Source organism: Thermotoga sp. 38H-to, assembly GCF_011057665.1.
Classification (GTDB): domain Bacteria; phylum Thermotogota; class Thermotogae; order Thermotogales; family Thermotogaceae; genus Thermotoga.
Window position 1 is genome coordinate 172,350 of the sequence record NZ_LNFZ01000001.1, and the last position, 226,339, is coordinate 398,688.

The 226,339-nt window shown below is 45.8% G+C and carries 249 protein-coding genes, 7 tRNA genes, 2 CRISPR repeat arrays and 1 riboswitch (2 of these 259 only partly in view); of the genes, 119 read left to right on the top strand and 137 right to left on the bottom strand.

The window, feature by feature from the left end; genetic code table 11:
• Positions 1 to 1,501 carry the 3' portion of an ABC transporter ATP-binding protein gene (locus tag AS158_RS00830; protein WP_165304343.1) on the top strand. The gene continues 233 nt to the left of window position 1, outside the view, so 1,501 of the gene's 1,734 nt are visible here — the last part of the coding sequence; its start codon lies beyond the left edge, outside the window; its stop codon occupies positions 1,499 to 1,501.
• A 6-nt stretch (positions 1,502 to 1,507) separates the two neighbouring features.
• Positions 1,508 to 3,337 carry an ATP-binding protein gene (locus tag AS158_RS00835; RefSeq protein WP_165304344.1) on the top strand — a complete coding sequence of 610 codons (1,830 nt, stop codon included), beginning with the start codon at positions 1,508 to 1,510 and terminating at the stop codon, positions 3,335 to 3,337.
• Here AS158_RS00835 and AS158_RS00840 read toward each other — a convergent pair.
• Genes AS158_RS00840 through AS158_RS00870 form a run of 7 tightly spaced genes read right to left on the bottom strand, consistent with a single transcriptional unit; the run spans position 3,330 to position 8,905 of the window.
• On the bottom strand, positions 3,330 to 4,289 hold the full coding sequence (locus tag AS158_RS00840) for a HAMP domain-containing sensor histidine kinase (RefSeq protein ID WP_165304345.1): 960 nt from the start codon (positions 4,287 to 4,289) through the stop codon (positions 3,330 to 3,332). The two genes, AS158_RS00835 and AS158_RS00840, sit on opposite strands and share 8 nt — an antisense overlap.
• Positions 4,270 to 4,950 carry a response regulator transcription factor gene (locus tag AS158_RS00845; protein ID WP_038053193.1) on the bottom strand — a complete coding sequence of 227 codons (681 nt, stop codon included), beginning with the start codon at positions 4,948 to 4,950 and terminating at the stop codon, positions 4,270 to 4,272. Before AS158_RS00845 ends, AS158_RS00840 begins: the two co-directional genes overlap by 20 nt.
• Entirely contained in the window at positions 4,925 to 5,623 is a 699-nt protein-coding gene (phoU, locus tag AS158_RS00850; RefSeq protein ID WP_038053176.1) for a phosphate signaling complex protein PhoU, read from the bottom strand. The genes AS158_RS00845 and phoU overlap by 26 nt, the downstream gene beginning before the upstream one ends.
• A 14-nt stretch (positions 5,624 to 5,637) precedes the next feature.
• Complete coding sequence (pstB, locus tag AS158_RS00855) at positions 5,638 to 6,393, bottom strand: phosphate ABC transporter ATP-binding protein PstB (RefSeq protein ID WP_038053172.1); 756 nt, start codon at positions 6,391 to 6,393, stop codon at positions 5,638 to 5,640.
• A complete protein-coding gene (pstA, locus tag AS158_RS00860) occupies positions 6,377 to 7,207 on the bottom strand; it encodes a phosphate ABC transporter permease PstA (protein ID WP_165304346.1) in 831 nt (276 codons plus the stop codon). Before pstA ends, pstB begins: the two co-directional genes overlap by 17 nt.
• Complete coding sequence (locus AS158_RS00865) at positions 7,204 to 8,028, bottom strand: PstC family ABC transporter permease (RefSeq protein WP_165304528.1); 825 nt, start codon at positions 8,026 to 8,028, stop codon at positions 7,204 to 7,206. Before AS158_RS00865 ends, pstA begins: the two co-directional genes overlap by 4 nt.
• A 52-nt stretch (positions 8,029 to 8,080) precedes the next feature.
• Positions 8,081 to 8,905, bottom strand: coding sequence for a phosphate ABC transporter substrate-binding protein PstS (locus AS158_RS00870; protein WP_038053167.1), 825 nt, complete (start codon positions 8,903 to 8,905; stop codon positions 8,081 to 8,083).
• Positions 8,906 to 9,020: 115 nt separating this feature from the next.
• Here AS158_RS00870 and AS158_RS09290 point away from each other — a divergent pair, with 115 nt between their 5' ends.
• The 7 genes from AS158_RS09290 (at position 9,021) to aar (ending at position 14,424) form a co-directional block, all read left to right on the top strand.
• A complete protein-coding gene (locus AS158_RS09290; RefSeq protein WP_241241223.1) occupies positions 9,021 to 9,485 on the top strand; it encodes an AAA family ATPase in 465 nt (154 codons plus the stop codon).
• On the top strand, positions 9,442 to 10,062 hold the full coding sequence (locus AS158_RS09295) for a hypothetical protein (protein WP_241241224.1): 621 nt from the start codon (positions 9,442 to 9,444) through the stop codon (positions 10,060 to 10,062). Before AS158_RS09290 ends, AS158_RS09295 begins: the two co-directional genes overlap by 44 nt.
• A gap of 216 nt (positions 10,063 to 10,278) precedes the next feature.
• Complete coding sequence (locus tag AS158_RS00880; RefSeq protein ID WP_165304347.1) at positions 10,279 to 10,527, top strand: TM1266 family iron-only hydrogenase system putative regulator; 249 nt, start codon at positions 10,279 to 10,281, stop codon at positions 10,525 to 10,527.
• 5 nt (positions 10,528 to 10,532) lie between these two features.
• The gene (gene hydG / locus AS158_RS00885; RefSeq protein WP_165304348.1) at positions 10,533 to 11,948 is read left to right on the top strand and encodes a [FeFe] hydrogenase H-cluster radical SAM maturase HydG; all 1,416 of its coding nucleotides are present in this window, start codon (positions 10,533 to 10,535) and stop codon (positions 11,946 to 11,948) included.
• Positions 11,935 to 12,180 carry a hypothetical protein gene (locus tag AS158_RS00890; RefSeq protein WP_012311185.1) on the top strand — a complete coding sequence of 82 codons (246 nt, stop codon included), beginning with the start codon at positions 11,935 to 11,937 and terminating at the stop codon, positions 12,178 to 12,180. The genes hydG and AS158_RS00890 overlap by 14 nt, the downstream gene beginning before the upstream one ends.
• 7 nt (positions 12,181 to 12,187) lie before the next feature.
• Complete coding sequence (gene hydE, locus AS158_RS00895) at positions 12,188 to 13,234, top strand: [FeFe] hydrogenase H-cluster radical SAM maturase HydE (protein WP_165304349.1); 1,047 nt, start codon at positions 12,188 to 12,190, stop codon at positions 13,232 to 13,234.
• A 50-nt stretch (positions 13,235 to 13,284) separates the two neighbouring features.
• Positions 13,285 to 14,424 (top strand): bifunctional L-alanine/L-glutamate racemase, encoded by a 1,140-nt coding sequence (gene aar / locus AS158_RS00900; RefSeq protein WP_165304350.1) that lies wholly within the window; start codon positions 13,285 to 13,287, stop codon positions 14,422 to 14,424.
• Positions 14,425 to 14,462: 38 nt separating this feature from the next.
• On the opposite strand, the gene AS158_RS00905 is transcribed toward aar, so the two are convergent.
• On the bottom strand, positions 14,463 to 14,933 hold the full coding sequence (locus AS158_RS00905) for a type II secretion system protein (RefSeq protein ID WP_165304351.1): 471 nt from the start codon (positions 14,931 to 14,933) through the stop codon (positions 14,463 to 14,465).
• Positions 14,934 to 15,148: 215 nt separating this feature from the next.
• On the opposite strand from AS158_RS00905, the gene gatA reads away from it, so the two are divergent.
• The 5 genes from gatA to ugpC all read left to right on the top strand — a co-directional run bounded on the left by gatA (position 15,149) and on the right by ugpC (position 20,243).
• Entirely contained in the window at positions 15,149 to 16,567 is a 1,419-nt protein-coding gene (gene gatA / locus AS158_RS00910; RefSeq protein ID WP_165304352.1) for an Asp-tRNA(Asn)/Glu-tRNA(Gln) amidotransferase subunit GatA, read from the top strand.
• Positions 16,564 to 18,012 carry an Asp-tRNA(Asn)/Glu-tRNA(Gln) amidotransferase subunit GatB gene (gene gatB / locus AS158_RS00915; protein ID WP_165304353.1) on the top strand — a complete coding sequence of 483 codons (1,449 nt, stop codon included), beginning with the start codon at positions 16,564 to 16,566 and terminating at the stop codon, positions 18,010 to 18,012. Before gatA ends, gatB begins: the two co-directional genes overlap by 4 nt.
• Before the next feature lie 4 nt (positions 18,013 to 18,016).
• Positions 18,017 to 18,754 carry a hypothetical protein gene (locus AS158_RS00920; RefSeq protein ID WP_165304354.1) on the top strand — a complete coding sequence of 246 codons (738 nt, stop codon included), beginning with the start codon at positions 18,017 to 18,019 and terminating at the stop codon, positions 18,752 to 18,754.
• A 119-nt stretch (positions 18,755 to 18,873) separates the two neighbouring features.
• Positions 18,874 to 19,137: a type II toxin-antitoxin system Phd/YefM family antitoxin gene (locus AS158_RS00925; protein WP_165304355.1), complete on the top strand. Its 264-nt coding sequence runs from the start codon at positions 18,874 to 18,876 to the stop codon at positions 19,135 to 19,137.
• A 2-nt stretch (positions 19,138 to 19,139) separates the two neighbouring features.
• The gene (gene ugpC / locus AS158_RS00930) at positions 19,140 to 20,243 is read left to right on the top strand and encodes a sn-glycerol-3-phosphate ABC transporter ATP-binding protein UgpC (RefSeq protein ID WP_165304356.1); all 1,104 of its coding nucleotides are present in this window, start codon (positions 19,140 to 19,142) and stop codon (positions 20,241 to 20,243) included.
• A 14-nt stretch (positions 20,244 to 20,257) separates the two neighbouring features.
• Here the strand turns inward: ugpC and AS158_RS00935 are convergent, their stop codons facing one another.
• The 3 genes from AS158_RS00935 to AS158_RS00945 are packed head-to-tail and all read right to left on the bottom strand — an operon-like array spanning position 20,258 to position 24,903.
• Entirely contained in the window at positions 20,258 to 22,252 is a 1,995-nt protein-coding gene (locus tag AS158_RS00935; RefSeq protein ID WP_165304357.1) for a cell division protein FtsA, read from the bottom strand.
• The gene (mutS2, locus tag AS158_RS00940; protein ID WP_165304358.1) at positions 22,249 to 24,522 is read right to left on the bottom strand and encodes an endonuclease MutS2; all 2,274 of its coding nucleotides are present in this window, start codon (positions 24,520 to 24,522) and stop codon (positions 22,249 to 22,251) included. The genes AS158_RS00935 and mutS2 overlap by 4 nt, the downstream gene beginning before the upstream one ends.
• A 3-nt stretch (positions 24,523 to 24,525) precedes the next feature.
• Positions 24,526 to 24,903, bottom strand: coding sequence for a hypothetical protein (locus AS158_RS00945; RefSeq protein ID WP_165304359.1), 378 nt, complete (start codon positions 24,901 to 24,903; stop codon positions 24,526 to 24,528).
• Positions 24,904 to 24,949: 46 nt separating this feature from the next.
• Here AS158_RS00945 and AS158_RS00950 point away from each other — a divergent pair, with 46 nt between their 5' ends.
• Together AS158_RS00950 and bglT are read left to right on the top strand one after the other, a co-directional pair.
• Positions 24,950 to 25,909, top strand: a complete 960-nt coding sequence (locus AS158_RS00950; protein WP_165304360.1) for an N-acetylglucosamine kinase — start codon at positions 24,950 to 24,952, stop codon at positions 25,907 to 25,909.
• Positions 25,906 to 27,153, top strand: a complete 1,248-nt coding sequence (gene bglT, locus AS158_RS00955) for a 6-phospho-beta-glucosidase BglT (protein ID WP_165304361.1) — start codon at positions 25,906 to 25,908, stop codon at positions 27,151 to 27,153. Before AS158_RS00950 ends, bglT begins: the two co-directional genes overlap by 4 nt.
• Before the next feature lie 152 nt (positions 27,154 to 27,305).
• On the opposite strand, the gene metE is transcribed toward bglT, so the two are convergent.
• Complete coding sequence (metE, locus tag AS158_RS00960) at positions 27,306 to 29,510, bottom strand: 5-methyltetrahydropteroyltriglutamate--homocysteine S-methyltransferase (RefSeq protein WP_165304362.1); 2,205 nt, start codon at positions 29,508 to 29,510, stop codon at positions 27,306 to 27,308.
• Between the two features lie 175 nt (positions 29,511 to 29,685).
• On the opposite strand from metE, the gene AS158_RS00965 reads away from it, so the two are divergent.
• Positions 29,686 to 30,033 (top strand): cupin domain-containing protein, encoded by a 348-nt coding sequence (locus AS158_RS00965; RefSeq protein ID WP_008195329.1) that lies wholly within the window; start codon positions 29,686 to 29,688, stop codon positions 30,031 to 30,033.
• Here the strand turns inward: AS158_RS00965 and AS158_RS00970 are convergent, their stop codons facing one another.
• Positions 30,034 to 30,657 carry a class I SAM-dependent methyltransferase gene (locus AS158_RS00970; protein ID WP_008195328.1) on the bottom strand — a complete coding sequence of 208 codons (624 nt, stop codon included), beginning with the start codon at positions 30,655 to 30,657 and terminating at the stop codon, positions 30,034 to 30,036. It abuts the gene before it with no gap.
• A 42-nt stretch (positions 30,658 to 30,699) separates the two neighbouring features.
• Here AS158_RS00970 and AS158_RS00975 point away from each other — a divergent pair, with 42 nt between their 5' ends.
• Both AS158_RS00975 and AS158_RS00980 read left to right on the top strand, forming a co-directional pair.
• Positions 30,700 to 32,793 carry an RND family transporter gene (locus AS158_RS00975; RefSeq protein WP_241241226.1) on the top strand — a complete coding sequence of 698 codons (2,094 nt, stop codon included), beginning with the start codon at positions 30,700 to 30,702 and terminating at the stop codon, positions 32,791 to 32,793.
• On the top strand, positions 32,790 to 33,521 hold the full coding sequence (locus AS158_RS00980) for an MBL fold metallo-hydrolase (protein WP_008195326.1): 732 nt from the start codon (positions 32,790 to 32,792) through the stop codon (positions 33,519 to 33,521). Before AS158_RS00975 ends, AS158_RS00980 begins: the two co-directional genes overlap by 4 nt.
• A gap of 7 nt (positions 33,522 to 33,528) precedes the next feature.
• On the opposite strand, the gene AS158_RS00985 is transcribed toward AS158_RS00980, so the two are convergent.
• Complete coding sequence (locus tag AS158_RS00985; protein WP_008195324.1) at positions 33,529 to 33,684, bottom strand: hypothetical protein; 156 nt, start codon at positions 33,682 to 33,684, stop codon at positions 33,529 to 33,531.
• Positions 33,681 to 34,349 (bottom strand): viroplasmin family protein, encoded by a 669-nt coding sequence (locus tag AS158_RS00990; protein WP_038053131.1) that lies wholly within the window; start codon positions 34,347 to 34,349, stop codon positions 33,681 to 33,683. The genes AS158_RS00985 and AS158_RS00990 overlap by 4 nt, the downstream gene beginning before the upstream one ends.
• A 112-nt stretch (positions 34,350 to 34,461) precedes the next feature.
• Here AS158_RS00990 and AS158_RS00995 point away from each other — a divergent pair, with 112 nt between their 5' ends.
• Positions 34,462 to 35,319, top strand: a complete 858-nt coding sequence (locus AS158_RS00995) for an aldo/keto reductase (protein WP_008195317.1) — start codon at positions 34,462 to 34,464, stop codon at positions 35,317 to 35,319.
• Here the strand turns inward: AS158_RS00995 and AS158_RS01000 are convergent.
• Positions 35,310 to 35,549 (bottom strand): hypothetical protein, encoded by a 240-nt coding sequence (locus AS158_RS01000; protein WP_038051040.1) that lies wholly within the window; start codon positions 35,547 to 35,549, stop codon positions 35,310 to 35,312. The genes AS158_RS00995 and AS158_RS01000 overlap by 10 nt on opposite strands.
• Before the next feature lie 614 nt (positions 35,550 to 36,163).
• Here AS158_RS01000 and AS158_RS01005 point away from each other — a divergent pair.
• The 6 genes from AS158_RS01005 to AS158_RS01030 all read left to right on the top strand — a co-directional run bounded on the left by AS158_RS01005 (position 36,164) and on the right by AS158_RS01030 (position 41,682).
• On the top strand, positions 36,164 to 36,940 hold the full coding sequence (locus AS158_RS01005; protein WP_008195315.1) for an ABC transporter ATP-binding protein: 777 nt from the start codon (positions 36,164 to 36,166) through the stop codon (positions 36,938 to 36,940).
• Complete coding sequence (locus AS158_RS01010; RefSeq protein WP_008195309.1) at positions 36,891 to 37,652, top strand: ABC transporter permease; 762 nt, start codon at positions 36,891 to 36,893, stop codon at positions 37,650 to 37,652. The genes AS158_RS01005 and AS158_RS01010 overlap by 50 nt, the downstream gene beginning before the upstream one ends.
• Positions 37,646 to 38,452 (top strand): ABC transporter permease, encoded by an 807-nt coding sequence (locus AS158_RS01015; RefSeq protein WP_004079915.1) that lies wholly within the window; start codon positions 37,646 to 37,648, stop codon positions 38,450 to 38,452. Before AS158_RS01010 ends, AS158_RS01015 begins: the two co-directional genes overlap by 7 nt.
• Before the next feature lie 217 nt (positions 38,453 to 38,669).
• Positions 38,670 to 39,104, top strand: coding sequence for an ABC transporter permease (locus AS158_RS01020; protein ID WP_004079914.1), 435 nt, complete (start codon positions 38,670 to 38,672; stop codon positions 39,102 to 39,104).
• 3 nt (positions 39,105 to 39,107) lie between these two features.
• The gene (locus AS158_RS01025; RefSeq protein ID WP_231556574.1) at positions 39,108 to 39,659 is read left to right on the top strand and encodes a heme exporter protein CcmB; all 552 of its coding nucleotides are present in this window, start codon (positions 39,108 to 39,110) and stop codon (positions 39,657 to 39,659) included.
• A gap of 280 nt (positions 39,660 to 39,939) precedes the next feature.
• A complete protein-coding gene (locus tag AS158_RS01030; protein WP_004079909.1) occupies positions 39,940 to 41,682 on the top strand; it encodes an ABC transporter ATP-binding protein in 1,743 nt (580 codons plus the stop codon).
• Positions 41,683 to 41,752: 70 nt separating this feature from the next.
• On the opposite strand, the gene AS158_RS09360 is transcribed toward AS158_RS01030, so the two are convergent.
• The 5 genes from AS158_RS09360 to AS158_RS01055 all read right to left on the bottom strand — a co-directional run bounded on the left by AS158_RS09360 (position 41,753) and on the right by AS158_RS01055 (position 44,276).
• On the bottom strand, positions 41,753 to 41,902 hold the full coding sequence (locus AS158_RS09360) for a type II toxin-antitoxin system HicA family toxin (protein ID WP_081434644.1): 150 nt from the start codon (positions 41,900 to 41,902) through the stop codon (positions 41,753 to 41,755).
• Positions 41,892 to 42,104 carry a hypothetical protein gene (locus tag AS158_RS01040; RefSeq protein WP_004079908.1) on the bottom strand — a complete coding sequence of 71 codons (213 nt, stop codon included), beginning with the start codon at positions 42,102 to 42,104 and terminating at the stop codon, positions 41,892 to 41,894. Before AS158_RS01040 ends, AS158_RS09360 begins: the two co-directional genes overlap by 11 nt.
• A 22-nt stretch (positions 42,105 to 42,126) precedes the next feature.
• A complete protein-coding gene (locus AS158_RS01045; protein ID WP_008195297.1) occupies positions 42,127 to 42,357 on the bottom strand; it encodes a type II toxin-antitoxin system HicA family toxin in 231 nt (76 codons plus the stop codon).
• The gene (locus tag AS158_RS01050) at positions 42,354 to 42,572 is read right to left on the bottom strand and encodes a type II toxin-antitoxin system HicB family antitoxin (protein ID WP_004083352.1); all 219 of its coding nucleotides are present in this window, start codon (positions 42,570 to 42,572) and stop codon (positions 42,354 to 42,356) included. Before AS158_RS01050 ends, AS158_RS01045 begins: the two co-directional genes overlap by 4 nt.
• 96 nt (positions 42,573 to 42,668) lie before the next feature.
• Positions 42,669 to 44,276, bottom strand: coding sequence for a helix-turn-helix domain-containing protein (locus AS158_RS01055; RefSeq protein ID WP_165304363.1), 1,608 nt, complete (start codon positions 44,274 to 44,276; stop codon positions 42,669 to 42,671).
• Between the two features lie 195 nt (positions 44,277 to 44,471).
• On the opposite strand from AS158_RS01055, the gene AS158_RS01060 reads away from it, so the two are divergent.
• From AS158_RS01060 to AS158_RS01080, 5 genes are all read left to right on the top strand, one after another.
• Positions 44,472 to 44,636, top strand: a complete 165-nt coding sequence (locus tag AS158_RS01060; RefSeq protein ID WP_004083364.1) for a hypothetical protein — start codon at positions 44,472 to 44,474, stop codon at positions 44,634 to 44,636.
• A gap of 76 nt (positions 44,637 to 44,712) precedes the next feature.
• Complete coding sequence (locus AS158_RS01065; protein WP_010865309.1) at positions 44,713 to 44,808, top strand: Cys-rich RiPP peptide; 96 nt, start codon at positions 44,713 to 44,715, stop codon at positions 44,806 to 44,808.
• A 101-nt stretch (positions 44,809 to 44,909) separates the two neighbouring features.
• Positions 44,910 to 46,301, top strand: coding sequence for a radical SAM protein (locus AS158_RS01070; protein ID WP_004083362.1), 1,392 nt, complete (start codon positions 44,910 to 44,912; stop codon positions 46,299 to 46,301).
• Between the two features lie 5 nt (positions 46,302 to 46,306).
• Entirely contained in the window at positions 46,307 to 48,025 is a 1,719-nt protein-coding gene (locus AS158_RS01075; protein ID WP_011943915.1) for an ABC transporter ATP-binding protein, read from the top strand.
• Positions 48,026 to 48,044: 19 nt separating this feature from the next.
• Positions 48,045 to 49,739, top strand: a complete 1,695-nt coding sequence (locus AS158_RS01080) for an ABC transporter ATP-binding protein (RefSeq protein WP_004083354.1) — start codon at positions 48,045 to 48,047, stop codon at positions 49,737 to 49,739.
• 83 nt (positions 49,740 to 49,822) lie between these two features.
• Here AS158_RS01080 and AS158_RS01085 read toward each other — a convergent pair whose 3' ends face one another.
• The 3 genes from AS158_RS01085 to AS158_RS01095 are packed head-to-tail and all read right to left on the bottom strand — an operon-like array spanning position 49,823 to position 51,837.
• On the bottom strand, positions 49,823 to 49,972 hold the full coding sequence (locus AS158_RS01085) for a type II toxin-antitoxin system HicA family toxin (protein ID WP_227738448.1): 150 nt from the start codon (positions 49,970 to 49,972) through the stop codon (positions 49,823 to 49,825).
• A gap of 29 nt (positions 49,973 to 50,001) precedes the next feature.
• Positions 50,002 to 50,220: a type II toxin-antitoxin system HicB family antitoxin gene (locus tag AS158_RS01090; RefSeq protein ID WP_004083352.1), complete on the bottom strand. Its 219-nt coding sequence runs from the start codon at positions 50,218 to 50,220 to the stop codon at positions 50,002 to 50,004.
• Between the two features lie 12 nt (positions 50,221 to 50,232).
• On the bottom strand, positions 50,233 to 51,837 hold the full coding sequence (locus tag AS158_RS01095; protein ID WP_165304364.1) for a hypothetical protein: 1,605 nt from the start codon (positions 51,835 to 51,837) through the stop codon (positions 50,233 to 50,235).
• Positions 51,838 to 52,577: 740 nt separating this feature from the next.
• Between AS158_RS01095 and AS158_RS01105 the strand changes: the two genes are divergently transcribed.
• From AS158_RS01105 to AS158_RS01115, 3 genes are read left to right on the top strand one after another with little or no spacing between them, the layout of a single operon-like run.
• A complete protein-coding gene (locus AS158_RS01105; RefSeq protein WP_004081533.1) occupies positions 52,578 to 54,362 on the top strand; it encodes a radical SAM protein in 1,785 nt (594 codons plus the stop codon).
• A complete protein-coding gene (locus AS158_RS01110) occupies positions 54,355 to 56,283 on the top strand; it encodes a hypothetical protein (RefSeq protein WP_004081534.1) in 1,929 nt (642 codons plus the stop codon). The genes AS158_RS01105 and AS158_RS01110 overlap by 8 nt, the downstream gene beginning before the upstream one ends.
• A 15-nt stretch (positions 56,284 to 56,298) precedes the next feature.
• Positions 56,299 to 57,471 carry an MFS transporter gene (locus AS158_RS01115; protein WP_004081535.1) on the top strand — a complete coding sequence of 391 codons (1,173 nt, stop codon included), beginning with the start codon at positions 56,299 to 56,301 and terminating at the stop codon, positions 57,469 to 57,471.
• A 252-nt stretch (positions 57,472 to 57,723) separates the two neighbouring features.
• Here AS158_RS01115 and AS158_RS01120 read toward each other — a convergent pair whose 3' ends face one another.
• Complete coding sequence (locus tag AS158_RS01120) at positions 57,724 to 58,500, bottom strand: hypothetical protein (protein WP_004081536.1); 777 nt, start codon at positions 58,498 to 58,500, stop codon at positions 57,724 to 57,726.
• A 361-nt stretch (positions 58,501 to 58,861) separates the two neighbouring features.
• Positions 58,862 to 59,164 carry a hypothetical protein gene (locus AS158_RS01125; RefSeq protein ID WP_011943902.1) on the bottom strand — a complete coding sequence of 101 codons (303 nt, stop codon included), beginning with the start codon at positions 59,162 to 59,164 and terminating at the stop codon, positions 58,862 to 58,864.
• 122 nt (positions 59,165 to 59,286) lie between these two features.
• Here AS158_RS01125 and AS158_RS01130 point away from each other — a divergent pair, with 122 nt between their 5' ends.
• The 3 genes from AS158_RS01130 to AS158_RS01140 are packed head-to-tail and all read left to right on the top strand — an operon-like array spanning position 59,287 to position 61,388.
• A complete protein-coding gene (locus AS158_RS01130; RefSeq protein WP_012311161.1) occupies positions 59,287 to 60,252 on the top strand; it encodes an aromatic ring-hydroxylating dioxygenase subunit alpha in 966 nt (321 codons plus the stop codon).
• Position 60,253: 1 nt separating this feature from the next.
• On the top strand, positions 60,254 to 60,946 hold the full coding sequence (locus tag AS158_RS01135) for a hypothetical protein (protein ID WP_004081539.1): 693 nt from the start codon (positions 60,254 to 60,256) through the stop codon (positions 60,944 to 60,946).
• 4 nt (positions 60,947 to 60,950) lie between these two features.
• Positions 60,951 to 61,388 (top strand): pyrimidine dimer DNA glycosylase/endonuclease V, encoded by a 438-nt coding sequence (locus tag AS158_RS01140; protein WP_012896509.1) that lies wholly within the window; start codon positions 60,951 to 60,953, stop codon positions 61,386 to 61,388.
• 154 nt (positions 61,389 to 61,542) lie between these two features.
• On the opposite strand, the gene AS158_RS01145 is transcribed toward AS158_RS01140, so the two are convergent.
• Positions 61,543 to 61,619: transfer RNA gene (locus tag AS158_RS01145), tRNA-Met, on the bottom strand.
• A gap of 104 nt (positions 61,620 to 61,723) precedes the next feature.
• Here AS158_RS01145 and AS158_RS01150 point away from each other — a divergent pair.
• The 5 genes from AS158_RS01150 (at position 61,724) to guaB (ending at position 67,045) form a co-directional block, all read left to right on the top strand.
• A tRNA-Gly gene (locus AS158_RS01150) sits at positions 61,724 to 61,799 on the top strand.
• Positions 61,800 to 61,902: 103 nt separating this feature from the next.
• Positions 61,903 to 62,175, top strand: coding sequence for a 30S ribosomal protein S15 (gene rpsO / locus AS158_RS01155; protein WP_004081540.1), 273 nt, complete (start codon positions 61,903 to 61,905; stop codon positions 62,173 to 62,175).
• A 73-nt stretch (positions 62,176 to 62,248) separates the two neighbouring features.
• Entirely contained in the window at positions 62,249 to 64,375 is a 2,127-nt protein-coding gene (gene pnp, locus AS158_RS01160) for a polyribonucleotide nucleotidyltransferase (RefSeq protein ID WP_165304365.1), read from the top strand.
• On the top strand, positions 64,347 to 65,585 hold the full coding sequence (locus AS158_RS01165) for a pitrilysin family protein (RefSeq protein ID WP_038034408.1): 1,239 nt from the start codon (positions 64,347 to 64,349) through the stop codon (positions 65,583 to 65,585). The genes pnp and AS158_RS01165 overlap by 29 nt, the downstream gene beginning before the upstream one ends.
• A gap of 11 nt (positions 65,586 to 65,596) precedes the next feature.
• Complete coding sequence (gene guaB / locus AS158_RS01170; protein ID WP_004081543.1) at positions 65,597 to 67,045, top strand: IMP dehydrogenase; 1,449 nt, start codon at positions 65,597 to 65,599, stop codon at positions 67,043 to 67,045.
• Here guaB and AS158_RS01175 read toward each other — a convergent pair.
• From AS158_RS01175 to AS158_RS01220, 10 genes are read right to left on the bottom strand one after another with little or no spacing between them, the layout of a single operon-like run.
• On the bottom strand, positions 67,042 to 68,091 hold the full coding sequence (locus AS158_RS01175) for a tetratricopeptide repeat protein (RefSeq protein ID WP_165304366.1): 1,050 nt from the start codon (positions 68,089 to 68,091) through the stop codon (positions 67,042 to 67,044). The genes guaB and AS158_RS01175 overlap by 4 nt on opposite strands.
• A gap of 5 nt (positions 68,092 to 68,096) precedes the next feature.
• A complete protein-coding gene (locus AS158_RS01180; protein WP_165304367.1) occupies positions 68,097 to 69,113 on the bottom strand; it encodes an AI-2E family transporter in 1,017 nt (338 codons plus the stop codon).
• A gap of 1 nt (position 69,114) precedes the next feature.
• Positions 69,115 to 69,888 carry an alpha/beta hydrolase gene (locus AS158_RS01185; RefSeq protein ID WP_165304368.1) on the bottom strand — a complete coding sequence of 258 codons (774 nt, stop codon included), beginning with the start codon at positions 69,886 to 69,888 and terminating at the stop codon, positions 69,115 to 69,117.
• 2 nt (positions 69,889 to 69,890) lie between these two features.
• On the bottom strand, positions 69,891 to 71,300 hold the full coding sequence (gene gltX / locus AS158_RS01190; RefSeq protein WP_165304369.1) for a glutamate--tRNA ligase: 1,410 nt from the start codon (positions 71,298 to 71,300) through the stop codon (positions 69,891 to 69,893).
• Complete coding sequence (locus tag AS158_RS01195; protein ID WP_165304370.1) at positions 71,294 to 71,992, bottom strand: PHP domain-containing protein; 699 nt, start codon at positions 71,990 to 71,992, stop codon at positions 71,294 to 71,296. The genes gltX and AS158_RS01195 overlap by 7 nt, the downstream gene beginning before the upstream one ends.
• Positions 71,989 to 72,318: a DRTGG domain-containing protein gene (locus AS158_RS01200; RefSeq protein ID WP_008195226.1), complete on the bottom strand. Its 330-nt coding sequence runs from the start codon at positions 72,316 to 72,318 to the stop codon at positions 71,989 to 71,991. The genes AS158_RS01195 and AS158_RS01200 overlap by 4 nt, the downstream gene beginning before the upstream one ends.
• Positions 72,281 to 73,246, bottom strand: coding sequence for a CBS domain-containing protein (locus tag AS158_RS01205; RefSeq protein ID WP_165304371.1), 966 nt, complete (start codon positions 73,244 to 73,246; stop codon positions 72,281 to 72,283). Before AS158_RS01205 ends, AS158_RS01200 begins: the two co-directional genes overlap by 38 nt.
• Positions 73,243 to 73,593 (bottom strand): DRTGG domain-containing protein, encoded by a 351-nt coding sequence (locus tag AS158_RS01210; protein ID WP_008195222.1) that lies wholly within the window; start codon positions 73,591 to 73,593, stop codon positions 73,243 to 73,245. The genes AS158_RS01205 and AS158_RS01210 overlap by 4 nt, the downstream gene beginning before the upstream one ends.
• Before the next feature lie 11 nt (positions 73,594 to 73,604).
• Positions 73,605 to 73,970, bottom strand: a complete 366-nt coding sequence (locus AS158_RS01215; protein WP_231556572.1) for a SoxR reducing system RseC family protein — start codon at positions 73,968 to 73,970, stop codon at positions 73,605 to 73,607.
• Between the two features lie 31 nt (positions 73,971 to 74,001).
• Complete coding sequence (locus AS158_RS01220) at positions 74,002 to 75,426, bottom strand: RtcB family protein (RefSeq protein WP_008195218.1); 1,425 nt, start codon at positions 75,424 to 75,426, stop codon at positions 74,002 to 74,004.
• 50 nt (positions 75,427 to 75,476) lie between these two features.
• Here AS158_RS01220 and AS158_RS01225 point away from each other — a divergent pair, with 50 nt between their 5' ends.
• Genes AS158_RS01225 through fliE form a run of 9 tightly spaced genes read left to right on the top strand, consistent with a single transcriptional unit; the run spans position 75,477 to position 84,559 of the window.
• Complete coding sequence (locus tag AS158_RS01225; RefSeq protein ID WP_008195215.1) at positions 75,477 to 75,971, top strand: Mut7-C RNAse domain-containing protein; 495 nt, start codon at positions 75,477 to 75,479, stop codon at positions 75,969 to 75,971.
• A complete protein-coding gene (locus AS158_RS01230) occupies positions 75,913 to 78,180 on the top strand; it encodes an ATP-binding protein (RefSeq protein WP_165304372.1) in 2,268 nt (755 codons plus the stop codon). Before AS158_RS01225 ends, AS158_RS01230 begins: the two co-directional genes overlap by 59 nt.
• Positions 78,181 to 78,184: 4 nt before the next feature.
• Positions 78,185 to 78,535, top strand: coding sequence for a response regulator (locus AS158_RS01235; RefSeq protein ID WP_029682976.1), 351 nt, complete (start codon positions 78,185 to 78,187; stop codon positions 78,533 to 78,535).
• Between the two features lie 21 nt (positions 78,536 to 78,556).
• Positions 78,557 to 81,316: an isoleucine--tRNA ligase gene (gene ileS / locus AS158_RS01240; RefSeq protein ID WP_165304373.1), complete on the top strand. Its 2,760-nt coding sequence runs from the start codon at positions 78,557 to 78,559 to the stop codon at positions 81,314 to 81,316.
• Positions 81,317 to 81,320: 4 nt separating this feature from the next.
• Positions 81,321 to 82,403 (top strand): type IV pilus twitching motility protein PilT, encoded by a 1,083-nt coding sequence (locus AS158_RS01245; RefSeq protein ID WP_008195208.1) that lies wholly within the window; start codon positions 81,321 to 81,323, stop codon positions 82,401 to 82,403.
• A 17-nt stretch (positions 82,404 to 82,420) separates the two neighbouring features.
• Positions 82,421 to 83,449 carry a peptide chain release factor 1 gene (gene prfA, locus AS158_RS01250; RefSeq protein ID WP_241241228.1) on the top strand — a complete coding sequence of 343 codons (1,029 nt, stop codon included), beginning with the start codon at positions 82,421 to 82,423 and terminating at the stop codon, positions 83,447 to 83,449.
• 16 nt (positions 83,450 to 83,465) lie between these two features.
• On the top strand, positions 83,466 to 83,849 hold the full coding sequence (gene flgB, locus AS158_RS01255; protein WP_012311150.1) for a flagellar basal body rod protein FlgB: 384 nt from the start codon (positions 83,466 to 83,468) through the stop codon (positions 83,847 to 83,849).
• Positions 83,846 to 84,268 (top strand): flagellar basal body rod protein FlgC, encoded by a 423-nt coding sequence (flgC, locus tag AS158_RS01260; RefSeq protein WP_011943887.1) that lies wholly within the window; start codon positions 83,846 to 83,848, stop codon positions 84,266 to 84,268. The genes flgB and flgC overlap by 4 nt, the downstream gene beginning before the upstream one ends.
• A gap of 6 nt (positions 84,269 to 84,274) precedes the next feature.
• Positions 84,275 to 84,559, top strand: coding sequence for a flagellar hook-basal body complex protein FliE (gene fliE / locus AS158_RS01265; protein WP_011943886.1), 285 nt, complete (start codon positions 84,275 to 84,277; stop codon positions 84,557 to 84,559).
• Here fliE and AS158_RS01270 read toward each other — a convergent pair.
• A complete protein-coding gene (locus AS158_RS01270; RefSeq protein WP_012311149.1) occupies positions 84,540 to 84,914 on the bottom strand; it encodes a cyclophilin-like fold protein in 375 nt (124 codons plus the stop codon). The two genes, fliE and AS158_RS01270, sit on opposite strands and share 20 nt — an antisense overlap.
• 49 nt (positions 84,915 to 84,963) lie before the next feature.
• Positions 84,964 to 85,053, bottom strand: a tRNA-Leu gene (locus AS158_RS01275).
• A 122-nt stretch (positions 85,054 to 85,175) separates the two neighbouring features.
• Here AS158_RS01275 and sufC point away from each other — a divergent pair.
• From sufC to sufU, 5 genes are read left to right on the top strand one after another with little or no spacing between them, the layout of a single operon-like run.
• Positions 85,176 to 85,916 carry a Fe-S cluster assembly ATPase SufC gene (gene sufC, locus AS158_RS01280; protein ID WP_038053084.1) on the top strand — a complete coding sequence of 247 codons (741 nt, stop codon included), beginning with the start codon at positions 85,176 to 85,178 and terminating at the stop codon, positions 85,914 to 85,916.
• Positions 85,913 to 87,307: a Fe-S cluster assembly protein SufB gene (gene sufB / locus AS158_RS01285; RefSeq protein WP_038053080.1), complete on the top strand. Its 1,395-nt coding sequence runs from the start codon at positions 85,913 to 85,915 to the stop codon at positions 87,305 to 87,307. The genes sufC and sufB overlap by 4 nt, the downstream gene beginning before the upstream one ends.
• Positions 87,308 to 87,317: 10 nt before the next feature.
• Positions 87,318 to 88,424, top strand: a complete 1,107-nt coding sequence (locus AS158_RS01290; protein WP_165304374.1) for a SufD family Fe-S cluster assembly protein — start codon at positions 87,318 to 87,320, stop codon at positions 88,422 to 88,424.
• The gene (locus AS158_RS01295; RefSeq protein WP_038053074.1) at positions 88,402 to 89,643 is read left to right on the top strand and encodes a cysteine desulfurase; all 1,242 of its coding nucleotides are present in this window, start codon (positions 88,402 to 88,404) and stop codon (positions 89,641 to 89,643) included. Before AS158_RS01290 ends, AS158_RS01295 begins: the two co-directional genes overlap by 23 nt.
• Positions 89,640 to 90,056: a Fe-S cluster assembly sulfur transfer protein SufU gene (sufU, locus tag AS158_RS01300; protein ID WP_165304375.1), complete on the top strand. Its 417-nt coding sequence runs from the start codon at positions 89,640 to 89,642 to the stop codon at positions 90,054 to 90,056. Before AS158_RS01295 ends, sufU begins: the two co-directional genes overlap by 4 nt.
• Here the strand turns inward: sufU and AS158_RS01305 are convergent.
• Entirely contained in the window at positions 90,034 to 91,020 is a 987-nt protein-coding gene (locus AS158_RS01305; RefSeq protein WP_165304376.1) for a hypothetical protein, read from the bottom strand. The two genes, sufU and AS158_RS01305, sit on opposite strands and share 23 nt — an antisense overlap.
• A 47-nt stretch (positions 91,021 to 91,067) precedes the next feature.
• On the opposite strand from AS158_RS01305, the gene AS158_RS01310 reads away from it, so the two are divergent.
• The 17 genes from AS158_RS01310 to AS158_RS01390 all read left to right on the top strand — a co-directional run bounded on the left by AS158_RS01310 (position 91,068) and on the right by AS158_RS01390 (position 103,147).
• Positions 91,068 to 91,673 carry a histidine phosphatase family protein gene (locus tag AS158_RS01310; protein ID WP_165304377.1) on the top strand — a complete coding sequence of 202 codons (606 nt, stop codon included), beginning with the start codon at positions 91,068 to 91,070 and terminating at the stop codon, positions 91,671 to 91,673.
• A 37-nt stretch (positions 91,674 to 91,710) separates the two neighbouring features.
• Positions 91,711 to 91,787 (top strand) — tRNA-Cys (locus tag AS158_RS01315).
• A gap of 52 nt (positions 91,788 to 91,839) precedes the next feature.
• Entirely contained in the window at positions 91,840 to 92,850 is a 1,011-nt protein-coding gene (locus AS158_RS01320; RefSeq protein WP_165304378.1) for an extracellular solute-binding protein, read from the top strand.
• Between the two features lie 14 nt (positions 92,851 to 92,864).
• The gene (locus AS158_RS01325) at positions 92,865 to 93,971 is read left to right on the top strand and encodes an ABC transporter ATP-binding protein (protein WP_038053061.1); all 1,107 of its coding nucleotides are present in this window, start codon (positions 92,865 to 92,867) and stop codon (positions 93,969 to 93,971) included.
• Positions 93,968 to 94,756 (top strand): ABC transporter permease, encoded by a 789-nt coding sequence (locus tag AS158_RS01330; RefSeq protein ID WP_038053059.1) that lies wholly within the window; start codon positions 93,968 to 93,970, stop codon positions 94,754 to 94,756. The genes AS158_RS01325 and AS158_RS01330 overlap by 4 nt, the downstream gene beginning before the upstream one ends.
• Entirely contained in the window at positions 94,753 to 95,523 is a 771-nt protein-coding gene (locus AS158_RS01335) for an ABC transporter permease (RefSeq protein ID WP_038053057.1), read from the top strand. Before AS158_RS01330 ends, AS158_RS01335 begins: the two co-directional genes overlap by 4 nt.
• A gap of 27 nt (positions 95,524 to 95,550) precedes the next feature.
• Complete coding sequence (gene serS / locus AS158_RS01340) at positions 95,551 to 96,828, top strand: serine--tRNA ligase (protein ID WP_165304379.1); 1,278 nt, start codon at positions 95,551 to 95,553, stop codon at positions 96,826 to 96,828.
• The gene (locus tag AS158_RS01345; protein WP_038053053.1) at positions 96,828 to 97,496 is read left to right on the top strand and encodes a 16S rRNA (uracil(1498)-N(3))-methyltransferase; all 669 of its coding nucleotides are present in this window, start codon (positions 96,828 to 96,830) and stop codon (positions 97,494 to 97,496) included. The genes serS and AS158_RS01345 overlap by 1 nt, the downstream gene beginning before the upstream one ends.
• 16 nt (positions 97,497 to 97,512) lie before the next feature.
• On the top strand, positions 97,513 to 97,902 hold the full coding sequence (locus AS158_RS01350) for a hypothetical protein (protein WP_038053050.1): 390 nt from the start codon (positions 97,513 to 97,515) through the stop codon (positions 97,900 to 97,902).
• A complete protein-coding gene (locus tag AS158_RS01355; protein ID WP_038053047.1) occupies positions 97,903 to 98,502 on the top strand; it encodes an NUDIX domain-containing protein in 600 nt (199 codons plus the stop codon).
• The gene (ispE, locus tag AS158_RS01360; RefSeq protein ID WP_038053044.1) at positions 98,448 to 99,263 is read left to right on the top strand and encodes a 4-(cytidine 5'-diphospho)-2-C-methyl-D-erythritol kinase; all 816 of its coding nucleotides are present in this window, start codon (positions 98,448 to 98,450) and stop codon (positions 99,261 to 99,263) included. The genes AS158_RS01355 and ispE overlap by 55 nt, the downstream gene beginning before the upstream one ends.
• A gap of 1 nt (position 99,264) precedes the next feature.
• Positions 99,265 to 99,777 (top strand): adenine phosphoribosyltransferase, encoded by a 513-nt coding sequence (apt, locus tag AS158_RS01365; protein ID WP_012896494.1) that lies wholly within the window; start codon positions 99,265 to 99,267, stop codon positions 99,775 to 99,777.
• Between the two features lie 11 nt (positions 99,778 to 99,788).
• On the top strand, positions 99,789 to 101,135 hold the full coding sequence (locus AS158_RS01370; protein ID WP_165304380.1) for a glucose-6-phosphate isomerase: 1,347 nt from the start codon (positions 99,789 to 99,791) through the stop codon (positions 101,133 to 101,135).
• Positions 101,132 to 101,362 (top strand): hypothetical protein, encoded by a 231-nt coding sequence (locus AS158_RS01375; protein WP_038053041.1) that lies wholly within the window; start codon positions 101,132 to 101,134, stop codon positions 101,360 to 101,362. The genes AS158_RS01370 and AS158_RS01375 overlap by 4 nt, the downstream gene beginning before the upstream one ends.
• Positions 101,356 to 101,928, top strand: a complete 573-nt coding sequence (coaE, locus tag AS158_RS01380) for a dephospho-CoA kinase (protein ID WP_038053038.1) — start codon at positions 101,356 to 101,358, stop codon at positions 101,926 to 101,928. The genes AS158_RS01375 and coaE overlap by 7 nt, the downstream gene beginning before the upstream one ends.
• Positions 101,880 to 102,407 (top strand): 16S rRNA (guanine(966)-N(2))-methyltransferase RsmD, encoded by a 528-nt coding sequence (gene rsmD, locus AS158_RS01385; protein ID WP_038053035.1) that lies wholly within the window; start codon positions 101,880 to 101,882, stop codon positions 102,405 to 102,407. Before coaE ends, rsmD begins: the two co-directional genes overlap by 49 nt.
• Positions 102,404 to 103,147 (top strand): class I SAM-dependent methyltransferase, encoded by a 744-nt coding sequence (locus AS158_RS01390; protein WP_038053032.1) that lies wholly within the window; start codon positions 102,404 to 102,406, stop codon positions 103,145 to 103,147. The genes rsmD and AS158_RS01390 overlap by 4 nt, the downstream gene beginning before the upstream one ends.
• Positions 103,148 to 103,158: 11 nt before the next feature.
• Here AS158_RS01390 and AS158_RS01395 read toward each other — a convergent pair.
• A tRNA-Val gene (locus AS158_RS01395) sits at positions 103,159 to 103,233 on the bottom strand.
• A gap of 145 nt (positions 103,234 to 103,378) precedes the next feature.
• Between AS158_RS01395 and AS158_RS01400 the strand changes: the two genes are divergently transcribed.
• Positions 103,379 to 103,465: transfer RNA gene (locus AS158_RS01400), tRNA-Leu, on the top strand.
• A gap of 4 nt (positions 103,466 to 103,469) precedes the next feature.
• Here AS158_RS01400 and AS158_RS01405 read toward each other — a convergent pair.
• Positions 103,470 to 104,477 (bottom strand): lysylphosphatidylglycerol synthase transmembrane domain-containing protein, encoded by a 1,008-nt coding sequence (locus tag AS158_RS01405; protein WP_038053029.1) that lies wholly within the window; start codon positions 104,475 to 104,477, stop codon positions 103,470 to 103,472.
• 76 nt (positions 104,478 to 104,553) lie between these two features.
• Here AS158_RS01405 and AS158_RS01410 point away from each other — a divergent pair, with 76 nt between their 5' ends.
• From AS158_RS01410 to hslO, 4 genes are read left to right on the top strand one after another with little or no spacing between them, the layout of a single operon-like run.
• A complete protein-coding gene (locus tag AS158_RS01410; RefSeq protein WP_038053026.1) occupies positions 104,554 to 106,929 on the top strand; it encodes an ATP-dependent Clp protease ATP-binding subunit in 2,376 nt (791 codons plus the stop codon).
• Between the two features lie 6 nt (positions 106,930 to 106,935).
• A complete protein-coding gene (locus AS158_RS01415; protein WP_038053022.1) occupies positions 106,936 to 107,232 on the top strand; it encodes a DUF1844 domain-containing protein in 297 nt (98 codons plus the stop codon).
• Complete coding sequence (ispD, locus tag AS158_RS01420) at positions 107,229 to 107,897, top strand: 2-C-methyl-D-erythritol 4-phosphate cytidylyltransferase (protein ID WP_038053019.1); 669 nt, start codon at positions 107,229 to 107,231, stop codon at positions 107,895 to 107,897. The genes AS158_RS01415 and ispD overlap by 4 nt, the downstream gene beginning before the upstream one ends.
• Positions 107,894 to 108,766, top strand: coding sequence for an Hsp33 family molecular chaperone HslO (hslO, locus tag AS158_RS01425; protein WP_038053016.1), 873 nt, complete (start codon positions 107,894 to 107,896; stop codon positions 108,764 to 108,766). Before ispD ends, hslO begins: the two co-directional genes overlap by 4 nt.
• On the opposite strand, the gene AS158_RS01430 is transcribed toward hslO, so the two are convergent.
• The 5 genes from AS158_RS01430 to frr are packed head-to-tail and all read right to left on the bottom strand — an operon-like array spanning position 108,722 to position 114,429.
• Entirely contained in the window at positions 108,722 to 109,774 is a 1,053-nt protein-coding gene (locus AS158_RS01430; protein ID WP_038053013.1) for a hypothetical protein, read from the bottom strand. The two genes, hslO and AS158_RS01430, sit on opposite strands and share 45 nt — an antisense overlap.
• Before the next feature lie 6 nt (positions 109,775 to 109,780).
• Positions 109,781 to 112,372, bottom strand: coding sequence for an alanine--tRNA ligase (gene alaS, locus AS158_RS01435; RefSeq protein ID WP_165304381.1), 2,592 nt, complete (start codon positions 112,370 to 112,372; stop codon positions 109,781 to 109,783).
• Positions 112,369 to 113,181 carry a phosphatidate cytidylyltransferase gene (gene cdsA / locus AS158_RS01440; RefSeq protein ID WP_165304382.1) on the bottom strand — a complete coding sequence of 271 codons (813 nt, stop codon included), beginning with the start codon at positions 113,179 to 113,181 and terminating at the stop codon, positions 112,369 to 112,371. Before cdsA ends, alaS begins: the two co-directional genes overlap by 4 nt.
• Positions 113,174 to 113,875 (bottom strand): isoprenyl transferase, encoded by a 702-nt coding sequence (locus AS158_RS01445; protein WP_008195143.1) that lies wholly within the window; start codon positions 113,873 to 113,875, stop codon positions 113,174 to 113,176. Before AS158_RS01445 ends, cdsA begins: the two co-directional genes overlap by 8 nt.
• Entirely contained in the window at positions 113,872 to 114,429 is a 558-nt protein-coding gene (gene frr / locus AS158_RS01450; RefSeq protein WP_008195141.1) for a ribosome recycling factor, read from the bottom strand. The genes AS158_RS01445 and frr overlap by 4 nt, the downstream gene beginning before the upstream one ends.
• 204 nt (positions 114,430 to 114,633) lie before the next feature.
• Between frr and AS158_RS01455 the strand changes: the two genes are divergently transcribed.
• Positions 114,634 to 115,788, top strand: a complete 1,155-nt coding sequence (locus AS158_RS01455) for a serine-pyruvate aminotransferase (protein ID WP_008195138.1) — start codon at positions 114,634 to 114,636, stop codon at positions 115,786 to 115,788.
• A gap of 5 nt (positions 115,789 to 115,793) precedes the next feature.
• Positions 115,794 to 116,714 carry a hydroxypyruvate reductase gene (locus tag AS158_RS01460; RefSeq protein WP_008195136.1) on the top strand — a complete coding sequence of 307 codons (921 nt, stop codon included), beginning with the start codon at positions 115,794 to 115,796 and terminating at the stop codon, positions 116,712 to 116,714.
• Here the strand turns inward: AS158_RS01460 and AS158_RS01465 are convergent.
• Positions 116,695 to 116,847 carry a hypothetical protein gene (locus tag AS158_RS01465; protein WP_004081631.1) on the bottom strand — a complete coding sequence of 51 codons (153 nt, stop codon included), beginning with the start codon at positions 116,845 to 116,847 and terminating at the stop codon, positions 116,695 to 116,697. The genes AS158_RS01460 and AS158_RS01465 overlap by 20 nt on opposite strands.
• 135 nt (positions 116,848 to 116,982) lie before the next feature.
• Between AS158_RS01465 and AS158_RS01470 the strand changes: the two genes are divergently transcribed.
• Together AS158_RS01470 and AS158_RS01475 are read left to right on the top strand one after the other, a co-directional pair.
• Positions 116,983 to 117,966, top strand: coding sequence for an ATP-binding cassette domain-containing protein (locus AS158_RS01470; RefSeq protein WP_004081632.1), 984 nt, complete (start codon positions 116,983 to 116,985; stop codon positions 117,964 to 117,966).
• 4 nt (positions 117,967 to 117,970) lie between these two features.
• Positions 117,971 to 118,741: an ABC transporter permease gene (locus tag AS158_RS01475; protein ID WP_008195131.1), complete on the top strand. Its 771-nt coding sequence runs from the start codon at positions 117,971 to 117,973 to the stop codon at positions 118,739 to 118,741.
• A gap of 111 nt (positions 118,742 to 118,852) precedes the next feature.
• A CRISPR array of direct repeats spans positions 118,853 to 119,751; the repeat unit is 30 nt; unit sequence GTTTCCATACCTCTAAGGAATTATTGAAAC.
• A gap of 570 nt (positions 119,752 to 120,321) precedes the next feature.
• On the opposite strand, the gene bfrA is transcribed toward AS158_RS01475, so the two are convergent.
• The 8 genes from bfrA to AS158_RS01515 form a co-directional block, all read right to left on the bottom strand.
• Positions 120,322 to 121,620 carry a beta-fructosidase gene (gene bfrA, locus AS158_RS01480; RefSeq protein WP_004081649.1) on the bottom strand — a complete coding sequence of 433 codons (1,299 nt, stop codon included), beginning with the start codon at positions 121,618 to 121,620 and terminating at the stop codon, positions 120,322 to 120,324.
• A 1-nt stretch (position 121,621) separates the two neighbouring features.
• Positions 121,622 to 122,392 carry a bifunctional fructose-1,6-bisphosphatase/inositol-1-monophosphatase gene (gene suhB / locus AS158_RS01485; RefSeq protein WP_004081652.1) on the bottom strand — a complete coding sequence of 257 codons (771 nt, stop codon included), beginning with the start codon at positions 122,390 to 122,392 and terminating at the stop codon, positions 121,622 to 121,624.
• A gap of 49 nt (positions 122,393 to 122,441) precedes the next feature.
• Positions 122,442 to 122,516, bottom strand: a tRNA-Val gene (locus AS158_RS01490).
• A gap of 32 nt (positions 122,517 to 122,548) precedes the next feature.
• Positions 122,549 to 123,505: a SufD family Fe-S cluster assembly protein gene (locus tag AS158_RS01495; RefSeq protein ID WP_165304383.1), complete on the bottom strand. Its 957-nt coding sequence runs from the start codon at positions 123,503 to 123,505 to the stop codon at positions 122,549 to 122,551.
• A complete protein-coding gene (locus tag AS158_RS01500) occupies positions 123,502 to 124,233 on the bottom strand; it encodes an ABC transporter ATP-binding protein (RefSeq protein WP_004081657.1) in 732 nt (243 codons plus the stop codon). The genes AS158_RS01495 and AS158_RS01500 overlap by 4 nt, the downstream gene beginning before the upstream one ends.
• A gap of 32 nt (positions 124,234 to 124,265) precedes the next feature.
• Entirely contained in the window at positions 124,266 to 124,883 is a 618-nt protein-coding gene (locus AS158_RS01505; RefSeq protein WP_004081659.1) for a CDP-alcohol phosphatidyltransferase family protein, read from the bottom strand.
• Positions 124,877 to 125,602 carry a sugar phosphate nucleotidyltransferase gene (locus AS158_RS01510; RefSeq protein ID WP_004081661.1) on the bottom strand — a complete coding sequence of 242 codons (726 nt, stop codon included), beginning with the start codon at positions 125,600 to 125,602 and terminating at the stop codon, positions 124,877 to 124,879. Before AS158_RS01510 ends, AS158_RS01505 begins: the two co-directional genes overlap by 7 nt.
• A 40-nt stretch (positions 125,603 to 125,642) precedes the next feature.
• On the bottom strand, positions 125,643 to 126,791 hold the full coding sequence (locus tag AS158_RS01515) for an inositol-3-phosphate synthase (RefSeq protein WP_012896474.1): 1,149 nt from the start codon (positions 126,789 to 126,791) through the stop codon (positions 125,643 to 125,645).
• A 267-nt stretch (positions 126,792 to 127,058) separates the two neighbouring features.
• Here AS158_RS01515 and AS158_RS01520 point away from each other — a divergent pair, with 267 nt between their 5' ends.
• From AS158_RS01520 to AS158_RS01585, 14 genes are all read left to right on the top strand, one after another.
• A complete protein-coding gene (locus AS158_RS01520; protein ID WP_012896473.1) occupies positions 127,059 to 127,286 on the top strand; it encodes an NAD(P)H-dependent oxidoreductase subunit E in 228 nt (75 codons plus the stop codon).
• Positions 127,279 to 128,844 (top strand): [Fe-Fe] hydrogenase large subunit C-terminal domain-containing protein, encoded by a 1,566-nt coding sequence (locus AS158_RS01525; RefSeq protein WP_011943844.1) that lies wholly within the window; start codon positions 127,279 to 127,281, stop codon positions 128,842 to 128,844. Before AS158_RS01520 ends, AS158_RS01525 begins: the two co-directional genes overlap by 8 nt.
• On the top strand, positions 128,831 to 129,970 hold the full coding sequence (locus tag AS158_RS01530; RefSeq protein ID WP_011943843.1) for a SpoIIE family protein phosphatase: 1,140 nt from the start codon (positions 128,831 to 128,833) through the stop codon (positions 129,968 to 129,970). The genes AS158_RS01525 and AS158_RS01530 overlap by 14 nt, the downstream gene beginning before the upstream one ends.
• Before the next feature lie 12 nt (positions 129,971 to 129,982).
• The gene (nuoE, locus tag AS158_RS01535) at positions 129,983 to 130,468 is read left to right on the top strand and encodes an NADH-quinone oxidoreductase subunit NuoE (protein WP_011943842.1); all 486 of its coding nucleotides are present in this window, start codon (positions 129,983 to 129,985) and stop codon (positions 130,466 to 130,468) included.
• Positions 130,461 to 132,341 carry an NADH-ubiquinone oxidoreductase-F iron-sulfur binding region domain-containing protein gene (locus AS158_RS01540; RefSeq protein ID WP_011943841.1) on the top strand — a complete coding sequence of 627 codons (1,881 nt, stop codon included), beginning with the start codon at positions 130,461 to 130,463 and terminating at the stop codon, positions 132,339 to 132,341. The genes nuoE and AS158_RS01540 overlap by 8 nt, the downstream gene beginning before the upstream one ends.
• Before the next feature lie 13 nt (positions 132,342 to 132,354).
• Positions 132,355 to 134,292, top strand: a complete 1,938-nt coding sequence (locus tag AS158_RS01545) for a [Fe-Fe] hydrogenase large subunit C-terminal domain-containing protein (protein WP_165304384.1) — start codon at positions 132,355 to 132,357, stop codon at positions 134,290 to 134,292.
• Positions 134,285 to 134,899 carry a redox-sensing transcriptional repressor Rex gene (locus AS158_RS01550; protein ID WP_004081679.1) on the top strand — a complete coding sequence of 205 codons (615 nt, stop codon included), beginning with the start codon at positions 134,285 to 134,287 and terminating at the stop codon, positions 134,897 to 134,899. The genes AS158_RS01545 and AS158_RS01550 overlap by 8 nt, the downstream gene beginning before the upstream one ends.
• 108 nt (positions 134,900 to 135,007) lie before the next feature.
• Complete coding sequence (locus AS158_RS01555; RefSeq protein WP_008195112.1) at positions 135,008 to 136,708, top strand: methyl-accepting chemotaxis protein; 1,701 nt, start codon at positions 135,008 to 135,010, stop codon at positions 136,706 to 136,708.
• Positions 136,709 to 136,787: 79 nt separating this feature from the next.
• The gene (gene glpK / locus AS158_RS01560; protein ID WP_008195110.1) at positions 136,788 to 138,278 is read left to right on the top strand and encodes a glycerol kinase GlpK; all 1,491 of its coding nucleotides are present in this window, start codon (positions 136,788 to 136,790) and stop codon (positions 138,276 to 138,278) included.
• A complete protein-coding gene (locus tag AS158_RS01565; protein ID WP_008195108.1) occupies positions 138,263 to 138,820 on the top strand; it encodes a glycerol-3-phosphate responsive antiterminator in 558 nt (185 codons plus the stop codon). The genes glpK and AS158_RS01565 overlap by 16 nt, the downstream gene beginning before the upstream one ends.
• A gap of 80 nt (positions 138,821 to 138,900) precedes the next feature.
• Complete coding sequence (locus tag AS158_RS01570) at positions 138,901 to 140,340, top strand: NAD(P)/FAD-dependent oxidoreductase (protein WP_008195106.1); 1,440 nt, start codon at positions 138,901 to 138,903, stop codon at positions 140,338 to 140,340.
• Positions 140,337 to 141,548 (top strand): FAD-dependent oxidoreductase, encoded by a 1,212-nt coding sequence (locus AS158_RS01575; RefSeq protein WP_008195104.1) that lies wholly within the window; start codon positions 140,337 to 140,339, stop codon positions 141,546 to 141,548. The genes AS158_RS01570 and AS158_RS01575 overlap by 4 nt, the downstream gene beginning before the upstream one ends.
• A 1-nt stretch (position 141,549) precedes the next feature.
• Positions 141,550 to 141,966: a DUF1667 domain-containing protein gene (locus AS158_RS01580; protein WP_004081696.1), complete on the top strand. Its 417-nt coding sequence runs from the start codon at positions 141,550 to 141,552 to the stop codon at positions 141,964 to 141,966.
• Positions 141,917 to 142,312, top strand: coding sequence for a CoA-binding protein (locus AS158_RS01585; RefSeq protein ID WP_004081702.1), 396 nt, complete (start codon positions 141,917 to 141,919; stop codon positions 142,310 to 142,312). Before AS158_RS01580 ends, AS158_RS01585 begins: the two co-directional genes overlap by 50 nt.
• On the opposite strand, the gene AS158_RS01590 is transcribed toward AS158_RS01585, so the two are convergent.
• The 4 genes from AS158_RS01590 to AS158_RS01605 are packed head-to-tail and all read right to left on the bottom strand — an operon-like array spanning position 142,269 to position 145,909.
• The gene (locus AS158_RS01590; protein WP_004081703.1) at positions 142,269 to 142,799 is read right to left on the bottom strand and encodes a glycerol-3-phosphate responsive antiterminator; all 531 of its coding nucleotides are present in this window, start codon (positions 142,797 to 142,799) and stop codon (positions 142,269 to 142,271) included. The genes AS158_RS01585 and AS158_RS01590 overlap by 44 nt on opposite strands.
• Complete coding sequence (rsmA, locus tag AS158_RS01595) at positions 142,784 to 143,566, bottom strand: 16S rRNA (adenine(1518)-N(6)/adenine(1519)-N(6))-dimethyltransferase RsmA (RefSeq protein WP_004081704.1); 783 nt, start codon at positions 143,564 to 143,566, stop codon at positions 142,784 to 142,786. The genes AS158_RS01590 and rsmA overlap by 16 nt, the downstream gene beginning before the upstream one ends.
• Positions 143,563 to 145,149, bottom strand: coding sequence for a 1,4-alpha-glucan branching protein domain-containing protein (locus AS158_RS01600; protein ID WP_008195099.1), 1,587 nt, complete (start codon positions 145,147 to 145,149; stop codon positions 143,563 to 143,565). The genes rsmA and AS158_RS01600 overlap by 4 nt, the downstream gene beginning before the upstream one ends.
• Positions 145,150 to 145,153: 4 nt before the next feature.
• A complete protein-coding gene (locus tag AS158_RS01605) occupies positions 145,154 to 145,909 on the bottom strand; it encodes a DUF4912 domain-containing protein (protein ID WP_008195097.1) in 756 nt (251 codons plus the stop codon).
• Positions 145,910 to 146,108: 199 nt separating this feature from the next.
• Here AS158_RS01605 and AS158_RS01610 point away from each other — a divergent pair, with 199 nt between their 5' ends.
• From AS158_RS01610 to mfd, 11 genes are read left to right on the top strand one after another with little or no spacing between them, the layout of a single operon-like run.
• Complete coding sequence (locus AS158_RS01610) at positions 146,109 to 146,813, top strand: translation initiation factor eIF-2B (RefSeq protein WP_165304385.1); 705 nt, start codon at positions 146,109 to 146,111, stop codon at positions 146,811 to 146,813.
• Positions 146,807 to 148,546, top strand: a complete 1,740-nt coding sequence (aspS, locus tag AS158_RS01615; protein WP_165304386.1) for an aspartate--tRNA ligase — start codon at positions 146,807 to 146,809, stop codon at positions 148,544 to 148,546. The genes AS158_RS01610 and aspS overlap by 7 nt, the downstream gene beginning before the upstream one ends.
• Before the next feature lies 1 nt (position 148,547).
• The gene (locus AS158_RS01620) at positions 148,548 to 148,880 is read left to right on the top strand and encodes an STAS domain-containing protein (RefSeq protein WP_004081714.1); all 333 of its coding nucleotides are present in this window, start codon (positions 148,548 to 148,550) and stop codon (positions 148,878 to 148,880) included.
• 1 nt (position 148,881) lies between these two features.
• Positions 148,882 to 149,544: a (d)CMP kinase gene (gene cmk / locus AS158_RS01625; protein WP_165304387.1), complete on the top strand. Its 663-nt coding sequence runs from the start codon at positions 148,882 to 148,884 to the stop codon at positions 149,542 to 149,544.
• Complete coding sequence (gene ispH / locus AS158_RS01630; protein WP_004081718.1) at positions 149,541 to 150,368, top strand: 4-hydroxy-3-methylbut-2-enyl diphosphate reductase; 828 nt, start codon at positions 149,541 to 149,543, stop codon at positions 150,366 to 150,368. The genes cmk and ispH overlap by 4 nt, the downstream gene beginning before the upstream one ends.
• Entirely contained in the window at positions 150,355 to 151,986 is a 1,632-nt protein-coding gene (locus AS158_RS01635) for a 30S ribosomal protein S1 (RefSeq protein ID WP_165304388.1), read from the top strand. The genes ispH and AS158_RS01635 overlap by 14 nt, the downstream gene beginning before the upstream one ends.
• Before the next feature lie 3 nt (positions 151,987 to 151,989).
• Positions 151,990 to 153,309, top strand: a complete 1,320-nt coding sequence (der, locus tag AS158_RS01640; protein ID WP_004081721.1) for a ribosome biogenesis GTPase Der — start codon at positions 151,990 to 151,992, stop codon at positions 153,307 to 153,309.
• Between the two features lie 4 nt (positions 153,310 to 153,313).
• Positions 153,314 to 153,904, top strand: coding sequence for a glycerol-3-phosphate 1-O-acyltransferase PlsY (plsY, locus tag AS158_RS01645; protein WP_165304389.1), 591 nt, complete (start codon positions 153,314 to 153,316; stop codon positions 153,902 to 153,904).
• A gap of 4 nt (positions 153,905 to 153,908) precedes the next feature.
• Entirely contained in the window at positions 153,909 to 155,498 is a 1,590-nt protein-coding gene (locus tag AS158_RS01650; RefSeq protein WP_004081724.1) for a hypothetical protein, read from the top strand.
• Positions 155,485 to 155,907, top strand: a complete 423-nt coding sequence (locus AS158_RS01655) for a tetratricopeptide repeat protein (protein WP_004081726.1) — start codon at positions 155,485 to 155,487, stop codon at positions 155,905 to 155,907. The genes AS158_RS01650 and AS158_RS01655 overlap by 14 nt, the downstream gene beginning before the upstream one ends.
• A complete protein-coding gene (mfd, locus tag AS158_RS01660; RefSeq protein ID WP_038052946.1) occupies positions 155,900 to 158,581 on the top strand; it encodes a transcription-repair coupling factor in 2,682 nt (893 codons plus the stop codon). Before AS158_RS01655 ends, mfd begins: the two co-directional genes overlap by 8 nt.
• Positions 158,582 to 158,596: 15 nt before the next feature.
• Here the strand turns inward: mfd and rpoD are convergent, their stop codons facing one another.
• The 16 genes from rpoD to cobO all read right to left on the bottom strand — a co-directional run bounded on the left by rpoD (position 158,597) and on the right by cobO (position 168,850).
• Entirely contained in the window at positions 158,597 to 159,820 is a 1,224-nt protein-coding gene (gene rpoD / locus AS158_RS01665) for an RNA polymerase sigma factor RpoD (protein ID WP_011943816.1), read from the bottom strand.
• A gap of 5 nt (positions 159,821 to 159,825) precedes the next feature.
• The gene (gene dnaG, locus AS158_RS01670) at positions 159,826 to 161,523 is read right to left on the bottom strand and encodes a DNA primase (protein ID WP_011943815.1); all 1,698 of its coding nucleotides are present in this window, start codon (positions 161,521 to 161,523) and stop codon (positions 159,826 to 159,828) included.
• 450 nt (positions 161,524 to 161,973) lie between these two features.
• Positions 161,974 to 162,378 carry a 30S ribosomal protein S9 gene (rpsI, locus tag AS158_RS01680; protein WP_165304390.1) on the bottom strand — a complete coding sequence of 135 codons (405 nt, stop codon included), beginning with the start codon at positions 162,376 to 162,378 and terminating at the stop codon, positions 161,974 to 161,976.
• A 20-nt stretch (positions 162,379 to 162,398) separates the two neighbouring features.
• Entirely contained in the window at positions 162,399 to 162,848 is a 450-nt protein-coding gene (gene rplM, locus AS158_RS01685) for a 50S ribosomal protein L13 (RefSeq protein WP_038034528.1), read from the bottom strand.
• Positions 162,841 to 163,392, bottom strand: coding sequence for an ECF transporter S component (locus tag AS158_RS01690; RefSeq protein ID WP_012896450.1), 552 nt, complete (start codon positions 163,390 to 163,392; stop codon positions 162,841 to 162,843). Before AS158_RS01690 ends, rplM begins: the two co-directional genes overlap by 8 nt.
• Before the next feature lie 4 nt (positions 163,393 to 163,396).
• Positions 163,397 to 163,648: a 50S ribosomal protein L27 gene (gene rpmA / locus AS158_RS01695; RefSeq protein ID WP_004081742.1), complete on the bottom strand. Its 252-nt coding sequence runs from the start codon at positions 163,646 to 163,648 to the stop codon at positions 163,397 to 163,399.
• On the bottom strand, positions 163,638 to 163,922 hold the full coding sequence (locus tag AS158_RS01700) for a ribosomal-processing cysteine protease Prp (protein WP_008195077.1): 285 nt from the start codon (positions 163,920 to 163,922) through the stop codon (positions 163,638 to 163,640). Before AS158_RS01700 ends, rpmA begins: the two co-directional genes overlap by 11 nt.
• Positions 163,919 to 164,233: a 50S ribosomal protein L21 gene (gene rplU / locus AS158_RS01705; RefSeq protein WP_008195075.1), complete on the bottom strand. Its 315-nt coding sequence runs from the start codon at positions 164,231 to 164,233 to the stop codon at positions 163,919 to 163,921. Before rplU ends, AS158_RS01700 begins: the two co-directional genes overlap by 4 nt.
• 128 nt (positions 164,234 to 164,361) lie before the next feature.
• The gene (locus AS158_RS01710; RefSeq protein ID WP_008195073.1) at positions 164,362 to 164,706 is read right to left on the bottom strand and encodes a cupin domain-containing protein; all 345 of its coding nucleotides are present in this window, start codon (positions 164,704 to 164,706) and stop codon (positions 164,362 to 164,364) included.
• Positions 164,684 to 165,349, bottom strand: coding sequence for an RNA-binding cell elongation regulator Jag/EloR (jag, locus tag AS158_RS01715; RefSeq protein WP_008195072.1), 666 nt, complete (start codon positions 165,347 to 165,349; stop codon positions 164,684 to 164,686). The genes AS158_RS01710 and jag overlap by 23 nt, the downstream gene beginning before the upstream one ends.
• An 11-nt stretch (positions 165,350 to 165,360) precedes the next feature.
• Complete coding sequence (gene yidC, locus AS158_RS01720; RefSeq protein ID WP_081501989.1) at positions 165,361 to 166,698, bottom strand: membrane protein insertase YidC; 1,338 nt, start codon at positions 166,696 to 166,698, stop codon at positions 165,361 to 165,363.
• Positions 166,689 to 166,934: a membrane protein insertion efficiency factor YidD gene (gene yidD / locus AS158_RS01725; protein WP_004081754.1), complete on the bottom strand. Its 246-nt coding sequence runs from the start codon at positions 166,932 to 166,934 to the stop codon at positions 166,689 to 166,691. The genes yidC and yidD overlap by 10 nt, the downstream gene beginning before the upstream one ends.
• Positions 166,931 to 167,284 (bottom strand): ribonuclease P protein component, encoded by a 354-nt coding sequence (gene rnpA, locus AS158_RS01730; protein ID WP_008195067.1) that lies wholly within the window; start codon positions 167,282 to 167,284, stop codon positions 166,931 to 166,933. The genes yidD and rnpA overlap by 4 nt, the downstream gene beginning before the upstream one ends.
• On the bottom strand, positions 167,281 to 167,415 hold the full coding sequence (gene rpmH, locus AS158_RS01735; RefSeq protein WP_004081758.1) for a 50S ribosomal protein L34: 135 nt from the start codon (positions 167,413 to 167,415) through the stop codon (positions 167,281 to 167,283). The genes rnpA and rpmH overlap by 4 nt, the downstream gene beginning before the upstream one ends.
• Positions 167,416 to 167,468: 53 nt before the next feature.
• Complete coding sequence (gene psuG, locus AS158_RS01740; protein ID WP_008195064.1) at positions 167,469 to 168,326, bottom strand: pseudouridine-5'-phosphate glycosidase; 858 nt, start codon at positions 168,324 to 168,326, stop codon at positions 167,469 to 167,471.
• Between the two features lie 11 nt (positions 168,327 to 168,337).
• The gene (gene cobO / locus AS158_RS01745; protein ID WP_008195060.1) at positions 168,338 to 168,850 is read right to left on the bottom strand and encodes a cob(I)yrinic acid a,c-diamide adenosyltransferase; all 513 of its coding nucleotides are present in this window, start codon (positions 168,848 to 168,850) and stop codon (positions 168,338 to 168,340) included.
• 49 nt (positions 168,851 to 168,899) lie between these two features.
• On the opposite strand from cobO, the gene yihA reads away from it, so the two are divergent.
• The 3 genes from yihA to AS158_RS01760 all read left to right on the top strand — a co-directional run bounded on the left by yihA (position 168,900) and on the right by AS158_RS01760 (position 171,550).
• Positions 168,900 to 169,487 (top strand): ribosome biogenesis GTP-binding protein YihA/YsxC, encoded by a 588-nt coding sequence (yihA, locus tag AS158_RS01750; RefSeq protein ID WP_008195058.1) that lies wholly within the window; start codon positions 168,900 to 168,902, stop codon positions 169,485 to 169,487.
• A gap of 273 nt (positions 169,488 to 169,760) precedes the next feature.
• On the top strand, positions 169,761 to 171,047 hold the full coding sequence (locus AS158_RS01755) for an HD-GYP domain-containing protein (protein ID WP_008195056.1): 1,287 nt from the start codon (positions 169,761 to 169,763) through the stop codon (positions 171,045 to 171,047).
• A complete protein-coding gene (locus AS158_RS01760; RefSeq protein ID WP_008195054.1) occupies positions 171,044 to 171,550 on the top strand; it encodes a DUF5317 domain-containing protein in 507 nt (168 codons plus the stop codon). Before AS158_RS01755 ends, AS158_RS01760 begins: the two co-directional genes overlap by 4 nt.
• On the opposite strand, the gene AS158_RS01765 is transcribed toward AS158_RS01760, so the two are convergent.
• From AS158_RS01765 to AS158_RS01955, 39 genes are all read right to left on the bottom strand, one after another.
• Positions 171,486 to 172,352 carry a DegV family protein gene (locus AS158_RS01765; RefSeq protein WP_165304391.1) on the bottom strand — a complete coding sequence of 289 codons (867 nt, stop codon included), beginning with the start codon at positions 172,350 to 172,352 and terminating at the stop codon, positions 171,486 to 171,488. The genes AS158_RS01760 and AS158_RS01765 overlap by 65 nt on opposite strands.
• A gap of 4 nt (positions 172,353 to 172,356) precedes the next feature.
• Complete coding sequence (locus tag AS158_RS01770) at positions 172,357 to 173,301, bottom strand: ROK family protein (protein WP_038052892.1); 945 nt, start codon at positions 173,299 to 173,301, stop codon at positions 172,357 to 172,359.
• A gap of 16 nt (positions 173,302 to 173,317) precedes the next feature.
• On the bottom strand, positions 173,318 to 174,601 hold the full coding sequence (gene rho / locus AS158_RS01775) for a transcription termination factor Rho (RefSeq protein WP_165304392.1): 1,284 nt from the start codon (positions 174,599 to 174,601) through the stop codon (positions 173,318 to 173,320).
• Positions 174,602 to 174,655: 54 nt separating this feature from the next.
• Positions 174,656 to 175,051: a 50S ribosomal protein L17 gene (gene rplQ / locus AS158_RS01780; RefSeq protein ID WP_165304393.1), complete on the bottom strand. Its 396-nt coding sequence runs from the start codon at positions 175,049 to 175,051 to the stop codon at positions 174,656 to 174,658.
• A gap of 3 nt (positions 175,052 to 175,054) precedes the next feature.
• The gene (locus tag AS158_RS01785) at positions 175,055 to 176,065 is read right to left on the bottom strand and encodes a DNA-directed RNA polymerase subunit alpha (protein ID WP_038052883.1); all 1,011 of its coding nucleotides are present in this window, start codon (positions 176,063 to 176,065) and stop codon (positions 175,055 to 175,057) included.
• 5 nt (positions 176,066 to 176,070) lie between these two features.
• Positions 176,071 to 176,700: a 30S ribosomal protein S4 gene (gene rpsD / locus AS158_RS01790; protein ID WP_038052880.1), complete on the bottom strand. Its 630-nt coding sequence runs from the start codon at positions 176,698 to 176,700 to the stop codon at positions 176,071 to 176,073.
• Between the two features lie 12 nt (positions 176,701 to 176,712).
• Positions 176,713 to 177,105, bottom strand: coding sequence for a 30S ribosomal protein S11 (gene rpsK / locus AS158_RS01795; protein WP_008195042.1), 393 nt, complete (start codon positions 177,103 to 177,105; stop codon positions 176,713 to 176,715).
• 18 nt (positions 177,106 to 177,123) lie between these two features.
• Positions 177,124 to 177,501, bottom strand: a complete 378-nt coding sequence (rpsM, locus tag AS158_RS01800) for a 30S ribosomal protein S13 (protein ID WP_004081785.1) — start codon at positions 177,499 to 177,501, stop codon at positions 177,124 to 177,126.
• A 15-nt stretch (positions 177,502 to 177,516) separates the two neighbouring features.
• Positions 177,517 to 177,633, bottom strand: coding sequence for a 50S ribosomal protein L36 (rpmJ, locus tag AS158_RS01805; protein WP_004081787.1), 117 nt, complete (start codon positions 177,631 to 177,633; stop codon positions 177,517 to 177,519).
• Between the two features lie 17 nt (positions 177,634 to 177,650).
• Positions 177,651 to 177,875 carry a translation initiation factor IF-1 gene (gene infA / locus AS158_RS01810; protein WP_004081789.1) on the bottom strand — a complete coding sequence of 75 codons (225 nt, stop codon included), beginning with the start codon at positions 177,873 to 177,875 and terminating at the stop codon, positions 177,651 to 177,653.
• A gap of 1 nt (position 177,876) precedes the next feature.
• On the bottom strand, positions 177,877 to 178,629 hold the full coding sequence (map, locus tag AS158_RS01815) for a type I methionyl aminopeptidase (protein ID WP_165304394.1): 753 nt from the start codon (positions 178,627 to 178,629) through the stop codon (positions 177,877 to 177,879).
• The gene (locus AS158_RS01820) at positions 178,626 to 179,288 is read right to left on the bottom strand and encodes an adenylate kinase (protein WP_165304395.1); all 663 of its coding nucleotides are present in this window, start codon (positions 179,286 to 179,288) and stop codon (positions 178,626 to 178,628) included. The genes map and AS158_RS01820 overlap by 4 nt, the downstream gene beginning before the upstream one ends.
• Entirely contained in the window at positions 179,285 to 180,580 is a 1,296-nt protein-coding gene (gene secY, locus AS158_RS01825; protein WP_165304396.1) for a preprotein translocase subunit SecY, read from the bottom strand. Before secY ends, AS158_RS01820 begins: the two co-directional genes overlap by 4 nt.
• Entirely contained in the window at positions 180,581 to 181,024 is a 444-nt protein-coding gene (gene rplO, locus AS158_RS01830) for a 50S ribosomal protein L15 (RefSeq protein ID WP_012896438.1), read from the bottom strand.
• Positions 181,021 to 181,224, bottom strand: coding sequence for a 50S ribosomal protein L30 (gene rpmD, locus AS158_RS01835; protein ID WP_008195028.1), 204 nt, complete (start codon positions 181,222 to 181,224; stop codon positions 181,021 to 181,023). Before rpmD ends, rplO begins: the two co-directional genes overlap by 4 nt.
• Positions 181,217 to 181,753 (bottom strand): 30S ribosomal protein S5, encoded by a 537-nt coding sequence (gene rpsE, locus AS158_RS01840; protein ID WP_038052871.1) that lies wholly within the window; start codon positions 181,751 to 181,753, stop codon positions 181,217 to 181,219. Before rpsE ends, rpmD begins: the two co-directional genes overlap by 8 nt.
• A 14-nt stretch (positions 181,754 to 181,767) precedes the next feature.
• Positions 181,768 to 182,136, bottom strand: coding sequence for a 50S ribosomal protein L18 (gene rplR, locus AS158_RS01845; protein WP_038052869.1), 369 nt, complete (start codon positions 182,134 to 182,136; stop codon positions 181,768 to 181,770).
• A 14-nt stretch (positions 182,137 to 182,150) separates the two neighbouring features.
• Positions 182,151 to 182,705, bottom strand: coding sequence for a 50S ribosomal protein L6 (gene rplF / locus AS158_RS01850; RefSeq protein ID WP_038052865.1), 555 nt, complete (start codon positions 182,703 to 182,705; stop codon positions 182,151 to 182,153).
• Between the two features lie 13 nt (positions 182,706 to 182,718).
• Positions 182,719 to 183,123, bottom strand: a complete 405-nt coding sequence (rpsH, locus tag AS158_RS01855; RefSeq protein ID WP_008195021.1) for a 30S ribosomal protein S8 — start codon at positions 183,121 to 183,123, stop codon at positions 182,719 to 182,721.
• A gap of 15 nt (positions 183,124 to 183,138) precedes the next feature.
• Positions 183,139 to 183,324: a type Z 30S ribosomal protein S14 gene (locus AS158_RS01860; RefSeq protein ID WP_008195018.1), complete on the bottom strand. Its 186-nt coding sequence runs from the start codon at positions 183,322 to 183,324 to the stop codon at positions 183,139 to 183,141.
• Positions 183,325 to 183,338: 14 nt separating this feature from the next.
• Positions 183,339 to 183,893 (bottom strand): 50S ribosomal protein L5, encoded by a 555-nt coding sequence (gene rplE / locus AS158_RS01865; protein ID WP_008195012.1) that lies wholly within the window; start codon positions 183,891 to 183,893, stop codon positions 183,339 to 183,341.
• Between the two features lie 13 nt (positions 183,894 to 183,906).
• Positions 183,907 to 184,224 carry a 50S ribosomal protein L24 gene (gene rplX / locus AS158_RS01870; RefSeq protein WP_008195011.1) on the bottom strand — a complete coding sequence of 106 codons (318 nt, stop codon included), beginning with the start codon at positions 184,222 to 184,224 and terminating at the stop codon, positions 183,907 to 183,909.
• A 12-nt stretch (positions 184,225 to 184,236) separates the two neighbouring features.
• On the bottom strand, positions 184,237 to 184,605 hold the full coding sequence (gene rplN / locus AS158_RS01875; RefSeq protein ID WP_008195008.1) for a 50S ribosomal protein L14: 369 nt from the start codon (positions 184,603 to 184,605) through the stop codon (positions 184,237 to 184,239).
• Positions 184,602 to 184,925, bottom strand: coding sequence for a 30S ribosomal protein S17 (gene rpsQ / locus AS158_RS01880; RefSeq protein WP_008195006.1), 324 nt, complete (start codon positions 184,923 to 184,925; stop codon positions 184,602 to 184,604). Before rpsQ ends, rplN begins: the two co-directional genes overlap by 4 nt.
• A 4-nt stretch (positions 184,926 to 184,929) precedes the next feature.
• Complete coding sequence (gene rpmC, locus AS158_RS01885) at positions 184,930 to 185,130, bottom strand: 50S ribosomal protein L29 (RefSeq protein WP_004081820.1); 201 nt, start codon at positions 185,128 to 185,130, stop codon at positions 184,930 to 184,932.
• A complete protein-coding gene (gene rplP, locus AS158_RS01890) occupies positions 185,127 to 185,555 on the bottom strand; it encodes a 50S ribosomal protein L16 (protein ID WP_011943789.1) in 429 nt (142 codons plus the stop codon). The genes rpmC and rplP overlap by 4 nt, the downstream gene beginning before the upstream one ends.
• Positions 185,556 to 185,569: 14 nt before the next feature.
• The gene (gene rpsC / locus AS158_RS01895; protein WP_011943788.1) at positions 185,570 to 186,199 is read right to left on the bottom strand and encodes a 30S ribosomal protein S3; all 630 of its coding nucleotides are present in this window, start codon (positions 186,197 to 186,199) and stop codon (positions 185,570 to 185,572) included.
• 9 nt (positions 186,200 to 186,208) lie between these two features.
• A complete protein-coding gene (gene rplV / locus AS158_RS01900; RefSeq protein WP_038052863.1) occupies positions 186,209 to 186,688 on the bottom strand; it encodes a 50S ribosomal protein L22 in 480 nt (159 codons plus the stop codon).
• An 11-nt stretch (positions 186,689 to 186,699) separates the two neighbouring features.
• Entirely contained in the window at positions 186,700 to 186,987 is a 288-nt protein-coding gene (gene rpsS / locus AS158_RS01905) for a 30S ribosomal protein S19 (protein WP_008194997.1), read from the bottom strand.
• A gap of 13 nt (positions 186,988 to 187,000) precedes the next feature.
• Positions 187,001 to 187,831, bottom strand: a complete 831-nt coding sequence (gene rplB, locus AS158_RS01910; RefSeq protein ID WP_008194995.1) for a 50S ribosomal protein L2 — start codon at positions 187,829 to 187,831, stop codon at positions 187,001 to 187,003.
• 13 nt (positions 187,832 to 187,844) lie between these two features.
• Positions 187,845 to 188,147, bottom strand: coding sequence for a 50S ribosomal protein L23 (gene rplW, locus AS158_RS01915; protein ID WP_011943786.1), 303 nt, complete (start codon positions 188,145 to 188,147; stop codon positions 187,845 to 187,847).
• Positions 188,119 to 188,826 (bottom strand): 50S ribosomal protein L4, encoded by a 708-nt coding sequence (gene rplD, locus AS158_RS01920; RefSeq protein ID WP_011943785.1) that lies wholly within the window; start codon positions 188,824 to 188,826, stop codon positions 188,119 to 188,121. Before rplD ends, rplW begins: the two co-directional genes overlap by 29 nt.
• Before the next feature lie 20 nt (positions 188,827 to 188,846).
• A complete protein-coding gene (gene rplC / locus AS158_RS01925) occupies positions 188,847 to 189,470 on the bottom strand; it encodes a 50S ribosomal protein L3 (RefSeq protein ID WP_004081835.1) in 624 nt (207 codons plus the stop codon).
• Positions 189,471 to 189,488: 18 nt separating this feature from the next.
• The gene (gene rpsJ / locus AS158_RS01930) at positions 189,489 to 189,797 is read right to left on the bottom strand and encodes a 30S ribosomal protein S10 (RefSeq protein ID WP_004081837.1); all 309 of its coding nucleotides are present in this window, start codon (positions 189,795 to 189,797) and stop codon (positions 189,489 to 189,491) included.
• 50 nt (positions 189,798 to 189,847) lie between these two features.
• On the bottom strand, positions 189,848 to 191,050 hold the full coding sequence (tuf, locus tag AS158_RS01935) for an elongation factor Tu (protein WP_011943784.1): 1,203 nt from the start codon (positions 191,048 to 191,050) through the stop codon (positions 189,848 to 189,850).
• 11 nt (positions 191,051 to 191,061) lie between these two features.
• On the bottom strand, positions 191,062 to 193,149 hold the full coding sequence (gene fusA, locus AS158_RS01940) for an elongation factor G (protein WP_011943783.1): 2,088 nt from the start codon (positions 193,147 to 193,149) through the stop codon (positions 191,062 to 191,064).
• Positions 193,150 to 193,154: 5 nt separating this feature from the next.
• Positions 193,155 to 193,622, bottom strand: coding sequence for a 30S ribosomal protein S7 (gene rpsG, locus AS158_RS01945; protein ID WP_011943782.1), 468 nt, complete (start codon positions 193,620 to 193,622; stop codon positions 193,155 to 193,157).
• An 11-nt stretch (positions 193,623 to 193,633) separates the two neighbouring features.
• Positions 193,634 to 194,017, bottom strand: a complete 384-nt coding sequence (rpsL, locus tag AS158_RS01950; RefSeq protein WP_004081846.1) for a 30S ribosomal protein S12 — start codon at positions 194,015 to 194,017, stop codon at positions 193,634 to 193,636.
• A gap of 121 nt (positions 194,018 to 194,138) precedes the next feature.
• Positions 194,139 to 194,558 carry a DUF1893 domain-containing protein gene (locus AS158_RS01955; RefSeq protein ID WP_011943781.1) on the bottom strand — a complete coding sequence of 140 codons (420 nt, stop codon included), beginning with the start codon at positions 194,556 to 194,558 and terminating at the stop codon, positions 194,139 to 194,141.
• 46 nt (positions 194,559 to 194,604) lie between these two features.
• On the opposite strand from AS158_RS01955, the gene AS158_RS01960 reads away from it, so the two are divergent.
• The 6 genes from AS158_RS01960 to AS158_RS01985 are packed head-to-tail and all read left to right on the top strand — an operon-like array spanning position 194,605 to position 200,557.
• On the top strand, positions 194,605 to 195,579 hold the full coding sequence (locus tag AS158_RS01960; protein ID WP_038034553.1) for a PhoH family protein: 975 nt from the start codon (positions 194,605 to 194,607) through the stop codon (positions 195,577 to 195,579).
• Positions 195,576 to 196,952, top strand: a complete 1,377-nt coding sequence (locus AS158_RS01965; RefSeq protein WP_038052861.1) for an HDIG domain-containing metalloprotein — start codon at positions 195,576 to 195,578, stop codon at positions 196,950 to 196,952. The genes AS158_RS01960 and AS158_RS01965 overlap by 4 nt, the downstream gene beginning before the upstream one ends.
• On the top strand, positions 196,933 to 197,385 hold the full coding sequence (gene ybeY, locus AS158_RS01970; RefSeq protein ID WP_012311098.1) for an rRNA maturation RNase YbeY: 453 nt from the start codon (positions 196,933 to 196,935) through the stop codon (positions 197,383 to 197,385). Before AS158_RS01965 ends, ybeY begins: the two co-directional genes overlap by 20 nt.
• A complete protein-coding gene (locus tag AS158_RS01975) occupies positions 197,340 to 198,560 on the top strand; it encodes a DUF1015 domain-containing protein (protein ID WP_012311099.1) in 1,221 nt (406 codons plus the stop codon). Before ybeY ends, AS158_RS01975 begins: the two co-directional genes overlap by 46 nt.
• Before the next feature lie 12 nt (positions 198,561 to 198,572).
• Positions 198,573 to 199,265, top strand: coding sequence for a zinc metallopeptidase (locus AS158_RS01980; RefSeq protein ID WP_011943776.1), 693 nt, complete (start codon positions 198,573 to 198,575; stop codon positions 199,263 to 199,265).
• The gene (locus AS158_RS01985; protein WP_038052856.1) at positions 199,262 to 200,557 is read left to right on the top strand and encodes a 16S rRNA (cytosine(967)-C(5))-methyltransferase; all 1,296 of its coding nucleotides are present in this window, start codon (positions 199,262 to 199,264) and stop codon (positions 200,555 to 200,557) included. The genes AS158_RS01980 and AS158_RS01985 overlap by 4 nt, the downstream gene beginning before the upstream one ends.
• Here AS158_RS01985 and AS158_RS01990 read toward each other — a convergent pair.
• The 22 genes from AS158_RS01990 to tsaE form a co-directional block, all read right to left on the bottom strand.
• Positions 200,527 to 201,804 carry a nucleotidyltransferase gene (locus AS158_RS01990; protein ID WP_083756018.1) on the bottom strand — a complete coding sequence of 426 codons (1,278 nt, stop codon included), beginning with the start codon at positions 201,802 to 201,804 and terminating at the stop codon, positions 200,527 to 200,529. The genes AS158_RS01985 and AS158_RS01990 overlap by 31 nt on opposite strands.
• Complete coding sequence (locus AS158_RS01995; protein WP_048810880.1) at positions 201,801 to 202,193, bottom strand: hypothetical protein; 393 nt, start codon at positions 202,191 to 202,193, stop codon at positions 201,801 to 201,803. The genes AS158_RS01990 and AS158_RS01995 overlap by 4 nt, the downstream gene beginning before the upstream one ends.
• Positions 202,190 to 202,600, bottom strand: coding sequence for a Fur family transcriptional regulator (locus AS158_RS02000; protein WP_038052842.1), 411 nt, complete (start codon positions 202,598 to 202,600; stop codon positions 202,190 to 202,192). Before AS158_RS02000 ends, AS158_RS01995 begins: the two co-directional genes overlap by 4 nt.
• A 14-nt stretch (positions 202,601 to 202,614) precedes the next feature.
• Complete coding sequence (locus AS158_RS02005; RefSeq protein ID WP_011943771.1) at positions 202,615 to 203,688, bottom strand: M20 family metallopeptidase; 1,074 nt, start codon at positions 203,686 to 203,688, stop codon at positions 202,615 to 202,617.
• Positions 203,689 to 204,849, bottom strand: coding sequence for a diaminopimelate decarboxylase (lysA, locus tag AS158_RS02010; RefSeq protein WP_011943770.1), 1,161 nt, complete (start codon positions 204,847 to 204,849; stop codon positions 203,689 to 203,691).
• Between the two features lie 9 nt (positions 204,850 to 204,858).
• On the bottom strand, positions 204,859 to 206,064 hold the full coding sequence (locus tag AS158_RS02015; RefSeq protein ID WP_165304397.1) for an aspartate kinase: 1,206 nt from the start codon (positions 206,062 to 206,064) through the stop codon (positions 204,859 to 204,861).
• A 15-nt stretch (positions 206,065 to 206,079) separates the two neighbouring features.
• Entirely contained in the window at positions 206,080 to 206,781 is a 702-nt protein-coding gene (gene dapD / locus AS158_RS02020; protein ID WP_206516516.1) for a 2,3,4,5-tetrahydropyridine-2,6-dicarboxylate N-acetyltransferase, read from the bottom strand.
• Between the two features lies 1 nt (position 206,782).
• Complete coding sequence (gene dapB / locus AS158_RS02025; protein WP_165304399.1) at positions 206,783 to 207,433, bottom strand: 4-hydroxy-tetrahydrodipicolinate reductase; 651 nt, start codon at positions 207,431 to 207,433, stop codon at positions 206,783 to 206,785.
• Positions 207,430 to 208,314: a 4-hydroxy-tetrahydrodipicolinate synthase gene (dapA, locus tag AS158_RS02030; protein WP_165304400.1), complete on the bottom strand. Its 885-nt coding sequence runs from the start codon at positions 208,312 to 208,314 to the stop codon at positions 207,430 to 207,432. Before dapA ends, dapB begins: the two co-directional genes overlap by 4 nt.
• Positions 208,299 to 209,009, bottom strand: a complete 711-nt coding sequence (gene dapF, locus AS158_RS02035) for a diaminopimelate epimerase (protein ID WP_038052836.1) — start codon at positions 209,007 to 209,009, stop codon at positions 208,299 to 208,301. Before dapF ends, dapA begins: the two co-directional genes overlap by 16 nt.
• 4 nt (positions 209,010 to 209,013) lie before the next feature.
• The gene (locus AS158_RS02040; RefSeq protein WP_165304401.1) at positions 209,014 to 209,991 is read right to left on the bottom strand and encodes an aspartate-semialdehyde dehydrogenase; all 978 of its coding nucleotides are present in this window, start codon (positions 209,989 to 209,991) and stop codon (positions 209,014 to 209,016) included.
• An 87-nt stretch (positions 209,992 to 210,078) separates the two neighbouring features.
• Positions 210,079 to 210,257: riboswitch (Lysine riboswitch) on the bottom strand.
• Between the two features lie 659 nt (positions 210,258 to 210,916).
• Positions 210,917 to 212,144: a CRISPR direct-repeat array (repeat unit 30 nt; unit sequence GTTTCAATACTTCCTTAGAGGTATGGAAAC).
• 89 nt (positions 212,145 to 212,233) lie between these two features.
• Positions 212,234 to 213,817 (bottom strand): bifunctional aspartate carbamoyltransferase catalytic subunit/aspartate carbamoyltransferase regulatory subunit, encoded by a 1,584-nt coding sequence (locus AS158_RS02045; protein ID WP_038052797.1) that lies wholly within the window; start codon positions 213,815 to 213,817, stop codon positions 212,234 to 212,236.
• Between the two features lie 35 nt (positions 213,818 to 213,852).
• Positions 213,853 to 214,362, bottom strand: coding sequence for a dihydrofolate reductase (gene folA, locus AS158_RS02050; RefSeq protein WP_038052795.1), 510 nt, complete (start codon positions 214,360 to 214,362; stop codon positions 213,853 to 213,855).
• Positions 214,350 to 215,756, bottom strand: coding sequence for an NADPH-dependent glutamate synthase (gene gltA, locus AS158_RS02055; protein ID WP_038052793.1), 1,407 nt, complete (start codon positions 215,754 to 215,756; stop codon positions 214,350 to 214,352). Before gltA ends, folA begins: the two co-directional genes overlap by 13 nt.
• On the bottom strand, positions 215,753 to 216,586 hold the full coding sequence (locus AS158_RS02060; protein ID WP_038052791.1) for a sulfide/dihydroorotate dehydrogenase-like FAD/NAD-binding protein: 834 nt from the start codon (positions 216,584 to 216,586) through the stop codon (positions 215,753 to 215,755). The genes gltA and AS158_RS02060 overlap by 4 nt, the downstream gene beginning before the upstream one ends.
• Entirely contained in the window at positions 216,570 to 217,214 is a 645-nt protein-coding gene (locus AS158_RS02065; RefSeq protein ID WP_346774446.1) for an ABC transporter ATP-binding protein, read from the bottom strand. Before AS158_RS02065 ends, AS158_RS02060 begins: the two co-directional genes overlap by 17 nt.
• The gene (locus AS158_RS02070; protein ID WP_038052787.1) at positions 217,208 to 217,828 is read right to left on the bottom strand and encodes a hypothetical protein; all 621 of its coding nucleotides are present in this window, start codon (positions 217,826 to 217,828) and stop codon (positions 217,208 to 217,210) included. The genes AS158_RS02065 and AS158_RS02070 overlap by 7 nt, the downstream gene beginning before the upstream one ends.
• Positions 217,821 to 220,379, bottom strand: a complete 2,559-nt coding sequence (locus AS158_RS02075; RefSeq protein ID WP_038052785.1) for an SMC family ATPase — start codon at positions 220,377 to 220,379, stop codon at positions 217,821 to 217,823. Before AS158_RS02075 ends, AS158_RS02070 begins: the two co-directional genes overlap by 8 nt.
• A complete protein-coding gene (locus AS158_RS02080) occupies positions 220,369 to 221,526 on the bottom strand; it encodes an exonuclease SbcCD subunit D (RefSeq protein WP_156105042.1) in 1,158 nt (385 codons plus the stop codon). Before AS158_RS02080 ends, AS158_RS02075 begins: the two co-directional genes overlap by 11 nt.
• Positions 221,519 to 221,905, bottom strand: coding sequence for a hypothetical protein (locus tag AS158_RS02085; RefSeq protein WP_038052781.1), 387 nt, complete (start codon positions 221,903 to 221,905; stop codon positions 221,519 to 221,521). The genes AS158_RS02080 and AS158_RS02085 overlap by 8 nt, the downstream gene beginning before the upstream one ends.
• Entirely contained in the window at positions 221,902 to 224,265 is a 2,364-nt protein-coding gene (gene lon, locus AS158_RS02090) for an endopeptidase La (RefSeq protein WP_038052776.1), read from the bottom strand. Before lon ends, AS158_RS02085 begins: the two co-directional genes overlap by 4 nt.
• Positions 224,219 to 224,704, bottom strand: a complete 486-nt coding sequence (tsaE, locus tag AS158_RS02095; RefSeq protein ID WP_038052811.1) for a tRNA (adenosine(37)-N6)-threonylcarbamoyltransferase complex ATPase subunit type 1 TsaE — start codon at positions 224,702 to 224,704, stop codon at positions 224,219 to 224,221. The genes lon and tsaE overlap by 47 nt, the downstream gene beginning before the upstream one ends.
• Positions 224,705 to 224,766: 62 nt before the next feature.
• On the opposite strand from tsaE, the gene AS158_RS02100 reads away from it, so the two are divergent.
• The 3 genes in view from AS158_RS02100 to glmU are tightly spaced (at most 11 nt apart) and all read left to right on the top strand, a layout consistent with a single transcriptional unit that may run on beyond the window.
• Positions 224,767 to 225,552, top strand: a complete 786-nt coding sequence (locus AS158_RS02100; RefSeq protein WP_038052773.1) for a DUF72 domain-containing protein — start codon at positions 224,767 to 224,769, stop codon at positions 225,550 to 225,552.
• Positions 225,549 to 225,851, top strand: a complete 303-nt coding sequence (locus AS158_RS02105; protein ID WP_038052770.1) for a hypothetical protein — start codon at positions 225,549 to 225,551, stop codon at positions 225,849 to 225,851. The genes AS158_RS02100 and AS158_RS02105 overlap by 4 nt, the downstream gene beginning before the upstream one ends.
• 11 nt (positions 225,852 to 225,862) lie before the next feature.
• Positions 225,863 to 226,339: the 5' portion of a bifunctional UDP-N-acetylglucosamine diphosphorylase/glucosamine-1-phosphate N-acetyltransferase GlmU gene (gene glmU / locus AS158_RS02110; RefSeq protein ID WP_038052764.1), read on the top strand. The gene runs 861 nt beyond the window's last position; 477 of the gene's 1,338 nt are visible here — the first part of the coding sequence; it begins with the start codon at positions 225,863 to 225,865; its stop codon lies off the right edge, out of view.

The window sequence follows — 226,339 nt, forward strand, 5'->3', positions numbered from 1 at the left end:
GTTCTTCCTTGGTGGTACTGCAAGGAAGTTTTTCCTCGAGGCATCGAACAAGATGTTCTCAAAGCTGCTCAGTCTCACTCCTGGATTCTTCGATCGAATGAAAAGCGGTGAACTCATGGCAAGGTTCACCAACGACCTTAGCCTTCTGAGAAGAGTGCTCGGCCAGGGTGCAATACTCTTCTTTGATTCTTTCATCATGATCGTGCTGGTCTTTTTCTTCATGATAGGTAACGTGGGATGGAAGCTCTCCTGGATCAGCTTTGCGCCGCTTTTGCTTCTCGTCCCTGTTTCGATGAGCTTTGGACGACTCATACACAGAAAGGTATCGGAAGTTCAGAAATCTTTCTCGGAACTTTCCGGGTTCACCGAAGAAACGATTTCGAGTGTGCGCATTGTGAAGAGCTTCTCGGTAGAAGACGTTTCGTTCAAGATATTTGAAAACAGGGCACTTAAAAACTTTGAAGACACACTCAGTGCAATCAAAGTCTCCAGCATCTTCAGGCCCCTCATCAACCTTATCGCTTCGACCGCTTTTTTCCTCACCCTTCTTTACGGTGGAAGAGCCGTTATAAACGGGAAGATCTCTCTCGGCGATTTCATAGCCTTCAATTCCTATTTGGGAATGCTCGTCTGGCCGATGATGGCTTACGGTTTCATGGTGGATCTGTTCCAGAGGGGAAGAGCGGCTATGAGACGTCTGGACACGATCTTCACCGCCCAGCCCGAGGTTAAAGAACCCGAGAAACCAATCAGGATAGATCACTTTGAAAGTTTTGAAGTGAGAAACCTGACTTACAGATACCCCGGAACAGAACGGGAAGTTCTGAAGAACATCACCATAAAAATAAACAGGGGAGAAATGATAGGCATCGCCGGCAGCGTTGGGAGCGGGAAATCCACGATAGCAAAGCTCCTCATGAAGCTCTATCCGGTGGAAATGGGAAAGATATTCATAAATGGTGTGGACATTAACAATGTTTCTTCGGAGAACATCAGATCCATCGTCACTCTGGTTCCACAGGAAACGTTTCTGTTTTCAGACACGGTGAGAAACAACATAACAGTCGGTCTGGAAAACGTCGATAAGAAGAGGCTCGAAGAAGTGACAAAGCTCGCGGCCGTTTACGACGATATCATGAGCTTTCCAGAGAAATTTGACACGATTGTTGGTGAAAAAGGTGTGACACTTTCGGGCGGTCAGAAACAGAGAATCACCATAACTCGCGCTCTCATAAGAGATTTCGAGGTTTACATATTCGATGACTGTCTTTCAGCTGTTGACCCTGAAACTGAGGAAAGGATCATAGATTCGATCAGGAAAGGAATGAAAGGAAAAACAATCGTCGTTATCACGCATCGACTGAAGGTGCTGAAAAACGCCGACAGGATATACGTCCTGCACGAGGGAAGAGTGATAGAAGAGGGCACTCACGAGGAATTGATGATCAAAGGTGGTATGTACAGTAGAATGTACAGAAAACAGCTCATCGAGGAGGGATAGAGCGAAATGAAAGGAAGAAAGATAGGAGTTGTCACCGGCATATTCCAGTCCAGTCCGTACGAATTTTTCGTTCGAATGACCACCGAAAAGGCAGGAGAAGCGTACAAGGTATTCGCCCAGATAGAAGATGTTGTGAAGGTTGAGTACCTCACGGGGTATGGCACCGTCGTCACGTACGGAATGATCGTTGATATACAGAACAAATGGGATGGAGATCTGAGAAACGGCTACGAAGAAGAAGTTGCGCTCGAGAAGTTGAAACCTGCCTATCCGATATACATCGCGAAGGTGAAGGTGACAAGATCGTTTCTGAAAGAAGGAGACGAACTTCTCGAAGACGCTCCGGAGATTCCTCCAAACATAGGCTCCCCCGTCTTTCTCATCGGAGATGAGGAGATAGACATCGCTCTTGGATTCGATGAGTTGAAGAGAAAGAACGTTGCTCTGCCAGTTGGCTTGCTGAAGAACGGAAGGCCGGCTTATCTCGATTTGAGATACATTCTGGGAGACAACGGAGCCCACATAAACGTCTCCGGACAGTCAGGTGTTGCGGCGAAAACGTCTTACACCACGTTCCTCGTCAAGTCGATGATAGAAACGTCCAGTAAAAACGATGGAGAGCTGATGAGAGAGTTGAGAGAGGCGAGATACATCATCTTCAACGTGAAGGGAGAAAGTTTGCTGTTTCTCGATCGTTTTTCGAAGGAGTGGTATTCAGAAAGAGAGAAATGGGATGAAATGTACAGGGTTCTCGGCATTGAACCGAAACCTTTTGAAAATGTCGCATTCTACGCTCCCAGCAGGGAGAAGGGAGCTTACATACCGGATGTCAACAAGAGGTTGGGCGGTGTGAACATTTACGGCTGGGACGTGTTCGACATCGTCGAAATGAACCTTCTGGAACTCATGTTCGATCCAGACGAAATGACGAGAAACCAAAACTTTCAGCTCGCGGTCTGGTCCCTTCAGGAGCACCTTTCCCAGAAAATGGAAGAGATGTACCAGGAATTTCTGAAAAAGGGATACATCGTTGACAGAAAAAAACTGCCGTCAGAGGCACTGCGCGAAGTAGTGATGAAAAAAGGTGAGGTCGTGGATCTTCCGCTCGATCTCGATAGTTTGATAAAAGATCTTGGAGAAGGCGGAAGGACAAGAGAGTATCTTCTGGGGGAACACGTTCAGAAGCAGACAATCGGGATGCTGATCAGGAGATTGAAAGCCGCTCAAAAGATGGATTTCGACAGGCTCTGGGTGAAACCACCTCTGAAAGTGGAACCGCGGCAAACCAATTATCGAATCGACTGGAACGTGCCGGGAAGGGTCACAGTCATCGACATTTCAAAGCTGAGAGAACGTGCACAGTCGTTTGTTGTAGGTGCAATTCTTTCCGAGGTAATGAGAGAAAAAGAAAGGAACAGTGGTTTCACTCAGCCCGTTTTCATCTTTCTGGACGAACTGAACAAGTACGCACCAAGACACGGCGGAGGAGCCCTCGCGAATATCTTCAGAGATGTGGCGGAAAGAGGAAGATCTTTCAGAGTAATCCTTATTGGAGCCGAACAGACCGCTTCCGAAGTGGACTACAGGGTGATCACGCAGGCTGCCACGGTGGTTGTGGGCAGACAGAAAGGAGCCGAACTCATAAAGCCCGAGTACTCGCACCTCACAGAGCACTACAAGAGAAAAGCAGCACTCTTGAGACAGGGAGAAGTGATCATAGATCAGCCGTTCTTGAACCTTCCTCTCACGGTGAAATTCCCGCTTCCAGCCTGGTGTACGAGAGAGGTCGGATGGTACCCGGAGGAAAAAACAGGGGAAGAAGAGAAGTTCATCTGAAGTGAACTATGAATTCCGATCCAACGAGCCACTGGGAGTTCACTTCCAGTCTGTAACCCATCGTATCGCACAGGTGCTTCACTATGGAAAGTCCCAGGCCAGAACCAGGTGCCATTTTGAGTGCTTCTGAACCTCTGTAGAAGCGTTCGAATATCCTGCTCTTTTCCTCTTCTTTGATACCGATTCCCTGATCTTTCACACTAAGTCTTTCACCAGTGATAGAAATCTCCACCATAGACTCGGGATAAGAGTACTTCACGGCGTTTGAAACAAGATTCCTCAAAATTGTGTAGAACACGAACCTGTCCGCTTCGATTGTTTCAACATCCACGGAAACGTTCACCTCGATCTTCTTTGAGTCGATCTTTTCTCGAAGCTCTTCCAATACTCTGTGAACGATTTCTTCGACAGGAATGTACTCCATCTTGAGTTCGTAAAGACCCAGCTGTATCATGGTGATCACCTTGAGCTGTCTGATGATCGTTTCCATCCTGTCCAAGGAGCGCTCAACTTTCTTGAGTATTTCGAGTTTTTCTGGATCGTCTTCTAAATCCTTCAGAAGAAAAACGTTCGCCTTCGACGCGGAAAGAGGTGTGAACAGCTCGTGTGAGATGGCCGTTACAAAATCGAGTTTAGCCTCGCTGAGGGTTCTCTCCTCGGTGAGATCGCTCACGAAGAGAAGATTCTTCTTCGGTAGAAAGTGGAAAGAAACGAATCTTTTCGAGTGGGGTTCAAAAAAATAGGCGTTCGTTTCGAGGGAGAAATTCTTTTTTTCTTGAACCTCTTTGATGAATCTGTCCATCTCTCTGCACGTGAAGATCGACATCAGATTCTTTCCTCTTTTGAAGCCGAGTCTCTCAGCAGGTTTGTTCGCACCTTCCACTTCCAGCCCTTTCAGTATCACAACTGCCTCTCTGATATGATCGAGATCTTCAAGTTCTATCACCCTCATCACCTCGTGTTGAAAACTTGTACCCCAATCCCCTCACCGTTTTTATCCATCCCTTTCCTATCTTCGACCGAATGGCGCTGATGTGGACGTCCACCACCCTGTCAGAGACGTAATCGTCTCCCCACACCCTGTTCAGGATCTCCTCTCTTGAAAAGACCTTGTTCGGAGTTGCGGCGAGGAGTTTTAAAAGCTCGAACTCTTTAGCTGTCATTTCAACGTTTTTCCCATCGTATCTGACTATGTAATCCTCTGGAAAGATCTCGAGTTTTCCAAATCTCAGTGCCTTTTGTTCTTTACCCATCCTTCTCAGAACTGCTCTCACACGTGCGAGAACTTCCCTTGGATTGAACGGTTTTGTCATGTAGTCGTCCGCACCGAGCTCTATTCCAAAGATACGGTCCATGTCCCTGTCCCTTGCCGAGATGATGATGATAGCCATTTCTGGGTGAGAAACTTTCATCTCAGGAATTTCGTCCATCGCCATACCGTCGGGAAACATGAGATCGAGGAGGAGCACGTTGTACGTTTCCTCAGAGAGCTTTTTCTTGAGATCGAAAAGGGATTTCGCTTCGTCGCACTCGTATCCTTCGGTTTCCAGGTATCTCTTCAACACGCTCCTTATATCTTCGTCGTCTTCAGCTATCAGCACCTTCACTCCCACTCTCAACACCCCTCAGGAATTCCTTCATGTTTTTCCCCGTTTCTATGTATATGACTTCCTCACAGAGGTTGTTGGCGTGGTCTCCCATTCTTTCAAGATCTCTTGCGATGAGTATGTAAACCAGCGCCAGCTCGGCCGAGATGTTTCCTTCCTTTATCCTTTCCACCACGATTTTTCTGATCTTCTTTTCCATCTCGTCTATCACGTCGTCGAATTTCCAGAGCCTGAAGGCCAGATCCACATCCTCTTCAACGAAGGCTTTGAAAGCATCCTGAACCACCTTCAGGGTGCTTCCGAACATATCCTTGAGTTCCTTAAGCATCTCGAATTTGACCTTCTCCTTGGAGAGAAAGAGACACTTCTCAGCCATGTTGCAGGAGAGATCTCCTATCCTCTCCAGATCGTTTGAAAATTTCAAGATGGTGATGATGTACCTGAGCTGTTTCAGGATGGGATTGTACCTCGCTATGATCTGGTATGCCTTTTCTTCTATCTCCCTGTTAAGTTCGTCTATCATATCGTCCGACTCGAGGACCTTCCTGGCGAGTATCTCGTTCATCGTCTCGAGGCTCTCTATCGCGTCGTTCAAAGATTCAGAGACCAGAAAGAGCATCTTCGAGACATCGGACTTGAGAAGTGTGAGTTCCCTTTCGAAATGAACGTGATCGACCATACTTTCCGCCTCCATCATCCGATTTTTCCTGTCAGGTACTCCTCGGTGAGTCTGTTCTTCGGCCTTTCCACGATCTCTCTTGTCGGTCCGTATTCGATGAGCTCTCCTCTGTACATGAACGCTATGTAATCCGCTATTCTTATCGCCTGACCGATGTTGTGTGTGACGATCACGATGGTGTAATTCTCGGAGAGTTCTTCCAGAAGTTTTTCTATCCTCTGAGTCGCTATGGGATCGAGTGCTGATGTTGGCTCATCGAGAAGAATCACCTCGGGTTCAACGGCGAGGGCCCTCGCTATACAGAGCCTCTGCTGCTGACCGCCCGAGAGTCTCGTACCAGACTTGTTCAGTTCTGACTTCACCTCATCCCATAGGGCTGCCTTCTTCAATGATTCTTCGACTATCCGGTCGAGAATGTGCTTGCTCTTCACTCCATGTAGCCTGGGGCCGAACGCGACGTTGTCGTAGATCGACATGGGAAAAGGTGTCGGTTTCTGGAAAACCATACCGACTCTCTTTCTGTACTCCGTCACGTCGAGCTGGGGATCGTAGATATCTTGTCCCTTAAAGTATATCTTCCCTTCGACCCTGAACCCAGGTAGATGATCGTTCATTCTGTTGATACTCCTCAGGAGAGTTGTTTTACCGCATCCGGAGGGACCTATTATGGCGGTTATCTGGTTTTTGAAGATCTTCATCGTCACGTTCTTTACGGCTATCTTCTCACCGTAGTAAGCGCTGAAGTTTTCGATCTCAATGATGGGCTCCATTCTTTCTCCTCCTCAAAAAGAAAGCTGTTCCGTATATCAAGGCGACTACTATCATCAGAAAAGCGGCCGTTCCCTTTGCCATCCACTGGGCCGATTCACCGTAGGCCGCCGTGATGTAGTATATGTGCGTTGGCAAGGTCATAACAGGAGAGAAAAGACTCTTCGGAAGCTGTGTTGAATAGAACACGGCTCCCGTGAGCAGAACAGGAGCAGTCTCTCCTAGGGCTCTTCCACCACCGACGAGAACCGCCGTTATGATCCCTTTCCTCGCAGCGGGAAGAAGAACTTTGAAGATCACCTCTTCTTTCGTCGCGCCGAGTGCCAGCGCTGCTTCTCTTATCTCAACAGGTATGGCCTTCAGGGTTTCCCTCGTGGAAGAAGCGATAACGGGAAGTGTCATGAGAGAAAGAGTCAACGCAGCAGCGAGCATGGAAGTTCCGAACTGAAGGGCCACGCAGAAAAAGGCGAGTCCGAAGAGTCCATAGACGACCGAAGGAATACCGCTCAGAGCGGTCAGAGAGATATCTATCCACTTCGTGATCACATTGTTTCCGTACTCAGAGAGAAACGCCCCAGTGAAGATCCCAAGAGGAATCGATACGAGAAACGTGAGCACCATGAGGCAAAGACTGCCGAAGACGGCGGGAAAAATTCCTCCCTCCGTCATACCGTTCTTCGGGTAATCCAGGAAGAAAGAAGGTGAAAAGTACTTCACTCCTCCCGCGAGAACCAGTACGAACATGACCACAACAACTGTGAAGGCAACGTAACTCACAGCTCTGAAAACGTACGAAGCGATCAAGTCTTTTTTCATTTTGTCTGCCTCCCCGATATGTACCTGGAGAGTCCTGCGAGAACAAGGGAGATCACAAGAAGTATAACTCCAGCCGCGAAGAGCACATGATAGTGCATGCTTCCAACGGCCACCTCACCTATCTCGCTCGCAATCGCAGCTGTCAGAGGTTTCACCGGATCGAAGAAAGAACGCGGTATTATGGCAGCTCCTCCACCAGCCATGAGTACGATCATCGTTTCACCGACAACCCTGTTCACGGTTAGAACGAAGGCGTTCAGTATACCGGGAAGCGCTGCTCTGGTGGTGACCTTGAAAACCGTGGTGAATCGAGTCGCTCCGAGTGCCAGGGCACTCTCTTCGAGGGCCACATCGACAGAGTCGAGTGCTTCAAGGGAAAGAGAAACGGTGTAAGGAAGGGCTGTGAGAATGAGACCGATGGATGCGAGCAGAAAGTTTTCGGTGGACCATACATCGAAATTGAGCAGAATGGGAGCGATGTACAGAAGAACGAAGAGTCCTATGATCACAGAAGGTGTCCCGGCGAGGAATTCCACTGTGGTTCTTATGAAGTTTTTCTCGAAGTCTTTAGCGTAAGTGTGGAGGAAAAAGGCTATCAGGTAACCGAGGGGAAGCAACACGGCAGAAGAAAAAGCCGTGAGGAGCAAAGTTCCGGCTATCATAGCAAGCATACCGTACTCCGGTGGATCCGCTGTTGGGTACCAGTAAACACTCGTGAAAAGCTCGCCCCCGACTTTCACGAGGGCGGGCCACGCCTCCTTTACGAGAAAGAACACGAGAAGAAAAAGTGCGAAAATACCGACAACAGAGAAGATGAATATTACAGATTTTCTGAAGAAATTCGCTACCTCTCTGTTCAGAATGAATCCCTCCTCACTGACCGTAAGCAGCAATGTAACCGGCTTTTTCTACCAATTCCTGTCCTTTCTTCGAGAATGCGAACATGATGTACTCAAAGACAAGGCTTCCCATTTCAGGAAAGCCGTTTGTCGCATCAACGAACATAAAAAGAGGTCTTGCTATCGGGTACTTTCCCGTCAGGATGTTTTCCTTCGTCGGGTAAATGCCATTTACCTTCAGAACCTTCACGTCGTCAGTAACGTATCCCACACCGACGTAGGCGATGGCGTATGGATTTTTGGAAACGCTCTCTATCTCGAGCTGGGTGCTTTCAACCATTCTCACGTAAGGAACCATTCTCGCTCCACTGAGGACTTTGTTTTCAAACGTTTCGTAGGTTCCAGATGCGGTGTTTCTCGAGTAAACAACAATTCTCGCTTTGGGAAGATTCGGATTAACCTGTGACCAGTACTGGATCTCTCCTGTGTAGATCTTCTTCAACGTTTCGATGGAGATGTCATCAATGCCGAGGTTTTTGTTCACGATGATCGCTATTCCGTCGAAACCGATGAGGAAAGGAATGAAGTATTTTCCTTCTTTGTTCATTCGTTCGATCTCTTCAGGTTTGAGCCATCTGCTGGAGTTGGCGATGTCGGTCGTTCCGTTGAAGAGCGCTGCGATTCCCGTGGAAGATCCCGCACCTTCAAGAGTCACCTGAAGATCCGGGTGAAGCTTTTTGAACTCTTCAATCCAGAGCTGGGTGATGGGAAAGACCGTGTTGGAACCCTTGATGACGAGCGTTTCTGCTACAAGAAAAACCGAAGCTAACGAAAGAAGAAGCACTACGAACCTTTTCATAGAACACACCTCCACATCAGGATTCTACCACTTTTTAGTTTCCAGATTTTCTTTGTGTGATTTCACACGGTTTGTTAAGAAATGTTAAGCTGGCTCTTCGTTCTGAAAGAACAGAATGATCAGTTTTCTTCCAAAAAAGATGCGTCTCTTTTTTCAGGATCTGGAAAAGAAATTCACGAACAAGGCGATTCTTCTCTACAGACCACGGGGTGTGGGTAAAACCACTTTCCTTCTGTCGATGGCAAGAAAACACGGTTTTCTTTACGTTTCAGGAGATGAAATTCTCCTTTTGGACGTTCCACTGCACGATCTTCTTCATGAGATAATGAAAAATTATCCGGGCATCATCATCGACGAGGTTCACTTTCTGAAAAACTGGAGTACTATCCTTAAGGTTCTTTACGACAGCTTTCCAGACAGGGTTATATGGACGAGCGACAGCAGTTCGGTTCTCCTGAGAAAGAGACTATCAGATCTTTCGAGAAGATTTGTTTTAATCAGAATGCCGTTGATGTCCTTTAGAGAATTCATCCACTTTGAAACTAAAAAAAACTCTGAGGAAGTTGAGTTCTCCCTTTGAGGCCTCTATCGATTACGCTGCTGAGGCTTTAAAAGAAGCGAACCTGCTGAGTCTCTTCTTCAGAAAATATCGAGGGACTGGAACAAGACCGTTCTATGTGGAAGGTAATTTTAGAGAGAAATTAATGAACGTTCTGCAAAAGACTGTCTACTACGATGTACCACACTTTCTCGGTACAGTGACAGAAAATCACCTTGGAGTTATGAAGGCAATTGTCGGCCACCTCTTACATTCGAAGATACCAACGATAAACGTTGAATCCATGTGCAGAGAATGGGGTGTTGGAAAACAAAAGTTTTACCAGTTACTACAGACAATGGAAGAAATAGAGCTTGTTAACATCATGCGAAAAGAAAGAGTAGAAAAACCCTTTTCAAAAGGGGCAAAGATTTTCTTATCTGATCCCGCCATGCACTACGCTTTCGAGGGAGAAATCGGAAACTTCAGGGAGGCTTTTGTTGTCTTCGCATTGAAAGAGGTCGGGAAAATATACGCTGCTAAAAACGAAGAAGAGAGACTACGTTTTCGAGGAAATGAAGATAGAAGGTGGAAAGGGCAAGAAAAAGAAATCGAGTGATTTCGTGATAAGGGACGATGTAGATCTTCCTGTAGAAAACGTGATCCCAATGTGGATGCTAGGGATGTTGTGGTGACTTCTGAAAGGTGGTATAATATAAACAGAAAGTGATAAAAATCACAAAGCTCCTGAGGTGGAGGGAAAAATCCTGACACCGGGGGAGGGGAAGGATAGAAATATACCCCTCTCCCGGTACATGGAGAGGGGGTTTTTGTTTTGGAAAAGAGATTCTACATCCTCACCATCGTGGTGGAAGACCGGGAAAGGGCATACCGACAGGTGAACGAACTCCTCCACGACTTCTCTGAAGAAATTCTGCTCAGAGTCGGCTATCCCGTTAAAGAAGAGAACATGGCGATCATATTTCTCGTTTTGAAAACCAACAACGACACGATAGGTGCCCTCTCCGGAAAGCTCGGTCAGATTTCCGGTGTTCGCGTGAAAACAGTTCCTTTGAAGAGGTGATGCGTATGTACGTGTTCGTGAAAGAGCGTGTAGAAAGCAGATCTTTCATTCCGGAGGAAAAGATATTTGAACTTCTGGAAAAGACGAAAAATCCAGATCCTAAAAGGGTGAGAGAGATCATACAGAAATCGCTGAACAAGAACAGGCTCGATCCGGAAGAGACGGCCACCCTTTTGAACGTGGAAGATCCAGACCTTCTGGAGGAAATCTTCGAAGCTGCTCGCACTCTGAAGGAGAGAATCTACGGAAACAGAATCGTTCTCTTCGCACCGCTCTACATAGGAAACGATTGTATCAACGACTGTGTTTACTGTGGTTTCAGAGTTTCCAACAGGGTGGTGGAAAGAAAAACGCTCACGGAAGAACAACTGAAAGAAGAAGTCAGGGCACTCGTCTCCCAGGGACACAAAAGGCTCATCGTTGTCTACGGGGAGCACCCCAAGTACTCACCGGAGTTCATTGCAAGAACGATCGACATCGTTTACAACACAAAATACGGAAACGGCGAGATCAGACGTGTGAATGTCAACGCTGCTCCTCAAACGATTGAAGGCTACAAGATCATAAAGTCTGTGGGAATCGGGACCTTCCAGATCTTTCAGGAAACGTATCACAGAGAAACCTATCTGAAGCTTCATCCGAGAGGACCTAAATCGAACTACAATTGGAGACTTTACGGCCTTGACAGAGCGATGATGGCAGGAATCGACGACGTTGGAATAGGCGCCCTCTTTGGCCTTTACGACTGGAAATTCGAGGTGATGGGACTTCTCTACCACACGATCCACCTCGAGGAGAGGTTCGGAGTGGGACCACACACCATTTCTTTCCCGAGGATAAAACCTGCTATAAACACCCCCTACTCACAGAAACCAGAGCACGCTGTGAGTGATGAGGATTTCAAAAAACTCGTTGCCATAATAAGGCTTTCCGTTCCGTACACAGGAATGATCCTCACGGCAAGAGAACCTGCAAAACTCAGGGACGAAGTGATAAAGCTCGGTGTCTCGCAGATAGATGCCGGCTCCAGAATAGGGATCGGAGCGTACTCACACAGAGAAGACGACGAAGACAGAAAGAGACAGTTCACCCTCGAAGATCCAAGGCCACTCGATCAGGTGATGAGAAGTCTTCTGAAAGAAGGTTTTGTCCCATCCTTCTGCACCGCATGTTACAGGGCAGGAAGAACGGGAGAACACTTCATGGAGTTTGCAATTCCCGGTTTTGTGAAGAACTTCTGCACACCGAACGCCCTCTTCACGCTCCAGGAGTACCTCTGTGACTACGCAACAGAAGAAACAAGAAGAATAGGAGAAGAGGTCATAGAAAAAGAACTCCAGAAGATGAATCCAAAGATAAGAGAGAGAGTGAAAGAGGGCCTTGAAAGAATAAAGCGCGGTGAGAGGGATGTCAGATTTTAAAAAGATCCTCGAGGAGATTGCAGAGAAATACGACTGCAAGATCTGGATATCCGAGCGAATCGGAAGAAGATGGTCCTTCTACAAAGACCTGAAAGCGGGGAGGGAAAAGTTTCTCCCCGCCCAGATCCTCCTTGAAAACGGAAGATTCGGTGTCTTCGCAGAAGACTTTCCCGAGGACAGAAAGGACGAAGTGATTCCCCTTCTAAAGAAGATTCTGGAAGAACTGGAGTGATGAAACCATGACAGGACAGGAAATTCTGGAAAGACTCGAAAAAAGAGAGTTCACAAGAGAAGTTTTGAAGGAGGCACTCTCCAGAAACGACAAGGAGTTCAACGATGCGCTCTTCAAACTCGCCGACGAGGTGAGAAAGAAATACGTCGGAGACGAGGTTCACATCAGGGCCATCATAGAGTTCTCGAACGTGTGCAGGAAGAACTGTCTTTATTGCGGTCTCAGACGCGGCAACAAGAATTTGAAAAGGTACCGCATGACTCCAGAGGAGATCATCGAGCGGGCAAGACTCGCCGTCCAGTTCGGAGCAAAAACGATCGTTCTTCAATCTGGGGAAGACCCCTATTACGTGCCGGATGTGATCTCGGATATTGTGAAAGAGATAAAAAAGATAGGAGTTGCAGTCACTCTGAGTCTTGGAGAGTGGCCAAAAGAGTACTACAAAAGGTGGAAAGAGGCAGGAGCGGACAGGTACCTCCTGAGGCACGAGACGGCGAATCCCGTTCTTCACAGAAAACTGAGACCGGACACATCGCTCGAAAACAGACTGAATTGTCTTCTCACGCTGAAAGAACTCGGATACGAGACAGGAGCGGGCTCCATGGTGGGTCTTCCTGGACAGACGATAGACGATCTGGTCGATGATCTTCTGTTTTTGAAGAAATACGATTTCGACATGGTGGGAATAGGACCATTCATACCTCATCCAGATACACCACTTGCGAACGAAAAGAAGGGAGACTTCATCCTCACATTGAAGATGGTGGCACTCACAAGAATCCTTCTTCCAGACTCAAACATTCCAGCAACTACCGCCATGGGAACGATCGTTCCAGGAGGAAGAGAAATCACTCTCAGATGTGGTGCAAACGTCATCATGCCCAACTGGACCCCATCACCATACCGGCAACTCTACCAGCTTTACCCCGGAAAGATCTGTGTCTTCGAAAAAGACACCGCCTGCATCCCCTGTGTTATGAAAATGATAGAACACCTTGGAAGAAAACCTGGAAGAGACTGGGGTAATAGAAAAAGGGTCTTTGAAACAGTCTGAACATAAGGTAAAATATGATGTGGTACACAATCTCACTAGGAGGCTTTCTCATGAACATAGATGACATCCTGTTCTCATATGGGGAAGAAGATGTTCCTTTCAAAGCACTGACTTTTCCCATCTTCGAGACCACGAATTTTTATTTTGAAAGTTTCGACGAGATGTCGAGGGCTCTAAGAAACGGAGACTACGAGTATGTATACAACAGGGGAAGCAATCCAACGACGAGGCTGGTTGAGAAAAAACTTGCCACTCTGGAAAAGTGTGAGGATGCTCGCCTTGTCTCATCCGGAATGAGTGCTATCTCCCTTTCCATCCTTCATTTTCTGAACTCGGAAGACCACGTGGTGTGCGTAGACGAGGCGTACTCTTGGACAAAGAGGTTCTTCAGGTATCTTTCCAGAAAATTCGGCATTCAGGTCAGCTTCGTTCCCCCAGACGCAGACAGGATTCTCAAAGCGATCACGAAAAAAACAAAACTTATCTACCTCGAAAGCCCCACAAGCATGAGAATGAGGGTCATCGACATCAGAAAAGTTACGAAGGCAGCAAAAGAACTTGGAATAAAAACCATAATAGACAACACATGGGCTTCTCCTATCTTTCAGAACCCAAAGACACTCGGAGTGGACATTGTGGTTCACTCTGCAACGAAGTACATCTCAGGCCATGGAGATGTGATGGCAGGAGTGATCATCGGAGACAGAGAAGACATGATTGGCATTTTCCAGGAGGAATTCAAAAACATCGGGCCCGTTCTTTCTCCAATAGAGTCATGGCTCATTTTGAGAGGACTCAGAACACTGGAGATCCGCATGAAAAAGCACTATGAAAACGCCCTCGTAGTATCTGACTTCCTCATGGATCACCCAAAAGTCCTCGAGGTGAACTACCCGATGAATCCAAAGTCGCCTCAGTACGAACTTGCCTCGTCACAGATGAGCGGTGGATCTGGTCTGATGAGTTTTCGACTGAAAACGAAGAGTGTAGAGAAGGTGAAGGAGTTCGTTGAGAGTTTGAAGGTCTTCAGAATAGCGGTGAGCTGGGGAAGTCATGAGAACCTTGTTGTTCCAAGAGTGGCCTACGGAAACTGTCCGAAAGAGGACGTGAACCTGATAAGAATCCACGTGGGCCTTGGAGATCCAGAAAAACTTGTGGAAGACCTGGATCAGGCGCTCAAAAAAATTTAAAGCCCCCAGACGGGGGCTTTTTGTTTTTGGAGATGAGATTACCACCAGAAAGCATCGATGATTTTCGTGATATTAACGTTTTGATTATCTTGAGATACTCCATTTCCGTATGTTTCTCTTAGACTTCCTACTACGAGTTCTGCTATGCTTTGGTCTTTTGTATCATACTTAATTGTGATTTCAATTTGAGTGTCGTTATTGGTGGCACTAGTAGTAAGCGTTTTCAGATTAGGATCATCTAAAAGATCATCATCAACAAAACCTTTTCCTTGTAGCTTGTTTCTCCAGTAATTAATATCTTTTCCATTAACATCACTTGACGCTGGTAGTGTTGCCATAAGATATTGTTCCAGTCCTTGCTCCAAACTCCTCAACTGCACCGCTATTCTCGTCGCCCTTGCCTTCCTCATCGCACCCGTTGCCGTTGGAACCAACACTGCCATCAGAGCTGCGATGATAGCCATGACGATCAGAAGCTCAATCAATGTGAAACCCGCTCTTTTCTTCATAAAATCCACCTCCTTAGTTAAAATTTGTTAAATATAGATTTTCATATTTTGTATTATACACCTTGGTAATATAGAATGTCAATATCATAAAGGTGAAATATTACTTACTAAAGATAGAAGAAAACAGTTAAATTCAAAGAAGAACAAATTTGAGACCTTTCTTGTCACGGATTATAACATACTTTTGCTATAATCCACGAGAGGAGGTGATCAATTTGGATTTCAGAAGACTCACAATAGAAGAGTGCCTGAAACTCCCCGACGAAGAAAGGGAGAAACTCCTACAACTTTCCCTGGGAACCATCAAAAGACTCGATCCATACGTGAAGGCGTTCATCTCTGTAAAAGAGAATGTTTCCGTTGAGAAGAAGGGAAAATTCTGGGGAATTCCCATCGCCATCAAGGACAACATCCTGACCCTTGGAATGAGGACGACTTGCGCTTCTAAAATCCTCGAGAACTACGAATCCGTCTTCGATGCCACCGTTGTGAAAAAACTGAAAGAAGCGGGTTTTGTCATCGTTGGAAAAGCGAACCTCGACGAGTTCGCGATGGGATCCAGCACCGAAAGATCCGCGTTTTTCCCCACGAGAAACCCCTGGGATCTCGAGCGGGTTCCCGGTGGAAGCAGTGGAGGTTCTGCCGCTGCAGTCGCTTCAGGAATGGTCGTTGCAGCTCTTGGAAGCGACACAGGGGGTTCTGTGAGACAACCTGCGTCGCTCTGTGGCGTGGTCGGGTACAAGCCCACCTACGGACTCGTCTCCAGATACGGCCTTGTAGCATTTGCAAGCTCTCTTGATCAGATCGGTCCCATCACGAAGACGGTGAGAGACGCTGCCATTCTCATGGAAATCATCTCCGGAAAAGACAAAAACGACACCACTACGATGGACAGAAAAGTGAATTTCCTCTCGGAGATCGAAAACGGCGTCGCAGGTATGAGGTTCGCCGTTCCGAAGGAGATCTACGAGCACAAGATGGAAGACGGTGTGGCAGAGAGGTTTGAAGAGTCCCTCAAACTTCTTGAAAAGCTTGGTGCGAAGGTAGAAAAGGCCAGCATCCCGCACATGAAATATTCCGTTGCCATCTATTACGTTATCGCTCCCGCAGAAGCAAGCTCCAACCTTGCCAGATTCGACGGTGTCAAGTACGGTCTCAGGGTAAAGGAGAAAGGTTTAAAAGAGATGTACATGAAGACCAGAAACGTCGGGTTCGGTGAAGAAGTCAGAAGAAGGATCATGATAGGAACCTTCACGCTTAGTGCCGCCTATTACGAGGCCTACTTCAACAAAGCAATGAAAGTGAGAAGAAAGATCTCCGATGAGCTGAATGAGGTTCTTTCTCAGTATGATGCCATTCTCACTCCCACCTCTCCTGTTACTGCGTTCAAAATCGGAGAGATAAAAGACCCGCTCACTTACTACCTGATGGACATATTCACCATACCGGCGAATCTTGCCGGACTTCCGGCAATCAGTGTGCCGTTTGGGTTCTCAAACAACCTTCCCGTGGGAGTTCAGGTAATCGGAAAAAGGTTCGCAGATGGTAAGGTTTTCAGAATAGCGAGGGCCATAGAGAAGAACTCCCCCTACAACGAAAACGGCATGTTCCCGCTCCCGGAGGTGGAAGCATGAGATACAGACCCGTCATAGGTCTTGAGATACACGTTCAGCTTTCAACGAAGACCAAAGCGTTCTGCTCCTGTCCGGCGGATGTTTTTGAACTTCCTCCGAACACGGCGATCTGTCCCGTCTGTACAGGTCAGCCAGGAGCACTTCCCGTTCCCAGTGAAGAGATGATCAGGTTCGCTGTAAAGACCGCTCTCGCGTTGAACTGCAAGGTTCACAAGTACTCCAGATTCGACAGAAAGAACTACTTCTACCCGGACCTTCCCAAGGGATATCAGATCAGCCAGTACTTCTACCCGATCGCAACGGAGGGTTTCCTAGAGATAGACGGAGACGAAGGGAAAAAGAAAGTCAGAATCAGAAGGCTCCACCTCGAGGAAGACGCCGGGAAGCTCGTTCACGAAGGGGATTCCATCACCCGCGCGAGCTACTCTTTGGTCGACATGAACAGATGCGGTGTTCCTCTCATCGAGATCGTCACAGAACCCGATATTTCCTCCCCGAGAGAGGCTCGTGTTTTCATGGAGAAGCTGAGATCCATCGTGAGGTACCTCGGTGTGAGCACGGGAGACATGGAGAAGGGAGCGCTCAGGTGCGACGCGAATATCTCCGTTGTTGACACAGAAACGGGAAGACAGAGCAACAGGGTGGAAGTGAAGAACATGAACTCCTTCAGGTTCGTCGAGAGGGCTTTAGAGTACGAGTTCGAGCGAATCGTGAAAGCGATGGAGAGAGGAGAAGACGTGGAAAGAGAGACTAGAGGTTGGGACATGGCAACGAAGACCACTGTCTCTATGAGGGGAAAGGAAGAAGAGAGCGATTACAGGTACTTTCCGGAGCCAGACATACCACCCGTTGTTCTCTCTGACGAGTATCTTGAAGAGGTGAAAAACGAACTCCCAGAGCTTCCAGACGAGAAGGCAGAGCGCTTCATGAGAGAGTACGATCTTCCGGAGTACGACGCGAAAGTGCTCACCTCGAGTAAAGAACTCGCCGAGTTCTTCGAAGAGTGTGTGAAGGTGGTGAACAGACCGAAAGATCTCAGTAACTGGATCATGACGGAAGTTCTGAGAGAACTCAACGAAAGAAACATCGAAATCACCGAGTCAAAACTGACCCCACAGCACTTCGCTGATCTTTTCAAACTGATGGATGAAGGAAAGATTTCCATAAAGATCGCAAAGGAGATATTCCCGGAGGTCTTCGAAACAGGAAAGATGCCTTCTCAGATCGTAGAGGAAAAGGGTTTGGTTCAGATCAACGACGAAAAACTCATCGAAGAGCTGGTGAAAAAGGCGATGGAACAGAATCCAAAGGCGGTTGAGGACTACAAAGCGGGCAAGAAGAAAGCGATTGGCTTCTTTGTTGGCTTTGTTATGAGAGAGACAAAAGGAAAGGCAAATCCGGAACTCACCAACAGGATCGTTCAGAAACTCCTGGAAGGGAAGTGATATTTTGAAAAAGTACCTTCTGCTTCTTTTCCTTCTGATCGTGGGAGAAGTTGTGTTTTCTGCCTCCTTCATTTGGACTTCCAGTGGATACTATGTCAGATTCGGAGATACGCTCTTTTTCGAGGCTTTCGAGGACGGATGGGGTGTTGGGATGTCCGTCACCAAGAGTGAGGCAAACTTTCAGAAGCTCGGCTTTTTGAAAATAAAAACCTCGGAGGTACTACTGAAAGCTGGCATTTCCTTCGGAAACACCTGGAACGTCTCTTTCTTCATCGACCAGAGAGACCTCGTTCCATTTCCCGGTAGCCTCCACTACGAATTCTTCATAGGAAGGTTTGGTGGATACGCACTTCTTGAACAGAACTACAACATGAAAATCGGTGGTTACAGGCTCTCTCTTGACAACTTCTCGTACATGTCCGAAAACACCGTCATGTTTAGTAGTGGCCACATTTCCATGGGAAGCACCTCCCTTGCCTACAGAGTTCTGAACAACACCTTTCTTTTTGGTGTATCGGATCCAGACAACGTGGTCTTTCTGGGTGTAGGTGGTCTCAACTGGAAACTGTCCGGTGGAGCGGGTTTCAACTTCAAGCCTACCAACGGAGTCGACCTGAAACTCCTCGTTGCAGCCTCTAGAGATGAGGTTGCTTTCGGTTTCATGGGGCGTGTCAGAAAGGGAAACACCGATCTAACCTTCGTTTTCAACACGGGCAGGTTCTACTTCAACGTGAAATTTTAAAATTTTAAGCATATTTCTTCATAAACGGGGATAATCTTGGATATCCCCGTTTTTTCATCTAAAACGGCGCTTGTAATTTTTTGTAAGCTTGACTATAATTTTGGTCAGGGAGTGAGAAGATGAATCTAAGCGGTGTATCTTTCTACAGTCTGGCAGAAGCGAAGGCAAAGTTCTCACAGGTCGTTGAAGAAACAAAGGGAAAAGATGTGGTCGTGACAAAGAACGGAATTCCGGCTGTTGTGGTGATCGATTACGAGAAGTACAGGAAATTGATGGAGTTTCTTGAAGAGATACTGGACACCTACCTTTTGGACGTTGGCAATGTGGAGAAGTACCTTGAACTCAAGAAATACTTCGAATTCAACGATTCTCAGGAGGTGTGAGGATGGCTCAGGTTGTGCTTGAAAACGTTACCAAGATCTACGACAACAAGGTCGTCGCCGTGAAGAACGCGAACCTGGTCGTCGAGGACAAGGAGTTTGTGGTTCTTCTTGGACCATCCGGTTGTGGGAAGACGACCACGCTCAGAATGATCGCCGGGCTTGAAGAAATCACCGAGGGAAAAATCTACATCGATGGCAAGGTCGTGAACGACGTAGAACCGAAAGACAGAGACATCGCCATGGTGTTTCAGAACTATGCTTTGTATCCGCACATGACCGTCTACGAGAACATGGCTTTCGGTTTGAAACTGAGAAAATACCCCAAAGACGAAATCGACAGAAGGGTCAGAGAAGCCGCAAAAATACTCGGAATTGAGAACCTGCTCGATAGAAAACCAAGACAGCTCTCCGGTGGTCAGAGGCAAAGGGTTGCCGTTGGAAGGGCGATTGTGAGAAACCCGAAAGTCTTTCTCTTCGACGAACCTCTCTCCAACCTTGATGCAAAGTTGAGAGTTCAGATGAGAAGCGAGCTTAAAAAACTCCATCACAGGCTCCAGGCAACGATTATCTATGTGACACACGACCAAGTGGAAGCAATGACAATGGCAGACAAGATTGTTGTTATGAAGGATGGAGAGATTCAGCAGATAGGAACCCCACACGAAATATACAACTCTCCAGCAAACGTTTTCGTTGCCGGCTTCATCGGAAGCCCTCCAATGAACTTCGTTAACGCGAAAGTCGTGAGAGGAGAAGGAGGTCTTTGGATACAGGCATCCGGCTTCAAAGTAAAAGTACCGAAGGAATTCGAAGATAAACTCGCAAACTACATCGACAAGGAGATCATCTTCGGTATCAGGCCTGAAGACATCTACGACAAACTATTCGCACTGGCACCAACTTCAGAGAACACGATCACGGGTGTTGTGGATGTGGTCGAACCTCTCGGAAGTGAAACGATTCTCCATGTGAAAGTTGGAGACGACATGATTGTGGCATCCGTTAACCCAAGAACACAGGCAAAAGAAGAACAAAGAATCGATCTGGTACTCGACATGACGAGAATGCACGCCTTCGATAAAGAAACGGAGAAGGCTATTATCTGAGGGGGCTGGCCCCCTCACTTTTTTATTTTGAAATCGATCACGTCCCCATCCTCGAGCAGTTCAGTGAACATGGTTCTCCTTCCGTTTTTGAGAAGTTCGTAGTCCTTGAGTCCGTCCAGTTTCAGATCCTTGAGAAGGTCTATCACCATGGGTTTGAAGTCTTTCAGCTCCACTTTTTCTTCGTCTATTCTGTGGAGGATTTTCAAAGGAATTTTCTTCAATTCACCGTTGAATGAGACAGTGATGTGGGGAACTTCGAGCGCTTCTTCAAGAGTTTTCTTTCCCTTTTCAACGAGGTCGATCTCTTTTCCGAGCGAAATTTCTTCATTGTCTTTCAGAGGAACTCCCCCTTTGAGGAGATCAAAATTCACGAGGGTGACCCTTTTTTCTTCACCGTTCACGATGACCTTTGTCTTTCCGTAAGAGATCTTCGACTTTATCTCGGAGATCTTTATCTTTTCCGGAAAGCTTATCACATCTCCTTCTTCTACGACCGTATCGTGTGGTACTGGGGTTCCGTTCTTCATGATCTCCGGGAAGATCTCCTCCACTCTTCCATCAGGGAGTTTCACTTTCACAGGTTTCACAAGATCTTTTATTCTCAGTGGAATTTTCTCCTCCTCGGTTTGAATATCTATCCTGTCACCGTGCTTCACTCTGGAGGAGAGATTCGCTTCCTCGCCGTTCACGAAAATCTTCACAGAGGTCTTTCTCTTTGGCCTCAAGAGAGTCTTTCCGTTCAACTCAAAGGAAATCATCTCTCCACCCACGAGCGAGGAGAACCTGTATCCCGCCTGTATGAGCACCTGCATGACCGAGTACCTGCCCACTCCTCCCATGAGCTTCACAGGAACTCTGTTCACGAAAACTTGAGAAAACACAGATCCCCTGTTTCTCATGGCGCTGTAAGCGATTCCCACAGGAGTGATGTACTCGCTTCCTTTGACCTTTCCGGTGAGATCCTCAACAAGACCGGTGCTTTCTACACTCTTCAGAGATACTCTGTCGAGAGGAAGATCCATCTTCCTGGCAAGACTTTCCACAAAACCAGGTACCTTCGCACCGCCGCCGACCACCATCACGACAGACGGGGCTCCACCGTTCAGCTCTGTCGCGACTGTTGAAATCTCCGTTGTGATCTGATCCATAACCGGCTTTATCGCTTCGGAGACCTCCTGAGCGTTCAATTCGATTTCTCTGTCCAGTATGTTCTTCACCTTCACTCTTCCTTCTGAAAAAACGGCTCTCTTCACGTGCTCCGCTGTCTGGAAGTCGAGCAGAAATTTCTTCCCTATAGCTTCCGTTATCTCGTCACCCGCCATGGGGATCATTCCATAGGCCACCACCGTTCCTTCCTTCGAGATGGCTATATCGCTCGTTCCCGCACCTACATCGACGAGAGCTATGTTCAGATACCTGAGATCCTCTGGGACGGCCAGATCCATTGCCGCTATCGGCTCCAGCGTCACATGAACCGGTGTGAGCCCTACAGTCTCCAGAACCCTCATCAGGGAATCTACAACGTGAACGGGAAGGAAAGCGGAGACCACCTTAACGTAAGCCTTTCCGCCTCTGTGCCCCTCAAGCTTTTTCATCCACATTCCGTCGAGCCTGTACTCGACGACGGAGTATCCCACACAGAAGAAGTCCTCTTCCACGTTTTCCTGCGCCTTTGTCACCGCTTCTATTTCAAGCTTCATCACGTCTTCGCGGGTGATGTGTCCAGCCTTGGAAAGATCCAGCTCCGCCTCTCCTGTTTGAGTTTTCAGAAACCTTCCCGCAAGGGCCACAGCCACCTCTTTCAGTTCGATTTCGTTTCTCGACTCGAGTCTTTCTTTCACCTCCTTCACCGTTTCCGCCACTCCGAGCACGTCGTGAACCTGACCGTCGAACATTGTGCGTGTTTTGTGCTCTATCAGTTCAGAATCCACGATTCTGATTGTGCCTTTCTCCTCAACGACGATCAAACCCGCTATCTTTCTGGTGCCCACATCGAGAGCGAAGATCACACTTTCACCTCCACAACCGTGACACCCGTTCCCCCCTCAGAAGGTGTTCCGAATCTGAAAGAAACCACTCTTTTGTCCTTTCTCAGCATCTCCCACACTCCGGATGCGAGCTTTCCGGTGCCTTTTCCATGTATTATGTATCCCTTGCTGATGCCGCTCATCACCAGGTCATCGATGAACTTCTTCACAACCGGTTCCGCCTCTTCAACAGTCATTCCCCTTATGTCTATCTCCGTTCTGAAGGTTGAAAGCCTGTAGGAGAACGCTGAAGATTCTTCCTTCTCTTCTTTTTTTGCTTTTCTCAGTTTCGACACGGGCACCTTCAATCTGAGGAAACCGAAATCAACAAGGGCGGTGTCACTTTTCACCTCAACGACCTTTCCCACAGAGGTTCCGCCTTCCATTCTCACGTGATCTCCAGGTTTTATTTCTTCTTCAGGCGCTTCTTCGATTCTCTTTCGCTCCAGATCTTTCTTCTCCTTCTCTATCGTCTTCACCGCTTCTCTCATCTCATCAACGCTGCCAGTTTTTGCCACGTGTATCGCCTGATCGAGTTCTTTTTTGACCTTTCTGATGTAATCGTTGAGCTCCTTCAATTCCCTGTCGAACTCTTCTATCTTCATTCTTCTCAGTTTTTTATAGTCTTCTTCATACTTCTCCCTCAGTTTCAAGTACTCTTCGCGTTCTTTCTGGAGTTTTCTCTTCTCCTCTTCGAGAAGCGAGATCTTCTCGTGGAGAGACCTTATGAGCCCCTCGAGTTCCATCTCCTCCTGAGAGAGTCTCAACCTGGCGTTTTCGATTATACGTTTGTCGAGTCCTAATTTTTCTGCTATCTGGAAAGCGTGAGAACCTCCGGGAACCCCCACCAGGACCCTGTAAGTTGGTGAAAGGGTTTCCGGATCGAACTCCATGGAAGCGTTCAAAAGCAGGGGATGGTTCATGGCGAAGACCTTCACAGGTGTGAGGTGTGTGGTCGCAAAGATCGTCGCCCCTTTTTCCAGAAGATTCTCTATTATCGCGATAGCGAGGGCGGCTCCTTCTACCGGGTCCGTCCCTGAACCCAGCTCATCGAGGATGACCAGTGAATCACTGTCGGCGTTCTTCACGATCTCCACAATCTTCTTCATGTGTGACGAGAAAGTGCTGAGGCTCTGTTCTATGCTCTGCTCCTCGCCGATGTCCGCCATGATCTTTGGAAAGACCTTCAGCTCTGTGCCCTCATCGCAGGGGAGAGGGAAGCCACTCATCATGAGTGCGGTGAAAAGACCAACGGTTTTCACAGTCACAGTCTTTCCGCCCATGTTTGGACCCGTTATGATGAAACCTCTTTTGTTCGGTGGAAGTTCAAGATTTATTGGAACCACTCTTTCTTTTGGTATCAACGGGTGTCTTGCGTTGACAAGCCTTATCCGCGAGGAAGGTTTCACAACGGTTCCGTTGAACTCTCTTGCAAACTTCACCCTCGCGTAGAGAGAGTCGAAACGCGCTATGAGTTCCACGTTCCTCTCAAGGTCACTGAGCCTGGAAAGGAGCATGTTCGTCAGCTGTCTCAGGATCCTACTGATCTCCAGCCTTTCCTCCTCTTCTAAAAGACGCACCTTGTTGTTCAGTTCGACGAACTCGTCGGGTTCCAGAAAAACGGTGGCACCGGAAGAGGAAAGATGGTGAACGATCCCCCTCACCGCGTTCTTCATGGAAGCCTTCACAGGGAAGAGATATCTTCCATCCCTGTAAACGTACATCTGTTCTTGAAGGATCTGGGAGTGCATCCTGACGAAATCATCGGCCTTTCTCTTTATCTCACTGGAAAGACGCTTCTTTTCCGTTCTGATCTCTCTTAATCTGGGACTCGCACGGTCCGAGATCTCTCCATCCTGTTCTATGCACCTATTCACCTCTTCTACGAATTCCCTGAAGGAGCTGAGCCTGGAGAAGGTCTCTTTGAGCCTGATGTATTCACGTTTTTCAAAGTCTTTTTTCAGAATGTCACAGCCTTCGAGAAACACAGAAACACGGAGAAGATCCCACGGTTCCAGAGAGGATCCGGACTTCACCTTCTCCACTTCCTGAGAGATGTCGTCCAATCCTTTTATGGGGGGCTCTCCCCACCTGACAAAGTAGTTCAGAAGCTCCTCCACGAGTTCGAGCTCGTCCCACGGGTTCACCGTCGGTCTGAGAGTGTCCAGATGTTTTCTTCCCAGGTCAGAGAGTGCATATTTCTTTATTATCTCCACGACTTTTGGAAAATCGAGTGATTCGAGATAATCCACTCTTCACCACCCCAGTCTTATGAACAGAGGAAATCTGATGCTCGAGTCCTTCAATGTTATCGAATAACCGAAGCCCCATTTCATTCCTTCATACTTTTTCCAGAATAAGTTAACGACAGCAAGATAAGGCTTCGAAGAAAAGCCCACCCTTGTCTCAAAGGTGAACATGAAATCCCCCAGATCCAGATTCCTCACAGCACCGATGAAAAAACAGAGGGAGGAAAAATCCCAGAGTTCCACACCCGTTGTATACTCTCCAGTGTCCATGCCCACAGACGACACGGTTTCTCCTCGTGAAAAATCGTAGGAGAAACTCACAAAGACGTCTCCCTTCATCTGAACGGAGACAATCACGAGCAGAACGAGAATGATTTTTCTCATGTTTTCCACCCCGAAACGATTATACTATGATGGGGAGGTGAAGAGATTGCTCTTTCTCGGAGTAGATGTGGGGGGAACGAAAACACTGGCCGTTCTCAGCGACGATCAGGGAAACGTCCTGGCCGTTCACAGAGGAAGAGGAGCAAACTATCAGGTCGTTGGAAAAGAAAGTGCTGTCAGGAATCTCAAAGATGTGATCGAAGGCATCCTGAACAGGGCTGGAAAGACCAGAGAAGAGATCGATTTTGCCTTCTTTGGATACGCGGGAGCGGACTTCGACTACGAGATGAAGATCGTGAGAGAGATTCTGGAAAATCTCGGTCTTGAAAAATTCGACTTCGACAACGACGGAAGGATAGCCCTGAGATCTGGGGTTTTCAACGACATCGGCATCATGGTGAGCTGTGGAACAGGTAGCATCTCCTACGCTTCGGACGGCAGAAGAGTGAACAGAATAGGAGGCCTTTCTTTTTCGCTAGGTGAGAGACTCGGCTCGCACTACACCGCTTCTCTTGTAACCTCCGCTGTGATGAGGGCAAAGGACGGCAGAGACGACTGGACGACACTCGTTGAAGAGGTGGAAAAAGAGATCGGCCCGGTGGAGAACCTTTTGAGATACGACTACGAAGGAGGATACACAGCGGAGTTGGTCAAAAAGGTGAATCAGGCACTGTTCAGGTGTGCCGAAAAAGGTGATGCGGTTTCTCTCAGAATTTTCGATGAGATCGTGGTTGAAGTGAAAAAAATCATCGACGCGCATAGAAAGGCACTGAACTTCACACCTCCCATCAAACTGATCCTGGAGGGAAGCTTCTTCAAGAACGCTCCTTCACTTCTGATAAACATGATAGAGAGCGCAATTGGTAGAGAGTACGAAATCGTCATACCGGAGCACGACCCTGTGATCGGTGCCGTGTTGTTTGCAATGGAACGGGTGGGACTGAGAGTAACAGAGGACCTTTACAACAGACTGGTGAGGAACTACCTCAGGGAGGTGAAGAAATGAGAATTGCGGTGATAGGTGGGGGAAGCAGCTACACCCCGGAGCTGGTGAAGGGACTCCTCGACATCTCCGAGGATGTTCGTATTGATGAGGTGATCTTCTACGACGTCGATGAAGAAAAGCAGAAAGTCGTCGTTGATTTTGTGAAGAGACTCGTCAAAGACAGGTTCAAGGTGCTCATCAGCGACACCTTCGAAGGTGCTGTCGTGGACGCGAAGTACGTGATCTTTCAATTCAGACCGGGCGGACTCAAGGGCAGGGAAAACGACGAAGGCATTCCTCTGAAGCATGGTCTCATAGGTCAGGAGACAACAGGGGTTGGGGGATTTTCAGCGGCTTTGAGGGCGTTTCCCGTAATTGAAGAGTACGTTGATACCGTGAGAAAAACATCGAACGCGACCATCATAAACTTCACCAATCCATCCGGCCACATTACGGAGTTCGTGAGAAACTACCTCGAATACGAAAAATTCATAGGTCTCTGCAACGTTCCCATAAACTTCATCCGGGAGATCGCAGAGATGTTCTCAGCAAGGCTCGAAGACGTGTTCCTGAAGTACTACGGCCTCAACCATCTGAGCTTCATAGAGAAGGTCTTCGTAAAAGGTGAAGACGTGACGGAAAAGGTTTTCGAGAACCTGAAGCTGAAGCTCTCCAACATACCAGACGAAGATTTCCCGGCGTGGTTTTACGACTCGGTGAGGATCATCGTGAATCCTTACCTGAGATATTATTTGATGGAGAAAAAGATGTTCAAAAAGATCTCCTCGCACGAGCTCAGAGCAAGGGAAGTGATGAAGATAGAGAAAGAACTCTTCGAGAAGTACAGAACCGCTACCGAGATACCGGAAGAACTCACAAAGCGCGGCGGCAGTATGTATTCCACTGCGGCGGCTCACCTGATAAGAGACCTCGAAACCGATGAAGGGAAGATACACATAGTGAACACGAGGAACAACGGCTCGATCGAAAACCTCCCGGATGATTACGTTCTCGAGATTCCGTGTTATGTGAGATCCGGTAGGGTCCACACGCTCTCGCAGGGGAAAGGAGATCACTTTGCTCTTTCCTTCATCCACGCGGTGAAGATGTACGAACGACTCACAATAGAAGCGTATCTGAAGAGATCGAAAAAACTCGCCCTGAAGGCTTTGCTCTCCCATCCCCTCGGACCCGATGTGGAGGACGCAAAAGACCTTCTCGAAGAGATACTGGAGGCGAACAGAGAATACGTGAAACTGGAGTGAAAATACAAAAGAGGGGGAATTTTCCCCCTCTTGTTTTTGGTCGACCATTTTGTATTATACCACAAACTGTTCCTGTTTGTCAAGCACTTTTTCTATTCCGTTTCTTCTTCTGAAATCATTATACCACTTTCCCGTGAAAAGACAAGTCCCCCTCAACTTTCGAATTTATTCCTCAACTCCTTCGCAAGTGTCACCATGTTTCTGAGCGATGGAATTACTTCATCCCAGTTTCTCGTCTTGAGACCGCAGTCGGGATTGATCCAGATCAGTTCCTCAGGCAGTACCCTGAGAACTCTTTCGACTATTTCCCTCATTTCGTTGATGGAGGGAACAGCAGGAGAGTGGATGTCCCAAACACCAACACCGATCTGCTTGATCCATCCCTTGAAATTTTCAAAGGCAGAAATGATCTCACCTTTACTCCTCGAAGCCTCAATGCTGATCACGTCGAACTCCAGCTGGTGGATGTACTCAATTATTTCGTTGAAATCCGAGTAGCACATGTGGGCGTGGATCTGTGTTTCCGGTCTCGCGTTGGCCGCCAGGTTGAAGGCGTTTATCGCCCATTCGAAGTACTCAGGCCATTTACTCTTTTTGATGGGTGCTTTTTCTCTGAACGCGGGCTCGTCGATCTGCACGATTTTTATTCCCGCCTCTTCCAGATCCTTCACTTCTTCGTTTATCGCAAGGGCTATCTGGTAGGCTATTTCTCTCTCTGGGATGTCTTCCCTGTAGTAGCTCCAGCTCATGATGGTGACGGGTCCTGTGAGCATTCCTTTGACGGGCTTTTCCGTGAGAGACTGAGCGTAGGTGATTTCTTTGAGCGTCATGGGTTCTGGTCGTGTGACGGTGCCGTATATGATTGGTGGGCGATAACACCTCGAACCGTAGGAGAGAACCCAGCCGTTCTGAGTAGTGGCGATGCCGTTCAACTTCTCAGCGAAGAACTCAACCATGTCGGTTCTTTCAAACTCACCGTGCACAAGAACGTCGAGTCCTATTTCTTCCTGAAGTTCTATAGCCTTTTTTATCTGTTCCTTTATGAAAGCTTCATATTCTTCTTTGGAAATTTCTCCCTTTCTGTATTTTGATCTCATCTTTCTCACTTCAGGAGTCTGCGGGAAAGAGCCAATGGTCGTTGTTGGAAAGAGTGGAAGGTTCAGTCTTTCTCTTTGGATTCTGTCGCGCTCGGTGTATTCTTTCTCCCTTCTGAACGAATCTTCTGGAAGATTTCTTACCCTCTCAACAGCTTGGAGGTCCACCGCGAAATCTTCAAAAGACACGTTAGGAAGGTCAAATGTTTTGCCTTCCAGGAAATCTTTCAACATTTTTAGCTCTTCGAGCTTTTCTTTTGCAAAGGCAAGTTTTTCCTTCAATCCGCCTGGCAGATTGTTTTCCAGTTCCAGAGTCACTGGAAGATGAAAGAGTGGGCAGGAATTTGAGATGGCACTCGCACCGAGTTTTTCTACCAGCGATGCCACCTTTCTGAGATCCACTTTCCAGGGCTGGCGGCCGTTTATCACACCAGCCACGAGTTTTTTGTCTTCCGGGAACCCGTGTTTTTCGAGATTTTTCAGATTTTCTTCGTTCGAAACGAAATCGAAGTGAAGTCTCTTCACCGGAAGGGAGACGCACGCTTCGTAGTCGGAAACGCTGTCGTAATAGGTGAAAACAGTCAGTGGAAATTCTGAAAGCTCACGGTACACGTTCAGTATCAGATCCCAGTGGGCCTTTTCAAGATCGCAGACGAAAGCGGGTTCGTTCACGAGAATCTCCTTACAGCCATTTTCCACGAGCTTTTCGAATACTTCTTTGTAAACAGAAACGAGGCTTTCCAGCAGTTTTTCCATTTGATTTGGTCTTCTGATCCACTCGCCGTTTCTTTTGGAAAGGTACAGGAAAGTGAAAGGACCTATCACCCACGGTGCTGTTTCTATTCCCTTCGATTTGAAGAACAGATAATCCTCAAGAGGTTTGTTTTCGAGAAGATAGAACTCTTCGGTTTCTATTTCCGGAACGAGGTAGTGATAGTTGGTATTGAAGAATTTGGTCATTTCCAGAGCCTTTCCACCGCGCGCCATATCGAAGTACGTTGAAAGTCCTCTGTACTCACCGAACCTCTCCGGAACTGCCCCCACCATCACCGCTGTGTCGAGCACAAAGTCGTAGTAGGAAAGTTCGTTTGAAGGAATCACATCGACGTTCTTTCTGTAGTTTTCCACCATGTACATTCTGAGTTTGTTCATCTCTTCCTCGAACTGTTCTTCCGTGATCTTTCCCTTCCAGAAATCCTCCAGAGCCTTTTTGAATTCCCTCTTTTCTCCTATCTTCGGAAAACCGAACGCGTAAGCCTTCAACCCTTTTCACCTCCATTTGTTGTATGTTTTGAAAACATGATACCACATGTTGTGTGTAACATGGTTAACAGAAGGAAAATTTGCATAAACATTTTTTGAGGGAAAAACTGGCTCTTTCAGATTGTGATGTGTGATATACTCAAAGTCAGAAAAATCGATGAAGGAGGGAACAGGTATGGTCGTGAGATCTTCTGAAATCACCCCTGAAAGGATTTCTAACATGCGCGGTGGGAAAGGTGAAGTGGAAATGGCACATCTTCTCTCCAAAGAAGCTATGCACAACAAAGCAAGACTCTTTGCCAGAATGAAACTCCCTCCCGGATCTTCCGTGGGGCTTCACAAACACGAGGGGGAATTCGAAATCTACTACATCCTCTTGGGAGAAGGCGTCTTCCACGACAACGGAAAGGACGTTCCCATAAAAGCAGGAGACGTGTGCTTCACGGATTCTGGAGAGTCTCATTCGATAGAGAATACAGGAAACACAGACCTTGAGTTTCTGGCGATAATCGTTTTGCTCTGATTAACTTTTTCGCCCCGCGATCACCACAAAAGCCCCTTCGCCGTATCCTTTTAAGACAGGCTCAACATCGGTGAGTTTTGAGGGATGGTTGAAGAGTGTCTGAACCACTTTGAAGTCCCCAAAACCCACCATTTTCATTAGGTGCACTATCTCTTCGGTCGAGAAGAATCTTGCACGTTTGTAGAAGAGGCTCTTTTCCTTCTTTTCTTCGTACTCTCTTCCCAGAAAACTTTCTCTGCCCACAATACCAACGATAATGTGTCCTCCTTTTCTGATCACTCTTTTTGCTTCCTGCAAAGCCCTCAGTGGATCATCCACAAAGCAAATCGTGGTGACCATCAGTGCAAAGTCGAAGCTTTCATCCTTCAGTGGCAGATTTTCCGCTGTTCCTTCTATCACCAGTATTCCCCTTCTTCTTGCTATCTTTCCCATGCGTTTTGAAGGTTCCACCCCGATCTTTATCTTCAAAGGAACAGCGAACCTTCCTGTACCAACTCCTATCTCCACTCCCCTTCCCTCTGGAAGAAGGGCCTTCACCGCTTTGAGTTCAGAAAGATAGGCGAATTTATGCTTTAAGAACCACTCCTCGTACTCGTTCACGAAGTGTTCAAAGACATCCCACATGCTTTTTCACCGTCCTTCCTGATAAAATAAAGTCCACGGGAGGTGACACCTTTGTTCGAAGAGTACACCTCTTTTGTTTTCAAAAACAGAAAGAAGATCTTCGCGGTGGTGCTGGTACTGAACATTTTAGCACTCTTTGGGCTTTTCAGGCTTCACTTCACAACTGAGTTTTCCATTCTGATGCCTCAGAAATCCCGTCAGAAAGAGATATACGAGAAGATGAACGGTGTCTTCAAAACAGGAGAACAGCTTGTGGTGATGGTGAAGACGAGCGTCGATCCCCTGAGCAGAGAAGGAATAGATGAGATCTTTGAAATAAAGGAAAAACTCTCCTCCGTTGAAGGTGTAAAGACAGTCATACCACCCATTCCGGAGAAGTTTCCCGCTGGCTTCAGGCTAGTGGAGACAAAAAACATGTCCGAAGAGCAGTACAGAGACTTTCTAAACTATGTTGAAAACATGAAAGACTTCCTCAACGTGAGGAAAATGGAAGATGGATACTACTCCCTCTTCATGATACTTCCCAGAAACAGTGTAAATCCCGATGAAATCGAAAGTGCTCTTTCAGGATATGAACATTACCTCTCTGGAACACAGTATCTGGAAGACCAGATATTTCGCTATCTTCTGTTCATGATATTCACGCTTCCTCCACTCGCCGTTGTTCTTCTTCTGAACGTCTTCAGAGTACAACTTGGAAGGTTCAGGTACGCTATTTTATCTTTGATACCGGCGGGATTCGCCGCCCTCTGGACGCTTGGCTACGTGATGGGATGGATGGGACAGAACCTTTCCATCATCACGGTTCTGGTTCCCATATTCACCATCGTCATGGGAAGTGCCGATGGGCTTCACTTCGTCTCGCACTTTCTGGAACGAAAGAAAGAGGGAGAGAATACGTTCAACGCCATCAAAGATACTCTCGAGAGTGTTGGAAGGGCGATGATCCTCACCACACTCACCACGATGGCAGGATTTCTCTCTTTTCTCACTTTGAACTCTCAGTCCATGAAACAGATGGGACTCCTCGCCGCCGCTGGAATCGGTCTTGCGGGAATTTCAACGTGGATCGTACTTCCCGTAATACTGTCAGGAATGGAAGATGTTGAGATCAAAAAGAAGGAAAGCAGCCTGGCCCGGCTTTTTCAAAGACTTTCAAAGCGAGCGTGGATCATCACACTGGTGGTTCTTTTCGCCTTCCTTCCAGGCACATTCCTTCTGAAGGCAGACCTCAACATTCTGAAACTCTACAAAGGCTACACAAGGGTCAGAAAGAACGTGGAGAAGATAGAAGAGATCTTCGGAAGGGCTCTGCCCGTTTATGCCGTTTTCGAGTCAGAGAATCTGCTCTCTCCAGACTTTGCCCGGAAGGTCCTTTCGATGGAAGAAAAACTGAAGAGCAAAGGATACGATGCCTTTTCCGTCTACGATATCCTTGTGAAGATGAACGAACATCTCTTCAAAGAAGAAGGTTACCCGAAAATCCTTGCAAGGGCGCTGATACTCAAAAGACTTCTTCCAGAGGAGTACACGAACAACTTTCTATCCGAAAGCACAGGAAGGGCTTTCATCTTTCTGGATAACCTCGACAGAAACACTCTCGAGGAAGTGGAACACATAGTGAAAGAAAGCGGCTTTCAGGTGACGGGGCTTCCCTACATCATAAAAGAGATGAACGACTCGATCGTTCATCAGCAGGTACTTTCGGTGGTGCTTGCTGTCAGCATGGTCTTTCTCCTTCTTGTTCTGTTTCAGAGAAGTTTTGTCATTCCAGCAAAGGCGATCGTTCCTGTTCTGATCTCGCTTGTGTCTCTTTTTGGTTTCATGGGGCTTTCTGGGATTCCTCTGAACCTGATCACGGCAAACATGGCCGGAATAGTGATCGGGGTTGGAATAGATTACGCCATACATGTGACGGAGCTGTTCAGATATTACAGGGATCTGGAAAAGACGGTAAAGATCGCATCCACACCAATTCTGGCAAACGCCTTTGGTCTTTCTGTGGGGCTTTCCGCTCTGATTCTGTCACCCTTCACGTTCCACACTTATCTTGTCGCAATCATGTGGGTCACGATGACCGTGAGCTCTTTCATGAGTCTTGTGGTTTTGCCAAAACTTCTGGAGGTGAAAAGATGAGGAAAAACGAGTACACCTGCACCTTGCTCGAGCCCGGTGTATGGCACATCGCCGACTACAGGGGAGACAGTATGTACCTGGTAGTGGGAGAAGAGAAAGCCCTCCTCATAGACACCGGTATGGGAGAAGGTGACCTGAAAGGTTTCATAAGATCCATCACGGAAAAACCCATCGAAGTTGTTCTCACCCACGCCCACTGGGATCACATCATGCAGGCAAACCAGTTCGAAAAGGTGTATCTCAACCACAGGGACCTTCAGATCATAGAACTGTTCAAAATACAGGTGGATTACAAAAACTTTCTGGACGTGAGAGAGGGAGACAGTTTCGATCTTGGTGGAAGAACGCTCGAGGTGATCGAAGTCCCGGGACACACACCAGGGTCGATCGCTCTTCTGGACAGAGAAAACAGGCTGCTTTTCAGCGGGGATTCGGTGGGGGCAGGACACACCTGGATGCATCTTCCGGGATGTCTTCCACTGAGAGAGTACCTTAAAAGCCTGAAAAAACTCAGAGAGATCGACGGTTTCGAGAAGATCTACCATGGGCATCTGAGTGGCACACAGTTGAAACCTTTTGGACCAGATTATCTGGAAGACCTCATAAAGGCTGTGGAAGGTGTTATCGATGGGTCACTGAAGGGCGAGCCGTATCCCTATGGAAACTTCAAGGGTCTCTATGCAACATGCGGCACGGCAGTTCTGGTGTACAATCCAGAGAAAGTCTGAACGATTTCTATTTTTCTCTTTTCGTGAGATACTCGATCAGTAAACCCACACCGATTCCTATGAAAAGAGACGCAATGAAATAGAACACGGAATGTTTGAAAAGAATAAAACCAACTCCAAGCCCTATCAGGGCCGTTCCACCCGTGATACTCATCTTTTTCATTCTGCCCATCTCCTCTTTTGATCCAGTATCTTCATTGTACTCTCAAAATCCTTCAAAGTCCACTCAACGTTTGATCTTTTTTTCGCTGCTTCTTTTGCCAGCCTGTCAGCCTCATCGTTGCAAAAGTCTCCAGAGTGACTCTTCACCTTCTCAAAGACCACTTCAAGACCGCTCCTGCAAAACTGCTCGTAAAGGTACTTGTAAACACGCGTCACCGGCTCTTTTGTTCTGTACTCTTCCGTTGCCCACTTTTCAAGCCCTTCAAGATCGTGCCTGAGAATGAGTCTTTTTGCTCCTTTCTTCAAAGCACAGTCCATGGCAAAAAGTGCAGCCATGATCTCTCCGGCTATGTTCCTTGAGTCTTTGAACTCATCGATGTCCGTCCAGAAGTAGTACTCTTCCTTCTTTCCCCTGTAGCACAGAACCACTCCAGAACCACAGACCACATCATAACTCCCATCCACATAGGCGATCATCGTCTCTTCGTCAAGTTCCGGGCAGGTGCATTCATCTTTTCCCTCAAGATATGCCTTTGCATCCTCTATCTTCTCAAAACTTTTGTACTCTGCTCCCGGAAAGCCCTTTACCTGTTTTTCTGCCTCTTCCCAGGACTCATAGATTCCTGGTACCCTTCCTTTCCTCACAGCGTAGTATTTTTTTGCCAACTTCATCACCTCTCAAACCCATTTATACCATGTCCATTTAAAATCGATACAATTTGGAGAAATTAAGGTCCTGGATGTATAATAGACCCAGTCGTTGAAGGGGGGATTTTCCGTGGAAAAAAGAGTTCTGGGGAAAACAGGTGAAAAGCTCTCTGTGGTCGGATTCGGCGGAATCGTTGTGATGAACGAGTCCGTGGAATCTGCAAAAAAGATAGTTGCCAGAGCGATCGAGAGGGGCATAAACTACTTCGACGTTGCTCCTTCCTACGGAGACGCCGAGGAAAAACTTGGCTCAGCGCTGAAGCCTTACAGAGACCAGGTGTTTCTGGCCTGTAAAACGATGGAGAGAACAAAAGAAGGTGCCTGGAAAGAATTGAACGAATCTCTGAAGAGACTCCAGACGGATCACTTTGACCTTTATCAGTTCCATGCTGTGACCACGCTCGATGAGGTGGAGGCCATCTTTTCACCGAATGGAGCTATAGAGGCCTTTTTGAAGGCAAAAGAAGAAGGACTGATAAGGTACATCGGTTTTTCTGCTCACAGTGAGGAAGCTGCACTTTCGATGCTGGAAAGGTTCGATTTCGATACGGTGCTTTTTCCACTGAACTGGGCAAGCTGGCTGGGAAAAGGATTTGGCAAAAGACTTTACAGCAAAGCCCGGGAGAAAAACATGGGAATTCTGGCAATAAAGGCTCTGGCAAAAAGACGTCTGGAAGAAGGAGAAGAAAAACGCTGGGAAAAATGCTGGTATCATCCTGTGGATGATTTCGAAGAAGCATCCATGGCACTTCGCTTCACACTATCACTGCCCGTCACCGCAGCTGTGAGTCCAAGTCACCAGGAATTTCTCTGGTGGATGTGTCAAATCGTTGAAAATCAGGGAACGAAAATCAGCGAGGAAGAACTGCAGATACTGAAAGAAAAAGCGCAGGAACTGACACCCGTTTTCCCACTCGATCACTCTTGAGTCATCCAGTGTAATATCCTCACCAGTCTTCTTCTTGCTCTGCCGTCTTCTTCGCACCAGAAGGCAACGAACAGGGGCTGGACCTTGAGAGAGTGCCTACTTGCAAACTCTCTCACCACATCCGGCCCCTTTAGCCTGATCCCAAACCTCACTCCATCGTACCTTCCATAATTCCTCAGAAATCTGTCAAGGAGTTTTCTGTCGGACTCTTTCATCTCGATGTATTTCAAATTGCGCTATCTATTTCTGAGAGAGCCTCCTCATAAAGCTTTTCATGACGGTATTTCAGAAATCTTATGTAATGTTTCCAGGATGCGTCATGGCACGTTTTGAAGCAGTATGTAACAAGTGGCCGTGAGAAAAGAAATCCATGCTGAAATGGTGCTTTCAAAAGTCGATGACTTTTCAATCCTTTCCCTCCAAAACTATTATTTTTACGCTATTTTATCACACTGCTGTGTAACGTTAGGAGTGAAATTACACAAAACATGAAATCTCAATGAAAATCCTCTATCGCAGAACGCTTTGAAATGGGCTTTTCAAAACCAGGAAGATTTGAAAGGTCACAAAGGATCTGTTCTAATGAGGAAAGGGATGAAAATCATGAAAAGCTATCTTATACGCATTCGTGTTTCCTAGCCTTTTCAATGATTATCAAACGACCATGATGGATCTATCTGACACGAAGACCATTGCTGTGACATTCTTTGGTTGAGAGTCTTCCCTCTATCCTGAAAAATTGGATAAAATAATTTAGAAATGTTGAAAAGAAACAGGTGCCAAAAAACTCCTCTCCAGAACTTTTGAGATTATTTTCAAAGTTCCGTGAAAGGGTGAAGTTGGTATGAGAAAAGTCGTAGAAGTGTCCGGTGTCAGGAAATCCTTCGGAGAACTTCGAGTTCTCGATAAAGTTGATTTTTACGCAGAAGAGGGAGACTTCAAGGTAATCGTCGGCGAGAACGGTTCGGGAAAAAGCACACTGCTGAAAATCATGATAGGTCTCTTGCTTCCTGACGATGGGGAAGTGAAGGTTCTCGGCGTTGATGTGAAAAAGCACTGGAAGAAGCTATCTGCGAGAATAGGGGTAGTTCTTGCAAACGAGAGAAGTCTGTACTGGAAACTCACTGCCTGGGAAAACCTCGATATCTTTGGGGGTGTATATGGCGTACCGAAAAAGGTCAGAAGAGAACGAATGGAAGAGCTTCTCAAAAGATTCGGTCTGTTCGAATACAAAGACAAACCCGTCGAAGAGTTTTCAACGGGTATGAGGAAAAAGTTGATGATTTGTAAAGCGCTAATTCACGATCCAGAGGTACTGTTCATCGACGAGATACTCAACGGTCTGGATCCACCGTCGGTGCGTGAAATGGTCGGTTTTTTGGATGAACGGAACAGGAGGGGATTGACTATCGTAATGATAAGTCATGTACTTCACGTTCTTCCCGAGAATGCCAGCGTTGTTCTTCTTAGAAACGGTCGTGTACAGATGGAAGTGAGATACAAAGATATCCGCAGCGAAAGAAGCGAAGTATATGAGGTGTTCGAAAACCTCATCAGGGGGCGAAATATGGATGAGGAAGATACTCCATCTGGTTCTGAAGGAAATGAAGATAAGGCTTAAATACAGGTTCGTGTGGGTGAACATGGCTCTGACTCCGTTTTTCATCATAGGGCCTTATGTGTTTTCTTCCAGAATCGCTGATGTGAACTCGCTTGCAGAGAACGTGTTGATAGGAGCCCTGCTCTGGTACTGGCTGAACCAGTACTTCTTTGGGGTGGGAGACGGATTCACAGAAGAAAGAGAAGAAGGCGCCCTCATCTCCGTGGTACTTGCTCCAATCAGTCTTTTGGCTTTTTTGTTCTCAAAAGCCGTTGACACGTTTCTAATGAACCTGTACATAACATTCTTCACATTGCTTTTCTTCTACTTTTCCGGTATAAATCTTGAGATCCATCTTTACTTTCTTCTTTTGCTGGCGGTGAGCGGTGTTTACATAACATTCTTTTCGATATTTTTCGCAGCGTTGTCGTTGTGGAAGAAGAGAATCAGAAGCATAAATTCCACTGCCCAATTCTTTTTTGGCGTCCTCTCAGGGATGGTCAATCCTGTTGAGAATTTCCCTTCTTACGTTCGACTCATCTCGTACATGATACCGCTCACCTACCTCATCTCCATAGGAAGAAGCATAATAAAAAACGGAAACATGAGTGGCTTTGTTCCCCAACTCCTGATACTGACAGGTTTGAGTTTTGCCTATCTGATCCTCGGAGTATGGTTGCTTAAAAAGGCAGAAAACGAGATTCGAAAAAAAGGAGAATGGGAATCATGGTGAGAAGTCTGTATCTTGCAAAAGCCAGTTTCCTGAGTGCGAAAAGATACAGAATAGACTGGTATGGAGCTTTCCTCACACCCCTTCTGACGATAATGCCCGTTGTCCTGCTCTATTACTTTGGCACAGAATCAGGCCTTGTACGGTTTTTCTACGGTGCGACGAACACGAAGAACATCATCGGATACCTCCTGCTAGGGGCAGCTTACTGGAACTACGTTGAGGTACTCTGGGGATCTGTCTTTGCTTTGAGGTACTACATGAGAATAGGACAGCTGGAAGAACTGTTCATCATGCCCGTGAGTTCCATAGGGTACATCCTCTCGTGGTCGGTTTTTGGTCTTGTGAAAGTTACCGTGGAGTCTGTTCCGATAATCGTCCTGGCAGTGCTGCTGAATCTGATGACCTTCAACCTGGTTGAGTTTGCCCTTGCAGCGGGTGTTGTTATTCTTTCCATAATCGCTTCTTTCGGTCTTGTCTTTCTGTTTTTTGGCATCACGTTGAGATTCAAAGAAGGGGACGAACTGGTGAGTTTGCTTGGTAATGCCGCTCCTCTGATTGGTGGTATGTTTTTTCCTGTGAATGTTCTTCCAAAAGTGCTGGAATATCTTGCATATGCTTTTCCATTTACGTGGGGGTTGGACCTCACACGCTATTTTCTCATGAAAACAAACACATTGCTTGACTTGAAAAAAGAATTCATCATCTTGATTGTTTTATCTTTACTGTACTTAGCTTTTGGCACCATTTCTTTTAAGGTACTTCAAACCAAAGGAAGGAAAAATGGGTTGCAGGGTTTTTGATGATTCTTTCACGTCCCATTGCTATATTGTTCAACAGTGGATAAGTAGCAATCACCGTGGGAATTTATCAAATGAAAATAGGTCTCGTGCAAGCGGGTGGTTTGGTGGCAGTGTTGGTGGTCGCAATCTTTCTGGAAAAGAGTGCCAGAGGCTGCTACTTTGCAAAAATTTCTGCATTATCAGAATCCGCTGATATTGATTGAAGCGGGGGAATTAGATGGAAGCCGCCGTGGTTGTGGCTTATTCTTATTTTGTCTTGAAGTTGGAGTTTGCCATTTCGAATCCCGTGATGTTTGCCTGTTCGTTTCTGATACTGGTCCTTTCCTTCATTTCCACCTCTTTCGTTTTTGCAACGCTTTTGACACTCTCAAAGAACGCCTTTTCATGGATGTCAACGATCCAGTATCCGGTGTATTTCATCTCGGGAATGCTCTTTCCGATAGACATTCTTCCAAAATGGATTCGAGTGATTTCCAGTTTCCTTCCCATAAGCTGGTCAGTTACGCTGATGAGAGATTCCTTTGAAGTTGGCAGTGCTGGAAAGGATTTGATTTTCAACGCACTTTTACTCACGCTTTTTTACTTTCTTTTAGGACATGTTCTTTTCAAAAAGATAGAAAGAAAAAGCAGAGCGGAAGGGGAGCTGGTTTGAGAAGTGAGGCTGCTCAGACATTTTTGGATTTCGTACAAAGGGGTTTCCCTGTGGCTGAACTGGAAAGCCTATGCCGCTGAAAAGATCATCAATCCGATTTTTCGGCTGCTCTTTTACTCAACACTTCTTGCATATGGATATAAAACGCTGCACGATGCGAGAGCTTTCATAATAGCAAATATCATGGCTCTGTCTTCAATAAGCGTTTTTAAAGGGCTCGGCATAATATTTTTCTCCGAGCGAGATCAGGGATCGTTGATTTTCTTCGTTGTTTCGCCTTCATCGAAATTCAAAGTAATGCTAAAAAAGATGCCTTTTCACATAATCGATGCACTGACCACGGTGATTCTGGGACTGGCTGTTTCATTTTGCTTTTTAAAACTCGATCCCTCCATTACTGCGAGCCTTTTTGCCCATATGACGATAGGTGTACTGGCTCTGAGCAGTTTCGGAATGACGGTGGCAGCTCTTGGACTGCTGATGAGAGATATCAACATGCTCCTTGGTGTTGCAGAGATGATGGTTTTCATCTTAAGCGTGCAAGTTTTCCTGTAGAAAGACTGCCCGTGTTTTTCAGATGGCTTTCACAGCTTTTGCCGCTTTCGCGTTCGGTCGAAAGCATAATATACACTCTGCAAGGATTTAAAATGAAGGCCTGGATTTCAAGTGCCTGGGAAGCATCAGTAGGTCTTGCATACCTCGTTTTGGCCTATTTCACACTGCGGTTGATTGAATTTGCAGCAAGAAAGTACGGAAACATCGATATGTATTAGCGAACATTGGTGATGGGAAGGCCTTTCTGAAAAATCTTCCAGAACACCAGGGAGGGAAAGTCATGAATCTCAGGAGTATCCAGAAAATTCTTCGCTTTTACTCTCTGATTCGAAAGCGTTTTCTGGTGCTCATAGTTATAGGTGGCTTTCTTGCAACGTCTTCGGTCGTGTTCGATTTCTTCATCCCTCTTCTTGTGAGAGATGTCATCGATGGGCTGGCCGGACTGGAACTGAGGTTAAACACGATCTACCTTCTTGGATTTCTCTATGCACTGTCTTTCGTTCTTACGTACGCTGGAGACCAGATCTACCTGAAAGCAAAGTACAGAGCCGTAGCAGATCTGTCCAGTCGCATTTTCAGCCAGTCGTTTTTCTTTCCCTGGCAAAAGCTAAAACAACAGGGCTCTGCCTACTATGCCACTCTGATAAACCATCAACTCAACGACGCATTTTTCCTGCTGGATTACGGATTTTTTCAGAACGTTCTGGTGATAATACGTAGTGTATTCATACTGGCAACCGTCTTCGTATGGAACAAAGCCTTTTTTGGCCTGTTTGTGGCAAACGCTGTGATAGTCGGTATTTATCTGAACATCATCGGCAGAGTAACCGAACGGCCGTACGCACAGATGTATGAAATTCTACGTCGTGTAACAGGTTTCATCACCGAGACGTTTGAAAACATCCACGAAGTACTTGCCGGAGAAGCTCAAAAGAAACGTCAGAAAGAGTGCGAGACGATGTATCAGCAGGTGGCAGACACCGTTTTGAAGGCAGAACTTCCCCGCTCAAGATTCGACAAACTGATGGTGAACCTGCCGGAGTATTTCACACGGCTCTTCATTCTCACCTACGGAGCATACCTTGTGATAGACGGAAAGATGACCGTGGGAACGATATGGGCACTGTGGACATACTTTTCTTTTGTGACGGCACCTCTGTACATGTTCAGAGAACTGGCACGTGTCATAACACGAGTGTCGGCGAACCTCGATGCTGTACTTGACTACTTCGATGAGGTAAAACGTGCTGAAGAGACCTTCAAAAAACGTGAAATAAAACCCGTTCCCGGAAGTCCTGTTTATGAACTGATAGACGTTACTTTTGGCTTCGAGCCAGGAAAACCCATTTTAAAGCAGGTCAGTTTCACGATTCAACCCCGTGAAATTGCTGCCATAGTGGGACTTTCCGGAGAAGGAAAGTCCACTCTGCTGAACATACTGCTTGGCCTGGAACAGAACTACGAAGGTGTGGTGAAACTCTTTGGAAACGATCTGAAGCAGGTAATGCCCTCGGCTGTTTTCGAACATGTTGCTTTTTATTCTCAGAACGTCGGTATATTCAACGACACTCTGGAAAACAACATAGTTCTTGGAAGAGAGTACGATGAGAAAAAACTCGAAAGAATCATAAAAGAACTTGGAATAGAACATCTGAGAGGAAGAAAACTTGGAGAAGGAGGAAGTTTCGTCTCAGGAGGAGAAAAACAGAGGATACAACTTGCCAGACTCTTCTATGCAGACAAACCAGTTGTTGTTCTGGATGAACCTCTCACAAACCTGGACACGATAACAGAAAAATTCTTACTGGAGAAATTGATTGAATTTTTGAAAGAAAAAACAGCCATCATGATATCGCACAAACCGAATATCATAAGGGTTGCGAGTAAGATAATCTTCCTTGAAAACGGAAAAGTTTCGTCTGTCGGAGGGTTCGAAGAGTTGATGCAAAACAACACAACGTTCAGAAGGATAATAGAAACGTACGTGAATGAATCGAAAAGGATCGCTGATAAAGATGTCTGAAATCAATCTACAACAACCTTCCAATCCAGGGGGGATGGGGGTTGTTCAATGCTGATTCCATGGTACGCAACTACATCTTGTGAACCGGTACGGTTATGAAGTGTTTTCCTCTATAGGAGAGACGTACGTGACTCCCTCGTTGTCTGACAACCTCATATTCTAGATCTTCTAACTTATCAAACGATCCGCAGATACATCCCTCGGTAGTTTCATACCGCAATCGTCACATCCTTCACAAAGCGAGCATGTACGTACTTAGGAGCACCCTCATCGAAATGGCATTTGACCGCATCTTTTATCATCTCAAGGAGCTCTTCCCAGGTATCTCCCTGCGTGAATATCGAATACCTCTCAGTTTTTTCGATGTATCCTCCGTCCTCCGATTCCACGGCGATGAAGACTATCTCCTTTTGCGTCTCCATCTTCCCAATCTCCCTGAGGAGATCACAGATTCTCAAGTACTTTCTTGAATTCCTCCACTGATATACCCGCTTCACGGATGATTTTTCTTATAAGTGATTTGGGCAAGGCTCTTGCATGAAATGGGATGGTCGTATATCTGCCATTGCTGTGCCTGTAGAACACATGACTTCCTTTTTGGCGAACACGTTGAAATCCAAGTTTCAGTAAAACCTTTTCCATAGTTTTTGGATCAACTATTGGAAGATAACTCAAGTTTCCACCTCTATCATCTCAAGAGCCACGAATTCCTGGTGATTTATTTCATCTCCTGCTTCCTCCAATACGAGTTCAAGCACCTCTTTTAAATTCCTTCTCACTTCTTCTAAGGAACTACCTACAGTATGCACACCCGGAACGTCCGGAACCATTCCAACATATTGCTTTGTTTCAGGATCGTATTCAATGATAGCTGTGAAAATTTTGCGCACGTTTTTCACCCCTCATTTTTCCATCATGACAAATGATATGGCAATTTCGATTAAATTATAGCAGGAGAAAGAGATTCTAAGGCTGGAACTCCGGGTTCAATTCAGGACCATATGCTTCAAGACTCTTTCCAGTCTTCTTCTTGCTCTGCCGTCCTCTTCGCACCAGAAAGCAACAAACAGAGGTTGAACCTTGAGAGAGTACTTTTTTGCAAATTCTCTCACTACTTCTGGACCTTTTAACCTGATGCCAAACCTCACACCATCGTACCTTCCGTAGTTCCTCAGAAATCTATCAAGGAGCTTTCTGTCTGACTCTTTCATCTCGATGTATCTCAGAACAAATCTTTCCAGTCTCTTTCTTTTCATCCTTGCAAGGGCTCTCTTCACTGCTTCTTTTCTTCCTTCAACGAAAGGATGAGCCTTCACCATTGAAACAACAAATTCCATGGTCCGGTGATCTTTTGCCATGAAGTCAGCGAACGATTCAATATCTTCAAGGAGTGTGTATGCCTTTTTGAGTCTTTCTTTCCTTGAAAGGAATTTCCTATCAATAAGAGCCGTGTAGGTGGAAAGGAAAAGGATTTGTCTTTCCTCCAATCTTTTTGTTTTTATCTCTCTCAATGCAGCCGAGAAATTCTCTTCTATCCTCAGTTTTACCCATTCACTTAATAAGGGAGGAGGAAAAGACAAAATGTTGGATTTTTCAAGAGCCTTTGCTATTTTTCTTAACGTTTCTCCCCTGATCTTTTGTGTTTTTCCGTTTAATATGTCGCTCAGTCTGTTTCTTGCAACTCCTGTTATTTCTGAGAGGTGTTTGATGGATGTGGTGTTTCTTCTCAGAAATCTCTGGAGAGATTTTGTGTTCCTATAGAGAGAATTGTTCAATCTCAAAAACAGTCTCTGGTCTTTTTTCAAGAGATCACTTGCGCTGTCTTTTAATCCTTCAGAAGCGATTTCAATCAGTCTGGCAGTTTCAACGATTGCGGGATCAGAAGTTGTCCTTTGAACCTCAAACAATGTGTCCAGCGCATAGAAACGCGGAGCATCAAAAAAGTATCCATTCCAGTAGAGTGCCTCTTCTGCCATATCTTTGGCTTTTTCTGGATCTTTCTCCTTTGTATACCATGCCATATCGTTAAGACAGGCAATTATTCCAGAAGGATGAGGAATTTCTTGCAGTATTTTCAATGCTTTTTCATAGGACTCTATTGCTTCTTTGACGTTTCCTGTTCTTGCCATATATCTTGCTTTTCCTATCAGTATAAAAGCATAAGAGGATTTCTCCAGATGATGAGCCTCTGGCTTTATTCTCCCTAAACATTCAAAAGCGTTGTGTAGATACATGGAGCAATAGTTCAGAAGGTTTCCAATAAATATGCTCCTGAGATTCGGTGAAACGTTTCTCATTCTACCGCGTAAATGAGAGTAAAGTTTTATTCCTTCCTCGTGTTTTCCCATATAACCGAGCACGGTGAGTTTTTCTGAAAGAAGAAAGTAGCGAAAGGCGATCGAGTTGCAAACCTTTATTGCGTTATCTATCTCTGAAAGAGCTTCCTCGTAAAGCTTTTCATGACGGTATTTCAGAAATCTTATGTAATGTTTCCAGGCTGAATCATGGCATGTTTTGAAGCAGTACATAACAAGTGGTCGTGAGAAGAGAAATCCATGCTGAAATGGTGCTTTCAAAAGTTGATGACTTTTCAATCCTTTCCCTCCAAAACTATTATTTTTACGCTATTTTATCACACTGCTGTGTAACGTTAGGAGTGAAATTACACAAAATATGAAATCTCAATAAAAATCCTCTATCGTAGAATGCCTTAAAAATGGCTTTTCAGAACCGGAAAAGTTTGAAAGATCACAAAAGATCTGTCTTAATAAGGAAGGGGGGTGAAAATCGTGAGAAGGATCATTCTCACAATAGTTATTCTGCTTTCTCTCTTATACACGCTTGTGTTTCCCAGTCCTTCTGATGATTATCAAACGACAGTGAGGAAAAAAACTGTTGTTCACACCTTCCTGATAGAGAAGTTGCATTCGGAAGATTTAACTGTTGGAAATTAGGGTTTCTTTTGTTTATTAAGTAATTCTGAATCCGAACACCGGTGTTCGGAAACCACATACGAAAGGAGGGGATGCTATGCAGAAGATGCCAAAACCAGTTGTTCCTAATGATTATTTGAACCCAGGAAAAGGATGTGGAGGAGCTGGTCTCGTCTGTGGTTGGTGTGGTTAAGGAAAAATAGCAGCCGCTTTTTTCCCTTTCCCCTGGCGAAAGGCCAGGGGAAGGGGTTCATCAAGAGGCTCTATTTCATTTTACCAAGGAGGTTTTAAGAGATGATAACCATTAATCTACCCAAGGTCTTTTTCTCATTGATCGAAGCTCCTCGCAATAATAGGTATCTTCTAGACAAGGTTAATTTTGATTTCTACAAATTAGATGATAGTATACAAATAACAAGAAAGGCTTCTTCTTACCTAGTTCGCACTAAAGCCAAAAATGTCATAGAAGAGCTCGAAAAGTTAAAGAAAAATACTTTAATTTCTCTGAAAAGAAAGTTGGTTAAAGATAATGATATTTTGCGTTTAGCGCTAAATGTATCTCAGGTTTGTAGATTAAAATGCAGATACTGTTATGCTAACGCTGGAACATATGGTAATCCTGGCTTTATGAAGAGAAATGTATTAGTACGGACCCTTGATTTCTTTCTTTCGAATTATAATGTGCACAATATACATATTTTTGGTGGAGAACCTCTCCTAAATATTGAAATGATAGAAGAAATGTTCAGAATATTGACATCAAAGTATGCTAAAAAATTCAATAATCTGCGAATAACCGTAGCTACAAGTTTATTTGTTTCAGAGGAAACTATCAATCGCTTTATTAAAATTTACGAGTCCTATAAGGATAAATTCCAAATCTATATGGTTGTTAGTCTAGATGGGCCGAAAGAAATACAAGATAATACAAGACCTAGTCTTGATAGCAAGTCTAGCAGTTTTGATCGGATAAAGAATAACATAAATTTGCTTAAACAGAAAGGTTTTTCTATATCATTTGAAGTTACCTACACCAAGTTACACAAGCAACTCGGTTGGAATATTTTGAAAATATACAAATATTTCTATACCGAATTCAATGCTGCAAATGTGATTATCTCTCCGGTGTACGACTGGAATGGTTCTTTAGACAAAAATTTACGAATCGATATTTCCATTGCTCAAGAATATTATGAAATAATAGCTTCTCTGTTAGAAAAAAGTCGCAGAGGAGATTTAAATGACTTTGATCGTGCCCTGCTGTGTAAATTACTGATGAATTATCTCAACCCTAGTGACTCTTCTGGCAAGATAATTGTTAGTACATTTTGCCCTGCTGGGTCGAATTCATTTATTGTAGATATTTTTGGAAACATATACCCATGCCAGCTGGTTGTAGGAAATTTAAAATACAGAATATCGAATGTTGTAAAAGATAATGAAGAAAAAATACTAAAGAATTTGAAAGACTGGAGGTATAAAGCTTTGAGATTATTTACCAAAGCTAGATACAGCAAGTGCAAGGATTGCTATTTCTTGTTTTACTGCAGTAGATGCATTTTTAAGCGTGATTACCAAAAAGATATGTTCAAAGCATGTGATGTTGAAAAGAAAATAATAGAAACAATTTTGGAATTTGATCCATGGACATTATTACCTTTAATGGATAATTTTAACGGAGGATGAAAACTATGAACCTCTTCTTATTTACAGGTCATCTCAGAGACGATATCAGAAAATTCGAGAGGAAGTACAAAAAACACTATCCGATTTTCTTCTTACTGGAAGGCCTGTTTTTGACCACCAACGTTCTTACTCCACTTCTCATCAAAAAGACCATCGACAGTGCGTTTTACAGAGGTGATGTGGGAGAAATCGCTCTGTTCTCAGTACTATACTTCATCGTTCTTGTGGCCCAGTCTTTCATCATGTACAAACTCAACTACTCAGCTGCGAAGTACTTGCTGAACGCATCCCGGGCTAGGGAATCGAAGAGCGCATACGCAAAAATCCTGGCGCTTCCACTGACTTACGCGAACTCACAGAACACCGGTGATTATCTTTCGGTTTTCATGAGGGATGTTCCGAAGGTAGCTTCGGGAGTTTACCTTGGAAGGTTGCAGTTTTTCTTCAACCTGGGATTTTTCCTTGCTGTTCTTTTCCTTTTGTTCATTCTGAGTGTAAAACTCACTCTTGTGGTCCTGGTGAGCATCGTTCTGTTTTTTGTGTCAACCTCGATTCTGAGGAAGATGGTCATCAGGGCTTCTCAGAGAGATCAGGAATCCTACCAGAGGTTTTTGAAAAGATCCAGGGAAGTGGTGGAAGGAATTCCTGTTCTCAAACAGTTTTCTGGATCTTCGTTTCTCAAAAACTTCCTCGATTCAAGTGCCGGAGAATGGAGCAGGGCGAGTATCGCTCACAGTACGGCAAATGAACTGTCGAACAGAAACATCGACATTAACAGATGGATCGGGAGTACCATCGTTCTTGCCTTCGGTATTTATCTTCTCTGGAAGGGTGAGATAAGTGTCGGAACACTTCTGGCCTTCGAATCTTACATGAACTGGATGTACGACATCGTCAGAATGGCGCTCACAGGCCTGACAATGTTCTTTTCGACGCTTCCAAACTGGGAAAACTTTGCGAGAATATTTTCCATGCCCTTTGAAAGAGCAAGCGGTATAAATCTTGAAAAGTTCGAAAAACTGCAATTGAGGAATGTGTATTTTAAATACGACGGAACTCCTGTTCTCACTGGTTTGAATTTCGAGATAAACTCCGGGGATAAGATCGCAATTGTGGCAAGATCTGGGGCAGGAAAGAGCACGCTCGTTTCTCTTTTCAACAGGCTACTGTCTCCCACAGAGGGTGAAATTCTCATAAACGGTGTTCCCATCGAACAGTACTCTCTTCAATCACTCAGAAGAAACATCGTTCTTGTTCGCTCGAACGATATACTCTTTGATACAACAATCAGAAACAACATCACCCTTTTTGAAGACTTTCCAGAAGATGAAATCGAAAATGTTCTCAAAATGTGTGAGTGTGACTTTGTTGAGAAACTGGAAAGCGGAATAGACACGATCGTAGGAGAGAGGGGAACAAAACTCTCAGATGGTCAAAGGCAGAGAATAGTCCTCGCGAGAGCTTTGATAAGAAAACCACAGGTTCTCATCCTAGACGAGGCCACCTCTGGTGTTGATGGCAAGACGGAGGAGAGGATTTTCGAGAAAATCTTGAGGGAAATAGAAACTGTGATTATCATCTCACACAGGCTTTCCACTGTGAGAAAGGCCAAAAAGATATACGTCATGGAGAACGGACGGATTCTGGACTCTGGTTCTCACGAGGAGCTGATCGTCAGGTGTGAAAAATACACAGAGATTCTAAAGGAGCAGTTTGTAGAATGAATTGGGAGGAAAAGTGGGCATGAAAACTGGAAAGTTTCGGCTCTTGAGGAAGAATCACATAGCACTTGCCGTTTTGACAACTGCGAGCTTAGTTGCCTCGGGTTTTTTCTATTCCAGAAGGGTCACTTTGCTTCAAAGTGCCGTTGACAGAGCGATTCACAGCAAAGAACTTTCATCTTTCCTTGGAGACATTCTGTTGTTTCTTGTGTTCCTCTTGTTAACCATTATTTTCGATTTCCTGGCCAGTTTCATGTCCGCTGTCAACAACGTCGGTATGTTCAAAAATTTGGTCAGAAGTCAGATAAGACTGATGCTCGACGCTGATATGCTTGAACTGAAAAAGCAAAACACAGGAGAGATAATAACCCGCATGTTCGATGATGGGTGGTATATAATCAGTCTGTACTCCTCTACAATTCCAGACCTTGTGGCAACATCGTTCAAAGTAGGACTGCTCGTTTTCGTGTTCTACCAGCTCAGTCCCAGGATTCTTCTCATTGCCCTGCTTCTGTCTCCTCTCTACAGTTTTCCACTATCGAGTCCCAGACGGAGAATAATGGAACATCAGGAAAAAGAACGCTCGAGTTTTGAGAAATGTGTCAAGTTTATAAACGAGACGTTGAGTGGGGCGGCGGTTATCAAGGCATTCGAATCGAAGAGATTTTTCTACAAAGAATTCGGAAAATTAACTAACCTGTGGTTGAACACGTCGAATACGCTCTTCAATGTGGTGGCGAAAACGGAGAGTCTCTATCCGTTTTTAAACGGATTGCTCCCGATACTCGTTGTTGCTCTATCGTCTTTTCTCATCGCGAAAAAGGAAATAACAATCGGAAGTGCGATATCGTTTTTCTACTTCATCAGCGGTTTTTATTCATCAATAAGCAACGTTTACAGTTCTGTTCTAGACATTATGAGATCAAGGACGTATAAAGAACGAATTTCAGAGGTTATGGAACTCAGCGCTGAGAAAGGTGGTGGAAAAGAGCTCGGAGACTTCAAACAGATGAGTTTGCAAAATGTTTCCTTTGGATATCCAGATGGCGGGGAGATACTCACTGATTTAAACATAAAGATAGACGCAGGCGACAGGGTGGCCATAGTGGCGAGTTCTGGGGAGGGAAAGAGCACACTTGTGTCACTCTTCAACCGCTTTCTCACACCCACAAAAGGTCAGATCCTCATCAACGACATCCCTATCGAGCAGTATTCACTTTCTTCACTCAGAAAGAAAATCATCCTTGTTCGATCGAACGACATCTTGTTCGATACTACCATCAAAAACAACATCACGCTTTTTGAGGACTTCCCGGAGGATGAGCTGGAACGTATTCTCAGGATGTGTGAGTGCGATTTCGTCGAGAAACTGGAAAACGGGATACACACCGTTGTTGGTGAAAGAGGAACAAAACTCTCGGACGGTCAAAGGCAGAGGATCGTCCTTGCAAGGGCTTTGATCAGGAAACCACAGGTTCTCATCCTGGACGAAGCCACCTCTGGTGTGGACAGCGAGACAGAGGAGAAAATCTTTGAAAAAATTCTGAAGGAAATCAACACCGTGATCATAATCTCCCATAGGCTTTCCACAATAAGAAAAGCAAAGAAGATCATCGTACTGAATAATGGAAGAGTGGAAGCCGAAGGAACACACGAAGAACTCATGGAAAAATCTCCCCTTTACAGGGAGATTGTAAGGAGTCAATTGGAGGTATAAGAACAGTAGAAATGTTTGTGTGGGGAAAGTACTGATATAGATTTTCGAGTATTTTCTTGAATTCTTCCACTGATATACCCGCTTCACGGATGATTTTTCTTATTAAGTGACTTGGGCAAGTCTCTTGCATGAAATGGGATGGTCGTATACTTTCCATTGCTGTGCCTGTAGAACACATGACTTCCTTTTTGGCGAACACGTTGAAATCCAAGTTTCAGTAAAACCTTCTCCATAGTTTTTGGATCAACTATTGGAAGACGACTCAAGTTTCCACCTCTATCATCTCAAGAGCCACGAATTCCTGGTGATTTATTTCATCTCCTGCTTCCTCCAATACGAGCTCAAGCACCTCTTTTAAATTCCTTCTCACTTCTTCTAAGGAACTACCTACAGTATGCACACCTGGAACATCTGGAACCATTCCAACATATTGCTTTGTTTCAGGATCGTATTCAATGATAGCTGTGAAAATTTTACGCATGTTTTTCACCTCTCATTTTTCCACCATGACAAATAATATGGCAATTTCGATTAAATTATACAGGACCATATGCCTCAAGATTCTTTCCAGTCTCCTTCTCACTCTTCCATCCTCTTCACACCAGAAGGCAGCAAACAGGGGCTGAACCTTGAGAGAGTACTTCCTCGCAAACCCTCTCACCGCTTCTGGACCTTTCAATCTGATCCCAAACCTCACTCCATCGTACCTTCCGTAGTTCCTCAGAAATCTGTCAAGAAGCTTTCTGTCAGATTCTTTCATCTCGATGTATTTCAAAGTGAATCTTTCCAGTCTCTTTCTTTTCATCTTTCCAAGGGCCTTCTTCACCGCTTCTTTTCTTCCTTCAATGAAAGGATGAGCCTTCACCATTGAAACAACAAATTCCATGGTCCGGTGATCTTTTGCCATGAAGTCAGCGAACAACTCAATATCTTCAAGGAGTGTGTATACCTTTTTGAGTCTTTCTTTCCTTGAAAGGAATTTTCTATCAAGAAGAGCCATGTAAGAGGTAAGAAAAAGGATTTGTCTCTGATGAAAGGGAAACTCTTTAAGCTTTTCTGGCGATTCCTTGAATTTTAGCTCAATCTCCATTTTTATCCACTCGTTCCAGACAGGAAAAGGTGCCCCTGTATCAACACCAGATGTCAACAGTTTTCTTATCGTATCTGCACGAATCATTTTTGTTTTCCCTTTCAATATATCTGAGATACCTTTGGAGCTGAGAGTTTTTCCTTTCCAAGCGACCTTTTCAACATATCTTCTCAACTGACTTGTGTTCGGATAAGTTGATCTTGTGTAGTCCAACACAAATTTCTTCGCTTTTTTGAGTAGAGACAGATAATCTTCTGGTACGGGAAGCGAAACGATGATATGTGCAGTGCTGTGGATAGACGGTGAATCCATGTCTTTTTCCACAACAAACAGAGTATCCAGGGCTCCAAAGAGATTTCCTGGTTCCTCTCTGTAGTATCCTAGCCAGAAAACGGCTCCTTTAGAAAGATCGTAGGCGAGTTTTGGGTGTTTTTCCTTAATGTCCCATGCCAGATCGTTCAAAGAGGAAACCATACAGGTTGGATGGGGAATTTCTCTGGACAGTTTGTAAGCCTGTATGTAATCGTGTACCGCCTCAGAGAGTCTTCCAGAATCTGCTTCCCTTCTTGCCAGGGAAAGATATAAAAAGGAAAGTGTGGATTTTCTGTAATCGTTTTTCCACACCCTCACCTTCCGTAGTGGCTTTATTCCGCTTGCTTCAAAGTTTATTAAAGTAACGATCACAGTATCTCTTATTGATTTTGACATCTTGGGAAGGTTTCTTTTCAGGTACCTGTACAGATTCATATCTACTTTGCCTGTATATTTTAAAAATGCCAGTTTGTTCGCCAAAAGAAAATATTTCGCTGCTTCGGATTTGCAGCTTTTCAAAATTTTATCTGTTTTCTGAATCGCTTCTTTGAAGTTTCCTTTCCAAGCGAGTTTCAGTATACAGAGAACCTCTCTGCACTCTTTTGGAAGGTTTTCTTCGAGTAGCATGTAATTCACTGCTGGAAGAGAAAAAGCACCGTACTTGAATGTCTCTTTCAGGCCTTCTATACTTTTCATCTTTACTCCCTCTGTTATAGTTATACCTCAAAAAACCAAATTGTTTCAAAGCCCATGAAATCTGGTGCTGAAAATGTGCTTTTAAAGAGGATTTTGGAACAGCCAAAACTTGAAAACCATATAAGGTTTGATAAAGTGATGACAGGTGATCAGAATGCGAAGGGTTTTGATGATAATCTTTTTGATACTCGTTCTCCTGTCTACAATCATTTTCGCTGACAAAGTGAAGACAGATAACGAAACGCATTCCTGGAAAAGTGAGATTACGGAACAGGTTCAGGTTGCACCCAAAAGTGCAGCTACTTGTGAGGTTACTTTCAAAGGTTCAACTGCTGGAAATCAGAGTTTTTAACCCTTGTTCTGCTGTACGTAAAAAATCATTTTTATTTAAGTTCACAGAAATTTTGCGATCTAAAAAACAGCCCTGTAAGTTCTTTTCAAATCATTGAAGAATTTTCTTTAAAACTTGAAAACCATATAGGGTGTTTTAGCATCTGTGCGGGGGGTGAGAAATATTGGCACCGTGCAGATGTGGGAAAGTTCCTGAGTTGTTGAGGAGGATTTTGATTCTGATGGCAAGACAGACGCAGGGAACGAAATGCAAACTTTTTGAGAGAGTGTATATAATATCTTTTAATATACTTTTTAGGAGAAGCGAAAAAGACCGATGGCTCAAGTGAGAGGTAAAGGATGAAAATTTGTACAAAGGGCAAGAAATGGTTCATTTTGGGGGATGAAACATGAGAACTTCTCTTCTTTATAAGATCAAGGAAGAAGAAAGAATACTTCCTTCCAAAAATTTAAAAGGCAATGAAATCATCTTCATTCTGGCTTTTCCTGACATATACAAGTACGGTTTGCCGAATCTAGGAATCCAGACCCTGTATAAAGAGCTGTATCTTAGAGATGATGTTGCTGTTGATAGGTATTACACAGACGAAGATCAGCCTTTCTCTTTCGAATACGGTTTCAAACTAAAAGATAGTGATTTCATAGGTATTAGTTTTCAATACGAAGGAATCGTGTTAAATGCTTTCAAAATATTGAAAGCAGGTTCTATACCATTGATCAATCTTCTCAGAGAAGAGAACGATCCCATTATAATAGGTGGAGGACCTGTAGCTAATTATAATCCACTGCCGTTATCTCTAGTTTGTGATGTCATAGTCTTAGGAGAGGCAGAAGAGGCTATTCATAAAATCATAGATTCATACAAAGTTTATCGAAATGTAAAAAGAAAGCGTATGAAATTCCTGCAGGCTGTCTCTCAAATAGAAGGGATTTACGTGCCTTGTATTCACGGTTTTTTCCAAACGGGTATGGTGAAACAAACCAGTCCTGTTGATATAAACGAACATCCAGCACATAGTATATTCGTTACTAAAAATACCGTTTATGAGGAAAGAGTTTTTTCTATAGAAGTGAGACGAGGATGTACCCAAAGATGCAGATTTTGTTATATGGGGCATAGGTTAAAACCACCTAGAACTTTAAGATGGGAAACATTCAAGAAAATAGTTGATCTAGCAATTGATCAGTGCAATGTGGAAATAATTAAACTCTTCTATGAAGGACTAGAAACTAGGATTGTAGAGCATTATCTTGAATACATCATTAAAAAAGGAGGGAGAGTGAGGATCGGTTCTCAGAGATTAGAAAAATTGTCGAAGCGGATAATAGAGATTGCTGCAATTTCCGGCCAAAGAAAGATAACTGTAGCACCAGAAACGAGCGGAAGATTACGCAAAGTAATAGGTAAACACGAAATAAAGGATGAGGAAATATTGGAAGTGGTTAGGATCTCTTCCCTCTATGGCATACCAGATTTCGGTCTTTACTTTATCTTAGCCATACCTGGCGAGACATTTGAGGATTTAGATAAGATAGCAGATCTTATAATGAAGGTTCGGCATCAAATGAACAAACTAAAGAATACTGATGGGCGCTTGGAAATAGGTATAAATCCTTTATATCCTAAACCTTTCACTCCTTTCCAGTATGTGAAACTTCCGTCGCTTAAGAATATTGAGGACAGATTTCTTTACATTGTAGAGAAAGTTAAAAAAGAAGGATTTCCTGTGGTTATATCAAATGATGTTGTTGACGAAAAAGTGGAAAAAAGACAAAAAGATGAAAATGAAAATGAGTCGCTTGTAAAATTTGAAACAACGGTGTTTCATCCAATTTCTTTACTCCAACCAATGATTTCAAGGGGAGGATTAGAAATAGCTTTCTTGCTACACTATTTGCATAGCAAACGCTTCAATACTGTCAGTGATCTTGAGAATCTCCTGAATGAGTTTGGTATAAATGCAGCTTGGTACTTTGAGGAATATATTGATAAATACTGTCCTTGGAAGATCCAGAAAACTTTAATATCAGAAGATTATCTATTAAAAGAATATTTTAAGGCTTTGAACTTTATATCAACAGATGAGGAATGTAAGTTAAATTGTTCTCAATGCTTTAATCGATGTATTGATATATCGACGACCAACTATCAGGGGGGAATGTCGAATGCTTGAGATTGTGGCCTTCAGAGGGGATGAATATGGTCTTTCAGCCAGGATACTGGCTGATTTTCTCGATGAATTCAGAATCCATGAAATGTCCCCCGATAACTTCAACGGGAAAGAAGAGATAGAAAATGACTTCATAATCGTGTGCAATCCAAAACTGCTGACGGAAAATTTCCTGAGGCAGGCGTATGAATACTCCAGAGACAGGGGCATTTACTTTGGAGTCATATCTGCCCTCTCCATCGATCTGCTGAGAGAAAAACTCGCAAATTACCAGGAACAGATCTCACTTGATCCCCAGCAGTATCTTATAATCTTGAGGAAGGAAAACAAAAGTATAAAACACAGACTCAACGCGGAAGTTTTCACGCGGTACGAAAGCACGGTGGACAACTTCGACAGAGTGAAGCACAAAAAGCTCTGTTTGAGCATGGTGATAGATGGAAACAGAAGGCATCTGCATCTGAGTGACGGAAAGATCTGCGGAATCAACAGAGACATCCCTCTGGAAGAGATTTACAGATACTTCCCGGACTGTCAGAACTGCGAATATGAGAGGGTTTATGCTCAGGATGTTCAGGCTGAGTGTATCTTCATGGACTCGTGCTCAAGCACTCTCATTTCCACCTCAGAGAAGGGAGAGTACATAAACGTTGGAATGAACTTTTTGAAGAACGCAAAGGTCCTCATCAGCTCTTACAGGCCAAAACAAGGCTATAACAGTGAGGCTCTTCTTTTCCATCATCTCATCTCTCACGGATTCGAGGCAGGAGAAGTGCTCTACATTCTGAACACGAACTCCTACAACCACTGCTCGGACTACCTTCCGTACATACTCTACGGCTTTCCAAACGCAAAGGTGACCATTCCAGAAAAACTGGAAGTGGACAGGCTGAGAATGGGGAAAAGCGAGATCGTTTTAGAAATCGACAGAATTGCTGGGATGAGGCTTTTAGAGATTCATGCAGGAGAGGATATTCTCAATGAAGTATTGAAAAGGCAGTTCTATGTGTTTTCCAGCGACGAGATAAGGAAGGACGTGTTCTACTCGGTGATACCCTATCCGCTCAAAAACAGTATCAAACTCTTTTTGTATTCATGGGAAGAAGTGAATGGGCCGTTGAGAATTGTTTTCGGAGTGGGGAAAAGGCTAAGAGAAGATGTGTATTCAAAAAGATATTTCAACATGAGAAAACTGGAACTTCTGGGATTCAGGCACAAGAAGATTCAGAATCAGGTTCACGATTACTTCTCGAAGATAAACGAGCAAACGGAGGTTCTGGACGAAGCAAACAGAAACCTGAAAAACTTCGATTTGCACAGATTGAGTAAGAATCTGTCAGCAGTGGAGGAGAGAATCTACAACCTTCTGGCCGATCATCTTCTTTCACAGAATCCGAAGTTTTTCATAGAGGTGTACGGCGAAAACATGACGGTCAGATGTGCAGAAGAAGACCTTCACAAAACCATCAGGTGTCCGTACTGTGGTAATTACCTGTCAATAAAAGAGAGCGAAAACACTCTCGTACCCATGAAAAGATACTCTGGATTTTGCAGCAACTGTCACAACGTTTTCGACACCGAGAGCGTTCATCCCCCGAAGTATCCTGAGATAGTCCTTGTTCACGAGCAACCCGACAGAAAGATCTTCTACGTGAAAGTCTGGAATGAAAATGCCCACACCACGAACAACCTGGTGTGTTTCAACCTGTGGTGTGAGAACAGAAGTGAAATGGAAAACATTTATTTGAGCAGAGATTTTCAGGTCTTCACGCTTGAGCCTGGTGGGGAGGAAAAGTTCGAAGTCGAGGTGGCCCTGAAAAGGACAGATCAGAGAATCAACAAGACCTACTGTCTCTACGTATACTGGTTTGAAGACTTCAATCTCAGTGTCAGCACCTACACCTTCAGACTGAAGAACGTGTAGAGGAGGTGAAAGGAGTTGAACAGAAACCTCCTTCTTTTCGCCTCCGGTTCGTTCGTTTCGCTGATCGGCACCAGGATCTATCAAGTTGCACTGGCATGGTGGCTCTACTCGAAAACCGGCTCGAGCGAATACGTGGGCCTCTTCATGATATCCTCTTTTCTTCCCGCCATAATAGTGAGTCCCTTCGCTGGAACGGTGGTGGACAGGCACAGCAGAAGAAACATGATGGTTGTGATGGATATTCTCAGGGGAGTTCTGTTCATGTATCTGTTTCTCATGGAATATTTCTCAGAGTTAACGATGGCGCTTCTTCTGATCGTCACCGTTCTTGTCTCCGTGTTCGATTCTTTCTTCAATCCAGCAGTTGATTCCCTGCTTCCCGATCTGGTCAGAAAAGAAAACCTGGTCAGGGCGAATTCACTCTACAGGTTGCTGAAGAACCTCTCAAAAATACTTGGACCTGCCCTTGGAAGCCTCCTTCTGAAGGTAGTGGGACTTGCAGGAGTGATTCTCATAAATTCTCTGTCCTTTTTGATTTCAGGAATCTTTGAGATGTTCATAAAGGTTGAAGAAAAGCATCTGAAGAAAGTGTCGAAGGAAAGAAATATGTGGCAGGACATAAAATCTGCTCTTTTGTACATAAGATCGGTGAGGTTCATCCTGGTGACGATACTGGTCATTGCCATCATGAACTTCTTCACAGGTTCAATGCACGTTCTGCTACCTGAACACGTCTCGAAACTGGGAAAGAGCGAGTGGGTCTATGGAACGTTGATGAGTATGCTGTCGTTTGGGGGACTGATAGTCACATTTCTGATGGCAACGATAAGAACAAGAGCCAGCGTGAAAACCCTGGGTTTGAATCTGGTGGGGTACGGGCTGGCTGTTTTCGTGTTTGCCATGACGGGTAACCATTGGCTTATGTTTGCCATGTATTTCCTCATTGGAATCTTTCAAACCCTTTTCAACATAAACGTTATCACACTGCTTCAACTGGCAATACCGGAGGAAATGAGGGGAAAGATCTTTTCCCTGATCTCAGCCGTATCTTTCTCGCTACTGCCCGTTTCCTATGGTTTCTTTGGATTTCTCTCCAGTTACGTTGCAACGGCGCACATCTTCATAACCACTTCCATGGCGCTCATCGCAGGAGGCGTGCTGATTTCTCTTCAGAGGTTTGAGGGGTGAGCGGTTGAAATATCAAGAAGATCTGTTTACCAGCATCAATGAGTGTAATCAAAGGACCGTGATACCAAACACTCCTAATAATAAAATAACGAAAAGGAGCATTACTACTCCTTTTCTTTGGTTGTGAGTGATTTTGCTTTATCTTGTTTGACAAAGTAAATGCGTGTAGGAACTGAATAATATCTCGTCACTCTTTCAGTATCATCTCCCACCAAACTTCTTTGATTCAAAGGTAAGCCACAAAGGCTCACCTCACTGCCAACCAAGCTTCACAACCCAAAAATCAGCGCTTCCATGATTTCCAGTCACATCTCCATCGTTTGATTTGGTAAATCCAGCCACTATGTATCCTCCATCTGTTGTCTGCTGAACTGACCAAGCACTATCCGAACCAGATCCGCCCAGTGCTTTTTGCCACTGCATGTTCCCATTGCCGTCAAGCTTTACTACCCAAGCATCGAGTGATCCATGATTTCCTCGGATAACCCCATCGGTTGAATAGGTTCCTCCAGCCACTATGTAACCTCCATCGGTTGTTTGTTGAACTGAAGTGGCCCAGTCATTTCCGGATCCGCCAAGGGTTTTCTGCCATTCTATGTTTCCATCTTTGTCAAGCTTTACTATCCAAGCGTCAAGCGAGCCATGATTTCCACTAACATCTCCATCATTAGACCAGGTAAATCCAGCTACTATATACCCACCATCGGGTGTTTGTTGAACTGAAAAAGCCCAATCCCAATTGGATCCACCGAGAGTTTTCTGCCATTCTATGTTTCCATCTTTATCAAGCTTTACTATCCAAAAGTCACCGTTTTCATGATTCCCTTTGACATCTCCATCGTTTGACTCGGTATATCCAGCCACTATATACCCACCATCGGGTGTTTGTTGAATTGAAAAAGCATAATCATCACTGGATCCACCAAGAATTTTCTGCCAAATAATTTCTGGCGCAGTTTCAGCTATGCAAATTAAAGAAACAGTAACAAGCATTATACCAAAGAACACAGTGATAAACATCTTGCTCATAAAAACACCCCCCTTACACCATTTAAGTGAACTCTGTCGATTTCTCCAGGCTTTCTGAAAACCTCATTTACTATTTAATTGGTGGTATTGTATCACAAAGCCCCTGATATGCAAAATCTTCTCACTTCAAACCTTAAAGCAAAGAATTCTTTAAAAGCTTCTTTTCCCTTCTGCCTCAACAAAAAAATAATATTTCACCAGTACAGGATATGAGCTTTGCCTTTTCTGATACACCCTGGCTATTATGACCTCACCTCCTTCCACTAGTTATAGTCCGTTTCTTTGTGTTTCAACTCTGGAACAATTTGGTGAGGACCCATAAAAAACAAAAAGCCCGGCCATTTCGACCGGGCTTCCCTATTCATTCAACGTACAGCAGGATAGAACGGTCTATTCTTCTTCGTTCCACTAGTGGTAAAAAGAGACGAACAAGTTCTTCTTCTGTCTCACTGTCGATGGGAACACGGTTTACAACACGAAACGTCATAATCCAGGCTCTGAGGCCTTCTTCTCCGTCTTCTAAAATGCCGTAGAAAGGAGAGTCCGTTCCAGGTATGTGCCCTCTGATGGTCGTACCAAGCCCTGTAAGCTTTTCAAACGTTCCTTCTTTTGCCACAAAAGTGTACTCTCTGCCGTCTGTACCCTTCACAGTTTTTCTGATCACCACAATCACCTCCTCATTCGACCGTTCTGAGATCACTCTCGTTTTTTCCAATTCCAAAACTATGGTATCATTAAGAAAAAACAAACAACGGACGATGGGGGGCGCCGCAAGAAGTGTCTTCAATGTGGTTTGCAGTTCTTTCATCGAATGAGGTGAGGAGAAAACCCGTTGGAGTTAGGCGACTCGGGAGAGACCTGGTGTTCTGGAGGGACAGCTTGGGAAAAGTCTACGCCCTGGAAGACTTCTGCGTGCACCGGAGGGCTAGGCTCTCAGCGGGGAAGGTTATAAACGATAGAATCCAGTGCCCCTTTCACGGGTTTGAGTACGACGGTAACGGCAGGGTGAGGCTTATACCGGCCCTCGGGAAGAACTACAAAGTTCCTGATAGATTTAGGGTTAATTCATACCCGGTTTACGAAAAAAATAACATAATATGGCTCTGGTTCGGAGAAGGAGAGCCAGAGAAGGAGCCAAAGTTCTTCGATGATATAGATGAGGACTTCGCTTATGCGGAGTTCAGGGAGCTCTGGAACGTCCCGTTCCCGAGGGCGGTTGAGAACCAGCTCGACGTCATGCACCTACCTTTCGTCCACAGAACCACCATAGGCCGGGGAAACAGGACCCTGGTCCACGGCCCCGTCGTCAAGTGGATAGACGAAGACAGTTTCATTTTTTACGTGTTCAACGAGGTCGATAGGGGGCAGAGGGTCAAAAGACCCGAGGAACTCAGCGGGGAGGAGTCGAGGGTTTACCTTGAGTTCATATTTCCCAACCTCTGGCAGAACCACATAAGTGAAGGTACGAGAGTGGTAGCCTTTTTTGTTCCCGTGGACAGGCAGAAAACCATGATATACCTCCGCTTTTACGTGAAAATGACGGGATTGAAACCCGTTGATTCCATCATAGCCCGTTTAAGCATGCCCTTAAACAGGATAATCCTCCACCAGGATAGGAGAGTTGTGGAGACCCAGGAGAGGGACATAAGGAAAGATGTCCTCGTCCAGGGTGACCTGCCCATAATGGAGTTTCGCAAAAGGCTTTATAAGGAAAAGAAACTGATTGATTTCCTGTTTGGTGGAGGTCAGTGAGATGTCCGGAGTGAAAACCTATGACCCGACTTCATGGAGACCAAAGCACCTTGACCTCCTGCTTTCAGCTGTAATAGCCTTCTCTCTCCCTGCTGTGGCGGGATGGCTCTATGATCTGAGCGGGGTCCTCATTCCCATGCTTATCTACTACTCCCTCGCCTGGGGCCTTGTGAAGCTGAGAAGAGGCGTTGTAGGCTATGGAACACCCTTCCCGAAAAAGCCTCCCAAGTGGTTCTATGTGAACGTCCTTGTAATACTCACGGCCCTATTCTTTGCCTACCAGGCACGGATTAGAGTTGAGGAAGTTGACCGGTTTGGTGTTCTCCTTACGGCACTTTTGTGGGCTCCGGTGAATGCTTCGACCGAACAGATACTCTGGCTCTACCTGTTTGATTCATGGGACCTGTACCCTGAAAAACCCAGGCTCAGATATCGCCTTGCAGGCCTGGTGTTCTTCGCCGCCTTCGTGGGGCTAATACACACGATGTTCTGGACAAAGTTCCTCCATGTAGCAAGTCCCGAGGGATTCTTTGGGGTGGCGTTTGTGCTGATGACGACCATTTCAGGGTTCATCCACATAGTGGTATGGCGTCAGTCCGGAAACATGGTTTTCACGTTCATACCACACTTTCTTCTGAACCTCGGCCCGCTCTTCTGGACGGGCTATAGCATAGTACCATACCTGTGGAGGTGAGAACCTGCGTCTCTGGTCGCTCCACCCAAAATACCTTGACGCCAAAGGGCTCGTGGCACTCTGGAGGGAAAGTTTACTGGCTAAAAAAGTGCTCGAAGGAAAGACCAGGGGGTACAGAAACCACCCGCAGCTTGAACGTTTTAAAAACCATTCAGAGCCGTTAAAGGCCATAAACGCCTACCTCTTTGAGGTATGGAGGGAAGCGGAAAGGAGGGGCTACCGCTTTGACATCAGGAAGATAGAGGTAGTGGAACTCAAGGAAAAGATCCCGGTCACGAAGGGCCAACTTGAATATGAGTTTCACCACCTCCTCAAGAAACTTCAGAAAAGAGATCCAGAGCGATATGAAACATTGAAAAGCGAAAAGGATATCCACGCCAGTCCTGTGTTTCTGATCATCGAGGGAAAAGTAGAACACTGGGAAAAAGGAGTCTTCCCTTGAATGGATACGAACCTTTTCTGGTTTACCCCGTTCTCATGCCTTCGTTTTCTTTCACTGGATACAGTCATATCCTTTTCTATCCACGAACACTTAAGGCAAGAACCCATAAAAACAAAATAACCCGGCCAAAACGGCCGGGCTGTTCATATCGATCTGGTAGCGGGGGTGGGATTTGAACCCACGACCTTTGGGTTATGAGCCCAACGAGCTGCCAGACTGCTCCACCCCGCACCGTCTAATTCCGTTTTTATAATATAGCATTTCTTTTGTTGCCTGTCAAGGGGAGGGTATCTTGCAAGTTCTCTGTGGTATATGATAAAATTAAAAACAGACGAGCGGGTGTAGCTCAGCTGGTAGAGCACCAGCTTCCCAAGCTGGGGGTCGCGGGTTCGAATCCCGTCGCCCGCTCCACAACCCGGCACATGCCGGGGTATGTTTTTGTGGTATAATCATCCTTGACCCCAGTCTGGGGAAGAACCTGGGCTGGCGGAGACTGATAAAATGGAGGTGTTCGGTGGTGTCTCTCGACCCTGAAAAGAAAAACGAAATCATCAAGGAATTCCAAATCCACGAGAACGACACAGGATCCGTTGAGGTGCAGATCGCTCTTCTCACTGCGAGGATCAAACATTTGACAGAGCACCTGAGAAAGCATCCAAAGGATTTCCACTCCAGAAGAGGACTCATGAAGATGATCGGAAGAAGAAGAAAAATGTTGAAGTACCTGAGACACAAGAAACCAGAAGTCTACCGAGAACTCATTGCCAAGTTAGGTATCAGGAAATAAAATTTTCAGGAGGGGGAAGCGGGCTTGTTGCCCGCTTCCTGATTTAAATTGATTGGGTAGAGGTGATAGGAATATGAAGGAATGGCGACGTAACATCCTTGGAAGAGAACTCGTAGTTCAGTACGGAAAAGTAGCGAAACAATCGAGTGGTTCAGCCCTGGTGAGGTTTGGTGACACAGTTGTTCTGGCAACCGCAAACATTTCAGACAAAGCAGTGGAAGGAATCGACTTTGTACCTCTCACCGTTGAGTTCCAGGAAAGGTTCTACGCTGCGGGAAAGATTCCCGGTGGTTTTATCAAAAGAGAGGGGAAGCCCAGTGAATCTGCCATTCTCTCAGCCCGTCTCATCGACAGGCCAATAAGGCCTCTTTTCCCGAAAAAGCTCAGAAACGAGGTTCAGGTTATCGTGACCGTGCTTTCGGTGGATCCGAACGTTCCACCGGACGTTGTGGGAATCTTTGCCGCGTCCCTCGCATTGAACGTTTCAAAGATACCGTTTGAAGGTATAGTGGCGGGTATTAGGGTTGGTTACAGAGACGGACAGTTCATAGCCTTACCCAGTGAGGAAGACATAGAAAAGGGTCTGATGGATATCACCGTTGCTGGAACAAAAGACGCTGTCACCATGGTCGAAGGTGAAGCAAAAGAAGTAACAGAAGAAGATATGGTGAAGGCCTTGAGATTCGCCCACTCCGTCATAAAAGAACTAGTCGATTTCCAGGAAGAGATTCTCTCAGAGTTCAACGTGGAGAAAATCCCCGTTGTCGAGCCCACACCACCTGAAGGCCTCGTTGAGGCTTTCAAAGATCTTCTAAACAAAGAAGAACTGGAAAGAAGAATCCTCGTAAAGGTGAAGAAGGAAAGAGAAGTGGCTCTCAAAGAGTACGAAGAACAGCTTCTGAATCAGATTGCAGAAAAATTGTCCGTAACCGATTTGGAAGGAATCAAACCCTTTGTCTCGGAACTCTATGAAGATGCCGTCAAAAAAACAATGAGGAGATTGATAGTGGAGAAGGGTATCAGAGCGGACGGGAGAAAACCGACCGAGATCAGACCCATCTCCTGCGAGGTTGGATTGTTCCCGAGAACACATGGCTCTGCTCTTTTCACCAGAGGGGAAACACAGAGTCTCGGTATCGTTACTCTTGGCGCTCCCATGGACGTTCAGATCATAGACACACTCCTCGAAGAAGGCGTTAAGAGGTTCATGCTGCACTACAACTTTCCTCCGTTCTGTACAGGAGAGGTGAAGCCGCTCAGAGGTCCCAGCAGAAGGGAAATCGGGCATGGACATCTGGCAGAAAGAGCTCTGAAGAACATGCTTCCACCCGAAGAAGAGTTCCCCTACACCATAAGAGTGGTTTCTGAGATCCTGGAGTCCAACGGTTCTTCCTCAATGGCCACGGTGTGTTCAGGATCCCTGGCGCTGATGGATGCTGGAGTTCCTATCAAGAAGCACGTTGCAGGAATAGCGATGGGGCTCATTCTCGAAGAAGACGCCGAGATCATACTCACAGACATCATTGGAATGGAAGACCACTACGGTGATATGGACTTCAAAGTGGCTGGAACAAGAGACGGAATCACCGCCTTTCAGATGGACTGTAAGGTCTCAGGTGTCTCAGATGAACTCCTCATGAAAGCGCTCATGCAGGCAAGGGAAGCGAGAATGTACATTCTCGACAGGATGTATGAAACCATCTCTGCTCCAAGACCGCATCTGTCCAAGTATGCACCGATCATAAAGGTAACCAAGGTCGATCCAGAAAAAGTGGCAGATGTCATAGGACCTGGAGGCAGAGTGATAAAGAAGATCATAAAAGACTTCGATGTGAAGGTGGAGATCGACGACGAAACAGGCCTCGTCAAGGTCGTTGGAAGTTCTGAAGAAAACGTTGACAAGGCCATCGAACTCATAAGGGAAATAGCCAAAGAAATAGAAGTGGGAGAAGTTCTGGAAGGAAAGGTCACAAGGATAGAACCTTACGGGCTGTTCATAGAGGTGAGACCGGGTAAGATAGGCCTCCTCCATCAGAGCAAAGTAGGAGAAGATATGAGGCAGTTCTTGAAAAAGGTGAAAGTCGGTGATACCATAAAGGTACAGGTGATCAACATAGATGACCTCGGAAGACTGCAGTTCAAACGTGTCACAGAGGGGGAAAACACTCAGCATGGAAAGACACACAATAAACGAAATTGAGATTTTCACCATACCTTTTGACAAGGCGCGGACGATCTCCTGCGCCTTTTTAATTAAAAAGGGATCCGCTCACGAGCCAGAAGAACTTGCGGGGATCTCCCATTTCATAGAACACATGGCTTTCAGGGGAACAAAAAGCTACGATCACTTTTCTCTCAAGTACACCGTAGAAGTGGTTGGAGGAACTCTCAATGCCTTCACCGATAAACTCGCCACCGCTTATTATGCAAAAGTTCCGGAGTTTCACTTCGGAAAAACGCTGAACGTGTTGAAAGAGATAACTTTCTATCCCATTTTCTCTCCCGAAGACACCGAGATAGAGAGAAAGATCATTCTTGAAGAGTACAAGATGTCCCAGGATGATCCAACCAGTAAACTCTTCGATACTCTGGTGGAAACTGTCTGGCCCGGGCCCTACGGAAGGCCCATCATTGGAAGGAAGGAAACTATTGAGAAGATCTCGTCGGAAGATCTCAGAGAGTATCACAGGAAAAACTACAATCTTCCGGATACCAAAATCATCCTCGCTGGAAAAGTAAACGATGACTACCTTTCTCTTCTGGAAAAAGAATTGAGCGAATTAGAAAGGAACAAGCCAGGAGATCCTCTTCCACCTCCACCTTCGTTCGAACACACGGAACCCAGATACATCGTGAGGAACGACCTGGAGCAGGTACACATTGCCATGGCAAGACCCATTTGTGGAAGAATCAGTGAAGATATATACCCGCTTTATGCTCTCAACACCGCACTGGGAAGTGGAATGAGCTCCATTCTGTTCCACGAAATAAGGGAGAAAGAGGGCTTCGTTTACGATGTGTTCTCCCAGATCTACGCGCTGAAGGAAACAGGAATCATCATCGTGTACGCGGCTCTTTCTCCTGAAAAGATAGATGAGTTCTTCTCAAAGATGAAAGACGTTCTCTCCAATGAATCTCTTTTCATGAAGAATTTCGAATACGGAAAGATGAGATACCTTGGAAAGCTCGATATGGTCACAGACAATCCAGCCGGCATGATGAGTTTCGTGATCGATGATCTCTCTAATGACTCTCTGGAGACCATAGAGGAAAGGGTCGAGAGAATAAAGAACGTTTCGAAAGAAGACTACAGAAGGGCCTACGAGAGATTTATTGCGGGTAACTGGAGCGTGTTCGGAATAGGACCTGAGTCCGGGAAGATTATTGAAAAACACGAGATGATCGTTTGAGGAGGGATTGGATGAAAGAAGCCCTGACCTTTGACGATGTGCTGCTTGTTCCACAGTACAGCGAAGTCCTTCCAAAAGACGTGAAAATAGACACCAGGCTCACAAGACAGATACGAATAAATATACCACTTGTGAGTGCCGCCATGGACACAGTGACCGAAGCGGCTCTGGCAAAGGCTCTCGCAAGGGAAGGCGGCATTGGAATCATTCACAAAAATCTCACTCCCGATGAACAGGCGCGCCAGGTATCGATCGTAAAGAAGACCGAAAACGGCATCATATACGATCCTATCACCGTAACCCCGGATATGACGGTGAAAGAAGCAATTGATCTCATGGCAGAGTACAAAATAGGTGGACTTCCCGTTGTGGACGAAGAGGGAAGGCTTGTTGGCCTGCTCACAAACAGAGATGTCAGGTTCGAAAAGAACCTTTCAAAGAAGATAAAAGATCTGATGACACCAAGAGAAAAGCTCATCGTTGCCCCTCCAGACATCTCCCTTGAAAAAGCAAAAGAAATTCTCCACCAGCACAGAATAGAGAAACTTCCCCTCGTCTCAAAAGACAACAAGCTCGTTGGATTGATCACCATCAAGGACATAATGAGTGTGATAGAACATCCCAACGCGGCGAGGGACGAAAAGGGAAGGCTTCTCGTGGGCGCAGCGGTTGGAACGAGTCCTGAAACCATGGAAAGGGTGGAAAAGCTTGTAAAAGCGGGTGTGGATGTGATCGTCATAGATACCGCTCACGGTCACTCCAGAAGAGTGATAGAGACCCTCGAGATGATAAAAGCGGACTACCCGGATCTACCAGTTGTAGCCGGGAATGTGGCGACCCCGGAAGGAACGGAGGCACTCATAAAGGCGGGAGCGGACGCTGTGAAAGTAGGTGTGGGTCCCGGATCGATCTGTACAACGAGAGTGGTAGCTGGTGTCGGCGTTCCTCAGCTCACGGCCGTTATGGAATGTTCTGAAGTTGCAAGAAAGTACGACGTTCCCATCATAGCAGACGGAGGAATCAGATACTCTGGAGACATTGTGAAAGCACTTGCAGCCGGTGCCGAGAGTGTCATGGTCGGAAGTATCTTCGCCGGTACCGAAGAGGCACCGGGAGAAACGATACTGTATCAGGGTAGAAAGTACAAGGCCTACAGAGGTATGGGTAGCCTTGGCGCTATGAGATCTGGAAGTGCGGACAGATACGGCCAGGAAGGGGAAAACAAGTTTGTCCCCGAAGGAATAGAGGGTATGGTGCCGTACAAAGGAACCGTAAAAGACGTGGTGCATCAGCTTGTGGGCGGACTCAGATCCGGTATGGGATACATCGGTGCCAGAACAATAAAAGAACTCCAGGAAAAGGCAGTCTTCGTGAAAATCACTCCAGCTGGAGTGAAAGAAAGCCATCCACACGACATCATCATAACGAAAGAATCTCCGAACTACTGGGTCCAGGCTTAAGAGAGTTTCTTTATGATTTCGTACTCTTTCATCGCTTCTTCGTGCATGCCGATTTCTTCGTAAAGACGGGCGAGCTTCAATCGAAGCTTCACGTTTTCCGGCTGTTTCTGGAGCAGCTTCAAATAAATCGAAGCTGCTCTTTTTTTCATGCCGATTCTCCTGTAAAAAGACGCTCTGAATCGAGCAGAAAGAAACGGGAGAGCAAGAAGAACAGGGAGAAACGGGTAATATCTATCTTTTTTCTCTTCAGACATCTCCGACTTTTTCGAAACAGCGGCCAGTTTTTCTCTGAGCTTTTCTTTGGGAATGGTGAGCTGTTCGTACTCGTCGAGGATCTCCTCCACGTTCCCAGAGGCGTCCACCTTTGCAGAGATGGAAAAGTATTTCTTTATCTGTTCTTCGAGTTCGTCTGTTTCACTGTATCCCAAGTGATGTGCCACTTCAAAAAGTCTCAGAATATAGGAGTAATTCTCCTCTTTCAGAGGTATCTCCTTTGCTTTTCTCACAAGATGGTAGGCTATTTCTTCGGCATTTTCCACCTTCGAGAGAGCTTCCACCACCTCGAATGAGAACACGAAAGGATCTTCAAGAAACCTGTTCACAAGATCTTCGGCGAACTTCTCGGGGTTTTCTAATTTCAAACTGATGCCGAGCTTCCAGAAAAATGGTGAAGAGAGAAATTCCTCCACGTCTTGCAGTTTCTCAGCAAAACTTTTCAGCTCTGGAAAGATTTTTTCCAGCAGGGGAACTTCTTCCTCGGAAAACATTTCTTCTGTGTCTCTTAGTTTTTCAAGGAGAGCTTGAAAGTCTTCTGAGATGATTTCTCGAGAGAGGGAGGGGTGTTTTTCAACGAGCTTTTTTTTGGCAAAGAGAAACTCTCCAGCATTTTCTAATTCTGGATCAGAGGGGTGTTTTTTCATGTAGTCGAGAAAAAGATCTATGGCGTTGTCCAGATTCGTTTTTGAGAGGTCTTTTATCTCCTCAAGAGATAGCGCCATCGTCAGAAGAGAAGGTATCAGTAGAAGAAGAATGAAGATAATTCTCAAAACTCTCACCCCGCCTCAAAAAGGGGCCTGAGAAATTTCCTCCAGAAGACTTTGAAAAACAGAGCGAGCGGCACTCCCACAAAAGATCCGAACAATCCGAAGAGTTTCCCAAAAAACAGGATGGACAAGATTATGTAAACGGGATTCAGCTTTTCGAGGCCTTTCATCAGCTGAATGAAGACAACGAAGGCAACGGCATGTATGAGGATCGCAAAGAGTGCTATGAGAAGAACACCTTTCACACCGAGAGTGAGAGAAAAAAGAAGTACAGGGATGTATTCCAGGACCACTCCGACGATTGGAATGAAGTTGGTCACAAAAGCCCAGAGGCTTATGATGGCGCTGTACTTCAAGTTGAAAGCTTCGAAAACAACCCAGTAAGAGAGTCCTATTATCACAGCATTTATGAAGATGACCCTTATGTACCTTCCCATACTCGCGTACACACCACGGAAAAACTCTCTCGCTTCCGCTCTTGCACTCTTTGGATAGATGAGGACAAAGAAGCTGGCTATTTCGCGAATATAGAACAGGGTGTAGCCGAGTCCGAAAAGCGTGAAAACAATTATCGTGGTAACAGAGACAAAATTCGTTGTCACGAGCGAAAAGACATAGTTCAGGAAATCTGTGAGCTTTGGTTCAAGAAAATTCATGATCTTATCGAACACCGGCATCAATTCAGGAGATTTTATGTAGTCTTTCCATATCTTGCTTTCAAAAACTTTTGTCATGAATTCGATGAAACTCCCAAACTCGTTGAAAACAGGAGGAATGATCATGTAAAGCGAATAAACCATCACGAAAAAGAAGAGAAGAAGCGCTGCTATCCTGGAGAAGTACTTTCCAAATTTCAGCTTCTCCAGGAAACGAATGACCGGATCTAGAAGGAGTGTGAAGAACACCATCAACACAATCACTGCAAAGACATCCGGGAAAATTTTGAATACGAGAAATGAAATCAATATGTACAGTGTCGTGAAGAAAAAAGCTTTGTCCTCTAAGATCTTCCTGAACTCCTTCAACTTATTTCCCTCCGAGTTTTTCGAGACTCCACTCGACTATCGTTTTGAAAAACTCTTTCTGGTGCTCTGGATCTTCAAAAAGTTCATGGTATCCTCCAGGAAAGCTCACCAGTTTTTTCTCTGTGTTCAGCGCTTCGAAAAACTTCTTGCTTCCCTCAAAAGACACCACCCTGTCATCGGTTCCGTGAAGAATGAGAACTGGAACCTTTATCCTTTCAGCGTCTTTAAGAACCTTTTTCATATGGGAGAGCATATCTGAAGCGAGCTTGAAAGAGATCCTGTCGTGAACGAGGGGATCTCTTATGTACGCTTCCACCGCTTCTCTGTTCCTGGAAAGATCGCTCGGGTTTATCCCGTTGCTCATCGTGAGGAATGGAACAAAAAAGGACAGAAACCTCACCATGAATTCAAGGACCGGAGAATGGGTATCTGGAAGCAGGATAGCGGGGGCCGACACCACCAAACCTTTCTGGTTCTCTGGCTGAAAAATCTGAGTGAATCTGATAGCTATCAATCCACCGAGACTGTGACCAAAGAGCACGAACCTTTCCAGGTCCTTCGTGATCTCGTTCAATATTTTAAAAACGTCATCAAAACGAAGGTGCCCCCTTTTTCCGGGAGATTTGCCGTGACCCGGTAGATCGAAGGTGATCACCCGAACACCCTCTGAAACGAATTCTCTCACAAGTCTTCTGTACCTCCCGGAGTGTTCACCGAGACCGTGTACGATCACAACCGTACCTTTCCAGTCTTCTCCGTGTTTCTGGATGTTCATTCTCATCCCCCCAGAGATCTTTCTATTCTTCTCAAAAAGATCTCCTTTCCAAGAAGAGGAATAATGTTGACGAGTTCAGGACCTTCTTCTCTACCGGTCAGGACCCTTCTCAGTGTCATATAGAATTCTTTTGGCTTTACACCGTGTTGTTTCAGTACTTTCTTGAAGACAGGTGTGATTTCTTCCATGGTCCACCGAACGTTCTGGAGCTCTTCTTTGAGCTGTGAAAACACTCCTTTCATTTCTTCCGGTATTTCAACAGGTGCTGGATCTTCAAAGAAGAAGCGGGACTCTTCAGGAAATTCTGAAAGCACCTCTACTCTCTCTTTTGTGATTTCCAGTACCTTTTTAAAGTACTCCTCGTCGATTATTTTTATCCCGGCTTTCTCAAAGAACGGCTTTGCCAGTTCTGCGAGCTTCTCAATCGGCATGTTTCTCAAATAGTAACCGTTCATCCATTTCAACTTCTGTGGGTCGAAAATCGCAGGGTTCGGGCTGAGCCTGTCCAGAGAAAACGAAGAAATCAATTCTTCGAGAGTGAGGAGTTCTTTACCCTCTGGGTGAGACCATCCAAGAAGTGCCAGATAGTTGACAAGCGCCTCCGGGAGATATCCCATGTCTCTGAACGCTTCCACAGAAGTGGCTCCATGTCTCTTGCTCAGTTTTTTTCCATCGGGTCCCAGTATGGTGGAAACGTGCGCAAAAACGGGGGGAGCCTTTTCAAACGCTTCGTAGAGAGCGAGCTGTCTCAGTGTATTTGAGAGATGGTCGTCTCCACGGATAACGTGTGTTATTTCCATGAGCATGTCATCCACCACACAGGCGAAATTGTAGGTGGGAAGACCGTTGCTTCTCATTATCACAAAATCTCCAATTGCTCCTGTCTTGAACACAACCTCACCTTTAACCACATCGTTCAGTACGTAGTCTTTTCTAGGCATCTTGAAGAACACAGCCGGCCTCAAACCCTTTTCTTCGTATTCCCTTCTTCTCTCGGGAGTATCAAACTTTTCGAACATCTCCTGAGAGTAGTGAGGTGCTTTTCCTTCAGAAAGGAGTTTCTCCCTCATCTCTTCTATCTCTTCAGGGTAAGCGTAAACGTAATAGGCCTTCCCCTCCTTTACAAGCCTTTCAGCGTATTCTCTGTATATTTCTACTCTCTCGCTCTGCCTGTACGGACCGTGGTCTCCTCCCACGTCCGGTCCTTCATCCCACAGAAGACCAAGCCACCTGAGAGATTCCATGAGCTTCTCTTCGTACTCCCTCTCAGATCTCTCCAGATCGGTGTCTTCTATTCTGAGGATGAACTTTCCTTTTTCTTTCCGCGCGAAAAGAAAGTTGAACAGAGCGGTTCGAGCTCCTCCAACGTGGAGAAAACCTGTAGGGCTCGGTGCGAATCTCACCCTTACCAATTCAGAACACCTCCCAGTGTGTATTCACCGCTGAGGATCTTTTTCAGCACTTCCTCGGGCGAATGCGGCGCTCCAAATACGTCGATATACCTTCTTCCTACATCAGAGGGAAAATGGGCGTCCGATGTCACTATCACCCTGAGATTTTTCTTCCGGGCATTTTCTTTTCCTTCTCTACTCACCACTTCAGCAACAGGAACCTCGAGATCTGGAAAGAAGCCGAGCTGATACAAGACACCGAATCTCTTCTCAACATGCGCGTAAACCGGCATCCCTCCATAGGATTGAATCAGCTCCACAGCCTGAGACAGTGTGAGATCTGAAGGAAAACCGAGCGGAATGTCTTCGTAACCAGTGTAATTTCCCTCTTCGTCAACAAAGAGCTGGTAGCCCATTTTCTCATGATCGTGTTTCACCGATGGAAGATGTTCGTAAACGATCTTCGTGACTTTCAATGCGCTTTCAACATCGGAAAAAAAACCGAGCACGTGAACATCTTCCACTGTCTGTATCTCTATTCCAGGGACAACGAGTTTCTTCATTTTCAGAAAAGCAGGGACGTTTTTTGCGCTGTTGTGATCAACTATGCCGAGAATCTGTATATCCCTCGATGCTCTCTCCACAACGGGTGGTATCATCAGCAAATCTGCGCACGGTGACAGACACGTGTGCACATGTAAGTCTGCCTTCATCTCAACCCCAGCTCGTACACCTTCCCGGAAACCATGAAGGAGTTCTCCTGAGATTTGAGGAGCACCACACCGTTCTCCTCTGCCTTCTTCACAGTGTCCTTTTCGTATTCATGACCGTCACAGAGAACGATTCCCTTTATTCCGACAACCGTGGCAACCGCTATTATGTTGACGTGAGACTGCACCGTGATCCAGAGTGTCGAAGGCTGGGCTTTCCCCAGCACTTCACTCAAAAGGTCACAGGTGAAACCGTGTTCCACTTCCGTGTTCAGATCACCGCACACATGTTCAAGCCCCAGTTTTTCCACTATCTCCCCTATCCTCACCTCTATCCCTCCTGAAGAACACCATCTCAACGATTACACCCTTTCCCACTTCCGAGATGATGACCATCTTATCGGAGTACCTTTTCATGTTTGGAAGCCCCATCCCTGCACCAAAGCCGAGCTCTCTGATGTGGTCTGGAGCTGTTGAATAACCTTCTCTCATCGCGAGTTCCAGATTTTCTATCCCTTTTCCTCTGTCTTCTACCCTCACCGTGATTTTCTCATTGTCGATAAAGCAATATATGTATCCATCGGATTCGCTGTGGATGACAACGTTTGCTTCCGCTTCATAAGTAGCTATTGCGATTCTTCTTGCCAGTTCTTCATCCACTCCTCGCTCCAGGAGAAACCTCTTCAATTTGGAAGCCCCTATTCCGATCATGTTCACATCGAAGTAATCTATGTGGAAAACAAAATCCGCTTTTCCTTTTTCCAGGACTTCTCCCGTGATCAGTGAAGTTCCTTTTTCCAGGACTTCTTCCATCCTTTTGTCGTGCAGGTACATGATGCCGAGTTTTGCCAGAAGAAAATAGATGATGTCGTGCTTTGTCACGATCCCCACAAGTTTTCCCTCATCGTCGACAACGGGAAATCTCCCGTAACCGTATTTCTCAAAGGTCTTGACGGCGTCCTGGAGGGTGTCTGTTTCTTTCAAACACACCACGTTCTTCGTCATGCGCTTTTCAACCCTGTCTTTTATGTAACTTCCCTCGAGGGCCTTTATAATGTCTTCCAGACTGACGATTCCCACCACCCGTTTTTTGTCATCCACAACGGGCACGCCTGAAATCCTCTTTATCCTCATAATTTCTTTCACGTGAAGAAGCGTCTTGTCCGGTGTTACATATATCACATCCGGATTCATGAATTCGGAAACTCTAACATCCTGGAAGATGGTCTGCAATCTGTCTATGATGGAAACGCTCATTCTACCCCTCTCCTGACGGGCTTCAAACCGTTCATGTAAAGTCTGCCACAAGTTTCGAACATGGAAAGATTCGTTGCAAGAACGGTGATGTTGCATTCTTTCGCAAAATTGACTATAGTCTCAGGAATATCTTTTTTTCTGACGAAGAGAACAGCGGGTATCCCCACCACCATGGCGGTTCGCACGGCCTGTGGAGAGTGAAGCCCTGTGATCAGAAGAACGTTCGGCTCAGCAAACGCGAGAACATCACTCATGAGATCTGTGGCAACGGCTCTTTCTATGTTCAGATCTTTGTCTCCACAAAGGATCTCTCCTTCCACGATTCTGGCGATCTCTTCTACTGTCACATAAACACCTCCTAAGAAACCTTCCTGAGAATTCTAGGAGGTTTTCTGTCTTTTCTTCTGAAACGAAGCAGAGAATAATAGGCGAAAACGCTTCCCAGCGCAAGTACGAAGGTTACCCAATCTTTCAGCCTAAAAAGGTATCCAGTTATCACAGTCACCGCGAATATCACAAGGGGAAGAAAATAAACGAGTGTTGATACCTTCAAAGGATCGTACTCGGGTATGTCTACCATAACCTCATCACCGGGCTTCAAATCTTCTCCACACCAGTCTATCTCGAGTTTTATCTCGTTGTCGGAAAGACAGATGTTCTTTGCCGGGCAACTCCCACAAGCGCTCGTTCTAGCTTTTGTCACCACCACTTTCCCGTCTTTCACTTCTCGAACATACATTTTTTCTACGATGGTATCACCCCTTCACAACACCAAGAGGAATCATCCTGGCCACTCTTCTCGAAATACCTATCTCATGAACGATCTGCACCACTCTATCCACGTCTTTGTAAACCTCAGGAGCTTCTTCAACCAGAGTCTTTTTACTCTTGCTCATGACGACAATATTCTTTTCTGCCAGTTCATCGAGAACTTCTCTGTAATCCAGCCTTTTCAGGGCAGCGGACCTTCCAAGGACTCTCCCCGCTCCGTGTGCGGTGGAACCGAAGGTCTTTTCTTCGGCTTTCTTTGTCCCCACCAGAAGATAGGAAGCAGTCCCCATGTCACCCGGTATGATGACGGGCTGTCCCACTTCTCTGTAGATCGAAGGAACCTTTTCGCTTCCGGGACCAAGAGAACGTGTAGCACCCTTTCTGTGAACGACCAGTTTTCTTCTTTTTCCGTCAACTTCGTACTCTTCCACTTTTGCGATGTTGTGAGCAACGTCGTAGATGAGATCAACACGTGTGTCTCTCCCGAACACTTTCCAGAAAGCTCTTCTAACGAGATGCCCGAGGATCTCCCTGTTCGCGAACGCATAGTTTGCCGCGCAATTCATGGCAGAATAATAGGCCTGTCCGAGTGGATGTTCGAACGGAGCGTTTATGAGCTGTTTGTCGGGTAGATTTTTGTTGTGTTCCTTCAGTTTATCCCTCATGAGCCTTATGTAGTCGGTTGCAACCTGATGTCCGAATCCTCTGCTTCCGGAGTGGATCATCACCGTGATGGTACCGATCTCCAGCCCAAAAAATTCAGCGAGTTCTTCGTCGTATATTTCCTGAACCATTTGAACCTCCACGAAGTGGTTTCCCGCACCGAGAGTTCCGAGCTCGTCACTTCCTCTCTCGAACGCTTCTTCTGATACGTACGAGGGATCCGCTGGATGTATTTTTCCACCGTCCTCGATTCTTTCTAAATCTTCCTCGAGACCGTACCCTGACTTGATAGCCCACTCCGCACCTTCAACGAGAACTTTCCTGAGCCCCTTCTTGCCGAGAACGATGTCTCCCGTTGAACCAACACCCGCGGGAACGAATTCGTATATAGCTTCGACGAGAGGTCTTATTCTATCTTTCACATCTTCGTAGGTGAGATCTGTCTTCATCAGGCGTACTCCACAGTTTATATCGAAACCAACACCACCTGGCGAGATGATTCCTTCTTTCACATCGAAGGCGGCGACTCCTCCTATTGGGAAGCCGTAACCCCAGTGTATGTCCGGCATTGCGAGGGCGTATTTCACGATACCGGGAAGCGTGGCCACGTTCATGAGCTGTTTCATCGCTTCTCTGAACTGAGGATCGTTCACACTCTCAGCGTCCGTGAATACGATCGCGTCAACCTTCATATTTCCCTCTTTTGGAATTCTCCAGATGTATTTATCGAGTCTTTCTATCTTCATAATTTCTCCCTCCCACTTTTAGTTTATCATTAAATAGTGGAGGATAGATTATGAGTGAGGTTCGTTTCGCTGTCGATGCCTCGCTGGTACCGCTTGCAAAAAAGTTGAGAACCCTCGGGTTAGATGTGATGGTTTGTTACTCTGAAGAACCCGGGAAAGTCCTTCTGATATGCAGGAAAGAGGGTAGAATTCTTCTCACAAAAAGACCTTCTCTTATAGAATTTTTCGAAAAATATGGACAAGAAGTCTTCTATATTAAAGACGAAAAAGATTTGAAAATGGTGGTAGAACATTTTAAACTGAAACCAGAACGTGCAAGGTGCCCGTACTGTAACAGAGAACTCTTGCCGACTCCACGTGAGGAAGTGATTGAAAAGGTGCCTCTGTACGTTTTTCTGAACGCAGAGAAATTCTCCAGATGTCCCAGCTGCGGAAGAATCTTTTGGAGAGGATCTCATTTAGACTGGGTGAAGGAAGTGATACCAGATGGTTCCGGAGAGACTGAAACAGATAAAGGGAATAAGGATTCTGGAAAGCGGGGATGAAATCCCTCGGGAAGGTTTCACCTGTAGATTTGGAAAGTACACAGTTGTGGCAAATAATGAAGAGTCTTTCGAAATCGTCAGACTTCACAAAAGGCTCACCGTTTATGAGCTGCTACTCTCTCTTGTGGATTCAATGTGCGTTCATCCGAAAGAGGAAGCTCTCAGGTTTTCCCTCAAAAAAGTCAGAGAATTTCTGGATGCGGAAGAAGTCTATCTGATAGAGGGCGATGTTTCTTATTCTTCGAAGGGAGAGAAACTCTCCATCGATGAGATAAAAAAGAAACATCCAGGGGCGAGTGTGAGAGAGTGGAAGAACAAACTGCATCTTGTTGTGGTTCGCGAAGGCGCATTCGATGAAGAAGAAGAGGTACTCTGTACGAAACTTTTAGAATTCATCGGAAACGTATCAGAAAAACTCTGGAGGCTTAAAGAAGAAGTCCAGAAATTGAAAAAGTCGTACGAAGAACAGCTGAAAGTTTCAGAGATACAGAAAGAACACATAAAGAAAATGAGAATAATTTACTACGTCAGCCAGGCCATGAGATCTGTTTATGATCCGAACAACCTTTACCGTGTGATTTTGCTCAGTCTTGTTTCAGAGAGAGGATTCAATTTCGACCGTGCTGTTCTTCTCAAAAAAGATGAAGGTACAGGCTCTCTGATGGTCGTTTCCGCGGTGGGTGGCGACACACCCCAGGAACACGAAGAACTCAAGAGATACCTCAGAAAAAGAACCTTGCGATACACAGATCTGGTACAGTTTCTAAGGGAGGAGGCGCTCACATTCTCGTTTGAAACGAAATTCAATGAAAAAATAAGGGGAAAGAGATTTTACTACAGAGAACATCCGATATTCGAAAGGGTGGTTTTGAGAAAGAGCATAGTGAGGACTTCGAGAGAAACCCTCGAAAAAATCAGGTACGAAGTAGAAGATGTCATAAGTATTCTTGAAAACGATGAATTCCTAGTCTTTCCACTCGTTGGGCGGTGGGACACTCTTGGTGTTGTGATGGTGGATAACAAATTCAGCAAAAAGGAAGTCACCGATCTGGATCTGGACGTGCTCAAACTCTTCTCTGAAAGTGCAGGCCTTGCTCTGGAGAACACATATAATTACGAAAACCTGAGAAAGAAGACTCTGGATCTTCAGCGTCAAAACGAACTCGTGGAACACCTCAGGAACTTCAGTGAAAGCATTCTGGAGAGCCTGGAAACAGCCATCATAACGCTGAGCAAAGATGGGCGCGTAACCGAATGGAACAGAAAGGCAGAACAACTGTTTGGTCTGAAGAAAGAAAACGTACTCGGAAGAAGGCTCAAAGATCTCCCCGGCTTTGAAGAGATCGGATCTGTCGCAGAGAGCGTTCTTGAAAACAAAGAACCCGTGTTTCTCAACTTCTACAAATTCGGAGAAAAGTATTTCAACATAAGATTCTCCCCTTTCAGAAACGCTAAAACACAGTTGCTCGAGGGGGTCATCATCACGATCGACGATGTCACAGAGCTGTACAAATACGAAGAGGAAAGAAAAAGAAGAGAAAGACTTTCCATACTGGGAGAAATGACAGCAAGAGTCGCTCACGAGATAAGGAATCCAATAACGATAATAGGCGGCTTCATAATGCGCATGAAGAAGCATCTTGACGATCCAGAGACGCTGAAGAAATACATCAACATAATAACGAACGAACTATCCAGGCTCGAAACGATCGTCAAGGAAATCCTGGAATACAGCAAAGAACGGCAGGTGCTGGAATTCACCGAGTTCAATCTGAATGAACTCATAAGAGAAGTTTACGTTCTATTCGAGGAAAAGATCAGAAAGATGAACATAGACTTTTGCTTTGAAACGGACAACGAAGACCTCAGAGTTGAAGCCGATAGAACGAGGATAAAACAGGTACTGATAAACCTTGTTCAAAATGCAATAGAAGCGACAGGAGAAAATGGTAAGATAAAGATAACGTCGGAAGATATGTACACCAAGGTGAGAGTGAGTGTCTGGAACTCGGGTCCTCCCATACCGGAGGAGATAAAAGAAAAGATATTCTCACCGTTCTTCACCACAAAGACTCAGGGAACAGGTTTAGGGCTTCCGATTTGTAGAAAGATCATAGAGGATGAACACGGAGGAAAAATATGGACAGAAAACAGAGAAAACGGGGTTGTTTTCATCTTCGAAATTCCAAAGACACCAGAAAAGAGGTGAGAGAATGAAAAGGATACTGGTTGTCGACGATGAGCCGAACATAAGGGAACTTTTGAAAGAGGAACTTCAAGAAGAAGGCTACGAAGTTGACACGGCAGAAAACGGGGAAGAAGCCTTGAAAAAATTCTTCTCCGGGAATTACGACCTGGTGATTCTCGACATAGAGATGCCTGGTATCAGTGGACTGGAGGTAGCCGGTGAGATCAGAAAGAAAAAGAAAGACGCAAAGATTATCCTCCTCACGGCCTATTCTCATTATAGATCCGATCTTTCTTCGTGGGCAGCGGATGAATACGTTGTGAAGTCGTTCAACTTCGACGAATTGAAAGAGAAAGTGAAGAAGCTACTTTCGTGACACAGGAGGTGTGAAAAGTTTATGGAATACAAAAACACACTGAACTTGCCAAAAACTTCATTTCCAATGAAGGCAAACTTGGTGAACAAAGAAAAAGTTTTTCTCGAAGAATGGGAAAAGATGGACCTTTACAACTACGTACTCGAACAGAGAAAAGGAAAACCCCTTTTTGTCCTGCACGATGGACCCCCTTACGCAAACGGTCACATCCACATTGGAACGGCCCTGAACAAGATTCTGAAGGACATCGTTGTCAAATACAAAACGATGAGAGGATACAGGGCACCGTACGTTCCAGGCTGGGACACTCACGGTCTTCCCATAGAACACAGGGTGTCTCAGGAGTTGGGTGAAAAGATAAAAGAAATGTCACCCGCAGAGATCAGAAAGAAGTGTGAGGAATTCGCTCTCAGATTCGTTGATATACAGAGAGAAGAATTTAAAAGACTCGGCGTTCGCGGAGATTGGGAAAATCCATACATCACGTTGAAGCCAGACTACGAGGTGAAAATACTGGATGTTTTCAAAACCCTTGTAGAACAGGGAAACGTTTACAGATCTTTGAAACCCATCTACTGGTGTCCGAGATGCAGAACTGCCCTCGCGGAAGCGGAAATCGAATACCACGATCATAAATCTCCTTCCATATACGTGAAGTTCAGATCAAAAGAAGATCCGAATTTCTTCATCGTGATATGGACCACAACACCCTGGACACTGCCGGCAAACGTTGGTATCGCTCTGCACCCCGATTACGAATACTCGGTGGTGAAAGTCGGAGAAGAGAAATGGGTCATCGCAACGGATCTTCTCGATGCTTTTTCGAAAGAGACTGGAATCGATTGTTCCAATGTCGTCGAGAAAATAAAAGGAAAGGATCTGGAAGGAAAAGAGTTCGTTCATCCCATCTTCGATGACAGGACCTCCAGAGTCATTCTTGCCGATTACGTATCTCTCGAAACGGGAACAGGCTGTGTCCACATAGCCCCCGGTCACGGTGAGGAAGACTACATCTACGGTCATGTGAAATACGGTCTTCCCATCGTCTCTCCCGTTGATGAGGAGGGACGTTTCACGGAAGAAGCGGGAAAATACAAGGGAATGTTCATAGAAGATGCCAACGAGGTGATCATAGAGGATCTGAAGAAAAAGGGAATTCTCGTTCACGCGTCAAGTATCACACACTCCTACCCACACTGCTGGCGCTGTAAGGGGCCTGTGATCTTCAGAGCAACCGAGCAGTGGTTCATTTCTGTGGATCACAACAACCTCAGACAGAGAGTGCTGGAAGAAATAGACAAGGTGAAGTGGATACCGGAATGGGGCCGGAACAGGATCAGATCCATGGTGGAGGAAAGGCCCGACTGGTGTATCTCAAGACAGCGTGTCTGGGGAACTCCCATACCAGCGGTGAAATGTAAGGAATGCGGAGAAGTGGTTCTCGATCCGAAGGTGATAGAACACTTCATGAAAATCGTTGAAAAAGAAGGAACGAACGCGTGGTTTGAAAAAGACGTGGAAGAACTCATCCCCGAAGATTTCGTGTGTCCAAAATGCGGCAAGCGATCTTTCGAAAAAATGCTGGACACACTCGACGTGTGGATAGATTCTGGTGCCTCCTTCGAATACATAACCACGAAGAGAGAAGATCACCCGTTCCCCCTCGATATGTACCTTGAAGGTAGCGATCAGCACAGGGGATGGTTCCATTCTTCCATCTTCCTTGCCGTCGCAAAGAGGGGGTCCGCACCTTACAAAGAAGTGCTAACACACGGATTTATAAAGGACGAACAAGGAAGAAAGATGAGCAAGTCCCTCGGAAACGTAGTGGATCCCATGGAAGTGGTGGAAAAATACGGTGCCGAGATTCTGAGACTGTGGCTTGCGAGCAGCGACTACTTCAACGACATAAAGATATCCATGAGGATCGTCGAACAACAAACAGAAGTTTACAGGAAGATAAGAAACACGTTCCGATTCCTCCTTGGAAATCTGGAAGACTTCGATCCCGAACTCGACAGAGTTCCTCATGAAAAACTCTTGACGATCGACAGATGGGCTCTTGGACGACTGCAGGAGATCATAAAACGCGCCACCGAATATTACGACAGCTACGAATTCTCGAAGGTTTACAATCTCGTGGTGAAATACTGCACAACGGAACTCAGTTCTCTCTACCTGGACGTCGTAAAGGACAGACTCTACGTGGAAGCGAAAGATTCAATATACAGAAGATCGGCGCAGACGGTGATGCACGAAATACTCATCTCTCTGATGAAGATCCTTGCACCCATCATGACTTTCACGATGGAAGAGGTTTACTCCCACCTTCATGAAAAGGACAGAAAATACAAAACGGTTCAGGCGGAATACTGGCCAGAGTACAGAGAAGAGTTCATCGATAGAAAGCTCATGGAAGATTTCGAAAAACTACTCTCTATAAGAGAAGACGTGTTGAAGGCCCTCGAGGAGAAGAGACAACAAGATGTGATCGGTCACTCCCTCGATGCTGAGGTCGTACTTGTACCCAAAAATGACACCATCAAAGCGCTTCTGGAAAAATACAGAGACATACTCGAAGAACTCTTCATAGTATCGAAGGTATCCCTTTCGGATACTTCGGGAGAACTGAAAGGAGAACTGGTAGAGGTGACCGTCAAACATGCAGAGGGTGAAAAATGTCAGAGGTGCTGGAAATACACAACGGAGATCTCTACTTCCGAAGATTTCCCGGGAGTTTGTCCAAGGTGTCTGGCAGTTTTGAAAGGAGAAAGGAAGTGACAGCGTGGAAGACATGAAAGTTTCTTTTCTGAAGATTATCACAGAAGCGTACGGTTTGAGGGCAACCGATGTGCACATCTCGGTGGGTTGCCCTCCTTATTACCGTATAGACGGGAAACTCGTACCACAAGAGAAATACGGAAAACTCACAAAAGAATCCATAATGAACGCTCTGAAAGATCTGTTCGCTGAGATCGGACAGCCGTTCCCACCTAAAACGAAAGAAGTGGATTTTTCCTTTACCGTGGCAGAAGCGATAAGGGTGAGGGGAAACCTCTACTACGAGAGAAAGAACCCCGCTCTCGCTTTCAGGTTGATACCAAAAAAGATCAGAACTTTCCAGGAACTGGGACTACCAGAGATCTTGAAAACATTCGTTGAGAGAAAGTACGGCTTGATATTGGTGGCTGGTCCTACAGGAAGCGGAAAATCCACCACACTCGCCGCCATGATAGATCACATCAACGAAAATTTCCCACACCACATAATAACGATAGAAGACCCGATAGAATACGTTTTCACAAACAAAAAATCTGTGATTCACCAGAGAGAACTCGGCTCAGACACGGACTCTTTCTACAACGGATTGAAGTACGCTCTGAGGCAGGATCCGGATGTGATCCTTGTGGGGGAAATGAGGGATCTTGAAACAATGGCTCTCGCTCTCACCGCGGCGGAAACGGGACACCTCGTTCTTGCCACGGTTCACACGAACTCCGCAGCTTCCGCACCTGAGAGAATCATAGATGTTTTCCCGGCACATCAGCAAAGACAGATCGCACTTCAGCTCGCAAACACCTTGATCGCCGTGATTTATCAGAGACTTGTCCCGAAAGCCAACGGAATAGGATTCACTCCGATCCTGGAGATCATGGTGGGAACTCCTGCCGTGAGGAACCTGATAAGAGAGAACAAGCTCCACCAGCTCGAATCTCTGATACAGGCTGGTGCAAGGCACGGAATGGTCCTCTTCGATGACGCACTCGTGAAAGCCGCACTCAAAGGAGAGATATCCAGAGAATCCGCTCTGCAGTTTGCCAGGAACCAGGAGGAGGTGGCTCGAAGATTAGGAATGAAGCCCTCGTAGAGAAGATCTCCTCGATAGTGAAAGAAAAGAAAAAAGAGATCGAAAAGCTCCTCGCCAGGCCAGATCTGACTCCCGAACAGATGAAAAACTACGGAATAGAATACGCAAAGATAGAAGAGATAGAGAGTATCGCAAACAGAATAAAAGAAACTCAGGAGTTCATCGAACTCTTGAGAGAGGAGGGAGAAAACGAACTGGAGATAGAAAAGTACGAGAAAGAACTCGATCAGCTCTATCAGGAACTGCTCTTGCTTCTTTCTCCAGAAGCGAGCGATAAAGCAATCGTAGAAATCAGACCAGGCACGGGTGGAGAAGAAGCAGCTCTCTTCGCGCGGGATCTGTTCAGAATGTACACCAGGTACGCAGAAAGAAAAGGCTGGAACCTCGAAGTCGCTGAAATTCACGAAACGGATCTCGGCGGAATAAAAGAAGTGGTCTTCTTCGTAAAAGGAAAGAACGCTTACGGTATTTTGAAGTACGAAAGCGGTGTTCATAGAGTCCAGAGAGTTCCTGTCACAGAGTCTGGAGGGAGGATCCACACGTCCACCGCTACCGTTGCTGTTCTTCCGGAGATTGAAGAAAAGGATATAGAAATCAGGCCGGAAGACTTGAAGATAGAAACCTTCAGGGCATCGGGACACGGTGGACAGTACGTCAACAAGACCGAATCCGCTGTGAGGATCACACATCTTCCAACGGGAATAGTGGTGTCGTGTCAGAACGAAAGATCTCAGTATCAGAACAAGCAAACCGCTCTGAGGATCCTCAGGGCAAGGCTCTACCAGCTACAGAAGGAACAGAAAGAAAGGGAGATCTCACAGAAGAGAAAATCACAGATAGGAACCGGCGAGAGAAGCGAAAAAATCAGAACTTACAACTTCCCCCAGAACAGGGTTACGGATCACAGAATAAACTACACCTCTTACAGACTGCAGGAAATCCTCGATGGAGACCTGGACGAAATCATATCGAAGCTCATAGAACACGACATAGAAAACAACCTCGAGGAAGTTTTAGGAATCGGAGCCTCAGTCGAAGAAAAGTAATAGTGGAGGTGTGAAGATGTTCAACTCGAACTTCTACACGCTAAAACAGGCGATGGACGTTGCTCTTTTGAGACAGAACGTTCACTCACTGAACATAGCGAACGTGAGCACACCCGGTTACAAGAGAAAATACGTGGCATTCGAGGAACTCTTGAAGGAATCAGAAATGAAACTGAAGCTTTCGAAGACAAACGAAAAGCACCTCATCGGTTCAAAGAGTGTCGTAGAACCACGTGTTCTTGTGGACAACACAACCACCATGAGAAACGATGGAAACAACGTTGATATCGATTACGAGATGGTCCAGCTTGTGAAGAACGGACTCAGGTATCAGGTGCTCTCCAGGCTCATGTCGATGAACATAGATAGGTACAATGCTGTACTGAGGGGTGTCAGATGATGAGCGAATTCGAGATCATGAACATCAGCGCAACTGGAATGTCCGCTCAGAGACTCAGAGTCGAGATCGTCTCAACAAACATAGCGAACGCTGAAACCACCAGAACTGAAACAGGAGAACCTTACAGGAGGAAGGTACCTGTGTTCGCCGAGTATCTGAGAAGAACACCAAATGGTAAAATAGAAAGCGCTGGGGTGAAAGTTGTAAAAATAGAGGAAGACCCTTCACCGTTCAGACTCGTGTACGATCCCGCACACCCTGACGCGGATGAGAACGGATACGTGAGGATGCCCAACGTGAATATCGTTAGAGAAATGGTGGATCTAATAAACGCGCAGAGAGCATACGATGCGAACGTGGCGGCTTTCAATGTGACAAAGGCTATGGTGAACAGCGCCCTTCAGATAGGAAGGGGGTAATGGGTGATGGTTGACAGGATAGAGGGGCTCGGCCCTTTGAGCCAGAGTGGAAAGACTCAAAAGAAAAATGAAAACAACTTTTCAGAAGCGCTGAAAGAAGCCCTGGAAAAGGTAAACGACATACAGAAGAAAGCCGAGAAGGCAGCGGATGATTTCGCCCAGGGCAGGATAAGCAACATACACGAGGTTATAATAGAAGCCGAGAAGGCTTCCATAGCGTTGAGGCTCACCGTCGAAGTAAGAAACAGAATCGTGGAAGCTTACAGAGACATCATGAGGATGCAAATCTGACGGCGACCTTCTCGCCGTCTTTTATTTTTTTCAGATCTTCCAGCCCTTCCACGATCTTTCCTATCACGTTTACAGCACTCGCTGGTTGAATTTTGTCATCGCTCATGGGAGTTTTCCCAAAGAACAGACACAGCGCTTTTCCCGGAGGCCAGTATCCAACGTCCCCTACCTCAACTACTTCCCTTGGGTTTTCCATCTTCTGAACGTTCACAGGAGTTGAGAAGTATATCTCCTCGCCCCAAGTGTTCACGACACTTTCGAATGGAATTTTTTCCTTCAACAATTTGACGACCTCGTATTCCTCATTGAGATCTATCACACATTTTCCACTTTCAAAGAGGAGTTCAACTCTCATGTTCGCTCCCTCCTCAAAGAAGAAGGGCACCTTTTTGGAGGTGCCCGGATGGTGCCGGGGATCGGACTCGAACCGACACGGGGTTATAAACCCCAGCGGATTTTAAGTCCGCTGCGTCTGCCAATTCCGCCACCCCGGCTCATTTTTTTATTATACCACATCGACAGAAAGATTATTTCAACCTTACAAAATTCAGAACTTCTTCATAATAACCGTGCATGTGTTATAATCAATTAGGAAAACATAAGAGGAGGGAACGAAATGCTCAGGATTGTGGATCTGCACGCAAAGCTGAGAGACGAAGACAAGGAAATATTGAAGGGTGTGAATCTGGAGATAAAAAATGGAGAAGTACACGTTCTCATGGGTCCAAACGGTAGCGGGAAATCGACCCTCGCGAACGTCATCATGGGAAATCCCAGGTACATTGTAACAGAAGGAGACATCTTTTTTGAAGGGAGGTCTATAAAGGATCTGCCCACGAACGAGAGAGCAAGACTCGGTATAATGATGACTTTTCAGAATCCATACGAAGTCGAAGGAGTGAAACTTTCTCAGTTTCTCATCACAGCCCACAGAAGAATTCACGGAGAGGATAAAAACTATCTGGAGTTGAGAAAAGAACTCGAAGAAACTGCCGAAAAACTTGGTTTAGACAAAAATTTCCTCGAAAGGTACCTGAACGTCGGATTCTCTGGTGGGGAAAGGAAAAGGTCCGAGATTCTTCAGAGTCTTTTCCTACGACCGAAACTGCTCATCCTCGATGAGATAGACTCGGGTCTCGACGTTGACGCGTTGAGATCGATAGCGAACTTGATAGCCAGACTGAACGAAGAGGGAGTGACCCTTCTCATCATCACACACTACAAGAGGCTTCTCGATCATTTGAAGAGAATAGACAGGGTTCACGTTTATGTGGATGGACACATAATCACAAGCGGCGGTCCGGAGCTGGCAGATGAAATAGAGGAAAAGGGCTACTCCCTGGAGGGTGTGAGATGATGGAAAGACTGATAATTGACGATTCCCGGTTCGATTTTGTACCGAAGGTGAAGACCGCCTACAAAGCACCCCCCGGTCTCGACGAGAAGCTGATAAAAGAGATATCCCGTGCGAAAGATGAACCGGAGTGGATGTTGAAGCACAGATTAGAGTCACTCAAAGTGTTCAGCGAGTGGCACAATCCCAGATTCGGTGTGGACATATCCGGCCTCGATCTCGGAAAGATAGTTTCCTACATAAAGCCTGACGCAAAGAAGGGTACCTCCTGGGACGAAGTTCCAGAAGAAGTGAAGGAGGCTTTCGATAAACTCGGGATACCGGAAGCGGAAAGAAAGTACCTCGCAGGTGTGGGAGCTCAGCTCGACTCGGAGATCGTCTATCAAAACATGAAGAAAGAGCTTGAAAAGCTGGGCGTTATCTTCCTCGATATGGAAAGTGCTGTTAGGGAGTACCCTGATCTTGTGAAGAAGTATTTCATGAAACTCGTTCCCATCACCGATCACAAGTTCGCCGCACTTCATGGAGCCATATGGAGCGGCGGAACCTTTTTGTATGTCCCAGCGGGCGTGAAAATTCCCATGCCGCTTCAGGCGTATTTTCTGATGAGCAATCCCGGTATGGGACAGTTCGAGCACACCATCATAGTCGCTGAAGAAGGCAGTGAAGTCACTTTCATAGAGGGTTGTTCTGCTCCAAGGTACAACGTCATCAATCTTCACGTTGGGATGGTGGAAATATACGTCAAAAAAGGTGCGAAAGTCAAGTACCTCACCATTCAGAACTGGAGCAAGAACACCTACAATCTCAACACGAAGAGATCGATAGTCGACGAAGAAGGATCGATGACCTGGGTCTCAGGCTCACTGGGAAGTCAGAAGACAATGCTGTATCCAATGACCATACTCAAGGGAAAAGGTGCAAGGGCAGAGAGCATGTCCATCACTTATGCAGGGCCGGGACAGCACATGGATACTGGTTCCAAAGTTGTTCATCTTGCTCCATACACGAGTTCGCTCGTTAGCGCAAAGAGCATCTCTCTCGGTGGAGGCTGGGCTTTCTACAGGGGGCTTTTGAAGATTACAAGGGAAGCCGTAAAGAGCAAAGCCTCCGTCGAGTGTGCAGCTTTGATGCTCGACAATCGATCGAAGAGTGATACCGTTCCGATCATAGAAGTGGAAACAGACAAGGCAGACGTTGGACACGAGGCAAGGATCGGAAGAATAGGCGAAGAACAGATCTTCTATCTAATGAGCAGGGGACTCTCTGAACAAGAAGCAAAAGCAATGATAGTGAAAGGATTCGTTGAACCTGTGGTGAAAGAACTCCCGTTCGAATACGCTGTTGAGTTGAACAAGTTACTCGAACTGGAAATAGAGAAGAGCATAGGGTGAGGTGTTCATTATGGAAAAGACTCTGGTGATAGAACATGACGGTGAAAGAGCGGTCGTTTGGGAAACTCCTCAGATTTTTTCCGAAAACGATTACGACTACGAAGTGCTTGAAAAGGCCCTGGAGAACACCGGTGGCCCTCTGAAAGAGTGGAGAAAGAAGAAGTACCAGGAGTACAAAGAATGGGGATTCCCAAGATGGAAAAGGTGTAATCTCGATGGTATGGCTCTTCCGGAATTGTCTTTCAAGCGGATAGATCTCGACGTTGATGTCTCTCTCCTTGAAAAGCTGGACTTCGAAGGTACTCACAGGAAATTCGTTCTTCTTGGAGACACGTTCTTCACGGATTTCAAAGTATACAGCGATGGAAAACACGTGGTGAGATTCGACGGAGACGGGATCGAAAACGTGCTTGTGGTCGTCGAAAAAGAGGCGGAGATCTACAAACTCTCCAGCACGGATCGATTCAGAAATACGGTGATGAGGATCTTGGTGAAAAAGAACGCATCGCTGAAGTTCTTCAATCTGGACTTTTTTGGGAATTTTTCCTTCGACAACGTGTTCATCGTTCTCGAAGAAGGTGCAAGACTCACGTTGAGAGACTTCAAAGCGTTCGGTCACAGAAAAGCGGGGTACATTCTTGTGAAATTGAACAAAGCGAGCAAGGCAGACATAAAGTCGTTCTTCTACCAGAACGGATCAGGAGTAGCCGATTTGCTCTATCTTATGAGATTTGAGGGAGAAGACGCCGAAGGGAAATTGAAGGGAAACGGCGTAGTGGATGGTGCAGGAAAGATCGTTTTTCGCGGAATCCTGGATGTGAAAAGGGGTTCTAAGAACATCGTCGCAGAAGAAACAGAACACACACTCATTCTCTCTCCAGAGGCTCGAATGGATGCCATTCCGAGTCTCTGGGTGGACGAGAACGATGTCACCGCCTCACACTCCGCGAGTTCCTCCTCTCTCGACGAAGGCGAACTCTTCTATCTGATGACCAGAGGTATTGACGAGATAGAAGCCAAGAAACTGATCGTTCGGGGAGTGTTCAACGAACTGCTCGACGAACTGGACGAGTCAATGAAGGGAGAGGTAGAAGGTGTTGTCAACAAGATTGTATGAAGACTTTCCAACTTTGAAGATGAAGATTAATGGAAAAAGGATCGTTTATCTGGACAGCGCAGCCACTACATTGAAACCAAAGCAGGTTGTGAAAAGACTGGAAGAATTCTACTACAACAGCTACTCGAATGTTCACAGAGCTGTCCACACTCTCGCCGTGCGCGCCACCACCGAACTCGAGGAAACCAGAGAAGAATTTGCAGAGTTCCTGGGGGTTTCTCCCCAGGAGATAATCTTCACCTCGGGTACCACCATGGCCATAAATCTTGTCGTTGTGTCTCTTTTGAGGAGTGGTATTCTGAAAGAGGACGATCTGGTTCTGGTCTCGCTTCTGGAACACCACGCGAATTTTGTTCCCTGGCTCAGACTTTCGAAACTTCACGGATACAGAATCGGCTTCATCAGACCCTCAGGAAGATTCGGGACACTCGAGATGGACGACCTGCTGAAACACATGAATAAAAACCCAAAAGTTGTTGCCATAACAGGCCTTTCCAACGTGACCGGCCAGAGAATACCCATTGAAGAACTGAGGAACGTCTTTCCGAATTCCATCATTCTCTTGGACGGCGCCCAGCTGGTACCTCATGAACGGGTGAAACCGGAAGATATAGGAGTAGATTTTCTCGCTTTTTCACTTCACAAGATGCTCGGCCCCACTGGTGTCGGTGTACTTTACGGAAGGAAAGAGCTATTGGAACAGATGGAACCATTTCTCTACGGAGGAGAGATGATCGACAAAGTGTCCCTCGAAGACGTCACATTCAACGAATTACCTTACAAATTCGAAGCGGGAACTCCGAACATAGCAGATATAGTCGCATCCAGGGAAGCCTTGAGGTATCTGAAGGAAATAGGTTTCGATGCGGTTCATGAAAAGATAGAACAGCTCACCCGGATGGCTCTGGAAGAGATGATGAAAATCGACGGAGTGGAGATTTACGGACCTCTCGACAAAAGACAGCACGGGATAGTCTCGTTCAATATAAAGGGAGTACACCCACACGATGTAGCCCACATTCTCGATCAGGAATTTGGCATAGCCGTAAGGAGTGGACACCACTGTGCGCAGCCTCTGATGAGTATTTTGAAAGAACACTCTCAGATTGAGTTTCCAAATTCCACCTGTAGAGCCAGTTTTTACATCTACAACACGGAAGAAGATGTTAAAATTCTCGTTGAAGGTGTGAAAAAAGTAAGGGAGTGGTTTTCAAGATGATGTACTCGGAAGCCATCCTGGATTACGCGAATTCCAAAAGATTCAGAGGAAAACTGGACGATGCCACCGTTATCGAAGAGGGAAAGAACATCTCCTGTGGCGATGAAATCACACTCTACCTGAAAGTGGAAGACGGTGTTGTGAAAGATGCCAAGTTCGAGGGAATGGGATGTGTTATCAGTCAGGCTTCGGCTTCTCTGATGCTGGAGAGGATCGTCGGAGAAAGAGTAGAAGAAATATTCTCCCTCATCGAAGAGGCAGAAAAAATGAGTCGGGGCGAAAACTTCGATGAGGGAAAGCTGAAGAACGTAACACTCATGTCAGACATAAAGAACTACCCCGCAAGGGTGAAATGTTTCATTCTTGCCTGGAAAACCTTGAAAGAAGCCCTCAAAAAGATTTCACGGTCTTGAGAAAATCTATGAGGTATCCCTTCAGATACGAAGATACTTTCCCTATGAGTTCAAGGGTGTAACGTTTCAAAAGAACGAGGTCTCCTCTCCGATCCGCCTCTCTGAATTCTTCAACAGAGATAACGGTGAAGCTTTCCAGATCACCCGTTCTTTCTTTCAGTTTTTCTCCAAAGACCTTCTTTATCTCTCTGTGGACCTTTGGAAAGTACGATAAAGCGAGTTTTCTCACTTCCTGAACGAGGTGCCACTCGGACTTCAAAAATACGGGTGTAGCTTCTTCGATCGTCTTTATCGTTTCTTCATCTCCGGAGTAGATGAGATACGCTAAATAATCATCGTATACGTAATGGGCGTTCATCAACATCTTCATGATGGATCTGTCGAAGAGTGCCTGAAAGATTTCTCCCACCTCACCAGGAGTGTTGTGATAGGGCTGTGATAGATCTTCGATGTAGTGAAGAGCCCTGGCGAGGAACCTGTAGCCCCAGTATCTGTCTCCCTTTCTAAAGGCTTCTTTTGCCATATCGTGGAAGTAGTAAAAACTCTTGTCCGCTTCGAAGAACTCGAGGCCAAGGATTCGATACTTCATGTGACGCACACCCTGACTGTTTCCTATGAGGAACTGATACGGTGACAGATCGAGGCCCTGGTCCATTCCCCAATCCGGCTCCGAAGAGTACACGGTCAGGATCTGCCAGGCAGGAACCTTTCCGTCTTCAGGAGAGGGATTTGGAGGTAAAATCGCTCCTTCCCAGGCCGACATCGTGTTTTGACCACATACATCCTCGAGAACGAGTTTTGAGAGATTGTAAACTCTGTTTTCCTGATAGTTGTACGGTGTGATGGCGACCATTTCATCTGGTACAATATCTTTCACGATGTAGTAGGTCAAACCCTCGTGACCGCTCCAGGAGAAAACAATGGCGGAAACGACTATCAAAAAGACGATTGAAAGTTTTCTCAACCCGATCACCTCCAATCAAAGTCTAACACAAAGAGGTGCATAGAAGTATGAAACTCTATCTCATAAGACACGGCGAAACCATCTGGAACGAAAAGGGCCTGTGGCAGGGAATCACGGATGTTTCTCTCAACGAAAAGGGAAAAGAACAGGCAAGAAAGCTGGCAAACAGTCTGGAAAGAGTCGATGCCATTTACTCGAGCCCACTCAAAAGAAGCCTCGAGACAGCAGAAGAGATCGCTAAGCGTTTCAAAAAAGAAATCATCGTCGAAGAAGACCTGAGAGAATGTGAAATATCCCTCTGGAACGGTCTCACGGTGGAAGAGGCCATCAGGGAGTATCCTGTGGAGTTCAAGAAGTGGTCGTCGGATCCGAATTTTGGAATGAAGGGTTTAGAGTCCATGAGAAATGTACAGGATCGTGTGGTGAAGGCGATCATGAAGATCGTCTCACAGGAAAGGTTGAACGGTTCAGAGAACGTGGTCATCGTATCACACTCTCTGTCTTTGAGAGCTTTCATCTGCTGGGTTCTCGGTCTTCCGCTTTACCTTCACAGGAATTTCAAGCTGGACAACGCGTCTATCAGCGTGGTGGAAATAGAGAGCAAACCGAGACTCGTTTTGTTGAACGACACGTGTCACCTTAAGGAATCTTGAACACCCCTGCATATGTGGTATCATATTCTATGTGGACGGCGGCGTAGCCAAGCGGTCTAAGGCGGGGGTCTGCAAAATCCCTATTCGTGGGTTCGAATCCCACCGCCGCCTCCAGAGAGCCAGGCTACACGGCCTGGCTTTTTATGTTGGAAGAAGGGAGGTATTGATGATGAGAAAAGTGTTTCTTGTCCTGCTGGTAGTTCTGTCAATCTCGATTTTCGCGAAGGCCACTCTTTACATCTACAACTGGGCAGATTATATTCCCGAAGATGTGATCAGAGCTTTCGAAGAGAAGTACGATTGCCGCGTGGTATATGACACCTACGCTTCAAACGAAGAGATGTACGCCAAATTCAAAGCCGGTGGTGGAAAAGGCTACGATTTGATATTCCCTTCCGGCGACTATGTTTCGATAATGAAAAAAGAAGGAATGCTCCAGAAACTCGATCTTTCCAAGATACCGAATTTCAAATATCTCGATAAAGACATTCTCACGAAGACCACCTACGATCCCAACCATGAGTACAGCGTTCCTTACATGATTGGATCTACCGTCGTTATCGTGAACAGGAAATACGTGAAAGAGTACGAAAAATCTTGGTCTATTTTCGATAGGGAAGATCTCAGGGGAAGGATGACTCTCCTCGATGACATGAGGGAAGTCCTTGGTGCTGCCCTGAAGTATCTCGGTTACTCCGTCAACACGAAAAATCCGAAAGAACTGGAAGAAGCGAAACAGGTTGTTCTCAGATGGAAGAAGAACATAGCCAAATTCGATGCCTCTTCATACGCTGATGGTATTGTTTCTGGTGAGTACTGGGTGGTGCACGGATACGCGGAAAACGTCTTCCAGAGGATACCTGAAGGAGAAGAAGAATACTTCGACTTCTTCATACCAAAAGAAGGCGGTACGTTGTGGATCGACAACATGGTGATCCCCAAAGGAGCAAAGAACGTGGATCTCGCGTACAAGTTCATCAACTTCATTCTCGAACCAGAAAACGCGGCGAAGATAGCAGACTATCTTGGTCTTCCCTCACCGAACGTGGAAGCCAGAAAGTACATGCAGACAGAACCTATTTACACTGTAGAAGATCTCAAAAACTGTGAATTCATTGAAGACGTGGGAGAAGCCCTCGAACTTTACAACAAAATATGGCTCGAGATCATCATGTGATGGAGTGAGAGAAATTGATCGGTGGAGAAGTTTCAATAAAGAACATCAACAAATTTTTCGATGATTTCCAGGTTTTGAAGAACGTCTCACTGGATATAAGGAAAGGAGAGTTTTTCTCCATACTCGGACCATCGGGATGTGGAAAAACGACGCTTCTTCGTGTGATAGCAGGCTTCGAAGGAGTGGAAAGCGGAGACGTTCTTCTGGATGGAAAATCGATACTGAATCTGCCTCCAAACAAAAGGCCCGTGAACATCATATTTCAGAACTACGCCTTGTTTCCTCATCTCACGGTTTTTGAAAACATCGCGTTCCCGTTGAAACTCAAAAAACTATCCGAAAGCGAAATAAACCAGAGAGTGAACGAACTGCTTTTGCTCATAAGAATGGAAGAACACGCTCAGAAAATGCCTTCTCAATTGTCTGGTGGTCAGAAACAGAGAGTAGCGATAGCGAGGGCCCTCGCCAACGAGCCGAGGGTCCTCCTTCTCGATGAACCGCTGAGTGCTCTCGACGCGAAACTGAGGCAGGAACTTCTTGTTGAGCTTGACAACCTTCATGACAGAGTCGGTATCACTTTCATTTATGTGACACACGATCAGGCTGAAGCGATCAGTGTTTCAGACAGAGTCGCTCTCATGAACGAAGGGGAAATTGTTCAGGTTGGGACTCCCTACGAGGTGTATGAGAGCCCGGTCAACGTTTTTGCGGCGACTTTCATTGGAGAAACGAATCTCATGAAAGCAGAAGTTGTTGAAGTAGAAAACGATTACTACATTGTAGAAAGTCCTGAGATCGGCCGGTTCAGATGCTACAGAGACAAGGAAGCGAAGAAAGGTGATAAGTTGCTCATCACCCTGAGGCCAGAAAAGATCAGAATATCGAAAATGGGATTTCAGGCCGGTAAGATTTTCAACGTGTTTCACGGAATCGTAGAAGAAGAAATATACATGGGGCACCAGACGAAGTACTTCGTTCGGCTCGATGAAGGCTACATAATGAAAGTTTACAAGCAACACGCAAGGTACATACTCGATGAACCGATCATAAAATGGGAAGATGAAGTGTTCATCGCCTGGAATCCAGATGACAGCTTCATTGTAGAGGTGCTTAAAGAATGAAGTACGCCTACTTTCTGTGGTTGCTCTTTCTCTTTATCCTCCCTATCTCAATAGTTTTCATTTATAGCTTTCTGGAGCCACAGATCTACGGTGGGGTCAAGTGGAACTTTTCCCTGGAAGCGTACGGCTATCTTCCAAGGTATCTGGCACTCATCTGGAGATCTGTTTGGATCGCTGGTGTTGCGACGCTCATCACCCTCGCTGTGGCGGTTCCAGTTGCCTTCTACATAGCCAGAAGCAAGCTGAAAAACTTTCTTCTGCTTTTGACGGTCATACCTTTCTGGACCAACTCTCTCATCAGAATTTACGCCTGGAAGATAGTCCTTGGCAACAACGGACTCATAAACCAGTTTCTCGGGTTGTTCGGTATCGACCCCGTTCAGTTTCTCTACAACTCCTTCGCCGTCATACTGGTGATAGTCTATACCTACCTGCCTTTCGCTATACTTCCTCTTTACGCTGCCATGGAAAAGGTAGAAGAAAGCATCCTTGAAGCGTCTCTGGACCTTGGAGCCAGCAGGATGTACACGTTCGTCAGAGTCCTTCTTCCCAACGTCAAAGCGGGCCTTCTCACAGCTTTCGTTTTCGTGTTCATTCCTGCCCTTGGAGCTTACGCCATACCGGATCTTGTCGGTGGCGTGAACTCCAAGATGATAGGAAACGAGATCGTAAGGCAACTTTTGACCGTCAGAAACTGGCCCGTCGCGTCTGCAATGTCCAACATTCTGACCCTGATCGCTCTCCTGAGTATCATCCTTGTGATGAAAAGGGGAGAGAAACGTTGAAACCAGGAAGATTCGTAAAAACCATCGTGATCCTGACAATGGTGTTTTTCTATTTGCCACTTTTCATAGTGGTGTTGATGTCCTTCAACTCCGCGAAATCTCCTGTTTGGAGTGGTTTCACACTCAAGTGGTATCTGGAACTGTTCACCCGAGAATATTCGGTTTGGCATGCGTTCAAAAACTCACTGATCGTGGCCATCGCCTCCAGCGCTGTATCAACAGCGATTGGAACCCTGACGGCAACAGAGCTCTTTTGGAGAAAGAGCAGATTAGAAAATTCTATCTGGTTTCTCACGTATCTTCCATTCGTAGTACCTGATGTGATCATTGGTATCTCCTTGCTTTTACTTTTCTCGATGCTCAAGATTCAGCTGGGACTCTTCACCATAACACTCGCACACGTAACCTTTTCGATTCCGTACACTATGATGATCGTTCATTCCAGACTTCAGGATTTCGACAAAAGCATCATAGAGGCAGCTTACGACCTTGGAAGCACAGACTTCCAGGTGTTTTACAGGGTGATCATTCCAAACCTTGTTCCCGGTATAGTGGCCGCCTTCCTTCTTGCTTTCACACTTTCTATAGATGATTTCGTGATCACCTTTTTCGTGGCAGGTCCAGGATCTACCACCCTTCCGATTCAAATCTATTCCATGATAAGGTTCGGTATCTCACCCACAGTCAATGCCATTTCCACCTTCATGATTGCTGGGACTATCCTGATCGGTTTTGTGCTCAGAAAATTTGTGAGATACATCTTCTGATAGAATTGTGTTAAGGGGAGGGATAGAATGATAGATATAAAGCTAATCAGGCAGAATCCCGATTTCGTGAAGGAAGCCCTCAGAAAACGAAGAGAAGATCCCACTATAATCGATGAAATTTTAAAAATCGATGAAGAATGGCGCACTGCCATCACAAAAACCAACGAACTGAGATCCAGGAGAAATGAAATTTCCAAAAATGTAGCGAGATTGAAAAAAGAAGGAAAGAACGCAGAGGCAGAGGTACTCATCGAAGAAGGAAAAAGAATAGGAGAAGAGATAAAAACCTTAGAAGAAAAAGAAAAAGAACTTCAGAAGAAGCTGAACGATCTTCTTTTGATGGTCCCGAACATCCCGCATGAGAGTGTTCCCGTTGGAGAAGACGAATCCCAGAACGTCGAAGTGAGAAGGTGGGGAGAGCCGAGAGAATTCGACTTCACCCCGCTTGCTCACTGGGACCTCGGACCCGCGTGGGAGCTCATGGATTTTGATAGGGCGTCCAAACTCAGCGGTTCCAGATTCACCGTTATGTATGGAAAACTCGCAAGACTCGAAAGGGCTCTGATAAATTTCATGCTCGATGTTCATACAAAGGAGCACAACTACACGGAAGTGTGGGTTCCACATCTGGTGAAAAGAGAAACCATAACCATAACCGGACAGCTTCCCAAATTCGAAGAAGAGCTTTACTTTGCCGAGAGGGACGACCTATTTCTTATCCCGACCGCTGAAGTCCCACTCGCAGCACTTCATAGTGAAGAGATCCTCGAAGAGAAAGAACTACCAAAGAAATACGTCGCTTACACTCCCTGTTACCGTAGAGAAGCGGGAAGTTACGGGAAAGATGTGAGGGGAATGATCAGGCAGCATCAATTCGACAAGGTCGAGCTTGTATGGGTGACCACACCGGAAAGATCTTTCGAAGATCTTGAACAGCTCGTAAAAGACGCCGAAACCATCCTTCAAAAACTGGAGCTTCCTTACAGAGTCGTTGCGCTCTGCACCGGAGATCTTGGGTTCACCTCTGCGAAAACCTACGATATAGAAGTGTGGCTTCCTTCCTACAACGCGTACAAAGAAATATCTTCCTGCAGTAACGTGACGGACTTTCAGGCGAGAAGAGGAAACATGAGATACAGAAGAAGATCTGATGGAAAGCTCGAATACGTTCACACGTTGAACGGATCGGGTATCGCTGTTGGAAGAGCACTCGTTGCGATACTGGAAAACTATCAGCAACCAGACGGCAGCGTGAGGGTACCGGAAGTGCTTGTTCCATACACAGGGTTTGAGGTGATACCGTAGTGCCTCACCTCTTTTATGGAGTGGCTCAAAACGGTGAGGTGATATTCGACGAAAGAGAAACACACCACATGAGGGTTGTACGCTTAAAAGAAGGGGATGTAATCGAAGCGACAGATGGGAATGGCTTTTCATACACGTGTATTCTCGAAAACCTGAAGAAAAAAACGGCCACAGCCAGGATCGTAAAGGTGGAAGAGAAAGAAAAAGAACCCGTGGAGAAGTTGAGCGTTGTTGTTCCAATCGGTAGGTGGGAAAGAACACGTTTTCTCATAGAAAAGTGTGTTGAACTCGGAGTGGATGAGATCTTCTTTCACAAATTCGAAAGATCCCAGTACGAGCTCAGCCTGGATAAGACAAAAATCGTTGTTAGAGAGGCAGCCAAGCAGTGCAAAAGATATCTCTTTCCGAAGGTAGATTTCCTGGAGAAATTAGAGTTCAGCGGAAACGTGATAACACTGGATCTGGATGCCTTTCAAAACCTGCTCGACGCGAACTTAGAAGGCTCGATAACGGTGGTGGTTGGCCCTGAGGGAGGTTTCTCTGAGAAAGAAAGAGAATTATTGAGGTCTTCTACAACCGTTGTGAGCCTTGGGAAGAAGATACTCAGATTCGAAACAGCTGCGATATTGACCATCGGATACATCGCTTTAAAAAAACAAAAAATCTGAACGGAGGTGTTTACACATGAAGAAAGGCGAAAAAATCCTCTCTTTTGTCAAGCAAGAAAAAGAATTGATAGAAGACTACAGAAAAAGCCTTCATGACGTCAAGAGAAGTGATGAAGTTGGAGATGTTTTCATCGAGTTCGCCCTCAGATTCCTTGAAAAGGTTCTGGAAGACTTCAAACCTGAAGAATACACCGAAGACATCGCTTTCGAACCAGAAAAAGAGAGCTACAATCTGAGCGAACGTCTGAAGGAAAGGATAGGGGAAGATCTTCTCAAGAAGAGCGATCTTCCGGCCATTCTTCAGCGATTCTGTGAGATGGCAACACACAGATGGAAACAGCTCAAAGCCGATGAGGAAAAAACAGACTTCTTCAAGAGACCCGGTCACGAGATGAGGAGAGATTGAATGAAGAATGAAAGAATACTGGTCGTGAAAACGGAAGACTTTTTAAAGGAGTTTGGCGAATTCGAAGGATTCATGAAAGTGAACCTCGAGGACTTTCTGGATATTCTGGACCAGTATGGATTTTTCCGGGAAAGAGACGAAGCGGAATACGATGAAACGACAAAACAGGTGATACCTTACGTGGTTATCATGGACAGTGATAGGGTTCTCATCACGAAAAGAACAACCAAACAATCCGAAAAGAGGCTTCACAATCTTTATTCTCTTGGAATAGGTGGTCATGTGAGAGAAGAAGATGGGGCAACGCCACGGGAAGCGTTTTTGAAAGGACTCGAACGCGAAGTGAACGAGGAGGTAGATGTTTCGCTAAAAGAACTGGAGTTTCTCGGACTCATAAATTCATCAGTGACCGAAGTGAGTAGAGTACACCTTGGTGCTCTGTTCCTTGGCAGGGGAAGGTTTTTTTCTGTAAAAGAAAAAGATCTGTTCGAATGGAAGCTCATAAAACTCGAAGAACTGGAGAATTTCTCAGGAGTGATGGAAGGTTGGTCAAAAATATCGGCAACGGTTCTGTTGAACTTGTTTCGTACGCAAAACTGAATCTCTACCTGGATGTACTTGGGAAAAGATCAGACGGATACCACGAGATAGTGGGATTGTTTCAGACGATTTCTCTTCACGACACACTCATTGTAGAAATCTGTGATAGAGATTTCCACTTGGAAAGCAACGTAGCTCTACCCCCGGACAACACGATAAAGAGAACCTGGGACATCTTCAGGAAAAATACAGGAGAAGAATTCGGCCTCAAAGTCACGTTGAAAAAGAAGATCCCGCTGGGTTCTGGCCTCGGCGGGGGAAGTTCTAATGCTGCAGCGATTCTCAGGTACCTTGGTGAAGTTTTCAAAACACCTCTTGAGGACCTTCTGAATATAGCGTCTCAAGTGGGAAGCGATGTGCCTTTTTTCCTTTACGGAGGAACCGCCCTTGTGAGGGGAAGAGGAGAAATCGTAGAGAAACTCGAGGATATCGAAGGATACTCTGTCGATTTGTTCTTCCTGGGCATCCACTCTTCAACGAAAGAGATGTACAGGTCTCTCACACCAGAAATGTACAGGAAAGGACCTGGCAAAGTAGAGGAACTGCACAGGGCTTATCTCGAAAGAGATTACGAAAAGATAAAGGAGCTCTCTTACAACGTGTTCGAGAAGGTGTTCTTAGAAAAACACCCGGAGGTAATGAATGAACTGAGGAACTTTGGCGACGGTTCCATTGTGAAAATGATGACGGGAAGCGGGAGTGCTTTCTTCGCTCTCTATCCTCTGGACAAAGGAAATTACTCGTTTGTGGGAGGTGTTTAAGTTGGATCTCAAACGTTTCATAAGAGATATACCGGATTTCCCACAGAAAGGCATCGTATTTCGCGACATAACTCCCCTTTTGAGAAATCAGGAGGCTTTCAAAGAAGCGATCGACGGAATGTGCGAACTCGTTTCTGACAGGGAGTTCGATCTCGTGGTGGCTCCCGAAGCGAGGGGTTTCATCCTCGGAGCTGCCATGGCGTACAAACTGGGAAAGGGCTTCGTTCCAGTGAGAAAACCTGGAAAACTCCCCTACAAAACTGTGCACGAGGAATATCAGCTGGAGTACGGCACTGAACAGCTCCATATCCACGAGGATGCCATAGAAAAAGGTCAGAAAGTGATCATAGTGGATGATGTGCTCGCAACGGGGGGAACAGCGGAGGCGCTCATAAGACTGGTTAAAAAACTCGGTGGAGAAGTGGTTTCTCTTGCTTTCCTCGTTGAGCTCTCATACCTAGAACCAAGGAAAAGACTGGAAGGTTACGATGTTAAAACTCTGATAGTCTACTGAGAGGTGAAAGTATGAGTTTGAAATTCGACTTTTCCAACCTCTTCGAACCGAACATCTCCGGTGGTTTGACAGATGAGGACGTAAAAAGCGTAGAGGAGAGAGTTACAAGTGCGGTTCGAAACTTTGTAGAAAACACTCCCGATTTTGCAAAGCTGGACAGAAGTTGGATCGATTCTGTTAAATCTCTCGAAGACTGGATAATAAACTTCGATACGGTCGTTGTGCTGGGAATCGGTGGTTCTGGACTCGGGAACCTAGCTCTCCACTACTCCCTCAGGCCTTTGAACTGGAACGAGATGACCAGAGAGGAAAGAAATGGGTACGCCAGAGTGTTCGTGGTGGACAATGTGGATCCAGATCTCATGAGCTCTGTTCTGGATAGAATTGATCCCAAAACAACTCTTTTCAACGTGATTTCGAAATCCGGTTCCACTGCCGAAGTAATGGCAACCTATTCGATAGCGCGCGGAATCCTCGAGGCTTATGGGCTCGATCCAAGAGAACACATGCTCATCACAACAGATCCGGAGAAGGGCTTTTTGAGAAAACTTGTGAAGGAAGAAGGTTTCAGAAGTCTCGAAGTGCCTCCTGGAGTGGGAGGAAGGTTCAGCGTTCTCACACCTGTTGGACTCCTCTCGGCCATGGCGGAAGGCATCGACATAGATGAACTGTACGAAGGTGCAAAAAACGCTTTCGAAAAGAGCATGAAAGAGAATATCTTTGAAAATCCAGCGGCAATGATAGCACTCACACACTACCTTTACTTGAGGAAAGGAAAGTCCATTTCAGTGATGATGGCGTATTCGAACAGGATGATCTATCTTGTGGACTGGTACAGACAGCTCTGGGCGGAGAGTCTTGGAAAAAGGTACAACCTCAGGGGAGAAGAAGTTTTCACCGGTCAAACTCCAGTGAAAGCATTGGGAGCGACCGATCAGCACTCACAGATACAGCTCTACAACGAAGGACCGAACGACAAGGTAATAACATTCCTGAGGGTTGAAAACTTCGATAGAGAAATAGTGATCCCGGAAACCGGAAGAACTGAACTCAGTTATCTTGCAAGGAAGAAACTCTCCGAGCTTCTCCTCGCAGAGCAGACAGGAACAGAAGAAGCGCTGCGAGAAAACAATAGACCGAACATGAGAGTGACGTTCGACAGACTCACACCGTACAACATAGGTCAGTTCTTTGCTTACTACGAGGCTGCCACTGCCTTCATGGGTTATCTTCTTGAGATCAACCCGTTCGATCAGCCCGGTGTGGAGCTCGGAAAGAAGATCACGTTTGCTCTCATGGGAAGAGAAGGTCACACTTACGAAATAAAGGAAAAGTCGAAGAAGGTGATCATAGAATGAAAATCTTCGAAGAAGTGATGAGAGAAGGAGAAAAGGTTTTCTTCATAGAGGGTGGCCCTCTCGGTGAGGATGGAACGTATATCATCGTTTCAGATGATCCAACCATTGAGGAGAGGATCGCAAAAGTCATCGAAGAACTGAACGCGACAAGTGTTATCTTTCTTGCTGAAGATGAATACGAAAGGTTCAAAAACGAGCTCGAGAAAAAGGCAAAGAGAATATGGTGATCGGTGTTACTGGAAAGATAGGAACGGGAAAGTCCATTGTCTGTGAGATTCTGAAAAACAAATACGGAGCCCACGTTGTAAACGTGGATAGAATAGGTCATGAAGTGCTTGAGGAAGTGAAGGAAAAGCTTGTTGAGCTTTTCGGAGAATCCGTTCTGGAAGACGGGAGAGTAAACCGAAAGAAACTTGCTGGCATCGTCTTCGAATCACAGGAAAACCTGAAGAAGCTCGAATCGCTCGTCCATCCCCTGATGAAGAAGAAGGTACAGGAAATTATAAACAAAAAGAGCGGCCTTGTTGTAATAGAGGCCGCTCTTTTGAAAAGAATGGGACTAGATCAACTGTGTGATCACATCGTCACGGTGGTTGCAAACAGAGAGAAGATACTGGAGAGAAACAGAGAAGCGGACAAACGTTTGAAGTTTCAGGAAGACATTGTTCCACAGGGAATAGTGATAGCAAACAACTCCACTCTCGAGGATCTTGAAAAGAAGGTAGAGGAAGTGATGAAACTCATATGGGAGAAACGAGAATCACAGGGGGAAAGTACAGAGGAAGGAAATTAAAGACAGGGGATTTCTTCAGACCCACCATGTCTTCCGTGAGAAGTGCCCTGTTCAACATGATAGATATCGAGGGAAAGAGCTTCCTTGAACTCTTCTGTGGAAGCTGTGTGGTGAGCTGTGAAGCGTTGAGCAGGGGAGCGAAAAGAGTGGTCTGTGTCGACAGATCAATTCGTGCCCTCAGTATATGCAGAAAAAATCTTAGATCACTCAACGAAACGGCCACGATCATCCACAGTGACGTAGAGGCCTTTCTCCAAAACACCGCTGAAGAGTTCGACGTGATCTTCCTCGATCCTCCGTACAACGATGTAGAGATCATAAACAAAACGCTTTCTCTGCTTCCAAAAGTCATGAAAGAAGGCAGTTTGGCCGTTCTGGAGAAGAGCAAAAGAATCGAACTGGATTTTTCAAACTTCGAAGTCGTCAAAAGAAGGGATTACGGTGAGACCGAACTGGTTTTTCTGAGGGTGAAACGATGAAGCTGAGGCCCTGGGAATTCTACGATAGAATAGCGAGAGTGTACGATAGTATGTACGAAACACCAAAGTGGAAACTCTATCATAGGCTGATTGAATCTTTTTTAGAGGAGTATCTGAAAAACCCCTGCAGAGTTCTCGATCTCGGTGGAGGAACCGGAAAGTGGAGCCTGTTTTTACAAGAGAGAAGCTTCGAAGTGGTTCTCGTTGATCCGTCAAGAGAGATGCTGGAGATAGCAAGGGAAAAGGGTGTTAAAAACGTTGTTGAAGCCAGGGCGGAAAATCTCCCCTTTCCTTCAGGTACTTTCAAAGCAGTTCTCGCTCTCGGTGACGTTCTGAGTTACGTTGAAAACAAAGATAAAGCATTTTCAGAAATAAAAAGAGTACTTGTCTCCGATGGATTGTTGATAGCGACCGTGGACAACTTTTACACTTTTCTTCAGCAGATGATCGAAAAGGACGCGTGGGATCAAATCCCGCGCTTTTTGAAAACACAAACCACAGATGTGGGAAACGCACTCTTTTCTTTCAATTCCTATACCTTCAAACCAGAGGATCTTACTCTGGAAGGATTCGAAACGGTAGATATCCGTGGAATCGGTGTGATGGAGTACTCGGACAAACAGATCAGTGAAAGAGAAGAAATCATCTTCCAGCTGGAGCGGGAGCTTTCAAAGGACAGAAGCATCATCTGGAAAGCCGATCATATATTCTTCGTTTTGAAAAAGAAAAGAGGAGCCTGAAGGCTCCTCGGTGGTGGGTGCGGCAGGGATTGAACCTGCGACCTCTTCCTCGTCAAGGAAGCGCTCTCCCACTGAGCTACGCACCCATTCCGTTTAATTATGATACTACAAGCACTCGAGTATGTCAACCGTTCGGCCCAATTTCCCTATACTGTTCAACACTTACCAGAAAATTCCCGATGAAAGTACTTGAAAAGGGTGAAAACCTGTGCTATTATATATGTCGGAGTTGCCGAGGTGGTGGAACTGGCAGACACGCATGGTTGAGGGCCATGTGGGCTTCGGCCCGTGCGGGTTCAAGTCCCGCCCTCGGCACCAGAAGTCAGCCGGAGGATATTTCCTCCGGTTTGTTTGTTATCCCTCCAAGCCCAAGAAGAATCCCCAGAATTATGAACAGATAGTAATTGAAGAACCTCCAGACGAGCAAGGATACCATCGCGTCAGTCTTTTCAATTATGTTCGAGTACACAACGTAATAAACCAATTCCGTTGCACCACTGGCACCGGGTGTAGGGAAAAAATACACGATAAGGCTGAGGGCAAGCTGGATACTGACCACTTGGAAAAGTGACACATTCACATTACGATTGACGGCTTTCATCGCAAAATAAGTACTTGAGTGTATCAGCACGACCATCAAACCTGATAGAATCGCCACCGCTAAAAACTTCAGCCTGGAAGTTCTCCAGAATTCCCTGGTGGCCGAAACGTATCCAAGTACTTTTTCCTCCACGAGTCTTTTTAAATCGTCCTCCGATTTTCTGGAGAAAAACATGAAGATCTTCAAAACAGGCCGTGACATGAAAAATCTTCGCAGAAAACCCTTACTGAAGGACAGAAGGATTATGAAAACATAGAAGAGCAAAGCCAAAACGATTCCTGCGAAGAAAAAGTCGCCGAGGATACCGAGTTTTTCGAAGGTATCAAGATAAACCAAGAAGAAGACAAAACCGGAGATGACGGAAAATGAAAAAGAAGAGAAAAACCTCACCGCTATCGCAGATGCCGATTTTTCAAAGGGAATTCCAGCCCTCGTGAGGTGATAGATCTGGAAGGGTTGTCCTCCTGCAGTGAAAGGTGTTATTGCCCCCACATAGAATCCCCAAAGGGAATTGGCCACACAGGTCCTGAAGGGAATATCTTTCAGGAGTATTTTGGTTCTAAGAGCGTCCGCTAAAACGATACCAAGAAAGTTCAGTGAAAGAACCATCAAGAAGAAAGGATCTACGCTCTTTAACTCCTTCCATGCGTCACCGCTGCCCAGAATAGAGAACATGAGAATCGTGGCTCCAAGGCCTATGATCAGAGCTGAGAATAACTTCTTCTTCATAGCTCTCTCCTTCCAGTGTCTTTATTAGAAATATTAACATACCACATGGTAAGATTTTTCTGGGAGGTGATACCACATGTTCAATCTGGAAGAGTACACTGAAAAGGCTCAGAAGGTAATGATGAGCATTCAGGATATAATGACCCGATACAGACAAAACCAGCTTTCCAGTGAACACATACTGCTCGCGATACTGGAAGAAGGAAACAACGTTGGCGTTGAACTTCTGAAAGAGTTGAACGTGGATATAAACAGACTCAGAGATGAAGTGGAGGTGTTCATTGGGAAATACGGAGTTAGAGTCCCTGAAGGTTCATCTGTCTCTCAGATTTTCATAACCCCAGACGCAAGGCATGTCATTGAGAAAGCAAGAGAAGAAGCGAGAAGAATGGGAGACTCAAAAATAGGAACCGAGCACCTTATTTTGGGTATGGTACTGTCACCTGATTCCACGGCATTTCGAATTCTCTCGAGATACGGTGTAACACCTGAGAGAGTCTATGAGGCCATAAGGAAGATCAGGTCAACGGGTAAAACAGATGAGGCAGAGAACGTGGAAGCGCTCGCTCGTTTCACAGTGGATCTCACTCAGCTGGCCCGCGAAAAAAAGCTCATGCCCGTAGTGGATCGTGAAAAGGAAATCAGAAGGGTGATACAGATACTGTCCAGGAGAACGAAGAACAACCCGGTTCTCGTAGGAGACCCGGGAGTGGGAAAGACTGCCGTCGTCGAAGGGCTCGCCCAAAGAATAGTTGAAGGAAAAGTCCCTCTGTTTTTGAGAAACGTCAGAGTCTTGAAGCTTGACATGGGGAGGCTGGTAGCAGGGACCCGTTTCAGAGGAGATTTTGAAGAAAGACTGAAACGTCTCCTCGATGAATTGAAGAGGAAAAAAGGAGAAGTAATACTCTTCATCGACGAGGTGCACACGGTGGTAGGAGCAGGAGCTGCTGAAGGTGCTCTTGATGCTGCGAACATAATGAAACCAGAACTCACAACGGGGGAGATTCAGATAATAGGAGCGACCACCGTTGAAGAGTACAGAAAATACATAGAGAAAGACAGGGCACTTGAGAGAAGATTCCAGCCGGTCATGGTGGAAGAGCCGACGGTCGAACAGACAATCGAAATACTGAAAGGGTTAAGAAAGGTCTTTGAAGAGCATCATCACGTGAAAATAACAGATGACGCTCTGGAAGCTGCGGCGAAACTCTCCGCGCGATACATAACCAACAGATTCCTCCCGGACAAGGCCGTTGATCTGATAGACGAAGCAGCTGCGTACGTGCGCCTCGAATCCTCGTACCCTTCAGAAGAACTCCTGAAACTCGAAGAAGAGATCAAAAACCTTGAAGACAAAATAAACGACGCCGTTGTGAAGGGAGAATACGAAGAAGCGGCAAAACTGAAGGTCGAACTCCAGAAATTGAAAAAAGAATACGAAGAAAAGAGAAAAAAAGAAGAAAAGGTGGAACCCCATGTCGATGAAAACGTCGTGGCGAAGATCGTGGAACAGTGGACAGGCATTCCCGTATCTCGAATCATGGAATCTGAAAGAGAGAAACTACTGAAACTCGAAGAATTCATCCACCAGCGCCTGGTGAATCAGGAGGAAGCCGTAAAGATAGTGGCGCGGACCATAAGACGCGCGAGGGTCGGTATCAAGAACCCGAGAAGGCCCATCGGTGTCTTTCTGTTCCTCGGCCCAACGGGTGTAGGAAAGACAGAGCTCGCCAGAACCCTCGCGGACGTGCTCTTCGGCAGCGAGGACGCCATGATTAGACTCGACATGAGCGAGTACATGGAGAAACACTCCGTTGCCAGACTCATAGGGGCACCTCCGGGTTACGTAGGTTACGAAGAGGGAGGACAGCTCACCGAGGCTGTGAGAAAAAGACCTTACAGTGTGATTCTCCTCGACGAGATAGAAAAAGCGCACCCAGACGTTTTCAACATCCTGCTTCAGGTGTTCGAAGACGGGCGATTGACCGACGGGAAGGGAAACACTGTGGATTTCAGAAACACCATCATCATCATGACGAGCAACATAGGAAGCGAGAAGATCATCGAAATGTCAGAAAATGGCGTGAGAATCGAGATAGAAAGAGAACTGCGAAACACCTTCAAACCCGAGTTTCTGAACAGAATAGACGCAATAGTCTATTTCAAACCGCTCACGATGGAAGAAGTGAAGAAGATAGTGGAAATCATGGTGAGGCAGCTCCAGGAGATGCTGAAAGAGAAGAACATCTCCATCGAGCTCACAGAAAGAGCGAAGGAGTACCTGGCAGAGGCGGGTTATGTGCCATCTCTCGGTGCAAGACCGCTTCGAAGAATCATAGAACTCGAACTCGAGTCGATGATAGCAGATAAAATCCTGGAAGGAGAGATAAAAGAGGGAGACAGAGTTCTGGTCGACGCGGACGAATACGGTCTGAAGATAGAGAGGAGGTGATGATCCGTGGAGGAAAAGAAAGAAAAACTCTCCATGAAGGATCTCATTCTCCTCTTCTTCAGCACTATAAGTGCTCGGTGCTGGGCAAGGCTCGGCCTCACGGAAGACGAATACGGAGACTACTACCAGGACCTCGAAGAAGCACGGCTTGGAATAGACACGCTCGACGCGGTATTCAACAAGATAAAGGATCTCGTGGATGAGGAAGTTCGCCGGGAAATGGAAGGAGTGATTGCTACCCTGAAACTCAACTACTTTCATCAGTATCAAAAGAGCAAGAAGAGGGAGACAGAGAACGCATGAACGTAGCGATTCTGCTCGCAGCGGGAAAAGGTGAAAGAATGTCTGAAAACGTTCCAAAACAGTTCCTCGAGATAGAGGGTAGGATGCTCTTTGAGTATCCACTTTCTACATTTTTGAAAAGTGAAGAGATAGATGGTGTTGTGATAGTAACACGCAGAGAGTGGTTCGAAATTGTAGAGAAAAGAGTGTTCCACGACAAAGTACTTGGAATAGTTGAAGGAGGAGATACACGAAGTCAGAGTGTGAGAAGTGCCCTCAAATTTCTTGAAAAGTTCTCTCCTTCTTACGTTCTTGTGCACGACTCGGCACGACCGTTTCTGAGGAAAAAACACGTGCTGGAGGTTCTCAGAAGAGCCCGTGAAACGGGAGCGGCAACTCTTGTGTTGAAGAATTCCGACACGCTTGTAAGAGTTGAGGGTGACAGAATGGAATACATCCCAAGAAAAGGAGTGTACAGGATTCTTACACCACAGGCTTTTTCTTACGAGATCTTGAAAAAGGCCCATGAAAACGGCGGCGAATGGGCGGACGACACGGAACCAGTTCAGAAGCTCGGAGTAAACATAGCCCTCGTCGAAGGAGATCCTCTATGTTTCAAGGTGACGTTTAAAGAAGATCTGGAACTGGCGAGAATCATCGCCAGGGAATGGGAGAGGATATCATGATTTACTACGGCACGATGTTCGATCACAAGGTGAGATTTTCGATCGTTCGAATGAGAGAGGTGGTAGAAGAGGCTCGAAACAGGCACAACCTCTCGTACCTCGCCACTGTGGTCCTCGGAAGAGCCCTCATCGGTGCGGCTCTTGTGACACCATGGCTCGCCGAAAAAGAAAGGTGGACGCTGGATATAGAGGGAAACGGACCGATAAAGAGAGTCGTTGCACAGTCGACCAGCGAGTTCACCGTTAGGGGATATGTGGCAAATCCCATGGTGGAACTGCCTTTGAATGAGAAGGGAAAGTTCGACGTTGCCGGTGCTATCGGTCAGGGTGTTCTCAGGGTAATAAGAGATTTGGGATTGAAAACTCCCTTTGTCTCTCAGGTACCTCTGGTGAGCGGTGAGATCGCCGAAGATCTGGCTTATTATTTCACGGTTTCTGAGCAGATCCCTTCTGCCTTCTCCATCGGTGTTCTCATGGATTCGAACGGTGTGAAGATAGCAGGAGGATTCGCCGTTCAAATCATCGATCGCACTCTTGAGCAGGAGAAAGTGGAGATGATTGAAAGGAACATAAAGAAACTTCCGTACATAACCGAGCTTTTCCAAGAAGCGGAACCCCTGGACGTTCTGGAAAGAATATTCGATGAGAAGGTAGGGTTCGTCGAAACAGCAGAGATAAAGTACAAGTGTGATTGCAACAGAGAAAAAGCCAGAAACGCCCTTCTCGCTCTGGACAAAAAAGAACTGGAGGATATGCGAAAAGAGGGCAAAGGAGAGGTCATCTGCAAGTGGTGTAACACGAAATACGTCTTCTCCGAGGAGGAATTAGAAGAACTCCTCAAGTTCAAGGTAGATGACTCTAGTTCCTGAAAAATTGGAGATCTTCAAGAACCTCTCTGTGATCTCAAGAAATATCCTTTCGGTGTCCATCCGTGCGAGGGCACTTCTCAATTTCTTTGAAGGAAACACCACAACAAAATCTCTTCCGGATTCCACAAAAAGTTCCGCAGTGTAACTGAGATTCTTTCGTTTTACCTGAACTTTCAGACTTTCCCCTCTTCTTGAGATCGTGGCGTAATCTCCTCTTGAGAGCACTGAGGCTTTTCTCACGAGCTTTGCAAGGACCTGCTTCTTCGCTTCTATCCGTTCTACGGTCTTTTCTTCCAGCAAAGCCCTCAGTTTTTTGATCTCTTCTTCTTTCACTTCGTCACCACAAACTTCCATAACAAAATGAGGATACTTCACCACGAGTTTTCCAGATTTCTCATAGAAGTCCAGAGTCTGAACATCCAGTCTTTGAAAAGCTTTGAAAATGTGCCTCACCGTGACGTACGGAATTTTTGTAGAAAAGGGCTTCTTCGGAATTGTAGAGATCTGTGCGAGGGTCATAATGCCTGCTGATGATCCAAACATCAAAACATCTTTTTCCTCAAAAAGAAGAATCAGGAATTCCCCTTCGTCGAGATTAGAACTGGCAAAGTTCAACGCTCCTTCGAATTCACGCTTCGTGAGTGTGCAGAGAAATTCCTCTTCGCCATCTCCTGGAGGAATTTCTCCCGTTTTGCACCGAACGTCCAGAACTTCATTCCCCGCTCTCAGAACGAGCCGCTCCTGAAGGACAGTGATCTGTACATCACTGACTCTAACATCACTCAAAAAATACTTCACAAGATCTAGAGAAACGATCCTGCTGCCTTCGAATCGGGGTATCTCCCCCAGGAATATCTCCACTTTAGCACAGTTGTCGCTCGCACTCACCCAGAGCCCATCTCTGTAAAAGAAACTGAGAAATCTCGCAGTGGGTTCGGTTGTTCCAACCAGTTTATCGAGCAGATAGACCCACTCTTTGAGTTCATGAGCATCAACGACAAGTTCCACAGAGTTTCACCTCAGAAACTCTTCGAGACGTTCCAGAACGCCTCTTATCTTTTCCGGATGTCTTCCACCCGCCTGGGCAAAATTCCTTCGGCCCCCTCCACTTCCACCGAGTTCCTTCGCTATGTTCCGTGCTATGGAAGAGGCATCGTATCTGTCAAGGAGATTCTCAGAAACCTTCACAACGAGGGAAACCTTGTCTTCGAACTTACTGAGGAGAATAACAATGCCTTCCCTTTCCTTTTTCAAAACGTTGTCCGCTATTCCTCCAAGGTGTTTTGCTTCGACATCTTCAAAAACAGCGTAGAATACCTTTACACCATCTTCCAGCTGTTTCATGGCTATCTTTTCTTCGGAAATCCTTCCCTGAGAGAGTTTCTTTTCGAGTTCCTTCACTTTCTCTCTCAAACCCAGAACCCTGTCCGTGAGCTCGTCTTCCCTTGCTCCGAGGATTTCTTTCAGCTGATCGATCAGTTTTTTCTGGTTTCTCAGGAGTTCCAGGGTACTAAAGCCAGTGACCGCTTCGATTCTTCGCACACCTGACGAAACGGATTCCTCCGAGATGATCTTGAACAGACCTATCTGCCCTGTGTTGCTCACATGCGTTCCGCCACAGAGTTCTTTACTCACACCAGGAACCTCGACGACCCTGACCACATCTCCATACTTTTCCGTGAAAAGCGCAACAACTCCGGACTTTACCGCTTCTTCGTAGCTTGTGTACCTCACCTCGACCGGAATCGCTTCCATGATCCATTCGTTCACCAGATTCTCCACCTGTTCTATTTCTGCCATCGAAAGACCCTTGAAATGTGTGAAATCAAATCTCAGCCTGTCGGGTGCAACCAAGGATCCTGCCTGCCTCACGTGGTCTCCCAGGACCTTCTTCAAAGCCGCGTGAAGTAGATGCGTCGCCGTGTGATTTCTCATTGTGGCCTCTCTTCTCTTCTTATCCACTCTGAGAACCACTTTCTGACCTCTTCTCAGAGTGCCGGCCAGTACCTTGATTCTGTGGACGATCACACCCTCTGAAGCTTCAAAAACATATTCTACAAGCGCTTTTCCATCTTCCCATTCCACCGTTCCCGTGTCGGATACCTGACCACCCTTCTCAGCGTAGAATGGTGTTTTTGAAAACACTACTTCCACCGCGTCTTCTGTTGCATCTTCCACCGCTTTTTCGTTCTTGGCTATGAGGACGACCTCACCCTCATCCTCGAGTTTTTCGTACCCAGTGAATTCGGTTCGGAAATCTTTGGGGAGTTCTTCAAGGTATTCGTACCTCCTGGCAAATTCCACATCTCCCAGAGCAACCCTTGACTTTCGCTGTTGTTCTTCCATGTATTTGTTGAATTCTTTCACATCGACTTCCACACCCTTCTCCCTTGCGATTTCGAGTGTGAGTTCCAGTGGAAGTCCGTATGTGTCGTAGAGTTTGAACGCGTCTTCGGAATCTATCCTTCCCTCTTTCTCAACGATCTCGTCGAAGACCTTCATTCCCTGCTCGAGAGTCTTTAGAAATCTGCTTTCTTCTGCAGAGAGAACTTCTTTCACCATACTTTCACCGCGAACGATCTCCGGATAGACCTTTCCCATCTTCTCCGCCACAGCATCAACGATTCTGTAAAGGAACGGTTCACTCATGCCAAGGAGTATTCCGTGTCTCATCGCGCGTCTTATGATCCTTCTGAGAACGTATCCTCTTCCCTCGTTGGAAGGGAAAACACCTTCACTGATCAGGAAGGTGATGGCCCTCATATGATCGGCTATGACCCTGATGGAAACGTCTTTTTCTTCATCTGTTTTGTAGCCAACCCCCGTCAATTCCTCTATGCGGTTTATTATCGGCTGGAACAGATCTGTGTCGAAATTGCTGTAAACTCCCTGCATCATCGCACAGAACCTTTCAAGACCAGCTCCCGTATCGATGTTCTTTCGTGGAAGCGGATGGAGCTTTCCTTCTTCATCCTGATAGTACTCGGTGAAAACGAGGTTCCATATCTCCACAAATCGTCCCTCAGAATTGGCAGGAGTACACTCTTCGCCCTCAGGACAACCTTTCAAATACCCTGTATCGTAAAAGATCTCCGTGTCGGGACCACATGGCCCCGTTGGCCCAGCCGGCCCCCAGAAATTGTCCTCTTTTCCCATTCTCAAAATTTTCTTCTCGGGAAGACCTATCTTTTCGTTCCAGATTCTGAAGGCCTCTTCGTCTTCCTCGTAGACGGAGACCCACAGTTTTTCTTCGGGAACCCCAAGCACCTGAGTGAGAAACTCCCAGGCCCACTCTATGGCTTCTTCTTTGAAATAGTCTCCAAAGGAGAAATTACCGAGCATTTCAAAGAACGTATGATGCCTTGGAGTCTTTCCCACGTTCTCTATATCAACGGTTCTCAAACACTTCTGACAGGTAGCCACCCTCGTGTAAACAGGCTCGACTTTGCCCCAGAAAATAGGTTTGAAAGGAACCATACCGGCTACGGTGAAGAGAAGCTGAGGATCGTCCGGTATGAGAGAAGCGCTCGGTAGTATCTTGTGTCCCTTTTTCTCAAAGAATTTCAAAAAGGCTTCTCTGATCTCTTCAGAAGTCATGTATCTCATCGCACCACTCCTTCTAAGATTTTGAACACGATGTAACTGACAGGAGCAACAAAGAGCAGTCCATCTATTCTGTCGAGCATTCCTCCATGACCCGGAAGGGTTTTTCCTGAATCCTTAACACCGTAGTGTCTCTTCAGGGCCGATTCAAAAATATCACCGAAGGTGTCCATAACCGCGACCGTTGCGGCGAAAGGAAGGAACGTTCTGAAACTTATCACGTTCACAGAGAGCAGATCATTCACAACGAGTCGATACAAAAAGGTGTAGATGACAACACCCAGGAATCCTCCTATCACTCCCTCAAGGCTCTTTCTTGGACTGTATCGAGGAGAGATCCTCGTTCTTCCAAATTTCAAACCCGTGAAGTATGCGAAGGAATCAAACACCCAGGTGGAGGTGAGAACGAGAAGAGCGTTCGCGGCACCAAAATCCCGATAAATCGGAAGAAAGAAACTGAGGAAGAAGGTAACGTAGATGAGAGCGATCGAAAAGGCAGCGATTGTCTTGAACACCTGCGAAGGATCTTTGTCTGTTATCAGAGAGAAAACCACTCCAGTTATGAAGAGGATCGACAGCGGCTGCGCGGGTTCCTCAAAAACAAGACCGTAGAGGACGGGATACAGAGCAAGGAGTATCACATAGAAAAATCGTGCATCACGCTCTTTCATTTCAAGTGTGATGAGTTCGTAGCCGGCCAGAATGACGATTGCAGAAACGAGTCCTATCAAACTCTCGTAACTCACAAAACACAGAACAACGAAAGGTGCTACGACACTCGCGGTTATGACTCTGGTTTTCAAATCATCCATTGCTCAAACCCCCGAATCGTCTTTCCCTTTTTGAATAACTCTCTATAGCCCTCAGAAAATCCCTTTTCGTGAAATCCGGCCACAGTTTTTTGAAGAAATAAAGCTCGGAATACGCGGACTGCCAGAGAAGGAAATTACTGAGCCTCATCTCACCTGAGGTCCTTATTATCAAATCCGGATCTGGAACGTCTGGTAGATACAGATACTGACGAAAGGTCTCTTCAGTGAGCTCTAATTTTTTCCCATGAGATACATCCTTTAAGATAAATTCTACCGCGTCGAGGATCTCCCTTCTACCTCCGTAGTTGAACGCGATAATGAGTGTCATTCGGTCGAACTCTTTCGTTTTTTCCTCCACTTCCTGCCACTTCTTAAGCACCCTCTCCGGAAGACCTTCTTTTCTTCCAAGAATTCTCACTCTGACTCTTTCTCTTCTGAGGAGCTCCATCTCACGATCTATCATCTGAACGAAAAGATCCATGAGAAACTCCACTTCTTCCTTCGGTCTTTTCCAGTTCTCTGTGGAGAAGGAAAAAGCTGTGAGATACTTTATCCCCAGTTCCAAAGACCATTTCACGGTGTTGTGGAGCACCTCTGCACCTCGCTGGTGCCCTTTTATTCTGGGAAGACCTCGCTTTTTCGCCCATCTGCCGTTTCCATCCATTATGATCGCAACGTGCTGTGGTATCCTCAAAATTCCATGATCTCCTCTTTTTTGATTTCGAACACCTCGTCCAGCTTTTCGATGAACTCGTCTGTTAGCTTCTGTATTTCGTTTTCCAGCCTTTTGGCATCATCTTCTGGAATGAGACCCTCTTTCTGATCTTCTTTTATCTTCTTCAAAATCTCTCTTCTGATGTTTCTGATGGCGATCTTCCCCTCTTCGACGATCTCCTTCGCCTTTTTAACCCACTTTTCCCTCTGCTCAGTGGTTGGAGAAGGAAAGACAAGCCTGATCACGTTTCCATCGTTTATGGGGTTCAAACCAAGATCGGACGCGTTTATCGCTTTTTCTATGAGGGAGAGAACACTTTTATCCCAGGGTTTTATGACAAGGGTTCTTTCTTCAGAAATGGAGATCGTGGCGAGCTGATTCACAGGAGTTGGAACACCATAGTAATCTACCTTGATCTCCTCAAGAATGGCTGGAGAGGGCTTCCCTGTTCTCATTTTTCTCAGTTCATCCTCGATTTTCTCCAGCGTTCTCCTCATCTTTTCCTTCGCTTCTTTTATGAACGGATTAACCATGCCTATCCCCTCCCTGTTGAAATTTGTGTTTACACCATCAATGGTCGTTGTATAATATTCCCAACACCTCTCAAGATTATAGCAAACAGATTTTTTGCTTTCTCGTTCCTTTTGATAAATATGCTTCATCCGTCTGTAAAAATTCTGGTAGTATAATTAGTTAAAAAAATAACAAGCACCACCATCCTGGAAAGGGGGAGTTCCATGGGAAAGTTTCTTAAGAAACACTACATAATGGCACCTGGACCAACACCAGTCCCAAACGATATTTTAACAGAAGGAGCGAAGGAAACAATACACCACAGAACACCTCAGTTTGTTTCCATAATGGAAGAGACCCTCGAAAGTGCAAAGTACATCTTTCAGACAAAAAACAACGTGTACGCCTTTGCTTCCACAGGAACTGGCGCTATGGAAGCGGCGGTGGCGAATCTTGTGAGCCCTGGAGACAAAGTGATCGTGGTTGTGGCTGGAAAGTTCGGTGAAAGATGGAAAGAGCTCTGTCAGGCTTACGGTGCTGATATCGTAGAAATCGCCCTCGAATGGGGAGACGCGGTCACACCTGAACAGATCGAAGAGGCTCTCAACAAAAACCCCGATGCGAAGGTCGTCTTCACCACCTACAGTGAAACATCAACGGGTACAGTCATAGACCTCGAAGGAATTGCCAGAGTCACGAAAGAAAAAGACGTTGTTCTTGTGACAGACGCTGTCAGCGCTCTTGGAGCAGAACCACTGAAGATGGATGAATGGGGTGTGGATGTCGTTGTCACAGGTTCTCAGAAGGGTTTGATGTTACCTCCGGGATTGGCTCTCATCTCTCTCAACGACAAAGCGTGGGAGCTCGTGGAAAAATCCAGATCTCCAAGGTACTATTTTGATCTGAGGGCCTACAGAAAATCTTACCCCGACAATCCTTACACTCCCGCAGTAAACATGATATACATGTTGAGAAAGGCTCTTCAGATGATAAAAGAGGAAGGCATAGAGAACGTATGGGAAAGGCACAGAATACTGGGAGACGCAACAAGAGCAGCGGTGAAAGCACTTGGACTGGAACTCCTCTCGAAAAGACCGGGAAACGTTGTAACAGCCGTGAAAGTGCCTGAGGGCATCGATGGAAAACAGATTCCCAAGATCATGAGAGACAAGTACGGTGTGACCATCGCCGGTGGACAGGCTAAACTCAAAGGAAAGATATTCAGGATAGCACACCTCGGATACATGTCACCTTTCGACACCATAACTGCCATTTCCGCTCTTGAATTAACCTTGAAGGAACTCGGTTATGAGTTCGAACTCGGAGTCGGTGTTAAGGCAGCCGAAGCTGTCTTCGCTAAAGAATTCATTGGGGAGTGATGGAGATGACGAGATACAGAGTGCACGTGAACGATCCTCTCGATAAAGAGGCAACACAGCTTCTTATGAACAAAGAGGAACTCGAAGTCACATCGGAACACCTAGAAAAAGACGAATTGATGAAGATCATACCGGAAGTCGATGTTCTTGTCGTCAGAAGCGCCACTAAAGTCACAGCCGACATCATAGAGGCCGGGAAAAATCTGAAGATCATCGCCAGGGCAGGCATCGGGCTGGACAACATAGACGTTCAAAAAGCCAAGGAAAAAGGAATAAAAGTGCTCAACACACCAGGTGCCAGCGCTCCATCCGTGGCAGAACTCGCGATGGGTTTGATGCTTGCTTGTGCTCGCCACATAGCAAGAGCTACCATATCTCTCAAAGAAGGAAAATGGGAAAAGAAAGCACTCAAGGGCAAAGAACTTCTTGGAAAAACGCTGGGACTCATCGGATTTGGAAACATCGGACAGGAAGTGGCAAAAAGAGCCCTTGCCTTTGGAATGAAAATCATCGCTTACGATCCCGCGAAACCTGAAACAGATCTACCTGTTGAATACGTGGATCTGGACACTCTTTTCAAAGAAAGCGACTTCATTTCCCTGCATGTGCCTCTCACAGAATCAACCAGGCATATCATAAACAGAGAGAGTATCGCGAAGATGAAAGACGGTGTCATCATAGTAAACACGGCCCGTGGAGGAACAATCGACGAAGAAGCCCTGTACGAAGCCCTTGTGAGTGGAAAAGTCTACGCTGCAGGGCTCGACGTCTTCGAAGTGGAACCACCAACAGATGAAATCAGAAGGAAACTTTTGAGCTTGGACAACGTTGTCGCCACTCCCCACATAGGTGCTTCCACAGCAGAAGCTCAAAGAAGAGTAGGAATAGAACTCGTGGAGAAGATTTTCAAAGAACTGGGAATTTGAAGCCGGGGGTTGTCTCCCGGCTTCTTTTCTTCTTTATCGATCTGAACATTATTCTCACGTTCAAAGCAAGGAATTCGTAAATAAAAAGTAAAACGCAAAAGAGAAGAACGAAAAAATCCCGTACTCTCTCCATGTTTTCCCCTCCAAATTAATAGATCCTTTTCTCTGTCTTCAAGTTCAAACTGATTGACACATCCATGCATATTATTTTATAATCCCAGAGGATATATCTATCGATATATCTTTTGACTCTATGGAGGTGTCAGAGATGGAAGACATTATCGTCGTGGAAAATCTGGTGAAAAAGTTCGGAGATTTCGAAGCGGTCAAAGGAGTCAGCTTCTCAGTGAAGAAAGGAGAAATCTTCGCTTTTCTTGGTCCAAACGGTGCGGGAAAAACCACCACCATTCACATGCTCACCACGCTTCTAAAACCGACGAGTGGAAAGGCATGGGTTGCCGGTCATGACGTGCTGAAAGAACCTCGAGAGGTTAGAAGAAAAATCGGTATAGTCTTTCAGGATCAATCACTGGACAGAGAGCTCACCGCGTATGAAAACATGTACATACACGGAAAAATATACGGCTACGGTGGAGAAAAACTCAAAAAGAGAATCCTTGAACTTCTCGAGTTCGTGGAACTTCTGGAGTTCAAAGACAAACCGGTCAAAACGTTCAGTGGTGGCATGGCAAGAAGACTCGAAATAGCTCGCTCCTTGATACATGAACCAGAAGTTCTCTTTCTCGACGAACCCACTATTGGTCTCGATCCACACACAAGAGCGCATATGTGGGAATACATCTCGAAAATGAAAAAAGAACACAACATGACAATCTTTCTCACCACCCATTACATGGACGAGGCAGAACAGCTTGCTGACAGAGTGGCGATCATAGATCACGGGAAAATCATAGCACTCGGAACTCCAACCGAGTTGAAGAGAATGGTCGGAAAAGAGATTATCTACGTGAGATTCTCTGAAGCCGTTGAATGTCTCGAAGGCGACTTCATAGAGTCGTGTAGAAAACTCCCCGATGGAAGGCTGGAACTGAATGTGGAAGATTCTGGAAGGGCGATACCAAAGATTTTCGAACTGGCACAGCAGAAGGGTTTGAAAATAGAAGAAATCACCTATCATAAACCCACGCTCAACGATGTTTTCCTCCATCTCACAGGAAGGGAGCTCAGAGAGGAAGGACCGGAGAACTCTTTCAAAACCATGGCAAGAATGAGAATGAGGATGAGGAGGTAATAGCATGGCAGCCTTTGTGACGATGATCTACAGGCAGTTCATGAGATTCTTGAGATCACGCTCGAGAGTCATTGGAATGATAATAAACCCTCTGATATGGATCATCTTCTTCGGGCTGGGATGGAGCAAAGTTTTCGATAATCCCTGGGCGAAAATGATGTTTGGTGGAGTGGATTACCTGACTTACCTCGCACCTGGTATCTTCGCTATGACAGTTTTCAACATGAGTTTCATCAGCGGTGTGAGTTTGATCTGGGACAAACAGTTTGGCTTCTTCAAAGAGGTTCTGGTGGCTCCCTCTTCACGAAGACTCAGCATCACAGGTAGAATCGTTGGAGATGCGATCGTTACCGTTTTACAGGGACTTATAATTCTCGTCCTCAACTACTTCCTCGCAGAAAGTTTGAAAATATCCGGGCTACTTCCCGCTCTCGCCGTTGGATTTCTCATGTCAGTTACCATTGCAAGCTTTGGTATTGCGCTTGCTTTGAAGATGGAAAGCACTGAGGGATTCCAGATGATCATGATGACTCTGATGATGCCTCTGGTCTTTCTGAGCGGTGCAATGTATCCCATCGATTCCATGCCAAACTGGATGAAGGCTCTTGCCTACATAAATCCCCTCACCTACGCGGTGGACGCCTCGAGAGGGTACTTAGTGGGAGAAAAAGTGATGAAGTTCTCTTTCGGCCTCGACTGGGGAATTCTCTCGATCTTGATGCTGGTGGGGCTCATCCTCGCGATGGAAAGCTTCGAAAGAGCAAGAATAAGTTGAGATATCAACAGTAAAACAAAGGCAGGGGATTTCCCTGCCTTTTTGTTTTTTTATGGAGTTTCATTGAATATGAAATGCTAACAGAAACAACGATTTCGGAAAAGAAGAAGTTTTTTTGTGCTTCTAAGGATGTATTGAAACGATGTACCACGATTGGTATGTCTCCGGCGTCGGAATGTTTCCATACCTCTAAGGAATTATTGAAACCGCTGCGGCTTTCTACCATACACGGCTGCGAAGTAGGTTTCCATACCTCTAAGGAATTATTGAAACTCTCGGATATCAAAATGCTTGAAATTGTTGTTGATTCGTTTCCATACCTCTAAGGAATTATTGAAACCTGGACCGGCCCGAACAAAACGGGCACAAAACTCGTGTTTCCATACCTCTAAGGAATTATTGAAACGACATATCGGTTGTTGAAAAGGAAGGTGAGAAATATTGTTTCCATACCTCTAAGGAATTATTGAAACATTTTCTCCATCTGAAGAAGCAATTTTAAAAATAGCGTTTCCATACCTCTAAGGAATTATTGAAACATAGACGAAAAACGGAACTGGATAAGCGAAACTGAAAGGTTTCCATACCTCTAAGGAATTATTGAAACACTCCATGCGATATAACGGAAGGAGGGGATTGAGAAGTTTCCATACCTCTAAGGAATTATTGAAACCTTTTGCAGAACGTCTATGATAGTATCACTCCTATTCTGTTTCCATACCTCTAAGGAATTATTGAAACTAGCTTTATTTCGGTGATGTATCGTTTTCCGTTCCTGAAGTTTCCATACCTCTAAGGAATTATTGAAACTGATTTCCTCACTTACCTTCTCGATGTTTTGAAAAAGTTTCCATACCTCTAAGGAATTATTGAAACAGATTTCGAATGGTGGTATGTCCAGTACAGGACGGAGGTTTCCATACCTCTAAGGAATTATTGAAACTTAGGATGGTAAGGTTTAGTGGAAAAAATTTTAAGGTGTTTCCATACCTCTAAGGAATTATTGAAACCCCATTGAGTTCAGGAGAATTTATACCACAAACACACTCTGAAAGCAAGATGTTTTTTGAACTTCCATATTCTCTCTTTCCATAAACCATTCTAACACACAAGAGAGCACCTTCAAGTACTGTTTGGAAAAATGGAATAATTGCATAGTTCAACAACGAAAGAACACAAGCAAAAAACAGAAGATAAATTATATCAACCTACGTCGGGGCATTTTGGGGTGTTTCTGGTAAAAATCGATTAGTTCTATGTTTCACAAATAGATGAAAGAAGGTATTCCTCAATGTGTTAGAAATTAACTGTTAACTTCCTGAATTCAAAGCACTTACATGTCATCGATTACCACAAATTCTCTTCATATTGTCTCTTCATATCATCCATTATTCCCTTTTTAACGCATAGCTTCCGGTACCACAAACCCGCATGAAATTTTTCGTTACCGGTAATTGCATACTCTGTATCGTCCTTCCACTGCCAGTCACACGCATCACCCACTTTGTGAATGATTGGAACTAATCTGGTTTTGATGCATAAAACAAAGATAGGCTTTGCTTTCAAAGTGTTGTCTAACGTCACAACCATATGTTCTCGAGTTCAAAGACTTCGAGTTTCACTTGGTTCGATTTGACAGAAAGAATGTTGTAAACGTTCTCTGGATGGATCCTAAAGGAAAAAGCTATGGAGTCGTTGAAGAAAAATTCTACAGAACACGAATCCAAGAAAGCTCGTATTCTATTTGTAGCTTCATCTTCGACTGTCGACTTTCTAACTTCTCCACCTGAAACACCAGATCTCGTTGTATCCACGATTAATTCGTCTCGACTCTTCGTTATCACCACTTCTTCAGATTCATTTCCCATTCGAAGTTCGATTTCTCCGCTGAATTCACACACAATTTCATAACTGTTTTCCTTGACATCCAGCAGAAATGTTCCGGACTTTGCAGTTTCGAAAACCTTTCTCTTTCTGAGAGCCAAGAGTTCATCCACCGGTTTCACCTTCAACTCGTTGTTTTCTACATACAGCTCCCTAGGAAGACTCATGACACCGTTCCATCCTTCTCGTTTTGTCGGGTAAAGCCCTGTTCTCAACCAGCTTTGAAGCCATCCGATAACTACAACTCTGTCTGTTCCAAAGAAAGTTTGAGCAGCGTAGAAATCCGTTCCGTGATCGAGAAGCCCCCGCTTTTCGACATTCAGTTTTCCTTCCTTTAACTCTCCCATGGAAAACAGAACGCTGTTTGTACTCGTTATCGAGTATATGAGGATATCTTTCTCTCCAATTCTCACAAGATCGGGACACTCTATTTCTTTTGTGGTTTCATCTTCGAAGATCACACCCTCGTACTTCCAGTGAAAAAGGTCATCTGAGGTATAGAGAAGCACTCTTCCAATCTTCTCATCTTTACCAGATCCCAGTACCATTCGCCACTCACCGTTGCTTCTGTTCACCTTCGGGTCTCTGAAGGCGTGCGTCCCTTCCTCTGGGGGTTTAGATATGACCGGGTTTCCATCGTACTTTACGAAATCCAATCCGTTTTCACTCATAGCCACACACTGGGTTTCTTTTTCTCCTTTGTTGTGTGTCGGATCGCGGTAGTAGGTGTACACGAGAAACATTTTCCCATCTTTCTCGACAGCGCTTCCAGAGAACACTCCGTGTGTTTCATCGTCGGGATATAGAGCAACGGGAAGGTGTCTCCAGTGAACGAGATCGTCGCTCACCGCGTGGCCCCAGCAGATGTTTCCCCACTCAGGTTTTCTGGGATTATACTGATAGAACATATGATATTTTCCCTTCCAGAAGATCAAACCGTTCGGATCGTTCATCCAGCCTGTTATCGGGAAAAAGTGATAATTCGGCTTGAACATATCACTTTCCTCCTATTTCTTCTACCACCTCGTTAACAACTTTCACCACTTCATCGTGGATCAACCCGTTCGAGAAGATGAAATTCTTCGAGAAAGCGTTTGCTTCCTTTCCGGAGAAATCCGTGACCATTCCTCCCGCTTCCTTCACGATTATCAGACCGGCTGCTATATCCCAGGGATTTATCCTCCAGGTGACGAAAAAGTCAACCCTTCCTGCACCAACGTAAGCGGCGTTCAGCGCGGCACTTCCAAGAATCCGAATCCTTCTGGTCCTCTTTTCCATCCTCTCGATGAATTTCCCGGTGAAATCCACGTAGCTACCAGTGGAACCAACACACTCTTCGAGGCTGGCGTTCTCAGACACTCTGATTCTCTCACCGTTGAAGAAGGCACCGCTTCCTTCCTCAGCGTAGAGTGTTTCGTTGAGAGCAGGGGCGTGGACGACCCCTAGCTTGACTTCTCCGTTTTCAACGTAGGCCAAAGAGATGGAAAAGTTCGGAAGGCCGTGAACGAAGTTTATCGTTCCATCTATCGGGTCTATTATCCAGAGCCTGTCTCCTTTTTCGAATATTCCTTCTTCGGCCATGATGTTTTCGTCAGGGAAGAATTTTCTTATCTCATCGACTATCATTCTCTGGGCTTCTCTGTCTATCTCTGTGACTATGTCCTTGAAACCGGTTTTTTTCTCGACGTTGTCCACCCTTCCCCAGTGTATCATGAGGAGGTGTCCCACCTTTCTCAAAAGCTTTATAGAAAAGTCCAGTCTGTCCAATTCGATCCCTCCCTCTAAAAAAATTAACGGCTCCCCTGAGGGAGCCTGCTGGTGGGTGCGGCAGGACTCGAACCTGCGACCTCTTCCTCGTGAGGGAAGCGCTCTCCCACTGAGCTACGCACCCATCCGTCTATGGATTTTACAACAAAATCTCCATTATGTCAAAACACCTTTTATGATCATCTCCGTTGCTTCTTCCTCTGTGAGGCCCTTCGCCATGAGTGTCTCGAGCTGTTTTGCGTTCACCCTTCCTATCGAGGCTTCATGGGTGAGTTCAGAGGTGTCGTTTTTCACCACAAGGACCGGAAGGGCTCTCACATCCACCGCATCTCCTTTCGTGATCTCAAGACATTCCACGTGTCCTCTGGTGTGAGGAGCGTTTCCATAGACTTCGTTCACAACAGAAACCCTCGATCTGTCCAGTGCAACCGCGTTTGTTTTGGCAAGACCCCTTGCTCCTTTTCCGTTCAATCTCAGTATCTCCTTCACCTCTACATCGTCGTCTTCGATTGCCTTTACTTTCGTGTAGAGCTCTCCTACTGCATCCCTTTCCAGCTCGGCGTCCATGAACACCCTCAAAGTCCCTATCCTGGTTTTCACCAGAGTGAACGTGTTCCGGTAAACGGCACCCTCTCCAACTTCTGCTATCGATCTTGTGATCAGGTTTATGGATCCCGTTTCGCTGTGCATGTGCTCGTCGTGGTACTCCATCCAGGCTCCTTCTTCCAGTTCCACGTTCATCAAGGCGTCGTGTGTGAAATCTTCGGTCCACGGAAAAACACAGTGTGCCACAAAGATCGCTTTCGCGTTTTTCTCGAGCCTTATATTGAACACAACACGTTGCAGTCCTTTCTTTTCTAAGTACCCCGTACACACGTGGACGGGATACTCCACCACCACACCTTCTTTTATCCTCATGTCCACCTGAACACCGTTCTCTATCCTGTAGGGAGTGAGTTCTACTCCCTCCACACCGTTGAGTCCTATGACCTTGTCACCGCTTATTATGATGGAGGCTATCCTCCTGTCGAGGAACTTCGAAACGTCTCCCCCTGCCTTTTCGTAGGCCTTTGCCAGTGCTTCGAATTCTCTTCTGTAGTCTTTTACGATCATACGATCATCTCCCCTGATGGTTCATTCGGATGATCACATCTGTCACAGCTGTTTTTGTAGAACTGCACGATTTCAGACGGGTTTCCTTCTTTCAAGATGGAGCCGTGACAGATGAGAAAGGCGTAGTCGCTCTCCAGTGCGATTTCTTCCCTGTGAGTGACTAAGATCACAGAGCCACCCGCACTCACGAGTTCCGAGAGAACCTTCTCTATCATCTCAAGACTCATAATATCTATCCCGGAGTCTGGCTCATCGAGGATGGTGTATCTAGGTTTCATAAGAAGAATACTCGCCAGTTCTACCCTCTTTCTCTCTCCACCGCTCAGCTTTTCATCGACGTTTCTTTCCAAGTAGAGTGCCGGATTCAAACCAACGAGTTCTAAGACCCTTTCGAGCTCCTCTTTCGATACTTTTCTTCTTCCGCCGAGAGTCAAATAGTCTCTGATCTTGATTCCTGTGAATCGAGCGGGCTCCTGCCACATGAGGGTGATCCCTCTTTTGGCTCTCTCTGTTACGGAAAGATCGGTGATGTCCTCACCGTCGAGGAGTATCTTTCCCCTGGTGGGTCTGTAGCCCTCAAGCCCCATGATCAAATAGGCGAGAGTGCTTTTTCCCGCACCGTTGGTTCCCAGTATGGAGTAAACCCTTTGTTTTTCGAAGCGAGCGTTTATTCCCTTCAGGATAGCCTTTCCCTCTACCTCGTACCACACATCGATGAGCTCCAGCACATTCATCACCTCAAATTGAGTCTAACACGAAATCACCTGTTGAGCACCAGAAGTTCCACGAATTTCCCAGTAGTGTAAACATACGACAGGATCGAGATAACTACAAGAGCAGGAAGATGCATTCCAAAGAGAGAAAAAACGAATACAACGAACAACCTAACATCCCTGGAGGCAAAACCGGATAGCTTTCCGACGAGAGCCGGGTGGGTACCAAACACCTTCCCAACACTGTGAAGGTAACTCACCATGAGAGAACCGCTGACGGCAAGAACTGACCAGAGGAGTAAGGAAAGAGAGGGACCATCTTTCAAGCAACCGTAAAGAGACAGCCCAAGAACGGCCAGTATATCCACGAACCTGTCCAACATCGTATCGAAAAAAGCCCCCCAGTTTGAAGACATGTTTCTTGCGCGTGCGAGCTCTCCATCCACTCCGTCCAGAACAGAAGAGACCTGAACAAGAATTCCTGCGATCCACGGAAGCTTGAGAAGATAAAACGGAAACGCGAGAACACCAACAAGAAAGCTGATGAAAGACATCTGGTTGGGTGTTATCTGCCAGTTTTTTTCGAGAATGAGATTTGTGATCCTTGAGGAAAATCTCCTGTTTATCAGAGAAGAAATCCACCCATCGGTGGATTTTCTCAGCATGCCACTCCCTCCTTTATCTTTTTCATCAACTCATAAACCTTTTCATTCAAATCCTCGGGAGAGTCTATTTCTGTCCACAGAGCATTTCCAAAATCGAACACCTTAACGATCATGCCCGTGTCAACCGCCTTCTGCAGCACATGGTACAGAGAAATTTCCTCAGTCCACGAAAAACTCTCCTTGAGGCTGTAAACCTTTTTCGTCATCACAAAAACACCCGTGTCGAAATAGTTGTACTCATCGATTCTCTTTCCGATCTTAACGATCCGATCTTCATTTACTAATACTTTACTCGCCTCTTCAGGATCTATCAGGTCACTTCTCTTACTCACACCGAGTTTTATATGGAATTCATCCTCACTGAAAGCACTTTTCAGTGCCTCAGGTGGAAAGAGAGAATCGCCACACGAGAGAAAGAATTTCTCGCTCTCCACGTAAGGTTCACTCAGGAAGAAAGAATACGCGTTGCCGAGTTCCACCTTTTTGTTCTCAACGACAATCCCCTCGACACCCAGATCATTCAGAACCTTCTCTCCGAGATCTCTATAGCCCTCTGAGACGACAAGAACGAATCTTTCAACACCGTTTTTCATCAGGGAGATCATCGGATATTTTACGAGCTCACAACCGTCGAACCTGTAAAAGACCTTCGGAACGTCTCCGGTAACCGATCTGAGTCTTTTTCCAGCTCCGGAAGCCAGCACAATGGCCTCTCTCACAGAACCACCCCCACGAAAAGAAATGAGGGGCTCAAGCCCCTCACAGCCACTTCGGTTTCAATCCCGCCCAGATTCTCATCTTCTCGTAAGCAATGATTCTTGGGATGTTCTTTTCTTCCGCCGGTCCCGGGTTCTTCATGTAGAAGGCGTTCACTGGGTAGACCGTTCCGAACTCCTTCCTGTCGAGTGCGATCTTTCCGAGTCTCACAAGGTCAACAAGGAGACCTCCAAGAGCCGGGCTGTCGTTTATTCTTCCGTTTATCATGAGCTCATCTGTAGCACCGTTGAAACTCACGTACTCGATGTGAATGGCTATGAACTTTTTATCTCCAAGTGGTTCAAGATACCCTGTAGGTTTTATGTAATGCGGTGCATCGTAACCGAGAATGTCCTTCACTATACTGGATTTGGTGAATTCTTTACTCTTGTTCTTTCCATCGTCTGTGAGCGCTAGAAAGTCCATGTTTCCTCCTATGTTGAACTGCGCAACATCTTTGACGTACCTGTTTCTCTGGGCAAGATGGCTGAGAACGTCCGCTGTGAACGGTGTGGCACCGGTAGCACCGTCGTCTCCGAAAACGACGAGGTTGTTCTCTTTCGCGAGCTCAACGAAAGCCGGGTCGTTCGCTATGAAGGTCGGAATAACGTTCACAAAAGCCGCCCCTCCACGCTTGTTCGCGTACAGAGCCGCCGCGTAAGCGTACACCTGAGTTGCAGTGAGTCTCTCTTTGTCGTTGTTTTCGATAGCTTTCAGAAGATCTTCTTTGTTCCCGAAGGGTATGAAAGCCTCCGTGGTACAGGTGTTCACGATCACATCGGGATCGAGTTCTGTCCATTCCTTGACAAGAGTGTCAACCGCTTCCTTCAGAGTCATGCTGTCTTCGAGACCTTCAGCTTCGATGGGGAGGTTCCTCACGCTTCCAAGGTGTACTCCTTTGCGAATCTCAGGATCACTCGTCAGCGAGTCAACATCGTTCCAGTACTGCTTCACCACTTCGCTCAGTTTCTTTCCAATCTTCGCTCTGTCCACGTCGTAGCTTCCCACAATCTTGATGTCTTTAAAGTCGATGGGAAGTTCCCTTGCAAGGGGCACTCCGTAAGGTTCTATTTCCCCTTTCCTGAGCTTTTCAAGTCCAGCAACAAATGTACTGGCAACGTAGCCCTGTCCGAGGATCAGGACCTTGACCATGCGTTTCACCTCCTTAACTTTTATTCGCGGATTTTATCTGGAAGAAAAACATTGTATGGAGGGATTAGATTAAAAGCCAAGTCTATTATATCACGTTTTTACAGTCATATATTTCAAGTGCTTTACCAATAGTTTTCTTTTTAGTGAATCAGTTTGTTTACAAAACTTGTGAAGTAGGTAACAACATATATCACTCCCTTGACTTCTCCTGAAAAATAGTGAAAAATATAACGTGAAAAGGTTCACGATTTGAAAGGAACGATGGACATGATTGTGAGAGTATGTATGGGGAGTTCTTGTCATTTGAAGGGATCTTACGAGGTTGTCAGGAGATTTCAAGAGCTTCAAAAGAAATACAACTTCAAGCTGTACGGTTCATTGTGTTTCGGAAACTGCTCTCAGGGAGTCTGCGTTGAAATCGATGGACAACTGTTCAGCAGAGTAACTCCTGAAAATGCTGAGGAAATTCTAAAGAGGGTGCTTCAAAATGGCTGAACTCATATTCTCGAGAGAAACGGATTGCAGATACTGCTACAAGTGCTTGAGAAACTGTCCTGTTAAAGCCATATCTTTCAAATCGGGAAAATCAACAGTTTTAGAAGAAGAATGTGTTTTTTGCGGGTTATGTTTAGATATCTGTCCTCAGAATGCAAGAAGCTATCGGAAAGACGTTGGAAGATTTCTGAGTTTGTCCAGACCGTTTCTTGTTTCCATAGCACCGTCGTTTTTCGCTTACTTTGAAAATCCTCTGAGAGTTATCGGTATTTTGAAAGAGATGGGTGCTGTGGTTGTTCAGGAAACAGCCGTGGGTGCGGAGATCGTTTCCAGAAGGTACGAAGAGGTCTTTGAAAAACACCCTGGTCCCCTCATAACAACTGCCTGTCCCGTGGTTGTTAATCTCGCTGAGAAACATTTTCCTAATGTTTTGAAATATTTTGCACCTGTTGATTCTCCTCTGATGGCGCACGCGAAGTTTTTGAAGACACGATACGGTGACTTCCCAATTGTGTTTGTTGGACCATGCATAGCAAAGAAATCCGAAAGCGACCTCGTTGACGTTGCACTCACCTTCGAAGAACTCGAGGAGATCCTCGAAGAAAGAGAAGGAAAAGAAGCTCTTCCGGACGGTCCGTATCCAGACAGGGCTCGGTTTTATCCGACAACGGACGGTATAGGCTACACCGTTTCTGTCCCATGGGAAAAAAAGCTCGTGGTTGAAGGTATCGAAAACCTGATGAGAGTCTTTTCCAGGATAGATGAATACAAAAGTGTTTTCATAGAGGCTTCCGCATGCTACGGCAGCTGTTTGAACGGACCTGTGATGAAGAAAAAAAGCAACGGAAAAGAAAGGCTTCTTGAATGGCAGAAGAAACTCCCAAAAGAACCGAAGGTGAATCACCTCAAGATCGATACCTTCAGGAGCTACAGAAACAAGTCCAGGAACGTGGAAGTTCCAGAAGAGGAAATAAAAAAGGTTCTCGTGTCCATAGGAAAAGACGATCCGTCCAAAGAGTTGAACTGCGGTGCGTGTGGATACGATTCGTGCCGTGAAAAAGCCAGGGCCGTGGTCCTTGGAAAAGCGGAAAAGGAGATGTGCTTTGTGTACCTGCTTGATCTGGTCAAATCTTCCAGTTACAGGGTCGTTGAAGAGTCTCCGAACGCTGTATTCGTTTTGAAAGACGAAAAAGTGATCTACAGAAACAGGGTAGCTGGGGAACTGATCCAGAAGGATCCTGGGATCCTGGAATGTGCGAAGGGCTCTGTGGGAGAAACTCTCAACATCGAAGGGAAGAGATTCTTCTTTGTGAAGGAATTTTCTCTCGAGGATGGAGAAGAAGTCATCATGCTAGTGGATATTACGCAGGAAAAACTGAAAGACGAAGAGCTCGACAAGGTAAAAAAGGAAACACTCAGAAAGGTCGAAGAAATGCTGAACAAACAAATGAGAATCGCTCAAGAAATTGCTGGGATACTCGGTGAATCCATCGCGGAAACCAAGAGCAGTTTCATGGAGCTGAAGAGGTTCATGGAGGGAGAAAATGCTGACCTGTGATGTCTTTTTTGCCTCGAAGAACAAAAAAGGCGAAGAGGTGTGTGGAGACTCGATAAAAGTCAAGAGAGAAAGTGAAAAAATAGTGGTCAGCATTTCCGACGGACTGGGAAGCGGGATAAAAGCGAGTATTCTCTCAACTCTCACATCAACCATAGCCTCCACGATGCTGATAAAAGGTCTTCCTGTAGCAGATGTGTTCAGAACGATCCTCGCGACACTCCCCATTTGCAGAGTAAGAAAAATCAGCTACTCCAATTTGTGCTCCGTGGTGTGCGACTTCAAAAACAATACCTGCACCGTCGTCGAATACGAGTTTCCGGTTGTGATGCTGTTCAAAGGAGAAAGAAGGGTCTTTCCTGAGAAGCTGGAACTCGAGATAGAAGGAAAAAAAGTGTTCGTATGGCAGTTTCAACCTGAAGCTGGAACTCTACTCTTTCTGGCAACGGATGGACTCTCTCAGGCGGGAATGGGAACGGATCTTTTTCCACTGGGTTTCGGTGTGGAAAACATAGAAAAAGAGATGAAGCATCTTCTGAAAAACCACGTTTCTCCCGAAAACATCGTCAGGCACTTTGTAAAGCTCGCAGAAAAACTGGACCAAGAAGTGAGAGGGGATGATACACTCGTTGCTTGCTTGAATTTCCGAGAAAAGCGCATTCTGAATCTGTTCGTCGGACCACCTGAGGACAGAAAAAAAGACGAAGAGTACGTGAGAACGTTTCTCAGCCTTCCTGGAAAAAAGATCGTTTGCGGAGGAACAACAGGTCAGATCTTTGAAAGGGTTACAGGAAAGAAAGTTGAGATCGATCTGTACACCCTCTCGGAAAACTCTCCGCCTGTTGGATACATGGAAGGAATCGATCTCATGACGGAAGGAATCGTCACCCTGACTCAGGTGTTCAGGTACCTCGAAGGGCAATCGGACGAACTGGGGTACGGTGCAAAATTCATCGTCAAAAGTCTTCTGGAGGCCGATGAAATCAACTTCTTCGTTGGAAGGGCAATAAACCCGGCTCATCAGAATCCTCTGTTCAGCCACGATATCTCTTTGAAGTTCAGACTGGTCAAGGATATCGCTCAGATCCTTCGAGAAAGGGGAAAAATAGTGAACGTTCAATACTGTTAGGAGGTGTTGGCGTTGGAAAGACACTTCGAAAAGGTCGAAGAAATTTTGAAGAAATACGGTTACAAGAGAGAGAATCTGATAAAGATCCTCCTCGAGATCCAGGAGATCTACAGGTACCTTCCGGAGGATGTGATCAACTACGTGAGCACCGCTATGGGAATTCCTCCCGCAAAGATCTACGGAGTGGCGACTTTTTACGCTCAGTTCTCTCTGAAACCAAAAGGAAAGTACGCGATCATGGTGTGCGATGGGACTGCCTGTCACATGGCAGGATCTCCAGAAGTACTCAAAGCAATCGAAGAAGAAACGGGTCTCACTCCTGGAAACGTCACGGAAGATCTCATGTTCAGTCTCGATCAGGTTGGATGCCTCGGAGCCTGCGCGCTCGCACCGGTCATGGTGATAAACGGTGAGGTCTATGGAAACCTCACGGCCGATAAGGTGAAAGAAATCCTGAGAAAAATAAAAGAGAAAGAGAGGGAGAGCGCCAATGTTTAAGAACGCGAAAGAGTTCGTCCAGTACGCAAACAAACTGAAAACCCTGAGAGAGAAAAAACTGAACGGTGTCTCTATATACGTCTGCGTCGGAACTGGTTGTACTGCGAAAGGTGCTCTCAAAGTTTACAGCGCTTTCGAAGAAGAGCTCAAAAAGAGAAACCTCCTCGGACAGGTCACGCTGGAAAAGATCGATGATGACAAAGTCACGTTGAACAGAACAGGGTGCTGTGGAAGGTGTTCTTCCGGTCCCCTCGTGAAGATCATGCCCTACAGGTTCTTCTATTCAAATGTTGTACCCGAAGATGTCCCGGAGATCGTGGACAGAACCGTCCTCAAGGGTGAGCCCATAGAAAGACTCTTTCTGACGGATCCCCTCACGGGAGAAAAGGTTCCCAGAATAGAGGACACCACGCTTTTCAAAAACCAGGATTTCTACATCATGGAAGCCATAGGTGAGTCCGAGTGTGACAGTATAGAAGACTACATCGCACGGGGTGGATACGAGTCTCTCGTCAAAGCCCTCACTTCAATGACACCGGAAGAAATCATAGAAACGGTGAAGGCATCCGGTCTCAGAGGAAGAGGTGGAGGAGGATTTCCAACAGGTCTCAAATGGGAATTCACCAGAAAAGCGCAGGGTGATATAAAATTCGTCGTCTGCAACGGTGACGAAGGAGATCCCGGAGCGTTCATGAACAGAACCCTCCTCGAGAGAGACCCCCATCTCGTTCTCGAGGGAATGATAATAGCGGGTTACGCGGTTGGTGCGCAGAAAGGCTACGCTTACATAAGGGCTGAGTATCCGTTCGCTGTCAAAATGTTCAAAAAAGCCATAGAAGATGCCAGAAAACTCGGTCTTCTTGGGGAAAACATACTCGGTACTGGATTCTCTTTCGACCTCGAGGTGAAGGAAGGTGCCGGCGCGTTCGTCTGCGGTGAAGAAACAGCACTGCTCGCTTCCATAGAAGGGAAAAGAGGTATGCCCAGACCAAAGCCACCGTTCCCGGCTCAATCCGGTCTCTGGGGTAAACCCACCCTCATAAACAACGTGGAAACATACGCGAACATACCAAGAATACTCAGAGACGGTGTGGAAAACTACAGAAAACGCGGAACGGAAAACTCACCGGGAACCAAGATGTTCTCCGTTGCCGGTCCCCTCAAAGCCACCGGTATCATCGAAGTTGAATTCGGCACCACCTTGAGAGATATCATCTACAACATATGTGGAGGATTCGTTGAAGGAGAAGAGTTCAAAGCGGTTCAGATTGGAGGACCGTCCGGAGCGTGTCTTTCCGAAGATTTCATCGACATGCCCCTCGATTACGACACACTGAAGAAAGCTGATGCGATGGTAGGATCCGGTGGAATAGTCGTGATTACAAAGAAAACGTGTATGGTAGAGGTTGCAAGGTTCTTCCTCGATTTCACCAAGAGGGAATCCTGTGGAAAGTGCGTGCCGTGCAGGGAAGGCACCATGCAGGCGTACAACATATTGGAAAAGTTCACCCACGGAAAAGCTACATACGAGGATCTCAAAGCTCTCGAACACCTCTCAAAAACAATAAAGACCGCTTCTCTCTGTGGGCTCGGAAAGACCGCTCCCAACCCCATTCTCAGTACCCTGAAGCTCTTCAGAGAGGAGTACATTGCACACATCGAAGGAGAATGTCCAAGCGGAATGTGTACGGCGTTCAAGAAATACGTCATCAACCCGGATATCTGTAAAGGCTGTGGACTCTGTGCCAGATCCTGTCCACAGAACGCCATAACCGGAGAAAGAGGAAAACCGTACACGATAAATCAGGAGAAGTGTGTCAAGTGCGGTCTCTGTGCGAGTAAATGTCCGTTCAAAGCCATAGAGCTTGTCTGAGGAGGGAAGAAAAATGAAAATTTACGTTGATGGAAAAGAAGTTATCATAAATGACAACGAGCGTAACCTCCTTGAAGCGCTGAAGAACGTGGGGATAGAGATTCCGAATCTGTGTTATCTTTCGGAGGCTTCTATATATGGAGCCTGTAGAATGTGCCTTGTGGAGATCGACGGTCAGATCACCACTTCCTGTACCCTGAAACCTTACGAAGGTATGAAGGTAAAAACGAACACCCCCGAAATATACGAAATGAGAAGGAACATCCTCGAACTCATCCTTGCAACTCACAACAGAGACTGTACCACCTGCGATAGAAACGGAAGCTGTAAACTTCAGAAGTACGCTGAAGACTTCGGCATAAGAAAGATCAGATTCGAAGCTCTCAAGAAAGAACACGTCAGGGACGAATCCGCTCCGGTAGTGAGAGATACATCCAAGTGTATCCTCTGCGGTGACTGTGTTCGCGTGTGTGAAGAGATCCAGGGAGTCGGTGTTATCGAGTTCGCCAAGCGCGGTTTTGAAAGCGTCGTGACGACCGCTTTTAATACTCCCCTCATAGAGACAGAGTGTGTGCTCTGCGGACAGTGTGTAGCATACTGTCCAACGGGAGCTCTGAGCATCAGAAACGACATAGACAAGTTGATCGAAGCTCTCGAAAGCGATAAGATCGTGATAGGAATGATCGCACCTGCGGTGAGAGCTGCGATTCAGGAAGAGTTTGGAATAGACGAAGACGTCGCAATGGCGGAAAAACTCGTCTCTTTCCTGAAAACGATAGGCTTCGATAGAGTTTTCGATGTGTCGTTCGGAGCAGATCTTGTCGCCTACGAAGAAGCCCACGAGTTCTACGAAAGACTCAAAAAAGGAGAAAGACTTCCACAGTTCACCTCATGCTGTCCTGCGTGGGTGAAGCACGCTGAGCACACCTATCCTCAGTACCTTCAGAATCTCTCGAGCGTGAAATCACCTCAACAGGCACTTGGCACGGTGATAAAGAAGATCTACGCAAGAAAACTCGGTGTTCCTGAAGAAAAGATCTTCCTCGTTTCGTTCATGCCGTGTACCGCTAAAAAGTTCGAAGCAGAAAGAGAAGAACACAAAGGAATCGTTGACATTGTCCTCACAACAAGAGAACTTGCTCAACTCATCAAGATGAGCAGAATAGACATAAACAGAATAGAACCCCAGCCGTTCGACAGACCTTACGGAGTGTCTTCGCAGGCGGGTCTCGGTTTTGGAAAAGCCGGTGGGGTCTTCTCCTGTGTTCTTTCTGTGTTGAACGAGGAAATCGGCATAGAAAAAGTCGACGTGAAATCTCCAGAAGATGGCATCAGGGTAGCGGAAGTTACACTCAAAGATGGTACGTCTTTCAAAGGAGCTGTCATATACGGTCTTGGTAAGGTGAAGAAGTTCCTCGAAGAAAGAAAAGACGTGGAGATTATCGAAGTAATGGCCTGTAACTACGGATGTGTGGGTGGGGGAGGACAGCCTTACCCGAACGATTCCAGAATCAGAGAACACAGGGCAAAAGTGCTAAGAGACACCATGGGAATAAAATCTCTCCTCACACCCGTGGAAAACCTCTTTCTCATGAAACTCTACGAGGAAGATCTGAAAGACGAACACACAAGACACGAAATTCTCCACACCACCTACCGACCGAGGAGAAGATACCCGGAAAAAGATGTGGAAATACTGCCCGTTCCAAACGGCGAAAAGAGAACGGTGAAAGTCTGTCTTGGAACCTCCTGTTACACGAAAGGGTCTTACGAGATATTGAAAAAGCTTGTCGACTACGTCAAAGAGAACGATATGGAAGGAAAGATAGAAGTGCTGGGAACGTTCTGCGTGGAAAACTGCGGTGCTTCTCCAAACGTGATCGTGGATGATAAAATCATAGGTGGTGCCACTTTTGAGAAGGTGCTGGAGGAGCTTTCGAAAAATGGCTGAAATGATACACCTTCCAAGATCTACCTTTGAAAGGTTGAAGATGTACCGAAAAGTTCTGGAAGCGACAAAAAAACCTTACATCTCCTCCGACGAAATCGCAAGATTTCTCGAAATAAACCCGGATCTTGTGAGAAAAGACTTTTCCTATCTTAACTGTCAGGGAAAGCCCAGGGTCGGCTACGATGTGGAAGAACTCAGAAAAGAACTCGACGATCTCTTCGGAGTGAACAACACCACTAACATGATCATTGTCGGAGCGAATGACCTCGCGAGGGCTTTGTTGAGCTTGGACTTTTCGAAAGCCGGTGTGAAAGTCGTAGCCGTGTTCGATACAGAGAGGGAAAACGTGGGAAAGTTCATAGGAGAATTCGCTGTCAGAGAACTGGACGTTCTGGAAAGAGTCATCAGAAGGTTCGATGCGGAGATAGCCGCACTGTGCGTTTCAAAAGACAGAGCGCAGGCTACAGCCGAATTTCTCATCGAAAAAGGAATAAAAGCCGTATGGAACTTCACGGGAGTTCATCTCGACCTTCCAGAAGGTGTCATAGTCGTGGAAGAGGATCTCACTCAGTCTCTTCTCACAATAAAACATCTTCTGAAGAAATGAAAAACGTCTTGAAAAGAAAAAAAGGGGCGTTCAGCCCCTTTTTTCATTATGGTATAATTCCAGTGCTAAGTTAATCTTCAAAAACATTTCAGCAGGGAGGTTTCAGACATGAGAAGTATCGCCTCTAAAGTTCTGGTAATCGGCGTGGTGGTTGTCCTGGCGTTTTTCGTGACACAGTACGTTCTTCTGAACACAACCGTTTTCAACTCGATCATGGAAAGGAAAAAAGAAGAAGCAAAACACCTGGTTGAATCCGTGTACGGTATTCTGGAGAGAGCCTACGAAATGGAGCAAAAAGGAGAGCTCACAAGAGAACAGGCACAGGAACTGGCAAAATCACTGATAGGAAAGATCCGGTACGACGACAACAACTACTTCTGGATCAACGACACCCATCCCAGAATGGTGTTTCATCCCATCAAACCAGAAATGAACGGTCAGGATCTGAGCAACTACAAGGACCCGAACGGTGTGTACCTGTTCAATGAAATGGTGAAAGTAGCGAAAGAAAAAGGAGAAGGGTTCGTCTCTTATTCTTGGCCCAAAGCAGGAAGCGACAAACCAGAACCCAAGATTTCTTATGTGAAACTCTTCGAGCCCTGGGGATGGATCGTCGGAACTGGAATATACGTGGACGATGTGAAAGTAACGGTCGGAAATCTCATCTTTAGAAATGTTCTGACAGTTTCGGTAATAGGAATCGCAGTGATAATAATGATCTTCTTCTATGGAAGAGTGCTTTCGAGAAAGACGAAAGCCGTTTTGTCTGCCCTCGAGAAGATATCGAGTGGAGATCTGTCTGTCTCCGTTGATATAAAATCGAAGGACGAGTTCGGTCTCATAGCGCAGAAATTGAACGAAACCGTTGGAAATCTCAGAAAGATGGTTCAGGAGATCGATAAATCCCAGGACGAGGTGGAAAGAGTTTCTGAGGAGCTATTCGCCCTCTCCCAACAGCTTCGCAGTGCCCTTGAAGAGATAGCGAGAGCTTCTGACACGATCAGCAAAGAGGTTCAGAACGCTTCCGCGTCCATAGAGGAAGTCACATCAGGTTCTGAAGAAGTTTCCGCCAACTCTCAGAACATTTCCAAACTCATTCAAGAAATCTCGGAAAACGCAGACAACATAGCAGATTTCGCGAGGAACGGTCAGAGGGTCCTCGAAGAGGCGGTCAAAAAGGTGGAAGATGTCTCAGAGAATTCCAGAGAAACGGCCGATGTCGTTTCGAATGTGACGGAGAGCGCAAGAAACATCGAGGAGATTGTAAGAACCATCCAGAGTATCGCAGAGCAGACGAACCTCCTCGCACTGAACGCGGCTATAGAGGCAGCAAGAGCAGGAGAAGCGGGAAGAGGCTTTGCGGTGGTTGCCGATGAGATCAGAAAACTCGCTGAAGAGAGTCAGAAAGCCACAGAAGAGATCAGCCAGATACTCGAAAACATCAGAGAAGGTGTTGAAAGAACGAACGAAATGTCGAAGAAAAATGTGGAGATCACGAAAGATGCCAGAAGACTGGTCGAAGAATCCTACGAAAGCTTCAACCAGATCGTGACCAGAATAGAAGACCTCGCCGCGAGAATCGAAGGAATCGCTGCAAGCGCACAAGAACTCAGCGCAGCCTCCGAAGAGATGAGCAGTGCGCTCGATGCGGTTGCCAAGACAACCACAACGGTCGCAGACGAAGTGGAAGAAGTGTCCGAAAACATAACAGAACAGGAGAAAGCAGCAAAGAGAATAGCAGACATCGGAACAGAACTGAAGAAACTCTCCGATGAATTGAAAGAAGACGTGGAAAAGTTCAAAATCTAATCTGCTAAAATACTAACAGAGAACAAGAGAGCCCTGGGGGAAGTTCCCCAGGGCTTTTCACATTCAAAGGGGGGGTTGTATGAAATACATTCTTTCTCTCGATCAAGGTACAACAAGCTCCAGAGCGATCGTTTTCGATGAAAAAGGAAACGTGGTATCGAAAGTCAACAAAGAATTCAGACAGATCTATCCAAGACCGGGGTGGGTAGAACACGATCCCGTGGAGATTTGGGAATCACAGATCGAAGTGGCAAAGAAAGCTATCGAAGAAGCAGGGATAAAACCAGAAGACATCGCCGCAATAGGTATCACAAACCAGAGGGAAACAACCATCGTCTGGGACAAAAACACCGGAAAACCAGTTTACAACGCCATAGTCTGGCAGTGTAGAAGAACCGCTCCCATCTGTGATGAGCTGAAGAAAAAAGGATACTCAGAGTTCATTCGAGAAAGAACTGGTCTTGTCATCGATGCGTACTTTTCTGGAACAAAGATCAAGTGGATTCTCGACAACGTCGAGGGAGTGAGAGAAAAGGCAGAGAAAGGAGAAGTTCTCTTTGGAACAGTTGACACCTGGCTCATATGGAATCTCACAGGTGGAAGGGTTCACGTCACGGACTATTCGAACGCTTCCAGAACGATGATCTTCAATATCCACAAACTCGATTGGGACGATGAAATCCTGGAACTTCTAAACATACCGAGGGCAATGCTTCCACAGGTGATGCCGTCGAGTCACGTGTACGGTTACACAGCAAAGGATATCTTCGGAGTGGAAATACCTATAGCTGGAGACGCAGGGGATCAACAGGCGGCACTGCTTGGGCAAGCCTGCTTCCAGCCAGGCATGTTGAAAAACACTTACGGAACAGGATGTTTCCTCCTCATGAACACCGGAGAAAAAGCCTTTGAATCGAAATCCGGTCTTCTCACAACCATCGCGTGGGGAATAAATGGGAAGGTTTACTATGCCCTCGAAGGCAGCATATTCATCACAGGCGCCGCTGTGCAATGGCTAAGGGATGGTCTGAGGATCATCTCAAACGCCGCAGAAACCGAAGAACTCGCCACAAAAGTGCCGGACAACGGAGGAGTGTTCTTCGTTCCCGCCTTCGTCGGACTCGGTGCTCCCTACTGGGACATGTACGCTCGAGGTTTGATCATAGGCATAACCAGAGGTACCACCAGAGAGCATATAGTGAGGGCCGTTCTTGAGTCGATCGCCTACCAGACAAGAGATGTGGTAGAAGTCATGGAAAAAGACAGCGATATAAAGGTGGGAACCCTCCGGGTCGATGGTGGAGCCGTTGTAAACAACTTCCTGATGCAGTTTCAGGCTGACATACTCGGGATTCCTGTGGAGCGCCCAGTTGTAAACGAAACGACGGCACTTGGAGCTGCCTACCTTGCAGGGCTCGCAGTTGGGTACTGGAAAGATCAGAGAGAGATAGCTTCTCTCTGGCAACTCGACAGAAGATTTGAACCTTCTATGAATTCCGAAGAAAGAGAGAGGCTGTATTCAAAATGGAAAGAGGCAGTGTCGAGATCCCTCGGATGGGAAAAACGATGAACTTGTATCCTGTAATTCCAGCTGTCAGGGCAGAAAAGGATATTGAAGAAGCCTTAGAATCACCTTCTGAAGTGATATTTTTGTTAACAGGAACTGTGATGAACATCGAAGAAATAGTCTACAAACTCAAGAACGGAAAAAAAGAAGTTTTCGTTCACGTGGATCTTGTAAAGGGGCTTTCATTAGACAGGTGTTCACTTGAATTTTTAAGAGAAATTGTAGGTGTCGACGGTATAATTTCTACACACATTCATCTTTTGAAAATAGCCAGAAAACTGGGTATGAGAATTATTCAAAGAGTATTCTTGGTAGATTCCGGTGCTTTAGAAAGTGGATTGGCTCAGGCAGAAGACTTAGAGCCAGATTTTCTAGAAATTCTTCCCGGTATAGTTCCAGAGTTCATCAAGGAGATAACGAAACGGTATTCTGGAGACATAATAGCGGGAGGATTGATAAGGAAAAAAGAGCAGGTTTTTGCTGCTTTAGAAGCAGGAGCAAAAGCAATATCAACGAGTTGCAAAGATCTATGGAAGATAATATAATTCTTGAAGGAGAGAGAAAAGAGAGAGCCATATCCCACGAGAGTGGGGTATGGCTCTTTTTGTTTAAGGAGGTGCAAACGATGAAGGCTGTCGTCATAGGTGGCGGAGTGTTTGGTTCTCTGATAGCGCGAGAGTTAACTAAGTACGACCTAGAAGTGACCCTCATAGAGAAAAATCTGGACATGGGCTGGGGTGTGACAAAGGCGAATTCCGCTGTCGTTCACGCTGGTTACGACGATCCACCTGAAAGCGTTCGTGCACAGTTTTGCGCGTCAGGCAATGCAATGTACGAAGATCTCTCGAAAGAGCTGGATTTTGATTTCAAAAGAATTGGATCTTTCGTAGTGGCGTTCAACGATGAGGAATTGAAAGAACTCGAACGTCTCCTAAAACAAGGCGAAGAAAACGGTGTCCCAGGTTTGACCATCCTGGAAAGAGACGAAGTTCTTTCCATGGAGCCGAATCTGAACCCAGAGGTCAAATATGCCCTCTACGCTCCCACTGCTGGCATCACAGAACCATGGATGGTTGCCATAGCAGCCGTGGAAAACGCCGTCCAGAACGGATTGAAACTCGTTCTTGGAGAAAGCGTCGTTGGCTTTGAGAAAGTCAACGGTCGAGTGAGGAAAGTTCACACCAGCAGAGGTGAATACGAAGCGGATATCGTGATAAACTGCGCTGGGCTCCACGCAGACGAGATAGCAAAGTTGGCCGGTGCAGAGTACGTTCCCCTGCATCCGAGAAAAGGCGAATACATTCTCCTTGATAAGAAACTTCAGGGTCTGGTCAAAAGGGTCATATTCCCCACACCCACTAAGATCTCGAAAGGGATACTCGTTCTTCCCACAGTCGATGGTGGAATCCTTCTGGGACCAACTGCCGAAGACCTTCCCGAAGAGATGAAAGACAGACCCATAACCACCAGAGAAGGTCTCGAAAAAGTTCGAGAATTCACAAGAAGGCTTGTACCTTCCCTCGATTTCTCCCTCGTGGTGAAAACCTTCTCAGGGCTGAGACCGGAAAGTCCACAAAAAGACTTCTTCATAAAAGTGAGCGAGACGGTGAAGAACTTCGTGAACGTTATGGCAACAAGATCTCCTGGTCTCACAGCAGCGCCGGCGGTGGCAAAGTACGTTGTTGAAGAGTTGATCCAGGAAAAAATGAGAATTCCTCTTGAGAAGAAAAAAGACTTCAAACCGGAAAGAAAGAGAATCGTTCACTATTCGGAACTTCCACTCGAAGAGTGGAGAAGGGAAATAGAAAGAGATCCACGTGCGGGAAGACTCGTTTGCTTCTGCAACGAAGTGACAGAGAAAGAAATAGTAGAAGCTATCAGAAGAGGAGCAAGGACACTCGACGGTGTGAAGTTCAGAACAAGAGCGATGTTCGGGAGATGCCAGGGGGGCTTCTGCATGGCTCGAATTCTCAAGATTCTGGAGAGAGAACTCGGTGTGGATATGTCGGAAATAAAGATGAAATCGGAGAACAGCTGGGTTGTGAACGGGAAGGTGAGAGAATGAGGGTCGACGTGATGGTGATAGGAGCCGGAGCTGCCGGAATGGCGGCGGCGTTGAAAGCAAAAGAAGAAGGGGCGGAAGTTCTTCTCGTCGAGAGAGACGAAAGAACCGGAGGAATATTGAACCAGTGTATACACAACGGTTTTGGTCTTCACTATTTCAGGCAGGAACTCACCGGACCGGAGTACGCTGAAAGATTCCAGGAAAAGATGGAAAAGATGGGAATAAGAGCGCTGACGAATGCTTATGTGAAACGTGTTGAGGACAGAAGGGTGATCCTCGTCACCGAACAAGGCATAGAGGAAGTAGAAGTGGGAGCGCTCGTCTACGCGACAGGTGCCAGGGAAAGACCTTTTGGTAGTCTCATGATCCCAGGAGACAGGCCCTCCGGTATCTTCACAGCCGGTGTTGCCCAGAGACTCATCAACATAGAAAACAGGCTCCCCGGAAAACGTGCTCTCATACTGGGCTCCGGAGATATAGGTCTCATCATGGCAAGAAGGCTCACCCTCGAGGGAATGGAAGTCGTCGGTGTTGTGGAGCGTCTACCGTACGCGGGAGGCCTCCTCAGGAACGTGATACAGTGTCTTGAGGACTACAACATACCTTTGTACCTCTCCAGCACAGTCGTTGAGGTGAGAGGAAGAGAAAGATTGGAAGAAGTCGTGGTCGCAAAAGTGGATGAACAGTTCAGACCCATTCCGAGAACGGAGAGGGTGTTCAAAGTGGACACGCTGGTTTTGTCCGTTGGACTCATTCCTCAGGTGGAATTGATAGAAAACCTGGTGGTGAAAAATCCGACCTCCAGAGGTGTGGGAGTTTCAAATATAGGCCAGACCTCCAGAGACTGGATCTTTTCCGCTGGAAACTGCACAGTGATCTTCGATCTGGTGGATTACGTGAGCTACGAGGGTGAGACGGCGGGACGGTACGCCGCAAAGTTCGTGAAAGGCGAGATCCCGCGAGAAAAGATTCCCGTGAGACCCGGAAAAAACGTGATGGTGGTTCATCCGATCTGGTACACCCCTGCAGAACCTCTCACTCTCTACCTGAGAGTGAAGAAACCCATGGAGAAAGGAAGACTCGTAGTTGGAAGGTTCGCAAGGGAATTCGAAGATCTCGTGCCGAGTGAGATGCTGAGGGTGAAAATTTCCGACAGGGATCTCGAAGGACTCGATGAAATCGTGGTGTCCGTCGAGGAGGTGAATTGAAATGTTCAAAAATGTCGTTTGCGTTCAGTGCCCGATCGGGTGTAAAATTAAGGTGGAGCTAACTGAAGACGGCCACATAAAATCCATAACAGGAAACAGGTGCCCACGAGGTGTTGAATACGCAAAGGATGAGATAAAAGATCCAAAAAGAGTCGTTCCAACGAGCATCAGAGTATTGAACGGAGAGCTTCCACTCGCATCCGTCAAGACAGACAAACCGATTCCGAAGAGATTCATACCGGAACTCATGAAGATAGTTAGAGAAATCAAAGTGGAAGCCCCCGTGAAGGCCGGTGATGTTGTTCTAAGAGATCTCTTTGGAACAGGAGCGAATCTTGTTGTAACAAGAACGGTGAGGAGGTTAGAAAATGGATCCAAAGAAATTCAAAAAGATAGCACTGGTTGGAGCGACGGTTAATCCAAGAAAGTACGGAAACGTGATACTTAAAGATCTGGTTTCCAAGGGATTCGAGGTTTTACCGGTGAATCCCAAGTACGACGAGATAGAAGGTTTCAGGGTTTACAAAAGCGTGGAGGAACTTCCTGAAAACATCGATGTGATAGTCTTCGTTGTACCACCTGAAGTCGCACTTGAAGAAACAAAGAAGGCGTACGACGCGGGTTTCAGAAGATTCTGGTATCAACCGGGAGCGTTCTCAGAAGAGATCAAAAGATTCCTCGATTCTTTGAAAGACGTGGAATATTCCGCTGAAAAGTGTATCATGGTAGAAACTTCATCTTCCAGAGGATTCTTGAACTTGTAGAGATCGCTGAAACGTGTTTGAGGATTTCGCGAGCTTCTTCCTCTGTTTCAACGAGCCCGGCGGCGATCACTGTCCTGCCGGGTATTTTTCTGGCCACTTTCGGAGCCACCGCACCTGGAAGGACTTCCACCACATCTACCCCGAGCGTTTCTATCTGTTCGATACCTCTTTCGACCGCTTTCGAGTCGAGAGCAAAGAATCTGAGGACAGCGGGAATTCCGTTCTTCTTTGCAACGACGTAATTTTTTGGCTTTATCGTGATGATACCATCGGCACCGGCCTTTTTCACGAACAGAATCGCTTCTTCTCCCTCTCCTAGTCCGTTCACAAAATCCATATCAACAAAAACGGTTTTTCCCCTGTCTTTGAGAATCTTCAGATGAAACTTCAGATTCAAAATGTCGCTCTTCAAAAGGAAGACCACATCGGGTTCTATTTCTCCTATGGAATCCATATCCCACAGCGCAGCTATTATCCCCTTGAACATTCGAGTGCTCTCCTCCATTTTTCATAGAGTTCCACGATCTCCTCAACGGTGAGCTGTTCCGCTCTTCTTGACAAATCTACTCCCTCGAAGATAGAAAGAAACGGTCTCAGATTATTTTTGAGCGTTTTTCTTTTTTTTGCGAATATCATCGAGACGAATTTTTTGAATTTTTCGAAATCCAAATCCACAGGTTTTCTCTTCAAATCTACAACTGTGGAATCAACCTCAGGGTTCGGTACAAAACAGGATCTTGAAACATCGAAGAGCTTTTTCACCTCGTAGAACGTCTGAACCACAACCGAAAGGTATCCGTACGTTTTCTTTCCGGGTTTCGCCAGGATCCTTTCACCAACCTCTTTCTGAATCATGACGATGGCTCTTTTGAATTTCCATTCTATGATCTTTTCCATGAGGGGACCTGTTATGTTGTAGGGGATGTTGGACACACAAATTGCGCCTTCAGGAACGTTTTTCGCTTTCAGGAAATCTTCGAATCTCAATTCCACATTGGGATACTTCGAAAGTCTTTCTTGAAGAATCGGAGCAAGACTTTCATCGATTTCGTAGGCGATGACCCTCGCACCAGTCTTAGCGAGTTCTTCCGTGAGAGTTCCAGCTCCGGCTCCTATCTCCACCACCACATCCTCTGGAGTCAGTTCAGCCGCTTTCACGATGCGCTTCGCTATTCTATCGTCTGAAAGAAAGACCTGTCCCAGGTGTTTTTTCAATCTTACACCGTACTTTTTCAGATAATCAGACGTCTTCAAATCACGTCCCTCGCCATCACCCTGAAGTTTATCTCTGGAAAGATAGCATCCGTCCACTCGTAGTATCTTAGCATCTCTTCGTCTATTCTTCCAGAAACGAGTTGATCGTAGAGGTTCAGAAACCTCTTTATGTGAAGTTTCGTTCTGTTTTCCGCGTATTGAACACTCGTTCTTGTAGTCATGATGAAAGCCCAGTCGCTCGATTGTGCGAGAAATAGCTCTCTCAGCATCTGATTCAAAACCCTTTCCACGAGTGGATCGGAACTGTTGTAGTACTTTTTCGAAAGATCTATCATTCTTTCGATCATCTCGTGGAGATGCCTGTAGATCCAGTCGTTCGTTCCGTTGAGCCACGTTTCGTAGTATCCTCCGGCACCCCAGCTCGAGTCGGCGGGTGTGGCGATCTGAACCTCTTCGAGAGTGTCTATAACTTCGGATGCGGTGACGAGCTTCAGGTCTTTTGATTCATTCACCAGTTCAAAGAACCTCTTCAAGAAGAACACACCCTCGAACCACCAGTGACCGAAGAGCTCAGCGTCGAAGGGAGCAACGATGACCGGTTCGACACCCATTATATCCATCAATCTTCTTGCCTGACTTTCCTTTTTGTGAAGGAAGTCCCTCGCGTGTTCTTCCACCGCTTCCATGGCCAGATCTATATCGTAATATTCTTTCTGCGAAGCGTCCAGACTCTTCGAAGTTATCCTGTGGTATTTTATTCCGGTGTTTATCCTGACCCCAGAAGGGTCTATGTAATCTTTTATGTACTCCATCTCTCTGTCGAAACCTATATCTCTGTAGAATTCTCTGTACCTTGGATCACCAGGATACCCAACGGCTGCACTCCAGACCTGTTCGCTCGACTCCGGATCTCGTGCGAAGGCGAAAACACCACTTGGCGTCATGATGGGTCTGTAGACACCGTATCTGGGTTGTTCATCGGCGAACCAGAAGGCATGAGAATCCACAAAGAAATACTCAACGTTGTTCTGGGCAAGGTACAGATCCAGCCCCTGATAGTATCCGCATTCCGCAAGCCAAATACCCCTTGGGTGTTTCTTCATGTGCTTTTCGTAGTTCTTCACGCCAACTGTGATCTGAGCGTTCACCACCTCTGGGTACATCTGATAGAGCGGCAAAAACGCGTGTGTGGCGTTGCAGGTCACTATCTCCAGCTTTCCGGTCTCCTGGTATTTTTTGAAGCCCTCCAAGATGTTTCCATCGTAAGAGCGAAATACATTCAGAATTTTTTCAAAATGTTCACGGTAGAATTTAGCCATCTTATGCTTCAGCGGGTGCTCCTTTTTAGTTCTCTCCACTTCCTTATCTGCGAGTTCGATCAGTTTTTCCATGTGTCTTTCGTACTTCTCCTGAAGGTCTCTGGAGGAGAGCATCTCCATCAGCGGAGGAGTGATCGACATGGTCAACCTGAAATCTTCTATTTCATCGAACATCATTAAAAGCGGTATGTAAGTTTCTGTTATGGCCTCAAAAAGCCACCTTTCTTCTAAAAAATGATCGTATTCAGGATGGTGAACGTATGGAAGATGCGCATGCAGAAATATCAGTATTTTTCCTCTCATGAGATTACCTCCCGCTCCTGAAAATTTCCCACATTATTCCCTGGGCCATCATACCCTGTCCGGAAGGAAATCCGGGTGAGGTAACACCTCTTATTTTCTCAACAGGCTTTATTAGACTTCCCTCAGACAGTACCACTGTTCGCTTTTTGTTTTTCAAGTCGTACCATCTTTCTCTGGAAGAGGTCGAAGGAGAAGCGGCAGGGGTTCTGGTGACGTTGGACCTCAACACTGAAACGAACTTTCCCTCATCGTCAAGGTAACCCATCTCCGAAAGATAATCTGCCCTCGGCATAGGAACGTTGAAATAGAAGTTCCCCGCGTCGAGCGTGAGTTCATCGAGTCTGTGTTCAAACGTTCTGTGCGCGTTGGTTCCATTGAACATGATGAAAGTCACATCGTAGAGTCTGATCACTGCCTTTCCTTCTCTGGCTTTTTGTTTCATCAGCTCTCTTGTTCTTTGATCGAAGTCCCAGTAAGCGAATACCACATAGGGATTAACCGGCATGAGAACGAGCTTGTTTTTATCGTAGGTTTTAGGAAGATTTAGATCTTTCTCTTCTCTCCTTTGAACGGTCGTCGAAACACCCGAGGAAGAATCTGTCGTTGAAAAAGCGGATTCCACATGTTCCTTGATGAGTTTTATAACTTCTTTCTTCTTCATGGCCTTTTTCACTCTCAAACCCAAGCTCTTGGCGAATCTTTTGAGCTCCTGAATACTTGGATTTGAGTCGAGCCACTTCAGTATCTCTTCTCCTTTCATGATTTCGCCCCCCAGTTAATCTTCGTTTTAAAAAATTATAACACAGATGGATTGTGTTGTAAACATGAGATTTTCAGAGATTCAAAGAGATATTTTCGGATAATTCTCGATAATCATGTCTTATGGCTGAAAACAACCGATTACAATTATCGAATCCAGAATGAAAGAGTTTAGGGTAGAATACTATAGAGGTGGGGTTATGGAAGTTTTGAGTTTTTTGAAAGAATTGAACACAGAGGGATCCCAGGAAGTTCTGGAAAAGTTGTTAAAATTTCTCAAAGATCACTCTGAAAGGCTTGACTCCGGGGAAGTATCGAAAGAGATAGGCATTTTCTGTGAAGAGAAACCCATGGCCGTTCTCGAGAAACTGGCTTTTTTTCTGGAAAATCATTCCCTGAAAGAACTGGAGAAATTCGAGAGAGCTGTGGAGAAATCCTTCGCTCGAACTACAGACTACGCGTCGAATTTTTTCAAAAATAAAAAAATTCTCACGCTGAGCAACAGCAAAACACTGCTGGAGGTGTTTCGTAAAGCCAGACCTCCTATGGTTTTCGTTCTCGAGTCACACCCGGGCGGAGAGGGAAAAATACTGGTAGAATCTTTGAGGAAGATACACCTTCGCGCTGAACCTGTAGAAGATCTGCTGGCCTACAGGATTCTCAGAATGGTTGACGTCTGTTTGACGGGAGCCGACTACGTGGACGAATCGGGGAATGTTTTAAACAAAGTGGGAACCACCACCGTGGCCATTCTGAGCAAAGAGTTGAGGAAACCGTTCTTCGTTGTGGCGGATCCCTTCAAATTCGGTTCGAAGAAGCTGAAAGATACAAATCTTTTTGAAGTGGTACCGTCTGAGTTGATAACGGCGATAATAACCGACCCTGAGGGAGGGACATTATGCTGAGAACTCACACGTGTGGAGAGCTGAGATCAACAGACGAAGGAAAAAAAGTGAAGCTGTGCGGATGGGTGGACAGGATCAGAGATCTCGGTGGTGTGAGATTCATCGACCTGAGAGACAGATACGGTGAGACTCAAATCGTGTGCGATGTGAACAATGAGGCTTACAGTGTTGTAGATGAACTCACAAGAGAATCCGTCGTTCTGGTTGAGGGAACCGTGAGAAAAAGGCCAGAAGGGACGGAAAATCCGAACATCGAAACAGGAGAAATAGAAGTCGTCGCCGAAAGAATAGAGATCCTGTCTCTTGCCGATCCGCTTCCTTTTTATCCTGGAGAAACACCTAAAGAAGAAATGAGACTCAAGTACAGATACATAGATCTTCGTTCCGAGAGAATGAAGAGAAATATCATTTTGAGATACAGAATATCGAAAATCATCAGAGATTACTTCGATGAACTCGGTTTCCTTGAAATAGAAACTCCCTTTCTCACAAGAAGCACTCCGGAAGGGGCGAGGGATTTCCTCGTACCTTCGAGACTCAGACCCGGAAAGTTCTACGCGCTGCCTCAATCTCCTCAGCTCTTCAAGCAGATTCTGATGATCTCCGGCTTCGACAGATACTTCCAGATAGTCAGATGCTTCAGGGACGAAGACCTCAGAGCAGACAGGCAACCGGAGTTCACCCAGGTTGACGTGGAGATGTCCTTTGTCGATGTGGAAGATGTACTGAATGTGAGCGAAGGAATGGTTTCAAGAGTGTTCAAAGAATCTTCTGGCATCGATCTCAAGGTTCCCTTCGACAGAATTCCGTACGACGAGGCGATGGAAAAGTATGGAACAGACAAGCCAGACAGAAGATACGGAATGGAACTTCGAGATTTTGGATACGCTTTTGAGACCACGGAGTTCAAGGTGATAAGGAACGTCCTCAATGAAGGAGGAAGTGTGAAGGGTTTCATCGTTCCCGGATTCGCTTCGGAGATGAGCAGAAAGAAAGGCGAAGAACTCATGGCAAGAATGAAAGAACTCGGTCTCGGCGGACTCATCTGGTTCAAATTGGACGGTGGAATCACGTCACCACACCTGAAACACCTCGAAAAAGAATTCAGAAAGATCGCAGAGACGGAAAATATGAACGAAGGAGACGTCTGTCTCATAGCGGCCCACACTGATAGAAACCTCCTCAACGAAGCCCTTGGAACGCTGAGGCTGGAAATCGGAAAAGAGTATTTCTCACACCTTGCAAAAGGATTCGACGTACTCTGGGTAGTTGATTTTCCATACTTCGAGTGGAGCGAGGAAGAAGAAAGATTTGTGGCGCGGCACCACCCCTTCACAATGCCCGTTTTGGAAACCTTAGGTGATGATTACACAAAGGTCCGGGCGAAAGCCTACGATCTCGTCATCAACGGTTACGAAGTCGGTGGAGGAAGCATCAGGATTCACAGAAGAGATATTCAGGAGAAAATCTTCGAACTTCTTGGGTTGAGTGAAGAGGAAGCACAGAAAAAATTCGGCTTCTTCCTCGAAGCGTTCAGGTACGGCGTTCCGCCGCACGGCGGGATAGCTTTCGGACTGGATCGATTGGTGAGCATCATAGCCGGTGAGAGTTCTATAAGAGAAGTGATAGCGTTTCCAAAAACAGGAAACGGTGTGTGCCTCTTGACGGGAGCCCCCGCTGAAGTTGATGAAAGGCAACTCAGAGAACTCAGAATTAGAATAGAGGAGGGATAACATGAACAACCTCAAACTCGATATCGTTGAACAGGATGACAAAGCCATTGTGAGAGTGCAGGGGGACATAGACGCTTACAATTCTTCGGAGTTGAAGGAACAGCTTAGAAACTTCATCTCAACCACCAGCAAGAAGAAGATCGTTCTCGATCTTTCGTCTGTCTCCTACATGGACAGCGCGGGCCTTGGAACACTCGTTGTGATTTTGAAGGACGCGAAAATCAACGGAAAGGAGTTCATCCTCAGCTCACTGAAAGAAAGCATATCGAGAATACTAAAACTTACCCATCTCGATAAGATCTTCAAAATCACCGATACAGTGGAGGAGGCGTGAAATGGGGTTTCAAATAGCAATAGACGGTCCCGCAGCGTCTGGAAAGTCCACAATAGCAAAGCTTCTTGCTGAAAAACTCGGTTTCGATCATCTGAACACGGGAGCAACGTACCGTGCCGTTGCAGTTTATCTGCACGAAAAAGGGCTCAGTCCCTCTTCCGCTGAAGAAGAGATCGAAAACGCGCTGAAAGATCTGAAGATAGACTATGTGAACGGAAGAGTCTACATCAACGGAGAAGATTACACAGAAAAGATTCAAAGTCCAGAGGCGGGGGTTCTTGCCTCAAATTTTGCCAGGCTTGAAGTTGTGAGAAGGCACCTGGTCAGAATCCAGCGGGAAATATGTGACGACAAAAACATCGTGGTCGAGGGAAGGGATATAGGAACGGTTGTGCTTCCAAACGCTCACTTGAAGATATTTCTCACAGCGTCTCTGGAAGCGCGCGTAGAGAGAAAGTTGAAAGAGTACCAGAAAAGAGGTCTAAAGGTCACAAAAGAAGAAGTTGAAAGAGAGCTCATCTCGAGGGATGAGCAGGATTCCAAACGGAACGTAGCCCCATTGAAACCAGCGGAAGATGCTGTGATCATAGACACAACCAGTATGAGTGTGGAAGAAGTGCTCGACAGGATCCTAAAACTGGTCAGGGAGAGGATGAACACTTGAAAATAGTAGTGGCAAAGAATATCGGTTTTTGTTTTGGAGTGGAAAGAGCGATAAGAACCGTGGAGGAGTTACTCGATGAAGGAAAGAAAGTGGTAACAGATGGTGAGATAGTCCACAACAAACAGGTGATGGAGCAACTGACAAAGAAAGGATTGAAAGTGTCTTCGGAGATGACAGATGGAGAGGTGTTCGTTGTAAGGGCTCACGGTATCCCGAAAGATAGACTCGAAGAACTGAAAAAGATCTTTCCAGAGGTCGTCGATCTCACCTGTCCCATAGTTTCTCAACTGTTCAAAACCGCTCAAAGATATGCCAAAGAGAGGAAAGTCATCGTTTTTGGAAAAGAAGACCACCCGGAAATGGTGGCACTGAGAGGATACGCTCCTGCCATCGTCACGAAAGTTCCGTTCAAGCTCGAAGAAAAAAAGGTGGTCTTTCTCTCTCAGACCACTTCTTCGCTCGAAGAATATAAAGAGTTCGTTGCAGCGATGATCAGGATGAACGAATTCGAAGAAGCCGTTTTCCTCAACACCATATGCCCCGTAACTGTGAACCGAGAAAGGGAAGTGGAGGAGCTTTCAAAGATCTGTGATCTTTCCATAGTGGTCGGAGGAAAGCACAGTTCAAACACAGGAAAACTCTTCAGAATCGCTTCAAAACACTCAAAGACGATCTGGATAGAATCACCTGACGAATTACCAGCGGACGTAGTAAAATATGGTACGGTGTGTGTGTTCAGCGGTACTTCTACACCCAATTCTCTGATAGAAAACGTTGTCAGAAAACTGAAAGAGATGGAGGGGAAGAGAGATGGAACCATTTGAATTCAACGATGAAATCCTCAGCCAGTACGAACCTGAGGAGTTCAGAAGAGGACAGATTGTAAAAGGTGTGGTTATCGGCAAGGAAGACGATGGTGTGGTGGTGGACTTCGGGGGAAAAAGCGAGGGATTCGTACCGGAGAACGAACTGATCAAATCCTTAGATGAGTACAAAGTGGGTGAGAATCTCACCCTTCAAATACTGAATCTGAACTACGAAGAGAGATCTATTCTCTCGGAGAGGAGACCAGTTCTTCGAAAAACGCTTGAAGAGTTGAGAAAAGATTACGAAGAAAAGAAACCTGTGAAAGCCCGCATCGTTTCGCAGACGAAAGGAGGATACAACGTTTTACTGAAAGGAGTAGTCTCTGCTTTTCTTCCAGGATCACACTCCCTCCTCAGAAGGAACGATCCCATGCCTGAAAAAGAAATAGAAGTCATCATTTTGGAAATGGCTCAGACGAGACGGGGACCAAGAATCGTTGTTTCGCGAAGAGCTCTCCAGGATAGGAAAATCAAGGAGTTCTTCTCAGAGAAGAAAGTGGGAGACATCGTAGAAGGTACCGTGAAAGGGATCAGTAACGCAGGTGTCGAAGTTGAAATTTCAGAGGGAGTGAGGGGATTCATTCCCAGGAGCGAACTCAGCTACGACACCAGAATATCTCCTGAAGACATAGTGAAACCCGGCCAGAACATAACAGCGAAGATAATCGAACTGGACAAGGTGAAAAAGAATGTCATCCTGAGTTTGAAGAAACTCATGCCCGATCCGTGGGAAAAAGTGGAAGAGAAGTATCCGGTTGGAAAAGTGGTGAGTGGAGAAGTGACTTCGATTCATCCGTTCGGATTTTTTGTGAGACTGGAGCCCGGCGTGGAAGGACTTGTGCCAAGGTCTGAAGTCTTCTGGGGGAACGCAAGAAAAAGTCTTGAAGAAGTGGTGAGTGTTGGAGATCTGGTGAAGGTTGAAGTTATCAATGTAGACAAAGAAAACAGAAAACTCACTTTGAGCTACAGAAAGGCAAAGGGAGATCCATGGGAAAACATCGAAGACAGGTACAATGTCAACAACGTGGTGACAGGAAAGGTGACGGGAATCATAAAACAGGGAGCTTTTGTCGAGTTAGAAGAAGGTGTTGAAGGATTCGTTCCCGTCTCTGAAATTTCATGGAAAAGAATTGATGAACCTGGAGAAATTCTAAAGATCGGCGAAAAGGTGAAAGTGAAGATCTTGAAGATAGACAAAGAGAACAGAAAGATCACTCTCAGCATAAAAAGAACACAGGAAAATCCCTGGGAACGTGCTCTCAAAGAGTTGAAACCAGATTCCATCGTGAGTGGAACCATAAAGAAGATCGTGAACTCGGGAGTGGTAGTGGAAGTCGAAGAGTACGATGTGGAGGGTTTCGTGCCGAACAACCATCTTCTCAGCGAGCCTGAAACGGGAAAAGCTTTAAACCTCGTCGTTCTTAGAATAGATCCCGACGAGGTGTTCGGTGGAAGAATGATACTGAGCGAAAAGCGGTATGAAGAAAGGAAAAACATAGAGGAGTACAAAAAAATGGTGGAGAAGGAGAGCTCTCAGAAATCCATTGGAGACCTTCTCAAAAAGAATGGAGAGTGAAATATGGCGACGGTTCTGATAGTTGGTAGACCAAACGTTGGAAAGTCTACTCTGTTCAACAAGCTGGTAAAGAAGAAAAAGGCTATTGTCGAAGACGAAGAAGGGGTCACCCGTGACCCCGTTCAAGATACTGTAGAGTGGTACGGGAAAACCTTTAAACTCGTGGACACCTGTGGAGTCTTCGACAATCCACAGGACATCATTTCCCAAAAGATGAAGGAAGTTACCCTGAACATGATCAGAGAAGCTGATCTCGTTCTGTTCGTTGTCGATGGAAAAAGAGGAATTACAAAAGAAGACGAATCGCTTGCCGATTTTCTCAGGAAATCCACCGTTGATACTATCCTTGTGGCGAACAAAGCGGAAAATCTCAGAGAGTTCGAAAGAGAAGTGAAGCCGGAGCTTTACAGTTTAGGATTTGGAGAACCAATACCCGTTTCTGCAGAGCACAACATAAATCTCGATACTCTCCTGGAGACGATCATCAAAAAGCTCGAAGAAAAAGGGCTGGATTTAGAATCAAAGCCCGAAATCACCGACGCAATAAAAGTTGCCATCGTTGGCCGACCGAACGTGGGAAAATCCACACTCTTCAACGCTATATTGAACAAAGAACGAGCTCTTGTGTCACCGATACCTGGAACAACGAGGGATCCCGTTGACGACGAAGTGTTTATAGACGGAAGAAAATACGTATTCGTTGACACGGCTGGTTTGAGGAGAAAATCCAGGGTCGAACCCAGGACTGTTGAAAAATACAGCAACTACAGGGTTGTGGACAGCATAGAAAAAGCGGACGTTGTTGTGATAGTTCTTGATGCAACTCAGGGTATCACAAGACAGGACCAGAGAATAGCCGGCCTTGTGGAAAGACGAGGGAGAGCCAGCGTCGTTGTTTTCAACAAATGGGATCTCGTTGAACACCGTGAAAAAAGGTACGACGAATTCACCAAATTATTCAGAGAGAAGCTCTATTTCATCGATTACAGTCCGCTTATCTTTACCTCCGCTGACAAAGGCTGGAACATAGACAGAGTGATAGACGCTATCAATTTAGCGTACGCTTCTTACACAACGAAAGTGCCGTCCAGTGCCATTAATTCGGCTCTTCAGAAAGTGCTCGCGTTCACGAATCTCCCTCGTGGTCTCAAGATCTTTTTCGGTCTTCAGGTGGACATAAAACCGCCTACTTTTCTCTTCTTTGTGAACAGCATAGAAAAGGTAAAAAATCCACAAAAGATTTTCCTCAGAAAACTGATCAGGGACTACGTTTTTCCGTTCGAGGGATCTCCTATATTCTTGAAGTTCAAGAGGAGCAGGTGATATCGTGGGCTGGTGGCTTTTCCCGATTCTCGGTTACTTCATAGGCTCGATTCCTTTCAGTTACTTGATCCCGAAGTGGCTGAAGGGTATTGATGTGAGAAAAGTGGGGAGTGGCAACGTTGGAGCGACGAATGCTATAAGAACCACAGGTCCTGCCGTTGGAGGGATTTGTCTTCTTCTGGATGCTTTGAAGGGATTTTTCCCTGTGTTCATTACCATTACTTTCTCAGGAGATTCGAAGATCGTATCACTCACGGCGATCGCGATTGTCCTCGGACACGATTTTCCGATTTTCATGAAGTTCAAAGGTGGAAAAGGAGTCGCTTCCACCCTTGGAATCATTTTCTGTCTTTCGTGGCCTACGGGACTAGTGTTCACACTGACCTGGCTTGTCATCGTAATGCTGACTAAATACGCTTCGCTTGGATCTCTTGTAGCTCTTTACGTTTCTGCTCTTCTGGGATATCTGCTCAAGGGCTACGATACGGGAATGCTGTTTCTCATTCTCGCGGTTCTTTCCACTCTCAGACACTCCGAAAACATCCAGCGTCTCCTGAACGGTACAGAAAGGAAGGTAAACCTCTTCAAGAGGTGAAAACGTGAAAAAAACGATATTGCTTTTGTTTCTGCTAACTTTTTCTGCTCTTTTCGCTCAAAGCGTTAGAGAGATGTTCTCAGAAGCGATCATAGACTGGGCAAAGGGAGATATATCTTCCGCACAGCAGAAGATAGAGGAGATCTTCTACAAACCCATCCCCGCTGAGAATCTCGCAGAGTTTTGGTATTTGAGAGCAAAATTGATGATAGAAACAGGAAGAGTGAGAGAGGCTTACGAGGATCTGAAAAACCTGCTTGTTATCGTACCGGATCAGCCTGAAGTGCTCTCGCTGGTTAACAATCTGGAATTCATACTGCAGGACAAAGAATCTGATTCTTTCAACATGAAAACGTTAAAAACACTCCAGGGTTTTAAAGATGGAATAGAATATTTTCTCACACCCACGGATGTGTCAATTTTTGGTGAGAGTATATACATCGTTGATCCGGTCAACAACCGTCTTATCGAAAGCGATGGTTTCAATTTCACCGTTAGAAACTTATCTTTCCAACCGGAGCAGGTGTTCACCGATAGGGACGGAAACGTCTTCTTGATCTCAAGAGACGGAAGGGTTTTCAAGAATGAAAAGGAAATAGGGAAGTTTCTCAATCCGATAGGAGCAGGTGTTTTGAATTCTGGAGAGTTTACCCTGGCAGATGTGGATAAAATCGTTTTGATCTCAGAAAACGGTTTGAAGAGAGAAATACCAATCGATGGGAAACCCCTGATCGTCGATGCGGAGGTGTACTGCAGGCAGGTTGTCGTTCTTGACACCTGGAGCAATTCTCTCATCGTGATCAACGTGGATACAGAATCACAGAAAAACATCCCTCTCCCCGTTCCAACACGTTCCTTTGAAATCTTTTACGATGGTTCTTATCTTCTCCTGGATCAGTCTGGAAATCTCTTCCATTTCGATGGAAAAAAACTTCAAACAATAGGGCAGGTTCCCCAGTACGTGAACATAGAGTACGAATATCCATACCTGTTTGGAATGAACTGGGACAAGAACTCGATTGAGATCTCCCTTCTCAAGTCCTCGGAACCTATCTTTGTTCACATCGATTCTTTTGAATTGACTGTCGACAAAATGTTCCTGTACGTGAGGGTGGAGAATGCCTTTGGACGTGATATCGATCTGGTTCAGCTCTTCTCAGATCTTTTCGAAGCGCGCGGAAGAGTACCCTTCGAAGTTTCACACGAGCTGAGAGAATACACAGTATACATAAGCGATGAGGAGTTTCTCTCTAAGAAAGTCTACCAGATAAACGATCGAAAGGGATACTGCGTTGTAGTGCCCCCGGATATTACCTTCTCAAACGAACAGCTCGCCGTTTTGAAACTCAAAAACGTCAAGCTCTACACCTCTCCTGAAGCGAGCGCAGCTCTGAAAGATTTTTGCTACAGATCGGGAGGAGGCATCGGTGAACCCCACTTCCTAAAACATAACCTCTGGGTCTTCAGCTTTTCTTATGTGAAGCCTATAACCGAAGAGATCATTCCTATTTCCGTTTCTTTCAAAACACCCGACATGAACTATTCAGACACCATATACGTCACAAAGAAGGTGATAGAACTTGGTCTCCAGTGAATTTGAAGAAGCATACCGTGAACTTGAAGAAGGAAAGCTGGAGAGTGCCTTGGAAAAATTTTTGAAAATAGCCGAAAAAGAACAATCAGTAGAAGTCTGGGTCAACATAGGGAACATCTACAGAAGAATGAACCTTCTGGCAAAGGCTATTGAGAGCTACAAAAGAGCGCTGGAAATAGATCAAAAAAATCCGGTTGTTCTTTTCAATCTGGGAAGCGCATACTATCAGATGGGGAAATTTTTCGAGGCTCTGAAACTGCTGGAAAAGGCCGAGGAACAGGGATTGACAGATCCCAGAGTGAAGATAGTGAAAGCCCTGTGTAAGATAAAGCTCAACCTTCCAGACCCCATGGAAGGACTCGATGAAGACCAGAAGAGGATTGTAAAAGACCTGATGAAAAATGGTTGAGATTCTTCTGCTGCCGAACGAAAGGTTTTCGAATATAGAAGGATACATTTTCTATCCTTCGAGAGATGTTTTGCCTCTCGAAGATGTTGTTTTGTCACCCGAGATAAAAGGAAAAAGAATAGAAATCCTGTGGAGGCTTCTAAACGGGGAGAACCTCAAGATAGCCACTACCCTGAAAGCGCTCACCGAAAAGGTGTTCTCACCCGATTTTCTGAGAGAAAACTCCCTGATGATAGCACGATCCACAAAACTCACGCTGTCCCCAGAAAAACTCGTCGAAATGGGATATGAACTTGTTTTCACTGTTCAGAACGTGGGAGAATTTGCCATTCGCGGAGATATAATCGACATTTACTCTCCAGGGAACGACTTTCCCGTGAGGATAGAACTGTTTGGAGACGAAATTGAAGAAATTCGTTTCTTCAAGGTAGACACCCAGCGTTCATTCCAAGGTGTTGATAAGACTCTGATACTTCCTTTTGTTGATTTCTACGGTGAAAGCACCTTGCTTGATTTCTTAAAGACAGATGCTCGCTTCATCTGTGAAGATCTTCAAAAGGTTCTGGATGAGTACAGAAAGTTCAGAAAAGAAATGAGGGACCTTTTGAAGGAACGCTACAACGACTTCTTCGATGAAAGAGTAGTCGAAGTGATACTCAAAAACGTTGAGAAGGGTTCTGCACCGCTATCAACACGTGTTGAGAAAAAAGAATCGCTGCCCATTCTGGATGTCGATGAGATCGAAGAGGGTGGGCTCGTAGTTCACAGAGAGCACGGAATAGCCATTTTCGAGGGGATTGTTCGTCTCAAGGGAGTTCTCGGAGAGAGGGATTATTTGAAGTTGAAATATGAAGACGCAATTTTGTACGTTCCCATCGAGAAGATCGACAGAGTTCATAAATATATAGGTGATCCTTCGCAGGTTAAACTCGACCGGATGAACCGCGGAAAATGGAAACAAACACTGAAGAAAGTGAGAGAAGACATCGAGAAAAAGATCAAAGAACTCGTTGAACTTTACATGAAAAGACAGGAGGCCCAGGGTCTTTCTCTTCCAGGTGACCCAGAACTGGAAGAAAAATTCGCGGAATCTTTTCCATACATTGAAACTCCTGATCAGCAGCAGAGTATAGAAGAAGTACTAAGCGATCTTGCCTCTGAAAAACCAATGGACAGGCTCCTGTGCGGAGACGCGGGTGTTGGAAAAACAGAAGTAGCTCTGCGAGCTGCGTTTCGTGCAGTCGCATCTGGTAAGCAGGTAGCGGTGCTCGTCCCAACCACCGTTCTGGCAAGACAACACTACGAGAACTTCAAAGAGAGAATGGAACCGTTCGGTGTAAAAGTGGAACTCCTGGACAGTTCAAGAACAGCGAGAGAAAAGAAGGAGATCATCGAAAAGCTGAAGAAGGGAGAAATAGACATCATCATAGGTACACACTCTCTGCTGAACGAACGGATCGAATTCTCCGATCTTGGTCTTGTCATCATCGACGAAGAACAAAAGTTTGGAGTTGAGCAAAAAGAAAGATTCAAGAAACTGAGACTCTCGGTGAACGTGCTAACCCTGAGTGCTACACCTATTCCACGCACCCTCCACATGGCCCTCTCTGGAATGAAAGATTTTTCTGTGATAAATTCTCCTCCCCCTGGAAGAAAACCAGTATACGTTTATGTCGCAGAGTACAGCGATGATCTCGTCAAGGGAGCGGTGATCAGGGAGATAAACAGGGGAGGTCAGGTGATCTACGTTCACAACCGCGTGGAAGAACTACCGGAGGTTTTCGAAAAACTGAAAAGGATGTTTCCGGAGTTGGAAATAGCGGTTGCCCACGGAAAGATGTCCAGAAAAACCATGGAGAGAATTGTCCACGAGTTCTACCGCGGGAACATCGATGTTCTTCTGTGTACCACAATTATCGAGAATGGTGTTGATATACCGAATGCAAACACACTCATAGTGGATGACGCACAGAGATACGGCCTTTCACAGCTCTATCAGCTCAGAGGAAGGGTGGGTAGAAGCGACCGAAGGGCCTTTGCGTACTTCCTGTACCCGAAGGGTACTCCAAGAAGCGCTCTTGAAAGACTGAAGGTGCTTAAATCCTACACAGGCTTTGGAAGCGGTCTTCAAATAGCACTGAAAGATATGGAACTGAGAGGTGTGGGAGATGTCCTCGGTTTGGAACAACATGGAAACGTTGTGTCCGTTGGTTTGAAACTGTACAACGAAATCTTGAAAGAGACCATCACGAGATTCAAAGAAAGACGAATCGAAAAGAAACACTCTGTGAACGTTGAAATAGAAAATCCCCCGGGCAGATTTTTCATACCGGAAGATTACGTGCAGAATCCTGTAGAGAGGTTGAGACTTTACAGAAGACTCGCATCCTCTCTTGATGAGGAAGATCTCGAGGAAATACTGGAGGAAATGAGGGATAGATTCGGAGAACCACCCGAAGAAGTGAAGTTACTCGTTGATTACTTCAGATTGAGGATCAGAGCTTCGAAGCTGGGAGTAAAGAAGATCAGATTCGATCACTCAATGGTGGAAATCTTTCCAAACAGAGACTCGCCGTTTTTGAATCATCCGAGATACAATAGACGGTCGGGAAGTGTTGTTCTCTACACCAGGGAGAATCCGGTGGAGTTTCTCATGGACTTACTGAAAAAATGAAAGGGTGAGCAGGGCTCACCCTTCGTTTTCATCCATCAGAGAGAGCAGTGATTTCAGATACTTGCTCCTCGATGGATGTCTCAACTTCCGCAGTGCTTTGACTTCTATCTGCCTGATCCTTTCTCTTGTGACATTGAAATACTGGCCAACTTCTTCAAGCGTTTTTGGTTTTCCATCGAGCAAGCCGTACCTCATTCTCAGAACCATCGCTTCTCTCGGGCTCAGAGTTTTCAAGACTTTCTCGAGCTCTTCCCTCATGAGCATCCTCATGGCCTCTTTCTTTGGAGAGGCTATGGAATCGTCAGCCACAAAGTCTTCGATGGAAGAATCTTCATCTTCACCTATAGGAGATTCCAGGGATATGGTTTCCTTCGCTGCTTCGAGTATTTCCTTTATCTTTTCTGGGGGTTTGCCCATCATCTTTGCGAGTTCTTCTATGGATGGTTCTTCACCGTGTTTCTGATAGTACTCTCTTCTCAACCTGTTCAGTTTGTTTATAGTTTCCACCATGTGGACAGGTATCCTGATGGTCCTTGCCTGATCCGCTATCGCTCTTGTGATTGCCTGTCTGATCCACCAGGTAGCGTACGTACTGAATTTGTAACCCTTCCTCCAGTCGAACTTCTCTACCGCCTTCAGAAGTCCTATGTTTCCTTCCTGTATGAGGTCCTGGAAAGAAAGACCGCGTCCCATGTAGCGCTTAGCTATACTGACAACAAGCCTCAGATTCGATGTTATTAGTTTCTCTTTGGCCTTTTTATCGCCCATCTGTGCTCGTCTTGCGAGTTCACGTTCTTGAGCTGGTGTTAGAAGTGGTATTTTTCCTATCTCTTTGAGATACATCTTGATGGAATCCCTTACGTTGCTCGAATCGTGTATCTCAGGGGATTCTCTCTCCAAAAGTTCTTCTAGTTCCTGTTCGTCACCGGGAACACTCATTTCTTCTTCCTCAGATTCACTTTCCACAATGTTTATTCCATGTTTTTCCAGTTCTTCATGTATTCTCTCTATCAGATTCGTATCAAAGTCTTCGAAGTCTGGAGGAAAAGCTTTATCTATATCCTCATATGTTATGTAACCTTTCTTTTTTCCTAAACTGATGAGTTTTTTTATACGTTTTTCTACCTGAGGAGGAAGCGTTTCTTTCTGTTCCTGTGTCTGCTCCTGCGTCTGCTCCTGGTGCTGTTCCTGAAGAACCTGCTGTTCTTCGTTCATTGTGACTTTTTCCTTCTTCGCCATACCGATCACCTCCTCTTTATTTTTCTGAGGAGATCCAACTTCATAGAGAGAAGAAGACGCCTTTCCTCATCGTTTGAAACCTTTTTTATCATCTCATCTATTTCTGCAATACGTCTCTCTATCCGCCGGATTTTCAACTTTTCGGAGAGGTCAGCGAGAAATTTCTCGGGATCCTTTGGAGGAGGAATGCTTTCTATCGTTTCAAAAACCCAATCTTTCAACTCTTTTGGAAAGTTTTCTATAGCTTCGCTTAAATCTTCATCGGATGAAACCCTCTTGAAAAATTCTCTCGCGTTTTCATCTTCCAGTACCTCTAAGTCCAGCTCCAGAATCTTTCCCCTCAAATCTTCGTAGTTCAAAAACAGGTAAGCAAGTCCTCTTCCCTCATCGTAAACCTTTGACGACCTGGATCCATGAACAAGCATAGTGTTAGACTTTTCACTCTCAAAAAAGTTCAAAATCTGGTTTTCTGGTATCTGGAGAGAAGCCGAAGCTTCCTTCACGAGATTTTCTACATGTTTCAAATATCCTTTCTTTCTCATCCTCTGGACCCAACCTTTGAGGAAAGAAAGGTAGGATCTCACACCCGCGGGGCTGTTTTTGTCAAAGAAGACTTCACCAGCAGTCACCAGGAAATATTCGAACGAACGTGAGTTTTTCAGCATCTTTTTCAGCGAACCTTCCCCTTCCTTCTGAAAGAGTTCATCCGGATCTTTGTAAGGAGAGGGGGTTGCTACAAGCACGTTGAATTCGTATTCAAGGAGGTCTTCGAGGGATTTGAGAGTGGCTCTGAAGCCTGCTCTGTCATTATCGAAACACAGTATGACATTTTTCGAATACGCCGAAAGCTTCAGAATTGCTTCCCTTGAAAGACTCGCCCCAAGAACAGCGACCGCCGTTGGTATTCCATCCCTTCTGAATGCGAGCGCGTCGAAGTAGCCTTCAGTGATGACGAAAAAACCGACCTCTTTTGCCACTTTTTTCGCCTCATCGAAGAGAAAAAGGATTTTCTTCTTCGAAAAATACCTGGTCTCTGGAGAGTTCAAATACTTTGGTTCTTCGTTGCCGAGAGCACGCCCACCAAAAGCCACAATATGTCCACTGTCGTTCTTTATTGGAACAACGATTCTTTCTTCGAATCTATCAACGAATCGATCACCCTTTTTTAACGCGATACCGTATCTGACAAGTTCTTCCGGTGTTATGTTCATGCCTTCTGCAACTTCTATAGAGATGCTGGATCTCTTAGGAACGTACCCAAAGCCAAACTTTGCTATATCTTCTTCAGAAAAGCCTCTGCTTTTTAAATAGTCTTTTGCCTCTTTCGATTTCTCCAGCTCTTTGACGTACCTTTTCCACGTTTCTTCGTACAAACGAATGTATTTTCCGTATTCAGAAGTCCCTTCTGTTCTGTAGAGAGAAAGATCAATCCCAGCTCTCTTGGCAAGTCTTTCCAGCGCTTCCTGGAAACTGATCCCTTCCATTTCCTGAAGAAATTTGATGACATCCCCGCTCGCACCACAGCCGAAACAATGGTATATCTTCAAACCCGGATGAACGTAAAAAGAAGGATTGGTTTCTGAATGAAAGGGACAGAGAGCCCTGTAGGAAGAACCTACCCGGGTGAGATTCACATACTCTGAAATGACTTCTACGATGTCAACTTTTTCTTTTATTTCCTCGATGACCTCTCGAGGAATCACACTCTCACTCCTCGGTTGGTAAACTACCACACCTTACATAAGGTGCGCTTCCCGCTTCAACCCGTGATGGCTCGTAGACCCATTTTGGGTTCCGCCAGAGCACGGTCCACGGGCATGAATTCGAACGGCTCCCCCCTACTGATGGCATCAAGCCATACCTGGCCAAATTCTTCGCAAGGTGTGATCAAAATGTTTAGCCAGTTTTTTTTCTTGTTCTTTCGTGGGGTAGATACAAAATTTGTAGGTTTTGAGCATCCTTATCCTTCCTTTGAGATTGCTCCCTAAGAACCTCAAAGCAGAAAAGTTTATCTTTGATTTGCGGGAACTCTTTCTTGATGAGTTTAGACGAGGCACTTTTGCGTTATGGTGCTTTCTTTGCACTTTGTTCGATAAACAGAAAAAGAGAGGTCCGGGAGAACCGGACCCCGCGATTGTCTGCTGCCAGCAAAATCATCTCTTGGAGAACTGAGGAGCTCTTCTTGCCTTTTTCAAGCCGTACTTCTTTCTTTCCACTTCTCTTGGATCCCTTGTGAGCATCTTGTATTTCTTGAGAACAGGCCTCAGCTTCTGGTCGTACTGAAGGAGGGCTCTGGCGATGCCAAGCCTCACGGCACCGGACTGGCCAGACAAACCTCCACCGTTAACCCTTATGACAAGATCGAATTTGCCAAGTGTGTTGGTTACTTCGAGAGGCTCTATCGCATGTTTTGTCCACGCAGGATTTTTGAAATAGTCATTCAGGCTTTCGTATTCTTTTCCATTGACCTTCACTTTTCCTTCTCCCGGTCTCAAATAAACTCTTGCAACAGCAGTCTTTCTTCTTCCCGTTCCGTAGTATCCTATCACTTCAGACATCCTTCTCCCTCCTCATTTTTTCACAGTTCAATAGGCTCAGGTTTCTGTGCCTGATGTGGATGTTCGGGCGACGCGTAAACTTTGAGTCTCTTGAGCATTTTTCGGCTCTGTCTGTTCTTCGGAAGCATCCTTTTGACAGCGAGCCATATGAGTCTTTCGGGATGTTTTTCCAGCATCTGCCTTGCTGTCAGAGACTTCAGACCTCCGGGATAACCAGAATGCCAGTAATAAACCTTCTGATCGAGCTTCTTTCCGGTAAGGACCACCTTGTCAGCGTTCACAACGATGACGTAATCCCCCGTGTCAACGTGCGGAGTGTAATTGGGCTTGTGTTTCCCCATCAGTATCTTCGCTATGCGTGTCGCGAGTCTTCCGAGAACTTTCCCGGAAGCATCCACCACGTACCATTTTCTTTCAACCTCTTCGGGTTTTATCGTAGTTGTCTTCTGAACAGGAAAGTACCTAGCCATTGTTGCTCCTCCCTTCCACTGTTTCCAGTTTAAAGATACTGGACACTTTCTTGTAAACAAAGAACGTCACAAACGAGTCGATTCCAAATTTCACCAGATTGAAAGCCAGTATGAACGGGAAAAATTTTAGATAAAGTTCGAACGGAGCCTTGAAGTAAAGCGGCACGATGAGAGCATTCAACCCCAGAGCGAACGCTGTGGTGAAAAGTGTAGCGACAATCATGCCTTTTATTGCCGTTGCTCTGCTCTTGTTTCTGTGATAAATGAGGCCAGCTATTCCCACAAAGGACATTCCCAGCACAGCGTTCATCGCGATTCCCACAGGATCACCGGACTTCATAAGGAAGAAGAGAATGTCCTTCACCAGGACGACAAACATGCCGACCCCGGGCCCCAGCAAGAAACTCACTATGAGCGCCGGTATTTCACTGGGATCGTACTTCAGGAAACTCGCTTGTGGAAATATCGGAAACTCCAAAAACATCACCAGAGTTGCAAGAGCTGAGAAAATCCCCACGAAGGAGATTTTCTTTATGCTGCTCACTCTTTCACTCCTCATAAACGCTCACATACTTTTTGTTGTTTTTCGTTTCAAACTTCACCCTGCCATCCTTCAGTGCGAACAGAGTGAAATCTCTTCCCATACCAACGTTTTTTCCGGGGTAAAATCTTGTTCCTCTCTGTCTCACGAGGATGTTTCCTGCTTTGACAATCTGACCATCTCCCACTTTGACTCCCAGATATTTTGGAAGACTGTCTCTACCGTTCTTCGCAACACCACCACTCTTTTTATGAGCCATTGTCGATCACCTCCACTCTGATCTGAGAAGGAAACTTCTGTTCGAGTTCTTTCAAAGACCTCACCATGGCTGCTAGTACTTTCACTTCGCAGTTTTCGAGTTCTTCAAATTTCACTTTCAGATAACCGGATTCCTTCTCTATTTTCGCTTTTTTCTCGGCTTTCAGAAAGTTCGCCACGTGCTGCGTCAAAAGACTAACTGAAGCGCACAGTGTTTTGTCTGGTGCATGACCTGTTACTTCAAAAAAAGAATTAGTCACAGTCACTTTTATCATAGTTCAATCTTTTCAATTTTGATGGCGGTGTACCACTGTCTGTGACCTTTTTCCACCTTACTGTTCTTTCTGGGTCTGTACTTCACAGTCTTTACCTTTCTGGCTTTGGCGTGTTCCAGAACCTTCCCTACAACCTTAGCTCCTTCAACATAAGGTTTTCCGACGAGCACCTCTCCGTCCTTCCTGACGAACACCACTCTGTCGAAAACGATCTCGTCACCCGGGGAGTAGTCTTTCTGCCTTTCAGTGTAGAGAATCTTTCCTTCTTCGACCCTGTACTGCCTGCCAGCCGTTTCTACGATGGCGTACAACACCTTCACCTCCCAATCACATGGTATACAAGTGCTGGGGTACGTACCCTTGAGGGATTTGAAACGCACCCCACGCACCAGCGAAGAGTATTTTACTACTCTTTCTTTTCGGATATTTTAAAAAAGAATTACTCTCCGCCTTCCTTAGGTATCAAACAGAGAAACTCCACTTCGGAGTCTGTATCGTTCCTGAAGCCGTGTATTTCATTGGGTTCAACGAAGATGTAAAAACCCTCTTCCACCGCTTCCTCGCCTTGCTCCTTCAAAACTGTGAGCTTTCCCTTCAAAACGAAAATCTCGTGCTCCCATGGATGGGAGTGTCTGTCGATGAGACCGCCAGGTTCCACCGTGAAAAGTCTCATGACAAAGTTTGGAGCGTCTTTCAAGCCTATGAGGACTCTTTTACGAACTCCTCGTACCTTATCGGTTGAAATTTCCTGGGGAGTGACATCATATGCTTTCTTTAATATCATGTTTTCTTCTCCCCTCTCGCCTCGTTCCAGAATACTCTATCACAACTCTTCTGTAAGGTTCTACACCGACTGAGTAGCTTATCACACCTCTGTGTTTTCTCACAAGTTTGTGAACAATTTTCCTCTCAAAAGAAAACATGGGATCCAGTACTACTTTGGTCTTCTCGGAAATAGCCTTTTTGACAGCCTCTTCCACTATTTTCTCAAGAGATTTCTTCCGCTTTTCCCTGTAATCTCCCATATCCAGAATCACGTTCAGCTTCGTATCACTCAATCTGTTGAGGAAGATCATCGCTATATGCTGAAGTGCTCCCATGGTTTTTCCGTGTTTACCTATGAGCCTTCCTACGTTTTCACTCTCCACGTCAACAAAGAAACTCCTTCCAGAAGATTTCACAGTTATTTTGACTTCTGAATCTACCACCTGCAAAATCTCAGTTAAAAATTCTTTCAATTTTCTTTCAAAGTAAGCTTTGGTGATCTGCACCTCGACAACCGCTTCTTTTGAAAAGAGGCCGAATATTCCATGAAATCCTTTTTCCAACACGTTGACCGTGTACTCTCCTTCTCCGAGACCGTATTTTTTGACCACTTTTTCAACCGCTTCCTCCACTGTAGGAGCCCTTTCCACAATTTTCTTCATCTAATCCCCCCTCATGCCTTTTTCGGAAGACCGAGAAGTTCTCTCGTTGTGAGACCTTTTATCTTGTAGCGTTTGTAGGTATAGTAAGTCACCGCAAGTTGAATCAGAGTGTTAGTTGCATAGTACAGAAACAGTCCGCTTGGAAGTCCCACGAACAGGAACGGGAAGATCACCGACATGATGATACCCTGCCAGGCCGTTCTCGCATCCTGGCTTGTGAGAAGCGTTGTGTAGTAACTCGCCACTATGGTGATTATCAGAAACAGCCAGTTGTTGGAAAAACCACCCGCGGAGAGATCCTTCCAGATGAGAAAATTTCCGCTGTAGGCAAATTCTTCGACGTAGTATCTGATGACCGACCACAGAAGCATGAAGATAGGTAGCTGTATGAGGAGCATGAGACAGCCGCTAGCCGGATTCACTCCCGCTTCTCTGTAGAGCTTCAGGAGAGCTTCCTGCTGTTTCGTCGGGTCCTTGTACTTCTTCTTGATGGCTTCTATCTGCGGCTGTAACTTTCTCATGTTTATGAGAGATTTCGTTTGAGCGTGGTAGAGCGGATAGAGTATCAACCTCACGATAAGAGTAAAGAGCACAATCGCCCATCCAAAATTCTTCGTGAGATCTTTCAGCCACCAGAAGAACCAGACCAGACCGTAAAACACAGGATCGTACCACTTGTTGAATCCCGGTATCTTCACAAGAGCTTTTATGAGAACATCGTAATCCTCTGGAAAGGCTTTCTTTATTAGAGTTCTCTTGTTCGGTCCCATGAAAACGATGAAACGCTTTTGTCCGTTTATCTTCAGAGTACCTTCAAAGAGGAGACCTTCGTCATGCTTTAAAAGTACGAGTGTTCGCGTTCCGGGATTGAAGGACGCGAAGTAATTTTCCAGGTATCTATCCGTGGAGGTATCGACAGATACTCTGGGTACCGTCACTTCAACGGGTTTTGAGCTTTCTATATCAACAAAGAAGGTATAATTCTCGTCGTTCTTTATCGTGAAAATCTTCTTCACGTAGCCGTAGTTGTATACGATACTTACCTCGTCGGAGAAACCCTCGGATACTTTTCCCACACCGGTTACTATCGGTTCTTCTATCACTGTCAGAGGTGTTCCCTCATCGAGTACATCGAAGCCATCATTTCCATAGGTGAAAACGTGCTTTCGACCATCGACAAGGGTGTAAAAGTCTTTGAGTATGCCCTTTTCCAGATCGAAGTGATACTCCTCGAACCTGGTGAGAACAACTATTTCTTTCTCGGAGCGAACAACCTTGATCGGTTCCACAGCAAACAAAAAGATTGGAAGTATGGCGAGCAGTATTGCTACAACTTTTCTCAAGACCATCGCCTCCTTGGTTTGAATGAAAATTCCTCGGGAACAGGATCGTAACCACCTTTTGATAGGGGATTGCATCGGAGAATACGCCTGAGGCCCAGGAAGGTCCCCTTCAAGAGCCCATGTTTCTCCAGGGCCTGTATGAAGTAATTCGAACAGGTTGGAGTGAACCTGCAGGTTGGAGGTTTGAGAGGTGAAATGTATCTCTGATAAAACCTTATAAGCATTATAAGCAGTTTTTTCATCCTTCTATCCTCTTCAAGAGATTCAAAAGCTTTTCACGTATGGTCCAGAAATCCACTCGTTCGAATTCTTCTGACAGTTTTTTTCTGGGAATCACTACTATGTCAAAACCCTTTGGAATTACACCTTTGTTCCTTCTGAAGATCTCCCTTACCCATCTTTTCAGTTTGTTTCTTCTGGTCGCCTTTCCGAACTTTCTCTTCACAACTATTCCCAATCTGGAATAATCAAGCCCATTTTTCCTGAAAAGAACCACAAAGTACTCGTTTTGAAGACTTTCTCCCTCTTTGAATATTAACAGGAAATCTCTCCTGAGCCTCAGGCGTTCTCTGCGGGTGAAACTTTCTGTCATACAGTCAGTCTCCAGCGTCCTTTCCTTCTCCTGTTCTTGAGAACTCTTCTTCCACCCGGTGTTCTCTTGCGCGCCAGAAATCCGTGTGTTCTCTTTCTCTTTCTTCTTGAAGGCTGATACGTTCTTTTCATCCTGCTTGACCTCCTCCTCAACAGTGTCTATTCTCTCAATTAGTATATCATACTCACGAGCGTTTGAGTTTTACCGCAATCTCTCCTGCGAGTTTCACGTTTTCTTCGAGAAGAGCAAGATTCGCCTTCAGAGTTCTTCCGTTTGTCATCTCCACGAGCTTTTTGAGAAGAAAAGGAGTCACTTCTTTTCCTTCAACCTCCAGCTCGATCTTTTCAAGAAGACGTTCTATTTCATCGTGCGGTACTTCGTACTCCTCTGGCACGGGATTCAGCACCATGAGGGTTTTCTCAAGTTCTATTTCTTTCATGGTTTCGTAGATCTTCAGGACTTCCTCTACATTTTCTACCCTTGGAACCCTTCGGCCGCTTTTCCTCGAGAAAAACAATGGGAACTCGTCCGTTCTGAAACCAATCAGAGGAATCTCTAAAGTTTCAAGCATCTCGAAAGTTGCTTCCACATCAAGAATGGACTTTATCCCGCTGGATACGAGAATAGCGCGTGAAGAAGACATCTCGGTGAGATCCTGAGAAACGTCCACACGTCCGGGATGAACGCCCCCAGTTCCTCCGGTTACAACGACCTCTATTCCGATTCGTCTGGAGAGAAAGATGGTGGCACTCACAGTAGTCGCAGCGTTTTTTCCCTCAGCCACCACAATGGGAATTTCTCGAGTGCCTACCTTATCGGCGCCTTCTCTCATCATCGCCTCGAGTTCTTCTTCACTCATGCCAGCGACGATCTTTCCCTTCAGGATGCCTATAACCGCAAGCTGGAACCCTTTTTCTCTGGATATCTCTTTCGCCCTTCTGAACAACTCTATGGCTTCCTTTCTGGGCAGTCCATGAACAAACACTGTGGTTTCCATTCCTACAACGGGCTTTCCTTTTTCTATCCTACTTTCTATGATCACAGGAACACCTCCTAATACTCGATTCCCTTCCTTGCTACAACTCCCTTCTGGTAGTAATGTTTTACCTCTTTCATTTCTGTGACAAGATCGGCCTTCTCTATCAACCACTCAGGAGCGTATCTTCCCGTTATCACGAGCTCCACATTTTCTGGCTTGACGTTCAGAAGATCTTCTATCTCCTCCTTTGAGAAAAGTCCAAGATGCATGGCCACACAGAGTTCGTCCAGTACAACCACATCGTATTTTTCAGAGACGAGCCTTTCTTTCGCATCGGCAAGACCGCCTTTTGCCTTTTTTATCTGTTCTTCCGAAGGATTTCCCACGATGAACTCAGGTGTTCCATACTGAACGATTTCAAAGTTTGGGAGGAATTCGCTTATTTTGAGCTCAGAAGTTTCTCTTCCCTTCAGAAACTGTCCAAAGAACACCTTCAAGCCTGCACACGCTGCTCTTGTTGCGAGTCCGAGCGCTGCCGTTGTCTTTCCTTTTCCGTTGCCCGTGTAAACGTGGATGTATCCCTTCAACTTGCATCCCTCCTTACTCGTATGTTAGCATGAAAAAGGGTGAGAAAATATGATTATCAGAGATGTAGAACTGGTTAAAATAGCCAGAACTCCAGGTGACTATCCTCCTCCCTTGAAAGGTGAGGTCGCTTTCGTTGGAAGATCGAACGTGGGTAAATCTTCTCTTCTCAATGCGCTGTTCAACAGAAAGGTCGCTTTTGTGAGCAAAACTCCCGGAAAGACGAGATCGATAAATTTCTATCTTGTCAACTCAAAATACTACTTCGTGGATCTTCCGGGATATGGGTACGCGAAAGTTTCCAAGAAAGAACGAATGCTCTGGAAGCGACTCGTGGAGGACTATTTCAAGAACAGATGGTCCCTTCAGATGGTCTTTCTCCTCGTGGATGGAAGGATTCCACCTCAGGACAGCGACTTCATGATGATAGAGTGGATGAAAAGCCTGAACATACCGTTCACCATAGTTCTCACCAAGATGGATAAAGTGAAGATGTCAGAGAGAGCAAAAAAACTCGAAGAGCATCGAAAAGTGTTCTCAAGATACGGGGAGTACACGATCATACCGACATCATCAGTCACTGGGGAAGGAATAAGTGAACTTCTGGATTTGATATCAACGTTACTGAAAGAAAATTGATAAAATATGTTGTGAGGGCAGGGGGGACAATTTTTGAGCGGAGAGGTACGAGATGTGGTCAGCGGAGATCCGGTAACGAGCGAAGCTCTGAGATAAAGCAATGAAAGGGGGGAAAGCCATGAGAAAGCTCATGAAAATAGTCCTCGTTCTTGGGAGCCTGCTCGGAACACTGATGGCAGTTGTTGGGGCTAACAAAATCTGGTAAAAGTTTGGCATTAAATACTCAGCGTATAATTGTCCCCTGCCCTCGTATCCCTCACAAGGAGTGAGTATATGAGAGAGAAAAAGGACTTGGCTGAAAAAAATTTCCTTATCTATTCTTTTCTAATACTCATGGGGTTCTTGTTCTTATTCTTTCCGGACCTGGAGAATCTTTTTCAGAGTCCTCACAACTGGGGTTTGATAATTCTCTTTTTTCTCACAAACCTGTTTTTTGATGCTGTCAATATAAAAACTCTTGAATTCACACGGGGAAAAGTGGAAACTTCTGCTGTTTTCATTGTAAACATCTTCACGGCAGCTCTTTTGAATCCGTTAGAAGCTTCCCTTGTGGCAGCATCATCGGCTATTACCTTCAAGATGATAAAGCTCTTCTTCGGAGAGCGTTATCCTGTCAGCCGCTATATTTTCAATTTCTCTCAGCTGGCTGTGACCACTTATATAACAAGCCTCCTCTTCCACCGTCTATCCGGAACAAACACCTTTCAAAATATTCTCGCTATTCTACTGAGTACCGTTGTCTATTTTCTAATCAACAACGTCTTTGTGTTTTTTGGAGTTTACATCCTCACCAAAGGTGATATCCGTGAAACCGCTTCCAAGGTTCTGTCAGGTCCTGTCACGAGCATGGCCCTCATGATACCTGTCATAGCAGTCATTTACATTCTTTATCAGTACATCGGGTTCGTAGCCATTCCCGTATCTCTGGCAGCCGTTCTTTCCATTCAGGTAGGAAACTACTACAGGTACAAGTACTACGAAGCAAAACTGGAACACCTGAAACTCCTTGCAAAGAGTCTTGAAGAAAAAGATGAATACACCCGCGGTCACAGCGAGAAAGTGGCAGAACTTGCAAAGAAAATGGCCAAAAGACTTGGATTTTCACCGAAGATGGTTGAAAGAATCTACAACGCCGCTTTCCTGCACGACATAGGAAAAATAGGAATTCCAGACCACATTCTGAAGAAGCCCACCATCCTCTCAAAAGAAGAAATGATGATGGTGAAAAACCACCCTATCATGGGTGAAGACATACTGAGGGAAGTTGACATATTCAACAACAGAGAGAGCAAATGGGTAAGGCACCACCATGAAAGGTGGGACGGGAAAGGATATCCCGATGGTCTGAGAGGAGAAGAGATCCCTCTGCCTTCCAGGATAATATCCGTTGCCGATGTGTACGAAGCGCTCACAAGTGACAGACCTTACAGAAAAGCACTCAGTCACGAAGAGGCAAAGGAAATCATGATGAAAAACATGAAGGGAACCGTTCTCGATCCCAGACTCGTCGATCTGCTCTTTGAGATCCTCGAAAAAGAAAAGGAGGAAGAAGAAACATGATGATCGATGTTTTTCTTATAGCTTTGCTTCTTTCGATACTGACGGGAAACATCAAAAACGTTTTGAAATACAACTACAAAGGGCTCTATCTATTCGCCGTTCCTTTTGTGCTTCAGCTTCTTCCATGGAAGGAAATTCTCGTTCCCCTATCGTTTGTGATGCTCTTTCTTTTCTTTATCTGGAACAGAGATATTCCCGGCTTCAAACCGATGGCAGTCGGTGCTGTTCTGAACGGCTTCACCATGAGCGTCAACGGTGGAAGGATGCCAGTATGGGAGCCCACCCTTAAACTTCTCAATCTGGATCTCGATTTCAAACACATTGCATTCACTGAATTTTCCTGGAAAACTTTCCTCGCAGACTACATACCAGTTTATCTTCCGTGGGGAAGGAAGTTCGTTATAAGTGTGGGAGACATACTCGTGTTCGTCGGTGTTTTCATCTTTTTCGCTCTAAAACCTCGATTCCAAACCCAACCGTCCCGGGTCCCACATGAGTCGTGATCACCTTTCCCATCGGCGATATGATCTCGTCGACAACCTCGTAACTTCTTCTGAGAGCGTTCAAAAGCTCCACGACTCCGGCCTCGTTGTCCGCGTGAACGCCTATCACTCTCAGTTTCGAACCTTCAGGAGTATCCTCACGCAGTTTTTCTATGAGGGCTTCTATTGCCTTTTTGTCTCCTCTGACCTTTCTGTAAGGGATGAGCTCACCGTTCTCTATGTGAAGACACACTCTTATCTTGAGAAGATTTCCCACGAATCCCTGGAACTTCGACACCCTTCCTCCCTTGACAAGGTAGTCGAAATCTGAAACATAGAAGATCGCTTTGAAGTCTTTGTTCTTCATTCTCTCATCGAGTTTTTTCAGTACTTCCTCGATGGTGGCACCATTTTCGAGCATTTCACGAGCCACACGAGCTGGAAGGGGTATCGCACCCGAAGCAAGAAGGGTATCCACAACGTAAACGGGTATGTCCACTTCCTTGGATGCGAGAACGGCGGAATTGTAAGTTCCGGAAAGCTTCGACGATAAAGTGAGAACCAGAACAGCATCGTAACCCTCTTCTTTGTACTTCAGATATCTCTTCTTGAAATCCTCCACACTCGGTTGGGAAGTTTTTGGCACACTGCCCGTTTCTCTTATTTTCTTGTAAAAGTTTATTATTTCTTCCGGTTTTCTCTCATCCGGCTCAGATTTTCCATCCTCCCACACCACGTACAGTGGAATGCTGTCCATATCGTATTTTTCCATCCAGGAAAAAGGAACATCGGCTGTGCTGTCAACGAGAATCTTTACCTTCATCAGTTCACCCCCCTATCCTCTCCTTTATTATGGAAGCCGCTCCGAGGATTCCGGCGTCTTCGACGAGAGGGCTCGCCACTATTTCGTAGGTTCCCACAAAGGATGGCATGATGTAATCCACCACTTTCTCTCTCAGGGGACCAAACAGAATCTCTCCCGCTCTTGAAATTCCTCCACCTATGATCACTATCTCCGGGTTGAATATGTGTATGTAGCCCGCTACGGCTCGTGCCAGGGCGTCCACCACTCTGTCTCTTATCATCAGAGCGAATCTATCTCCCTGCTTTGCAGCGTCGAAGAGATGTTTGGCATCCGCCTTTTCAGGTGAACTTGCAAGTTTATACACCAGTGAATTGTGATACTTCTTGTAACCCTCTCTGAGAAACCTCCTTATCGCCGTTGCGGATGCCACAGCTTCAAGACAGCCCCTTGTGCCACAGTTGCACATGGGTCCATTGGGCTCAACGACAACGTGTCCAAGTTCTGCTCCTATTCCATCCCTTCCCGTGAGGAGGTACCCATGAGTGACAACTCCTCCACCAATACCAGTTCCAAGAGTCAGTGCCACTATGTGATCGTATCCCCTTCCAGCACCGAACCACTTCTCTCCAAGAACAAACGCGTTCGCATCGTTTTCAAGAAAAACCTTTTTCCCAGTTCTCTTTGCCAGTTCATCGGTTAGAGGAACGTTGTGCCAGTCTGGAAAATTTGGAGAAAATCTGACGATTCCATTTTCTCTATCTATTGAACCTGGAGATCCAATACCAACATAGGGCGTTTCTTCTCCATCAGATATCTCCAGAATCGCTTCGGCGATCCTTCTTATCACATCCTCTTTTCCATTCTCTACGAGAGTATCACAAGTTACTTTTTTCAATATTTTTCCATCTTCACTCACAAGCCCTACCGAGAAGGTAGTTCCTCCAAGATCAACTCCTATGAGCTTCAACTTCGGCACCTCCTGCTCAATATCTTGCTTTTTCCTTGTCTATCAATTTCAGAAATTCTTCGTTCGAAGAAGTTTCTGAAAGTTTGTTCAGTATGAGTGTCAAACCTTCTTCTTCTGTCATCGCAGAAAGCATCCTTCGCAAGAGCCACACTTTCTTGAGAGTTTCTTCGTCGAGTAACAATTCTTCCCTTCTTGTTCCGGAAAGCAGAAGGTTTATGGCCGGGAAAATTCTTTTGTTTGCCAGCTGCCTCGAAAGAACTAGCTCCATGTTACCTGTTCCTTTGAATTCCTCGAATATGACCTCATCCATTTTCGAACCTGTTTCCACCAGGGCAGTAGCAATGATCGTGAGGCTTCCGCCTTCACGGGTGTTTCTCGCCGCTCCAAAGAATCTCTTGGGTTTGTAAAGGGCAGCTGGATCCACACCGCCCGTTAGAAGTTTCCCGCTGGGAGGAACAACTATGTTGTACACTCGTGCGAGTCTCGTCAAACTATCAAGGAGTATAACAACATCGTAATTGAATTCCACCAGCCTCTTTGCCATCTCCAGGGTCAACTCGGCAACCTTCACCTGCTTGTCTGGCGGCATGTCAAAAGGAGCCGCTATGACGATCGCATTCGTTGACTCTTTTATATCCGTAACTTCTTCTGGCCTCTCATCGATCAGCAAGATTATTCTTATTGTATCCGGGTGATTTTCAGCGATACCGTTCGCTATTTCTTTGAGGATGGTTGTTTTACCAGCTTTTGGAGGTGCCACGATCATTCCTCTTTGACCTTTCCCAATAGGGGCGAAAAGGTCTATCAATCTGGTGGAATATATCTTCGGGTCGGTTTCAAGAATGAAGCGTTCTCTGGGATAATCCGGTGTTAAGTTGTCGAAGTTCACTCTGTCATTGACCGTTTCGACTGGTCGATAATTTATCGCTTCGATTTTTATCATGGCAAAATACTTTTCCCCTTCTTTTGGTTTTCTTATAACCCCGGAAATTATATCTCCCGTGTTCAGATTGAATTTTCTTATCTGAGAAGGGGATATGTATATATCGTCGTTGCTTGGAAGAAGGTTGTCCTCGAGTCTTCTTAAAAAACCAAAACCTTCAGGATGGATTTCCAGTACACCTTCCCCAAAGAAATAACCGGTAGATTCGGTTTGCGCTTTCAAAATGGCAAAAATCAAATCTCTTTTTCGCATAGAAGTATATCGAGGAATACCCAGAGATTTCGCTATCTCGTAGAGCTGTTTTATGTTCATGGATTCCAGCTCTGATATGCTAATGGCTTTCTGTTCTTCTGTCAATTTTTCACCTCCTACTGATGGAAGGCAACAGGGGCGGGAAAGAAAAAGGAGGCATCAGCCTTCCTGACTGGATGCCTCCACAAGCTGAACAAGCGACATTTCAGCAGCATCTCCTCTTCTGAAACCTATCCTCAGGACCCTCACATAGCCTCCGCGTCTTCCAATATAGTTCTTCGCTATTTCATCCACAAGCTTATTTGTCAATCGTCTGTCTCCGAGCACAGCGTTTATCTGTCTTCTCAGGTGAACACTCTTGGCTCTATCATCAGTTATGGCGGCTTCAATAGCTTTGCTGACAAGTTTGTCCATGAATATCTTCAGGGCTTTTGCTTTTGCTGTTGTGGTAACTATCGAGCCGTGTTCAACGATCTCTCTTGAAAGATTTCTCAAGAGACTTTTTCTATGGCTTCCATATCTTCCGAGCTTGTGTCTTTTCACTCTGTGTCTCATCTTTCATTCCCCCTTCCTGAGCTCAAGACCGAATTTTTCTTTCAGTTTCTCCTTGACCTCATCGAGAGATTTCTGACCAAAATTCTTTATCTTCAAAAGCTCTTCCTCGGTTTTGCTGAGAAGATCCCCGATCGTTTCTATTTTGGCTCTCTTCAAACAGTTGAGAGATCTGACTGAAAGTTCGAGTTCATCAATCTTTTTGTTGTACACATCCAGATTCTCTCTGTTTTCTTCTTCATGCTCAACGATGGGGATTTCTGCTTCTTCTTCCTCAGATGCGATGATGTATTCCTCAGAGATTTTCAGTTCAGGCAGTCCTTCCGTCACAATTTTGAAATGATTTATCAGGATGTCCGCCGCCTTTTTGAGAGCTTCCTCAGGTCTTATCGACTTCTTTGTCCAGATTTCAAGAATGAGTTTATCGTAATCCGTCCTTTTTCCAACACGAACGTTTTCTGTCAGGAAATTCACTTTAATCACAGGGCTGAAAACACCGTCTATTGGAATCCATCCAACTTCAGGCTTTTCTTCTCTTTCAGATACAGGAACGAATCCTTTTCCCACTTCTGCGTAAACTTCGAAGAAAAGGTCTGCTTTGGAATTCAAGGTGGCAATGTGCAGATCTGGATTCGCCACTTCAATGCCAGCTGGTGTCTTTATATCACCTGCGACGAGTTCGCCCGGTCCTTTCTTTTCTACTTCCATCTTTATTGTATCTTTCACAGTCACATTGACCCGAAACTGAACTTTCTTCAGGTTCAGGATTATATCCAGTATATCTTCTTTTACTCCTTCGATATAGTCGTATTCGTGATACTTTTCGGGTTTTATGAACCTTATTCCAATGATTGCGAGCGAAGGTATTGAAGAAAGCAGAACTCTCCTCAACGCGTTTCCTATTGTGATAGCGTATCCTCTTTCAAGTGGAGAAAGCGAAAACCTTGCGTAGTAATAATCCTTTTCCTCTCTCTCTTCCTCCACCTTTAATTTTTTCGGTATAACAAACTCTATCATTCACATCACCTCGAGTAGAATTCGATAACAGTCTGGAGATCAACTGGAAGATCGGTAACTTCCTCAAGGCTTGGATATCTCATGAAAGTACCTCTGTAATTCTCGTAATCAACCTCTATCCAAGGCACAACGTTTCTGTCTTTGTTGACTTCCACAGCTTTTTTGATCACTTCGAGATCTCTGCTTTTTTCTCTCAACTCAACTACATCGTTCGGTCTCAGAAGGTAACTCGGTATATTCACTTTCTTTCCATTCACAAGGAAGTGGCCGTGATTGACCAGCTGTCTCGCCTGTCTTCTGTTTATAGCGAATCCCATTCTATACACAACGTTGTCCAGTCTGGCTTCAAGGATCTGGATCAGGTTTTCTCGAGTATCTCCCGCTTTTTGCATAGCCTTCTCAACGTACCTTTCAAATTGTCTTTCGAGTATACCGTAGATTCTCTTGACAGTTTGCTTCGCTCTGAGCTGTATACCGTACTGTGTGAGCTTGGTTCTTCTCTGACCGTGCTGACCTGGCGCGTAAGGTCTTCTGTCAAAAGCGCACTTGTCGGTGTAACACCTTTCTCCTTTAAGGTACAGTTTCATTCCTTCCCTTCTACAAAGTCTGCAAAGAGGTCCTGTATATCTCGCCATTTCGTTCCCTCCTCACACTCTTCTTCTTTTCTTGGGTCTGCAACCGTTGAATGGAATGGGAGTAACATCCTTTATCTGGTTGATTTCAAGACCTGCACCTTGAAGCGTTCTTATCGCGGGTTCCCTTCCTGGGCCAGGTCCTTTCACAAGAACATCGACTTTTTTGATGCCCATTCTGAGGGCTTCTCGTGCCACTTTATCGGCTGCCAGCTGAGCGGCATAAGGTGTACCCTTCCTTGTTCCCTCGAATCCCACCGTTCCTCCACTGGCCCAGGTGAGCGTGTTTCCATCTTTGTCGGTGAGAGTGATTATGGTGTTGTTGAAAGTAGATTTTATATGCACCACTCCGTAATCGAAGCTAACTTTTTTCTGTTTTCTTGAAGAACTGCCTCTTTTTCTTGCCATTCAATTCCCTCCCTTGTCTTATGAAGATTTCTTTTTGGTCTTTATTCTGCTCGGTCTGGGTCCTTTTCTTGTCCTTGCGTTTGATCGGGTCTTTTGACCCCTAACGGGGAGCCCAAGTTTGTGTCTGATACCTCTGTAACATCCTATCTCTATGAGTCGTCTGATGTTTCTTTCAACCTCGCTTCTGAGTTCTCCTTCCACCTTGAAGTGATCCTGGATGTACTTGGTGATTTTGCTGATCTCCTCATCGGTGAGGTCTCCCACTCTTTTTTCCGGATCTATACCAGTGTTTTTCAAAATTTCAAAGGATCTGCTCCTTCCAATTCCGTAGATGTAAGTCAGCGCCACCCAGACCTTTTTGTTGTTTGGAAGCTCAACACCTACGATACGAGCCATTCATTTCCCTCCTCCTTAGCCTTGCTTCTGATTGTGTTTTGGATTAACCTTACAGATAACATAGACTCTCTTCTTTCTTCTGATTATTTTGCAGTGTTCACATCTCTTCTTCACAGAAGCCTGTACTTTCATTTTTCCCACTCCTTTCGTTACTCTGGTTTTTTTCTATAAACGATTCGTCCTCGAGTGAGATCGTACACAGAGAGTTCAACAATAACCCGATCTCCGGGGACCAATCTTATAAAATTTTTTCTCATTCTGCCAGAAACGTGAGCGAGCACTTTGTGCCCATTGTCTAATTCTACTCTAAACATAGCGTTAGGTAAAGCCTCTATTATGGTTCCTTCCATCCGGATGACATCTTCTTTTCCCATTTCATCCCTCCTTGGTCAATATCTCCGCCCCGTTTTCTGTTATCAGAATCGTGTGTTCAAAATGAGCGCATCTGGAACCGTCTACTGTAACGGCTGTCCATCCGTCTTCTTTCACAACAACTCTCCAGTCTCCTTCACTCACCATGGGTTCTATGGCCAGCGTCATACCTTTTCTTAAGACCACACCCGTTCCGGGTGTTCCGTAGTTTGGAATTTGAGGGTCTTCGTGGAGTTCTCTCCCCACTCCATGACCCACATAATCCCTGATCACGTTGAAACCTGCCGATTCAACTGTTTCTTGAATACAGTGCGAAACATCTCCAAGTCTGATGCCGGGTTTTATCATCTTTATAGCCTTTTCCAGAGCCTCTCTTGTTACTCTCACCAGTTCTTTTCCTCTTTCATCGGTTTCTCCAACGATGTATGTAACGGCCGCATCACCGTAAAGTCCCTGATATACCGCTCCGACATCTACAGATACAATGTCTCCTTCTTTAAAAACCTTCTCCTTCAAAGGAAGACCGTGTACCACCTCTTCGTTCACAGAAACACAAGTTGCGTATTTGTAACCACCGTATCCCTTGAAAGCTGGTTTGACTCTGAGTTTTTTGAAGATCTCCAGGACAAGAACTTCAACGTCCCATGCGGTTTTCCCCGGAACGATCACTTTTCCAACTTCCCTCAAAGCCGTTGCAACCGCTTTTCCTGCTTTTTTCATCTTCTCGATCTCAGAGGGTGTCTTTATTCTTATCATTTATCACTCCACCCTATTATCTTTAACACTTCAGCGATCACGTTGTCTATTCCTATGGTACCATCCACTCGTTTGAGAATGCCCTTTTTATCGTAGTAATCAATCACCGGCTGTGTCTTTTCGAGATAAACCTTGTATCTGTGTCTCACTGTTTCTTCTTTGTCGTCTTCTCTCTGAACGAGCTTCACTTTACAATCATCGCACAGTTCGTCTTCTTTTGGAGGGAGCGAAATCAAATTGTAAATTCTTCCACATTTCGGGCAGATCCTTCTGGCCGTGAGCCTCTGAACGACCACTTCCTCAGGAACTTCAAAGAGTACAGCAGCCGTGAGCTCTTTGTTTTGAGTTTTCAAAAAGCCGTCGAGGAATTCCGCCTGAGCAACGGTTCTTGGATAGCCGTCCAGTATGAATCCTCTTTCACAATCTTTTTCTGAGAGTCTTCTTTTCACAACCTCGTTCACGAGTTCGTCCGGAACGAGTTCTCCCCTTTCCATGATCTCTTTTATCTTTTTCCCAAGCTCGTCGTTCTCTTTTTTTACAATGTCCCTGAAAATGTCACCGGTAGATATATGTGGAATACCAGTCGCTTCCTGTAATCTTTTTGCGTAAGTTCCCTTTCCCGCACCCGGAGGTCCCAGAAAGACGAGATATGCCATCATCTTCTCCCCCTTATTCTACCCTTTTTGATGAATCCTTCGTAGTGTCTCATCACCATATGGGTTTCCATCTGTTGAATGATGTCAAGAGCGACTCCCACAGCGATCAAAGCAGAAGTTCCTCCGATCCAGACGTTCACTCTTATGGCTCCCTGAACCAAGTAGGGAAGAAGGGCTATGACTACGAGGAAGACGGCTCCGATAAATGTCACTCTGTTTAGAACTCTGTGGAGATACTGCTCCGTTGATCTTCCAGGTCTCAAGCCCGGGATGTAACCTCCGTACTTCTGAATGTTTTCAGAGATTTCCTTAGGATCGAAAATCACAACGCTATAGAAGTAAGTGAAGAAGAACACCAGCAATCCGTAAACGAGAAGGTAGAGGAATCCACCTGCTTTGAAGAGATTTTGAAGAGTTCCACTGTTCGTTATTGAAGCGATCGCAGAAGGTATTGAAACTATGGCACTCGCAAAGATGATGGGGATCACACCACCTTGGTTCACCTTTATAGGAAGATACGTGCTGGCTCCCCCATACACTCTCCTTCCCGTGACCCTTCTTGCGTACTGTATGGTGATCCTTCTCTCTGCCTGCTGAACGAGTATAATCCCGAATATCGTGATGAGAGCAACAGCTATGAGAAAGATCCATTCCAGGAGATTCAGACCGCCGAGATACGCCTGTCTGATGTAGCTTGGGTACCTTGCCACTATTCCTGCGAAGATCAGGATCGAGATACCGTTTCCTATACCCTTTTCTGTGATCCTTTCACCGAGCCAGAGCAGAAACATAGTTCCAGCAAGCATGGACATGGTGGAGAGAACAGTGAACTGAAGCACATTAACACCGGGAGCTACCATGTCTGGATTCGATCTTGCAAGGGAAAAGGAAACAAAGAAAGCCTGAAAACCACCTATCAAAAGTGTGAGACGTCTTGTGTACTTCGCAAACTTCTTTCTTCCCTCTTCACCCTCTCTGAGCATCTCCTTGAGCGAAGGCATAACGGATGCCAGGAGTTGAAGGATGATCGATGCGGTTATGTAGGGAGTGACACTCATGGTGAAAACAGAGAACTGACTCAAAGCTCCTCCAGTGAACACATCGTAGAAACTCAAAATTCCAGCGACACCAGCGGTTTCTGCTATCCTCCTGAAGATTTCCCCCCACGCTTCCAGATTCAACCCAGGAACGGGGATGTAAATCCCCATCCTGAAAACGATCAAAGCGAGGAACGTGAAGATGATTCTGTCGCGAAGCTCTGGTATTTTAAAAGCGTTTTTGAAAGCTTGCCACATTTATATCACCTCAGCCTTACCACCAGCACTTTCTATCTTTTCTACAGCGCTCTTACTGAAAGCATGCGCTTTGACTACAAGTGGTTTGGTGAGTTCTCCGTCTCCGAGGATCTTTACCCCATCTTTCAGATCTTTTATGATCTTTCTTTCGATGAGTTTTTCAGGAGTCACTTCTTCGTTGGCCTCGAACCTTTCTTCGAGAACTTTGACATTAACAACTGCATAAACTTTTTTGTTTATATTGTTGAATCCTCTCTTGGGAAGTCTTCTGTGCAGAGGAGTTTGTCCACCCTCAAACCAGATGTGGACCTTTCCACTTCCCCTGGCTTTCTGTCCTTTGTGTCCCCTTCCACTGGTTTTTCCGTGCCCGGATCCGGGACCCCTACCGACTCTCTTTCTCTTCTTCATCGCCCCAGGAGTTGGTCTCAGATCTTCAAGCCTCATGCGTTGTTACCCCCTTCCTCGATCTCCTCTACTTCTACCAGATGTTTCACCTTTCTGATCATACCCCTGATCTGTGGCAAGTCGTCCTTTACGACCACCTGGTTGAGCTTCCTGAGTCCAAGTCTTTTCACTGTATCCTTTTGATCCCAGGAATAACCAATGGGACTCTTGACCAGTTTTATCTTCAGCTTCTTAGGCATTGTTCTCCCTCCCCACGCCTTTGAACACTTCTTCGACCGATATGTCCCTGAGTTTTGCAACTTTTCTTGGATCCAGAAGGTTCTTCAAACCGTTCATCGTTGCAAGAGCAAGGTTCAAAGGATTGGTGGACCCGAGAGATTTCGTGAGTATGTTCTGGATTCCTGCGAGCTCAACAACGGCTCGGACAGTACCACCGGCGATGATACCTGTACCCGGTGCGGCTGGTCTCAAAAGCACTTTGGAAGCGTCCTGTTTTCCTACGACTTCGTGTGGAATGGTTCCGTTGATCACAGGAACTTCTATGATGTTTCGCTTTGCAGCAGATATGGCCTTTCTGATCGCTTCGGGAACCTCTCTTGCTTTTCCTATTCCCAGTCCCACTTTACCGTTTTTGTTTCCAACAATGGCCACAACCCTGAAGCTCAGATTCTTTCCACCCTTTGTAACTTTAGAGGTTCTCCTTATTTCTATTATCTTCTCTTCGAATTCTTCGTACTGTATCTCCTTTATAACTCCCTGTGTTTCCACAGTACCACCCTCCTTCAGAATTCGAGTCCAGCTTCTCTGGCTCCATCTGCCAGTGCCTTAACCCTTCCATGGTACTTATATCCGCCTCTATCGAACACGACCTTCTTTATACCCTTTTCGAGGGCTCTTTTTCCTAAGAGAAGTCCTACTTCTTTAGCTGCCTCTATGTTCCACGTTTTCTGGAGCTTTTCCCTCAGTTCGGGGTCAAGAGTAGAAGCGGAAACAAGGGTATGACCTATCGTGTCATCTATGATCTGGGCGTATATGTGTTTATTGCTTCTGAAAACACAGAGCCTTGGTCTTTCAGGAGTTCCAAACACCTTTTTTCTAACTCTTCTATGCCTTCTGAGTCGCTGTTCTTTTTTTGACTCCTTCTTTATCATTTCAACAACCCCCTTTATGCTTTCTTACCTTCTTTCTGTCTCACCACTTCACCAACGTACCTGACTCCCTTTCCAGTGTAGACATTTGGTGGCCTGAACGCTCTGATCTCAGCAGCAACCTGTCCTACTCTCTGTTTATCGATGCCAGAAACAACTATTCTGTTTGGTGCTGGAACTTCGACCTTCACATCTGAGGGTATCTCATAAACAACGGGATGAGCGTATCCAAGATTCATCACTACTGTATTCCCCTGAAGCTGCGCTCTGTAACCGATTCCCACAATCTCCAGCTCTTTCCTGTAGCCCTCTGTTACACCAACAACCATATTTCTAATGAGAGACCAATAAGTTCCTTGGAACATCTTTATCTTTCTCCAGTCAGACTTTCTTATGATCTGACTTTCGTTGGGTTTTACCCAGACCTCGTTACCTTCAACTTCTATTTTCACGTAAGGGAGAAATTCCTGACTGAGCTCTCCCTTTGGTCCCTTCACCTTAACAATGTTGTCTTTTATTTCAACCGTAACACCCTGTGGTAAGACTATGGGCTTTTTTGCAAGTCGAGACATTCAAAACACCTCCTCACCAGACGTAAGCGATTACTTCTCCGCCGACTCCAAGTTGACGTGCTTCTTTATCTGTTAGAACACCCTTTGAAGTAGTGAGTATGGCTATTCCAAGGCCGTTTTTCACTTTCGGGATGTGGTCCTTGTCGACGTAGATTCTCCTACCTGAGTGAGACACTCTGACGATACCGTGAATGACTCTTTCTCTGTTCTTCCTTCCGCCTTTGTATTTGAGGTAAACCCTCAGTATTCCCTGCTTTCCGTCTTCGATGTATTTGTAGTCCGCTATGAATCCTTCTCTTTTCAAGATCTCACAGATCTTCTTCTTGAGGTTGGAAGCAGGTATATCCGTGTATTCTTTGAAAACCATATTGGCATTTCTGATTCTTGTTAGCATGTCGGCAATCGGATCGCTCCACACAGCACCATCCCTCCCTTACCAGCTTGCCTTCCGAACTCCAGGGAGCTTTCCTTCCAGAGCAAGCTTCCTGAAACAAACCCTGCAGAGTCCGAATTCTCTGTACACCGCTCTCGGGCGTCCACAGATGTGGCACCTTGTGTACTCACGTACCTTGTACTTCTTCGGTTTCTTCCATCTTTCTATCATTGCCTTCTTGGCCATTCATCTCACCTCCGTTATCCTCTCTTGAAAGGCATTCCAAAGAGCTCAAGAAGCCTTCTGGCTTCCTGATCTGTCTTTGCAGTTGTGACGATGGTGATGTCCATTCCCTGGATCCTTCTGACTTCATCTGGACTCAGTTCAGGGAAAACCAGCTGTTCTGAAAGACCAAAGGAGTAATTCCCTCTTCCGTCAAAGGAGTTGGGATCGAGTCCTCTGAAGTCCCTCACCTTGGGCAACACGATGTTTATGAGTTTGTAGAGAAAATTGTACATCCTTGCTCCTCTGAGGGTTACTTTCAAACCTATCGGCATTCCCTTCCTTATCTTGAAGTTGGAAATGCTCTTTCTTGCCCTTGTAACGATTGGTTTCTGTCCCGTGATTTTTGCGAGTTCGTTCGCGTGGCGTTCTATGAGATCGTAGTTTCTGGAACCTTCACCAATTCCCATGTTTATAACGATTTTGACCAGCTTCGGAACCTGATGAATGTTCTTGTAGTTGAACTCTTTCATCAAAGCAGGTACTATTTCCTTCTCGTACTGATCTTTCAGAGGAACGTATTCATATCTCATACCGATTCCTCCCTCAATCCTTGTCAATGATCTCACCACACTTCTTGCAGTATCTTACCTTTTTCCCATCTTCGGTGAACCTGTAGCCGACTCTCGTTCTTTTATCACAAGCAGGACAGACAACCATAACTTTGGAAGCGTAGATCGGTGCTTCTCTCTCTATGATTCCACCCTCACGAAGCTGGGGGATGGGTCTTTGATGTCTTTTCACCATGTTCACGTTTTCAACGATGACTTTGTTTTCTTTCGGGATCACTCTGAGAACCTTTCCCCTTTTTCCTCTGTCTTTTCCAGAAATCACTTCGACAAGATCACCTTTCTTTATCCTCATCTCCGTATCACCTCACCAAACTTCTGGTGCGAGGGATATTATTTTCATGAATCCTTTTTCCCTGAGTTCCCTCGCAACCGGACCAAAGATTCTGGTGCCTCTGGGAGCGTTGAACTTATCAATGAGAACAGCCGCGTTGTCATCGAATCTGATGTAAGTACCATCATTTCTTCTGATTTCTTTCTTTGTTCTCACAATCACCGCTCTGACTACGTCTCCTTTCTTCACATCAGAATTCGGGATGGCTTCCCTGACTGAACACACAACTATATCTCCAACTGTTCCGTACTTTTTATGAAACCCACCGATAACTCTTATGACTCTGAGCTTTTTGGCACCAGAGTTGTCGGCCACATTGAGATAGGTCTCTTGCTGTATCATGATTCAACCCCTCCCTTGCCCTCGACTGCTTCTATCTCTTCCTGTATGTCCTCTTCTTCTTTCAGGACTCTTTCGGGTTCAAACCTTTGAATGATCCTAACGACTCTCCATCTCTTCGTTTTACTGAGAGGTCGAGTTTCTTCTATTTCGACAACATCTCCTATTTTACACTCGTTTCTTTCATCGTGTGCGTGATATTTTTTCGTCCTCTTCACGTATTTCTTGTAAATCGGGTGCTGTACGAGTTTTTCAACGGCAACAACTACTGTCTTGTCCATTTTATCGCTCACAACTATTCCAGTCAAACGTTTCCTTGGCATGTTTTCACCTCCTTATGCCTAACTCCCTCTCTCTGAGAATGGTCTTTATCCTTGCGATATCCCTTTTAGTGAGCTTTATGAGAGAAGTATTCTTCAGCTGTCCCATTGCAAGCTGGAATCTGAGTTCCATAAGCTGCCTCTTCTTTTCTTCGAGAAGATTCTTCAATTCTTCATCTGTGTAATTCCTGAGTTCGGAAGCCTTCATACTGCCTCACCCCCAATATGGTGACGGGGAACTACCTTAGTAGCTATGGGAAGTTTACTCGCAGCGTACCTGAGAGCTTCATGGGCTGTTTCCTCATCGACTCCCGCCACTTCAAAGAGAATCTTCCCGGGTTTCACAACGGCGACCCATCCTTCAACGTTACCCTTACCTTTTCCCATCCTGGATTCAGGTGGTTTTTTCGTGTAAGGTTTGTCAGGGAATATTCTTATCCAGATCTTTCCGGATCTTTTCATAGCCCTCAGCATGGCAATTCGGCAAGCTTCTATCTGCTGGGCTGTGATCCAAGCTGGTTCGAGTGCTTTGAGACCCCATTCACCGAACTGAACAAATGTTCCTCCCTTGGCTTTTCCTTTCATTCTTCCTCTTTGTTGTTTTCTGTATTTGACCCTTCTTGGCATCAACATGGCAATTACCTCCCTTAGATATCAGCATCTCCTTTGTAGATCCACACTTTGATGCCGATAGTACCGTACTTGGTCCACGCAGTGGCCGTTCCATAATCTATGATCGCCTTCAATTTCTGAAGAGGCAGTCTTCCTCTGAGGTACCATTCTCTTCTGGCGATCTCAGCTCCACCGAGCCTTCCAGCGACCATCACTTTTATTCCCTGTGCACCCTTTCTCATGGCGTTCATTATTGCTCTCTTCATTGCCACTTTGTAAGATGCCCTCTTTTCTATACGGGAAGCTATAGACTCGGCAACAAGCTGTGCATCGAGTTCGGGCGTTTTTATCTCTTCAATATTAATAACAACCCTTCTGTTGAACTTCCTCTCCAGCTCCTCTCTCAAACTCGTTATCTCCGCACCTTTCCTTCCTATGATGATTCCAGGTCTTGCTGTTTTCACGGTTATGTTGATCCTTTCAGCGTCAGGTCTTTCTACGTATATCTCGCTAATCCCAGCATGGTAATACCTGTTCTTTATGAACTTTCTTATCTCTTCATCCTCGAGGAGCCACTCTTTGTAATTCTTTTCGTTGAACCATTTTGCTTGCCAGTCGGCACTCAGACCCAACCTGAAGCCGCGGGGATGCACTTTCTGACCCACCGTATCACCTCACTCTTCGGATGATATCTTCTTTTGTAATTCCTCAAGAGCCTTCCTGTATTCATCTTCTTTACTGCGATCTCTCACTACAACTGTGATGTGTGACATTCTCTTCTGAATGATATCCGCCCTGCCTCTTCCTCTGGGCCAGATCCTTTTCATCCTTGGTCCATCGTTAACGTAACACTCGGAAACATAGAGATTCTCAACACTCAACCCAAAGTTATTTTCGGCATTCGCGACAGCCGACTTCAATACCTTTTCCATTATTCTTGCGGCCTTCTTCGGTGAAAAAGCAAGAATCTGGAAAGCTTCTTCGACGGATTTCCCTCTTATTGTGTTTGCTATGGCTCTGGCTTTTCTTGGAGAGATCCTTATGTATCTTGCCACAGCCTTAGCTTCAATCTTCGGAAGAGAAGACAGGAGCTCTTTTCTCTTTTTATGAAAAATTGAACGCTTCAAACTGCTTCTGGGTACCTGGAGCTTCATTCTTTCCCTCCTCACTTCTTCAATTCACCTTTTTTCGCTTTTTTGTCGGCATGACCTCCAAACCTTCTGGTTGGTGCAAATTCTCCAAGTCTGTGTCCGATCATGTTTTCAGTAATGTACACCGGTATGTGTTTCATACCATTGTAAACTGCGATCGTGTGCCCTACCATTTCAGGAATGATCATAGAGGCTCTGCTCCATGTTTTGATAACTTTCTTTTCACCAGTTTCGTTGAGTTTTCTGATCTTTTCGAGTAATTTTTTATCTACATAGGGTCCTTTCTTACTGGAACGACCCATTCAATTCACCTCCTTACGCTTCATTCCTTCTCCTGACGATGAATTTGTCAGAAGGTCTCTTTCCACGTCTCGTCTTGTAGCCCTTGGTTGGCAGGCCCCATGGACTCGTTGGATGGTGACCTTTACCTCTTCCTTCACCACCACCGTGCGGGTGATCCACCGGATTCATGGCAACTCCTCTGACATGCGGTCTTCTACCGAGCCATCTCACTCTTCCAGCCTTTCCGTGGACTTCGTTCTTGTGATCTTCGTTGCCCACAACACCGACGGTGGCGTAGCATTTGATGTGTACCTTTCTCAGTTCTCCAGAAGGCATTCTGAGCAGAGCGTAATTCCCTTCCTTCGCCATGATCTGACAGTATGTACCAGCTGCTCTTGCGATCTGACCACCCTTGCCCGGTGTGAACTCCACGTTGTGGACAAGGGTACCGACGGGTATCTTCTCAAGAGGAAGTGCGTTTCCTGGCCTTATTTCCGCATCGGGTCCGCTCATGAGAGTGTCTCCCACGTTCACACCTTTGGGTGCCAGAATATATCTTTTCTCTCCATCAGCGTAAAGGAGAAGCGCTATTCTGGCTGATCTGTTGGGATCGTATTCAATGGCCAGCACTTTCGCAGGAATTCCAGCTTTGTCGTATCTCTTGAAATCTATTATTCTGTATCTTCTCTTGTGCCCGCCACCTCTGTGCCTTACAGTAACTCTTCCGTGATGATTCCTTCCACCTGTTTTCTTGAGAGGTGCGAGCAACGACTTTTCAGGTTCTGTCTTTGTGATATCCGAAAAATCGGAGATAACCATAAAACGCCTTCCCGGGGTAACCGGTTTGAATCTTTTGAGTCCCATGACTTCACCCCTCTCAGTGTTCGCCTTCCAGTTCTTTGATTGTGTAACCTTCCTTCAAAGTTACAACAGCCTTTTTCCAGCTGCGGGTCTTTCCTTCAAAGATACCCCTTCTTTTCGGCTTGGGCTTCATGTTGAGAATGTTCACCTTTTCTACTTTGACATTGAAGAGCTTTTCAACAGCCTCTTTTACCAGGTTCTTGTTTGCAAGTGGATTGACCTCGAATACGTATTTCCTCTGTTCGCGGAGGATAAGAGCCTTTTCTGTGATGATGGGTCTGATTAGAACATCATTCAGTGAGAGCTTTTCCTGCTTCATTTCCGAGCACCTCCTCTATCTTGGAAACCATGTCCTGGGTGAGCACAAGGTAATCGTACTTGAGCATGTCAAAAACATTGAGTCCATCTATTCTTACTGCCTTCTCACCATTTTTGCTGTTGTTCGGATTGTCCGCAATTATTACCTTCACGTTGGGAAGGTTCTTTCCAGAGAGTTTCACATTCATGTATCCTTCATCTTTCCATGGAAGGACGATCAGTGTTTTCTTGTCGGAAAGCTGAAGGTTCTGGAGGATTTCCTTCAGAAATTTCGTCTTCGGCCTTTCGAGTTTCAGATCATCGAGTACGAAGAGTTTGTTTTCTCTGTACTTCACAGAGAGAGCAGATCGCAGAGCGAGCTTCTTCATTTTCTTGTTGAGCTTTTTGCTCCAGTCTCTCGGTTTAGGTCCGTGTGCAATTCCTCCATGCCTCCAGATGGGGGATCTTATGGAACCGTGTCTTGCTCTTCCGGTGTGTTTCTGCGGCCAGGGTTTTCTGCCACCACCGGAGACTTCTCCTCTTGTTTTCGTAGAGGCAGTTCCAGCTCTCCTGTTGGAGAGCTGCATATCCACGTATCTCCACATCACGTCGTAGTTGGGATCGATGTTGAAAACGAAATCACTGATTTCCAGGGTCCCTACTTTTTCTCCCTTCACATTCAACAGATCCACCTGAGCCATCTTTTATTCCTCCTCCACTGTTACTTTTTCGGGGCCTTGGCGCTCCTGATCAAAACGAGCCCGCCCCTCGCTCCAGGGACTCCACCTTTGACCACTAAAAGGTCGTTTTCAGGATCGATATCCACAACTTGAAGATTTCTGACAGTTACCCTCTCGTTTCCATATCTTCCGGGCATTTTCTTACCTTTCCATATCTTGGCAGGTTCCGTGTGCTGACCAACAGAACCGAGTTCTCTATGGAATTTGGAACCGTGGCTCTTCGGTCCACCGCTGAATCCCCATCTTTTCATCGCACCAGCGAATCCTCTTCCTTTTGTCCAGCCAGTAACGTCCACGTACTCACCTTTTTCAAACACGTCAACCTTTATTACCTGTCCGGGTTCGTACTCGTCGGGATTTTCTACTCTGAACTCTCTGAGTATTTTCATCGGTTCCACACCGAATTTTTTGAAGTGTCCTGCGAGAGGTTTGTTGACCTTCTTAGCCTTCTCGAATCCAAGCTGCACAGCGTTGTATCCGTCTTTCTCAACGGTTTTTTTCTGGACAACCACACAGGGCCCCGCCTTTATGACTGTAACGGGAACGGAATCATTTCCAACGAATACTCTCGTCATACCGATTTTTCTTCCAATTATCATCTTCATCAAAGACACCTCCAGGGATTACAGTTTGATCTCAACGTCGACACCTGCTGGGAGGTTTATCCTCATCAAAGCATCGATGGTCTTTGGAGATGGGTCTATGATATCTATTAGCCTTTTGTGTACTCTCTTTTCAAAGTGTTCTCTGGAGTCCTTGTGTTTCATGGGAGATCTCAGGACACAATAGAGTGTCCGCTCCGTTGGCAAGGGAATGGGACCGGACACTTTGGAATTCGTGGATTTAGCGACTTCAACGATCTTTTTCGCCGATTCGTCGAGTAACTCGTGATCGTAGGCTTTGAGTTTTATCCTTATCTTCTGTCCAGGCATATTCTAAGCACCCTCCCTCTTTTCTCAAAAAGGAGGGGGAAGCGTCCCCCTCACTCGATGACTTCTGTGACCACACCAGCTCCAACTGTTCTTCCACCTTCTCTTACAGCGAATCTCTGTCCCTTTTCAATAGCGACAGGGTAGATGAGTTCTATTTCCATTTCGACGTGGTCTCCAGGCATAACCATTTCGACACCTTCAGGAAGTCCTACGATTTCCCCTGTAACGTCAGCGGTTCTTATGTAGAACTGGGGTTTGTAACCTTTTGTGAACGGTGTATGTCTTCCTCCCTCTTCCTTCTTCAGGACGTAAACCTGAGCCTTGAATCTCTTGTGTGGTTTGATGCTTCCAGGAGCTGCGAGAACCTGTCCTCTCTCAACTTCGTCCTTGTCGATTCCTCTGAGCAGACATCCAACGTTGTCTCCTGCGATTCCTTCATCGAGTTCCTTTCTGAACATTTCCACGCTTGTAACAACGGTTTTCCTGATTTCGTAGCTGAGACCTATGATCTCAACTTCATCACCGGGTTTGATTCTTCCTCTTTCGATCCTTCCTGTAACAACCGTTCCTCTTCCTGTGATTGAGAACACGTCCTCAATAGGCATGAGGAACGGCTTATCAACTTCTCTCTGAGGCTCAGGAATGTAGTTGTCCATAGCGTCGAGGAGCTCCTGGATAGGTTTGTAAGCTTCGTGATTCGGATCGTTAGGAGCTTCGACGGCTTTCAGAGCAGAACCTCTTATGACTGGCACTTCGTCTCCAGGGTAACCGTACTGGCTCAGAAGGTCTCTCACTTCCATCTCGACGAGGTCGATGAGTTCAGGATCGTCAACCATGTCCGTCTTGTTTATGAAGACGATCATGTAGGGAACCTCAACCTGCCTTGCAAGAAGCACGTGTTCCCTTGTCTGAGGCATGGGACCATCGGTTGCAGCGACAACAAGGATGGCTCCGTCCATCTGAGCCGCTCCGGTGATCATGTTCTTGATGTAGTCCGCGTGACCAGGACAGTCAATGTGAGCGTAGTGCCTCTTTTCGGTCTGATACTCAACGTGTGTGATGTTGATGGTGATTCCTCTTGCCTTTTCCTCAGGAGCCTTGTCGATCTGGTCGTAAGGAACATACTGGGCAAGTCCCTTGAGAGAAAGGTACTTTGTTATAGCGGCTGTCAGTGTGGACTTTCCGTGGTCGATATGTCCAATCGTTCCAACGTTAACATGCGGTTTTGTTCTTACAAATTTTTCCTTCGCCATGTTCTCCCTCCTTAAACAACCTTGATGATTTTCTCGGCGATTTTCTCCGGAACTTCCTGGTAGTGCGAGAACTGCATGATGTAGCTCGCTCTACCCTGACTGAGCGATCTCAACACTGTGGCATATCCAAAAGTTTCAGAAAGCGGGATCTTCGCTACAACGATTTTCAAATGTCCTCTTGTTTCGAGAGATTCAATCTTAGCCCTTCTGGAATTGAGATCGGAAATGATGTTGCCCATGTATTCCTCCGGTGTAGTGATCTCAAGCTTCATGATAGGTTCAAGAAGAACCGGTTGCGCTTTTTTCATGGCCTCTTTGAATGCCATCGAAGCAGCTATCTTGAACGCCATTTCTGAGGAGTCAACTTCGTGGTAAGATCCGTCAAGCACAACTGCTCTCACTCTCACAACGGGATATCCCGCAAGAGGCCCAGACATCATAGCCTCCTTGATACCTGCTTCGATAGCGGGCATGAATTCCTTCGGTATCACACCACCGACCGTCTTGTCAATGAATTCGAAGTTCTTTCCTTCCTCTTCGGGTATGGGTTCTATTCTGAGAATCACATGACCGTACTGACCTCTACCACCGGTCTGTCTAATGTATTTTCCTTCGGCTTCAGCAGGCCTCTTGATGGTTTCCCTGTAAGCCACCTGAGGCTGTCCGACTCTCACGTTGACGCCGAACTCTCTCTTCAACCTGTCCACAACTATTTCAAGATGGAGTTCACCCATTCCTGAAATGATGGTTTCTCCCGTTTCTTTGTCAACCCTCACCTGAAGAGTGGGGTCTTCTTCAGAGAGAGCAAGCAGTGCCTTCACGAGTTTTTCCTCATCGGCTTTCGTGGCCGGTTCAATAGCAAGAGAAATAACAGGTTCTGGGAAGTCGATCTTTTCGAGGATTACAGGCTCTTTTTCGTCGCAGAGTGTATCTCCAGTCTGAGAAACTTTGAGGCCGACCCCTGCCGCTATATCACCGGGTCTGACGTAGTCAACTTCCTCTCTCTTGTCTGCGTGCATGAAGACGATCCTCGATATTCTCTCCCTCTGGCCCTTTGTGGAGTTGTAAACGTAACTTCCTTTCTCCAGCCTTCCAGAGTACACTCTGAAGTACACGAGCTTTCCTATGTATGGATCCACCTGCACTTTGAAGACCAGAGCTGTAAAAGGTTCGTTCTCATCGGGTTTTCTGTAGACAATCTCTCCGTCGGAAACCCTCCAGCCCTTCACCGGCGGAAGATCAAGGGGCGACGGCAGATAGTCTATCACCGCGTCCAGAAGCGGTTGTATTCCTTTGTTGGCTTTCGCCGCTCCACAGAGAACGGGAACTGCCCTGTTTTCTATGGTTGCTTTTCTCAAGATTCTCTTTATTTCTTCTTCGGAAATCTCTTCACCTTCGAGGTATTTTTCAAGAATTTCTTCGTCCAGCTCTGCAACTTTTTCAAGCATCTCTTCCCTTCTCATTTCCGCTTCTTCTCTGAGTTCTTCTGGGATCTCTCTCTCCTCGTACACCGATCCGTCTTCGCTAACCCAGTAGATCGCCTTCATTTTTATGAGGTCAATCACACCCTGGAAGTCTTTCTCACTACCGATCGGCATCTGTACTGGAATGGGATTTGCTTTGAGTTTTGTTACAAGAGTTTCGACGGCCATGTAGAAATCTGCTCCCACTTTGTCCATCTTGTTCATGAAAGCGATCCTCGGGACATTGTACTTGTCAGCCTGTCTCCAGACGGTTTCTGACTGAGGCTCGACTCCCGCCGTGGCATCGAAAACAGCTATTGCTCCATCGAGAACGCGGAGCGCCCTTTCAACCTCGGCCGTAAAGTCAACGTGTCCGGGTGTATCAATTATGTTGATTCGATAGCCCTTCCAGAAACACGTTGTGGCAGCAGACTGTATCGTAATGCCTCTTTCCTTTTCCTGAGGCATCCAGTCAGTGGTTGTGTTTCCTTCATCGACGTCTCCCAAAAAGTGTTTCCTTCCCGTGTAATAGAGAATTCTCTCTGTTGTCGTAGTTTTTCCGGCGTCGATATGGGCCATTATACCGATATTTCTAAGCTTATCCAGGTCAACATACCTCGCTTCCACATTTTCCATACTTATCACCACCTGTAATGAGCAAATGCCCTGTTGGCTTCCGCCATTCTGTGAGTGTCTTCCTTCTTCTTAATGGCCGTACCTGTGTTGTTGTATGCTGCTATGATCTCCTCGGCCAGCTTCTCTTTCATTGGCCTTCCTTTTCTGGCTCTTGCAGCTTCAACTATCCATCTGAGAGCAAGAGAGGTCCTCCTCGGTTCCTGAACTTCGATGGGAACCTGGTAAGTTGCACCACCAACCCTTCGCGGTCTTACTTCAAGAACAGGCTTCACATTTTCTACAGCCTGCCTGAAAACTTCAAGAGGATCTTTCTTTGTCTTTTCTCTGATGATATCGAAAGCACCGTAGACGATCTTCTGAGCGGTTGTTTTTTTGCCATCCCACATCACTTTATTTATCAACTTTGCAACAAGCACATCTCCGTACACCGGATCAGGTGGTACCTGTCTTATTTCAGCTCTCCTTCTACGCACCCACAGTCACCTCACTTCTTCTGATCCTTGGGTCTTTTCGCACCGTACTTACTTCTGGACTGTCTTCTTCCCTCGACGCCTGCAGCGTCCAGAGCCCCTCTGATGATCTTGTACCTGACACCAGGTAGGTCCTTGACCCTACCACCTCTGACGAGCACAACAGAGTGTTCCTGCAGGTTGTGACCAATTCCAGGAATATACGCAGTGACTTCTATTCCATTTGAAAGCCTCACCCTTGCGATCTTTCTGAGAGCGGAGTTCGGTTTTTTCGGTGTCATCGTAGAAACTTTTATACACACACCCCTCTTTTGAGGGTTTCCCTGAAGAGCAGGAGCTTTTGACTTTTTCTTCTTCGGTTTCCTGCCGTACCTGATTAATTGATTGATCGTTGGCATCTTCATCCTCCCTTCCGTTTTACTCCAAGCCGAAGTTTAATTTTACTCTTCAATTTGTATATTGTCAACAAAGAAAGCAAGCACCTCTCATCAATTTATCATAAGTAGTTTAAAACTTCATTTAAAGTGACGTGAATTTTGAAAGAACAATCCTTATGATTTCCTCCGGGTTGTCCATCTCCAGAACCAGTTTTTCGAATGGGCACATACTTTTGCCATTTCTTGCGAGGACAAAAGGTATCTTTTTATCGTAGCTGAAAGACTGTCCGTATCCATTCAGTAATTTTAAAGCCGGCTCACTTATAATTTTTGCGTGGATGTGGTCGGGTCTCATTTTCAACAGAAAAGAAACTGCAGCCTTTCCAACCATCTTGTCGATCACCAGACTTCCTTCCAGATTATCGAAGCTTCGGTAGAGTTCTATCAATGGTTTTAGACCACTGCCTTTGCTTTCGAAGATCGTCCGACCGTTATAAACCAGCAAACTCAGCTTCTTCTCCTCAAAGATTTTCAAAGCTGTCTTCAAAAGAGTTTCCTCCATTTCACCACGCTCCTCGTAGTATAATTTCCTTAGAAAGTATACCAGTGTGGAGGTGAAACCCACGGTTGCAGTTAGAAGAATAAGAATTCCAGAAGATGTGGCCGTTTTGGAGATATTCGGACAGTACGACAAGCGCGCGAGGTATCTGAAAAAACTCTTCAACGTGGAATTCGCGGTGAGAGACAGTGAGATTCTTATAAAAGGCATGGATGAGAAAAGTGTCGATGCAGCCCATCGGGTGCTCGATGAGATCATATCCATAACACGGGACGGTCACCTTCTGGACTGGACTGAGTTCGAGTATCTCGTGGAGAGAGTTTCGAACTCAGAAAGTGTGAAAGAAGTGTTCTCAAACGACAGCAGAGGATTGATCATCGGCAAGAAAGTGAAGCCGAAGACACTCGGCCAGAAGAAGTATCTGGAAGCAGTCGAAAAGAACGACGTGGTGTTCGTGATAGGTCCAGCCGGTACAGGAAAAACGTACCTGGCAGTGGCCGTTGCTTTAGACTATCTGAAAATGGGAAAGGTGAACAGAATCATCCTCACAAGACCAGCCGTTGAAGCCGGAGAGAAGCTTGGATACTTGCCGGGAGATCTGTCTGAAAAAGTGGAACCTTATCTCAGACCTCTTTACGACGCCATCATAGATATCACATCCCCGGACAAATTCAACAGCTACCGTGAAAGAGGCATCATAGAGATCGTACCGCTCGCTTACATGAGAGGAAGGACTTTGAATAACTCCTTTATCATTCTGGACGAAGCCCAGAACACCACATACCAGCAGATGAAGATGTTCCTCACCAGACTCGGATTCAATTCCAAGGCGGTCATAACGGGAGACATCACCCAGGTGGATATCGAGAAAGAAAAGTCCGGTCTCATAGAGTGTCAGAAAATTTTAGAAGGAATCTCTGGTATAGAATTCGTGTATCTGAACGAAAGCGATGTTGTGAGGCATCCTCTCGTGAAGAAGATCATAAAGGCCTACGAAGAGTACGAAAGGTCGAGGAAGCCATGAATCGAAAGCGTTTCCTCCTGGTAACGATTACAGTGATTCTTTCTCTGATGCTGGTGCACGTTCGTACAGGAATCCGACCTTTGAATTTCACCTTTGAGGCACTGGTCGCCCTCGTTGTCTGGTTCGCTCTGGTGGAGATGAGCACCAGATATTACAGAAAGTACTGGCTCAGTGAAGTGTTCACCTATACTCATCTGGCTCTGATCCTGCTCGGAGCTTCTTTCATTGGATTTTCTTTCCCGGAGATAGGCCCTTTCGTGACACCTGTATACATACCGGTTGCCCTCATAGAACTCGTGTTCTTTTCCCCAGAAATAGCCATAACAAGTGGATTTTTGATGGCTTTGCTTGCTCTGTATCGATGGAGTTACGATATCTTTCTTCTTCTGCCGTTCATTTCAACAACCTTTGTTGCGGCAGTGACTCTCTCCAAAGCGAACAGAAGACTGGATGTGGTGAAATCTTCTGCCTTTACATCTCTTGCTCTTATGGGAACATCTCTGTTCATGAAGTTTGGACTGAAAATCGAGTACACGCCGTACGACCTGGTAGCTGCTATTTTGAATCCGATCTTTTCAGGTATTCTGGTTCTTGGAATACTGCCTTACGTGGAATACACAAGTCGCCTTTACTCGAATCTTGGGCTCGTAGAGTTTGGAAATCTGAACCATCCGTTGCTCAAGATGCTTTCCATTAAAGCTCCAGGAACTTATTATCACAGTGTGATCGTCGCAAACTTAGCAGAAACTGCAGCGGAGAAAATAGGCGCAAACCCCATTCTGGCAAGAATAGGAGCTTACTATCACGATATAGGGAAGATGAAACGCCCTCACTTCTTCACTGAAAACATTAGAGACGGTAAAAATCCCCACGAAGACATAACCCCCTCTCTCAGCCACCTCGTTTTGAACGAGCACGTGAAGTACGGTGTGGAACTTGCAAGAAAATACCGACTCCCCCTCCTCGTTGAATTCATAATTCCCCAGCATCACGGTACAAGATCGCAGAAGTATTTCTACTACAAGGCGAAACAACAGTTTGAGGACATTCCCGAAGAGGAATTCCGCTATCCGGGCCCCAAGCCACAGTTCAGAGAAGCAGCCATTATCATGCTCGCCGACTCCGTGGAAGCCGCTTCAAGAAGCTTGAAATCACCCTCTGTTTCTCAGATCAAGGAATGTGTCGAAGATGTCATATCTTCCATATTCTTTGAGAGGCAACTCGATGAGTCAGGCATCACTCTGAGTGAGCTCGAAGAGATTTCCGACGCGTTCCTTCAGGTTCTCGTGAACCTGTTCAGTTCCAGAATTGAATACCCCGAGGAAGAAAAAATTCAGAAGGTGGTAAAGATAAATGATAAGAATACTGGGTGAAGGTAAAGGATCGAAACTTCTCGAAAATTTGAAAGAAAAACTCGAAGAAATCGTAAAGAAAGAGATAGGAGACGTACATGTAAACGTGATTCTTGTGAGTGAAGATGAAATTAAGGAGCTCAACCAGCAGTTTCGAGGTCAGGATCTTCCCACAGACGTGCTCACCTTTCCCCTCATGGAAGAAGACGTCTATGGAGAAATTTACGTTTGTCCTCTGATCGTAGAAGAAAATGCGAGGGAGTTCAACAACACCTTCGAAAAGGAATTGCTGGAAGTGGTGATCCACGGGATACTTCACCTTGCAGGATACGATCACGAGTTCGAAGACAGAAACTCCAAAGAGATGTTCGAAAAACAGAAAAAATACGTTGAGGAGGTATGGGGTGAATGGAGATCAAACCCTTCAGAGGATTCAGACCCAGGGAAGAGATAGCCGAAAAATTCGTGGCCAAACCCTACGATGTGGTTTCCTTTCTTGAAGCCAAAGAAACGATAAAGAAAAACCCACTCAGCTTTCTCAGAGTAACTCGCGTTGAAGCAGAAACACACGAAATAGAGATGGATCCTACACCCGAAGACATGGAGAAAGCCAGGATAAATCTTGAAAAGTTCATAGAGGATGGCATCCTTATTCAAGAAGAAAAAGAAGCGTTCTACATTTACCGTCAGAGGATGGGCGACCACACACAAACAGGAATAGTAGCGCTCTTTCCTGTGGAGGAGTACAAAAAGGGTAGAATAAAGAAACACGAGCTTACCCGAAAAAAGAAAGAAGAGGAAAGAGTTCAACACATTCTGAAAACACGTGCACACACAGGACAGGTCTTTCTTTTCTACAGAGCCTTTGAAGAATTCGATAGAAAACTCTCCGAAATTGCTGATTCTCAGGAGCCTGTCTATAGAATACGCGATGATCTCGATGTCATCCATGAGTTTTTCGTTGTCAAGAATGAAAACGAAGTGAATGAAATAAAGAAGCTCTTTGAGAGAGTGGAGGAACTCTACATAGCGGATGGTCACCACAGGGCAGCGGCTGCAGCCAGGGTCAGCGACATACTGGACGAGAAGATAGGAAAAGGACCTCACAATTACTTCATGGCCACAGCGTTCCCCCACAACCAGCTCAGAATATTCGACTACAACAGAGTGGTGAAATCTCAACTCACGCCAGAGGAATTACTCGAAAAACTCCAGGAAAAATTCGAAACGTACAGATCCTACAAGGTACCTGCAAGACCATCCAGAGAACACGAAATAACCATGTACGTGGGCAACAGAAAATGGTACGTCCTGATTCCAAAAAGAGTGCCGGAGGAAATCGTTGAGAGCCTCGATGTGAACATTCTTCAGCGTGAGGTTCTGGAACCCATCTTCGGTATTTCCAATCCTCGCGAAGATGAGAGAATAGACTTCGTTGGTGGAATAAAGGGCCTGTGCGAACTGGAAAGAATGGTGGACAAGGGAGAGTTCGATGTGGCCTTCGCGATGTATCCGGTGAACATAGAAACGCTTATGAAAGTCTCAGATGAAGGAAAGATCATGCCGCCGAAGTCAACATGGTTTGAACCAAAACTTCTGAGTGGTCTGGTGGTGCACGTGTTCGGATGAGGAGGTGATACGATGTTCTTCCTTTTTGATCCAACGTTCATCATACTGATTCCCGGTATTATTCTGGCTTCTTGGGCACAGATACGAGTTCAGGCTACTTACAACAAGTACTCACGGGTAAGGTCCTCTCTTGGACTCACAGGATATGAACTTGCAAAAAGACTCCTTGAGAACGCGGGAATCTACAACGTGAAGATAGAGGTCGTTTCCGGTTTCCTGTCTGACCATTACGACCCATACCGGAAGGTGCTCAGGCTCTCTCCACAGAATTTCAGAGGTGTTTCCGTTGCTTCACTCGGAGTTGTAGCCCACGAAGTGGGACATGCCCTTCAGGACGTAGAAAAATACCCGCTGCTTGCACTGAGAAATCTGATGGTACCAGCAGCCGTCACGGGTTCTCAGCTTGCTTGGATCATTTTCATTCTTGGTCTCTTTTTCCAGACACCGTTTTTGATAAGACTGGGAATTCTTTTGTTCTCCTTAGTGGTACTCTTCACTCTCATCACACTTCCTGTTGAGTTCAACGCCAGCAGGCGTGCTGTGAAGCTCCTTGAAACAACGATGTTGATGCCGGAGTACGAACTAAAGGGAGTGAAAGAAGTACTCGGTGCCGCGGCTCTCACTTACGTCGCGTCTTCACTGATGGCATTTCTCCAGCTTCTCAGAATGATAGCACTTGCTGGTCTGTTCGGTGATAGAAGATGAAAACAAACGTAAGACTGCTCGCCTACAGACTTCTGAGAAAGTACGAGAAGGAAAAATTCATATTGAGAGAGGACGTGGACAGCGTCCTCTCTTTTTTGGACGATAAAGATAGAAGATTCTTCAAAGAACTCGTGTGGGGAGTTGTGAGGAAAGAAGAGCTTCTGGACTGGTACATAAACCAACTTCTGAAGAAAAAAGACATCCCACCCGCTGTCAGGGTTGCGTTGAGGATGGGGGCTTATCAGCTCCTCTTCATGAACAGTGTTCCAGATTACGCGGCGGTCAGCGAAACTGTGAAACTGGTGAAGAGCGAAAACTTCAAAAAACTGGTGAACGCCGTGCTGAGGAGATTGAGAACTGTTCCCGAACCAAAAGAGCTTCACCTCATCTACTCACATCCGGAGTGGATCGTGAACTACTGGAGATCTTTTCTTCCCGAAGAGGCAGTTTTGAGAATTATGAAGTGGAACCAGGAACCTCTCCCTGTCATGCTCCGCGTGAATTCACTTGCAACCACTAAAGAGGAAGTCATCAAAATTCTCGCCGAAGAGGGCACGGAGGCAGTTCCGGGGAAACACGCCCCGTTTTCTCTGGTTGTAAGGAAACTCGGAATTTCGATGAACGACTCCAGAGTGATAAAGGATGGACTCGCAAGTGTTCAGGGAGAGTCTTCACAACTTGTGCCCTTTTTCATGGAACTGAAACCCGGACTGAGAGTACTGGACACCTGCGCGGCACCGGGTGGCAAGACCACCGCTATCGCCGAATTGGTGAAAGACCAGGGAAAGATACTGGCCGTTGATATAAGCAGAGAGAAGACACAGCTTGTCGAAAAACACGCGAAACGCCTGAAACTCTCTTCGATAGAGACAAAAATCGCCGATGCCGAAAGACTCACAGAGTACGTACAGGACACATTCGACAGGATTCTGGTGGACGCTCCCTGTACTTCGCTGGGTACGGCAAGAAACCATCCGGAGGTTTTGAGGAGAGTGAACAAAGAGGATTTCAAGAAGTTCTCAGAAATTCAGCTGAGGATGGTACAGCAGGCCTGGCAGCTTCTGGAAAAGGGTGGTATCCTCCTCTACAGCACCTGTACTGTGACGAAAGAAGAAAACACCGAAGTGGTGAAAAGATTCGTCTCCGAGAGGAAAGACGTTGAAGTGATCGATACCAGAGACAAAATGAAAGAATTCGAAGTGGAAGGAATCTGGGATGGTTACGGCTTTCTGATGCTTCCTGACGAGACGATAATTCCCTTCTATGTCTCCGTTCTCAGAAAGATGGGATGAATGGAAAAGTCTCGTTCTCCACAGCGCTGTTCCACCGCTGGAAAGAACATCGAGTAGAAGTTCGTCGTCCTCACGTCGAGATCGATCTGTTCAAAAAAGAGTTGTTTATCAACTGGTAGGTCTGTTTTCTCCAGAACTTTCCTGTAGAGGGACATGTTCGTTACGATCGGAAGTTTTGCCTTCTTTCTCATGAGAGAAAGGATTTTCCTTCCCTTCTCTGTGAATCCAAGGATCCTGATGTACTGAGGCCCCTTTGCGTTGCTTTTTTCAACGAATTCTTTGTTCACCTCGAACACCGAAAAGAGAGCGAGTCTTCTTATTCGAGAAAAGGTGAAACGCTTGGCTTTGACACACTCCAGAAAATCTTGGTAAGATCCTGTTTGTCTGGCACAGATGTGAAACCTCTTTTCGAGTCCCTCGGAAAAACCATGGATTCTCTCGAAGAACTCCATGTTTTTCAGTCTGAAAAATGAAAGGAGAAAATCTCCCATGTTCTCGAGGAAAACGGGTCCACGCCCTTCGTTTATCTCCCTCATGAGGATCTCAAAAGAATCTTCTGGAAGAGAATCTCTCACTTCTTCCCACCTTTCTTCTCTTATAAGGTTTCTTATCGCCGTTGCACTGGAGAATCGTCCCCTGAAGCTGGTGTCTTTCTCCTCCGCTCCTACCCTTTTTATCGTGTGGAATCTGATGTTAGAACCTATCTTCAGAGCAGAATGAATGTACTCCACCCCTAAGATATCGTTCGACTTTTCGAGTCTCAGGACTTCTTCCTCGTTCCAACCTTTCATGGAAAAATACCTCATCAGAGCGTACTTCCTGGCATTGGGGAAAGAGTAGCCTTTTTTCAACTCTTCATGCAAAAACTTCTGGTATTCGTCGGGTTGCTCGTAAAGAATTTGCGCCACTCTTTGAAGAAACCCGATGTCGTTTGATTCGCTTCCAAAGACCACATCTGTGACAACACCCGTTGCATCCAACACGCTCACCGCACCGAAAGCAAATCCTCCGGCATCCTGTGTGGCAAAAACAACGGGTAGTTCCAGAACAACATCTATTCCCATTCTGAGAGCGATCTCTGCCCGCGCGAATTTATCTATGACGGCTGGTTCACCTCTCTGGCAGAAATTACCGCTCATCACAGCGATCGTGTAGTCCGGTCTCACGAGCTCTCTGGCCGAAGTAAGATGATAGAGGTGTCCGTTGTGGAATGGATTGTACTCCACGACAACACCAAGAACCTTCAGTCTTCATCCCTCCTGATGATCGTGAGGAAATAGGCAAGAGAGACCATTGTGAAGAGAAGGAAGATAAGATAAGCGGGAGCGATCTTCAAAAAGATCCCCCTGAGGATGTACAGCCCATAAATCTCGCTCACAAAAGAAACGGAAAGAACAACAAAGCCAAATACAACAAGCCACTTGATCCCGGAAGAAATGTAGAAGTTGAGGAGAACACCCGAGCCGAGTATTGGCAGAAAACACCCCAGAAGAACATTCGAAATATTTTCCGGGAGTTTTATTCCTACAAATCCCTCAATGTAAGGCGCCAGAAAGTACAATCCTGCCCAGACAACCAGACCCAGAATTCCTATGATCACGAGAAGGAGAGAAAAAAGTTGCGCAAGGTACTTCAATCTTTCACCTTCTTCAAACACTCCTCACAGACACCTTTTATCACCAGTTCGATTTTTTCTCTTTTGCCTTTTATCTCTCCAAGTTTCAGTTCCTTTATTTCTACGTCTTCAATCTTTCCGCATTCTTTGCAAACGAAGTGCCCATGTGGCTCCGGATTGAAATCGAAGACCGTTTTCTGACCATCACTGAAGGCATAAACAACACCAAAATCCGTTAGAAGGTAAAGAACACTGTAAAGAGTGGCTATGGAAAGCGAAGGAACTTTCTTTGACAGGATGGCAAAAAGCTCCTTTGCCTCAAAATGGCCTTCCTTCATTTCGGATACGAATTTTATAATTTCCATCCTCTGGGTTGTGAGTTTTACCTTTTTCGATTTCAAACGTTCAATTATCTCTTCTGTGGTCATAGTGTTCACTCTCCTCAAACGACCATAGCGAGCCCAGTCAAAAGATCCGCCGCCATGGGTATATACCTATCATTCGGCAAAAAACGCGGATGGTGCAGCCCAAAACGCTCCCCTTCTCCCACGCCAAACCAGAAAGAGAGAGAAGGAAAGATCTGCGAGAAATACCCAAAGTCCTCTCCAGTCCACTTCATCTCACATTCAACGAAAGAAAAACCCAACCTCTGACAGGTTTCTCTGAGAGTTTCAAAGAGGTTTTGATCCACCCTCACTTCAGGATAGACACTGCCCCTTTCAACAGCAAAATCAACCCCCGTTTTTTCCTTCAGTTCCCCAAGTTGTTTTACCATATCGGATATCACTTCTTCCGTTATTCTCAGCGCTTCTGATCTTATCGTTCCTTCTAATTTTACCTCATCCGGAACGATGTTCCTCGCTCGTCCTCCCGAGATTTTGCCAACCCCCACAAGAGCGTTCCACTTTTTGTTGTAGAGCCAGTTGAGAAAAGAAACCGCTGCCTTCAGAGCATTTTTTCCCTTCTCGGCAAACGCCACATGGGCTGGGACACCTTTAAAGTATACATCGAATTCCGTGGCTGAGGCAAAAAGCACTCCGGGTCGGGATGCCACAGTTCCGGCATCGTACTCGTCAGTCACGTGAAACCCAACAGCGGCTTTTATTTCGTACCTGTCTCTGAGAAAGTTCACAACCTCTTCTGCTCCACCACCCGTTTCTTCGGCGGGCTGAAATACAAAGAGAAAGTTCTTTTTCACGTTCTTGAGTCTCTTCATAGCACCGTAGAGGACACTCATGTGAAAGTCGTGCCCACATGCATGCATGTAGTCATTACGCGATGCGAACTCCCAACCCGTTTCTTCTTTTATGGGCAAAGCATCCATATCAGCTCTCAGAACAACGTACGGATCTTCCGTTTCCTTCTTTTCTATCACCAGGCCTGTTCCGGCCACTTCTATGATCTTCTCGTATCCAATATCACTCACTGCTTTTCTGAGTATCTCTTTTGTTCTGTACTCCCTGAAAGAAGGCTCTGGATTCATATGAAGGATGTGTCTTAGTTCGATCTCGTTCATTCACATCACCACGTCTTTGAAGATGTCCATCTCTGTCTCTCTCCTTCTTATCAGAGAGATCTCTCCGCCTTCTCCGACGAGCACCTCAGCCGGACGTACGGTTGAGTTGTAGTTGTTCGACATGGTGTAGCCGTAGGCTCCCGCGTTTTCCACAACGATGATGTCACCCGGTTCGACCTCTGGAAGTTCCCGGTCGTACGCGATCACGTCACCGCTTTCGCACAGAGGGCCAACCACATCCGCTCTCACTTCTTTACCCTGTTTTCCAAGAACGAAAACCCTGTGATACGCGGAGTAAAGTGCCGGTCTTATGAGGGTGTTCATCCCTCCATCGACCACAACGAACGTTTTGTTACTTCTTTTTTTGACGAGTACTACCCTGAGAAGCAGGTACCCGGAAGGTGCTACGATGTACCTTCCTATTTCAACGATGACCCTTTTGAATCTCTTCAAGGCAGGAACAACCTTTTCTCTGTAGCTGGACAGGTCGAGTTCTTCTCCACTGTAGTTTATTCCCCAGCCGCCACCGATGTTGATCTCTTCGAATCCAAACCTTTCAGAAGCCCGGACGACTTTGTCGAAGGCCTCCACAAAGGGTTCAACCTGTGTTATCTGTGATCCTATGTGAACATGAAGACCTTTTACGTTCATTGATCCGAATCTTTCCATGAATAGGTCCAGATCTTCCAGTGGTATTCCGAACTTGTGCTTTTTCAAGCCGGTGGAGATGTGAGGATGTGTCTTCGCATCGACCTCCGGATTCACCCTAATGAAATACTCCACGCCCTCCGGGTTCAATTCCTTCCAGATCTCCATCTCCTCGAACGAATCCACGTTGATGATCCTCACGCCTTCTCTCAAAAAGTGTTTCATCTGATCCACGCTCTTTCCATTGCCGTTCCATACAACGGAATGAGAAGGAACTCCCGCCAGTTTAGCCGCGAAGAGTTCTCCTTTTGTCACCACGTCCATTCCGAAACCTTCTTCTCTTAGAATCCTCAGCAGAACAGGATTGTTGTTCGCCTTCACAGCAAACGTCGGAAGGAGGTTCACCCCCTCGAAGACCTCTTTTACAAGACGTGCTCTTTTTCGCAGTGTTTCCTCGAAGTACACGTAAGCGGGTGTCCCATGGATCTCTGCCACTTTCCACAAGATGTCCATTTCTTCACCTCACAGTTCGAATTCTTCGATCACCGATTTCAGTGCCTCTTCCGCTTTCTCTTCAGGGACGAGACAGGAGATCTTTATCTCCGACGTCGTGACAAGTTCCGGTGTGACACCCGCCCTTTCCAGCGCTTCAAAGAACCTGGCGGCCACACCCGGGCTCGTTCTCATTCCCACCCCAACTATGGAGAGTTTGGCAAAACCTCCTTCGTAGGTGGATTTCCATCCTTCCACGTCTCTGAGAGCCTCTTTGAGCGCCTCGTCCAGATCTTCTTTGTGGTCTTCGAGAATTGTGAAGGAGAGGAAAATCTTGCCGTTCGAAGGAACAAGGGAAATCATGTCCACGTTCAGGGCTTTCTTTCCAACTTCCTCGAAGATGGCCGTGATGTACTTCACATCCTTTGGGAGGAAAGATATGGAAACTTTTATCTGACCATGAGAAATCGTTGCTCCTGTTACAACAGGTTCTTCCAGCCACTCCGGAAGTCTTTCTACCACCATGGTTCCCTCCTCTTCGGTGAAAGAAGATGCACAGTAAATGGGTATCCCGTATTTCTTAGCTATTTCCACGGATCTTGAGTGAAGAACCTTCGCACCGAGAGCGGTGAGCTCGAGTGCTTCGTCGTAGGTGATGTAAGCGAGTTTTTTGGCCCTCGGATGAACACGCGGGTCACAGGTGTATATCCCGTCCACATCGCTGTAGATTTCACAAGGAACTCTGAGTTTTGCTGCAAGCGCCACGGCAGATGTATCCGAACCGCCCCGGCCAAGCGTGGTCAGATCACCGTGTTCGTTCACACCCTGAAAGCCCGTTACGACGAGAACGTCGTAATCTTTCAGATTTTCCCAGATCACACTGTCGTCTATATCCACGATGCGAGCACTCGTGTGATGTGAAGTGGTTTTTATTTTCACCTGGAACGCGTTCAAAGATTTGGCCTTTATTCCGAGATCTTTCAGGGCCATCGAAAGGAGCGCGGCGGAAACCTGTTCTCCCGTTGCAAGGAGCATATCGAGTTCCCTCGAATCCGGCTTTGGAGAGATCTCCTTTGCGAGTTTTATGAGGCTGTCCGTTGTCTTTCCCATAGCGGAGACAACGACCACGACTTTGTACCCTTCGTCCACTTTCTTCTTGATTCTCTGGGCAACGTTCTTTATTCTCTCCGGTGTGGCAACGGAGCTTCCTCCATACTTTTGAACCACCACGTTCATTTCCCAGACCTCCATTCATTCGAGATTTCTGAGTTCATCAACTATCTTTGTCTTCTCTTTTGTTCTTTCGTCTATTTGTTTTATCACACGCGCGGGAACACCAGCCACGACCGTGTAGGGAGGAACATCCTTCGTTACAACCGCACCGGCCGCGACAACCGCACCTTTTCCGACCGTCACACCTTCAAGGATTACAGCGTTCGCTCCCACGACCACTTCGTCCTCTATGACAACGGGTTTTGCACTCGGAGGCTCTATAACACCCGCTATCACCGCACCGGCACCTATGTGGCACTTCTTTCCTATGATCGCCCTTCCACCAATGACCGCGTTCATGTCTATCATCGTTCCTTCACCGATCACTGCACCAACGTTTATGACAGCTCCCATCATGATCACAGCGCCTTCCCCTATTTCCACCATGTCCCTTATGATCGCTCCCGGTTCTATTCTTGCTTTGTATTTCGTGAGATCTGCCAGAGGGAGCGCGGAGTTTCTCGCTTTCGCCTCGAGATGGTAGTCTTCTATTTTTTCCTTGTGCTCTTCGAGAAGCTTTTTGAAATCTTCGTACTCTCCAAAGAGAATTCCGAACTTTTCATCACCGAAGAATTTGAAACTGGAGAAATCTATGCCCGCCAAATCACCTTTTATGTAAGCGACTATGGGAGTTTTCTTTTTGGCTTTGGCTATCATTTCTATGATTTCTCTTGCGTCCAACTCACTCACCCCCAAAGATCACTTCTTCGAAACTGTACATACCGGGATCTTTTCCCACAAGAAACTCTGCAGCTTTCAGGGCTCCTATAGCGAAAACAGTCCTCGAGATCGCCCTGTGCTTTATCTCGATCGTCTCACCAATGTTTCCAAAAACGACCACGTGGTCTCCCGGGACGCCGCCCACTCTCAGCGAGTGAATGGGAACACTCTTTCCCAGTGCACTCTCCAGAAGAATCGCGGTTCCGGAGGGTGCGTCTTTTTTGAAGCGGTGGTGTGTTTCCACGATCTCAACATCCCAGTCTTCGAGGACTTTGACAAGTTCTGAGAGGAATCTCTTCAAAACGTTTATGCCGATGGAGAAGTTGTAAGCCTGAACAACGGGTACTTCTTTCGAAAGCTCCCTCAACATCTGGAAGTGTATTTCTTTCAGAGCGGTTGTCCCAAGAACGAGTCCAACCCTGTATTTTTTACATAGTTCCACCGTTTTTGGGAGCGCTTCAGGTGAAGAAAAGTCGATCATGACATCTGGAGAATCCAGTTCCTCAATCCCATTCACATCCACCTTCAAAACGAGTTCGTGTCCTTTCTCCGAGAATACCTTATGGATCTCCTGACCCATCCTTCCGGAATAGCCGACTATTCCGTACTTCATAGCAATCCACTCTCCTTGAGAATGTCTCTGAGAAGTTCCACCGTCTTTTCACTGGCAGGTACGAGCGGTAGCCTAAGCTCGTTCTCGATGAATCCCATGAGATTCAAAGCAGCTTTAACTGGTATCGGATTAGTTTCCGCAAACAGCACCTTCATGAGAGGCCTGAGTTTTCTGTGAATCTCCCTCGATCTTTCGAGGTTTCCGTTGAAGTACTCTACGCAGAGTTCCACCATCTGTTTCGGTGCCACGTTCGACACAACAGAAATGACACCGTCCCCACCTGCACAGAGAAGATAGAACGTTCTGTCATCGTTGCCGGACCACACCATGAAATCGCTTCTTGCCTGTTTTGTCAGTGATACCGTTCTGTCTATCTGGTCTATGTCCGGGTTTGCCTCTTTTATTCCCACAACGTTTTTAAGATCTGCAGCGATCCTCGCGGCGGTTTCAGGAAGAACGTTCACACCGGTTCTTCCGGGAACGTTGTAAACAACGATCCCAAGATCCGTTCTCTCAGAGATGTACTTGTAATGCTGATAGAGTCCTTCCTGTGTGGGCTTGTTGTAATACGGGGTGACCACGAGAACACCGTTCGCTCCGAGTTTTTCCGCCTGCTTAACGAGTTTCAGTGTTTTTTCGGTGGAATTCGTTCCCGCTCCCACGATCACCGGGATTTTCCCATCAACGATCTCGAGAGTTCTGGAAACGAGCCTTTCTCTTTCGTCTTCGTCGACGGTTGGAGATTCACCAGTTGTTCCAAGGACGATCAATGCGTTGACACCGTTTTCGAGCTGGTACCTGACGAGCCTTTCGTAAGACTCAAGATCGAGTTCACCGCTTTTGAAAGGTGTAACAATGGCAGTTCCTACTCCTCTGAACATCTTTTCACATCCCCCCTGAGAAAGATTTCTCCGTTTTCTTCCTTCAAAAAGAGAGTGCCTCCTGGCACCTGGATCTTCACCTCTTTTGCTCCTGTTTTATCTCGATACACAACGAAAACAGACGTAACACCCGTTCCACAGGCTTTTGTTTCCCTTTCCACTCCTCTTTCGTACGTTCTCACCTTGAGACGATCGGGAAGCACCTCGTAGAAATCCACGTTCGCACCTGTTTTATGTCTGAGATCTCTTCCGAGTTTTTCCACGTTCAGTTCGTCGATGTCTTTCACTTCCAGAACGAAGTGCGGAACACCCACAACGATGAAATATCCTTCGTAACCATCCACTTTCATCTCTTTCTTTTCTGAAACCCTCGGCATCCTCACCCAGATACCGTCGTCAACGATCACCTTTATTTCTCCAGCCCTGGAAAGGAAAGTGAATTCTTTTTCCTCAGTCCAGCCTCTGTCTACGAGGTACTGAGAAAAGGCCCTCGCTCCGTTTCCACAGAAGGCAGCCATACTCCCATCCCGGTTGTAGTAATCCATGAAGTATTTCCCATCGACCAGCTCAACGAATATGACTCCATCTAGATCGCCCACATTTTCCCTGACAAAATCTGGTTTTTTCTCTTCGGGTATCCTCTTTTGTGTGTTGTCAACTATGAGGAAGGTGTTCCCATTGGCCGAATAGCACACACTATCACACCTTTCCGTTCATCTCAGCGTGCTTCAGAAGAATTCTGACAGCGTTGGTCGCGGCTCCCACACGAATGTTGTCCGCCACGTTCCAGAAGAGAATAGATCTTTCATCGGCTGCTCTGAGGCGGCAAACGTAAGTTTCGTTCTTTCCTGCGACATCCACCGGTGTTACGAGATCGTCCGTCACCACCACGTCTTCTCCAGAGGCTATGATTTCTCTCACCTTTTCGAGAGACTCGTAAGGTTTCTTGAACCTCACCATGACCGCTTCAGAGTGTCCGTACAGAACGGGCACCCTTACTGTTGTTGGAAACACCCTTATCGAGTAATCGTTCAGAATTTTTCTTGTTTCGTTCACCATCTTCATCTCTTCCTGGGAGAAAAGATTTTCCTGAATATCACCTATGAGAGGAATGACGTTTCTGTGAATGAGTTTCGGGAAGACCTTCATCACGTTTTCTCCTTTTTCTTGAGCGAGGAGTTCTTCGATTCCCTTGTGACCGGCTCCGGAAACGGACTGATACGTTGACACAAAGATCTCTTCAATTCCGTAAACTTCGTGGAGCTTGTAAATGGAGAGAATCATCTGGATTGTTGAACAGTTCGGGTTTGCTATTATTCCCGTGTATCCCTTGAGAAGATGGGCGTTCACCTCTGGAACCACGAGGGGGATTTCCTTCTCCAGTCTGAAAGCGGAAGAGTTATCTATAACAGTTACTCCGTTTTCAGCTGCAATAGGAGCGAACTTTTTGGAAACACTGGCACCCGCGGAAAACAGGAGGTAATCGCACCTCCATTTCATCGATTCTTCCGTGAGAAGTTCTACTTTGAACTTTTCACCTTTGAATTCAATTTCTTTACCCACGGATCTTTCCGAAGCAAAGAGCCTGAGCTCAGTGACGGGAACGTTGAATTCTTCGAGTACCTTCACCATCGTTCTTCCAACTTCTCCTGTAGCACCAACTACTCCTACTTTCACCTTCATCCCTCCTTGACATAATAAAAAAAGCGTCTCTTCACTCCCCGAAGAGACGCCAAATCAGGTCTGAAATCTTTTTCTGATTCCAGACCCGATCGGCTCTCCACGGAGAGACCTCCGTGACAGTGGTATGGGTATTCCCCATACCCCCAGGCATGCAGAGCGGGAGGAACCCTGCACCCTTCGGCGCCCTCGCCTTTCAGCTGCCCCCGATTCCTCCCTTGATGGGACAGCCTACTCATCTCGGGCGCGCCTCCGTCGGGTCAGTAACTATTTTAGCTTAATTGTATCAGTATTTCAAACCGAAGACAATTAAGGAAAGGTTAACTTTGAAGTGACAATGATTCAGGATCTGAAGTTAGATAGAAATTTATTTGTCAAAACTGATTGTGTTTTATGCATACAAACCAAGATAGTTCCAATCATTCACAAAGTGGGTGTTGTATGTATTTAGCATCAGAAGGTAGATACAGAGTATGCAATTACCGGTAACGAAAAATTTCATGCGGGTTTGTGGTACCGGAAGCTATGCGTTAAAAAGGGAATAATGAATGATAAGACGAAACAATATGAAGAGAATTTGTGGTGAATGATGATGTGTAAGTAGCAGAAATTCGTACATCTTACAGTTAACTTCTAACTCTTTGAGGGAAAACTTTTTTCATCTATTTGTGAAATATGGAACTAATCGATTTTTGCCCAAAACACCCCAAAATGCCCTGACGTAGGTTGATGTAATTAATCTTTTGTTTTTGCCTTGAATTCTCTCTCTGTTTGACTATGCAATTATTCCATTTTTCCAAACAGTTCTTGAAGGCACTCCCTTATGTGTTAGAATCGTTTATGGAAAATGAGTATATGGAAGTTCAAAAAACATCTTGCTTTCAGTTTGTGTTTGTGGTATAATTTACTCTGAACTCAATGGGTTTCAATACTTCCTTAGAGGTATGGAAACGTATGAATCTTGATTTTTTGATGAACATGTTCGGTAGTTTCAATACTTCCTTAGAGGTATGGAAACTTTTCTTTGTCTTTTCCAACTCTTGTTGTGTTTGTATGTTTCAATACTTCCTTAGAGGTATGGAAACACGTGCTATACAACGTTGTCTCAGACATTATAAGGGGTTTCAATACTTCCTTAGAGGTATGGAAACACAGTGACACAATACACAGCAAGGCTGGGAAACGTGTTTCAATACTTCCTTAGAGGTATGGAAACGTTCTAAACCGAACGAACCTTAAAAATTGATATGTTAGTTTCAATACTTCCTTAGAGGTATGGAAACATTTTCACAAACGAAGGCAGACGACTATGGTCAACGGTTTCAATACTTCCTTAGAGGTATGGAAACTCAAGATCGCTTTTAAGCTGATGAATCCCGTCGTTGTTGTTTCAATACTTCCTTAGAGGTATGGAAACCAGAGCTTGTCGTCGACTGTTGTTAGCCAGACTTTATTGTTTCAATACTTCCTTAGAGGTATGGAAACTTTTGAGGTTTTTTCTCCCATTAGCTCACTCAATCCTTGTTTCAATACTTCCTTAGAGGTATGGAAACATACAAAGGTGATGTAAACACCACTTCTTTCCCATCTGTTTCAATACTTCCTTAGAGGTATGGAAACAAAGATCGTCTTCTACGTCATCGAGAATCTCCTTGTTTCAATACTTCCTTAGAGGTATGGAAACACCGCTTTTCCAATCTCCTTGACTGTTGCGGTTGTATGTTTCAATACTTCCTTAGAGGTATGGAAACACGTATTTTTCGATTTCTGCACGTGGAATGTACGCTCCGTTTCAATACTTCCTTAGAGGTATGGAAACTCCAGAAGCTGTTTCGCCGGCAGGTAGCACTCTTCTTGTTTCAATACTTCCTTAGAGGTATGGAAACACAGATGAACAAGCAGTGAGGGTAGCGTACGCTAAACGTTTCAATACTTCCTTAGAGGTATGGAAACAGTATGTGACGATTAAAAGTGTGATTAAAAGAAAAAGTTTCAATACTTCCTTAGAGGTATGGAAACGCGTGTTCAACGGTAAAGCTGTCGTCAAAGACTGCTGTTTCAATACTTCCTTAGAGGTATGGAAACATTTCAATTCTTTTTTCATCCATACTCTCACCTCCGTTTCAATACTTCCTTAGAGGTATGGAAACTCACTAATCAAGTGAGTTCGCGTGGGTTATCAGGGGTAAAATAAAAAAGCAGGGGAAAATTCCCCTGCTTTCTTTTTCTTGTGAATTTCTCAAATACTCCAGATCTCTTCGAAAGAATGTGGAGTCTCACAGTATTCACATATGAACTGTCCCTTTTCGTCTCTCACGAAAGAAGGTGAGGCGTTTTCACCGTGTGCGGGATTGGTGATACAGTTCTCGTTCTTGCACCGAAGTTCCTCGAATCCATAGATCGTAGGTGGAAGTTTTATTCTGTATTTTTCAACAACGGTGCTGTTTTTTATGATGTTGACCGTGGTGTTTGGAGAGATTGCCGCGAGTTTCTTTATTTCTCTCTTGGAAAGATAGCGATCTGGCAGACTGATGTAACCCTTGAAGCTTCCATCGCTTGACCGGAAAATACCATCCGCACTGTCCACATCGTAGAGTTTCAAAATCTTTCTTATCTTCACAATTGTTGAGTAGATTTCTTCCGGTGTCTTTCCTTTGGCTACGTGGTCTATCACCGTTCCATTTTCGATGGGTTTTATACCTCTCTTTCCTTCCTTTTGAACACCCTTTGATCCATGCGTGATGGGAGCGGGGATTATGAAGTCTTCTTCTGGCTTTTCATCTTTTCTCGAAGTATCGAAAGGCGCTTCCAGTGCTCCACCGAACATAGAAAGAAGAACGATTCTCACCCAGTAGCCGTTTCTTGCCTGTGTCTCCCATCCGTTCAGAGGGAGTGTGTCCAGAAAATTCGGTATCGTCGGATAAACCTTGTGTCTTGGAAGCGGATGGTAGAACTTCACCCTTTCTGGCAACGCGTCCAGATACTCTCTTTTGAACGTGACCGCCTCTCTCAGAATATGGACTTTCTCAAGGATGTCCTCTCCCATTCTTTCAAGCTGAAGCCGTGTGAAGTACCAGATCCTGGCCACATCTTTCTGGCCGAGATACTCTCTGATCGAAGAGAAGATTCTGACCTCGAAACCGTTCTTTTTCATCTTTTCGATGTAGTGATCGGGCATCATGAGTTCTTCCGGTGCCACAAGATCCACTTTCACATTTTTGAATATCTTCAAGCCGTTCACCTTGGAGTGAACCGTTCGGCCGTGAAGTAGGTCACCAACGAGTGCCACGTGTATGAAAGAGTTGTCGAAACTGTTCTGTTCGAGGAAGGTGTATTCATCCAGAAGTTCCTGCGTTGGATGCTCATGCTTCCCGTCGCCCGCGTTTATGAAAGAGGGTATTTCTATACCGTTTCTGTTCGCAAACTCTGATATCCTTCTTTCCAAGAGCCTGCAGACTCCTTCGAGTCTTGTTCTCACGATGAATATGGAGTAGTCGCTGTAGCTTGTGAGCATGGAGAAGGTGTCCGTGTAGCTCTCCTGTTTGTTAAAAGAGGAATGTTCCGAATCGAAAACGTTCACCTTTACGTTCGGGCCTGAGTGAAACTTTGCAGCGTTTATGAAGGATTCTTTCGTCCTCGTACTGGGTTCGACGAAAACAATGTATATTCCAACGTTTCTTTTCTTTATCCTGAAATCCGATACATCATCTCCGCTGTACCATCTTTGTTTGAGCTCCCTGGTTTTCTCATAGAGGAACATCTGCTCCTCCACACTCAGATCTTCTATGACTGCGAGGGTTCTGCCGAGAAAATCCCGTTTCATTCACGATACCCCCTTTAGACAAAAAAATATCGCACCTAACGGTGCGATTTTCTTACAGAGTATTTGAGAAAAAGTGTGCCTCTTTCGTTCAAACACCTCATTTCTAAGAGTTTCAAAGGAAAGTGACCTTCAAATTCATCGAAAAAAGGTATTCCCCTTCCGAACACGTACGGTTCGACGGTGACGAAAAGCTCATCTACCAGTTTTTCTCTCAAAAATTCCGTGAACACGGTTTTTCCTCCTATGACAGCCACCCTTTCGTAGCCTTTTCCTTCGAGGAATTTTACCACATCCCCAGGTGTACCGTTGAAAAAAACGAGTGAAGAATCGTTAGAAGTTATAGGCCTTCTCGTCAAAACAACATTCAGCCTCTCTGGAAGAGGTCTTCCTATTTCCTCGAAGGTGACCCTTCCCATCACAACGTTTCCAATTTCTGTGGTGATCTCTCTGAAATTTTTTCTGTCTTCGAGAGAGTTCCAGCCTTCAACAGAGGAGGCTATCTTTCCAGAGATGTCAATCGCAAGAACGAAAATCACTTTTGCCACGGGTTCCATTCCCCTGTGAGGTAAGAGTGAATGAACTGCGCCGCTTTCTTTCCAGCTCCCATGGCTTTTATCACCGTCGCAGCACCTGTCACGATGTCCCCACCTGCGAAGACACCTTTCACACTCGTTGCCCCTGTGTCCTCGTCTGCTTTGATGTACCCGCGCTCGTTCAGTTCCAAGTCTGGGAACTCAGAGAGAAGCACCCTGTTTGGACCCTGTCCTATGGCTTCTATCACCATGTCAACTTCGAGAACGAAATTGCTTCCCTCGATGGGAACGGGCCGTGGTCTTCCCGAACCGTCTGTTTCTCTAAGCTCCATCTTCACACATTCCATAGCTTTCACGTTTCCGTTGGCGTCCCCGATGTATCGTATCGGGAGGGTGAGCCACAGGAACTCGATCCCTTCTTCCAATGCATGATGATACTCCTCTCTTCTCGCGGGCATCTCGTGTTCTGTTCTCCTATAGACAATGTACACCTTGTCGGCTCCCAGTCTGAGTGCACTCCTTGCCGCATCCATAGCCGTGTTTCCGGCTCCTATCACAGCCACTTTCTTTCCCACACGAATGGGTGTGTCGTACTCAGGGAAGAGATAGGCTTTCATGAGATTGACTCTTGTGAGAAACTCGTTGGCGGAGTACACTCCGTTCAAATTCGTTCCTGGAATCCCCATGAACTTCGGTGTTCCCGCGCCGGTACCTATGAAGATAGCGTCGTACTTCGAAAGAAGCTCTTTCACCTTGACAGTTTTTCCAACGACCGTGTTGAGATAGAAGTTGACTCCGAGTCTCTTTATGTAGTTGACTTCTCTTTCGACGATCCTCTTTGGAAGACGAAACTCTGGAATTCCATATACGAGAACACCACCAGGTTTGTGAAAAGCTTCAAAGACGTCAACTTGGTATCCCATCTTTGCGAGGTCCGCTGCAGCTGTCAGTCCTGCGGGACCTGAACCAACGACGGCAACCTTTTCTTTCTTCGATCCGGCCAGAGGTTTCGCATCTTCTTCGAGGTTCTCAGCTGCCCAGTCCGCGACGAATCGCTCCAGCCTTCCGATCGCAACGGGTTCGCTGTCTTTCATCTTTCCCACGACACACCTCGACTCACACTGGACCTCCTGGGGACAGACCCTTCCACAGACCGCGGGAAGGTTGTTGTAAGTTTTGAGAATTCTGTAAGATTCCTCGAGTTTCCCTTCTTTGAGTTTCCTTATGAATCCGGGAATGTCGATTCCCACAGGACAGCCAGAGACACACGGATGTGTGGGGCACTGAAGACACCTCTGAGCTTCTGCCATTGCTTCTTCGAGTGTGTAGCCGAGTGCGACTTCTTCGAAGTTTTTTCTCCTCGATTCCGGTGATTGCTCTTTCATCGGAGTTTTTCTGTTTTTCATTCTGGTTCACCTGCCGTTTTTAGAAATCTTTCGTATGAGATCTTTTCCTGCTCTCTGTACTGTGCGAGCCTCTTCAGAAGCTCGTCCCAGTCCACTTCTTCCCCTCTGAACTCAGGGCCGTCCACACAGGCGAACTTGATCTGACCAGAAACGGTAACCCTGCAGGCACCACACATCCCCGTTCCGTCCACCATTATCGGGTTTAGAGAGACCCATATCGGAACTCCGAATTCTCTCGCCTTCAGCGTGCAGAATTTCATCATGATGGTGGGACCAACAGCCCAGCATATATCGAACTTTCTTTCTCTGAAGAGTTTATCCATCGCGTCCGTTACGACACCTTTCATTCCGGCGCTTCCGTCATCCGTCACAAGCAGAACATCAGATATTTCTTCGAATTCATCCACCATGATCAAGTAGTCCTTCGTTCTTGCACCGAGAACGGTTGTGATGTTGTTCCCCGCTTCTTTCAGTGCTTTCGCTATGGGATAGAGCGTCGCTATTCCCACTCCTCCACCCACGAGCAGGACGTTCCCGTAGTTTTCGATATCACTCGGATTTCCAAGGGGACCCACCACATCGAGAATGGTGTCCCCTTCTTTCTTCAGAGAAAGCTCGTGAGTGGTTTTCCCAACGACCTTTACGACCATCCTGAACAATCCTTCCTCGGGCCTTGTGTCGGCCACTGTTAGAGGGATTCGCTCCCCCTTTTCATGGAGCCTGATCACAACGAACTGACCTGGTCTTGCTTCTTTCGAAACAGAGGGTGAATGAATCCAGAAATCGAACACGTCTTCTGCGATTTTCGCCTTCTTAACGATCTCGTTCAAAGCTGTCCCCCCTATTCTCACCGTTGATCACCAGAATTTCGTCGCAGAGTTCTTCAATGTCCTCCCTTATGTGAGAAGATATTATCACCGTGATTCCTTCTTCTTTGAGTCGTTTGAGTTTACTTCTGACGATGCTGGCAGATTCAACATCGAGACCACTGGTCGGCTCGTCGAGAATCAGAAGTTCAGGGTTTCCAGAGAGGGCCACCGCGAGAGCTGTTCTCTGTTTCACACCCTTTGAAGCGTTTCGAACAAGGGTTCCCATGAAAGGCTCCAGCATGAGCTCAGAGACAATGAAGCTTTCCATTTCCACCCCTCTGAGTCTGGAGAAGAAAAGAAGATTCTCACGAACGGTGAGTTCTTCAAGCAGAGCGGGAAACTCTGGAACGAAGGCTATTCTCTTTCGAATGTACGACAGGTCTTTCAGTGCGTCTTTTTCGAAGAGAAAGAGTCTCCCTTCGTCCGGTTTCAGAATGGTGGCGAGTATCTTCAAAAGAGTGGTCTTCCCCGCAGAATTCTGTCCAACAATACCGAGAGATTTCCCTTTCTCGAGAGAAAACGAAACTCCCTCCAGAACCTTCTTTTTCCCGTAGGATTTTTTCAGTCTTTCTGCAACTACAACTATAATCCCAGCTCCTTTCTTTCTTCATCGGTAACATACTTAGAAAGCTCCGGCTTTCTGTACAGAATCATCTCAACTGCCCTTCTGAAGAACTCCTTTTGGTCTTCTGAGAAATCATCACTCCTCAGGGCCTTCAAGAGGATTCTCAGAGATCTCTCCGTTGGAATGTTGGCGAGTACCATCGCCACCTGCTCGCAAAGTTCCTTTCTGTAGGCATCCTCGAACATCAGGTATTCCAGCTCTGGCAGGAAAACTTCTCCTTCTCCTATTTTAGCGAGTGCTTCGTATATGATGAGAAGCGCTTCTTCTGAGTCATACTTTTCCATGAGTTCGTATAGAACGCTTTTCATTCTTTTTTCACCGAGATCTCCGAGTATATCGATTATGTAGAGATTCGTGATATCGTTCTTCTCAAAACCCCTTTCCCTTCTCTTTTGAATTTCGTTGAAGAGGAACTCCCTTGCCCGGTCACCGAGCCTGTAGAACACTTCGGAGACGATTTCTTTCACTTCCGGGTCTTCGTCCTCCAGAAGCTCCAACAGTTTTGGAAACGCTCCCTCTCCTTTTTCCTTCACTATTCTCTCTATCAGTTCCTCTTTCTTTCTCCTTTCGTCACTCATTCACCACAACTCCTCCCATTATCCTCAGTTTCCTGTCGAAAGCCTCCGAGAACTCCCTGTCGTGCGTGATGAAAACGATCACTTTGTTCAATCTTTCGAGTTCTTTCAGAACGGAAGCGATCTTCTCTTTGTTCTCCGTATCGAGACTGGAAAACCCTTCATCGATGAAGAACGCGTCCAGCCTGCCGGATGCCACCTCCGCGAGGGACATGGCAAGAGATATGGAAATGAGAGCTCTTTCTCCACCGGAAAGTCCCCTCGCTGGTCTTTCGATGCCCCAATCTTTTATGATGAAACCACCTTTTTCGTCGTCAAAATCTATGTCGAACCTTCCATTCGTCAGAATGTCGAGATAAGCCCTCGTTCTTTTCAGGACCGCCTCAAGGACTCTCCCCGTGAAATATCTCGAGAAGTTGCTTTTATCGAACAGGTATTTCCTCAGAAGGTCCAGGTTGTTGTATTCACTGTTCAATTCTTCCAGTTTCTTTTCCAGACTCTTCAACTCTCGCTCTCTTCTGAGTGTCTCTTCGATGAGATGGTTGAGACGTCCTTCTTTTCTCTCAAGATCCGATATTTCCTGTGAAAGAAACTCCAGTTGACCTCGAACTCTTTTGTAGTCTTCGCTCACATCTTGTATGTTGTCCGATTCGAGTTCTCTCAAGCTTTCCTCGAGAAGTCTGATTTCTGTCTCCACAATTCCCAGCTCTTTTTCCACGTCCTTTACTTCCTCTTTGACGAGGATTCTGAAATCTTCAAAGCTGATCCCTATCTCCCTTAAACGATCGAAGAAATCACTTTTCAACCGGTCGATCTCTTCGCGCTGTTCTTTCAGAGTTTTCTTTTTAGTTTCAATCTCTCCCTTTATTTCTTCCAGCTGGTTTTCGATCTGCAAAAGTTGAACATCGGCCGCTGTGATCTTTTGGGAAATAGAATTTCTTTCTTCTTCTATTTTTCTGAGTTTTTTTCTCTTTTCATCCAGCTTTTCCTCCAGATCTTCCGAATAACCCAACCTGCGTAATTCTTCGTCGATTTTTTCGATCTGATTTTGAATACTCTCCAGATTTTTCCTCTCTTCTTCGATTTTCATCAGAATATCTTCTATGATGCCGGAAAGGCTTTTCTTTCTCTCATCCAAAACGTTTAGAGCGCTTTCCAGTTCGTTTCTTCTTTGCTCAAGGCTTTCAAATTCGTTAACGTTGAATTCAACGGCTTCCACCCCTCCATGGAACTCTCCACCGCATACAGGACAGATGTCACCTTCGTTCAAGCTGGAAGCTATCTGATATGCCAGCCATCTCATACGGTCTTTCCTCAGAGTTGAGAGTTCTTCGAGCAGTTTTTCCAGTTCATATTTCGTTTCTTTCTCTGTCTTTTCGATCGAAAGCAACTCTTTTTCTCTCTTCTCTTTTTCTTCGATGAGTCTTCTGATCTCTTCCTCGAGCCTTGCGAGGTTTTCTTTCAATCTTATTCTTTGCTCAAGAAGTGGTCGAGAGGACTTCAGAATTCTTTCAAGAAGATCAAACTCTTCGTTGAGCTTTTCTATTACCTCTTCTAGTTTGGAGAGCTTTTCCCTGTGAACAGGAATTTCTTTTGAGATCGCTTCTTTCTTCCTTTCAAGTTCTCTGTACCTCTTCTCCCAGCTGTTCAAATCCTGTGAGAGTCTCTCAAATTCTCTCTGCCTGAGATAGACTTCTCGAAAGAGCGGTTCCAGTTCCTTTGCTTTTTTCACCTTCCGTTCGTGGACCACTTCTTTTTGCAATTCGTTCTTTCTCAGAGAGAGCACTCTGAGCCTCTCTTTCTTTTTCACGAGTTCCTGATATTTTTCGAGGAGCTTTTTGAGTTGATCTTCTTCTACTTGGAGTTCCTCTCTTTTTTTGAGAAGTTCTTTCTTTTTCTCCGAGACGGTTTTCAACTCGCTTTTCAGAGCTTCCAGATCGTTCTCTTCCAGATACTTCCAGCTGGCAGTGTAGAGAGCTTGCAGGGAGGATATCTCGTTCTCCAGCTTTTTCATCTTCTCTTTGAGGAGTTTTTCAAGCTTTTCGAGTGTTTCTTTGCTTTGGAAAACATCGGAGATGATCTCGGTGATCTCCGATGGAGGGGAGGTCAGAAGTTTATCTATTTCTCCCTGTGGAAGAAAGACTGTTCTTATGAAGGTTCTGTGCTCTATTCCCAGAATTTTTTCCACTTCCTGTTTAACACCGGTGGGTTTTATAGCTATGGCCGCTTTTTTGCCGTTCTCCAGTATCTCAGAGAGTTTCGCGTTGTGCCTTCTTTCTGTAGCATTTATTTCCCTTATGATCTCGTATCTTTTCCCTCCGCGTTCGAATTGAAACACGAGACGGGCGGTTCCATCGGTGGCGTTCTTGTTCACGTAATCGTACGAGTTGGAATACCTTATCCCGTTTCCGAAAAGTGCGAAAGAAATGGCTTCAAAGAGAGACGACTTTCCGGCACCGTTCGGACCTTCCACAACCGTTATTCCGCTCTGGAATTCTATATCGACGTTTTTCAGTCCGAGAAAGTTTCTAACTATGAGTTTTTCAGGCCTCACTCTTTTTCACCTCATCGAGGAGCTCGTCAAGAATTTTCAACAGCTTTTCGTGGTTTTCCTCTCTCTTTTTCAAATATTCCTTGAAGAGCTCGAAATAATCCAGTCTATCCAGCTCTTCTTTGAATTCTTCCGGGTTCTCTCGAAGCACCTCTTCTATCTCTCTCCTCGACTTTCTTTCTATCTTCACCAGATTATCTATCTCTCCCATCAGGTCGGGAAGGATACCGGAGTCTTCTTCATAAATCACCCTCACATAACCGGGAAAATTCCCGCAGAAATCCTTTATACTTCTCAAAGCAGAGGTGTCTATCTTTTTGTAGTAGAGAGTTTTCAATGGAAGAGGCTCGGTGTCTATCCTTTCATATCTGGGGGGGTCTCCTCTTTTCAGCTCAACAAAGACCGCTCCCTTTTCGTCCGCTTCTTCACCGAAATCTATCCTTATGAGAGAACCAGGGTATATGGTGAGAGGTTGCTTCTGAACCTCTCGAAAACTATGAATGTGCCCGAGCGCAGCATAATCAACCACCGACGGAATCAACGCTCTGTTTATGATGACTTCTCTTCCTTGCTCGATTCCGGCGTAACCCGCGAGCCCTTCGACGGTGAAGTGACCAACGAAGATAGCGAATTCTTCTTTCTTCAGCGCTTCTTCGTAAAGTCTGCTGAGCCTGGATTCGAGGAAGAACCTGAAGTCTTCTTCTTTCTTTCTCAAAGCCTCTGACTCGTCAGGATATGGAAAGGGAAGAATTCTCACCTTCTGGCCCAGTTTAGCTTCTACATCCACAGGTTCGAAAGACATGACAAAGGTTATGTCACTCGAGATCGATGTTACGAAGTTTCCGAAAAGCTTCAGACCCTTCCAGTCGTGATTTCCTGGAAGTACAACCACGGGCGCTATTTTCATCATCCTTTTAAGGTAATCCAGAAGATCATGTAGAGCGACAACCGAAGGATTGTTCCTCGAGTGAAGAAGATCACCCGTTAAAAGAATCAGATCGACCTCTCTCTTTTCGGCTTCTTCAATCACTTTATCGAGCGACCTTTTCAGTTCTTCGCGTCGATCTACTGGGCGCGAACTAGTCCACGAAGTGACACCGAGATGCCAGTCGGATGTGTGGAGTATTCTGAGTTCTTTCAAATCAATCACCCGCCAGTTTCTTTCTGCATTCTTCCAGATAAAAACTGGCGATCTTCTTTATCTCCTCGTTGTCAGAAAGATTCAAGGCCTTCTCAAAGAAAACAAGAGCTTCTCCGTAGTTGGCTGTCTCGAACAGATTTTTTCCCTCGGCAATGAGAGACCTGGCCTTCTTTTCCTTCAGAAGCTCCATCCCTTCTATTTTCAAGCCCTCTTTCTTCACGTAGTCTTCAAAATTCTCATAATCGGAGAAAATGTAAAGCTCGTACGCCTTCAACGTTTTTTCCATACGGGTGAGCTTCACAGCAAGGTCCCTGTAGGAGAAATACGTGAGCATGAAAAGAACCGCGAAGACCGTTAAAATGATCACGTAGAATACGTCTCTCTTCACCTCACAATGGCCTCCCTGAGGACTTCCTGTATTTCGTCACAGTAGACGATCTCCATTCCGTTCAGGTATTCCTTCGGTATCTTTTCCACGTCCGGTCTGTTTCTTGAAGGAAGGATCACTTTTTTTATGCCGGCTCTCTTCGCCGCCAGCAGCTTCTCTCTTATACCTCCTACCGGAAGTATTTTACCCCTCAACGTGATCTCACCCGTCATGGCTACATCCCTTTTGACTTTTTTACCGGCGACGGCAGAGTACAAGGCCACTGTCATTGTTATGCCAGCGGAAGGACCATCTTTTGGAACTGCTCCCTCCGGAACGTGGATGTGGATGTCGTTCTTCTCGAAAACTTCTCTGCATTCTTCTCCACACATCTTTCTGACCACACTGAGGGCTATTCTGGCCGATTCTTTCATCACATCACCCATGTTTCCCGTTAAAATGAGATTGCCTTTTCCAGGGAGCAACAAACTCTCCACGATGAGAACACTTCCACCAATCGGAGTCCAGGCAAGACCTGTGACCGCCCCCATCGTGTCTTCTTCCAAGATTTCCTCTTCTTTGAAAACAGGCGGTCCGAGCAACTCTTCAACATCTTTAGTGGTTATTTTGAAAGACTTCTTCTCATTCTTCACAAGACTCTTTCTTATCACCTTTTCTATAACTCGTTCGAGATTTCTCACACCAGCCTCTTTTGTGTATTCTCTGATGATCTTTTTGATCGCTCCTGAAGAAAATTCCACCTTTGATAGATTGTAAGACATGGCAATCTTCGGTATTATGTAATCCTTGGCTATGTGATACTTCTCTGGATCTGAATATCCGGGTATCTCTATGATCTCCATCCTGTCCCTCAACGCGGGAGGAATGGTGTGGAGCACGTTCGCAGTTGTGATGAACAGCACCTGGGAGAGATCGAAGGGTACTTCGAGATAGTGGTCGACGAAATCCTTGTTCTGTTCGGGATCGAGAACTTCGAGCAAAGCAGATGCCGGATCGCCCTGAAAACTGATCCCCATCTTGTCCACTTCATCGAGCAAAATAACAGGATTCTTTGTTCCCATCCTTCTTATGATCTGTATTATCCTTCCAGGAAGCGCACCCACGTAAGTGCGTCTGTGCCCCTTTATCTCAGCCTCGTCTCGGAGGCCTCCAAGGGACATTCTTCCAAACTTTCTTCCCATCGCCTCCGCTATGGTTCTGCCGAGCGATGTCTTCCCTACCCCTGGAGGTCCCACAAGGCAGAGAATGGGAGCTTTGAGGTTCTTCGAAAACTTCCTGGCCACAAGATACTCCAGTATTCTTTCCTTGACCTCTTCGAGTCCGTAATGATTCTTGTCCAAGATCTTCCTCGCTTCTTTTATATCGAGCCTATCCTCGGTGGTTACGTTCCAGGGAAGATTCAGAAGCCAGTCAAGATAGGTTCTGACAACCGTCGCTTCGGCACTGTAGGGTGACATCTTCTCGAGCCTCTGAATTTCTTTGTAGGCCTTTTCTTTAACGTAGTCCGGGTAATCTCCTTTTTCCACCTTTTCGTAGAACTCTTTGATCTCCAGTTCCTCTTCTGCTCCGAGTTCCTCTTTTATAGCCCTTAGCTTTTCTCGGAGTACGTATTCTCTCTGGGTTTTCTCTATTCTATCCTTCACCTTTTTCTCAATTTCTTCTTCTATCTCGAGTATCTCGATTTCTTTCACCAGTATCGATAGTATCTTCTCGAGACGTTCGAGTGGATGGACTGTTTCGAGGAGTTCCTGCTTCGTCTCCAGAGGAACGGGAAGAATCGAAGCAACGAAGTCTGCCAGTTTGTCCGGATCCTGCATTTCTTTCAGGGTAACGAGTGTCTCCTGAGGAAACCTGTGGGTCAGGTTGAAATACCTGATTGCCTTGTCTTTGACACTCCTCATGAGTGCTTCGAGTTTCTTTGTTTTTCTGTATTTCACCTTCAGTATCTTTATCTTCGTGAGGAAGAACGGATCAGTCGAGATGAATACTTCTATCTGTGCTCTCTCCAGCCCTTCCACGAGCACCTTGAACGTGTCATCTGGGAGTTTCATTATCTGAAGAACCTTCACAACCGTTCCTACCTTGTAGAGGTCTTCCGGCTCTGGTGTTTCAACAGATGGATCTTTCTGATTTACCACAAAAAGAAGCCTGTTGTACTTTTCCATAGCTTCTTCGAGCGCTATGAGGGAACCCGTCCTTCCCACGTAGAAGGGAACAACGGTGTTCGGAAAGACACCCATCCCGTTTCTCAAGGGAATACACGGCAAGCCATCGGGTATCTCCAGCTCTTTTTCCTGCTGATTGGCGTACTTCTCAAGTATTTTGAAGCTCTTTTCGGTATCTTTCGATTTTCTCGGCAAGAAAGTTCACCTCCTCAGGTATGAGGATCTCCACGTTTCTGTGACTCTCGTCCGCTATCTCTATCTTCACCTTTATCGAGTCTTCAGGCCAGAATTCTTCGAACAGATCTCCCCACTCTACCACCATGATTCCGTCTTCGTCCTCCAGTATGTCTTCAACATCGAGGTTGAGAAAGTCTGTACCCTGAAGTCTGTAAAGATCGAGGTGGTATATTGTCTTCAAACCCGGATAAACGTTCATAAGGGTAAAAGTGGGGCTCTTCACTATTTTTTCATCGAGGCCTATCGCTCTGATCATACCCTTCACAAACGTTGTTTTTCCGGCTCCAAGATTTCCGGAGAGTATAACCACCTCTCTACCTTCAAGATTCTCGGTGAGAATTTTTGCGAGCCTTTTCAACTGTTCTTCGCTCAAATTTTCAAATCGCAAATGTTTCATTTTCTGTTCCTCCACAGTGTTGTACAATACATACTGAATCCCTCCGGAAGGAGACACATCGAATGGTATACGTAGGAACGAGTGGTTTTTCCTTTGAAGACTGGAAAGGAGTGGTATACCCTGAACACCTGAAACCTTCCCAATTCCTGAAATACTACTGGGCGGTACTCGGATTCAGAATCGTGGAACTCAACTTCACCTATTACACACAACCATCGTGGCGCTCTTTTGTTCAGATGTTGAGAAAGACCCCTCCCGATTTCTATTTTACCGTAAAGACACCAGCAAGCGTCACGCACGTTCTCTGGAAAGAGGAAAAAGATCCTAAAGAGGACATGGAAAACTTTACACGTCAAATAGAACCTCTAATAGAAGAACAAAGACTAAAGATGACTTTAGCACAGTTTCCATTCTCTTTCAAATTCTCCAGAAAAAACATGGAATATCTTGAAAAATTGAGAGAAAGCTACCCGTACGAACTCGCTGTGGAATTCAGACACTACTCTTGGAATAAAAAAGAAACATACGAATTCTTGAGAAATCATGGTATAACCTTTGTGGTGGTGGACGAACCGAAACTTTCCGGATTGTTCCCCTATCGTCCCATCACAACGACTGATTACGCTTACTTCAGATTCCATGGAAGGAACGAAAGGTGGTTCGAAGCCGAAGGTGAAGAAAGGTACGATTATTTCTACAGTGAAGAAGAATTGAAAACTCTTTTTGAAGATGTCGTAGAACTTTCCCGAAGAGTGAAGGAAACCTACGTTTTCTTCAACAACTGTTACAAAGGTCAGGCAGCAATAAACGCTTTGCAATTCAAGAAGATGCTGGAGGAGAGAGTGTGAGCGTTCTGGACGAGATTCTAAGTGTCCTCGAAGAAACCCAGGAAGATCTCTTTGATCTCGTTGGAAAACACATACACCAGCTCAGAAGGAAGTACTCAGACGATGAAATAAACGAAGCTCTCCGAATGATATTGTTTGCCATGGAAATTTCTCAAAAACCCATAATTCACCGTGTTTTCGAGGATTATCCGAGAGAAAAAAGGGTTTTTGTGGAGGAAGATCTGACCAGAGAGGAAATGGAACTCTTTCTGAAAGGGGAAATGAGCGAGCTCGATCTTGAAGAGAGAAACTGGTTTTAAGAGGTGAAAGCATGAGAGCCCTCGTTCTCGCAGCGGGAAAAGGTACAAGGATGAAATCAAAGATTCCCAAAGTGCTACACCCACTCTCTGGAAAGCCCATGATAGAGTGGGTGGTTGAAACAGCCGGGAAAATAGCGCAGAAGGTCGGTGTTGTACTCGGTTTTGAAGCGGAAATGGTTAGAAAAAATCTTCCAGAGTGGGTGGATGTCTTCGTTCAGGAAGAGCAGTTGGGCACCGCACACGCTGTGATGTGTGCAAAAGATTTCATCGAACCAGGAGATGACGTTTTGATTCTCTACGGAGACGTTCCTCTCATAAGTGAAAACACTTTGAGAAGAATGATCGAAGAGCACAGAAAAGGTGCAGACGTGACCATCTTAGTGGCTGATCTCGAAGACCCATCCGGGTACGGTAGAGTTATACAGGATGGAAGCAAATACAGAATAATAGAAGACGCAGACTTGCCAGAGGAACTGAAAGGTGTAACC

Bases quoted from the DNA above. Each gene is read 5' to 3' on its own strand.
- AS158_RS00835 (WP_165304344.1), top strand. From the start codon at position 1,508: ATGAAAGGAAGAAAGATAGGAGTTGTCACCGGCATATTCCAGTCCAGT.
- AS158_RS00840 (WP_165304345.1), bottom strand. From the start codon at position 4,289: ATGAGGGTGATAGAACTTGAAGATCTCGATCATATCAGAGAGGCAGTT.
- phoU (WP_038053176.1), bottom strand. From the start codon at position 5,623: ATGGTCGATCACGTTCATTTCGAAAGGGAACTCACACTTCTCAAGTCC.
- pstB (WP_038053172.1), bottom strand. From the start codon at position 6,393: ATGGAGCCCATCATTGAGATCGAAAACTTCAGCGCTTACTACGGTGAG.
- pstA (WP_165304346.1), bottom strand. From the start codon at position 7,207: ATGAAAAAAGACTTGATCGCTTCGTACGTTTTCAGAGCTGTGAGTTAC.
- AS158_RS00870 (WP_038053167.1), bottom strand. From the start codon at position 8,905: ATGAAAAGGTTCGTAGTGCTTCTTCTTTCGTTAGCTTCGGTTTTTCTT.
- AS158_RS09290 (WP_241241223.1), top strand. From the start codon at position 9,021: ATGATCAGTTTTCTTCCAAAAAAGATGCGTCTCTTTTTTCAGGATCTG.
- hydG (WP_165304348.1), top strand. From the start codon at position 10,533: ATGTACGTGTTCGTGAAAGAGCGTGTAGAAAGCAGATCTTTCATTCCG.
- AS158_RS00890 (WP_012311185.1), top strand. From the start codon at position 11,935: ATGTCAGATTTTAAAAAGATCCTCGAGGAGATTGCAGAGAAATACGAC.
- hydE (WP_165304349.1), top strand. From the start codon at position 12,188: ATGACAGGACAGGAAATTCTGGAAAGACTCGAAAAAAGAGAGTTCACA.
- aar (WP_165304350.1), top strand. From the start codon at position 13,285: ATGAACATAGATGACATCCTGTTCTCATATGGGGAAGAAGATGTTCCT.
- AS158_RS00905 (WP_165304351.1), bottom strand. From the start codon at position 14,933: ATGAAGAAAAGAGCGGGTTTCACATTGATTGAGCTTCTGATCGTCATG.
- gatB (WP_165304353.1), top strand. From the start codon at position 16,564: ATGAGATACAGACCCGTCATAGGTCTTGAGATACACGTTCAGCTTTCA.
- AS158_RS00925 (WP_165304355.1), top strand. From the start codon at position 18,874: ATGAATCTAAGCGGTGTATCTTTCTACAGTCTGGCAGAAGCGAAGGCA.
- ugpC (WP_165304356.1), top strand. From the start codon at position 19,140: ATGGCTCAGGTTGTGCTTGAAAACGTTACCAAGATCTACGACAACAAG.
- AS158_RS00945 (WP_165304359.1), bottom strand. From the start codon at position 24,903: ATGAGAAAAATCATTCTCGTTCTGCTCGTGATTGTCTCCGTTCAGATG.
- bglT (WP_165304361.1), top strand. From the start codon at position 25,906: ATGAGAATTGCGGTGATAGGTGGGGGAAGCAGCTACACCCCGGAGCTG.
- AS158_RS00965 (WP_008195329.1), top strand. From the start codon at position 29,686: ATGGTCGTGAGATCTTCTGAAATCACCCCTGAAAGGATTTCTAACATG.
- AS158_RS00970 (WP_008195328.1), bottom strand. From the start codon at position 30,657: ATGTGGGATGTCTTTGAACACTTCGTGAACGAGTACGAGGAGTGGTTC.
- AS158_RS00980 (WP_008195326.1), top strand. From the start codon at position 32,790: ATGAGGAAAAACGAGTACACCTGCACCTTGCTCGAGCCCGGTGTATGG.
- AS158_RS00985 (WP_008195324.1), bottom strand. From the start codon at position 33,684: ATGAAAAAGATGAGTATCACGGGTGGAACGGCCCTGATAGGGCTTGGA.
- AS158_RS01005 (WP_008195315.1), top strand. From the start codon at position 36,164: ATGAGAAAAGTCGTAGAAGTGTCCGGTGTCAGGAAATCCTTCGGAGAA.
- AS158_RS01010 (WP_008195309.1), top strand. From the start codon at position 36,891: ATGAGGAAGATACTCCATCTGGTTCTGAAGGAAATGAAGATAAGGCTT.
- AS158_RS01015 (WP_004079915.1), top strand. From the start codon at position 37,646: ATGGTGAGAAGTCTGTATCTTGCAAAAGCCAGTTTCCTGAGTGCGAAA.
- AS158_RS01020 (WP_004079914.1), top strand. From the start codon at position 38,670: ATGGAAGCCGCCGTGGTTGTGGCTTATTCTTATTTTGTCTTGAAGTTG.
- AS158_RS01030 (WP_004079909.1), top strand. From the start codon at position 39,940: ATGAATCTCAGGAGTATCCAGAAAATTCTTCGCTTTTACTCTCTGATT.
- AS158_RS01040 (WP_004079908.1), bottom strand. From the start codon at position 42,104: ATGGAGACGCAAAAGGAGATAGTCTTCATCGCCGTGGAATCGGAGGAC.
- AS158_RS01065 (WP_010865309.1), top strand. From the start codon at position 44,713: ATGCAGAAGATGCCAAAACCAGTTGTTCCTAATGATTATTTGAACCCA.
- AS158_RS01070 (WP_004083362.1), top strand. From the start codon at position 44,910: ATGATAACCATTAATCTACCCAAGGTCTTTTTCTCATTGATCGAAGCT.
- AS158_RS01075 (WP_011943915.1), top strand. From the start codon at position 46,307: ATGAACCTCTTCTTATTTACAGGTCATCTCAGAGACGATATCAGAAAA.
- AS158_RS01080 (WP_004083354.1), top strand. From the start codon at position 48,045: ATGAAAACTGGAAAGTTTCGGCTCTTGAGGAAGAATCACATAGCACTT.
- AS158_RS01085 (WP_227738448.1), bottom strand. From the start codon at position 49,972: ATGGAGAAGGTTTTACTGAAACTTGGATTTCAACGTGTTCGCCAAAAA.
- AS158_RS01090 (WP_004083352.1), bottom strand. From the start codon at position 50,220: ATGCGTAAAATTTTCACAGCTATCATTGAATACGATCCTGAAACAAAG.
- AS158_RS01095 (WP_165304364.1), bottom strand. From the start codon at position 51,837: ATGAAAAGTATAGAAGGCCTGAAAGAGACATTCAAGTACGGTGCTTTT.
- AS158_RS01105 (WP_004081533.1), top strand. From the start codon at position 52,578: ATGAGAACTTCTCTTCTTTATAAGATCAAGGAAGAAGAAAGAATACTT.
- AS158_RS01110 (WP_004081534.1), top strand. From the start codon at position 54,355: ATGCTTGAGATTGTGGCCTTCAGAGGGGATGAATATGGTCTTTCAGCC.
- AS158_RS01120 (WP_004081536.1), bottom strand. From the start codon at position 58,500: ATGAGCAAGATGTTTATCACTGTGTTCTTTGGTATAATGCTTGTTACT.
- AS158_RS01130 (WP_012311161.1), top strand. From the start codon at position 59,287: ATGTGGTTTGCAGTTCTTTCATCGAATGAGGTGAGGAGAAAACCCGTT.
- AS158_RS01135 (WP_004081539.1), top strand. From the start codon at position 60,254: ATGTCCGGAGTGAAAACCTATGACCCGACTTCATGGAGACCAAAGCAC.
- pnp (WP_165304365.1), top strand. From the start codon at position 62,249: ATGAAGGAATGGCGACGTAACATCCTTGGAAGAGAACTCGTAGTTCAG.
- AS158_RS01165 (WP_038034408.1), top strand. From the start codon at position 64,347: ATGGAAAGACACACAATAAACGAAATTGAGATTTTCACCATACCTTTT.
- guaB (WP_004081543.1), top strand. From the start codon at position 65,597: ATGAAAGAAGCCCTGACCTTTGACGATGTGCTGCTTGTTCCACAGTAC.
- AS158_RS01185 (WP_165304368.1), bottom strand. From the start codon at position 69,888: ATGAACATCCAGAAACACGGAGAAGACTGGAAAGGTACGGTTGTGATC.
- AS158_RS01195 (WP_165304370.1), bottom strand. From the start codon at position 71,992: ATGAAGGCAGACTTACATGTGCACACGTGTCTGTCACCGTGCGCAGAT.
- AS158_RS01205 (WP_165304371.1), bottom strand. From the start codon at position 73,246: ATGAGCGTTTCCATCATAGACAGATTGCAGACCATCTTCCAGGATGTT.
- AS158_RS01220 (WP_008195218.1), bottom strand. From the start codon at position 75,426: ATGAAGATAGAAAGACTCGATAAATACATCTGGAGAATTCCAAAAGAG.
- AS158_RS01225 (WP_008195215.1), top strand. From the start codon at position 75,477: ATGAGTGAGGTTCGTTTCGCTGTCGATGCCTCGCTGGTACCGCTTGCA.
- AS158_RS01230 (WP_165304372.1), top strand. From the start codon at position 75,913: ATGGTTCCGGAGAGACTGAAACAGATAAAGGGAATAAGGATTCTGGAA.
- AS158_RS01235 (WP_029682976.1), top strand. From the start codon at position 78,185: ATGAAAAGGATACTGGTTGTCGACGATGAGCCGAACATAAGGGAACTT.
- ileS (WP_165304373.1), top strand. From the start codon at position 78,557: ATGGAATACAAAAACACACTGAACTTGCCAAAAACTTCATTTCCAATG.
- flgB (WP_012311150.1), top strand. From the start codon at position 83,466: ATGTTCAACTCGAACTTCTACACGCTAAAACAGGCGATGGACGTTGCT.
- flgC (WP_011943887.1), top strand. From the start codon at position 83,846: ATGATGAGCGAATTCGAGATCATGAACATCAGCGCAACTGGAATGTCC.
- fliE (WP_011943886.1), top strand. From the start codon at position 84,275: ATGGTTGACAGGATAGAGGGGCTCGGCCCTTTGAGCCAGAGTGGAAAG.
- AS158_RS01270 (WP_012311149.1), bottom strand. From the start codon at position 84,914: ATGAGAGTTGAACTCCTCTTTGAAAGTGGAAAATGTGTGATAGATCTC.
- sufC (WP_038053084.1), top strand. From the start codon at position 85,176: ATGCTCAGGATTGTGGATCTGCACGCAAAGCTGAGAGACGAAGACAAG.
- sufB (WP_038053080.1), top strand. From the start codon at position 85,913: ATGATGGAAAGACTGATAATTGACGATTCCCGGTTCGATTTTGTACCG.
- AS158_RS01290 (WP_165304374.1), top strand. From the start codon at position 87,318: ATGGAAAAGACTCTGGTGATAGAACATGACGGTGAAAGAGCGGTCGTT.
- sufU (WP_165304375.1), top strand. From the start codon at position 89,640: ATGATGTACTCGGAAGCCATCCTGGATTACGCGAATTCCAAAAGATTC.
- AS158_RS01310 (WP_165304377.1), top strand. From the start codon at position 91,068: ATGAAACTCTATCTCATAAGACACGGCGAAACCATCTGGAACGAAAAG.
- AS158_RS01320 (WP_165304378.1), top strand. From the start codon at position 91,840: ATGATGAGAAAAGTGTTTCTTGTCCTGCTGGTAGTTCTGTCAATCTCG.
- AS158_RS01330 (WP_038053059.1), top strand. From the start codon at position 93,968: ATGAAGTACGCCTACTTTCTGTGGTTGCTCTTTCTCTTTATCCTCCCT.
- serS (WP_165304379.1), top strand. From the start codon at position 95,551: ATGATAGATATAAAGCTAATCAGGCAGAATCCCGATTTCGTGAAGGAA.
- AS158_RS01350 (WP_038053050.1), top strand. From the start codon at position 97,513: ATGAAGAAAGGCGAAAAAATCCTCTCTTTTGTCAAGCAAGAAAAAGAA.
- AS158_RS01355 (WP_038053047.1), top strand. From the start codon at position 97,903: ATGAAGAATGAAAGAATACTGGTCGTGAAAACGGAAGACTTTTTAAAG.
- AS158_RS01370 (WP_165304380.1), top strand. From the start codon at position 99,789: ATGAGTTTGAAATTCGACTTTTCCAACCTCTTCGAACCGAACATCTCC.
- AS158_RS01375 (WP_038053041.1), top strand. From the start codon at position 101,132: ATGAAAATCTTCGAAGAAGTGATGAGAGAAGGAGAAAAGGTTTTCTTC.
- coaE (WP_038053038.1), top strand. From the start codon at position 101,356: ATGGTGATCGGTGTTACTGGAAAGATAGGAACGGGAAAGTCCATTGTC.
- rsmD (WP_038053035.1), top strand. From the start codon at position 101,880: ATGGGAGAAACGAGAATCACAGGGGGAAAGTACAGAGGAAGGAAATTA.
- AS158_RS01390 (WP_038053032.1), top strand. From the start codon at position 102,404: ATGAAGCTGAGGCCCTGGGAATTCTACGATAGAATAGCGAGAGTGTAC.
- AS158_RS01405 (WP_038053029.1), bottom strand. From the start codon at position 104,477: ATGAAGAAGAAGTTATTCTCAGCTCTGATCATAGGCCTTGGAGCCACG.
- AS158_RS01410 (WP_038053026.1), top strand. From the start codon at position 104,554: ATGTTCAATCTGGAAGAGTACACTGAAAAGGCTCAGAAGGTAATGATG.
- ispD (WP_038053019.1), top strand. From the start codon at position 107,229: ATGAACGTAGCGATTCTGCTCGCAGCGGGAAAAGGTGAAAGAATGTCT.
- hslO (WP_038053016.1), top strand. From the start codon at position 107,894: ATGATTTACTACGGCACGATGTTCGATCACAAGGTGAGATTTTCGATC.
- alaS (WP_165304381.1), bottom strand. From the start codon at position 112,372: ATGAGATACATGACTTCTGAAGAGATCAGAGAAGCCTTTTTGAAATTC.
- cdsA (WP_165304382.1), bottom strand. From the start codon at position 113,181: ATGGATGATTTGAAAACCAGAGTCATAACCGCGAGTGTCGTAGCACCT.
- frr (WP_008195141.1), bottom strand. From the start codon at position 114,429: ATGGTTAATCCGTTCATAAAAGAAGCGAAGGAAAAGATGAGGAGAACG.
- AS158_RS01455 (WP_008195138.1), top strand. From the start codon at position 114,634: ATGGGAAAGTTTCTTAAGAAACACTACATAATGGCACCTGGACCAACA.
- AS158_RS01460 (WP_008195136.1), top strand. From the start codon at position 115,794: ATGACGAGATACAGAGTGCACGTGAACGATCCTCTCGATAAAGAGGCA.
- AS158_RS01465 (WP_004081631.1), bottom strand. From the start codon at position 116,847: ATGGAGAGAGTACGGGATTTTTTCGTTCTTCTCTTTTGCGTTTTACTT.
- AS158_RS01470 (WP_004081632.1), top strand. From the start codon at position 116,983: ATGGAAGACATTATCGTCGTGGAAAATCTGGTGAAAAAGTTCGGAGAT.
- AS158_RS01475 (WP_008195131.1), top strand. From the start codon at position 117,971: ATGGCAGCCTTTGTGACGATGATCTACAGGCAGTTCATGAGATTCTTG.
- bfrA (WP_004081649.1), bottom strand. From the start codon at position 121,620: ATGTTCAAGCCGAATTATCACTTTTTCCCGATAACAGGCTGGATGAAC.
- AS158_RS01495 (WP_165304383.1), bottom strand. From the start codon at position 123,505: ATGATCGTAAAAGACTACAGAAGAGAATTCGAAGCACTGGCAAAGGCC.
- AS158_RS01505 (WP_004081659.1), bottom strand. From the start codon at position 124,883: ATGCTGAGAAAATCCACCGATGGGTGGATTTCTTCTCTGATAAACAGG.
- AS158_RS01515 (WP_012896474.1), bottom strand. From the start codon at position 126,791: ATGGTCAAGGTCCTGATCCTCGGACAGGGCTACGTTGCCAGTACATTT.
- AS158_RS01520 (WP_012896473.1), top strand. From the start codon at position 127,059: ATGATTGTGAGAGTATGTATGGGGAGTTCTTGTCATTTGAAGGGATCT.
- AS158_RS01525 (WP_011943844.1), top strand. From the start codon at position 127,279: ATGGCTGAACTCATATTCTCGAGAGAAACGGATTGCAGATACTGCTAC.
- AS158_RS01530 (WP_011943843.1), top strand. From the start codon at position 128,831: ATGCTGACCTGTGATGTCTTTTTTGCCTCGAAGAACAAAAAAGGCGAA.
- AS158_RS01540 (WP_011943841.1), top strand. From the start codon at position 130,461: ATGTTTAAGAACGCGAAAGAGTTCGTCCAGTACGCAAACAAACTGAAA.
- AS158_RS01545 (WP_165304384.1), top strand. From the start codon at position 132,355: ATGAAAATTTACGTTGATGGAAAAGAAGTTATCATAAATGACAACGAG.
- AS158_RS01550 (WP_004081679.1), top strand. From the start codon at position 134,285: ATGGCTGAAATGATACACCTTCCAAGATCTACCTTTGAAAGGTTGAAG.
- AS158_RS01555 (WP_008195112.1), top strand. From the start codon at position 135,008: ATGAGAAGTATCGCCTCTAAAGTTCTGGTAATCGGCGTGGTGGTTGTC.
- glpK (WP_008195110.1), top strand. From the start codon at position 136,788: ATGAAATACATTCTTTCTCTCGATCAAGGTACAACAAGCTCCAGAGCG.
- AS158_RS01565 (WP_008195108.1), top strand. From the start codon at position 138,263: ATGGGAAAAACGATGAACTTGTATCCTGTAATTCCAGCTGTCAGGGCA.
- AS158_RS01570 (WP_008195106.1), top strand. From the start codon at position 138,901: ATGAAGGCTGTCGTCATAGGTGGCGGAGTGTTTGGTTCTCTGATAGCG.
- AS158_RS01575 (WP_008195104.1), top strand. From the start codon at position 140,337: ATGAGGGTCGACGTGATGGTGATAGGAGCCGGAGCTGCCGGAATGGCG.
- AS158_RS01580 (WP_004081696.1), top strand. From the start codon at position 141,550: ATGTTCAAAAATGTCGTTTGCGTTCAGTGCCCGATCGGGTGTAAAATT.
- AS158_RS01585 (WP_004081702.1), top strand. From the start codon at position 141,917: ATGGATCCAAAGAAATTCAAAAAGATAGCACTGGTTGGAGCGACGGTT.
- AS158_RS01590 (WP_004081703.1), bottom strand. From the start codon at position 142,799: ATGTTCAAGGGGATAATAGCTGCGCTGTGGGATATGGATTCCATAGGA.
- AS158_RS01600 (WP_008195099.1), bottom strand. From the start codon at position 145,149: ATGAGAGGAAAAATACTGATATTTCTGCATGCGCATCTTCCATACGTT.
- AS158_RS01605 (WP_008195097.1), bottom strand. From the start codon at position 145,909: ATGAAAGGAGAAGAGATACTGAAGTGGCTCGACTCAAATCCAAGTATT.
- AS158_RS01610 (WP_165304385.1), top strand. From the start codon at position 146,109: ATGGAAGTTTTGAGTTTTTTGAAAGAATTGAACACAGAGGGATCCCAG.
- aspS (WP_165304386.1), top strand. From the start codon at position 146,807: ATGCTGAGAACTCACACGTGTGGAGAGCTGAGATCAACAGACGAAGGA.
- AS158_RS01620 (WP_004081714.1), top strand. From the start codon at position 148,548: ATGAACAACCTCAAACTCGATATCGTTGAACAGGATGACAAAGCCATT.
- cmk (WP_165304387.1), top strand. From the start codon at position 148,882: ATGGGGTTTCAAATAGCAATAGACGGTCCCGCAGCGTCTGGAAAGTCC.
- AS158_RS01635 (WP_165304388.1), top strand. From the start codon at position 150,355: ATGGAACCATTTGAATTCAACGATGAAATCCTCAGCCAGTACGAACCT.
- der (WP_004081721.1), top strand. From the start codon at position 151,990: ATGGCGACGGTTCTGATAGTTGGTAGACCAAACGTTGGAAAGTCTACT.
- mfd (WP_038052946.1), top strand. From the start codon at position 155,900: ATGGTTGAGATTCTTCTGCTGCCGAACGAAAGGTTTTCGAATATAGAA.
- rpoD (WP_011943816.1), bottom strand. From the start codon at position 159,820: ATGGCGAAGAAGGAAAAAGTCACAATGAACGAAGAACAGCAGGTTCTT.
- rpsI (WP_165304390.1), bottom strand. From the start codon at position 162,378: ATGTCTGAAGTGATAGGATACTACGGAACGGGAAGAAGAAAGACTGCT.
- rplM (WP_038034528.1), bottom strand. From the start codon at position 162,848: ATGGCTAGGTACTTTCCTGTTCAGAAGACAACTACGATAAAACCCGAA.
- rpmA (WP_004081742.1), bottom strand. From the start codon at position 163,648: ATGGCTCATAAAAAGAGTGGTGGTGTTGCGAAGAACGGTAGAGACAGT.
- AS158_RS01700 (WP_008195077.1), bottom strand. From the start codon at position 163,922: ATGATAAAAGTGACTGTGACTAATTCTTTTTTTGAAGTAACAGGTCAT.
- AS158_RS01710 (WP_008195073.1), bottom strand. From the start codon at position 164,706: ATGATATTAAAGAAAGCATATGATGTCACTCCCCAGGAAATTTCAACC.
- jag (WP_008195072.1), bottom strand. From the start codon at position 165,349: ATGAAGAAAATTGTGGAAAGGGCTCCTACAGTGGAGGAAGCGGTTGAA.
- yidC (WP_081501989.1), bottom strand. From the start codon at position 166,698: ATGGTCTTGAGAAAAGTTGTAGCAATACTGCTCGCCATACTTCCAATC.
- yidD (WP_004081754.1), bottom strand. From the start codon at position 166,934: ATGAAAAAACTGCTTATAATGCTTATAAGGTTTTATCAGAGATACATT.
- rnpA (WP_008195067.1), bottom strand. From the start codon at position 167,284: ATGACAGAAAGTTTCACCCGCAGAGAACGCCTGAGGCTCAGGAGAGAT.
- rpmH (WP_004081758.1), bottom strand. From the start codon at position 167,415: ATGAAAAGAACGTATCAGCCTTCAAGAAGAAAGAGAAAGAGAACACAC.
- yihA (WP_008195058.1), top strand. From the start codon at position 168,900: ATGATTATCAGAGATGTAGAACTGGTTAAAATAGCCAGAACTCCAGGT.
- AS158_RS01755 (WP_008195056.1), top strand. From the start codon at position 169,761: ATGAGAGAGAAAAAGGACTTGGCTGAAAAAAATTTCCTTATCTATTCT.
- AS158_RS01760 (WP_008195054.1), top strand. From the start codon at position 171,044: ATGATGATCGATGTTTTTCTTATAGCTTTGCTTCTTTCGATACTGACG.
- AS158_RS01765 (WP_165304391.1), bottom strand. From the start codon at position 172,352: ATGAAGGTAAAGATTCTCGTTGACAGCACAGCCGATGTTCCTTTTTCC.
- rplQ (WP_165304393.1), bottom strand. From the start codon at position 175,051: ATGAGACACAGAGTGAAAAGACACAAGCTCGGAAGATATGGAAGCCAT.
- AS158_RS01785 (WP_038052883.1), bottom strand. From the start codon at position 176,065: ATGATAGAGTTTGTTATACCGAAAAAATTAAAGGTGGAGGAAGAGAGA.
- rpsD (WP_038052880.1), bottom strand. From the start codon at position 176,700: ATGGCGAGATATACAGGACCTCTTTGCAGACTTTGTAGAAGGGAAGGA.
- rpsK (WP_008195042.1), bottom strand. From the start codon at position 177,105: ATGGCAAGAAAAAGAGGCAGTTCTTCAAGAAAACAGAAAAAAGTTAGC.
- rpsM (WP_004081785.1), bottom strand. From the start codon at position 177,501: ATGGCTCGTATCGTAGGTGTTGAGCTTCCAAACAACAAAAAGGTCTGG.
- rpmJ (WP_004081787.1), bottom strand. From the start codon at position 177,633: ATGAAAGTACAGGCTTCTGTGAAGAAGAGATGTGAACACTGCAAAATA.
- infA (WP_004081789.1), bottom strand. From the start codon at position 177,875: ATGGGAAAAGAAGATGTCATCCGGATGGAAGGAACCATAATAGAGGCT.
- map (WP_165304394.1), bottom strand. From the start codon at position 178,629: ATGATAAGAATAAAGACACCCTCTGAGATCGAGAAGATGAAAAAAGCA.
- AS158_RS01820 (WP_165304395.1), bottom strand. From the start codon at position 179,288: ATGATGGCATATCTCGTCTTTCTGGGACCTCCGGGTGCGGGAAAGGGA.
- secY (WP_165304396.1), bottom strand. From the start codon at position 180,580: ATGTGGCAAGCTTTCAAAAACGCTTTTAAAATACCAGAGCTTCGCGAC.
- rplO (WP_012896438.1), bottom strand. From the start codon at position 181,024: ATGAGGCTTGAAGATCTGAGACCAACTCCTGGGGCGATGAAGAAGAGA.
- rpmD (WP_008195028.1), bottom strand. From the start codon at position 181,224: ATGCCTAAGAAGCTGAAGATAAAACTGGTCAAGAGTCCCATTGGTTAT.
- rplR (WP_038052869.1), bottom strand. From the start codon at position 182,136: ATGATAAAGAAGGAGTCAAAAAAAGAACAGCGACTCAGAAGGCATAGA.
- rplF (WP_038052865.1), bottom strand. From the start codon at position 182,705: ATGTCTCGACTTGCAAAAAAGCCCATAGTCTTACCACAGGGTGTTACG.
- AS158_RS01860 (WP_008195018.1), bottom strand. From the start codon at position 183,324: ATGGCCAAGAAGGCAATGATAGAAAGATGGAAGAAACCGAAGAAGTAC.
- rplE (WP_008195012.1), bottom strand. From the start codon at position 183,893: ATGAGATATGAATACGTTCCTCTGAAAGATCAGTACGAGAAGGAAATA.
- rplX (WP_008195011.1), bottom strand. From the start codon at position 184,224: ATGAGGATAAAGAAAGGTGATCTTGTCGAAGTGATTTCTGGAAAAGAC.
- rplN (WP_008195008.1), bottom strand. From the start codon at position 184,605: ATGATACAGCAAGAGACCTATCTCAATGTGGCCGACAACTCTGGTGCC.
- rpsQ (WP_008195006.1), bottom strand. From the start codon at position 184,925: ATGCCAAGGAAACGTTTGACTGGAATAGTTGTGAGCGATAAAATGGAC.
- rpmC (WP_004081820.1), bottom strand. From the start codon at position 185,130: ATGAAGGCTTCCGAACTCAGGAATTACACAGATGAAGAATTGAAGAAT.
- rplP (WP_011943789.1), bottom strand. From the start codon at position 185,555: ATGTTGATGCCAAGAAGGGTCAAATACAGAAAACAACAAAGAGGAAGA.
- rplV (WP_038052863.1), bottom strand. From the start codon at position 186,688: ATGAAGCTCCAGGTACCCAGAAGCAGTTTGAAGCGTTCAATTTTTCAT.
- rpsS (WP_008194997.1), bottom strand. From the start codon at position 186,987: ATGGGTCGTTCCAGTAAGAAAGGACCCTATGTAGATAAAAAATTACTC.
- rplB (WP_008194995.1), bottom strand. From the start codon at position 187,831: ATGGGACTCAAAAGATTCAAACCGGTTACCCCGGGAAGGCGTTTTATG.
- rplW (WP_011943786.1), bottom strand. From the start codon at position 188,147: ATGAAGCAGGAAAAGCTCTCACTGAATGATGTTCTAATCAGACCCATC.
- rplD (WP_011943785.1), bottom strand. From the start codon at position 188,826: ATGGCTCAGGTGGATCTGTTGAATGTGAAGGGAGAAAAAGTAGGGACC.
- rplC (WP_004081835.1), bottom strand. From the start codon at position 189,470: ATGAAGATGATAATTGGAAGAAAAATCGGTATGACGAGAGTATTCGTT.
- rpsJ (WP_004081837.1), bottom strand. From the start codon at position 189,797: ATGCCTGGACAGAAGATAAGGATAAAACTCAAAGCCTACGATCACGAG.
- tuf (WP_011943784.1), bottom strand. From the start codon at position 191,050: ATGGCGAAGGAAAAATTTGTAAGAACAAAACCGCATGTTAACGTTGGA.
- fusA (WP_011943783.1), bottom strand. From the start codon at position 193,149: ATGGAAAATGTGGAAGCGAGGTATGTTGACCTGGATAAGCTTAGAAAT.
- rpsL (WP_004081846.1), bottom strand. From the start codon at position 194,017: ATGCCAACGATCAATCAATTAATCAGGTACGGCAGGAAACCGAAGAAG.
- AS158_RS01955 (WP_011943781.1), bottom strand. From the start codon at position 194,558: ATGGAGGAAACTCTTTTGAAGACAGCTTTGAAAATCTTTGAGGAGAAG.
- AS158_RS01965 (WP_038052861.1), top strand. From the start codon at position 195,576: ATGAATCGAAAGCGTTTCCTCCTGGTAACGATTACAGTGATTCTTTCT.
- ybeY (WP_012311098.1), top strand. From the start codon at position 196,933: ATGATAAGAATACTGGGTGAAGGTAAAGGATCGAAACTTCTCGAAAAT.
- AS158_RS01975 (WP_012311099.1), top strand. From the start codon at position 197,340: ATGGAGATCAAACCCTTCAGAGGATTCAGACCCAGGGAAGAGATAGCC.
- AS158_RS01980 (WP_011943776.1), top strand. From the start codon at position 198,573: ATGTTCTTCCTTTTTGATCCAACGTTCATCATACTGATTCCCGGTATT.
- AS158_RS01985 (WP_038052856.1), top strand. From the start codon at position 199,262: ATGAAAACAAACGTAAGACTGCTCGCCTACAGACTTCTGAGAAAGTAC.
- AS158_RS02000 (WP_038052842.1), bottom strand. From the start codon at position 202,600: ATGACCACAGAAGAGATAATTGAACGTTTGAAATCGAAAAAGGTAAAA.
- AS158_RS02005 (WP_011943771.1), bottom strand. From the start codon at position 203,688: ATGAACGAGATCGAACTAAGACACATCCTTCATATGAATCCAGAGCCT.
- lysA (WP_011943770.1), bottom strand. From the start codon at position 204,849: ATGGACATCTTGTGGAAAGTGGCAGAGATCCATGGGACACCCGCTTAC.
- AS158_RS02015 (WP_165304397.1), bottom strand. From the start codon at position 206,064: ATGAACGTGGTGGTTCAAAAGTATGGAGGAAGCTCCGTTGCCACACCG.
- dapB (WP_165304399.1), bottom strand. From the start codon at position 207,433: ATGAAGTACGGAATAGTCGGCTATTCCGGAAGGATGGGTCAGGAGATC.
- dapA (WP_165304400.1), bottom strand. From the start codon at position 208,314: ATGTTCAGAGGAGTAGGAACTGCCATTGTTACACCTTTCAAAAGCGGT.
- AS158_RS02045 (WP_038052797.1), bottom strand. From the start codon at position 213,817: ATGAAACGGGATTTTCTCGGCAGAACCCTCGCAGTCATAGAAGATCTG.
- gltA (WP_038052793.1), bottom strand. From the start codon at position 215,756: ATGAAAAACAGAAAAACTCCGATGAAAGAGCAATCACCGGAATCGAGG.
- AS158_RS02070 (WP_038052787.1), bottom strand. From the start codon at position 217,828: ATGAGTGACGAAAGGAGAAAGAAAGAGGAACTGATAGAGAGAATAGTG.
- tsaE (WP_038052811.1), bottom strand. From the start codon at position 224,704: ATGAAACATTTGCGATTTGAAAATTTGAGCGAAGAACAGTTGAAAAGG.
- AS158_RS02100 (WP_038052773.1), top strand. From the start codon at position 224,767: ATGGTATACGTAGGAACGAGTGGTTTTTCCTTTGAAGACTGGAAAGGA.